The 221,979-nt window shown below is 68.1% G+C and carries 172 protein-coding genes and 1 pseudogene; 68 read left to right on the top strand and 105 right to left on the bottom strand.

The features are described from left to right. The 7 genes from M8A51_RS17165 to glgB form a co-directional block, all read right to left on the bottom strand. A partial coding sequence (locus M8A51_RS17165) for a phage late control D family protein (RefSeq protein WP_251779738.1) occupies positions 1–635 on the bottom strand: 635 nt, incomplete at its 3' end. A gap of 167 nt (positions 636–802) precedes the next feature. Next, on the bottom strand, positions 803–2,086 hold the full coding sequence (locus M8A51_RS17160; RefSeq protein WP_251779737.1) for an amylo-alpha-1,6-glucosidase: 1,284 nt from the start codon (positions 2,084–2,086) through the stop codon (positions 803–805). 182 nt (positions 2,087–2,268) lie between these two features. Next, on the bottom strand, positions 2,269–4,440 hold the full coding sequence (gene glgX / locus M8A51_RS17155) for a glycogen debranching protein GlgX (RefSeq protein WP_251779736.1): 2,172 nt from the start codon (positions 4,438–4,440) through the stop codon (positions 2,269–2,271). Positions 4,441–4,542: 102 nt separating this feature from the next. Continuing rightward, positions 4,543–5,238, bottom strand: a complete 696-nt coding sequence (locus M8A51_RS17150; protein ID WP_251779735.1) for a mechanosensitive ion channel family protein — start codon at positions 5,236–5,238, stop codon at positions 4,543–4,545. Continuing rightward, a complete protein-coding gene (gene treS / locus M8A51_RS17145; protein ID WP_251779734.1) occupies positions 5,225–8,584 on the bottom strand; it encodes a maltose alpha-D-glucosyltransferase in 3,360 nt (1,119 codons plus the stop codon). Before treS ends, M8A51_RS17150 begins: the two co-directional genes overlap by 14 nt. A gap of 6 nt (positions 8,585–8,590) precedes the next feature. After that, positions 8,591–10,633, bottom strand: a complete 2,043-nt coding sequence (locus M8A51_RS17140; RefSeq protein ID WP_251779733.1) for an alpha-1,4-glucan--maltose-1-phosphate maltosyltransferase — start codon at positions 10,631–10,633, stop codon at positions 8,591–8,593. Next, on the bottom strand, positions 10,626–12,560 hold the full coding sequence (gene glgB / locus M8A51_RS17135; RefSeq protein ID WP_251779732.1) for a 1,4-alpha-glucan branching protein GlgB: 1,935 nt from the start codon (positions 12,558–12,560) through the stop codon (positions 10,626–10,628). The genes M8A51_RS17140 and glgB overlap by 8 nt, the downstream gene beginning before the upstream one ends. 181 nt (positions 12,561–12,741) lie before the next feature. Between glgB and M8A51_RS17130 the strand changes: the two genes are divergently transcribed. The 3 genes from M8A51_RS17130 (at position 12,742) to M8A51_RS17120 (ending at position 15,530) form a co-directional block, all read left to right on the top strand. Then, complete coding sequence (locus M8A51_RS17130) at positions 12,742–13,104, top strand: hypothetical protein (RefSeq protein WP_251779731.1); 363 nt, start codon at positions 12,742–12,744, stop codon at positions 13,102–13,104. Between the two features lie 63 nt (positions 13,105–13,167). Then, a complete protein-coding gene (locus M8A51_RS17125; protein WP_251779730.1) occupies positions 13,168–14,418 on the top strand; it encodes a cytochrome P450 in 1,251 nt (416 codons plus the stop codon). A 119-nt stretch (positions 14,419–14,537) separates the two neighbouring features. Then, positions 14,538–15,530 (top strand): SDR family oxidoreductase, encoded by a 993-nt coding sequence (locus tag M8A51_RS17120; RefSeq protein ID WP_251779729.1) that lies wholly within the window; start codon positions 14,538–14,540, stop codon positions 15,528–15,530. Here M8A51_RS17120 and M8A51_RS17115 read toward each other — a convergent pair. Together M8A51_RS17115 and M8A51_RS17110 are read right to left on the bottom strand one after the other, a co-directional pair. Next, entirely contained in the window at positions 15,466–17,412 is a 1,947-nt protein-coding gene (locus M8A51_RS17115; protein ID WP_251779728.1) for a glycoside hydrolase family 15 protein, read from the bottom strand. The genes M8A51_RS17120 and M8A51_RS17115 overlap by 65 nt on opposite strands. Before the next feature lie 4 nt (positions 17,413–17,416). Next, positions 17,417–18,838 carry a vitamin K epoxide reductase family protein gene (locus M8A51_RS17110; RefSeq protein WP_251779727.1) on the bottom strand — a complete coding sequence of 474 codons (1,422 nt, stop codon included), beginning with the start codon at positions 18,836–18,838 and terminating at the stop codon, positions 17,417–17,419. Positions 18,839–18,947: 109 nt separating this feature from the next. Between M8A51_RS17110 and M8A51_RS17105 the strand changes: the two genes are divergently transcribed. Together M8A51_RS17105 and M8A51_RS17100 are read left to right on the top strand one after the other, a co-directional pair. Beyond that, positions 18,948–19,664, top strand: a complete 717-nt coding sequence (locus M8A51_RS17105; RefSeq protein ID WP_251779726.1) for a PRC-barrel domain-containing protein — start codon at positions 18,948–18,950, stop codon at positions 19,662–19,664. A gap of 16 nt (positions 19,665–19,680) precedes the next feature. Continuing rightward, positions 19,681–21,486, top strand: coding sequence for a thiamine pyrophosphate-requiring protein (locus M8A51_RS17100; protein WP_251779725.1), 1,806 nt, complete (start codon positions 19,681–19,683; stop codon positions 21,484–21,486). A 48-nt stretch (positions 21,487–21,534) separates the two neighbouring features. Here M8A51_RS17100 and M8A51_RS17095 read toward each other — a convergent pair whose 3' ends face one another. Further along, positions 21,535–21,927, bottom strand: a complete 393-nt coding sequence (locus M8A51_RS17095) for a ChaB family protein (protein ID WP_251779724.1) — start codon at positions 21,925–21,927, stop codon at positions 21,535–21,537. 103 nt (positions 21,928–22,030) lie between these two features. On the opposite strand from M8A51_RS17095, the gene M8A51_RS17090 reads away from it, so the two are divergent. After that, positions 22,031–22,750: a Mut7-C RNAse domain-containing protein gene (locus M8A51_RS17090; protein ID WP_251779723.1), complete on the top strand. Its 720-nt coding sequence runs from the start codon at positions 22,031–22,033 to the stop codon at positions 22,748–22,750. A 20-nt stretch (positions 22,751–22,770) separates the two neighbouring features. On the opposite strand, the gene M8A51_RS17085 is transcribed toward M8A51_RS17090, so the two are convergent. Continuing rightward, positions 22,771–23,355, bottom strand: a complete 585-nt coding sequence (locus tag M8A51_RS17085) for a hemerythrin domain-containing protein (protein ID WP_251779722.1) — start codon at positions 23,353–23,355, stop codon at positions 22,771–22,773. Between the two features lie 311 nt (positions 23,356–23,666). Here M8A51_RS17085 and M8A51_RS17080 point away from each other — a divergent pair, with 311 nt between their 5' ends. Genes M8A51_RS17080 through glgA form a run of 5 tightly spaced genes read left to right on the top strand, consistent with a single transcriptional unit; the run spans position 23,667 to position 35,387 of the window. Then, positions 23,667–24,929 carry a glucose-1-phosphate adenylyltransferase gene (locus M8A51_RS17080; protein ID WP_407062248.1) on the top strand — a complete coding sequence of 421 codons (1,263 nt, stop codon included), beginning with the start codon at positions 23,667–23,669 and terminating at the stop codon, positions 24,927–24,929. A 25-nt stretch (positions 24,930–24,954) separates the two neighbouring features. Further along, entirely contained in the window at positions 24,955–27,069 is a 2,115-nt protein-coding gene (glgX, locus tag M8A51_RS17075) for a glycogen debranching protein GlgX (protein ID WP_251779721.1), read from the top strand. 9 nt (positions 27,070–27,078) lie between these two features. Continuing rightward, on the top strand, positions 27,079–28,899 hold the full coding sequence (treZ, locus tag M8A51_RS17070; protein ID WP_251779720.1) for a malto-oligosyltrehalose trehalohydrolase: 1,821 nt from the start codon (positions 27,079–27,081) through the stop codon (positions 28,897–28,899). After that, complete coding sequence (locus tag M8A51_RS17065; RefSeq protein WP_251779719.1) at positions 28,899–33,929, top strand: malto-oligosyltrehalose synthase; 5,031 nt, start codon at positions 28,899–28,901, stop codon at positions 33,927–33,929. Before treZ ends, M8A51_RS17065 begins: the two co-directional genes overlap by 1 nt. Before the next feature lie 3 nt (positions 33,930–33,932). Next, positions 33,933–35,387, top strand: a complete 1,455-nt coding sequence (glgA, locus tag M8A51_RS17060; protein WP_251779718.1) for a glycogen synthase GlgA — start codon at positions 33,933–33,935, stop codon at positions 35,385–35,387. 1 nt (position 35,388) lies between these two features. On the opposite strand, the gene M8A51_RS17055 is transcribed toward glgA, so the two are convergent. From M8A51_RS17055 to mltG, 8 genes are all read right to left on the bottom strand, one after another. Beyond that, complete coding sequence (locus M8A51_RS17055) at positions 35,389–36,615, bottom strand: HD-GYP domain-containing protein (RefSeq protein ID WP_251779717.1); 1,227 nt, start codon at positions 36,613–36,615, stop codon at positions 35,389–35,391. 103 nt (positions 36,616–36,718) lie between these two features. Further along, positions 36,719–36,964, bottom strand: coding sequence for a hypothetical protein (locus M8A51_RS17050; RefSeq protein WP_251779716.1), 246 nt, complete (start codon positions 36,962–36,964; stop codon positions 36,719–36,721). Between the two features lie 100 nt (positions 36,965–37,064). Continuing rightward, complete coding sequence (locus M8A51_RS17045) at positions 37,065–37,724, bottom strand: ankyrin repeat domain-containing protein (protein ID WP_251779715.1); 660 nt, start codon at positions 37,722–37,724, stop codon at positions 37,065–37,067. 69 nt (positions 37,725–37,793) lie between these two features. Then, positions 37,794–38,582 (bottom strand): TatD family hydrolase, encoded by a 789-nt coding sequence (locus tag M8A51_RS17040; protein ID WP_251779714.1) that lies wholly within the window; start codon positions 38,580–38,582, stop codon positions 37,794–37,796. An 87-nt stretch (positions 38,583–38,669) separates the two neighbouring features. Then, the gene (locus M8A51_RS17035; protein ID WP_251779713.1) at positions 38,670–39,065 is read right to left on the bottom strand and encodes a PilZ domain-containing protein; all 396 of its coding nucleotides are present in this window, start codon (positions 39,063–39,065) and stop codon (positions 38,670–38,672) included. After that, positions 39,058–40,062 (bottom strand): DNA polymerase III subunit delta', encoded by a 1,005-nt coding sequence (holB, locus tag M8A51_RS17030; RefSeq protein WP_251779712.1) that lies wholly within the window; start codon positions 40,060–40,062, stop codon positions 39,058–39,060. The genes M8A51_RS17035 and holB overlap by 8 nt, the downstream gene beginning before the upstream one ends. A gap of 4 nt (positions 40,063–40,066) precedes the next feature. Beyond that, complete coding sequence (gene tmk / locus M8A51_RS17025) at positions 40,067–40,678, bottom strand: dTMP kinase (RefSeq protein WP_251779711.1); 612 nt, start codon at positions 40,676–40,678, stop codon at positions 40,067–40,069. 12 nt (positions 40,679–40,690) lie between these two features. Further along, positions 40,691–41,686, bottom strand: coding sequence for an endolytic transglycosylase MltG (gene mltG, locus M8A51_RS17020; RefSeq protein WP_251779710.1), 996 nt, complete (start codon positions 41,684–41,686; stop codon positions 40,691–40,693). Positions 41,687–41,800: 114 nt separating this feature from the next. On the opposite strand from mltG, the gene ygfZ reads away from it, so the two are divergent. From ygfZ to M8A51_RS17005, 3 genes are all read left to right on the top strand, one after another. Continuing rightward, the gene (ygfZ, locus tag M8A51_RS17015) at positions 41,801–42,763 is read left to right on the top strand and encodes a CAF17-like 4Fe-4S cluster assembly/insertion protein YgfZ (RefSeq protein WP_251779709.1); all 963 of its coding nucleotides are present in this window, start codon (positions 41,801–41,803) and stop codon (positions 42,761–42,763) included. Positions 42,764–42,832: 69 nt separating this feature from the next. Continuing rightward, positions 42,833–43,120 carry a DUF4936 family protein gene (locus M8A51_RS17010; protein WP_251779708.1) on the top strand — a complete coding sequence of 96 codons (288 nt, stop codon included), beginning with the start codon at positions 42,833–42,835 and terminating at the stop codon, positions 43,118–43,120. Beyond that, positions 43,111–44,025, top strand: coding sequence for an NRDE family protein (locus M8A51_RS17005; protein WP_251779707.1), 915 nt, complete (start codon positions 43,111–43,113; stop codon positions 44,023–44,025). The genes M8A51_RS17010 and M8A51_RS17005 overlap by 10 nt, the downstream gene beginning before the upstream one ends. 7 nt (positions 44,026–44,032) lie before the next feature. Here the strand turns inward: M8A51_RS17005 and M8A51_RS17000 are convergent, their stop codons facing one another. The 3 genes from M8A51_RS17000 to M8A51_RS16990 are packed head-to-tail and all read right to left on the bottom strand — an operon-like array spanning position 44,033 to position 46,682. Then, on the bottom strand, positions 44,033–44,890 hold the full coding sequence (locus tag M8A51_RS17000) for a YbgC/FadM family acyl-CoA thioesterase (protein ID WP_251779706.1): 858 nt from the start codon (positions 44,888–44,890) through the stop codon (positions 44,033–44,035). Beyond that, entirely contained in the window at positions 44,887–45,828 is a 942-nt protein-coding gene (locus tag M8A51_RS16995; protein ID WP_251779705.1) for an alpha/beta hydrolase, read from the bottom strand. Before M8A51_RS16995 ends, M8A51_RS17000 begins: the two co-directional genes overlap by 4 nt. Then, complete coding sequence (locus tag M8A51_RS16990) at positions 45,825–46,682, bottom strand: 2-keto-4-pentenoate hydratase (protein ID WP_251779704.1); 858 nt, start codon at positions 46,680–46,682, stop codon at positions 45,825–45,827. Before M8A51_RS16990 ends, M8A51_RS16995 begins: the two co-directional genes overlap by 4 nt. A gap of 88 nt (positions 46,683–46,770) precedes the next feature. On the opposite strand from M8A51_RS16990, the gene M8A51_RS16985 reads away from it, so the two are divergent. Next, a complete protein-coding gene (locus M8A51_RS16985; protein ID WP_251779703.1) occupies positions 46,771–47,907 on the top strand; it encodes an iron-containing alcohol dehydrogenase in 1,137 nt (378 codons plus the stop codon). Positions 47,908–47,914: 7 nt separating this feature from the next. On the opposite strand, the gene M8A51_RS16980 is transcribed toward M8A51_RS16985, so the two are convergent. The 4 genes from M8A51_RS16980 to M8A51_RS16965 form a co-directional block, all read right to left on the bottom strand. Then, positions 47,915–49,234 (bottom strand): hemolysin family protein, encoded by a 1,320-nt coding sequence (locus M8A51_RS16980; protein ID WP_251779702.1) that lies wholly within the window; start codon positions 49,232–49,234, stop codon positions 47,915–47,917. 48 nt (positions 49,235–49,282) lie between these two features. Then, entirely contained in the window at positions 49,283–50,389 is a 1,107-nt protein-coding gene (locus M8A51_RS16975; RefSeq protein WP_251779701.1) for a patatin-like phospholipase family protein, read from the bottom strand. Positions 50,390–50,492: 103 nt separating this feature from the next. Continuing rightward, positions 50,493–51,020, bottom strand: a complete 528-nt coding sequence (locus M8A51_RS16970; RefSeq protein ID WP_251779700.1) for a superoxide dismutase family protein — start codon at positions 51,018–51,020, stop codon at positions 50,493–50,495. A gap of 82 nt (positions 51,021–51,102) precedes the next feature. Next, complete coding sequence (locus tag M8A51_RS16965; RefSeq protein WP_251779747.1) at positions 51,103–53,439, bottom strand: Tex family protein; 2,337 nt, start codon at positions 53,437–53,439, stop codon at positions 51,103–51,105. A 136-nt stretch (positions 53,440–53,575) separates the two neighbouring features. On the opposite strand from M8A51_RS16965, the gene M8A51_RS16960 reads away from it, so the two are divergent. Further along, entirely contained in the window at positions 53,576–54,301 is a 726-nt protein-coding gene (locus M8A51_RS16960) for a DUF1223 domain-containing protein (protein ID WP_251779699.1), read from the top strand. 21 nt (positions 54,302–54,322) lie between these two features. On the opposite strand, the gene M8A51_RS16955 is transcribed toward M8A51_RS16960, so the two are convergent. Next, a complete protein-coding gene (locus M8A51_RS16955) occupies positions 54,323–55,636 on the bottom strand; it encodes an ATP-binding protein (protein WP_251779698.1) in 1,314 nt (437 codons plus the stop codon). Next, positions 55,633–56,337 (bottom strand): response regulator, encoded by a 705-nt coding sequence (locus M8A51_RS16950; RefSeq protein ID WP_251779697.1) that lies wholly within the window; start codon positions 56,335–56,337, stop codon positions 55,633–55,635. Before M8A51_RS16950 ends, M8A51_RS16955 begins: the two co-directional genes overlap by 4 nt. A gap of 153 nt (positions 56,338–56,490) precedes the next feature. Here M8A51_RS16950 and M8A51_RS16945 point away from each other — a divergent pair, with 153 nt between their 5' ends. Next, the gene (locus M8A51_RS16945; protein ID WP_251779696.1) at positions 56,491–57,513 is read left to right on the top strand and encodes a hypothetical protein; all 1,023 of its coding nucleotides are present in this window, start codon (positions 56,491–56,493) and stop codon (positions 57,511–57,513) included. A 3-nt stretch (positions 57,514–57,516) separates the two neighbouring features. Here the strand turns inward: M8A51_RS16945 and M8A51_RS16940 are convergent, their stop codons facing one another. The 3 genes from M8A51_RS16940 to M8A51_RS16930 all read right to left on the bottom strand — a co-directional run bounded on the left by M8A51_RS16940 (position 57,517) and on the right by M8A51_RS16930 (position 61,022). Next, positions 57,517–58,116, bottom strand: a complete 600-nt coding sequence (locus tag M8A51_RS16940) for a hemerythrin domain-containing protein (RefSeq protein ID WP_251779695.1) — start codon at positions 58,114–58,116, stop codon at positions 57,517–57,519. A gap of 76 nt (positions 58,117–58,192) precedes the next feature. Next, a complete protein-coding gene (locus M8A51_RS16935; RefSeq protein WP_251779694.1) occupies positions 58,193–59,890 on the bottom strand; it encodes a pectate lyase in 1,698 nt (565 codons plus the stop codon). A 199-nt stretch (positions 59,891–60,089) separates the two neighbouring features. Then, positions 60,090–61,022: a LysR family transcriptional regulator gene (locus M8A51_RS16930; protein ID WP_251779693.1), complete on the bottom strand. Its 933-nt coding sequence runs from the start codon at positions 61,020–61,022 to the stop codon at positions 60,090–60,092. 108 nt (positions 61,023–61,130) lie between these two features. On the opposite strand from M8A51_RS16930, the gene M8A51_RS16925 reads away from it, so the two are divergent. Next, positions 61,131–62,084 (top strand): NAD-dependent epimerase/dehydratase family protein, encoded by a 954-nt coding sequence (locus M8A51_RS16925; RefSeq protein WP_251779692.1) that lies wholly within the window; start codon positions 61,131–61,133, stop codon positions 62,082–62,084. A 173-nt stretch (positions 62,085–62,257) separates the two neighbouring features. Here M8A51_RS16925 and M8A51_RS16920 read toward each other — a convergent pair whose 3' ends face one another. Genes M8A51_RS16920 through M8A51_RS16910 form a run of 3 tightly spaced genes read right to left on the bottom strand, consistent with a single transcriptional unit; the run spans position 62,258 to position 65,182 of the window. Then, positions 62,258–63,346, bottom strand: a complete 1,089-nt coding sequence (locus tag M8A51_RS16920) for a WD40/YVTN/BNR-like repeat-containing protein (protein ID WP_251779691.1) — start codon at positions 63,344–63,346, stop codon at positions 62,258–62,260. Between the two features lie 2 nt (positions 63,347–63,348). Then, positions 63,349–63,618, bottom strand: a complete 270-nt coding sequence (locus M8A51_RS16915) for a ubiquitin family protein (protein ID WP_251779690.1) — start codon at positions 63,616–63,618, stop codon at positions 63,349–63,351. Between the two features lie 58 nt (positions 63,619–63,676). Continuing rightward, positions 63,677–65,182, bottom strand: a complete 1,506-nt coding sequence (locus M8A51_RS16910) for an MFS transporter (RefSeq protein ID WP_251779689.1) — start codon at positions 65,180–65,182, stop codon at positions 63,677–63,679. A 188-nt stretch (positions 65,183–65,370) separates the two neighbouring features. On the opposite strand from M8A51_RS16910, the gene M8A51_RS16905 reads away from it, so the two are divergent. Then, positions 65,371–66,003 (top strand): L,D-transpeptidase, encoded by a 633-nt coding sequence (locus tag M8A51_RS16905; RefSeq protein ID WP_251779688.1) that lies wholly within the window; start codon positions 65,371–65,373, stop codon positions 66,001–66,003. A 104-nt stretch (positions 66,004–66,107) separates the two neighbouring features. Then, positions 66,108–66,920, top strand: a complete 813-nt coding sequence (locus tag M8A51_RS16900) for a hypothetical protein (protein ID WP_251779687.1) — start codon at positions 66,108–66,110, stop codon at positions 66,918–66,920. Here M8A51_RS16900 and M8A51_RS16895 read toward each other — a convergent pair. Then, the gene (locus tag M8A51_RS16895) at positions 66,899–68,293 is read right to left on the bottom strand and encodes a sensor histidine kinase (protein ID WP_251779686.1); all 1,395 of its coding nucleotides are present in this window, start codon (positions 68,291–68,293) and stop codon (positions 66,899–66,901) included. The genes M8A51_RS16900 and M8A51_RS16895 overlap by 22 nt on opposite strands. Continuing rightward, a complete protein-coding gene (locus tag M8A51_RS16890) occupies positions 68,293–68,979 on the bottom strand; it encodes a response regulator transcription factor (protein WP_251779685.1) in 687 nt (228 codons plus the stop codon). The genes M8A51_RS16895 and M8A51_RS16890 overlap by 1 nt, the downstream gene beginning before the upstream one ends. 76 nt (positions 68,980–69,055) lie before the next feature. Between M8A51_RS16890 and M8A51_RS16885 the strand changes: the two genes are divergently transcribed. From M8A51_RS16885 to M8A51_RS16875, 3 genes are all read left to right on the top strand, one after another. After that, positions 69,056–69,763, top strand: coding sequence for a phosphatase PAP2 family protein (locus M8A51_RS16885; RefSeq protein ID WP_251779684.1), 708 nt, complete (start codon positions 69,056–69,058; stop codon positions 69,761–69,763). After that, on the top strand, positions 69,760–71,445 hold the full coding sequence (locus M8A51_RS16880; protein ID WP_251779683.1) for a phosphoethanolamine transferase: 1,686 nt from the start codon (positions 69,760–69,762) through the stop codon (positions 71,443–71,445). The genes M8A51_RS16885 and M8A51_RS16880 overlap by 4 nt, the downstream gene beginning before the upstream one ends. A gap of 120 nt (positions 71,446–71,565) precedes the next feature. Then, positions 71,566–72,186, top strand: coding sequence for a hypothetical protein (locus M8A51_RS16875; protein ID WP_251779682.1), 621 nt, complete (start codon positions 71,566–71,568; stop codon positions 72,184–72,186). 12 nt (positions 72,187–72,198) lie between these two features. Here the strand turns inward: M8A51_RS16875 and M8A51_RS16870 are convergent, their stop codons facing one another. From M8A51_RS16870 to sorT, 3 genes are all read right to left on the bottom strand, one after another. Then, positions 72,199–72,432: a DUF2630 family protein gene (locus M8A51_RS16870; protein ID WP_251779681.1), complete on the bottom strand. Its 234-nt coding sequence runs from the start codon at positions 72,430–72,432 to the stop codon at positions 72,199–72,201. A gap of 78 nt (positions 72,433–72,510) precedes the next feature. Next, complete coding sequence (gene sorU, locus M8A51_RS16865) at positions 72,511–72,837, bottom strand: SorU family sulfite dehydrogenase c-type cytochrome subunit (RefSeq protein WP_251779680.1); 327 nt, start codon at positions 72,835–72,837, stop codon at positions 72,511–72,513. Positions 72,838–72,847: 10 nt separating this feature from the next. Continuing rightward, on the bottom strand, positions 72,848–74,044 hold the full coding sequence (gene sorT, locus M8A51_RS16860) for a SorT family sulfite dehydrogenase catalytic subunit (RefSeq protein ID WP_251779679.1): 1,197 nt from the start codon (positions 74,042–74,044) through the stop codon (positions 72,848–72,850). Positions 74,045–74,394: 350 nt separating this feature from the next. Between sorT and M8A51_RS16855 the strand changes: the two genes are divergently transcribed. Beyond that, entirely contained in the window at positions 74,395–75,561 is a 1,167-nt protein-coding gene (locus tag M8A51_RS16855) for a rhodanese-like domain-containing protein (RefSeq protein ID WP_251779678.1), read from the top strand. A gap of 63 nt (positions 75,562–75,624) precedes the next feature. Next, on the top strand, positions 75,625–76,254 hold the full coding sequence (locus M8A51_RS16850; RefSeq protein ID WP_251779677.1) for a YbhB/YbcL family Raf kinase inhibitor-like protein: 630 nt from the start codon (positions 75,625–75,627) through the stop codon (positions 76,252–76,254). Between the two features lie 3 nt (positions 76,255–76,257). Here the strand turns inward: M8A51_RS16850 and M8A51_RS16845 are convergent, their stop codons facing one another. Beyond that, positions 76,258–76,797 (bottom strand): carboxymuconolactone decarboxylase family protein, encoded by a 540-nt coding sequence (locus M8A51_RS16845; protein WP_251779676.1) that lies wholly within the window; start codon positions 76,795–76,797, stop codon positions 76,258–76,260. Positions 76,798–76,924: 127 nt separating this feature from the next. On the opposite strand from M8A51_RS16845, the gene M8A51_RS16840 reads away from it, so the two are divergent. Then, positions 76,925–77,800, top strand: a complete 876-nt coding sequence (locus M8A51_RS16840; RefSeq protein ID WP_251779675.1) for an AraC family transcriptional regulator — start codon at positions 76,925–76,927, stop codon at positions 77,798–77,800. 159 nt (positions 77,801–77,959) lie between these two features. Then, positions 77,960–78,445 (top strand): hypothetical protein, encoded by a 486-nt coding sequence (locus tag M8A51_RS16835; RefSeq protein WP_251779674.1) that lies wholly within the window; start codon positions 77,960–77,962, stop codon positions 78,443–78,445. A gap of 7 nt (positions 78,446–78,452) precedes the next feature. On the opposite strand, the gene thiD is transcribed toward M8A51_RS16835, so the two are convergent. Beyond that, on the bottom strand, positions 78,453–79,286 hold the full coding sequence (gene thiD, locus M8A51_RS16830; protein ID WP_251779673.1) for a bifunctional hydroxymethylpyrimidine kinase/phosphomethylpyrimidine kinase: 834 nt from the start codon (positions 79,284–79,286) through the stop codon (positions 78,453–78,455). Positions 79,287–79,375: 89 nt separating this feature from the next. On the opposite strand from thiD, the gene M8A51_RS16825 reads away from it, so the two are divergent. After that, positions 79,376–79,696 carry a hypothetical protein gene (locus M8A51_RS16825; protein ID WP_251779672.1) on the top strand — a complete coding sequence of 107 codons (321 nt, stop codon included), beginning with the start codon at positions 79,376–79,378 and terminating at the stop codon, positions 79,694–79,696. Positions 79,697–79,707: 11 nt separating this feature from the next. Here the strand turns inward: M8A51_RS16825 and M8A51_RS16820 are convergent, their stop codons facing one another. Beyond that, positions 79,708–80,277: a DUF1993 domain-containing protein gene (locus M8A51_RS16820; RefSeq protein WP_251779671.1), complete on the bottom strand. Its 570-nt coding sequence runs from the start codon at positions 80,275–80,277 to the stop codon at positions 79,708–79,710. A gap of 98 nt (positions 80,278–80,375) precedes the next feature. Between M8A51_RS16820 and M8A51_RS16815 the strand changes: the two genes are divergently transcribed. Continuing rightward, the gene (locus tag M8A51_RS16815; protein WP_251779670.1) at positions 80,376–81,221 is read left to right on the top strand and encodes an arginase family protein; all 846 of its coding nucleotides are present in this window, start codon (positions 80,376–80,378) and stop codon (positions 81,219–81,221) included. Here M8A51_RS16815 and M8A51_RS16810 read toward each other — a convergent pair. The 3 genes from M8A51_RS16810 to M8A51_RS16800 all read right to left on the bottom strand — a co-directional run bounded on the left by M8A51_RS16810 (position 81,184) and on the right by M8A51_RS16800 (position 83,661). Beyond that, positions 81,184–81,645: an SRPBCC family protein gene (locus tag M8A51_RS16810; RefSeq protein ID WP_251779669.1), complete on the bottom strand. Its 462-nt coding sequence runs from the start codon at positions 81,643–81,645 to the stop codon at positions 81,184–81,186. The genes M8A51_RS16815 and M8A51_RS16810 overlap by 38 nt on opposite strands. A 12-nt stretch (positions 81,646–81,657) precedes the next feature. Beyond that, a complete protein-coding gene (locus tag M8A51_RS16805) occupies positions 81,658–82,572 on the bottom strand; it encodes an AraC family transcriptional regulator (RefSeq protein ID WP_251779668.1) in 915 nt (304 codons plus the stop codon). Positions 82,573–82,641: 69 nt separating this feature from the next. Further along, positions 82,642–83,661: an AraC family transcriptional regulator gene (locus M8A51_RS16800; RefSeq protein WP_251779667.1), complete on the bottom strand. Its 1,020-nt coding sequence runs from the start codon at positions 83,659–83,661 to the stop codon at positions 82,642–82,644. Positions 83,662–83,863: 202 nt separating this feature from the next. Between M8A51_RS16800 and M8A51_RS16795 the strand changes: the two genes are divergently transcribed. The 3 genes from M8A51_RS16795 to M8A51_RS16785 are packed head-to-tail and all read left to right on the top strand — an operon-like array spanning position 83,864 to position 87,207. Beyond that, complete coding sequence (locus tag M8A51_RS16795) at positions 83,864–84,982, top strand: zinc-binding dehydrogenase (RefSeq protein ID WP_251779666.1); 1,119 nt, start codon at positions 83,864–83,866, stop codon at positions 84,980–84,982. A gap of 37 nt (positions 84,983–85,019) precedes the next feature. Next, on the top strand, positions 85,020–86,444 hold the full coding sequence (locus M8A51_RS16790; protein WP_251779665.1) for an aldehyde dehydrogenase family protein: 1,425 nt from the start codon (positions 85,020–85,022) through the stop codon (positions 86,442–86,444). Between the two features lie 10 nt (positions 86,445–86,454). After that, positions 86,455–87,207 (top strand): Crp/Fnr family transcriptional regulator, encoded by a 753-nt coding sequence (locus M8A51_RS16785; RefSeq protein ID WP_251779664.1) that lies wholly within the window; start codon positions 86,455–86,457, stop codon positions 87,205–87,207. Positions 87,208–87,224: 17 nt separating this feature from the next. On the opposite strand, the gene M8A51_RS16780 is transcribed toward M8A51_RS16785, so the two are convergent. Genes M8A51_RS16780 through M8A51_RS16770 form a run of 3 tightly spaced genes read right to left on the bottom strand, consistent with a single transcriptional unit; the run spans position 87,225 to position 89,804 of the window. Then, complete coding sequence (locus M8A51_RS16780) at positions 87,225–88,256, bottom strand: lipase secretion chaperone (protein WP_251779663.1); 1,032 nt, start codon at positions 88,254–88,256, stop codon at positions 87,225–87,227. Continuing rightward, positions 88,253–89,116, bottom strand: a complete 864-nt coding sequence (locus tag M8A51_RS16775) for a peptidylprolyl isomerase (RefSeq protein ID WP_251779662.1) — start codon at positions 89,114–89,116, stop codon at positions 88,253–88,255. The genes M8A51_RS16780 and M8A51_RS16775 overlap by 4 nt, the downstream gene beginning before the upstream one ends. Before the next feature lie 55 nt (positions 89,117–89,171). Further along, complete coding sequence (locus M8A51_RS16770; protein ID WP_251779661.1) at positions 89,172–89,804, bottom strand: esterase/lipase family protein; 633 nt, start codon at positions 89,802–89,804, stop codon at positions 89,172–89,174. A 360-nt stretch (positions 89,805–90,164) separates the two neighbouring features. Between M8A51_RS16770 and M8A51_RS16765 the strand changes: the two genes are divergently transcribed. Further along, a complete protein-coding gene (locus M8A51_RS16765) occupies positions 90,165–91,967 on the top strand; it encodes a diguanylate cyclase domain-containing protein (protein ID WP_251779660.1) in 1,803 nt (600 codons plus the stop codon). Here the strand turns inward: M8A51_RS16765 and M8A51_RS16760 are convergent. The 17 genes and pseudogenes from M8A51_RS16760 to M8A51_RS16680 form a co-directional block, all read right to left on the bottom strand. Next, a complete protein-coding gene (locus M8A51_RS16760) occupies positions 91,940–92,851 on the bottom strand; it encodes an SDR family oxidoreductase (protein ID WP_251779659.1) in 912 nt (303 codons plus the stop codon). The genes M8A51_RS16765 and M8A51_RS16760 overlap by 28 nt on opposite strands. Positions 92,852–92,933: 82 nt before the next feature. Further along, positions 92,934–94,586, bottom strand: a complete 1,653-nt coding sequence (locus tag M8A51_RS16755; protein ID WP_407062249.1) for an isovaleryl-CoA dehydrogenase — start codon at positions 94,584–94,586, stop codon at positions 92,934–92,936. Between the two features lie 72 nt (positions 94,587–94,658). Next, positions 94,659–95,672, bottom strand: coding sequence for an NADP-dependent oxidoreductase (locus M8A51_RS16750; protein WP_251779746.1), 1,014 nt, complete (start codon positions 95,670–95,672; stop codon positions 94,659–94,661). 21 nt (positions 95,673–95,693) lie between these two features. Continuing rightward, positions 95,694–96,149, bottom strand: a complete 456-nt coding sequence (locus M8A51_RS16745; RefSeq protein ID WP_251779657.1) for a PaaI family thioesterase — start codon at positions 96,147–96,149, stop codon at positions 95,694–95,696. 79 nt (positions 96,150–96,228) lie between these two features. Then, positions 96,229–97,014 (bottom strand): SDR family oxidoreductase, encoded by a 786-nt coding sequence (locus M8A51_RS16740; protein ID WP_251779656.1) that lies wholly within the window; start codon positions 97,012–97,014, stop codon positions 96,229–96,231. 134 nt (positions 97,015–97,148) lie between these two features. Further along, a pseudogene (locus M8A51_RS16735) lies at positions 97,149–97,424 on the bottom strand (Dabb family protein); the annotation flags it as partial. Then, the gene (locus M8A51_RS16730; RefSeq protein ID WP_251779654.1) at positions 97,421–97,606 is read right to left on the bottom strand and encodes a hypothetical protein; all 186 of its coding nucleotides are present in this window, start codon (positions 97,604–97,606) and stop codon (positions 97,421–97,423) included. The pseudogene M8A51_RS16735 and the gene M8A51_RS16730, both read right to left, overlap by 4 nt. Positions 97,607–97,832: 226 nt before the next feature. Beyond that, positions 97,833–99,653: an acyl-CoA dehydrogenase gene (locus M8A51_RS16725; protein ID WP_251779653.1), complete on the bottom strand. Its 1,821-nt coding sequence runs from the start codon at positions 99,651–99,653 to the stop codon at positions 97,833–97,835. Positions 99,654–99,744: 91 nt separating this feature from the next. Beyond that, positions 99,745–100,920 (bottom strand): acetyl-CoA C-acyltransferase, encoded by a 1,176-nt coding sequence (locus tag M8A51_RS16720; protein ID WP_251779652.1) that lies wholly within the window; start codon positions 100,918–100,920, stop codon positions 99,745–99,747. An 18-nt stretch (positions 100,921–100,938) separates the two neighbouring features. Continuing rightward, positions 100,939–101,538: an HD domain-containing protein gene (locus M8A51_RS16715; RefSeq protein ID WP_251779651.1), complete on the bottom strand. Its 600-nt coding sequence runs from the start codon at positions 101,536–101,538 to the stop codon at positions 100,939–100,941. A 32-nt stretch (positions 101,539–101,570) separates the two neighbouring features. Next, entirely contained in the window at positions 101,571–103,664 is a 2,094-nt protein-coding gene (locus M8A51_RS16710) for a 3-hydroxyacyl-CoA dehydrogenase NAD-binding domain-containing protein (protein ID WP_251779650.1), read from the bottom strand. Positions 103,665–103,815: 151 nt separating this feature from the next. Next, entirely contained in the window at positions 103,816–104,511 is a 696-nt protein-coding gene (locus M8A51_RS16705) for an ABC transporter ATP-binding protein (RefSeq protein ID WP_251779649.1), read from the bottom strand. 14 nt (positions 104,512–104,525) lie between these two features. Beyond that, a complete protein-coding gene (locus M8A51_RS16700) occupies positions 104,526–105,308 on the bottom strand; it encodes an ABC transporter ATP-binding protein (RefSeq protein ID WP_251779648.1) in 783 nt (260 codons plus the stop codon). Next, entirely contained in the window at positions 105,305–106,648 is a 1,344-nt protein-coding gene (locus M8A51_RS16695) for a branched-chain amino acid ABC transporter permease (RefSeq protein WP_251779647.1), read from the bottom strand. Before M8A51_RS16695 ends, M8A51_RS16700 begins: the two co-directional genes overlap by 4 nt. A gap of 15 nt (positions 106,649–106,663) precedes the next feature. After that, on the bottom strand, positions 106,664–107,698 hold the full coding sequence (locus M8A51_RS16690) for a branched-chain amino acid ABC transporter permease (protein WP_251779646.1): 1,035 nt from the start codon (positions 107,696–107,698) through the stop codon (positions 106,664–106,666). Between the two features lie 167 nt (positions 107,699–107,865). Then, entirely contained in the window at positions 107,866–109,104 is a 1,239-nt protein-coding gene (locus M8A51_RS16685; RefSeq protein ID WP_251779645.1) for a branched-chain amino acid ABC transporter substrate-binding protein, read from the bottom strand. A 107-nt stretch (positions 109,105–109,211) separates the two neighbouring features. After that, positions 109,212–110,846: a 3-(methylthio)propionyl-CoA ligase gene (locus M8A51_RS16680; protein WP_280926090.1), complete on the bottom strand. Its 1,635-nt coding sequence runs from the start codon at positions 110,844–110,846 to the stop codon at positions 109,212–109,214. 197 nt (positions 110,847–111,043) lie between these two features. Between M8A51_RS16680 and M8A51_RS16675 the strand changes: the two genes are divergently transcribed. The 5 genes from M8A51_RS16675 to M8A51_RS16655 all read left to right on the top strand — a co-directional run bounded on the left by M8A51_RS16675 (position 111,044) and on the right by M8A51_RS16655 (position 114,912). Next, positions 111,044–112,546, top strand: coding sequence for a protein adenylyltransferase SelO (locus tag M8A51_RS16675; RefSeq protein ID WP_251779644.1), 1,503 nt, complete (start codon positions 111,044–111,046; stop codon positions 112,544–112,546). Next, positions 112,543–112,953 carry a peptide-methionine (R)-S-oxide reductase MsrB gene (gene msrB / locus M8A51_RS16670; protein WP_251779643.1) on the top strand — a complete coding sequence of 137 codons (411 nt, stop codon included), beginning with the start codon at positions 112,543–112,545 and terminating at the stop codon, positions 112,951–112,953. Before M8A51_RS16675 ends, msrB begins: the two co-directional genes overlap by 4 nt. 21 nt (positions 112,954–112,974) lie before the next feature. Beyond that, positions 112,975–113,601 carry a septation protein A gene (locus tag M8A51_RS16665; RefSeq protein WP_251779642.1) on the top strand — a complete coding sequence of 209 codons (627 nt, stop codon included), beginning with the start codon at positions 112,975–112,977 and terminating at the stop codon, positions 113,599–113,601. A gap of 140 nt (positions 113,602–113,741) precedes the next feature. Beyond that, complete coding sequence (locus M8A51_RS16660; RefSeq protein ID WP_251779641.1) at positions 113,742–114,011, top strand: BolA family protein; 270 nt, start codon at positions 113,742–113,744, stop codon at positions 114,009–114,011. A gap of 88 nt (positions 114,012–114,099) precedes the next feature. After that, a complete protein-coding gene (locus tag M8A51_RS16655; RefSeq protein ID WP_251779640.1) occupies positions 114,100–114,912 on the top strand; it encodes a peptidylprolyl isomerase in 813 nt (270 codons plus the stop codon). Positions 114,913–114,964: 52 nt separating this feature from the next. Here M8A51_RS16655 and M8A51_RS16650 read toward each other — a convergent pair whose 3' ends face one another. The 3 genes from M8A51_RS16650 to purL are packed head-to-tail and all read right to left on the bottom strand — an operon-like array spanning position 114,965 to position 120,589. After that, positions 114,965–115,699, bottom strand: a complete 735-nt coding sequence (locus M8A51_RS16650; RefSeq protein ID WP_251779639.1) for a DUF1624 domain-containing protein — start codon at positions 115,697–115,699, stop codon at positions 114,965–114,967. A gap of 41 nt (positions 115,700–115,740) precedes the next feature. Further along, positions 115,741–116,568, bottom strand: coding sequence for a metal-dependent hydrolase (locus tag M8A51_RS16645; protein ID WP_251779638.1), 828 nt, complete (start codon positions 116,566–116,568; stop codon positions 115,741–115,743). Between the two features lie 28 nt (positions 116,569–116,596). Next, positions 116,597–120,589 (bottom strand): phosphoribosylformylglycinamidine synthase, encoded by a 3,993-nt coding sequence (gene purL, locus M8A51_RS16640; RefSeq protein WP_251779637.1) that lies wholly within the window; start codon positions 120,587–120,589, stop codon positions 116,597–116,599. A 109-nt stretch (positions 120,590–120,698) separates the two neighbouring features. On the opposite strand from purL, the gene map reads away from it, so the two are divergent. Next, complete coding sequence (map, locus tag M8A51_RS16635; protein WP_251779636.1) at positions 120,699–121,514, top strand: type I methionyl aminopeptidase; 816 nt, start codon at positions 120,699–120,701, stop codon at positions 121,512–121,514. A gap of 16 nt (positions 121,515–121,530) precedes the next feature. Further along, positions 121,531–124,155: a [protein-PII] uridylyltransferase gene (locus M8A51_RS16630; RefSeq protein ID WP_251779635.1), complete on the top strand. Its 2,625-nt coding sequence runs from the start codon at positions 121,531–121,533 to the stop codon at positions 124,153–124,155. Positions 124,156–124,162: 7 nt separating this feature from the next. Here M8A51_RS16630 and def read toward each other — a convergent pair whose 3' ends face one another. After that, positions 124,163–124,699 (bottom strand): peptide deformylase, encoded by a 537-nt coding sequence (gene def, locus M8A51_RS16625; protein WP_251779634.1) that lies wholly within the window; start codon positions 124,697–124,699, stop codon positions 124,163–124,165. A gap of 173 nt (positions 124,700–124,872) precedes the next feature. On the opposite strand from def, the gene M8A51_RS16620 reads away from it, so the two are divergent. Beyond that, positions 124,873–125,535 carry a hypothetical protein gene (locus M8A51_RS16620; RefSeq protein WP_251779633.1) on the top strand — a complete coding sequence of 221 codons (663 nt, stop codon included), beginning with the start codon at positions 124,873–124,875 and terminating at the stop codon, positions 125,533–125,535. A 7-nt stretch (positions 125,536–125,542) separates the two neighbouring features. Here the strand turns inward: M8A51_RS16620 and ligA are convergent, their stop codons facing one another. The 3 genes from ligA to smc are packed head-to-tail and all read right to left on the bottom strand — an operon-like array spanning position 125,543 to position 132,215. Then, complete coding sequence (ligA, locus tag M8A51_RS16615) at positions 125,543–127,612, bottom strand: NAD-dependent DNA ligase LigA (RefSeq protein ID WP_251779632.1); 2,070 nt, start codon at positions 127,610–127,612, stop codon at positions 125,543–125,545. A gap of 11 nt (positions 127,613–127,623) precedes the next feature. Next, positions 127,624–128,703, bottom strand: coding sequence for a cell division protein FtsZ (locus tag M8A51_RS16610; protein ID WP_251779631.1), 1,080 nt, complete (start codon positions 128,701–128,703; stop codon positions 127,624–127,626). Next, positions 128,700–132,215, bottom strand: coding sequence for a chromosome segregation protein SMC (gene smc / locus M8A51_RS16605; RefSeq protein ID WP_251779630.1), 3,516 nt, complete (start codon positions 132,213–132,215; stop codon positions 128,700–128,702). The genes M8A51_RS16610 and smc overlap by 4 nt, the downstream gene beginning before the upstream one ends. A 238-nt stretch (positions 132,216–132,453) precedes the next feature. Here smc and queF point away from each other — a divergent pair, with 238 nt between their 5' ends. From queF to M8A51_RS16560, 9 genes are all read left to right on the top strand, one after another. Beyond that, the gene (queF, locus tag M8A51_RS16600) at positions 132,454–132,885 is read left to right on the top strand and encodes a preQ(1) synthase (RefSeq protein ID WP_251779629.1); all 432 of its coding nucleotides are present in this window, start codon (positions 132,454–132,456) and stop codon (positions 132,883–132,885) included. A gap of 15 nt (positions 132,886–132,900) precedes the next feature. Further along, positions 132,901–134,103 (top strand): succinyldiaminopimelate transaminase, encoded by a 1,203-nt coding sequence (gene dapC, locus M8A51_RS16595; protein ID WP_251779628.1) that lies wholly within the window; start codon positions 132,901–132,903, stop codon positions 134,101–134,103. A gap of 11 nt (positions 134,104–134,114) precedes the next feature. Further along, positions 134,115–134,936 carry a 2,3,4,5-tetrahydropyridine-2,6-dicarboxylate N-succinyltransferase gene (dapD, locus tag M8A51_RS16590; RefSeq protein ID WP_251779744.1) on the top strand — a complete coding sequence of 274 codons (822 nt, stop codon included), beginning with the start codon at positions 134,115–134,117 and terminating at the stop codon, positions 134,934–134,936. 46 nt (positions 134,937–134,982) lie between these two features. Next, positions 134,983–136,200: a PilT/PilU family type 4a pilus ATPase gene (locus tag M8A51_RS16585; protein ID WP_251779627.1), complete on the top strand. Its 1,218-nt coding sequence runs from the start codon at positions 134,983–134,985 to the stop codon at positions 136,198–136,200. Between the two features lie 16 nt (positions 136,201–136,216). Next, a complete protein-coding gene (gene dapE / locus M8A51_RS16580; protein WP_251779626.1) occupies positions 136,217–137,371 on the top strand; it encodes a succinyl-diaminopimelate desuccinylase in 1,155 nt (384 codons plus the stop codon). Further along, positions 137,368–138,243 carry a 50S ribosomal protein L3 N(5)-glutamine methyltransferase gene (gene prmB, locus M8A51_RS16575; RefSeq protein ID WP_251779625.1) on the top strand — a complete coding sequence of 292 codons (876 nt, stop codon included), beginning with the start codon at positions 137,368–137,370 and terminating at the stop codon, positions 138,241–138,243. The genes dapE and prmB overlap by 4 nt, the downstream gene beginning before the upstream one ends. After that, positions 138,240–140,156 (top strand): ABC-F family ATP-binding cassette domain-containing protein, encoded by a 1,917-nt coding sequence (locus M8A51_RS16570; RefSeq protein ID WP_251779624.1) that lies wholly within the window; start codon positions 138,240–138,242, stop codon positions 140,154–140,156. The genes prmB and M8A51_RS16570 overlap by 4 nt, the downstream gene beginning before the upstream one ends. A 72-nt stretch (positions 140,157–140,228) precedes the next feature. Then, positions 140,229–140,741 (top strand): MarR family winged helix-turn-helix transcriptional regulator, encoded by a 513-nt coding sequence (locus tag M8A51_RS16565; protein ID WP_251779623.1) that lies wholly within the window; start codon positions 140,229–140,231, stop codon positions 140,739–140,741. 75 nt (positions 140,742–140,816) lie between these two features. Beyond that, the gene (locus M8A51_RS16560; protein WP_251779622.1) at positions 140,817–141,242 is read left to right on the top strand and encodes an organic hydroperoxide resistance protein; all 426 of its coding nucleotides are present in this window, start codon (positions 140,817–140,819) and stop codon (positions 141,240–141,242) included. 18 nt (positions 141,243–141,260) lie between these two features. Here the strand turns inward: M8A51_RS16560 and M8A51_RS16555 are convergent, their stop codons facing one another. Then, on the bottom strand, positions 141,261–142,202 hold the full coding sequence (locus M8A51_RS16555) for an asparaginase (RefSeq protein ID WP_251779621.1): 942 nt from the start codon (positions 142,200–142,202) through the stop codon (positions 141,261–141,263). A gap of 107 nt (positions 142,203–142,309) precedes the next feature. On the opposite strand from M8A51_RS16555, the gene lexA reads away from it, so the two are divergent. From lexA to M8A51_RS16540, 3 genes are all read left to right on the top strand, one after another. Beyond that, positions 142,310–142,996, top strand: coding sequence for a transcriptional repressor LexA (gene lexA / locus M8A51_RS16550; protein WP_251779743.1), 687 nt, complete (start codon positions 142,310–142,312; stop codon positions 142,994–142,996). A gap of 49 nt (positions 142,997–143,045) precedes the next feature. Next, on the top strand, positions 143,046–143,411 hold the full coding sequence (locus M8A51_RS16545; protein WP_251779620.1) for a helix-hairpin-helix domain-containing protein: 366 nt from the start codon (positions 143,046–143,048) through the stop codon (positions 143,409–143,411). Between the two features lie 159 nt (positions 143,412–143,570). Continuing rightward, positions 143,571–144,563 carry a hypothetical protein gene (locus M8A51_RS16540; RefSeq protein ID WP_251779619.1) on the top strand — a complete coding sequence of 331 codons (993 nt, stop codon included), beginning with the start codon at positions 143,571–143,573 and terminating at the stop codon, positions 144,561–144,563. Here the strand turns inward: M8A51_RS16540 and M8A51_RS16535 are convergent. From M8A51_RS16535 to guaB, 9 genes are all read right to left on the bottom strand, one after another. Continuing rightward, positions 144,549–146,168: an ABC transporter ATP-binding protein gene (locus tag M8A51_RS16535; protein WP_251779618.1), complete on the bottom strand. Its 1,620-nt coding sequence runs from the start codon at positions 146,166–146,168 to the stop codon at positions 144,549–144,551. The genes M8A51_RS16540 and M8A51_RS16535 overlap by 15 nt on opposite strands. Further along, entirely contained in the window at positions 146,165–147,340 is a 1,176-nt protein-coding gene (locus M8A51_RS16530; protein WP_251779617.1) for an ABC transporter permease, read from the bottom strand. Before M8A51_RS16530 ends, M8A51_RS16535 begins: the two co-directional genes overlap by 4 nt. An 8-nt stretch (positions 147,341–147,348) precedes the next feature. After that, positions 147,349–148,389 carry a microcin C ABC transporter permease YejB gene (locus tag M8A51_RS16525; RefSeq protein ID WP_251779616.1) on the bottom strand — a complete coding sequence of 347 codons (1,041 nt, stop codon included), beginning with the start codon at positions 148,387–148,389 and terminating at the stop codon, positions 147,349–147,351. A gap of 19 nt (positions 148,390–148,408) precedes the next feature. Beyond that, positions 148,409–150,238, bottom strand: coding sequence for an extracellular solute-binding protein (locus M8A51_RS16520; RefSeq protein ID WP_251779615.1), 1,830 nt, complete (start codon positions 150,236–150,238; stop codon positions 148,409–148,411). A gap of 38 nt (positions 150,239–150,276) precedes the next feature. Next, entirely contained in the window at positions 150,277–151,212 is a 936-nt protein-coding gene (locus M8A51_RS16515; protein ID WP_251779614.1) for an LD-carboxypeptidase, read from the bottom strand. Next, complete coding sequence (tadA, locus tag M8A51_RS16510; protein WP_251779613.1) at positions 151,209–151,799, bottom strand: tRNA adenosine(34) deaminase TadA; 591 nt, start codon at positions 151,797–151,799, stop codon at positions 151,209–151,211. The genes M8A51_RS16515 and tadA overlap by 4 nt, the downstream gene beginning before the upstream one ends. A 10-nt stretch (positions 151,800–151,809) precedes the next feature. Then, positions 151,810–152,034, bottom strand: coding sequence for a hypothetical protein (locus M8A51_RS16505; RefSeq protein ID WP_251779612.1), 225 nt, complete (start codon positions 152,032–152,034; stop codon positions 151,810–151,812). 120 nt (positions 152,035–152,154) lie between these two features. Next, the gene (gene guaA, locus M8A51_RS16500) at positions 152,155–153,738 is read right to left on the bottom strand and encodes a glutamine-hydrolyzing GMP synthase (protein WP_251779611.1); all 1,584 of its coding nucleotides are present in this window, start codon (positions 153,736–153,738) and stop codon (positions 152,155–152,157) included. Positions 153,739–153,806: 68 nt separating this feature from the next. Next, positions 153,807–155,279, bottom strand: coding sequence for an IMP dehydrogenase (gene guaB, locus M8A51_RS16495; RefSeq protein WP_251779610.1), 1,473 nt, complete (start codon positions 155,277–155,279; stop codon positions 153,807–153,809). Positions 155,280–155,447: 168 nt separating this feature from the next. Between guaB and M8A51_RS16490 the strand changes: the two genes are divergently transcribed. Beyond that, on the top strand, positions 155,448–155,966 hold the full coding sequence (locus M8A51_RS16490) for a DUF4124 domain-containing protein (RefSeq protein ID WP_251779609.1): 519 nt from the start codon (positions 155,448–155,450) through the stop codon (positions 155,964–155,966). 7 nt (positions 155,967–155,973) lie between these two features. Here M8A51_RS16490 and M8A51_RS16485 read toward each other — a convergent pair whose 3' ends face one another. Further along, positions 155,974–156,285 (bottom strand): RnfH family protein, encoded by a 312-nt coding sequence (locus M8A51_RS16485; protein ID WP_251779608.1) that lies wholly within the window; start codon positions 156,283–156,285, stop codon positions 155,974–155,976. Beyond that, entirely contained in the window at positions 156,272–156,724 is a 453-nt protein-coding gene (locus tag M8A51_RS16480; protein WP_251779607.1) for a type II toxin-antitoxin system RatA family toxin, read from the bottom strand. Before M8A51_RS16480 ends, M8A51_RS16485 begins: the two co-directional genes overlap by 14 nt. Before the next feature lie 60 nt (positions 156,725–156,784). Between M8A51_RS16480 and smpB the strand changes: the two genes are divergently transcribed. Further along, the gene (smpB, locus tag M8A51_RS16475) at positions 156,785–157,246 is read left to right on the top strand and encodes an SsrA-binding protein SmpB (RefSeq protein WP_251779606.1); all 462 of its coding nucleotides are present in this window, start codon (positions 156,785–156,787) and stop codon (positions 157,244–157,246) included. Here smpB and M8A51_RS16470 read toward each other — a convergent pair whose 3' ends face one another. The 3 genes from M8A51_RS16470 to phaR are packed head-to-tail and all read right to left on the bottom strand — an operon-like array spanning position 157,247 to position 160,450. Continuing rightward, the gene (locus M8A51_RS16470; RefSeq protein WP_251779605.1) at positions 157,247–158,428 is read right to left on the bottom strand and encodes a PLP-dependent transferase; all 1,182 of its coding nucleotides are present in this window, start codon (positions 158,426–158,428) and stop codon (positions 157,247–157,249) included. Next, a complete protein-coding gene (gene rimO, locus M8A51_RS16465; RefSeq protein WP_251779604.1) occupies positions 158,425–159,822 on the bottom strand; it encodes a 30S ribosomal protein S12 methylthiotransferase RimO in 1,398 nt (465 codons plus the stop codon). Before rimO ends, M8A51_RS16470 begins: the two co-directional genes overlap by 4 nt. A gap of 40 nt (positions 159,823–159,862) precedes the next feature. Then, positions 159,863–160,450: a polyhydroxyalkanoate synthesis repressor PhaR gene (gene phaR / locus M8A51_RS16460; protein ID WP_251779603.1), complete on the bottom strand. Its 588-nt coding sequence runs from the start codon at positions 160,448–160,450 to the stop codon at positions 159,863–159,865. Positions 160,451–160,643: 193 nt separating this feature from the next. Here phaR and M8A51_RS16455 point away from each other — a divergent pair, with 193 nt between their 5' ends. The 4 genes from M8A51_RS16455 (at position 160,644) to M8A51_RS16440 (ending at position 163,260) form a co-directional block, all read left to right on the top strand. After that, positions 160,644–161,003 carry a YciI family protein gene (locus M8A51_RS16455; protein WP_251779602.1) on the top strand — a complete coding sequence of 120 codons (360 nt, stop codon included), beginning with the start codon at positions 160,644–160,646 and terminating at the stop codon, positions 161,001–161,003. A gap of 108 nt (positions 161,004–161,111) precedes the next feature. Then, on the top strand, positions 161,112–161,525 hold the full coding sequence (locus tag M8A51_RS16450) for a YciI family protein (protein ID WP_251779601.1): 414 nt from the start codon (positions 161,112–161,114) through the stop codon (positions 161,523–161,525). A gap of 35 nt (positions 161,526–161,560) precedes the next feature. Then, positions 161,561–161,968, top strand: coding sequence for a VOC family protein (locus M8A51_RS16445; RefSeq protein ID WP_251779600.1), 408 nt, complete (start codon positions 161,561–161,563; stop codon positions 161,966–161,968). Beyond that, the gene (locus M8A51_RS16440) at positions 161,968–163,260 is read left to right on the top strand and encodes an RNA polymerase sigma factor (protein ID WP_251779599.1); all 1,293 of its coding nucleotides are present in this window, start codon (positions 161,968–161,970) and stop codon (positions 163,258–163,260) included. Before M8A51_RS16445 ends, M8A51_RS16440 begins: the two co-directional genes overlap by 1 nt. A 130-nt stretch (positions 163,261–163,390) precedes the next feature. Here the strand turns inward: M8A51_RS16440 and M8A51_RS16435 are convergent, their stop codons facing one another. Then, positions 163,391–165,625: a M14 family zinc carboxypeptidase gene (locus M8A51_RS16435; protein ID WP_251779598.1), complete on the bottom strand. Its 2,235-nt coding sequence runs from the start codon at positions 165,623–165,625 to the stop codon at positions 163,391–163,393. A gap of 168 nt (positions 165,626–165,793) precedes the next feature. Between M8A51_RS16435 and M8A51_RS16430 the strand changes: the two genes are divergently transcribed. Continuing rightward, positions 165,794–166,255, top strand: coding sequence for a hypothetical protein (locus tag M8A51_RS16430; RefSeq protein WP_251779597.1), 462 nt, complete (start codon positions 165,794–165,796; stop codon positions 166,253–166,255). Between the two features lie 31 nt (positions 166,256–166,286). On the opposite strand, the gene M8A51_RS16425 is transcribed toward M8A51_RS16430, so the two are convergent. From M8A51_RS16425 to M8A51_RS16385, 9 genes are all read right to left on the bottom strand, one after another. Next, positions 166,287–166,760 carry a hypothetical protein gene (locus M8A51_RS16425; protein ID WP_251779596.1) on the bottom strand — a complete coding sequence of 158 codons (474 nt, stop codon included), beginning with the start codon at positions 166,758–166,760 and terminating at the stop codon, positions 166,287–166,289. A gap of 142 nt (positions 166,761–166,902) precedes the next feature. Continuing rightward, positions 166,903–167,439, bottom strand: coding sequence for a DUF4148 domain-containing protein (locus tag M8A51_RS16420; protein WP_251779595.1), 537 nt, complete (start codon positions 167,437–167,439; stop codon positions 166,903–166,905). Positions 167,440–167,570: 131 nt separating this feature from the next. Then, positions 167,571–169,235, bottom strand: coding sequence for a GMC family oxidoreductase (locus M8A51_RS16415; protein ID WP_259372039.1), 1,665 nt, complete (start codon positions 169,233–169,235; stop codon positions 167,571–167,573). A 102-nt stretch (positions 169,236–169,337) separates the two neighbouring features. Then, positions 169,338–173,993 (bottom strand): LamG-like jellyroll fold domain-containing protein, encoded by a 4,656-nt coding sequence (locus tag M8A51_RS16410; protein ID WP_259372044.1) that lies wholly within the window; start codon positions 173,991–173,993, stop codon positions 169,338–169,340. Between the two features lie 217 nt (positions 173,994–174,210). Further along, the gene (locus tag M8A51_RS16405; RefSeq protein ID WP_251779593.1) at positions 174,211–175,065 is read right to left on the bottom strand and encodes a class I fructose-bisphosphate aldolase; all 855 of its coding nucleotides are present in this window, start codon (positions 175,063–175,065) and stop codon (positions 174,211–174,213) included. A 100-nt stretch (positions 175,066–175,165) separates the two neighbouring features. Beyond that, positions 175,166–176,149 (bottom strand): aldo/keto reductase, encoded by a 984-nt coding sequence (locus tag M8A51_RS16400; protein ID WP_251779592.1) that lies wholly within the window; start codon positions 176,147–176,149, stop codon positions 175,166–175,168. Continuing rightward, positions 176,146–177,207, bottom strand: a complete 1,062-nt coding sequence (locus M8A51_RS16395; protein ID WP_407062247.1) for an ABC transporter permease — start codon at positions 177,205–177,207, stop codon at positions 176,146–176,148. The genes M8A51_RS16400 and M8A51_RS16395 overlap by 4 nt, the downstream gene beginning before the upstream one ends. Then, a complete protein-coding gene (locus M8A51_RS16390) occupies positions 177,207–178,733 on the bottom strand; it encodes a sugar ABC transporter ATP-binding protein (RefSeq protein WP_251779591.1) in 1,527 nt (508 codons plus the stop codon). The genes M8A51_RS16395 and M8A51_RS16390 overlap by 1 nt, the downstream gene beginning before the upstream one ends. Further along, a complete protein-coding gene (locus tag M8A51_RS16385) occupies positions 178,730–179,767 on the bottom strand; it encodes a substrate-binding domain-containing protein (protein ID WP_251779590.1) in 1,038 nt (345 codons plus the stop codon). The genes M8A51_RS16390 and M8A51_RS16385 overlap by 4 nt, the downstream gene beginning before the upstream one ends. A gap of 174 nt (positions 179,768–179,941) precedes the next feature. Here M8A51_RS16385 and M8A51_RS16380 point away from each other — a divergent pair, with 174 nt between their 5' ends. The 3 genes from M8A51_RS16380 to M8A51_RS16370 are packed head-to-tail and all read left to right on the top strand — an operon-like array spanning position 179,942 to position 183,947. After that, on the top strand, positions 179,942–181,411 hold the full coding sequence (locus M8A51_RS16380) for an FGGY family carbohydrate kinase (protein WP_251779589.1): 1,470 nt from the start codon (positions 179,942–179,944) through the stop codon (positions 181,409–181,411). After that, positions 181,408–183,183 carry a glycerol-3-phosphate dehydrogenase/oxidase gene (locus M8A51_RS16375; RefSeq protein ID WP_251779588.1) on the top strand — a complete coding sequence of 592 codons (1,776 nt, stop codon included), beginning with the start codon at positions 181,408–181,410 and terminating at the stop codon, positions 183,181–183,183. The genes M8A51_RS16380 and M8A51_RS16375 overlap by 4 nt, the downstream gene beginning before the upstream one ends. 29 nt (positions 183,184–183,212) lie before the next feature. Then, a complete protein-coding gene (locus M8A51_RS16370) occupies positions 183,213–183,947 on the top strand; it encodes a GntR family transcriptional regulator (protein ID WP_251779587.1) in 735 nt (244 codons plus the stop codon). Between the two features lie 22 nt (positions 183,948–183,969). Here M8A51_RS16370 and M8A51_RS16365 read toward each other — a convergent pair whose 3' ends face one another. The 4 genes from M8A51_RS16365 to M8A51_RS16350 form a co-directional block, all read right to left on the bottom strand. After that, a complete protein-coding gene (locus M8A51_RS16365; RefSeq protein ID WP_251779586.1) occupies positions 183,970–184,353 on the bottom strand; it encodes an HU family DNA-binding protein in 384 nt (127 codons plus the stop codon). A gap of 262 nt (positions 184,354–184,615) precedes the next feature. Further along, positions 184,616–186,577: a TonB-dependent siderophore receptor gene (locus tag M8A51_RS16360; RefSeq protein WP_251779584.1), complete on the bottom strand. Its 1,962-nt coding sequence runs from the start codon at positions 186,575–186,577 to the stop codon at positions 184,616–184,618. Further along, entirely contained in the window at positions 186,574–188,238 is a 1,665-nt protein-coding gene (locus M8A51_RS16355) for a cyclic peptide export ABC transporter (RefSeq protein WP_251779583.1), read from the bottom strand. The genes M8A51_RS16360 and M8A51_RS16355 overlap by 4 nt, the downstream gene beginning before the upstream one ends. 13 nt (positions 188,239–188,251) lie before the next feature. Further along, positions 188,252–190,567, bottom strand: coding sequence for a penicillin acylase family protein (locus tag M8A51_RS16350; protein WP_251779581.1), 2,316 nt, complete (start codon positions 190,565–190,567; stop codon positions 188,252–188,254). A 252-nt stretch (positions 190,568–190,819) separates the two neighbouring features. On the opposite strand from M8A51_RS16350, the gene M8A51_RS16345 reads away from it, so the two are divergent. The 5 genes from M8A51_RS16345 (at position 190,820) to M8A51_RS16325 (ending at position 198,067) form a co-directional block, all read left to right on the top strand. Then, on the top strand, positions 190,820–191,908 hold the full coding sequence (locus M8A51_RS16345; RefSeq protein WP_251779579.1) for a GNAT family N-acetyltransferase: 1,089 nt from the start codon (positions 190,820–190,822) through the stop codon (positions 191,906–191,908). Positions 191,909–191,930: 22 nt separating this feature from the next. Next, a complete protein-coding gene (locus M8A51_RS16340) occupies positions 191,931–193,238 on the top strand; it encodes a lysine N(6)-hydroxylase/L-ornithine N(5)-oxygenase family protein (protein WP_251779577.1) in 1,308 nt (435 codons plus the stop codon). Between the two features lie 12 nt (positions 193,239–193,250). After that, positions 193,251–194,720 (top strand): diaminobutyrate--2-oxoglutarate transaminase, encoded by a 1,470-nt coding sequence (locus tag M8A51_RS16335; RefSeq protein ID WP_251779575.1) that lies wholly within the window; start codon positions 193,251–193,253, stop codon positions 194,718–194,720. Positions 194,721–194,733: 13 nt separating this feature from the next. Continuing rightward, entirely contained in the window at positions 194,734–195,690 is a 957-nt protein-coding gene (locus M8A51_RS16330; protein ID WP_251779740.1) for an alpha/beta hydrolase, read from the top strand. Between the two features lie 217 nt (positions 195,691–195,907). Continuing rightward, on the top strand, positions 195,908–198,067 hold the full coding sequence (locus M8A51_RS16325) for a TonB-dependent siderophore receptor (protein WP_251779574.1): 2,160 nt from the start codon (positions 195,908–195,910) through the stop codon (positions 198,065–198,067). 112 nt (positions 198,068–198,179) lie between these two features. Here the strand turns inward: M8A51_RS16325 and M8A51_RS16320 are convergent, their stop codons facing one another. From M8A51_RS16320 to M8A51_RS16305, 4 genes are read right to left on the bottom strand one after another with little or no spacing between them, the layout of a single operon-like run. Further along, positions 198,180–205,487 carry a non-ribosomal peptide synthetase gene (locus M8A51_RS16320; protein WP_251779572.1) on the bottom strand — a complete coding sequence of 2,436 codons (7,308 nt, stop codon included), beginning with the start codon at positions 205,485–205,487 and terminating at the stop codon, positions 198,180–198,182. Further along, positions 205,487–213,277, bottom strand: a complete 7,791-nt coding sequence (locus tag M8A51_RS16315; RefSeq protein WP_251779570.1) for a non-ribosomal peptide synthetase — start codon at positions 213,275–213,277, stop codon at positions 205,487–205,489. Before M8A51_RS16315 ends, M8A51_RS16320 begins: the two co-directional genes overlap by 1 nt. Before the next feature lie 28 nt (positions 213,278–213,305). Next, positions 213,306–216,377 carry a non-ribosomal peptide synthetase gene (locus tag M8A51_RS16310; RefSeq protein ID WP_251779568.1) on the bottom strand — a complete coding sequence of 1,024 codons (3,072 nt, stop codon included), beginning with the start codon at positions 216,375–216,377 and terminating at the stop codon, positions 213,306–213,308. A gap of 4 nt (positions 216,378–216,381) precedes the next feature. Next, complete coding sequence (locus M8A51_RS16305) at positions 216,382–221,970, bottom strand: non-ribosomal peptide synthetase (RefSeq protein WP_259372041.1); 5,589 nt, start codon at positions 221,968–221,970, stop codon at positions 216,382–216,384. Positions 221,971–221,979 lie beyond the last annotated feature (9 nt).

The raw sequence follows: 221,979 nt of genomic DNA, 5'->3' as shown, positions 1-221,979 counted from the left end.
AAGAAGACGATGCGGTGGCCGCGCGGGGCGGCTTCGTCTTCTTCGCAGCGCCAGCCGATGCCTTGTTCGGCGAGCACGCGGCTGACGAAGGCGTAGTCGGTCTCGCGAAACTGGTTGCAGTAGTGGCGCGGGCTGACGGGCGCCAGAAAGCCGGCCACTTCCTCGCTCCAGCGCCAGGCCGCCAGGCCGGCATAGGGCTGGAACACGGCTTCGACGATCTCGATGAGGCTTTTGTCGATGAAGCTCTGGCTGCGGCTGGTGAGTTGCAGCGCGGCCAGCCACGGGCGCACGACGAGTTCGTAGCGGGCCAGCCCGCCGTCGCTTTGCAGCGCGGCAGCTTGCACGATGACGCCGCTGCGGGTGGTGCGGCCGCCGTCGGCCAGGCTGATCGCCAGGCTGGCCTGTTGGCCGAGCAGGACTTGCAGCTCCACGTGGGCGGAACTCGACAGCACCGAAATCCGGTATTCGAACAGCTCGTTCAGCGCTTCCCGGGCGCTGAAGGATTCGACCAACAGGCCACTGACGGCCGCGCTGCCGGTCAGTTCGTACAGGCGGGTCTCGGCGGTGAAAGAAATGCCGACAGCCTGCGCAATGCCGTCGAACGACGGCAACGCCTCGAAGGGGCGTTGAATCATGAGGGAAGCCTCTCCTGAAGGGTCTGGTGACCCGGCGAGAACTTCTTGTGCGGGAATGAGTCCTGCCGGGCGGCAGGAGTTTGGCATGAGCGGCCGGCCCGGGCGCCCGCCGCGCACCCCTGCTTCAGGGGGAGAGTTGCAAGAGATAGTTACTGAAAGCGGCCGCCCTACATCGCGAAACGGCCGGTCTCGAGCGCCTGCCGCGCGATCAGGAAGCCCGCGGCGTTCCAGCTCTGCCCGGGCATGCCGTTGGGTTCCAGCGTCTTGCCGTGGAACCATTCGGTGAAGCGCCAGTCGTCGAGGCTCAGCGTGTGGGCCAGCTTGTCGAGTTCGCGCTTCGCCTCTTCGCGCTTGCCGAGCTGTGCCAGCGCCATGGTCCAGAAGCCGCCGACGAAGGGCCAGATGCCGCCGTTGTGGTACTGGTACGGGTGGTTCTGCTTGTGGCGGCCCATGTAGGCGCGCCACAGCTGGTCGCGGGTGGACAGCGGGTCGACGACCACCCGCACCGGGTACGGGTCGGCCACGCGGGCGCTGCCCAGCGCCTTGACGATGCCTTCGGCCATCGAGTCGCCCGCCAGCCCGTACAGGATGGCCAGCACGTTGCCGAACACGTCGCCTTCATTGCCGGCAAACGACAGGTTGACGAAGCTGAGGTAAAGGTCGGGATTGCGCTGGCCGCGGCGGGCGTAGTGGCCGAGCAGCCGGCTGCGGCGATATTCCGGCAGGTCGCGCTTGAACGGGTGGAACAGGTGGTTGAAGTGCTCGTGCGTCTCTTCCTGCTTCGGCAGGTTGTACAGGCGCTTGACGCGATACCACAGCGCATTGGTGTACAGCACGAAGCCCGAGCGCGGCATGATGTCGGCCCAGTCGCTGGCCTCGTTTTGCTGCAGCAGGAAAAAGCGCTGGTGCTCCTGCGCCAGCAGCCAATCGATGGCGCGCTTGACCTGCGGCTCCCAGCGGCCCTGCGCCTCGGGCAGCGAGCTGCAGCGGCGCACGTGATCAACGGCGATCAGCCACCACAGCGTGGCGTCTATGCAGCCCAGGTACCAGAAGTCGGCGTCCTGGCCTTCGGGGTCGACGTACTTCGGGATCTGCCCGTTGGGCGCCTGCGCCTGGGCCAGCGATTCGACGCTGGCGATGGCGCCGCGCTCCAGCGGCTCGACGCCGCTGCCCGCCATGGAGAGCACGCAGATCGCCGCGTCACGGCCGAAGATGCGCGTGTAGCTGCGCGCCTCGGCCGCTTCGGTGCGGCTGGCCGCCAGTATGCCTTGCGGCGTGAGGTTGGCTTCCAGCAGGCGCAGCGACTCGGCGGCGCAGCGGTCGATCAGATCGGGCGAACCGGCGAAGCCGGCCGGACGGTGCACGGTGGCGAGTGCCGCATCCGCGTCGGCGCCGAACGTCGGCATCGAGGAGGCGTGCGAGGCGCGGGCGGTTTCGGTCAGCGGGTTCATGGTCTTCCCTGGAGAAAGGTGCGGTGCGGCAAGCGACACCGCGGCTCATGGACTGCGGACCAGTGTACGGAGCGCTTTTCACTCTGACACCACCCATTTGGAGTGTGCCGGGCGCGACGTGACGCATTCAACGGCCGGATGTCACGCGCGACACCCGTGTTGCAGGCGCCGGAAACTCCCCCTTATTCGGGCGATGGTGGTGGCAGTGCGGGGGCGTGCATCGGGCGGCTCAGCACCACCAGCGAACGCCCCTGCAGCGCATACGGTTCGCCGCGCCCGTGGGGCGTCGGCGGCGCTTCGCCGCGGGGATGCACGGTATCGATCTGCACCGTCCAGGCCTCGCCTTCGATCGGCGGCATGTGAAACGCGATTTCGTTCTCGTGTGCGTTGAACAGGATCAGGAAGTCGTCGTCCTGCAAGGGCTCGCCGTGGCGCGAGACGTCGTCCAAGCCTGCACCGGCGAGGTAGACGCCCAGGCAGCGGGCGTGCTCGTGCTCCCATTCCGCGGCCCCCATCTCGCTGCCGTCGGGCTTGAGCCACAGCACGTCCTTCAGGCGGCTGCCGAGCAGTGACCTGCCCTCGAAGAAATCTCGGCGTCGGAAGGTCGGGTGGCTGCAGCGCAAGGCGATCAGCTTTTGTACGAACTGGTGCAGCGCGTGCCGCTCGGGCGCGGGCGACCAGTCGAGCCAGCTGATCTCGTTGTCCTGGCAGTAGGCGTTGTTGTTGCCATGTTGCGTGTGGCCCAGCTCGTCGCCGGCCAGCAGCATAGGCACCCCCTGCGACAGCAGCAGCGTCGCGAGCATGTTGCGCTTCTGGCGCTCGCGCAACTCGTTGACGGCGGCGTCGTCGGTCGGTCCTTCGACGCCGCAGTTCCACGACAGGTTGTGGTTGTTGCCGTCGCGGTTGTCCTCGCCGTTGGCTTCGTTGTGCTTGTCGTTGTAGGACACGAGGTCGTGCAGTGTGAAACCGTCATGCGCGGTGATGAAGTTGACGCTGGCATGCGGCCGCTTGCCCGAACGGCCGTACAGGTCCGACGAGCCGGTCAGCCGCGTCGCGAACTCGCCGATCAGGCCGCCGTCGCCCTTCCAGTAAGCCCGCATGCCGTCGCGGTAGCGGTCGTTCCATTCGGCCCAGCCGAGCGGAAAGTTGCCCACCTGGTAGCCGCCGTGACCCAGGTCCCACGGTTCGGCGATCAGCTTGACCTGGTTGAGCGTCGGGTCCTGGCGGATCACGTCGAAAAAGCCGCCCAAGTGCTCCACCCTGCCCCGCTCGCGCGCCAGTGCCGACGCCAGGTCGAAGCGGAAGCCGTCGACGTGCATCTCCTCAACCCAGTAGCGCAGCGAGTCCATCACCATCTGCAGCACGCGCGGATGCATCAGGTTCAGGGTGTTGCCGCAGCCGGTGAAGTCGGCGTAGTAGCGCCGGTTCTGCTCCGACAGCATGTAGTAAGCGGCGTTGTCGATGCCGCGCAGCGACAGCGTCGGCCCGAACTGGTTGCCTTCGCAGGTGTGGTTGTAGACGACGTCGAGGATCACCTCGATGCCTGCCGAATGCAGGCTCCGGATCATCGTCTTGAACTCCTTGACCTTGCGCGAGTGCGAATAGCGCATCTCGGGCGCGAAAAAGCCCAGTGTGTTGTAGCCCCAGTAGTTCTGCAGGCCCTTTTCTGCCAGGTAGCGGTCGTTCAGGAAGGAATGCACCGGCAGCAGCTCCACCGTCGTGACGCCCAAGCGCTTCAGGTAGTTGATCGACGGCGCCGAGCCGAGGCCGGCATAGGTGCCGCGCAGCGGCTCGGGCACTTGGGGATTCAGCATCGAGAAGCCCCGCACATGCAGCTCGTAGATCACCATGTCGTGCCACGGGATCTCGGGGCGGCGGTCTTCACCCCAGGTGAAGGCCGCCTCCAGCACCCGGCACTTGGGTGTGTACGGTGCACTGTCGCGGCGGTCGAACGACAGGTCTTCCTTCTTGTGGCCGACGGTGTAGCCGTACAGCGCGTCGTTCCAGCGCAGCTCGCCGACGAAGTCCTTGGCGTAAGGGTCGACCAGCAGCTTGTGCGGGTTGAAACGGTGGCCCTCCTCCGGCTTGTAGGGCCCGTGCACGTAGTAGCCGTAGGCGACGCCGGGACGCGCTTCGGGGAGGTAGCAGTGCCAGACATGATCGGTGCGCTCGCGCATCGTGACCCGCTGGCGCTCGCGCCGGCCGGTGTCGTCGAAGATCGCCAGCTCGACCTTTTCGGCGTTCTCCGAGAACAGCGCGAAGTTCACGCCCTGCCCGTCCCACGTGGCTCCGCGTGGATAGGGCTTGCCGGGCCAGACGGCGGTGATCGGGATGTCGTTGTCCGAGGACTTCATGGTGCGCATACGTCAGCTTTTCCTGCGCGCAACGATGCACGCCGATGTCGATGAATGCAAATACGGGGAGTAAACGGGGAAGCAAGCCGTGACGGACGGGGCCTACGGCAGCTCGTCCTTGCGCCCGGTTTTCGGAGGTGAAGGCCACCACTGCTCGAGCCGCGCGGCGGCCCAGTCCTTGCCGCCCAGGCCGAAGGCCAGCGCGAGCGCCAGCACCAGGCCGCCGAGCAGGATCAGGAAGGCGTGGCGCACGATCACGCCGCCGATGTCGAGCTGGTCGAGCGCGATCATCACGACGAAAACCGTGATCGCGTACTGGGCCAGCTTGCCGAGCGAGGCCGCATCGCGCACGCCGATGCCGTGCGTGTAGGTGGTCACCGCATTGCCGACGAAGCGTGCGAAGTACGTGCCGAAGGCCAGGATCAGCAGGCCCACGATCACGCGCGGCACGAACAGCATCACGCGCCCGAGCAGCTCGGTCACGTAGGCCGCTCCGAGGCTGTTGAACGCGACGATCAGCGCGGCGAGGATGACCACCCAGTACAACAGGCGCCCGAACAGCTCGACCGTGTCGAGCTCGGTGCCGCCGCGCTGCAGGAAGCCGTCCATGCCGGAACGCTGCGTGATGATGTGGAAGTTGATCGCCCGCAGCCCCTTGACGAGCGCGAAACGCAGGGCCTTGGCGATCAGGAAGCCGGCCAGCAGCACCAGCGCGGCCAGCGCCAGCCGCGGCAGGAAGGCCGCGATCTGGTACAGGAAGGCGCGGGCGGGGTCGAGCAGCACGTCAACTCGTTCCATCGGGAGACCTCTCGCGGGAGACCAGGGCGGTGATGCCGTGCAACGGAATGTCGACCCAGTCTGGGCGGTTGTTGAGTTCGTAGCGCAGCTCGTACAGCGCCTTCTCGAGTTCGAACAGGCCCAGCAGCGCTACGCCGGGCTGGAGCGACTCGTACAGCTCGGCACCGCGTGCGGTCGCGTCGTAGCTGCGCAGAAAGGCCAGGCGCACCTGGGCGTCCCACTCGGCCGCGTGCGGTGCCAGCGCCTCGTGCTCCTCGGGGCTGTGAGCAACGTTGCGCAGGGCTGCGGCGCGGGCATAGCTGAACGAACGCAGCATGCCGGCCACGTCCTTCAGCGGCGAGTGCTTTTCGCGTCGCGCCTCGAAGCTGCGGCCCGGCTCGCCTTCGAAATCGGTGATCACGAAGTCGTTGCGCGCGAGCAGCACCTGCGCCAGGTGGTAGTCGCCGTGGTAGCGCGTCTTCAGGCCGTACTGCGGCGGCGTCGTGAACTGCTCGACGCGTTGCAGGATCACGTCGCGCTGCTCCAGCAGGTGCCGCGCGAGGCCGAGTGCCGGCTCGGGCAGCGTCGGCAACGATGACTCCATCATGCCGAGCGTCGCCCTTGCCTCGCTGGACACCTGCGCGCGGTACGCCGTCAGGTCGGCCGGCGTCAGCCGCTCCGGCTCGAAGGCCTCGCTGCCGCGAGCCTGCGCGAACGCGATGTGCAGTTGGGCGGTCCGCCGGGCCAGGGTCTCGACGAGAGCGAGGTAGGCGCCGTGCACGTCGGGCGGCACGGCCTCGGTGCTGGCGCGGCGCAATTCCAGATAGCGCTCGAGGTAGTCGACCGTATAGCTCCAGCCGTCACCCTGATTCGGCACGTAGGCTTGCACGATGCCCAGCGTCACGCGGGTGTCGTCGCGGCCTTCGTACTCGATCACGCCGGCCACCGGCACGCAGTGCTCGAACTTCGCCTGCTCCGTCAGGAAGCAGCCGATCTCGTACTCGGGGTTGGTTCCCGCACGCAGACGGCGATAGCCCTTGAAGAACAGCCGCTCGTCGAGCGTGACCAGCGTGTTGCTGCTCTGGCCCTGCGGCTTGCCGACCGGCAGCCCCTGCGGGTTCTCGCCTGCGAGGTCGGCGAAGGCGCTGGTCGGGCGGAAGCGAATGGTGCCGCGCCCGGTCGCGATCTCCCGGCCTTGGCCGATCGCCTCGATCACCGCGCGCGCGAAAGCGTCATCCTGGAAGGCATCGCCCATCACGCCGACGTTGGCCTGCTGCCGCACGCGCGCCGCGGCATTCAGAGAGATGCTGCGCAGCCGCTCCTCGTCCTGGTCTTCCCAGGCCATCGCCAGCGGCACGAAGTAGCGCGGCTGGTCCTGCGGACCATCGAGCTCGGCGAGGGTCAGCATCCAGGTGTGCGGCCCGTTTTCCCACACCGCGTGGTCGACCAGCCGCGCGCGCTGCACAGGCTCGCCCCCCTTGGAGCCGTACCAACGTTGTGCCTCGATGAAACGCGGCAGCGTGTCGGTCTCGAATTGCTCGCGGAGCTTCAACGCCAGGCCGATGCGCCACGGCACGACATGATCGCGGAACAGGCTGTTCCAGCCATCGAACAGCACCAGCACCGGCCGATCCTCGGTGGGCAGCACCTCTTCGTGCCAGATCGGCACCGGCGCGTCGGTGGCGAGGCGGAACCAGTAGAAGCCGTGCGCGGGCAGCGTCAGCAGATACGGCAGGTCGCCGATGGGCGGAAAGGTGGTGCGCCCGAGCAATTCGACCGGCACGCGCGACTTGAAGCGCGCCAGGTTCAGTTCCACCGGCTGCGCCGAGCGCGACAGGTTGGCAACGCACAGGATGGTGTCGTCGCCGTACTCGCGCAGATACGCGAGGATCTTGCGGTTGCCCGGGCGCAGGAAGCTCAGGGTGCCACGCCCGAAGGCGTGGCTGGTCTGGCGCACCGCGAGCATGCGCCGCATCCAGTTCAGCAGCGACGACGGGTCACGCATCTGCGCCTCGACGTTGACGGCCTCGTAGCCGTAGACGGCGTCCATGATCGGCGGCAGGTACAGGCGCTGAGGGTCGGCCCGGCTGAAGCCGGCGTTGCGGTCGGGGCTCCACTGCATCGGTGTGCGCACGCCGTTGCGATCGCCGATGAAGACGTTGTCGCCCATGCCGAGCTCGTCGCCGTAATAAATGATGGGCGAGCCCGGCATCGACAGCAGCAGGCTGTTCATCAGCTTGATGCGGTCCATGTCGTTGTCCATCAGCGGCGCCAGGCGGCGGCGGATGCCGAGGTTGATGCGCGCGCGCGGGTCGGCGGCGTACATGTTGTACATGTAGTCGCGTTCCTTGCTGGTCACCATCTCGAGCGTCAGCTCGTCGTGGTTGCGCAGGAAGATCGTCCACTGGCAGGTGGGCGGAATCTCGGGCGTTTGCTGCATGATCTCGACCACCGGGTAGCGGTCTTCCTGGGCAATCGCCATGTAGATGCGCGGCATCAGCGGGAAGTGATACGCCGCGTGGCACTCATCGCCCTCGCCGAAATAGTCGCGCACGTCCTCCGGCCACTGGTTGGCCTCGGCCAGCAGGAAGCGGTTGGAGTAGTTGGCGTCGATCGCCGCACGCAACTGCTTGATCACCACGTGCGTCTCGGGCAGGTTCTCGTTGTTGGTACCGTCGCGCTCGACCAGATAGGGGATGGCGTCGAGCCGGAAGCCGTCGACCCCCATGTCGAGCCAGAACCGCATCACCTTGAACACCGCCTCCAGCACCAGCGGGTTGTCGAAGTTCAGGTCGGGCTGGTGGCTGAAGAATCGATGCCAGTAATAGGCCTTGGCGACCGGGTCCCAGGCCCAGTTGGAGGTTTCGGTGTCGGTGAAGATGATGCGCGTGCCGCGGTACTTCTGGTCGGTGTCGCTCCAGACGTAGAAGTCGCGCTCGGGCGAGCCCGGCGGCGCACTGCGGGCGCGCTGGAACCACGGATGCTGGTCCGACGTGTGATTGATCACCAGCTCGGTGATCACCCGCAAATCGCGCTTGTGCGCTTCTTCGAGCATCAGCTTGAAGTCGTCGAGCGTGCCGTGTTGCGGATGGATGTCCTCGTAGCGCGCGATGTCGTAGCCGTCGTCCTTCAGCGGCGACGGGTAGAACGGCATCAGCCACAGCGTATTGACCCCCAGGTCCTTGACGTAGTCCAGCTTGGAGGCGACTCCGCGGAAGTCGCCCATGCCGTCGTCGTTGGAGTCGAAGAAGGCCTTGACGTTCAGCTGGTAGATGACCGCGTCCTTGTACCAGAGCGAGGTATCGTCGCCGGGAAGGATCAAGCCGGCGGCGGGTTGCTCGAGGTTCGGGGTTCGCGGTGCGTTCATGGCGCCTCACAGGAAGTAGTCGAAGTCCTGCTCGCTGCGCACCCGGCGCCGCAGCCGGAAAACATGTGCCGGCGTGTGGTTGGGATCCAGGAGGATGAAGTTGCGGGTGCCTTGCCACACGAAGCGTTGATTGCTGAGCAAGTCGTGTACCTGATAGGGCTTGTCCGTTTCGATGCCAAGCACGCGCGGCTCGATGTCGAGCCAGCCCGACTGCGGGTGGTGGGGATCGAGGCTGACGATCACGAGGATCACGTTGTCCGCTTCTGGCGTGCGCTTCGCATAGGCGATCAGCTGGTCGTTGTCGGTCGGGAAGAAGCGCAGGCTTCCATCGGACTGCAACGCGCGGTTCTCGTGCCGGATGCGGTTGAGCAGCGCGACGAAGTGCCTCAGGCTGTCCCCGCGCTCGAGGTCCCAGTGCCGTAACTGGTACTTTTCGGAGTTGAGGTATTCCTCGCTGCCGGGGTGGCGCGGCGCGCTTTCCATCAGCTCGTAGGCCGGCCCGTAAATCCCGTAGTTGGCGCTCAGCGTCGCGGCCAGCACCAGCCGCGCCATGAAGGTCGATCGCATGCCCGACTGCAACGTCTCGTGCAGGATGTCGGGCGTGTTGGGCCAGGCGTTGGGCCGGAAGTACTCACGTCCCGGGCCCTGCGACAACTCGGTGAAGTAGTCGGTCAGCTCCTGCCGGTTGTTGCGCCACGTGAAGTAGGTGTAGGACTGGCTGTAGCCCAGCTTCGCAAGCCGGTGCATCACCTTGGGCCGGGTGAACGCCTCGGACAGGAAGATCAGTTCCGGGTGATCGCGCTTGAGCGCGTCGATGCACCACTCCCAGAACGCAAACGACTTGGTGTGCGGGTTGTCGACCCGAAAGATCTTCACCCCCTGCGCGACCCAGTATTCGAACACGCTCTTCAGCTCCACCCACAGCGCCTTCCAGTCCTCGGTCTCGAAGTTGAACGGGTAGATGTCCTGGTACTTCTTGGGCGGGTTCTCGGCGTACTGCACGGTGCCGTCGGGGCGCCAGCGGAACCACTGGGGGTGTTCCTTCACATAGGGATGGTCCGGCGCGCACTGGAACGCGATGTCGAGCGCGATCTCGATGCCCAGCGTCTGCGCCTTGGCAACCAACCGCCGGAAATCCTCAAGGGTGCCGAGCGCCGGGTGTATGGCCTTGTGGCCGCCCTCGGCCGCGCCGATCGCCCATGGGCTGCCGACGTCGTCGGTCTCGGCGGTCAGTGCGTTGTTCTTGCCCTTGCGCTTGACGCGGCCGACGGGATGGATGGGCGGAAAGTACAGCACGTCGAAGCCGAGCTCCGCCACATACGGCAGCCGCGCCTCGACGTCTCGGAAGGTGCCGTGGCGGCCCGGCTCGGGCGCCGCCGAGCGTGGAAAGAGCTCGTACCAGCTGCTGAAGCGGGCACGCTCGCGGTCGGCGACCAGCGGCAACTCTACCGCATGCGTCACGGCGAGCGAGCGGTCGGGGTAGCGGTCGGCCAGTTCGGCCAGCAGCGGGTCGAGCGCGAGCGCCTTCAGCGCGTCGGCGTCCGACGGCTGGCGGATCTCACCGGCTCCGCGTCGCAGGCGAGCCGCCCAGTCCTTCAGGCTGGTGTGGTCGGCACCCTTGGCGCGTGCGGCGGCGTCTTCCAGCATCACCGCCCCCACCAGCGCGGCAACTCGGATGTCTTCCGGCTCGACCCGGCGCTCCAGCTCGTGGTGCCAGGAATGAAGAGGGTCGACCCACGCGCTCACCGTGTAGTAGTAGCGTCCCGGCGCCGGCGGCGTGAAGCAGGCGTGCCACTCGTCATTGACGTCGAGCTTCATTTCGACCTCGTGCCACCCGGTGTCCGCCTCGGCACGCCAGTGCAGCAGCACCCGCAGCATGTCGTGTCCGTCGGTGAAGCAATGGGCCTCGACACGCATCGGCTCGCCGGCCACCCGCTTCACCGCGAAACGGCCGCCGTCGACGACCGGTCTGACTGCATCGATCACCGCGCGGCTGCGGCCGTCGGGCCGCGCGGGGCCGTCGTTCTTGCTGGCTCGTGTTTCAAGCATGGGCTTCGTGCCTCAGGACGATGGTGGACAAGGGAGGCAAGGTCAGGCTCACCGACTGCGGCCGCCCGTGCGAAGGCAGCGGCACCGCCTCGACGCCGCCCAGGTTGCCCCAGCCCGCACCGCCGAACTCGCGCGCATCGCTGTTCAGGATCTCGCGCCAATGCCCGAGGGCCGGCACGCCTAGCACATAGTTGGGCTGCGGCTCGGGCGTCAGGTTGCACACCACCAGCAGCGCCGGCGCACCGGCGGCCTTGCCCTTGCGCAGGAAGGCCAGCACCGTGAACTCGGCATCGTTGCCCTCGATCCACTCGAAACCTTCGTGCGAGAAATCGACCTCGTGCAGTGCGGGCTGCTCGCGATACACCCGGTTGAGCTGCTGCACGAAACGCTGCAACCCGGCGTTCTCGGGCATCGCACTGACATGCCATTCGAGTTCGCCTTCGTGCGCCCATTCGCGGCGCTGGCCGAATTCGCAGCCCATGAACAGCAGCTTCTTGCCCGGGTGGGCCCACATGTAGCCGTACAGCGCCCGCAGGTTGGCGAACTGGCGCCAGCTGTCGCCGGGCATCTTGCCGACCAGCGAGCCCTTGCCGTGCACGACCTCGTCGTGCGACAACGCCAGCACGAAGTTTTCGTTGAAGGCGTAGACCAGCGAGAAGGTCAGCCGGCCGAGGTGGTACTTGCGATGGATCGGGTCTTCTTTCATGAAGGCCAGCGTGTCGTGCATCCAGCCCATGTTCCACTTCATGCCGAAGCCCAGGCCACCCAGGTAGGTCGGCCGCGAGACCATCGGCCATGCGGTGGACTCCTCGGCCACGGTCATCACATCGGGGTGCTCGCGGTACACCGCGCGGTTCAGCTCGCGCAGCAGGTCGATCGCCTCCAGGTTCTCCTTGCCGCCGTGCACGTTGGGAATCCACTCGCCGTGCTTGCGACCGTAGTCGAGGTAGAGCATCGACGCCACCGCGTCGACCCGCAGGCCGTCGAGGTGGTAGTGCTCCAGCCAGTAGAGCGCCGACGACAGCAGGAAGCTGCGCACTTCGTGGCGGCCGTAGTTGAAGATGCTCGAGTTCCAGTCGGGGTGGAAACCCTGGCGCGGATCCGCATGTTCGAACAGGTGCGTGCCGTCGAAGTACTGCAGCCCGTGCTCGTCGGTCGGAAAGTGCGACGGCACCCAGTCGAGCAGCACGCCGATGCCCTGCTGGTGCAGGTGATCGACGAAATACATGAAGTCTTGCGGCGTGCCGTAGCGCGAGGTGGGGGCGAAGTAGCCAGTGGTCTGGTAGCCCCACGAGCCGTAGAACGGGTGCTCGGTGACCGGCAGAAGTTCCACATGCGTGAACCCCATTTCCTTCACGTAGCTTGCGAGCGCATGGGCCAGTTCTCGATAGCCGAGGTATTGGCCGTTGGCGCGCCGCCACGAGCCGGCATGGAACTCGTAGATCGAGATCGGGGCGTCCAGCGCGTTGTGCCGGGCCCGCTCACGCATCCAGCCCTCGTCGTGCCATTCGTATTCGAGGCTCCATACGCGCGAGCCGGTGGCCGGCGGCACCTCGGCATACACGCCGAACGGGTCGGCCTTGTCGACCACGTAGCCGCCGCGGCCGTGGATGCGGTATTTGTAGGTGTGACCGCGCTGAGCCGTGGACGAGCGACCTTCCCAGACACCGCTGCCGTCCGGCCGCGGGCTCAGGGGCTCTGCCTGCGGGTTCCACCCGTTCCACTCGCCGACGACGGAAACCGACGTGGCGTTCGGGGCCCAGACGGCGAAACGGGCGCCCGCGCTGGGCTCCGGGTGGCAGCCCAGCTTGTCGTGCAGACGAGTGTGGGTGCCCTCCCGGAAGAGATAGACATCGTGTTCGGTCAGCACCGCCGGGTGGCCGGCCTCGCGGCCCGGTGGCCCGACCTGCACGCTTTGCTGCTCCATCGGCATTCCTTGCGTTGTGGTTCCGGTGGGACGCACGACGCCGCGAGCCGCTTGGGCGACCCCGGCGCAGCGCGCAAGACGCCAAGGGCTGCGGCAAACCTTGTGCCCGCGGTACCGGCACGCGGCACGGGGATTGCGGCCTGACCTTAGGATGTCCGGCTTTGCGCGTCATCGACAGACCATGCCGTCCACGACAAGAATCCCCCGCCCCCTGGAGCACTGGGTGGCCGACGCCGGCAACGGCGACGTCGCCCACCTCGACATCCCGGCCGACGCGTCGGGTGACCGCCTGTTCGAGGTCTCCTGTACTTTTGTCGTCTCGCATCGTGGCGGCGACGAGGCCTTCCACGGGTTGCGCGTGCTGGTCGACGGGCGCCAGCAGTGGTCTCGCGAAGTGCCCACGCACGCCGGCGGCCAGGACTCGCTCGACGTCAGCTTTCGCCGCAGCGTGCCGGTCGGCGTGCCGCTGCGCATCTCGGCGATAGGCTCGGTCCGTGGAGCCGTCCGCATCAGGCTGAACATCACGGCCGAAGAGCAGGACTGAAGCGCACGGCATGATGGTTGCAAAGCGGACTTCACGGGCCGACAGCCCGCCAGGGAGCCGCCGGTGCCACGAATTCCTCATGATTCCCGACCCGACAGCAGCCTTGCACTGCTTGCCGACCCTTATGGCTACATCGGCCGCCGATGTGTCGAGTTCGGCACCGACCTGTTCGAGGCGCGCCTGCTGTTGCGTCGCACGATCTGCATGACCGGCCCGAACGCCGCCGCCCTGTTCTACGACCGCAGCCGTTTCCAGCGCACAGGCGCCGCGCCCGAGCCGCTGCGCGCCACGCTGTTCGGCCAAGGGGGCGTGCAAGGCCTGGACGGTGATGCGCACCGCCACCGCAAGGCGATGTTCATGTCGCTGGTGACGGCCGCACAGGTCGACGCGCTGGCACGTCGCTTCGAAGACGAACTGCAGACAGCGGCGCGGCAATGGAGCCGGCAGCCGCAGGTGGTGCTGTACGACGCGTTGCACGAGCCGCTGACGCAGGCGGTGTGCGGCTGGGCGGGCGTGCCGCTCGAGACCTCGGAAGTCTCCTTGCGCACCACGGATCTGGTCGCATTGTTCGACCAGGCCGCCGCGCCGGGCCTGGGCCACTTCCGGGCGCGCGCGGCGCGCAAGCGCAGCGAGGCATGGGCGGTCGCGCTCGTCGAGGCGCTGCGCGCCGGGCGGTTGTCGGCGCCGCCGGGCAGCCCGCTCGAAGCGGTCGCGCTGCATCGGGACGAGAACGAGCAGTGGCTGCCGCCTCGGGTCGCGGCCGTCGAGCTGCTCAACGTGCTGCGGCCGACGCTGGCCGTGTCGGTGTTCATTGTCTTCGTCGCGCATGCCCTGCACCTGCACCCCGAATGCAGGCTGGCGCTGCAGCAACGCGAAGCCGGCTATGCCGACTGCTTCGTGCAGGAGGTTCGGCGCCACTACCCGTTCTTTCCCGCCGTCGTGGCGCGCGTGCGCGAGGATTTCGAATGGCGCGGCTACCCCTTCCCTGCGGGCCGCCGCGTGATGCTCGACCTGTACGGCACGAACCACGACTCCCGTGCCTGGCGCGACCCGCTGGCGTTCGAGCCCGCTCGTTTCCGCGAGCGCACCCCGACGCCGTTCGAATTCGTCCCGCAGGGCGGCGCCGAGCCGCACAAGCACCACCGTTGTCCGGGCGAAGGCATTGCGGTCGAGTTGATGAAGGTGGCGGCCGTCTTCTTCTCGACGCGCCTCAACTACGAGGTACCGCTGCAGGACCTGCTGCTCGACATGAAACGTCTACCGGCACTGCCGCGCGATCGTTTTGTCATCGCAAGCGTTCGCGTGGCGGCTTGAGCCGGCTGCCACCGTCCCTGCGGGACGCCGCGCCCGCTTGATCGCAGCGACCGACCGCGCAAGGTGCCGGGCGCGCGGTTTGCTCTACGTCCGGTCGTGGCCCGCCTGCAGTTGCAAGGATGAAGCATCGAACGATCGTCGTGGTGACAGGGGCGTCGGCCGGCATCGGTCGAGCGACAGCCCTGGCTTTCGCGAAGCGCGGCGCCCGTGTCGGGCTGCTCGCCCGCGGGCTCGACGGGCTCGAAGGTGCGCGGCGCGACGTCGAGGAAGCCGGCGGCGAAGCCCTGGTGCTACCGACGGACGTGGCCGACGCAGCGCAGGTCGAGGCGGCGGCGGCTCGCATCGAGCGCGAATGGGGGCCGATCGACGTATGGATCAACAACGCGATGGCGACCATCTATGCGCCGTGCGACCAGATCTCGCCGGAGGACTTCCGACGGGCGACCGAGGTGACCTATCTCGGCGCCGTCTGGGGCACGCTGGCCGCACTGAGATACATGAAGCCGCGCAATCGCGGCGTGATCGTGCAGGTGGGCTCGGCGCTCGCCTACCGCTCGATTCCGTTGCAGGCTCCGTATTGCGGCGCGAAGGCCGCGCTGCGCGGTTTCACCGATTCGCTGCGGTCCGAACTCATCCATGACCGCAGCGACGTGACGCTCACCATGGTGCACCTGTCGGCCTTCAACACGCCGCAGTTCGACTGGGGCCGCACCACGCTGGACAAGCAGCCGCAGCCGGTGCCGCCGATCTTCCAGCCCGAGCTGGCCGCCGAGGCCATCGTCTGGGCCAGCCGGCACCAGCGGCGCGAGCTGGCCGTCGGATTTCCTGCGGTGAAGGCGATGCTGGGGCAGAAGATCCTGCCCGGCTACATCGACCGCAAGCTGGCGCAAGCCGGTTACTCGGGGCAGCACACCGACCGGCCGCTGCCGCCTGGGCGTCGCGACAACCTGTACGCGCCGGTGCCGGGCGATCACGGCGCCCACGGCCGTTTCGACGATCGGGCGAAGCCGAACAGCTGGCAGTGGTGGCTCAACACGCACCGCTGGGTCATGCTGCCGTTGTTTCTCCTGGCCTTGGTGGTGCTGGCGGTCCTGCTGGCGCGCTCGATGTAGCCGTGCCGGCCGGCTTGCCGCCGGCATTGCGCAGCTTGCCGTCGCCTTGCGCGTCACCTGCGGCACGCACCAATGCCCGCAGGGCCGTCATCTGCGAGACGTGCGTCAGCACCTGCGGAAAGTTGCCGAGCATGCGGTGCTGCACCGCGTCGTACTCCTCGGAGAACAAGCCCAGGTCGTTGGCGCAGGACGTGGCGCGGCGGTAGTAGCGCCATGCGTCCTCCACCCTGCCCTGATGAGCGAGGCAGCGGACCAGCCAGAAAGTGCACGGCAGGAACACCCCTTCGGGCGAGGCGAAGCCGTCAGGCGACCGGTAGCGCAACAGCAGACCGTCGTGTTCGAGCTCGTCGATGAGCGCCTGCACGGTGCGCAGCATGCGGGGATCGTCGTAGGCGATGAAACCGAAAGGCGGCAACAGCAGCGCCGCTGCATCGAGGTGCGGCTCGTCGAAGGCCTGCACGAAAACTCCACGACGGGCGTCGTATCCGCGCTGCTCGATCTCGGTGCGCACGGCGTCGCGGTTGTCGCGCCAGTGCGCCAGCGGCGCGTCGAAGCCATGTTCGCGCGCCAACTGGCAGCCGCGTTCCAGCGCCACCCAGCACATCGCCTTCGAATGCACGAAGTGGCGCGATCGGTCGCGGAACTCCCAGATCCCATGATCGGGTTCATGCCAGCGCAGGCATACGGCGTCGACCGCGTCGGCCAGGAAGCGCCAGTAACAGGGATCGAGCGGCCGGCTCTCGTCGTGCCAGATCCAGGCCAGCTCGAGCAAGGTGCCGTACACGTCGAGCTGCATCTGCTGGGCCGCCCGGTTGCCGATGCGCACCGGGCGCGAGCCCTCGTAGCCCTCCAGCCAGTCGAGCACCACCTCGGTCAGGCGCCGCTTGCCGTCCACGCCGTACATGACCTGAAGCTGCTGCGCGCTGCCGGCGGCGCTGCGCTCGATGAACGAGCGAAATCGGTTGGCCTCGCGCTCGATGCCGACCGCGTGCAGCGCGCGCACCGCAAGCACCGAATCGCGCACCCAGCTGTAGCGGTAGTCCCAGTTGCGCGCGCCGCCGGGGGATTCGGGCAGCGAGGTGGTGGCGGCGGCCACCATCGCGCCGGTCGGTTCATAGGTCAGTGCCTTCAGCACCAGGGCCGACCGGGACGTGAGCGGGTCCTGAGCAAACGGCGCGAGCATGCTGCTGGCCCAGGTCCGCCAGCTTTGCATCGTTCGCCGCAGTTCGTCGTCGAGCGGTCCGCACTCGTCGCCAGCGACGTCGGCGGCCTGCTCCAGCTGTTCGGGCGCCACGAAACGTATCGACAGCCGCAGCTTCTCGCCTTCGCGCAGCCGCACCGAGCCTGTCAGTGCATCGCGCGCGTCGGTCAGCCTCAACCGGTTGCTGTCGCACTGGATCAGCAGCCCCTTGTTGCTGCCGCAGGCGGTATAGAGCCCGGGCCGGCGCTCGCGCATGTCGGGGATGATCTCGCCGAAGTCGAAACGCGGCACTATCTCGATGCGCACGTCCACCTGGCCGCTCGTGCAGCGGACCACGCGTGCCAACCGCCCCGTCTCCCGGCGCCCCGACGCCTCCAGCATTGGGAAGAAATCATGCAGCTCGGCCTGCCCCCCGGGCGCCGAGAACCGTGTCGTCAGCACCATGGTGTCGGGCTCGTAGCGGCGTTGCGGCGGCACGTCCTGCCCTTCGACGCTGATTTGGCAGTGACCCCCGAGCCGGGCGTCGAGCAGCCGTCCGAAGCAGCTGTCGGCATCCATCGCCGGCATGCAACACCAGTCGATCGAGCCGTCGCGGGCCACGAGCGCCGTGCAATGACCGTCGCCGATCAGCGCGTAGTCGGCGATGGGACGGTAACGACCCGAGAGGCGCGAGCTGTCCATCGGCTCACCAGACGAGGTAGCGGTCCCACCCCGCATAGTGATGGCGCACCGGCCCACGAGGAATGCTGAGGAAGATCAGCAGCAGCCCGGCCGCGACGCTGCCGGCCGCGGCCACGCTGTTGGCGCCCGGCAGCAGCCACGGCGCGGCGACCAGCCACGCACCGAGCAGAGTATTGAGCGCTCGCAGCGGCCGCACCACCTCCGAGAACGCCGACACCGACACCACGATCACCATCGCCCCGACCAGGTGGTCGCTGTCGGCCATGGCTTCTTCGCTGCCGAAGATCAGCCGCGTGCACATCAGCCACACGCCGAGCACGGTGCAGGCGGCCAGGCCCTTGGGAAGGGCGCCGAACTGGCGCCAGGCCTGCCGGGCGTGCTCGGCGTCCAGGGCCAGCGGCGGCTCGCCCGAAGCGCGCGCGCCGCGGCAGTTGCCGCCGCGCCAGAACACCCGCCACATCGACTGCCCTTCGCGCCGCGCACGCAGCATGAACTGGAACATCGCCGCGATCTCGTCGAACGAGTACGGCAGCATGATCACCATGGCGGCGGCCGAGATGAGGCACAGCGTGCACCAGGTACCGATGACGATCGGCTGGATCACGATGAAATAAATGCTGACCCCGCCCAGCGGGATCACCAGCACGCCGAACATCCCGACCATCCACGGCATCGTGCGCCAGCGCCTGCGGTCGCCCATCAACCCCGACAGGGCCTCGAGCATGTAGCTGATCGCACCGAGCCCGGCGTCTGCGACCGGCCATGCGCGCGAGACGTCGGACGTGATGATGCGCTCGGTGCCGTCGCCGAAGAACGGGTCCCACACCGAGCCGATGTGGCCAAGCTGGTAGGCGCTGAGGTAGCGCGCGACGAAGAAGCCGACGAGCGCCAGGGCTACGATCGGCAGGCGCTGAGACCAGGACGACGGCGAATAGTCCCACCCGGGGGGAATGTCTTCCCCAGCCATCATGGACTCCATGCTCATCCCGGGCATCATCGGAATCAGCACCGAAAGCGCGATCGCGAGCGCGCCGACGACCGTCTCGTTGGCGTAGGTGGCGGCGTCCGGAACCCAGAACACCAGTGGTGCGAACAGCAGCCAGACACCCACCCCGCAGGTGCCCCATTGCGCTGCGCGCCAACGCCAGAACAGCGACAGGCCGCCGAACAGCACCAGCAACGCACCGCTGGCGATGTCGCTCCACATCAGCCATTGCGCGCGCTGTTCGGGCGGCGCGAGCATGCGATCCGTCGTGACGCGTTCGACGCCGGGCCCGAAGTTGGCCGGCTCCAGCGAGCCGAACGTGAACGGAGAACAGATCAACCAGACACCCAGCAGCATCACCGTGAAGTGCACCCACAGCAACTGCTGGTGCATCTGTCGCATCTGTTGCATGTGCTCCTGCATGCCCTGGTCGCGCTTCATGGGGGCAGTGCAGCACGGCACGTGCCCGAGCGTCCTGCCCGGGGGCCGGAACAGGACTTGCCGCACTGCAGGCGCACGCTCTTCGTTCCAAGAAACCCTGGAGACCACGATGCTTCACAAAGTGACCCAATGGCGCGGCGCCGCGGTGACGGCCCGCGACGGCGACGTCGGCTCGATCGACGACGTCTATTTCGACGACGAGCGCCTGACGGTGCGCTACCTGGTGGTGGACACCGGCGGCTGGTTGAACCACCGCCGCGTGTTGATCTCGCCGTATGCGGTGCGCACCGACGTCTCCGCCGACGAACAGGTTTTCGTCGACCTGACCCGGGCCCAGGTCGAGAACAGCCCGCCGATCGAGGCCGACGAGCCGGTCTCGCGACTGTACGAGAAGGCCTACGCCGACTACTACCGCTACCCCTATTACTGGGCTGGCCCGTTCACCTGGGGCCCAGGCGCCTACCCGGCACTGACGGCCGGTACGCTGCCGGACGCCCTGCCCGCGGCGAACGACCCGCCCGCCATCGACGACGAAGTCACGCAGCAGGTCCTCGAAGCCGCGCGGCGCTCGCACCTGCGCAGCAGCCGCGAACTGATCGGCTACCACGCCGAAGCACGCGACGGCTCGGCCGGCCGCATCAACGACCTCGTGATCGACGACGTCGACTGGTCGGTACAGCAGATCGTCGTCGACACGCGCAAGTGGCTGCCCGGCGGCCAGGTGACCGTGCCGGCCGACGCGGTGAGCGACATCGACTGGGCCGCCAGCGAGGTGAGGCTGAACATGGACCGGCGCAGCATCAAGCAAGCCCCTGCAGCGCACTGAAGTGTGCCGTCGCGCCATGACCGACACCGTCAGCGATTTCATGCTCAAGCGGCTGCATGCCTGGGGCGTGCGACGCATCTTCGGTTATCCCGGCGACGGGATCAGCGGATTGATGGGGGCGCTCGACCGGGCGCGCAAGCAGCAGCTCGGGATCGAGTTCATCCAGACCCGCCACGAAGAGCTGGCGGCCTTCATGGCCGTGGCTCACGGCAAGTTCACCGGCGAGGTCGGCGTGTGCCTGGCGACCTCGGGGCCCGGCGCGATCCATCTGCTCAACGGGCTCTACGACGCCAAGCTCGACCACCAGCCGGTCCTCGCCATCGTCGGCCAGCAGGCACGCGCCGCGCTGGGAGGTGACTACCAGCAGGAAGTCGATCTGCTCTCGCTGTTCAAGGACGTGGCGCATGAATACGTGCAGATGGCAGTGGTGCCGGCGCAGATCCGTCACCTCGTCGACCGGGCCGTGCGCATCGCGCGGGACCGGCGCACCGTGACCTGCATCGTCGTCCCACACGACCTGCAGCAGCTGGACGCGGTCGAGACGCCGCCGCGCAAGCACGGCACGGTACACAGCGGCATCGACCGACCGGGCGCAGGCGGAGTGCCGTCACAGGGCGAACTGCAACGAGCGGCGGACGTGCTGAACGCCGGCAAGAAGGTCGCGATGCTGGTCGGCGCCGGCGCACTGCAAGCGACTGACGAGGTCGTCGAGGTCGCCGAGCGGCTCGGCGCCGGTGTCGCGAAAGCCTTGCTCGGCAAGGCCGCAGTGCCCGACGACCTGCCGTACGTGACAGGCTCCATCGGCCTGCTCGGCACTCAGCCGAGCTGGCACCTGATGACCGGCTGCGACACGCTGCTGATGGTGGGCTCCGGCTTCCCCTACTCCGAGTTCCTGCCCGAGGAAGGCCAGGCGCGCGGGGTGCAGATCGACATCGATGGCCGCATGCTGAACCTGCGCTACCCGATGGAGGTGGGACTGATCGGCGACAGCCGCGAGACGCTGCGCGCACTGCTGCCGCTCCTGGAGCCCAAGGCCGACCGCAGTTGGCGCCAGGAGATCGAGCACGGCGTGGCGCGCTGGTGGCAGGTGATGGAGGCCCGTGCCAAGAGCCCGGCGACGGGCATCAACCCGCAGCTGCCGTTCTGGGAGCTGTCCCCGCGCCTGCCGGACGGCTGCATCCTGACCTGCGACTCGGGGTCGGCCGCCAACTGGTTTGCACGCGACCTGAAGATCCGACGCGGGATGATGGCGTCGCTGTCGGGTGGGCTGGCGACGATGGGCCCGGCAGTACCCTATGCGATCGCTGCCAAGTTCGCCCATCCGGGCCGGCATGTGATTGCGCTGCTCGGCGATGGCGCGATGCAGATGAACGGTCTCAACGGCTTGATCTCGATCGCGACATACTGGCGGCGCTGGTCCAACCCTCGCCTCACGGTGATGGTGCTGAACAACGGCGACCTGAACCAGGTCACCTGGGAGCAGCGCGGAATGGCGGGTGACCCCAAGTTCGAGGCCTCGCAGGTCGTGCCTGATTTCGCCTACGCCGACTACGCCAAGCTGCTGGGGCTGAACGGCATCCGCGTGACGCGACCACAAGACGTGGCAGGTGCGTGGGACGTCGCGCTCGCGTCCGAGGTGCCGACCGTCGTCGAGATGGTCACCGACCCCAACGTGCCGCCGATGCCGCCGCACATCAAGATGGAACAGGCCCGAGCCTACCTGTCGGCATTGTGGCACCGTGATCCCGACGCACTGGAGATGATCAAGCAGACCGCTCGCCAGTGGTGGGACAGCGTCTTCCCCGGCGGGCAGGGGCGCTGAAGGCGCTCACCCTCCGCCCCGCCAACCGCACCTCGCGGGTCGATCCGCTCAGTGCTGTCGCCTGGCGACCGCTCGCGCCAACGCTTCCTTGCTCATGCCGGAGCGGCCGCCGATACCGAGCTGCTTCGCCTGCTCGTACAGCTCGCGCCGCGTGAGCCCGCGCTCGTCCACACCGCCGGCGGTCGCCTTGGGGTGCTCGCGCGCGGCCTTTCCGGATTGCGCCGCCTGCGGGTCGGAAGGCCCCTTGTGGTCCTTTTCTTCCCAGTGGTCGCCCACCTTCTCGAAACTGTGTTTCAGCGACGCGTATGCGGTTCGGCCGGCGAGCTGGCCGCTGCCGTATTCCTGCTCGGCGCTGCGCAGCGTCTCGGCATAGGTGCGCTGGGCCTTCTCGGAGGAGCGCTCCAGCGTGTCGGGCATGTCGACACCGTACTTCCGTGCCATGGTCGTGTTCTCCTTTCCCTGCGTTTGCAGCAAGCGCCATGCGCGTCCGCCGAGGCACGGCGTGTGCTGGTCGTCCTCGCGTTTCATCTGACCGACTGCCGCGTTGCCCCGCTTCCGTTTCGCCCCGGAACTCGACGTCTTCCTCGCCCCTCGCCGGCGGGGCGGGCGCAGCACGCCCTGGGCGATGGGCGAGCACGAGACACTGAAGCACGCGATCGAAGCCCTCGGTGTGCCGCATACCGAAGCCGGCGAGATTCGCGTCAACGGGCGAGCCGCCCCGCTCACGCTCCGCGGCCTGTCGGACCCCGACGAGGTCGAGGTGTACGGCGCGCCGCCGGTTCCCGCGCCCCCGGAAGGCGCTGCAGCGCCCCGCTTCATAGCCGACGCTCACCTGGCACGCCTGGCGCGTTACCTGCGGTTCGCGGGTGTGGACACCCTGCATCGCGACGACTGGCCGGACACAGAACTCGCCGCGTTGGCACAGCAGGAACAGCGGATCGTGCTGACCCGCGACCGGGCCTTGCTGATGCACCGCCATGTCGAGCGCGGCTGCTATGTGCGCCCGCTCGACCCGGTGGCGCAGTTGGAGCAAGTGATGCGACGGTTCGCATTGCGCTTGCCGGCCGAGCCGGCGGGACGCTGCCTGTTGTGCAACACCGAACTGCAGTCGCTGACAAGGCCCGCCGCCGAACCGCACGTGCCGCTGCGGGCCTACACGAACTTCGAGTGCTTCTGGCGCTGCCCGGACTGCACCCGCGTCTACTGGCGCGGGTCGCATTGGCGGCGCATGCGCGGCGCGCTCGAACGCGCCGCGCCCGGATGACGCTGCCGCCCGGTCGGCGCTCAATGATGCCGGTGCGAAAACGCCTGTTTCAACAGGTAGCCGCCCGCCAGCAGCCCGCCGGCCGCCACCAGCATCGTCGCGCCCGGCATCGCGCGCGCCTGGTTCAGCGCGATCTCGGCGGCATGCGGGCCGGCGAGCTCCATCCGACGCTTGGTCATCTGTGCGCCGAGTTCCGACAAGCGGTCCTTCAGGAGCAGCTCCGCCGCCGGCAGCAGCACCGTCTCCTCGTCGGCGACGTGGTGCATCACGTCGCGCATCAGCTCCAGCACCTTGCTGTCGTAGGCCTCGTCGGCGGGCTCCATTGACCGCAGTTCGCCGATCAAACGGCGCATCTCGTCATGCTCGGGCTTGGACTTGGCGAGCACCTCGTCGTCGGTGGAGACCTCTTCCAGGGCGGGATAGAAGATTTCTTCCTCGATCTGCGCATGGACCTCCAACCCGAGGCAGATCACGTTGACGATGGCGCGCTTCTTGTCGCTCGGCGCATCCATCTCGTACCTGTGGAAATTGCTCAGTACGTGCGTGTGGTCCATGCGGATCAGCTTGGTCGCACCGGGCGAGAGCTTGCTCACGATCTCGTTCATCGGGGTCCTCTTTTGATGTGTGGCGTGGAACACCGATGCGAGCAAGGCACGTTCCCCGTGCTCGCCCCGCATGTCGCCGATCGCGATCCCCGCGCGGAAAGGACATGGCCGCCATGATGTCGCGCGGCACGCCGATTGCTGATGCTTCAACCGGTTGCAGCAAGTGAAGCGATGCAAGGCATTTCTCAGAGTGCGAGGGAGAAAAAACCACATGACCCATGCGGCCGACCGCTCGCATGGGGGCTTCTACTGTTGCGCCTTCCGCTGGCCCCGCGGCCGCCGAACGACCCGTGCACTCCTGGAGCAACAACATGATCGCCGGCAAAAACGTTCTCGCCTTCGTGATGGCGGGTGGCGAAGGCTCGCGCCTGCACCCTCTGACGGCCGATCGGTGCAAACCCTCGGTTCCGTTCAACGGCAAGCACCGCATCGTCGACTTCGTCCTCAGCAATCTGGTCAATTCCGAGATCTATTCGATTTATCTGCTGGTGCAGTACAAGTCGCAGTCGCTGATCGAGCACGTGCGGCAGTCCTGGACGATGGCGCGTTTCATTCCACAGCATTTCGTGACGGTCGTGCCGCCGCAGATGCGCGATGGTCCGAAGTGGTTCCAGGGCACCGCCGACGCGGTCTACCAGAACCTCCACCTGATGAACAGCCTGCAGCCCGACCTCGTGGCAGTGTTTGGAGCCGACCACATCTACCGCATGGACATCCGGCAAATGGTGCAGTTCCACGTTGAAACGAATGCCGACGTGACGGTCGCGACGTTGCCGGTACCGCTGGCCCAGGTCTCGCATTTCGGCATCGTGGACACCGACGCGCAGGGGCGCATCCGCGAGTTCCGCGAAAAACCGGCCACCGCCCGCCCGATGCCGGGCCGCGACGGCCACGCGCTGGCGTCCATGGGCAACTACATCTTCTCGGCCGATGTGTTGCGGCGCGAGCTGCAGCGCGCGCACGAGACCGGCGAGAGCGACTTCGGCAAGCACATCCTGCCGCGCACCTTGAAGTCGCACCGGCTGATGGCCTACGACTTCGCGAACAACATCATTCCGGGCACCGAGCCCTACGAGGAGCCGGGGTACTGGCGCGACGTCGGCACCATCGACGCCTATTTCGACGCTCATTTCGATACGCTGGGCGCCGCCCCGCGATTCCGCATGACGAACACCCGCTGGCCCATCTACGCCAGTCCCGACCAGGCCGAGTCGGCCCAGATCGAACGCGGCTACATCAACCATTCGACCATCGGTTCGGGCAGCATCATCGACGGCGCCTATCTCGACCACGCCATGCTGCGCCGGTCGGTGCGCGTCGAACCCGACGCCCGGCTGGAGCAGTGCATCGTGATGGAGCGCACCCGGGTCGGGCGCGGCGCCAAGTTGCGGCGCGTGATCGTCGACCAGGACAACCACATCCCGCCCGGTGAGGTGATCGGCTACGACCTCGATAAGGATCGGCAGCGCTTTCACGTGAGCGAAGGCGGCATCGTCGTGGTGCCCAAGTGCTACTTCCCACAGGACAGCCGCTCGCCCACCGAAACCACCGAGCACGAGATGGTGATGGCCTGAGGCACGCGGTCTGTTCACGCTAGAGATGCCGAACCCGAGGGCAAGCACCGGTCGCCCACACCCGCTCGGCGCCACCTGGGACGGCCAGGGCGTCAATTTCGCGCTGTTCTCCAGCATCGCCGAACGGGTCGAGTTGTGCCTGTTCGATGCTTCCGGCGCCCGCGAGACACGGCGCACCGAGTTGGCTCATCACAAGAACGTCTGGCATGCGTATGTCCCTGGCTGCCGGCCGGGCGATTTGTACGGCTACCGTGTGCATGGGCCGTACCGGCCCGAGCACGGCCTGCGCTGCAATCCGCACAAGCTGCTGATCGACCCGTACGCGAAGGCCATCGTCGGCCCGCTGCGCTGGACCAACGCGCACTACGGCTACGAGCCCGACGCCGAAGAGACCGACCTCTCGTTCAGCACCCTGGACAACGCCGCCGACATGCCGAAATGCCAGGTGGTCGACGACGCCTTCGACTGGGGCAGCGACGCGCCTCCGCACGTGCCATGGCGCGACACGGTGTTCTACGAGGCGCACGTGAAAGGCCTCACACAGCGTCACCCGAACGTGCCCGAAGCGCTACGTGGCACCTACGCCGGCTTGGCGTCGCCATCGGTCATCGAGCATTTCAAGCGGCTCGGAGTCACGTCGATCGACCTGTTGCCGGTGCATGCCTTCGTCGACGACCACCGGCTGGTGGAACTCGGCCTGCGCAACTACTGGGGCTACAACACGCTGGGCTTCTTCGCGCCCGAGATGCGCTATAGCGCGTCGGGCACCGTGCAGGAGTTCAAGCAGATGGTCAAGACGCTGCACGCGGCCGGGCTGGAGGTGATTCTCGACGTGGTCTACAACCACACGGCCGAGGGCAACCAGCTGGGGCCGACCCTGGCGTGGCGTGGCATCGACAACCCGGCCTACTACCGGCTGAACGAGGACGAACCGCGCCTGTACGCCGACGTCACTGGTACCGGCAACACCATGCACACGCGCCACCAGGTGGTGGTGCGCATGATCATGGACAGCCTGCGCTACTGGGTCGGCCAGATGCACGTCGACGGCTTCCGCTTCGATCTCGCGACCGTGCTCGGGCGCGGGCCCGGCGGCTTCGACCAGCACGCCGGCTTCTTCTCGGCCGTTGCGCAGGACCCGGTGCTGGCGCACGTCAAACTGATCGCCGAGCCCTGGGACCTCGGCGAAGGCGGCTACCAGGTCGGCGGCTTCCCGCCCGGTTGGGCGGAATGGAACGGCCGCTACCGGGACACGGTGCGCTCGTTCTGGGCCGGCGAGCCCGGCCACCTGCCGGAACTGTCGCGCAGGCTGTGCGGCTCCAGCGACATCTACCAGCACCGCCGCCGCTGTCCGACCGACAGCATCAACCTCGTCACCGTGCATGACGGTTTCACGCTGCAGGACCTCGTCAGCTACGAGCACAAGCGCAACCTGGCCAACCACGAGGACAACCGTGACGGTGACAACCACAACCGCAGCTGGAACTGCGGCGCCGAGGGCGATACCGACGACGAGGTGGTGCTGGCGCTGCGCGAGCGGCAGAAGCGCAACCTGCTGACGACGTTGTTCGTTTCGCTCGGCACGCCACTGCTGCTCGGCGGTGACGAGATCGGCCGCACGCAGCAAGGCAACAACAACGGCTACTGCCAGGACAACGAGATCAGCTGGTTCGACTGGCAGTTGGACGACCGCGGGCGCCAGTTGCTCGACTTCGTGCAGCGGCTGATCGCTTTCCGCAAGTCGCAACCGGCGTTGCGGCGTACCGGCTTCTTCCGGGGCGAGCCCGACGCCGACGGCGTAAAGGACGTCGCCTGGCTGCGTCCCGACGGTGAGGAAATGACGCCGGCCGAATGGGAGCAGCCCGGCCCGGGCGCAGTCGGCGCGGTGATCTGCGGCTGGAAGACCGGCGAACTCGACGAGCACGGTGCCCCGCTGCACGGCGACTCGGTGCTCATCCTGGTCAACGGCCAGCGCAATCCGCTGCCCTTCATGCTGCCCGCGCTCAACGGCGCCGAGTGGGTGCCGCGCTTCGACACCCGGGTGCCCAGCGGCCTGCCGCTCAACGAAGGCCGGCCGACGCAAGGCGAATACGTGGTGGCATCGCGGTCGATCGCGGTGCTGACCCAGGCTTCAAAGTAGGACCTCCACATGCAATCCTTCCACGACATGCCCTTCGGCGCCCGGTTGCGAGCCGAAGGCGGCGTCGACTTCCGGCTGTGGGCGCCGGGCGCGCGCTCGGTCGCGCTGGTGCTCGGCGACGAGCGCATCAGCGCACGCACCGGTGACGACGGCTGGTACCACACCCACGTGCCTCATGCGCGTGCCGGCGACACCTACCGATGGCGCATCGACGACCAGCAACTGGTGCCCGACCCGGCGTCGCGCTTCAACCCTCAGGGCCCGCACCACCCCAGCCAGGTGATCGACCCGTGCAGCTTCGACTGGGACGCCGACTGGCACGGCCGCCCCTGGCACGAGGCGGTGATCTACGAGATGCACGTCGGCTGCTTCACGCCGGCCGGCACCTATGCTGCCGCCGAAGCGCAACTGCCCGCGCTCGCGGATCTCGGCATCACGGCGATTCAGCTGATGCCGCTGGCCGACTTCCCCGGCCGCTTCGGCTGGGGCTACGACGGCGTGCTGCCGTATGCACCGCAGCCGTCCTACGGCACACCCGACGAGTTGAAGCGCTTCATCCAGGCCGCTCACCGGTTGAACCTGATGGTCTTCCTGGATGTCGTCTACAACCACTTCGGGCCGGACGGCAACTACCTGCACCGCTACGCGCCGCCTTTCTTCACCGACCGCCACCAGACCGCCTGGGGTGCCGCGATGAACTTCGATGCGCCGGGTAGCCCCACGGTGCGCGAATTCTTCATCCACAACGCGCTGTACTGGCTCGGCGAGTACCGCTTCGACGGCCTGCGCTTCGACGCGGTGCACGCAATGCTCGACGACAGCCGGCCCGACATCATGGCGTCGATCTCGCAGCGCGTGCGCGCGGCCTTCCCCGACCGGCATCTCCATCTGATGCTGGAAAACGACAGCAACGACGCCGCGCGCCTGGCCGCGCCCGGCACCCCGGGCCGCTTCGAGGGGCAGTGGAACGGCGACTTCCACCACACGCTGCACGTGCTGATGACCGACGAGCACGACGGCTACTACGCCGAATACGACCGGCCCATCGACCAGCTCGCGCGCTGCCTCACGCTCGGCTTCGCCCGCGAAGGCGGCCCGCACAACAGCGAGCATGCCTTGCCGCGCCGCGCGGCCGAGAGCACGCTGGCGCTCGGCTGCAGCGTCAACTTCCTGCAGAACCACGACCAGATCGGCAACCGCGCCTTCGGCGAACGCCTGACGCAGCTGGCCGACGAGCGCGCCCTGCAGCTGGCCACCGCGATCCTGCTGCTGTGCCCGTCTCCGCCCCTGCTCTTCATGGGCGAGGAGTTCGGCGCCGACACGCCCTTCCTCTACTTCGCCGACTGGACGGGCGAGCTGCGCGATGCGGTGCGCGAAGGCCGGCGCCGCGAGTTCGCGCACTTCCCGCGCTATGCCGAGGCGGCTGAACGCAACGAGTTGCCGGACCCGTGCGACGCCGCCACCTTCGAGCGTTGCAAACTGGACTGGTCCAAGGCTCAGGCCGCCGCCCACCGCGAGTGGCGCGATCTCTACGCACAGCTGCTCGCGGTGCGGCAGCGCGCGCTGATGCCGCATTTGCCGCGCCTGCTGACCGGCCGGCACGAGGCCAGGCGACTGAGCGACACCGTGCTGCGTGTGCGCTGGCGCTTCGAGCGCGGCGAGGTGCTGGAGATGCTGGTCAATCTCGCCCCGCTGCCCTGCACCGTGCCGGGGGCTGCACAGACGCCGCCACTGGACGATGCCGTGCTGGTGCATTCGGCCGGCGACGTGGTGGCCGACACGATGGCGGCGTGGTCCGGCCGGTGGCATTGGGGCCGGGAGGCGCGCTGATGGACATGCACGCGCATTCGTCGTTGCAGGCGTTGTGCGAGCGCGTCGGACTGGCGACGCGCTACCGCGACTACTGGGGCCAGGAACAGGAGCTGCCGCAGGCCGCGTTGTGCGACTTGCTGGCCGAGCTCGGCTGCGATGCACGCGACGAGGCTGCTGCACAGCGCTGCCTGGCCGATCTCGAGCGTGCCGAGAGCGGCGAGACCCTGCCGCCGGTGATCGTCGGCGACGCAGCAGCGGCTTTCGAGGTGCCGCTGCGCGGCCCGGCCGCACCGGACAAGCGATGGGAGCTGCACTGCGAAGACGGCAGCATTGTCGAGGGCACGGTCGAAGCGCAGGAAGGCAGGACGACGGTCCACTTGCCGGCCGGGCTGCCCCTCGGCTATCACGAACTGCGCACGGCAGACGCGTGCAGCCGCGTCATCGTGTGCCCCACGGCCTGCCATCTTCCGCAGGCGCTGGCGAACGGTGAACGGTTGTGGGGCGTCTGTGTGCAAGTCTATGCACTGCGCTCGTCACGCAACTGGGGCATGGGCGACTTCTCCGACCTGCGCCGGCTGGTCGAGACCACGGCTGCGCTGGGCGGCGCTTTTGTCGGTGTCAACCCGTTGCACGCGCTGTTCCTGCACGCGCCGCGCCACGCCAGCCCCTACAGCCCGTCGAACCGGCGCTGGCTCAACCCGCTGTACATCGACCTGGAGTCGCTGCCCGAGTTCGCCGAATGCGAGACGGCGCGCCGCAAGGTGTCGTCGCCCGCCTTCCAGCGGCAGCTGCGGCGGCTGCGCGAAACCGAGCTGGTCGACTACGAAGGCGTGTCTGCCAGCAAGCGCGAACTGCTGGAGCCGCTGTACCGCCACTTCCGCAACGCCCACCTCGCCCAAGACACCGCGTACGCGCAGGCGTTCCGGCGCTTCCAGGCCGAGCACGGCGACGGGCTGCACCGTCACGCCCTGCTGGAGGCGGCCCAGGCCCGGCTGCATCTGCAGGATGCCAGCATCTGGGGCTGGACGGTCTGGCCCGAGGCCTGGCGCGACCCGGCCGGTGCCGTGTTGCGCCGCTTCGAGGCCGAGCAACTCGATCAGGTCGAGTTTCACGAGTACCTGCAATGGCACGCTGCGCGGCAACTCGAGGCGGTGCAGCAGCGGGCGCTCGAGCTGGGCATGCCGATCGGCCTGTACCGCGACCTCGCCGTCGGCGCCAGCGAAGGCGGCTCGGAGACCTGGTCGGCCCCCGACGTCTATGCGCTCAACGTGCACGTGGGCGCCCCGCCGGAAGACGCTTACCCGGGCGGACAGGACTGGGGCCTGCCGCCGGCGAAGCCACAAGCGCTGCGTGCGCACCGCTACGAGCCCTTCGTCGCGACGCTGCGCGCCAACATGCGCGCCGCCGGGGCACTGCGGCTCGACCACGTGATGGCACTGATGCGCCTGTTCTGGATCCACCCGGCGCACGGCGGGCGCCACGGCACCTATCTGCACTATCCGATGCGCGACCTGATGGGCATCGTCGCGCTTGAAAGCCAGCGCCAGCGCTGCCTGGTGATCGGCGAAGACCTCGGCAACGTCGCACCGGAAGTGCGCGAGGCGATGGCCGAACGCGGGCTGCTGTCGTACCGGCCGCTGTACTTCGAACGCGACGACGCCGGCCAGGTGCGCCCGCCGAGCGACTGGAAGCCGCAGGCGCTGGCGGTCGTCGGCACCCACGATCTGCCCACGCTGCGCGGCTTCTGGCGCGGGCAGGACATCGAGACCCGGCGTGCGCTGGGCCTGTATCCGAAGGAGGTGACCTACCGCCAGCACGTCGTCGAACGCGCCGCCGACCGCAGCCGGTTGCGCGTGGCACTGCAAACCGAAGGCCTGCTGCCGCCCGACGAGGCCGCGGCCCCGGTGCCCGCGGAGGTCGACGCGGACTTCGTGGCCCGCGTGTACGAGTACCTGGGACGCACGAGCTCGCAGCTGGCCGGCGTACAGCTCGAAGACGTCTTGCTGCAACTCGAACAGCCCAACCTGCCGGGTACCAATGAAGAACAATGGCCCAACTGGCGCCGCAAGCTGGCGGTCGACCTCGAAGACCTGATCGTCGACACGCGTCTGCGTGACGTCGCGCAAGCGCTGCAACGCAGCCGATCACGGCCGGCGCCGCAGCCGGCCGCGGCGCTGCCGCCGCTGTCGACCGCGCAGGTGCCGCGAGCCACCTACCGGGTGCAGCTGCATGCCGGCTTCCGGTTCGACGACGCCGCTGCGATCGTGCCCTACCTGCACGAGCTGGGCATCAGCCACCTGTACACCTCGCCCTTCCTGAAAGCACGCGCGGGCAGCACGCACGGCTATGACATCGTCGACCACAACGCGCTGAACCCGGAGGTGGGCGACGAGGCCGCCTTCGAGCGGCTCTGTGCTCAGTTGCGCCAGCATGGCATGCACCAGATCGCCGATGTGGTGCCCAATCACATGGGCGTGCTGGAGGCCGACAACGCCTGGTGGCTCGACGTGCTGGAGCACGGACCGGCCTCTGCGCAGGCGCAGACCTTCGACATCGACTGGACGCCACGCAGCCCCGGCCGCTCGCCGCAGGTGCTGCTGCCGGTGCTCGGCGGCCCGTACGGCGAGGTGCTCGAGGACGGGCAGATCCAGCTGGCGTTCGACGAGGCGGCCGGCGAATTCCGCCTGGGCTACTACGACCACCGATTCCCGCTCGACCCGCGCGACTACGGTCGCGTGCTGTCCGCCGTGCCGCTGCCGGTCCATTCGGAGCCCGGGCAGCGCGAGACGGTACTGGAACTGCAATCGCTGATCGACGCCTTTGCGGCCCTGCCGTCGCGCGAGGACGCCGACCCGGCGCGGCGCGAGCGCCGTCAACGCGACCAGGCCTTGCTGAAGCAGCGACTCGCGCGTGCCGTGGCCCGGCATGGGTGGGTTGCGCGCTGGGTCGCGGCCTGCCCGCTCGCGTTCAACGGGCGCCGCGGCTCGCCGCGCAGCTTCGATGCGCTCGATGCCCTGATCCAGCGCCAGGCCTACCGGCTGGCCTACTGGCGTGTCGCGGGCGACGAGGTCAACTACCGCCGCTTCTTCGACATCAACACGCTGGCCGCGGTGCGCATGGAAAACGACGTGGTGTTCGACGCGACCCATCGCACGCTGCTCGGCTGGCTGCACGACGGCAAGCTCGCCGGGCTGCGCATCGACCACCCCGACGGCCTGAGTGACCCGTTGCGCTATTTCGAGCGGCTGCAGGCCCGCTACGCTGCGATGCACCAGCGCGCGCTCTACCTGGTGATCGAGAAGATCCTCGCCGAGCACGAGCACTGGCCGCAAAGCTGGCCGGTGCACGGCGACACCGGCTATCGGTTCGCGAACCTGGTCGCCGGCCTGTTCGTCGACACGCAGCAGGAACAGGCGTTCACCGAACTGTACGAACGCTGCACCGGCGCCACCACACCCTATGAGCAGACGCTGCACGCTGCCAAGCATGCGGTGATGGCGGGGCCGCTGGCGGCCGACCTGCAGATGCTCACCGAAGCCGCGTACCGGCTTGCACAGGGCGACCGGCGCACGCGCGACTTCACGCGCAACGGGCTGAAAGCCGCGCTGGCCGAGCTGGCAGCGGGCTTTCCGGTCTACCGCACCTACCTCGGCGAGCGCAGCGTCCACGAGATCGACCGCCAGCACCTCGACTGGGCGGCGGCCGCCGCCAGGCGCCACGGCGACGCCTGCGACCCGCTCGCGGTGGACTACCTGCGAGAGCTGATGCTGTCGGTCGTGCACGAGCCGCCCGGTGCGCGACGCGAGGAGCTGCTGCGCTTCGTGCAGCGCTTCCAGCAGTTCACCGCGCCGGTGATGGCCAAGGCCATGGAGGACACCGCCTTCTACCGCTACAACCGGCTGGTCTGCCTGAACGACGTCGGTGGCGAGCCGCAGCGCTTCGGCACCAGCCTCGCCGCCTTCCACGCCGCCAACCACACTCGCGCGCGCTTCATGCCGCACACGCTGCTGGGCAGTTCGACGCACGACACCAAGCGCTCGGAAGACGTGCGCACGCGCATCGCGGTGCTGTCGGAAATGCCCGACACCTGGCGCCACACCGTCGAGCGCTGGCAAGGCTTGGCGCAGAAGCAGACCAGCGGCCTCGACGGTGCCGAGCGGCTCAGCCGCAACGACGAATACCTGCTATACCAGACCCTGGTCGGCGCATGGCCGCTGGAGCCGGTCGACCAGCCAGCGCTCGACGCTTTTCGCGCCCGTATCCAGGCCTACATGCTGAAAGCGGTGCGCGAGGCCAAGGACCGCACCAACTGGGTCACGCCGAACCTCGAGTACGAAGCGGGACTCGCGCGTTTCGTCGATGCGCTGCTCGCGCATCTCGAACCCAACCCCTTCCTGAGCGACTTCCTGCGCTTCGTCGAAAAACCGGCACTGCTCGGCTGCTACAACAGCCTGAGCCTGGTGGCGCTGAAGCTCACGGTCCCCGGCGTGCCCGACGTCTACCAGGGCAGCGAACGCTGGAACTTCAGCCTCGTCGACCCCGACAACCGCCGCCCGGTCGACTACGACACGCTGCACCACCACCTGCGCAAACTGCAGGAGTCCGTGCGCGGGGGCCCGCTCCCGCCCGGCCTGCTCGCCGAACTGCGCAACGAGATCGCCGATGGCCGGCTCAAGCTGCTGGTGACCTGGCGCCTGCTGCAGTTGCGGCAGCACCAGCCGGCGCTGTTCCGCGACGGCGCCTATCACCCGCTGGCGGTCGAGGGTGCCGCGCACGAACACGCGGTTGCGTACTCGCGCGGCGAGAGCCGCGCCTGCTGCGTCACCGTGGCCGGCCGCCTGCTGCACCGGCTGAGCGGCGGTGAACCGGACGAACTGTTCGGTGGCCGCTGCTGGGGCGACGCGCAGCTCACGTTGCCGACCGGCGTCGCAGCGTGGAACGACGTCATCACCGCCCGCCGCCACATGCCCGATGCCGCGGGCCGCCTGCCGCTCGCCGACCTGTTGCGCGACCTGCCCGTCGCCGTGCTGATTCCCCTCGACGCCTGAAACATGATCGACGCCGACGCCTTGCCCCCATTGAAGATCCTGTTCGCCACCCCGGAGTGTGCCCCGTGGGTCAAGACCGGCGGTCTCGGCGACGTCAGTGCCGCGCTGCCGCGCGCGCTGGCCGCGCTGGGTCACGACGTCAAGCTGTTGATGCCGCTGTATGCACCACTGAAGAAGCTGACGGCCCGCGCGACGCGCAGCGTGCACATCGAGGCGAAGGGTCCATGGCCCGCCTCCCGTCTGGTCTGTTGGCGGCCCAAGGGCCTGCCCTTCGAGCTGTTGCTGCTGGATTGCGCCGAGCTGTTCCAGCAGGGCGGCGGGCCCTACGACGACAGCGGCGGCGACCATGCGCGCCGTTTCGGCTGGCTCAGCCGCGTCGCCGCGCTGCTGGCCAGCGACGCCACGCCATGGCCGCAATGGCGCCCCGACGTGCTGCATGGCAACGACTGGCCCGCGGGGCTGGCACCGGCCTACCTGCGCACGCTGCCGGCCCCGCATGCCCGCACCGTCTTCACGATCCACAACCTCGCGTTCCAGGGCCTGTTCCCGCTCGACCGCGCACCGCAACTGGAACTTCCGCCGGCATGGCTCACGCCCGACGGCATCGAATACTGGGGCCGGTTGTCCTTCCTGAAGGCCGGTATCCACGAGGCCGACGCGATCACCACGGTCAGCCCGACCTATGCCCGCGAGATCCTGCACGAGGCACACGGTTGCGGCTTCGACGGCATCCTGCGCAGCCGCGCCGAACGACTGCACGGCATCCTCAATGGCATCGACACCAGCGTGTGGAACCCGGCGACCGACGAACTGCTGCCGATGCGCTACAGCGCCGAGCAGCTCGACGGCAAATCGCTGAACAAGCAGGCACTGCAGGAACGATTGCGGCTGCACACCGACCCGCACGCACCGCTCTTCGGCATGGTGAGCCGCCTGACGCACCAGAAAGGCGTTGATCTGGTGCTCGACGTACTGCCCTGGCTGGTCGAGCAAGGGGCACAGGTGGCCGTGCTCGGCCAGGGGGACGCGGATCTGGAACGCGCGCTGCAGGACGCCGCGGCGCGGCACCCGGGCCGCGTTTCCGTGCAACTGGGCTTCGACGAAACCCTGGCCCACCTGATCGAGGGCGGCGCCGACGCCTACCTGATGCCGTCACGCTTCGAGCCCTGCGGCTTGAACCAGATGTACAGCCAGGCCTACGGCACGCTGCCCGTCGCACGCGCCACCGGCGGGCTGGCGGACACCATCGTCGACCTGTCAGCGGGCCCGGAGGCCGCCACCGGCTTCCTGTTCGAGGCGTCGACCGCCGACGCCCTGCAGGTCACGCTGCGGCGGGTGCTCGATGCCTGGTCGGCGCCGGAGGTCTGGCATGCGATGCAGCGGCGCGGCATGCAGCAGCAGCTCGACTGGTCCGGCAGCGCGCGGCGCTACGAAGCGCTCTATCGGTCATTGCGGTGAGCTACAGCGGCCCTTTCGGCCGCGGCACGCCACTCCACAGCTCGTCGACGTGCTCGAAGCCCCAGGTGTGGGGGTCTTCGTGGCCGACGATGTGGTCCTTGCAGCCCGGCTGCGCCAGACGCAGCGTCTCGGGCGGGATGTGCAGGTTGGACCGCGTCGAGAAGAAGGCCTTGACCACCGGCTTGGTGAGCTCGCCCGGCGCCTGCTCGACGACCACGGCGAGTCGGCCGGACGCCAGCCGCACCATGGCCCCGATCGGGTAGATGCCGACCACCGACACGAAAGCGCGCATCACCTGCGGCTCGAAATGGCCGGCCCAGGTCAGCATGCGTCGCAAGGCATCGACCGGTGCCCAGCCCAGCTTGTAGGGCCGGTTGGAGGTGACCGCGTCGTACACGTCGCAGACGGCGCCCATCTTGGCCAGCAGCGTGATTTCGGCACCCGGCAAGCCTTTCGGGTAGCCGCTGCCGTCGATCTTCTCGTGGTGGTGCAGGCAGACGTCCAGCGCCACCGCGTGCTCCACACCGGCTTCGCGCAGCAACTCGTGCCCGCGCACCGGATGGGTCTTGACCAGCGTGAACTCCTCCGGCTCCAGCTTGCCGGGCTTGTTCAGCACATCCAGCGGGATCGCTGCCTTGCCGAGATCGTGCAGCAGGCCGCCGAGCGCTGCGTCGCGGCAGGCTGCGTCGTCCATGCCGAGCCGGCGGGCGAGCGCCATCATCAGCGCGGCCACCGACACCGAGTGCAGGTAGCTGTAGTCGTCGGCGGTCTTCAGCCGCATCAGGCTGATCAGCGCCGCCGGGTGCCGCTCCATCGACGCGAAGATCTCGTCGACCAGCGGTCGGGTGGCGGCGACATCGACGACGCGGCCGAGACGCGCGTCCTGGAACAGCTGTTTCATCTGCCGGCCGGCTTCGGCGCGCAGCGCGTGTGCGCGCTGCATCTCCTGCTCGACCGGAACCGTCGTGCGGCGCACCACTGCCGGTGCACCTGCAGGCGTGTCGGCGGGTGCCGGCGACGGTGTCACCTCCGGCGTTGCAGGCGCATGCAGCGCCCGGGTCGCATCGATCTCGAGGAATTCCACGCCGGCTGCGCGCAGCCGGCGGATGTCATCAAGCTCGCGGACCAGCAAACTGCCGCGCCAAAAAGGGTGGTTGAGCCACCCGCCCTCGATACGCTTGACGAACATGCCGACCTGCAGTTCGTCCACATGGATTCTTCTTGTCATCGGCCTCTGCCACGGTCACGGCGAGGCGCCGGAACGGCCCGGGCCTGCGGATGCTGTTAGCTGTTTCTTGTCTGCGCGCCGGCCCGGCACCAGCCAGGCGGGTTCATTCAGGCAGTTCGACGAACTCCGGCTCGATCTCGATGCCGTGGTCGAACGCCGTGGTCGCACCCTCGGCCTTGCCGGACGCCGGCTTGTCGAGCGGGCGATAGATGCGGCTCTTCAGTCTGGCCAGCCTCTGCGAATGCTCGACCACGTCCAGCACCGATCGCGGGTCCATCATCAGCGCGAACGGGTTGGGCGCGACTGCGGGGGCGACAGGTTCCGGCGCGGCGGGTTCGGGAGTTTGCATGTGTCATCTCCATGGGAACGACCATGCAGCCGACTTTAGGACCGCGTATCTTCAGGTAACAGTCAGGCCTGCACCAATCGCGGTGTCGGATTTTCTCCCACTAGCGTTTTCCCGCGCTGCCATTGCGGGCGGCGTATTCGCGCGCATAGCCTTCCAGCGCCTGGGCCAGTTGCTCGCGGTTGACGCTGCGCGCGAAATCGGCCGCATTCAACTCGCGTTCGTTGCGCATCGTCGGGTCGGCGCCCGCCGCCATCAGCTGGCGCGCCGAGTCCTCGCTGCCATAGCGGGCAGCCATCATCAGCGGCGTCGTGCCATTCGGCGACTCGGCGTCGATGAAGGCGTGGTGTTCCAGCAGCAGCTCGATGATCGGCATGTTGCCGCTGGTCGCCGCATAGTGCAGCGGTGTCCACCCGGTCTTGTTGATGTCGGCGCCCCGCTCGATGAGGCGCTTGCACCAGTCGAGTTGTCCTTTCAGTGCCGCCATCATCAGCGGCGACTCGCCCACGGCATTGAGGCGATTGACGTCGACCTGCGGATGCTGCATCAGCGCGTCGGCAGCCTTGAGCGAAGGCTCCTGCAATGCGATCAACAGGCCGCCACGCCCCTCCGGATCGACGGTGTTCGGGTCGAAGCCGCGCTGCAGCAACTCCTGCACGGTCGCGCCGTCGTCTCGCTTGATGGCACGGAAGAAATCTTCGTACGATCCTGCAGAAGCAGAAGAAACTCCAGCCAGGACACCGAGATAAACAAGTTTCTTCAACCAGTTTCTCATCATTTTCCTTGTCGATGTTTTTCTTTGCGGACAAGCACTTGGGCAAGAAACCTCAAGTCAACCTCGAGCTGTGCCGACCTTGAACAACCGCTCGAAGTTCCGGCTGGTGGCCTCGGCAACCTCCTCCACCGACACGCCCTTCAACTCGGCGATCTGGCGTGCCACGTAAGGCACGTAGGACGGGTTGTTGGTCTTGCCCCGGTACGGCACCGGCGCCAGGTAAGGGCTGTCGGTTTCGATCAGGCAGCGGTCCAGAGGCACACGGCGGGCCACCTGGCGCAGGTCTTCAGCGTTGCGAAAGGTCAGGATGCCCGAAAAAGAAATATAGAAGCCGAGATCGAGCCCGGCGTCGGCCACCGCCTGGGTCTCGGTGAAGCAATGGAACACGCCGCCGGCCGTGTCGCCGCCTTCTTCGCGCAGGATCGCCAGCGTGTCATCCGACGCGCTGCGTGTGTGGATGACGAGCGGCTTGTCCACCTGCCTGGCGGCGCGGATGTGGCAGCGAAAGCGCTCGCGCTGCCACTCCATGTCCGCCACGCTGCGGCCATTCAGGCGGTAGTAGTCGAGCCCGGTTTCGCCGACCGCAACCACTTTTTCGCGCTGCGCCAGTTCCACCAGTTGCTCGACGCTCGGTTCCTGCACACCCTCGTTGTCGGGGTGCACGCCGGCGCTGGCCCAGAAGTTGTCATAGCGCCTTGCCAGCGCGTGCACCTCTGGGAACTCCTCCAGCGTGGTGCAGATGCACAGCGCGCGATCGACTTGCGCAGCGGCCATCGCGTCGCGAATGGCGTCCAGGTTCTCGGTCAGTTCAGGAAAGCTCAGGTGGCAATGGGAGTCGACGAACATGCAGCGTCCCGCCGCGACGCGGCGATCGAAATGAGGAAGGAAGACCGACAGCCTACACGCGAGCGGAAATGCGCGCAGCAGCCGTGGTCAGATGGTCTGCGTGGGTTTGGCCGACTGGATCGCGGTGCCGAGCAGCTCCTCGATCTTGACCTTCAGCAGACGCGACTTCTCGTCGCTCGGGAAGCGCACTCCGACACCCTGCGTGCGCCCGCCCGAGGCGTTGGCCGGGGTGATCCAGGCCACCTTGCCGGCGACCGGGTAGCGCTGCGGATCTTCCGGCAGCGACAGCAGCAGGTAGATGTCTTCGCCCAGCCGGTACTCGCGTGTCGTCGGCACGAACAGGCCGCCGTCGGCGAAGGCGGAAATGTAGGCGGCGTACAGGGCGCCCTTTTCGCGGAACACCAGCTGGATGACGCTGGGCCGCGCAGGCGTGCCACCGGCCGGTGCGGCGGGCGCCGGCGGGCGGGTCGTGGGCTCACTCATATGTGGCCGAGTGTAAGGCGCGGCGAGCCTGGCTCACAAGCGACTCCAGCAACAGTCCGGCGTTCCAGGGGTGCTCTTCGTGACGTGCGACACGGCGCAGCTCGCGCGACCAGGCGGCCAGGTCGTCGATGCTGGCGCGCATGCTGCGGAAACCTTCGCTCGAGAAGTAGCGCGGCGGCGCGCCGCCGGCCACGCACATCGCGTCGTGACACACCTTTTGCAGCGCGTCCACCGCCCGCGGCACCGGCCAGCCGGCGAGCGCCGCGACCTCGCCCTTGACCAGCCGCTCTGGCAGTTGCAGCCAGGCAGCCGCGTCCAGCCCTTGCTGCTTCAGCTGCAGCGCCGTCACCGGCTGGCCGCCGGCCGCGGCGAGCAGCACGTCGGCGTTCGGCATGCCCTGCGCCTGCAGCCACTGCAACGCGGTGCCGGCCTCGGGCGGCGACAGCCGCAGGTGCTGGCAGCGGCTGCGGATGGTCGGCAGCAGCGCGTCGATCGCCTCGGTGCTCAACACGAAGCGCGCCTGGCCCGGGGGCTCTTCCAGCGTCTTCAGCAGCGTGTTCGCCGAGATCGCGTTCATGCGCTCGGCCGGGTGCACCAGCACCACCTTTGCGACACCGCGCGAGCTGGTCTGCTGCGCGAACTCGACCACGCGACGCAAGGCGTCGACCTTGATCTCCCGGCTGGGCTTGGCCTTGCTCGCCTTGGCCTCGGATTCGGCTTCCGCCGAGCCCCAGCCCAACTCTTCCTGCAGTGCCTCAGGCAGCAGCACGACCAGGTCGGGGTGGGTGTGAGACCGCACCAGCCCGCAGCTGGTGCAGACGCCGCAGGGTGGGGCCGGCGCATCGCTTTCGCACAGCCAGGCCTGGGCCAGCGCGAGCGCCAGTTCGAATTGGCCGACGCCTTGCGGGCCGGCCAGCAGCACGGCATGACCGCGGTGGGTCGCGAGCAATCCGCGCAGCGTGGCTTCGAGCCAAGGGTAAGGCAGCGAGAAGCTCATCGGTTCACAACCCCCGCGCCTGCAGCGCCGACTCGATGGCGCGCCACACCGCATCGCGTTCGGCCGAGGCGTCGATCGCCACGAACCGCGCCGCGTCGGCCCGTGCCCGTGCCCGGTAGCCCTCGTTGACGCGACGAAAGAACTCGGCCGGCTGCTGCTCGAACCGGTCCGGCACGCGCGCGCGCGCCAGCCGTTGCGCCGCCACCTCCGGGGCCAGGTCGAACCACAGCGTCAGATCGGGCTGCCGCCCCTGCTGCACCCACTGCTCCAGCTGTGCCAGCACCGCAAGATCGAAACCCCGCCCGGCGCCCTGGTAGGCGAACGTGGCGTCGGTGTAGCGGTCGCACAGCACGACCGCGCCGCGCCGCAGCGCAGGCTCGATCACCTGCTGCAGGTGGTCGCGCCGCGCCGCAAAGATCAGCAGCGACTCGGTCAGGGCGTCCATCGGCTCATGCAGCACCATCTCGCGCAACCGCTCGGCCAGCGGGGTCCCCCCTGGCTCGCGCGTCAGCACGACGTCCCGGCCTGCCGCTCGCAGGCGGTCTGCCACCGCCTGGACGTGCGTCGACTTGCCGGCGCCGTCGATGCCTTCGAAGCTGATGAAAAGCCCGCTCATGGATGTGTCGCCTCAGCGCCGCCGCCGCTGGTATTTGTCTACCGCGCGATTGTGCTCGGCCAGGGTCTCGCTGAACACGCTGCTGCCGTCGCCGCGCGAGACGAAGTACAGCGCCTTGGTCGTGTCGGGTCTCACCGCCGCCAGCAGCGAAGCCTTGCCGGGCATCGAGATCGGCGTGGGCGGCAGCCCCGGGCGGGTGTAGGTGTTGTACGGGGTGTCGGTCTGCAGATGGTGCTTGCGCAAATTGCCGTCGAAGCTCTCGCCCACGCCGTAGATCACCGCGGGGTCGGTCTGCAAGGCCATGCCGATGCGCAGGCGGTTGTTGAACACGCCCGACACCATGCCGCGGTCGGTCGCGACGCCGGTCTCCTTCTCGACGATGGACGCCAGGATCAGCGCCTCCTCGGGCGTCTTCAGCGGCACGCTCGCGGCGCGCTGCGCCCAGGCGTCGGCCAGGCGCTTGTCCATCGCCCGGTGGGCACGCTTCAGCACCTCCAGATCGGTGCTGCCGCGGCTGTAGGCATAGGTGTCGGGGAAAAAGCGGCCTTCCGGGTGCAGGCCCGGCGCGCCGATCGACGCCATGATCTCGGCGTCGCTCATGGTCTGGGTCGCAGGCTTGAGGCCCGGTGCGCGGGCGAGCTCGGCGCGCACCTGACGGAAGGTCCAGCCTTCGATCAGGCGCACGGTCGACAGCGTCTCGTCGCCGAGCACCATCTTGCGCAACAACTCGCGTGGGGTGGTCCCTGCGTCGATCTGGTAGTTGCCCGCGCGGATGCGCCGCGCCTGGCCCGACCAGCGGAACCATTCGTACAGCGCGAAGCCGGAGGTCCGAACCCCTGCAGCCGCCCAGCCGTTGGCGATCTGGCGGGGTGTCATGCCGGGTTCCACCGAGAATTCCACCGACGCCGACGCCAGCGGCAGCGGCTGGTGCACCCACCAGGCGACGGCGGCCGCCGCGAGGACGGCCAGCAGGACGACGATGCCAAGCAGACGCCGGAACAGTTTCATCGGTGCTGTCGATCTATGGAACGTTGGAGGGCGAAACCGAGCGTTGCAGCAGCCACGGCCGCGCCGTGAAACCACGGCAGCGCCGGTGGATGGGCCGCTGATGATAATGGAGGCATGACCACCGATAGCTCGCTGCCCGCTCCCGCTGCGCCGCAAGGCGCAGTGCCCCTGGCCCACTGGGGTGTCATCGCCGTCGACGGCACCGACGCGTCCAGCTTCCTGCACAGCCAACTGACGCAGGACTTCTCGCTGCTCGGCGATGCCGATGCGAGGCTTGCCGGCTACTGCTCGCCGAAGGGCCGGTTGCTGGCCGGCTTCATCGGCTGGAAGGACACACCCGAGCGCGTGCTGCTGCTGTGCCACGCCGAGGTGCTGGCGCCTTCGCTGAAACGGCTGTCGATGTTCGTGTTGCGTGCCAAGGCCAAGCTGTCGGACGCCACCGCCGGCGTACAGCTGTTCGGCCTCGTGGGGCCGGCCGCGACCGATTGGCTCGGCGACGCAGCCCCGCAGCGGCCCTGGGCCAGAAGCCGCGCGCACGGCGGCAGCGTGGTGCGCCTGCCGGACGCCGCCGGGCTGCCGCGCTACCTCTGGCTCGTGGCCGCCGACGCCCAGCAGGCGACGCTGCCGACGTTCGCGCTGCCCACTCTCGACCTTTCCGCCTGGCGCTGGCTCGAGGTCGAAAGCGCGGTGCCGGTGATCAGCGCCGCCACGGCGGATCAGTTCGTCCCGCAGATGGTCAACTTCGAAGCCGTCGGCGGCGTCAGCTTCAAGAAAGGCTGCTACCCCGGCCAGGAGGTCGTCGCCCGCAGCCAATACCGCGGCACGTTGAAACGGCGCGGCTTTCTGCTGCACTCGCCGGTCGAAGCGGCCGCCGGGCAGGAGCTGTTCCACAGCGCCGATCCGGGCCAGCCCTGCGGCATGGTGGTCGACGCTGCACCGGCCCCGGGCGGCGACTGGAGCGTGTTCGCCGAACTGAAGATCGCCGCCACCGAGGGCGGCAGCTTGTACCTCGGGTCGGCTGACGGTGCAGCGCTCACGCTGCGGGCGTTGCCGTATGCATTGCCGACGGAAACCTGAATCCGGCGTGAAATCCGTCACCCCGCGCCCGGGCCTGCGGCCCCATTAGTTCACGTGGGGGTCGCCCGCTTGCGCAGCCTTTTCATCTACTATCGGATCGCCTCGGCCGACGCAGCCGCTGCGCGGGCCGTGGTCGAGGCGATGCAGGACACGCTGCGCGAGCGTCACGCCGGCTTGCAGGCCGCACTGTGGCGCCGCCCGCAAGAGAAAGACGGCATGCAGACCTGGATGGAGACCTACACCCACCCCGAGGGCGTGAACGAGGCGATCGAGACCGACATCGCCGCGGCAGCACTCGCGTTGAGCCCCCGGCTGCAGGGGCCGCGCCACGTCGAGGTGTTCGTGCCATGTGTCTAGCCGCCGTCGCGATCGACGCCAGCCGGCGCTTTCCGCTCGTCATCGCGGCCAACCGCGACGAATACTTCGACCGCCCGGCGAACCGGCTCGGCTGGTGGACACCGGACCACGGCGGCCCGGAGATCCTCGGCGGGCGCGACCTGAAAGCCGGCGGCACCTGGCTGGGCCTCACCAACGAAGGCCGCCTGGGCCTGCTGACGAATATCCGCAACCCGGCCGACGTCGACCCCGGGGCACCGTCGCGCGGCGAGATCGTGCCGCTGTGGCTGCGTGGCGACCTGCCGATGGACCGCTTCTGGATGCAGGTGGGCTTGAGCGGCCACAACGGTTTCAATCTGATCGCGGCCGACCTGGCCCAGGGCGAGTGTTTCTGGGGCTCGAACCGTGCGCGCTTTCCGCAACGGCTCGAGCGCGGCGTCTATGGCCTGTCGAACGCGCTGCTCGACACGCCATGGCCCAAGGTCGAGCGCCTGAAGCAACAGGTGCGCGGCGCAGTGAAAGAGGCCGAGTCGGCCGATGCCCTGGCCGAGCAGCTTTTCCTTGCGCTGGGCGACCGCACCGAGATCGCCGACGAATTCCTGCCGCGCACCGGCGTGCCGATCGAGTGGGAACGCTGGCTGGCGCCGGCGTTCATACGCACACCGGACGGCCGCTACGGCACGCGCTGTTCGACCGTCGTCATCACCGAGCGGCTGCGCCGACGCACGGTCACGCACGTGATCGAGCGCACCTTCAGCAACACCCGCGGCCCGGGCGTCGCACTGCTGCGCCGTTCGACCTTGAAGCACTGGCCCCCGCAACAGAAGGAAAGCGCGACCACACCGATGCCGCTGCCGGCCGCCACGATGAGTTCCGGCCCGGCGGCCGGGCCGCTGAAGACGGCACGCGCACGCCGCACCGCCTGACGCGCCGTCAGAGGGTCTTGACCATCTCCACGTGCGGGATACCGGCCTCCTCGAATTCCGGCCCGCGCTCGACGAACCCCGCCCGGCTGTAGAAAGCCGCCGCCGAAGTCTGCGCATGCAGCAGCGCCTCGCGGTAGCCCCGCTCGCGCGCGGCCCGCATCAGCGCATCCAGCACCGCCCGCCCCACCCCACCGCCGCGCATCGTGCGACGGGCGGCCATGCGGCCGATCTTCGCAACGCCCGGCACGTGCTCCAGCAGGCGGCCGGTCGCCAGCGGCATGCCGAAGCGGTTGTACGCGACCGCATGCACGCAGGCGCGGTCGGCCTCGTCCCACTCCATCTCGGCCGGAATGCGCTGCTCCTGCACGAACACCTCGGTGCGGATCAGCTGCGCATCGCGCCCGAGTTCGTCCCAGCTGCCGACGCGTACGTCGACCATGCTCTTGCCGGCCTCGTAGGCAGCGATCACGTCGCGCAGTTCCTGCGGCACGGCCATGGAGGTCTGCGTCTTCGGGTCGGCATAGACGTATACCAGCTCGCCCGTGATCAGCAACTCGTCGTGCCGGAAGATCGCCAGCGCGAACACCATCGACGAGTTGCCGATGCGCGTCGAGCGGATGCCGACGTCAAGCACGTCGTCGTAGCGGGCGGACGCGTGGTATTCGACGCCCGCCTTCTTCACGTACAGGTCTCCGCCGTAGGCTTCGAGCGCTTCGGGGTACGGCAGCCCGAGCGCTCGCCAGTAGTCCGAGATCGCGGTGTCGAAGTACATCAGATAGTGGCCGTTGAAGACGATTTTCTGTGCGTCGACCTCGGCCCAGCGTACGCGCAGCCGATGAAGGAAGCGGAAATCACTGCGTTTCATGGGAACAGCACCTCCTGGAGCAGTTGGGCACCGGCGGCCTGGGCCTGCAGTGCCTCGGGGATCGCACGGCCCATCTTGATGAAGTCGTGCGTGACGCCTTTGTACAGGTCCAGGGTAACGGCGACACCGGCCATGCGCAGCCGGTCGGCATAGGCGATACCTTCGTCGACCAGCGGGTCGCATTCGGCCAGGCAGACCCATGCCGGCGCGACACCTTCGACGTCGTCGGCGTTCAATGGCGCGAAGCGCCAGTCGTTGCGATGGCGGTGCTCGATGTACTGGTCGAAGAACCAGTCGATCGCGGCCTGCTCCAGGATGAAGCCGTTGGCGAACAAGGTGTGCGAACCGGTGTCCTGGTAGGCCGTCGTGCCCGGCGTGATGAGCAGTTGCAGTGCGAGCGGCAGGCCGGCGTCGCGCGCCAGGATTGCACACACCGCGGCCAGCGTGCCGCCTGCGCTGTCGCCGCCGACCGCCAGCCGCGTGCCGTCGAGCCCCAGCGCCGCAGCCTGCTCGTGCAAGCGGCGCAGCCCGGCCCAGGCGTCCTCCACCGCGGTCGGAAAGCGGTGCTCGGGCGCCAGCCGGTATTCGAGCGAGACCACGGCCGCGCCGCTGCGCAGCGCGAACTGGCGGCACAGGCTGTCGTGCGTCTCGATGCCGCCGATCGTGAAGCCGCCGCCATGCAGGTACAGCAGCACCGGCAGCCGTCCGTGCGACGAGGCATACAGCCGGGCACGCAGCGGCGTGCCGTCGTCGGCGGGCAGCGTCAGGTCCTCGACACGCGGCAGCGGCGCACGCGGCAGGTCAAGGATCTCGGCCGCGGCCTCGTAGGCCAGGCGCGCCTCCGTCGGCGGCAACGAGTGGTACGGCGGGCGGTGCGCGCGGTGGATCCGGTCGATCACGCCGCGCATCTTGGGGGTCAGCAGCAGCGATGGCGTCATTCGCGAAAACTCACGCCGACCTCCGGCGTGCCTTCCAGTCCTTCGTAGACCACCTTGACCCACAGGCCGGGCTTCGGCGGCATCAGTTTCGAGAACGAGCCCAGGCTCAGCAGGTCGCCGCGCTTCAGCCGCCCGCCGCCGCGGGCGACGTCCTGCGCCAGCCAGATCACGGCGTTGAGCGGGTGGCCCAGCACGTCCGAGCCCTGACCGCGGTCCAGCTCGCGACCGTCCCCATCCAGGACCTTGACGACCATGCGGGCCAACTGCGCTTCCATCGCCGGCGTCGGCTTGATTTCGGCACCCATCACGGCCCAGCGCGCACCGACGTTGATCGAGGCGACACCGGGGCCGTCGAGCCGGGACGGGTCGCGCACGATCAGATCAGGCAGCTCGATCAGCGGGATGATCGCCTCGAGGTGCTGCAGCACCTCGGCCGGCGTCTTCGCGTCGTGGACACCCTCGTCCTTGACGCGCACCATCAGGTCGGCCTCGAACAACGGCCGTGCGCCGAACTTCGCCGGGAACTGCGCGCCGTCGGGCAGCAGCATTGCCGAGAACAGCACACCGCGTACCGGGGCGTCGTGCTTGAATCGCTTCTGCACTGCAGGGTTGGTCAGGCCCGCCTTGTAGCCGGCACGCAGCCCCAGCTGCTGCTCCATGAAGCGGACCATCTTGTCGCGCCCGCACTCGGCGTCCCCGATGCTCATCGGCGGCGGGTTGTCGGCCGGTTGGAGGCTCATGTAGCGGGCCACCAGCACCGCAGTCTCCACGTCGCCCGGGCATGTCGCGTGCGAGACAGCGGCCGAGGCCGCCAGCGTGAATGCTGCCAGGCAGCGCAAGAACGGTCGCGTCATGGTGTCTCCCGATGGTCTCCGTCAGGACGGCAAGCATACTGGTCTTCATCTGCCCCCGTGTGCGCGCTGCGCGCCGCACTTCACTGCCATGTCCCTCATCCACTACGTCACCCAGATCCAGTTCGACTTCGGCGCCGTCATGCTGCTGCCGCAGGAATGCGAGCGCGCAGGCATTCGCCGGCCGCTGGTCGTCACCGACGCCGGCGTGCGCGCGGCAGGCGTGCTGCAGCGTGCCCTCGACGCCATGTCCGGCTCGAGCTGCGCGGTGTTCGACCAGACGCCGTCCAACCCGACCGAGGCAGCCGTGCGTGCCGCCGTCGAGGTGTTCCAGCGCGAAGGCTGCGACGGCCTGGTCGCGGTCGGTGGCGGCTCGAGCATCGACCTCGCCAAGGGCGTCGCGATCGCCGCCACCCATCCCGGCCCGCTGAAGACGTACGCAACGATCGAAGGCGGCAGCCCGAAGATCACCGAGCGCGTCGCGCCGCTGATCGCGGTGCCGACGACGGCCGGCACCGGCAGCGAAGTGGCGCGCGGCGCCATCGTCATCGTCGACGACGGCCGCAAGCTCGGCTTCCATTCGTGGCACCTGGTCCCGAAGACCGCGATCTGCGACCCCGAGCTGACGCTCGGACTCCCAGCCGGCCTGACCGCTGCCACCGGCATGGACGCGATCGCGCACTGCATGGAAACCTTCATGTCGGCCGCCTTCAACCCGCCGGCCGACGGCATCGCACTCGACGGGCTGGAGCGCGGCTGGGCACACATCGGCCGGGCTTGCTCGAACGGCGCCGACCGCGAGGCGCGCCGCCAGATGATGAGCGCGTCCATGCAGGGCGCGATGGCGTTCCAGAAAGGCCTGGGTTGTGTGCACAGCCTGAGCCACAGCCTGGGCGGCGTGAACCCGCGGCTGCACCACGGCACCTTGAATGCGATGTTCCTGCCGGCCGTGGTGCGCTTCAATGCGCAGGCCGACTCGGTGCGCAGCGAGCGACGGCTCGAGCGAATGGCACATGCGATGGGGCTGGCTTCGGCCGGCGACATCCCGGACGCGATCCTCGAGATGAACGCCCGGCTCGGCCTGCCGGCCGGGCTGGCCGCGATGGGCGTCGAGCGCGCATGCTTCGGCAAGGTGATCGACGGCGCGCTGGCCGACCACTGCCACAAGACCAACCCGCGGCTGGCCGGCGCCGAGGACTACCGCGAGATGCTCGAAGCGTCGATGTGAGGCCGCCCTATGCCGGCGGCGGCGCGATCGCCGCGAGCCGCGTCACCATGACCTGGTCGATGCGGTAGCTGTCGACGTCCATCACCTCGAACTTGTAGCCGTCCCAGGTGACGCTGTCGGTGCGCCGCGGGATGCGGCGCAGCATCACCATCAGGAAGCCGGCCAGCGTGTCGTACTGGCCGGTGTGCGGCAGCTCCTCCAGCCCGATCGCGCGCATCACGTCGACGATGGGCGTCACGCCGTCGATCAGCCACGAACCGTCGTCACGCCGCACGATCTGCTCTTCGTCGTGCGGCCCGACCAGGCTGCCCATCACGGTGCTCATCACGTCGTTGAGCGTGATGACGCCGACCACCAGGCTGTACTCGTTGACGATCACCGCGAAGTCCTCGTGCGCCTGACGGAACTGCGTCAGCATCTCCGACAGCGTGATGCGGTCCGGCACGATCAGCACCTTCTGCAGCAGCCCCTCGGAGGCCGGCGGCTGCAGCGAGATCGGCTCGTTGGTCAGCACGCGCTGGAACAGGTCGGCCGCGTCGACGTAGCCGACCACCTGGTCGATGTGCTCGTCGCAGACCAGGTAGGTCGAGTGCGGCTCGGCGGCGATGCGGGTGCGGATCTGCTCCTCGTCGTCGTCGAGCAGGAAGTAGACGATGCGCTCGCGCGAGGTCATGGCGCTCTCGACGGTGCGCACGTCGAGTTCGAACACGTTGGCGATCACCTGCTGCTCCTGCTCCAGCAGCAGGCCCGCCTGGGCCCCGGCCTCGGCCAGCGCCAGGATGTCGTCGTGCGTGATGCGGTCGTCGCGTTTGGCCGGCAAGCCGAACAGCGTGAACAACGCATTGGCCAGGCTGTTGAACACCCACACCACCGGCTTCAGCAGCGCGGCCCACCACTGCATCGGCCGCACCACGCGGATCGCCACCTGCTCGGGCTGGATCATGCCCAGCCGCTTGGGGAACAGGTCGGCAAACAGGATGAACAGCGACGTGATCACCAGAAAGGACAGCACCAGGCCGAGCGACTGGGCGGTGCCGTCGGCGATATCGGTCCACAGCAGCATCTGCACGATGTAGGGCGTCAGCGCCCCCTCCCCGACGATGCCGCCGAGAATGGCCACCGCGTTGAGCCCGATCTGCACCACGGTGAAGTAGTTGCCCGGTTGCTCCTGCACCTCGATCACCCGTTGCGCGCGAGGCTCGCCTTCGTCGGCCATCTGGCGCAGACGCAGCCGGCGGGCCGCCGCCATCGAGATCTCGGCGATCGAAAAGAACGCGCTGGCGCCGATCAGCAGCGCGATGAAAAACAGGCTGGCGGTGAGGCCCATGCAATGCTCCACCCGCCTTGTCGGGCGGCGGGTCGGGACCTAGTGTATTCAGAGTGGCTGGACGGCTTCCACCGGCGTGCCGCGCGCCAGCCACTGCGCCCATTCGTCGGCCAGGCGTTCGCTGTCTGCCACGGCCCGGCTCCAGTCGCGCATCCGCGCCTCGACGTCGGCACCGTAGCGCTTGAAATCCTGGCGATCGGGCAGCTTGGCGTTCGGCAGCGTGCGCACCCAATCAGCACGCGGCGCGAGCACCACCACGTTGTCGAGATACGGCGTCGCGCGGTGCCGCGCCTTCCAGGCCTTGTCGAGCCATCCGGGCACCAGCGCCTGCTGGAAGTGCGGATACAGCACCAGGCCACCGCACTCGTCGGCCTGCGCCTGTGCGGCACCGAGCAGCGAGCTGTAGTTCCAGTGCAGGTGGTAGTCGGTGATGCCGCCGTCCCAGTACGCGCCGGGCGGCCCGCCGGGGATGTCATGCACCGCCTTCAGCACGAAAGGGATCGAGCACGAAGCCAGCAGCGCCGGCGTGAAGTTGCGCGTATCGAGCGGCACCAGGCGGTGCCTGAGGTCGTTCAGCTTCAGCGGCAACGCTTCGCCGGGCGTCGAGAACACCACTCGCTCGAGCCATGCGCTCAGGGCCTTGCGACTCGCCGCGTTGCTGAGCACCGCGCCCAGGTAGCCGAGCGGTGTGCGCCAGCGCCCTTCCCGGGACAGCAGGTGCCGGCCGCGCGACGTGACGATGTGCAGCCGGTAGCGCGGGTGCGCCACCACCCGGTCGATCTGCCCGTCGAAGAAAGCCGCCAATTCGGCCGCGAAACGCCGGCTCACCTGCTCGGCACTCGGCGTGCGCCGTCCCGGCTCGATCTCGTAGCGCTCGTGGATGTAGTCCCGGGCCAGACGCTCGAAAGCACCAGCCGGGTCGGCCAGCGCCCCGGCGGCCATGCGCCAGCCCCCGATCGACGCACCGATCAGGTGGACCGTGTGCTCGCTCGACGGCAGCCAGGATCCGAACACATGGCGATCGAGGTGGTTGAGGATGAGGCCTTTCGGCCCGCCGGCAGCGCCCGCGACGGCGCGGACGTCACGCGGGCGCAGCCCGCGTTCGCGGATGTGCTGGAGCGCACGCGGCCCGGCATAGATCTGTAGTGCTTGCATGCCCTGGAAGTCTTCAGGGCCTGCGCCGTCGAGTCAGCGACGCACGCCCGTGCGAAAACGCAGATTATCGGGCGTGCGGCCACGGGCGTCAGTCCGGCAGGCGTCAGCGTTTCACGATCACCGCGCAGGCGAGGCGCCCCCCCGCATTGCCCACCGGCTGCGAGGTGTAGTCGTCGGGGTTGGCATGCACGATCAGCCCCTTGCCGACGATGTCGGTGGCGCCGGAGCCGACCGTGACGCCATCGAGATGGAACTTCGCCTCGGCGATGCCGTGGCCGTCGGCCTTCAGGTTGGGCATGTCGCCGGCGTGATGGTCGCTCTTGGCCGGGTGGCCGTGCGGCTTGCCGAGCGGGTTGAAGTGCCCGCCGGCGCTCATGCCGTCGCCGCTGGAACAATCGCCCTTCTCGTGCACGTGGAAGCCGTGCTCCCGGTTCGGCTGCAAGCCGGTCACGCGCGCGAACACCATCACATGCGGGCCGTGCTGCTCGAAGCGCACACTGCCGGCGGTCGTGTTGCCGCGCGTGGGCTGCAGCTCGGCCACGGCCGCGGCGCCGCCGTGATGCATGCCATGGCTGCAGGCGGCCAGCAAGGCGACCGCGGCGGCGGGGACGATGCAACGGGTCAAATGCATGGCTGTCTCCTGAGTCGATGAGACGGCCATGGTAAGAGGCGCACCCGCCGACGCGGCAGGTGCGTTGCGCCTCGATACGCGTTCAGCGCTTGGTTTGCAACTTCGCGAATGCGGCGGCCATGGCCGACTGCGGCGCCGGCTGCGCACCGCCCCGGGGGGCGTTGTGGCGCTCGCCGCGGCCGGCCGGGCGGAAGCTGTTGTCGCGTTCGCCGGCGCCGCCGCGCGGGGCGGCTGCGTCGAGCTTCATCGTCAGCGAGATGCGCTTGCGGGCCAGGTCGATCTCCAGCACCTTCACCCTGACGATGTCGCCGGTCTTCACGACCTCACGCGCGTCGTTGACGAACTTGCTGGACAGCTGGCTCACGTGCACCAGGCCGTCCTGGTGCACGCCGAGGTCGACGAAGGCGCCGAACTGCGCGACGTTGCTGACCGTGCCCTCCAGCACCATGCCGGGCTGCAGGTCCTTGATGTCCTCGACGCCGTCGTTGAAGCGTGCCACCTTGAAGTCGGGGCGCGGGTCGCGACCCGGCTTTTCCAGCTCGGCCAGGATGTCCTTGACGGTGATCGCGCCGAACTTCTCGTCGGCGTAGGCTTCGGGCTTCAGCCCCTTGATGACGTCCGAGCGGCCCATCAGCTCAGTGATCGGCCTGGCCGTCGCCGCCAGGATCTTCTCGACCACGGGGTAGGTCTCCGGGTGCACGCCCGACATGTCGAGCGGGTTGTCGCCGTCGCGGATGCGCAGGAATCCTGCCGCCTGCTCGAAAGTCTTGGCGCCCAGCCCCGCCACGTCCAGCAGCTGTTGCCGCGAGCGGAAGGCGCCATTGGCGTCGCGCCAGCGTACGATGCTGGCGGCCACCGCGGAGCTCAATCCCGACACACGCGCCAGCAGCGGCGACGACGCGGTGTTCAGGTCCACGCCCACCGAGTTCACGCAGTCCTCCACCACCGCGTTCAGGCTGCGCGCCAGCTCGCTCTGGTTGACGTCGTGCTGGTACTGGCCGACGCCGATGCTCTTGGGCTCGATCTTCACCAGTTCGGCCAGCGGGTCCTGCACGCGGCGTGCGATGCTGACCGCCCCGCGCAGGCTCACGTCCAGTTCGGGCAGTTCCTTGCTCGCGTACTCGGAAGCCGAGTACACCGATGCACCCGCTTCGCTGACCACCACTTTCTCGATCTCGGTGCCGGGCGCGAGCTGCTGGATACGCTTGATCAGGTCGCCGGCCAGCTTGTCGGTCTCGCGGCTGGCGGTGCCGTTGCCGATCGCGATCAGGTTGACGCCATGTGTCGCGCACAGGCGGCCCAGCGTGTGGATCGAGCCTTCCCAGTCGCAACGCGGCTCGTGCGGGTAGACGGTGGAGGTGTCCACGACCTTGCCGGTCTCGTTGACCACGGCCACCTTGACGCCGGTGCGGATGCCCGGGTCCAGCCCCATCACGACGCGCCGGCCGGCGGGCGCCGCCAGCAGCAGGTCGCGCAGGTTCTCGGCGAACACCTTGATCGCGGTCTTCTCGGCTTCTTCCCGCAGCCGAGAGAACAGGTCACGCTCCAGGCTCAGCGACAGCTTGACCTTCCAGGTCCAGCCGATGGTCTTGCGGATCAGGTCGTCGGCCGCACGCTTGCCATGGCTCCAGCCGAGGTGGCGTGCGATGCGGCCTTCGGCCAGGGTCGGCTGGCCGGGCACGACTTCCTCGTCGAGCACCAGCTTGGCGTCGAGGAACTCCTGGGTGCGGCCGCGGAACACAGCCAGCGCGCGGTGCGAGGGCACCGTGCGGATCGGCTCGTCATAGTCGAAGTAGTCGCGGAACTTGGCGACGTCAGGGTTGTTCTGGTCCTTGCCGTCCATCAATTTCGACTGGAACAGGCCCTCCTCCCACAGCCACTCGCGCAGCTTGCCGACCAGCGCCGCGTCTTCGGCCCAGCGCTCGGACAGGATGTCGCGCACGCCGTCGAGCACCGCGAAGGTGTCTGCAAAACCTGCGTCGGCATTGACGAAGGCAGCGGCCTCGGTCTGCGGGTCGAGTGTCGGGTCGGCGAACAGCTTGTCGGCCAGCGGCTCGATGCCGGCCTCGCGCGCGATCATCGCCTTGGTGCGGCGCTTGGGCTTGAACGGCAGGTAGAGGTCTTCCAGTTCCTGCTTGGTCGGCGCGGCTTCGAGGGCGGCACGCAACTGCGGCGTCAGCTTGCCCTGTTCGTCGATGCTCTTGAGCACCGCCTCGCGGCGCTCTTCGAGCTCGCGCAGGTAGGTCAGCCGGGTTTCGAGGTCACGCAGCTGCGTGTCGTCCAGGCCGTCGGTGGCTTCTTTGCGATAGCGCGCGATGAACGGTACGGTGGCGCCGCCGTCCAGCAGCTCGACCGCGGCATTGACTTGAGCGGGGCGGACCTTGAGTTCCGCCGCGATTTGAAGAAGGATCTTGTCCAGCACTCGCGTCCCAGTGGTTCCAAGAAAGGGGCGCAGTTTGCCATAGCGACAGCGGGCTTTTGGCCGACCCGTCGCCCGGTGTAAGGAATGTCACGCTCTCTGCGACCCATGCACATCAGATCTGCCGGAGTCGCCGATGAACACTCCTGTCCACGTCCTGGCCGCCGCCCTGGCGTGCGCCGCCGGCCCGCTGCAGGCACAGGCCACGTGCCAGGCGCACGGGGGCCCGACCGTGCCGACCGTGGTCGAGCTGTACACCTCCGAAGGCTGCAGTTCATGCCCGCCGGCCGACCGCTGGCTGACGCAACGGCAGTCCGGCCCAGGTGTCATTGCGCTGGCCTTTCACGTGGACTACTGGGACCGCCTCGGCTGGCCTGACCGCTACGCCAGCCCCGCCTACACCCAACGGCAACGGCAATGGCAGCACCGGCTCGGCCTGGGCTTCGTCTACACGCCGCAGGTCGTGCTTGATGGCGAAGACCGCAAGGACTGGCACCGCATCACCCGCCTGCCCGGGCCTGGCGCGGCCCTGGCGGACGCCAGCCTGCGCCGCCTTGCAGCCGGCACCTACGAGGCCGAGATCCGCCCCCACGCCGGCGCGCCTGCGCTGGGCGCCTACTGGGCCGTCACCGAGGACGGCCACCGCACGACCGTGAAGGCCGGCGAGAACGACGGCGCTACGCTGCATCACGACGCGGTGGTGCGGCACTACCGCGAACTGCCGATGCGCTCTGCCCACGCCGGCGCAACCCAGCACTTCACGCTGCAGGTGCCGCCCGGCGAGCGGGCGCGCCGCGTCGTGCTGGTGGTGCACGACGCGGCCACCGGGCGGCCGGTGCAGGCAGTGTCGCTCGGCTGCTGACGCCCGGCGAGGCAGGCCGACTCACGCGCGGCCGCCCCAGGTCACCCGCGCCACGAGTCCTCCGCCGCTGCGCGGCAGCAGGTCGAGCCGCGCACCGTGCATGCGCGCAATCCGCTCGACGATGGCGAGGCCGAGGCCGGCGCCGTCGGCGCCGCCGCGTGCACGGTCACCGCGGGCAAACGGCTCCTTCAACGTCTCGGCCACTTCGGGTGCAATGCCGGGGCCACGGTCACGCACTTCCAGCCAGGTCTCGGCGCCTCGGGTACCGGTCGCGACCTCGATCGGCGGTGCGCCATGGCGCTGCGCGTTGACGACCAGATTCAGTACCAGGCGCCGCACGGCGTCAGGCTGCAGGCGCAGCGACGACAAGGTGCCGGGCACGAACGAGATGCCCTCGCCGGCCAGCAACACAGCCTCACGTGCGACCTCGTTCAGGTCGGTCTCGGTCAGTGGCCCGTGCGACGCACCGGCGGCCGCACCGAGGCGGGTGAAGTCGAGGAATTGCGTCAGCAGCCGGTCCATCGCCTCGATGTTGCGGTCCAGGCTGGCGAGCAGTTCCGCGTCGCCTCGGCCCTGCAGCATTTCGCTCGCCAGCCGCATCTTGGCGAGCGGCGTGCGCAGGTCGTGCGACAAGCCCGCCAGCATCAGGCTGCGCTCCTGCTCGTTGCGAGAGAGGCTGGCGACCATCTGGTTGAAGGCGTGCGCGACGGTGGCGATCTCCGGCGGGCCGTCTTCGGGCAACGCCGGCGGCGTATTGCCCTGGCCGAATGCAGCGGCGGCGTCCACGAGTTCATTCAACGGCCGGTTGATGCGCCGCTGGATCAGCCACGCACCGAGCACCGCCAGCAGCCCGGTTGCCACGCTGCTGAGCAGCCACGTGCGCGAGAACTGACGTGCCAGCATCGGGCTCGGCACATCGATCCGATAGTCCGAGCCTTCGAGCCGCAGCTGCGCCACGAGCGCGTCGCGACCCTGGTCGCGCCACGCCACGCCGATATCGTATGGTGCGACCCTTCGCCCCACCTGCTCGACGAAGCCGCGCTCCAGCAGCCGGCGGGCACGCCGCAGCAGCCGGGTCGGGTCGTCGGGCCCGTCCACGGCGCGGGTGTGGCGGTTGAAACGTTCCAGCACCTCACCGCGCAGCCCCGCGGGCACCGCCTGCAAGGCCTCGCGCAGCCCCAGCAGCTCGCTGACGGCCGCATCGGCGGCCAGTTGCAGCCGCGGCTTCATCACCAACTCGCGGAACAACACGGCATTGGCGATCTGGCCGAGCAGGATCAACCCGACGATGAGCAGCAGGTTGCGCCGGAACAGCGAGCGCGGCAGCAGCCTCATGGCACGAAAACGTAGCCCACGCCCCAGACCGTCTTGATGTGCCGGGGCGCTGCCGGGTCCTCCTCGATCAGCCGCCGCAGCCGCATCACCTGCACGTCGATGCTGCGGTCGGTGGCCTCGTGGTCGCGGCCGTGCGTGAGTTCGATCAGCCGGTCGCGCCCGAGGGGCCGGCCGGCATGGCTGACCAGCGCGTGCAGCAGGCAGAACTCGGCCGTGGTCAACGGCACCGCCTGGCCGTCTTTTTCAAGCCAGCGCTGCGTGGCGTGCAGCGTATAGCGGCCGAAGGAGACGGGCGCGTCGCCGAGCGGGCCGCCATGCGCACCGAGCATGCGTTGGCGGCGCACCATCGCCTGCACGCGCGCCAGCAGTTCGCGGGGGTTGAACGGTTTGGACAGATAGTCGTCCGCTCCCATCTCCAGGCCGACGACGCGGTCGATCGGGTCGCCGCGCGCGGTGAGCATCAGGATGGGCACCGTCTCGCCCTGCGCGCGCAGCCGCCGGCACAGCGACAGGCCGTCCTCGCCCACCATCATCACGTCGAGCACCAGCACGTCGAAGCGCTCGCGGGCGAGCAGTCGTTCGGCGGCCGCCGCGTCCGCCACCACGCGCACCCCCAGCCCCTGCTCGGTGAAGTAGCGCTGCAGCAGCCCGCGCAACTCGGCTTCGTCGTCGGCAATGAGGATGCGGGGGGCGTCGGTCATCGTGGTCCAGGCTCTGGCGCGATGTTACGGGCTCGCAAGGTGTTGCTGTGCCTTCGATTCGATGACAAACGATGACAAAACCGTTGGCAGGCCGTGCAGCGCCCGCGATAGTCGCCGCACGACTTCAACCGACGACAAGAGGAGGACCGCGCCATGCACACCGCCACATCCCGCCCGGACCCGACCCGCCTTCGCGCCGCCATGCTGGCGTGGTGCGCGGCCGCGCTGACGCTGTCGGCCTGCGGCGGCGGCGGCGACGACGGCACCGCCGCAGCGCCCTCAGCCATCGAACGCGAGGCAGCGGCCAGCGCCACGGCGGGAAACAGCGGCGCCTGCGCGTCGATCCGCCCCTTCTACTGGTCGATCGGCGACGCGTCCGGCGTGCGTGCGCAAGGCAGCGTCGGCATCGACGCGCCGACCGCGCGCACGGTGATGCCGATCGCCTCCGCCTCCAAACTGATCTACGGCGCCTACGTCGCCGAGCAGCGCGGCGGCCACCTCACCGAGGAAGACGTGGCGATGCTCAACTTCACCAGCGGCTACACCGAGTTCGACATCTGCCTGCCCGGCCAGACGGTCGGGCAATGCCAGTCCAACCACGGGCCGGTGATCCGCAACGGCAGCTACATCCCGGAGCACGACGGCTACTTCTTCTACAGCGGCGGGCACATGCAGAAGCACGCGACGTTGATGGGACTGGCGGCGGACGACAACGCGGCCCTGGCGCAGCACATCATGGCCGGGCTGAACGGCGCGCTGCGGCTCACCTACACGCAACCGCAACTGCCCGGCGGCGTGCAAACCAGCGCCGCCGAGTACGGCCGCTTGCTGCAACGCGTGGTCGCCGGACAGTTGCACATCCGGAGCCTGCTCGGCAGCCACGCGGTGTGCGCCACGCCGGCTCTGTGCGACAGCGCGATCGAGTCGCCGGTGCCGCCGGACGCGCTGTTCCACTACTCCATCGGCCACTGGGTCGAGACCGACGCCCCTGAGGGCGACGGCGCCTTCAGCAGTGCCGGTGCGTTCGGCTTTTATCCCTGGATCGACGCCAGCAAGCAATGGTGGGGTGTTGTTGCGCGCCATGCCGAGGCAGGCGGCGAGTCCGGGGCCGGCATGCAGTCGCTGCGCTGCGGCCGTGAAATCCGCAAGGCCTGGCTCAACGGCATCGTCCGCTGAAGCTCAGTGTCGGCGGCCGACGCCCTTCACCCAGTCGGCCGCCTGGTGCATCAGGTAGGAGCCGGCTCCCACCGCACCCGCCGCCATCACGGCCGCACTCTCAGGGAACGACCGCATCGTGCTCGACATGATTTCGCCGGCGCGAGAGGTCATCAGTTGCGCGCGGCGACGCGCCATCTGCGCACCGAGTTCGCCGAGCCGTTCCGGCATCAGCCGTTCGGCAGCCGGCAACAAGGTCGTCTCTTCGTCGGCCACATGGTGCAACACGTCGCGCACGAGTTCGAAGTAGGTGGTGTCGTAGTCGGGATCGACCGCGGTCATCGCACGCAATCGCGTGATCAGGCGCCGCATCTCGGCGTGCTCGGGGAAACTTTTTTCGAGCACGGCGATGTCATTCGCAAGCTCACGCAGCGCCGGATAGAAGGTTTCCTCTTCCAGCTGCGCGTGGATCTCGAGCGAGACGCAGGTGGCGTTGACCAGGGCCTCCTTCTTGGCCGCCGACAGGCCGCTGCGAAACTGATGGAAGGTGTCCAGCACTTGGCTGTGGTCCATGCGGATCAGGTCGGTCGCGCTCGGGGACAGCTTGTTCAGCAAGGTGCTCATCGCGGTGCTCCGGGTGGGAACACCGGTCGAGCAAACGGCGTGCCGCACTGGCACGCCGCTGCCGAGCACCGCAGGCTCAGTCCTGCGTCACCGGTGCGACGTAGGCGACCAGCGTCCCCATGTTGCGGATGAAACCGTCCACCGAGATGCCCAGCGGAGCTTCTACGACGGGATAGCCGGCCGGAGGGCTTTCCGGGTTGTACGGCGATGTATCGTAGCGGTCGCCGACGTGCGTCGTCGCGTAGATGTCCTCGAGGTAGGGCGTGCTCGGGCCGGCACCGATATAGGGGTTGGTCGTCGACGTCAGCGGTGTCGGCCAGTAGCCCGGCGCGACCAGCGCCTCCGCCACCGCGCGCGCGGCCTCTTCGGTCACCGGCGGCGTCGTCATCATCCGGCCCGTGAACAGGTCGTCCACCGCGACCTCGCGCAGCGAGAAGTACTTCGGCAGCGCCGTGCGCCGGCGCACCTTGAGCGGCGACCCCGCGGTGACCTCGTCGACCGGGCGCGATACCAGGTCCTCGTAGCGGCTGCGCAGCGCCGCGATGTTGACGTTGCGAGAGGCCGAGTAGTGGCCGATGGTCCGGTCGGGGTTCTTGTCGGCGTAGTACTCGCCGTTGACGACGTTCGAGCCGCGTCGGTGCACGTACAGCGGCTCGTCGGTGCCCAGCTCGACGAACGTCGGGTGGCTGCGGCCGAACTTCTGTGCCAGCTCGGGCGTGAACTTCACCTTGTCGAGCCAGTCGATCGCCTGCGGCACGCGCGCAAGGTACTGCGGATCGCCGGTCAAGGTGTAGAAGTTCATGCACTGCGTGATGTTGTTGGCCGTGGTGTGCGTGGTCAGCGCCAGCGGCTCATACGTGCGCGCCGCCGCCGGCCGCCCGTCGAGCGTGTGCTGCAGAGCCCAACCGGGCTGCGGGTCCGGCTGCTGCATGAACAGGAAGCTCTCCATCGCCCGGTGGATGTTGCCGAGCAGCCGCGATTGGCCGAGCGCCAAATGGCACATCAGCAGGAACTTGATGTTCTCGCCGGCGACGTCGTCATTGAAGGTCACGTATTCCGTGTAGTCGTTGCCGCGCAGCGGGTAGCGCTGCGGCCAGCCGCCGACCGGGTACTGGCTGGCGGTGACGAAGCGGATCGCCCGGTGCACTGCCTCGCGATAGCGGCCGCTGCCCCGTTCGAGATACATGCGCAGCAGGAACTGCGACGCGACGGCCGTGCCGGCGTCGTCGAAGGTCGCGTTGCCGTAGTAATGCTGGAACTCCTCGAGGCGCCAGCCATTGGCGCCCACCGTGCGGTACCACTCCTTCAGCGACTCCTCGCCGGCGAAGTCGTGGATGTAGTTCCACCCTCCAGCCGGGTGCTGCGCTTTGATCAATGCCTTGGCGACGTCTTCCGCCGCATGCAGGAACAGCTTGTCGCCGGTGGCGTGATAGGCGTCGAGATAAGCGTGCCCCATCGACGGCGTGCCGGGCGGCTGCACCCACAACATCGTGCGCCTCGCCTCCATTTCTCCCCAACTGCGCGACAGGTCGGGCAGGTAGGTCCAGACATAGCCGCCCTTGTAGGCGACCTCCTCGCTCATGAACGCGGCAGCGCGGCGCATCGCCCGACGCACCGCCGCGATGGTCGACGAGGCGGAGCCACCACGGCCCCGTACGGTCTCCAGACCGTCCTCGACCGACAAGGCCGTTGCTTCGGAGGTGTCGCCGCCACCGCCGCATGCGGCGAGAGCGGCCGGTCCCAGCGTCGACAGCACGAAAGTTCTGCGTTTCATCGCCATGGTCTCCTGATGGGGTGGATATCGCCTCCCGAACCAGGCAGGAGGCTGAGTGACCATATCAGTTGTACGACGTCTTATGTCTAGGCGACAATTTCAGTTGCGAAGCTTGCATCCTGAATCGGTCTATCCTCAGGAATGATCTCGGTGGGCAGTGAACATGTTGTATGACAACAGAACAAGATATCCCACCACCTCAGACGCGTTGCCTCCTTGATCGGGCAACGGGCAACGCGGGCAACAGACGCTGCACCAGGCTCGCGACATGGCGGGTGGCGGGGTCGGCCTCGCGCCTCGCATGCCAGGCCAGGTGCAAGGCGAAGCCAGGCACCGGCAGCGGAGGATCGAACACGGCGAGCCGTTTGCCGGCCGAGCCGGCCGCAGCGCTGCGCGAAGGCAGCATCGCCACCAGGTCGGACGCAAGCAGCAGTGGCTCCACCATCATGAAGTTCGGCACCACCGTACCGACGCGGCGCGTCAACCCGCGCTCGGCGAGGGCCTCGTCCAACACGCCTCGGGTGTGTGCCTGCCCTGACACCAGCACATGCGGGTAAGCCAGCCAGGCGTCGAGACCGAAACGCCGCACGCCCGGGTGGCCGGCGCGCATGGCGACGACATACTGTTCTCGCAGCAGCTCGACACGGGTGAATTGCGGCGGCAATGCGGGAAAGACCGAAACCGCCAGGTCGGCCTCGCCGCCTTCCAGCCGCTGCAGGGCGTCGGCGGCACCGCGCCACGGCAACACGACGAGATCGAGCCGAGGTGCGCCCGCTTGAAGCTCGGCATGCAACGCGCCCAGCAGCATCACCGCCGGGTGGTCGGCCATCGACAGCCGCACCACCTGCTGCAGTTCGCGCAGTTCCCGCGGGCGCACGTCGACCACGGCGTGGACCGCCTCCAGCGCGCGCGCCAACGGGTCCCGCAAGGCCTGCGCCTTGGGCGTCAACTGCATGCGCGAGCCGACCTTCTCCAGCAGCATGTCGGAGAACACGTGCCGGCAGCGCTCGAGCGCACTGCTCGTCGCCGGTTGGGACAGTCCCAGCCGCCGGGCGGCCCGCGTGACGTGGCCCTCTTCGAGCAGGGCATGCAGGACCACCAGCAGGTTCAGGTCCAGGGCTCTCAGATTCATGGGGTGAATGATGGCATATACGATCAATCCGTTGGACGGATGGTTAGACAGGGCCGAAGATCCTCACATCGCCCCTCGCCCATACTTCACCGGAACCACGGATCACAGATGAGCAAGATCGCACTGTTCGGCGCCGCAGGCGCCATCGGCCACAGCATCGCCGCCGCGCTGCGTGCGCAAGGCCGCCCCTATCGCGTCGTCGGCCGTTCACGGCAGGCGCTGGCAGCGAACTTCGGCGCAGACCCGCTCGCAGAGATCGTCACCTGGAACCCCGACGACCCGGATGCCGTGCGCACGGCCGCGAGCGGCGTCGACGCCATCGTCTATTGCGTCGGCGTCGATTACTCGAAGTTCGAGCTGCACCCCGAGCTCATGCGCAAGACGCTCGACGGCGCCGTTGCGGCAGGCGTGCCACGCATGCTGTTGATCGGCACCGTTTATCCCTATGGCCGCCCGCACACCACGCCGGTACGCGAAGACCACCCGCGCGAGCCGCACACCTTCAAGGGCCGCATGCGCAAGGCGCAGGAAGATCTGCTGCTGGCAGCACACGCCGAAGGGCGCATCCAGGGCACGGTGCTGCGCCTGCCGGACTTCTACGGGCCCGGCGTCGACAAAAGCTTCTTGGACCGAGCGATCCAGGCGGCCACCCGCGGCGGTGCCGCAGACATGGTCGGCCCGCTCGACAAGCCGCACGAATTCGTCTTCGTTCCAGATGTGGGCCCGGTGGTCGTGCGGCTCGTCGACACCGCTGAGGCCTATGGCCGCGTGTGGCACCTGGCGGGTGCCGGCGTCACGACGCAGCGCGAGCTGTACGAAGAGATCGTGCGGCAGAGCGGACGGCGTCCCAAGCTGCGTGTCGCCGGCAAGACCCTGCTGCGCCTGGCGGGGCTGTTCAACCCCTTCATGCGCGAGATGGTCGAAATGCACTATCTCGTGACCGACCCGGTGCTGATGGACGACAGCGCGCTGCAGCAGTTGATCGGGCCGGTCGGCAAGACGCCCTACCCTGAAGGGATCCGGCAGTGCCTGCAGGCGGCCCAGGCTACTGTGCGCAGCTGACGGTCAGTGCGTCCCAACATGTAGGCGCCCGCCCTCTGAGCCGCCGGGGAACCCCGCAGTTCTCCTTCGCACCGATGCAGATTCGCAGGTGCAACTCCGCCTAGCGCCCGGCGAGGCGCATATCCGGAAGCTGCACGAGCGCGCCCGTCCATTGCCGGCGACACCACCAGCCGTCAACCGAAGCGCACCGCATAGATGGGCGGCAAGGTCAGCGCCACCTCCTGCCACCGTTGTCCCGCGTCCTGGCTTGCCCACAGCCCGCCGGTGGTGCTGCCCATCAACAGCCGTTCGCCGTCGTCCGCCACGGCCAGCCCGTGGCGGTAGACCAGGTCGTAGCAGTTCTGCTGCGGCAAACCATCGCGCAGCACGTCGAAGCGCTCGCCACCGCCGGCGACACGTGTGACCGCCATCGCGGCGTCCACCGGTACGCGCCGCTCGTCGGCCTGAGCCGGCGCAAACCATGCGGTGCCGGCATCCAACGGATGCACCGCGACGGCAAAACCGAAGTTGGACACCGGCACCCCCTGCACTTCCTGCCACGTCGCCGCGTTGTCGCTCGAGCGCCAGATGCCGTTGTGATGCTGGCACCACAGCACCTCCGGCTGCGCCGGGCAGCGCACGACGCGGTGCGGGTCCTGCGTGTTGCCGTCTTCGGCCGCTTCCGGTGGCATGTAGGCGGCTCGCATGCCGCGCGCCTGCAACGACCAGCTCTCGCCGCCATCGCGTGTCACCCAGACACCGCCGCAGCTGATCGCCACCAGCACCTCGCCGGTGTGCTGCGGATGGGGACAGATCGAGTGGATGCCCGGCACGTCGTACCCGCCGCCGAACCACTGCGGCCGCTCAGGCCGGTTCCACAGGCTCTCGACGAGTTGCCAGCTGTCGCCGAAGTCCTCGGAGCGGAACAATCCGCCCGGCAAGGTCCCGGCCCAGACAGTGCCGTGGGCAGCCTCCAGCGACCAGATCTGCATCAGCTTCCATGCCGGCCCCGGGGTGCCTTCAGGTTGCACCGGGTAGACAGGCGTCGCCACTTCCTGCCAGGTGGCGCCTGCGTCGTCCGACGCATGCAGCTTGACGCCGAAGTGGCCCAGGTTCAACGCCGCCAGCATGCGGCCGTCCGCCTGGGGCGGCAGCACCATGCTGACCGGGTCGCCGAGGAAGTCGACGCGTTCGACCGCCCATCGTCCGTGGGCAAGGCGCAATTCGAACAGGCCCTTGCGGGTGGCCGCCCAGGCACGGTCGGCTCTTGCGATGCTTGCCATCGTCATCCTCCTGAAAGTGCCTGCAGCACGTGGACGCGGCTGTCGGGCCGCAAGGGATCGGCCAGGGCGGTGCGGTCATCGCTGCGTGCGCCATCCACGAAGATCACGACGTTGGCGCGCAGGTGGCCTTGGTCGTCGAGCACGTATCCGCGCAGGCGCGGGTTGCCGGCGAAGGCGTCTTCGAGCGCCGCGCGCAAGGTGGTTGCCGGGCTGTCGACTTCCGGGACGTCGAGAAACCGGCGCAAGTGGGGCGTGAAAGCGATGACGGCCATGGACGGCCTTCCGGTTTAAGTTAACCGAAAGGTTTTGTATTCGGTCACCACCGGCTTGTCAAGCCCGGCCTTCGGAGGGCCGCACTTCCTCGCGATACTCGGCGCGAGGGTAGAGCCGGCGGTCGAACAGCCGGCCGAAGCTCATCAGGTTGCCGAGCATGCCGCCGACCGACGACAGGTTGTTGACGCTGCGCATCGCCTCGAGCGCGAACTGCTGCACCACCACGCGTTCGCTGACCTCGGGTCCTTCCTGCACGCGCGACAGGCGGTGCAGCACGTACAGCCCCATGGCTGCCGAGATCACGAACAGGAACTCGTAGTGCGTGAACGTGAACACCGAAAGCTCGTGCAGCGGCCGCTGCAGCGCCCACTGGACAACGATCGAGAGCTGCGCCGTTTCCAGCCATTGGGCCAGACCGCCTGCCACCAGCGGCGCCAGCCCTCCGGCCAGCGAACCGGTCAGGCTGATGGCCGCGAGGTAGGCAGTCCCCTGCCCCTGCGGCGCAAGCTTCAGTCCGATGTTGCCGTTGGCCAGGCCGATGCCGCCGGAGGCCGTGCCCATCACCAGATGCAGCAGGTACAGCAGCGGCAGCGTGAAGGTGTGCTGCTGCGGCTCTGCGGTGAAAACGATCGCCAGGACGCAGGCGAACCAGGCCGGCATCGCGACCGACAGCACGGCCTTGTTGGAGAGCCGGTCCGACAGCCGCCCCCACAGGTACAGCGTCAACGCGTTGGCGACCTGACTGGTGACCCACAACGTGGTGACCGTGCCGAGCGGGTAGCCGAGGTGGCGCATCAGGTAGACGGTGAGGAAGGGCGCCGCGAAGTTGGACGCGACGTTCCACGACGCCATGAAAAACAGGAAGTTGCGGAAGTTCCCGTCGCTGAACGGCAGCCGCAAGCGAGCCAGCATGCTGCCGTGCGAGGGCACGTGCATCTGCGGCTCGGGCACCCGGGTCAGGTACCAGGAACTCACGAACCCGGCGACTGCCGCCGCAGCGAAAGACACGGAATACGCCTGCACCTTCGGCTCGAACGGCCAGTGGTCGACGAGCTGGCCAGCTGCCAGCGTGCCCACGCAGGCCACTGCGGTGGCCCAGAACAAGCGCTTGGCGAAGAATGCTCCCAGGCCTTCACGCGGCAGCAACTGGTGCAGCCACGAATTCAGCGAGCAGGCACCGACCGAACCGAGCGCAGCGATCGTGAACTGCGCGACGACCAGCCAGGTCAGTTGGGTCGGCGTGTCGGTCAGGAACGGCAGGCAGGCGAGCGAGAGGATCAGCACGCGCGCGCCGGTGATCACCAGCACCGCGATCTTGCGCCGTTGCCGTATCCGCTCGACGAGCGCGATGGCCGGCAACTGTACGGCCTGCGCGATCAACGGGATCGCCGCCAGCAGGCCGATGTGGAACGGCCCGGCCCCGAGCGCGAGCGCGAAGCCGACCAGGATCACGCCACCGTAGAGCGAGCCGGTGAGGCTGGCCCAGGCGGCATCGCGAACCAGCGCGTGCTGGCCACGGGCGAGATCGGTCAGTGAAACATTTTCATCGGGCCTCAGACGCATGGAGCGCGTGTAGCAAGCGCGGTACCTGCGCGCGCCGCCGCGGCACCTGATGGTGGGCGTGACTTGCTGCACGCCGAGCCGTCTGTGGCGCAGGCAAGATTTACAGGACAGGGGCCGCAGGCCGCAAGTCGCACCGGTTTCTGCCGTTGGCGCTGGAGAACCCTTTTTCAGCCCAACGATCGAGACCGATGCCCGCTTTTCACTTCCTGCGCGCGACCTTCGCTGCCTGCACGCTGACGTTCGCCGCCGCTGTCCACCCGGCCCCGGATGCGGCGTTGTCGACGGATGCGCAGCAGGCGTTGCACTGGGTGCAGCAAAGCGGCGATGCGCAAGGCCGTCCCTTCGCGGTGGTCGACAAGAAGGCCGCCGTGCTGTTCGTGTTCTCGGCCCGCGGCCAGTTGGTCGGCGCCACGCCGGCCCTGCTCGGCCTTGCCCCCGGCGACCACACCGTGCCGGGCATCGGTGCGCGGCCACTGTCGCAGATCAAGCCGCACGAGCGCACCACGCCGGCAGGCCGTTTCGCCTCGGAGCCCGGACTCAACATCAGCGGCGAGCACGTCGTCTGGGTCGACTACGACAGCGGCTTCGCGATCCACCGGCTACGCCCGGGTGCATCGCTGGCGCGCCGCGAACGCCAGCTGGCCACGCCCACGCCCAAGGACAACCGCGCGTCCTTCGGCTGTGTGGTGGTGCCCGGCACCTTCTACGACGCCGTGGTGCGCCCGGTGCTCGGCAGCCGGCATGGCATGGTCTATGTGCTGCCGGAGACACGTTCGGCCGCGAGTTGGCTGAAAGCGCCACAGGCCGCCGACGGACTTTGAGGCGGCGCCCGCTCGCGCGGGTACGGCGGTTGCAGAATTCGCGCCGGGTCGTTTCGTGCCGAACGCACTCGCGCGGCCCGCCGTGTTGTGTAGGCTGTGCACCCATGCTCGACAAGCAGACACGCTTCATCCTCGGCGCCCAGGACCCGGAAATGCGCGAGATCGAGCGCGTCGTCGAAAGCGCCGGGTTCGCTCGTGCACATGCTGCGCGGGGTGGACGCCGCTGCAACCCGCAGACGGCGTATGCCGCTGACGAGGTCGTGCTGGTGGGTCGCGATGCCGTGCCGCGTGCGGTGCTGCTGCCGCCCAAGACGCCGACGGTGTTCGTCGAATGCCGGCTGCGTGGCTTCGATCCGGTCACGACGGTCGATCACCATCACCCCGGCGACCCCGGCTGGGGCGTGCCGCCCGAACGCTTTCTGGACGGCTCGTCGTTAGGCCAGGTACTGCGGCTGCTCGAGCGTGAAGCCGACGAAACGCAGCGGTTGCTCGCCGCCAGCGATCACTGCCTGACCGCCGCCTACCAGGGCCGTTGCCCGGGTGTCGACCCGCACGAACTGCTGTTCCTGCGCGCCTCATGGCAGGCCAAGATGAGCGGACGCACGTTGAGCGATGTCATCGAGGGCATCTTGCAGGCTGCAAAACAGGTGCGCCGGCATCACGACAGCGAATTCGGCGAGAGCCGCTTCCTGGACCCGACACAGATGCCGTCCGACCTGCCCGAAGGCGCAGCTTACGCCGGCATGCCGGTGCGCTACCGCGCACTGCTGCCCGAAGGCGTGTTGAAGGAGATGTACAAGGGCGGCACGCCGGAGGCCGTGGAGGCCTTCATGGATGAGCACCGCCAGGCCGGCCGCGAGGTGTACGGCAACCCGTATCGCGGTTATGCCGGTGCCTACTGGCCCGGCACGGCGTAGCGCCCGATGGCGGTCGTCGCGGTGTTCTCGGCTGGCGCGGAACGAGCCGCCGCCAGCGTGATGCGGTAGCAGGTGCTGTAGCCCGGCGGCGGCTCGACCGCCTCGAAGCGGCCGTGGTGGATGGCGGCGATCTTGTCCACCACCCGGTGGCCCAGGCCGAGCCCAAGAACATCGGCGGCCGCCGGCACCTCGCCCGATCGGGCGCTCCCCCCCGCGCCGTCGTCGCACACCTGCATCCAGCCGGATTCGGCATCGAGTTGCACCTCCACGCGCGTGCCGCGTGGCGTGTGCGCGAGCGCGTTCTCGATCAGGTTGCGCAATGCAATCTGCAACAGCAGATCGTGCCCCACGCAAGGCAGTCGCGACGCACCCGTCACCGCCAGATCATGCGCTGTGTCCAGCGCCCGTTGCGCGAATTCGCCGGCCACGCGGCGCGCCAGCTCCGCCAGATCCAGGGGCCGGGCCGCCTCCGACATTTCGGTGCGATCCGCTCGCGCCAGCGCGAGCAGTTCGGTCAGCACATCGCCCGCCCGCAGCGCGTCGCGCTCGATGCGCTGCAGTGTGGCCTCGCGCGCCGTCGTGTTCTCGTCGCGCAGGCCGCGCGCATGCAACGCGATCGAGGCCAGCGGCGTACGCAGTTCGTGCGCCAGTTCGCTGGCAAGCTGCCGCTCGCGCGCCAACGCGGCCTGGTAGCGCTCGACCAGCAGGTTGACCGCTTCGACCATGCTTTCGAACTCGAGGTGGCGCTGGCTCGCGTGCAGTGCCGGCGAGCGGTGGATATCCAGCGTGCGGACCTCCTGCGACAGCGCGCGCAGCGGCCGCAAGCCCCGGCGGATCGCCAGCCCCACCGCAAGCGCGACCACCGGCAGCATCCACAGCCCGGGCCGGGCAATCTGCTCGGCGATGTCCCTGGCCAGTGCGTCGCGTTCGTCGATGCTGAGCAACACCATCAGCTTGCGCTGGCGTTGCGGCGAGTCCCAGCGCGAGAACGTGCGCCAGTGCTGCGGCGGGTCACCCAGGCTGAGGGTCTCGAAGCCCTCTTGCGCGTCGAACGGTGGCAGCGGTGAACCGCCCGTGCGGGCAAGCACCCGGCCGCCCGCGTCCCACAGCACGACGCTGAGCGACTGCTGGTAGTCGTGGCTGCGCATCTCAGGGAGCTCCGACCACCCCCGCGGGGAAGGTGCGCCGTGCACAGCGAACCGGATCTCGCGCTGGCCGAGCAGCAGCGACGCAACGCTCGCCAGGTGGCCGTCGGTCAACTCGTCGGCCTCGTGCTCGCCGGTTCCGAAGCCGATCGCGATGAACCCGGCCCACACGACGGCCAGCGCGGCGACGGCCCAGCCGGTCAGGTGACGCTGCAATGATCCGCGCATCAGGCGGACCCTTCTGAGGGCATGAAATAGCCGACGCCGCGCATCGTGCGAATCAGCTCGGCCCCCAGCTTGCGGCGCAGGTGATGGATGTGGACTTCGACGGCATTGCTCTCGACCGCCTGGTCCCAGTTGTACAGCCGCGCCTCGATCTGAGCACGCGACAGCACCCGCGGGCGCGCCTCGGCCAACGCCAGCAGCACATCGAATTCGCGCGCCGACAGCTCAACGGGATGCCCTTCCCGGTGCACGGTGCGTTGGGCCGGCTCGATCTCCACCGGGCCGCAGCGCAACCGGCTCTGGCTGCGTCCGGCAAAGCGCCGCCGCGCGGCACGCATGCGGGCGGCCAGTTCGTCGACGTCGAAGGGTTTGATGACGTAGTCGTCGGCGCCCATGTCGAGCCCGGTGATGCGCGAGGTGACGGCGTCACGTGCCGTCATGATCAGCACCGGTGTATGGGGGTCGGGCAGTCCTTGCTGGGGAGCGCTGCGCAGGCGGCGCAGCAGTTCGGTGCCGTCGGCGCCGCCCAACCCGAGGTCGAGCAGAACGATGTCGAACGGCTCGACACGCAACGCGGACCAGGCAGCTTCGACACTGAGCACCGCGTCGACGGCGCACCCATGTGCCGGCAACCGTGCGAGCAGTCCGCTCGCGATCCCTTCGTCATCCTCGACCACCAGCACGCGCATGCGGCATTGTGCGCCGAACCGCCGCCGGACGGGGCGCTTAAGGGCTGCTTAAGGAACCGCCCGCATCGTGCGCGGCATGTCGAAGTCGTCCATCCCGCTGCCAGCGATCACGCTGGCCCTGTTGTGCCTCGTCCTGGCCTGGGACGCCAGCGGCTGGGACCTGGCGTTCGCGCGCCTGGCCGGCGGCGCGCACGGTTTTCCATGGCGGCAGCACTGGCTGCTGACGACCGTGCTGCACCAGGGCGGCCGCGCCCTGTCATGGGCCTTGGCCTTCTGGGTGTGCCTCTCGGTCCGGAGCCCATCCGGCCCGCTGGCGCGGCTGGACACGTCGCACCGGTTGCAACTCGCGCTCTCCTGCCTGCTGAGCGCGCTGGCGGTGTCCGTGTTGAAGACCGTCAGCGCCACCAGTTGCCCGTGGGACCTGTCCGTCTTCGGCGGCACCGCACGCTGGGTCTCGCACTGGCACTGGCACTGGCACTGGGGCGCCGGCGACGGCGGCACCGGCGGCTGCTTCCCCGCCGGACATGCCTCATCGGGCTTCGCGTTCGTCGGCGGTTTTTTCGCGCTGCGCCGGCAAGCGCCACGTGCTGCACGCGCATGGCTGGCGGTTGCCGTGATGGCCGGCTTCGTCCTTGGCCTGGCGCAGCAATGGCGCGGCGCACACTTCATGAGCCACACGCTGTGGACCGCCTGGCTCTGCTGGGCGCTTGCTGGCGCCGTCGACGCAGCATGGCAGCGGTGGGCTTCCCAGCGCCCGGATGCTGCCGATGAGGCGGTCGCATGAGCACCGTCCTGCCCACGCCCGATCACCCCGCCGGCACGTACGCCGCGGCTGCCCAGGCGCACACCTGGCACCCTGCCGCCGTCAACGTGATGGCCAGCCTGTGGCTCGCCATCGCGGCCAACCTGCCCTTGTGGCGCGCCTTGCACGAACTGCCGTCGCTCGCCGGCGGCATGTTCTGGCGGGTGGCTGGCGCACTGGCCGTCGCCATCGCAGCGGCGCTGGTGCTGCTGCTCAGTCTGGTGGGGACCCGCCTGCTGAAGCCATCGATCGTGGTGCTGCTGTTCGTCGCGGCCGCAACGGCCCACTTCATGTGGGCCTACCGTGTCGTGATCGACCCGTCGATGGTCGCGAACGTGTTGCAGACCGATGTGCACGAAACCGCCGACCTGGTCAGCCCCGGGTTGCTCGGGTTCATCGTCGCAGTCGCGGTGCTGCCGTCGATCTGGTTCTGCCGGCTGCCGGTGCGCCGCCTGGGGTGGCGCCGACGCTGGCTGCAGCAGGGGCTGCTCGCCACCGCCGCCGCGGCGACGCTGGTGCTGGCCCTGATGGTGAGCTTCCAGCCGCTGGCCGCGACGATGCGCAACCACAAGACGCTGCGCTACCTGATCAATCCGTTGAGCACGGTTTACGCGATCGGCGCCACCGCCGCCCGCCCGCTCCTGAAAGGCCCCCTGCCCGCTCACAGCGCCGGCGAGGACGCCGTGCTGGGCGCCAGCTACGTCGGGCAGCGCAAGCCCCCTTTGCTGGTGCTGGTGCTCGGCGAAACCGGACGCAGCGGCAACTTCGGCCTCAACGGCTATGCCCGCGACACCACGCCGGAGCTGGCTCGAGAGGACGTGGTGAGCTTTCGCAACGCCTGGTCGTGCGGGACCAGTACGGCCGCCTCGGTGCCGTGCATGTTCTCGCACCTCGGCCGCAGCGCTTTTGCCGACCGGTCCTACGAGTACGAGAACCTGCTCGACATGCTGCAGCGTGCAGGGTTGGCCGTGTTGTGGGTCGACAACCAGGCCGGCTGCAAAGGCACCTGCGCGCGCATCCCGCACGTCAGCAGCACCGGCACGCAAGATCCATTGCTGTGCTCCGGCGGCGAGTGCCTCGACGAGGTGATGCTGCGCTCGCTCGAGGCTCGCTGGGCCGAGCTACCGGCAGAACGGCGCGCCAAGGGCACGGTGGTGGTGCTGCACCAGATGGGCAGCCACGGCCCGGCGTACTACAAGCGTTCGTCGCGCGAGACCAAGCGCTTTCTGCCCGAATGCACCCGCAACGCGCTGCAGGACTGCAGTCGCGAATCACTGGTGAACGCCTACGACAACAGCATCGCCTATACCGACCGCTTCCTCGCAGCGACGATCACCTGGCTCAAGGCGCAAGCGCCGCACGCCGATGGTGCCATGGTCTATGTGGCCGACCATGGCGAATCGCTGGGCGAAAGCAACCTCTACCTGCATGGCCTGCCCTATGCGCTGGCGCCGGACGAGCAGAAGCACGTGCCCTGGATCGTCTGGACCTCCACCGGTTTTGCGGCGCGCATCGGGCTGCGCGTCGACTGCCTGCGCCGCCGTGTCGACGTGCCGCTGTCGCATGACCACTACTTCCATTCCGTGCTTGCGATGATGGACGTGCATACCGCGCTGTACGACCCGGCGCTCGACCCTTACGCGCCTTGCAGCTCGCAACACTGACAAAGCGCCAACCGCCGCTGGGCGCCGTCGTGCCGCCTTCGATACAGCGTTCGCTTGCCGGCCAAGCGCAAAACTGCGGACAATGCCGGCATCTCCGCGCTGTTTCAAGATCGGGCCGACATGAACGCTTTCCGCCTCGCGCTTCCCCTGCTGCTCGGTGCCACCTGGGTCGGCGCCGCCGCCCAGGCCGACGGCCACCACGACCGGGCAGCCCAGACCTGCGAGTCGGCGGTGGCCGACACTGTGCGCAACATGCGCGGTCGCGAGGCACAAGACGTGCAGTTCGTCGGCTCCAAGCGCGCGATCGCGCCCACCGCGGATGCCAAGATCGGCGTCAAGGGAGAAGGCGTGTACCGTGGCGCCGCCAGCCGAGGCGTACCGTTCACCTACAGCTGCGCCTTCGACGCCGACACGGGCGCCACGTCGGGCGTGCTGTTTCGAGACGCCGCCCGCGAACGCGCGGCGTCGCCGGCTGCCGTCGAGCCGGACCTCACCCACGTTTCACCGGAAGCCTGCGAAGCCGCGACGGCCGAGGCGTTGAAGCAGAAGTACCCGCGCGTCGGCCGCATCGCCTTCGATGTGTCGACACGCAAGCTGCTGCCGGCCCCGAACGCGCAAAGCCGCCTCGAGGGCCAGGTGGCGGTGGAGCGTGCGCCGGGGATGGCGCTGGTGCCGATCACCTACCGTTGCATGTTCGCGCCACGCACCGGCGCACTCGTCAGCACGTCGCTCGACGGCTGACGCCCGGGCCGCTCAGTTCAGGTAGCGCTCTACCGTGCCCTTGTCGCGAGCTTGGGCCGTATCGGGGTTGTCGCCGAACTCCCGCTTCGCGCGGCGCTGGCGCAGCAGGTCCCAACACTGATCCAGTTGCGCTTCGAGTTCCTGGATGCGGTCGGTGTGCTGCTCGGGCAGCGAGGTGTCGCTGCGCAGGCGCTGCTCTTCCTCGACGAGTTCGGTGATGTGCTGAAGGATGGTGCGATCGTCCACGGGGCGTGCTCCTGAGGGTTCGGCGACGACGGTCTCGTCATCGAACCCGAGCAAGCCACGATCCTTGTGGCCTGCGCTCTACCGGGTGGCTCCGCTGGCACGCGAGACATAGTAGGCCAGCGCGTCGATCTGCACCTCCGTGAGTTTCTCGCCATATGCCGGCATGGCGCCCAGCCCCGTCCGCAGCGCCTGTGCCACGCGCGCAGCGTCCGGCTGCAACTCGTCCAGAACGGGACCGATCGCGCCCTCGCTGCCGGCGTCCTTCAGCGTGTGGCACACGGCGCAGGCAGGCACGGCCCCGCCGATGAAAAGACGCTTGCCGAGGGCGAACTTCGCTTCGTCGTCCCCGGCCCAGGCAAGTACTGGCGCGCACAGCACCAGAGTCAACAGCCAGCGGTGCTGCACGCGCGCGCCGTCAGGCCACCACCACGCGCACGGCGTGGTCGGCCCAGCTGTTGTTGTTGTAGCCGCGCAGGTTCTCCTCGCGGTGCTCGGGTTGCACATTGCCCGCGGTATCGGTCGCGCGGCTCGTGATCGTGTACTCGCCCGCCGGCAATTCGGCGCTCAGCACGAAATGGCGCCATGCATATTTGCCGAGATCGGGCCCGACGAAACGCGCCTCGCGCCACGTCTTGCCGCCGTCGACCGACACCTCCACGCGCTTGACCGCGTGCATGCCGCCGAACGCGACGCCGTGTATCTGCACCCGGCCCGCCTTCGCCGACCCCGCTTCACCGCTGGGCGAATTGACCCACGACTTCACCGGCATCTCCCAGACCGAGGGCTGGCTCGGATCGGCCTTGCCGCCCAGCGGCGCCATCCGGTAGCTGGTCTTCATGATGCGGGCGCTGGATTCTGCCGCGGTGAAGGCCAGCCGCTTGACGTACTTGACGTTGTTGACCCCCTGGTAGCCGGGCACGATCAGACGCAGCGGGCCGCCATGGGCCAGTGGGATGGGCTCGCCATTGAGCTCCCAGGCAAGCAGCGCTTCCTCGGCTGCCTTGACGGGTACCGATCGCTCGACCACGGATGACGGGTCGACCCCCTCGGGCAGCTTCTCGCCACCGGTGCCGGTCATGAAGGGCATGCCGTCGGTCATCCCCCCGAGCGCCTCGATCACCGTGCGCACAGGCACGCCGCTCCAGACGACGCAGCCTGCCGCGCCCACCGTCCACTGAGTGCCGCTCGGCTTGCTCGGGAAGAACCCGCGGCCGTTGCCTGAACACTGCAGCACCATCGCCACGGTTTCGAGCCCCATACCCTTCAGTTCAGCCAGCGTCAGCGTGCGTGGATTCTTCACGCCCTCGATCGAGATCTGCCAGGCATCGCGGTCGTCGAGGATGGAGGCATCCGGCGGCGGCAGGTTGTTGCGCACGTAAAGCTGGTCGACAGGGGTCACGACGCCTGTACCGAAGGCACTGCGGCGCGTCTCGATCGTATTGCCGCTGTGCACGATCACCCGGCTCGGGTCTTTCCAACTGGCATACGCGGGCAGCGGCTTGGTCTCGGCGGTCGCACGGTTGCTCCAGCTGGCGAGTCCGACTGCGGCCAGCGCGCTGGCGGTACCGGCGAGAACATGACGGCGGTGCAAGGAGATGGGGGCTTGGTTCATTGATATTTGTCCCGGTTTTCAACAAATGCGATAGACGCGATGAAAAGGTGCCACCCCTCACTCGCAGCGGCACGCCGCGTTTTTAGTGGCCACGGAACCATTTGTCACCATGTGGACCCCTGGTAACTCTGACAGGGTTATCCGGACACATTCGATATTGAAACTTTTGTTTACTAATTGGTTTGAAACGGCACGTGAATTTTTCACGAATCATGATGGAGACCCTTTATCGTCTCGAGCCACAAGAATCAGCGTCGTTTCAGAATGCATGGGCCCTCACGGGCTTCCAATAACCGCCCCGCGTTCTCAGCGTGGCCCGACGTCGTTCAAAAGAGGAAGGGACTCGAATCATGGGAAAGAAGAACATTTGCGCCCTGTTGCTGCTGGCCGCAGCCGCCGGCGCGGCACAAGCGGAACTGTCGGCCGTCGTCGCCCTGGAGCCGACCTCCAAAAAAGACGGTTTGATGCTGTCCCGGCAAGGCATGCAGAACGGCCTTGGCAAGGCGGTGGGTCAGCGGGTCACGGTCACCACGACGGAAGATCTCGCTGACGTGATGCGGGCCACGCGCAGCGGCGAATACGACATTTTCATTGCGCCGGCGCAGGTGGCCGCTTCGGCCCTGTTGCGCGGCTACGAACTGGTCGGCTCGACCGACCAGGCCGAACAGTATGTGCTGGTGGGGCGTCAGCGCATTGGTTCACCGGAAGCCGTCAAGGGCGGCAAACTTTATCTGCCGCAACAAGATTCGATCTACACCTACATGGCACGCGGCATGTTGAACGCAAGCGGCCTGTCGTTCAAGGACCTCGGGGCGGTACAGCACGAGCGTTACCCGCAAGCGGGCCTTACGGCGCTGTACCTGGGCGTTTCGGACGCCACGGTGGTGCGCACCCGCGACTGGAACGAGTGGGAGAAACAATATGGTGGCATCGCGAAAGTGCTGGCCACGTCCACCCCGGTCCCCGGGGGCTTCTCGGTGGTGGTGCGCAAGGATTTGCCGGCCGAAACCCGCGCCAAGGTCGCCACCTGGTTCTCGAGTTCCGGCACGGCCATGGGCTTGAAGCCGCTGGCGGTGCATGCAGAGTTGATCGAATACAAGAAGGTCGCCGAACTGGGTCTTTTCACACCGACCCATCTGCCCGGGGCGAAGCTCGTCACGGCAAAGGACGTCGAACAGCTGGCGGCACGCGGTGCGGTGATCGTCGACACCCGTACCGAAAAGGAATATTCCGCCAAGCATATTCCTGGCGCGATATTCGTTCCTTATCGAGAAAAGAGTCTCAAGGACGTGGCCTTCGAAGTCGAGAAAGATGATTTCTCGGCGCTGGAAAAACTCGACAAAAACAAGCCGACGGTATTCTCTTGTAACGGTGCGGAATGCTGGAAATCTTATAAAGCCAGCCGCGTCGCGGTGTCCAAGGGCTTCAAGGAGGTTTACTGGTTCCGTGGCGGGCTGCCGGAATGGGAAGCCAGTGGACTGACCGTCGCAAAAGACGTTCTGCTCGCCAAAGATTAACGACACCAGGGGCCGCCGGGCGTGACGTTTGCCGACCAGCAAACGGACCCACCGGAGACCCTGATGCTGGAAAAGCTCCCCGAAACCCTGGGGCGGGCGCTGCGCGAGCAGCGCGCCGGCCTCGAAAAGACTGCATTCAACAAGGTCGGGCTGCGTGCAGGCATGGGCGCGATCGAGGTGCGCAGCCTGGCTTTCGCTGACCACACCCCGCTCCCGCTGCGCTACACCGCCGACGGCGAAGGCTTGTCACCCCCGCTGCAATGGACAGGTGTGCCGTCCACCACCGTCTCACTCGCGCTCATCGTCGAAGACGCCGATGCGCCCACGCCGCAACCGCTGGTGCACGCCATCGTGGTCGACCTGCCGCCCGGCGACGGCTCGCTCGCCGAAGGCGCACTGCGCAGTCCTGGCCATGACGCCACCGAAGAGGTGCAGGCGGGCCGCAACTCCTACTTGCAAGCCGCATGGCTGCCGCCCGACCCGCCGCCGGGCCACGGCGAACACCGCTATGCGTTCCAGCTGTTTGCGCTCGGCCCGGGCCCGGCGTTTTCCGCCAAGCCGGGGCGCGATGAACTGCTTGCAGCGGTACAGCAGCACGGGCTGGCGAGCGGCTGGCTGGTCGGCACCTATACCCGACCGGACGGATCGCAAAAGGCCGACCACACGGCCGGCATGCCAGGCCGCGTTGCCTGACGTTCAGCCACGCAGCTTGACGGCCGGGAAATCGACCGGCACCTCAAAGGCCACGTTCACGTAGTTCGTGAACAGGTTGAGCGCCACGTGCGCCAGGATTTCGACGATCTGCCCGTCGTCGTAGCCTGCGGCCCGCAGGGCCTGTACATCGCCGTCGCGGACCTGCCCCCGCCGCTCTACCAGTTCGACGGCAAAGCGCAGCGCCGCTGCGGTGCGCGGGTCGGTCGACTCGGCGGCCTGCGCTGCCGCCATCTCCTCGGCGCTGGCGCCAGCCTGGCGGCCGAGCGCCGTATGCGCAGCGAGGCAGTACTCGCAGCGGTTGCGGTCGGCCACCGCGACCGCGATCTGCTCGCCCAGCTTGCTGCCGATCGTGCCGGCGCCGAGCGCCCCGAAGAACCCCCACATCGCCTTCAAGGCGGGGGCCGACCGTGCGACCACCTTGAACATGTTGGGCGTGGCTCCGAAGGCCTGCTGTATCTGCCCGAGGACTTGCTGGGCCTCACCGGTGGCAGTTGCGGGCTGGACGAGGGGGATGCGAGACATCTGTTTCTCCTGGGTGTTGAAAGGACGTGTCTGCGATCAACGCCGACCGCAAGGCACCCAGGAAGTGTGCGGGCCACGCGTGTACTATTGGTGATATTCAGTCCACGGAACACTACTGATCATCCAGATGCGTACGCAACAGCTTGCGATTGACCCGGTCGACCGTCTGTCTGCCGTGTTCGAGCGCTTCCGGGTGCGTGCGCACCTGTTCCACAGTGGTCCCCTGTGCGGCGTGACCCGCTTTGACGCGCAGCCCGGTCTCGGCTTTCTGCACGTGTTGCGCCGGGGCGAGATGGTGGTGACCCATCGCCTGCACTCGGGTGCGCCGCGCCGGCTGGTCCTGTCCGAGCCCAGCCTGCTGTTCTATCCGCGCCCGCTGGAGCACGCGTTTCACAACGCGCCCAGCGACGGCTCGGACTTCGTGTGCGCCACTTTGCGCTTCGACGGCGGCGTCCACCACCCGCTGGCGCGCGGGCTGCCGCCGCTGGTGGTGTTGCCGCTGTCGCGCATGCAGTCGATGCAACACACGCTCGCGCTGCTGTTCGCCGAGACCGAACAGGTGCGCTGCGGCCAGCGGCTGCTGGCGGACCGGCTCTTCGAGGTGCTGCTGCTGCAATTGCTGCGCTGGCTGCTCGACCACCCGGACGGTGCAGCGCTGCCGGTCGGGCTGCTTTGCGGCCTGGCGCACCCGGAGCTGGCGCGCGCCCTGGTGGCCGTGCACGAGCGGCCGGGCGACGCCTGGAGCGTCGAGTCGATGGCACGCCGGGCCGGCATGTCACGCAGCGCCTTTGCGGCCGCCTTTCGACGGGCCGTGGGTCAGACGCCAGCCGGTTATCTGCTCGGCTGGCGCGTGGCGGTGGCGCAAAACCGCCTGCTGGAAGGGGCGCCGCTGAAGACGTTGGCGCTCGACCTCGGTTACGGCAGCGCCTCGGCGCTGTCGCGCGCGTTCACTCAGCACCTGGGGCAGTCTCCTCGCGCCTGGTTGGCCGGTGCCCACCGGTAGGACGTGTCCTACGGCGTTGTCGCGCTGCGTCCGGGCGACAGCGGTCCGCGGCGCGAGCACGATGGGTCGTTCGAGGCGCCCGGTGGGCGCTCCCTGGCTCGCGGCCGTGCAGGGTACGGCGGCGTTGCCATCCCGAAGCCCATGACAGGAGGCCCGGCAATGGACAAAAACCATCCCCCCAAAACCCTCGGCGTGTTCAACCCGGTCGGACACGTCATCGTGTCCTTCCCGACCGCCGACGACGCGTCGGCCGCAGTGGACGCACTCAGGCACGCCGGGTACAGCGAAGCTGACGTCGAACGCTACTCGCCGCAGCAGATGAAGGCCCAGGCCGAACGCCACATCGCCGAAGCGAGCCCGATCGCCGCGATCGGGCAGGAACTCAATCTCGTGAAAGCCCACGGCGTTTTGGCCGAGCAAGGCTACAACTTCCTGATCGTCCATGCACCGAAGGACGAGCAGGCGCGCGAAGTGGCCGAGATCTCGCAGCGTTTCCATGCCGAGCGCGCCCAGCGCTACGGGCGCTTCATCATCGAGGAGCTGATCGAGGAAGGCCCTGAGACCCAGCAGGTGTTCGAATCGCCCGACCGGGGGCTCGACGCCCAGACCCGCTCAGGGCGTGAAGAGGAACGCGCGCGACGCTGAGGCGCACTCAAACCGGCCGCAGCGGGCGCGGGTCGAACCCGTGATTCAGGGGGCCGTGCCCACCGCCCGTGCGCACCCCGGCCCCCGCAGCAAGGGCTAGCGTCACGTAGCGCCGCCCGTTTTGCACGGCAGCGAGCAACGGCTCGCCAAGCGCCAGGCTGGCGGCAATCGCGGACGACAGCGTGCAGCCCGCGCCATGCAGATTGAGCGTCGCGATGCGCGGCGCCTCGAAGCGCCGGACGGCGCCATCGTGGGTGGCCAGCACGTCGATGACCGTCTCGCCAGGCAGGTGCCCGCCCTTCAACAGCACGGCACGCGCCCCCAGTTCCAGCAGCTCGCGCGCTGCCGGCTCGAGCTCGTCCGGCGAGCGCAGCGGGCGCTGCAGGAGCAGCGCCGCCTCGTCGAGATTCGGCGTGATGAGCGAAACGCGTGGAAACAGCCGTTGCACCAGCACGCCGACCGTCTCGTCGGCGATCAGGCGGTCGCCGCTGGCGGCCACCATCACCGGATCGAGCACCAGGTGCCGCATCGCGTGGCGGTCGATGGCCGCAGCGACGACCTCGACGGTCTCCGGCGCGTGCAACATGCCGATCTTCACGGCGTCGGCCCCGATGTCCTCGATCACGGCGTCGATCTGGCCTTGCAGGATGTCGGCCGGCACGGCGTGGATGCCGCGCACGCCCAGCGTGTTCTGTACCGTGATCGCCGTGATCGCGCTCATGCCGTGGCAGCCGAGCGCGAGAAAGGTCTTGAGGTCGGCCTGGATACCGGCGCCGCCGCCGCTGTCCGAGCCGGCAATCGTCAGCACGCTCGGATAGCGCGGCGCAGAGGGTGCAGCCATGTTCATCGATCGGTTCCTCGTGTAGCCGTCCACTGTAGCGCGCGGGCCACGGCCGGGCCGCGGGCACGGCAGCTGCTTGCGGCTGCGACATGCGCAACGCGTCGAACCGCCCTCGCCTCACCCCCTGGTTTTCCGGTGCCACGCCGCCCTGGCATGAAGGGGTGTATCAGCGCCGCTTTCCCGGCGGGCCCTACAGCTGCTGGGATGGCCGGCACTGGCGTCAGGACGCCGTCTCGCCACAAGCTGCGGCGATCGAGACACAGCCCAGCCGTTGGCAGCAGGCCGCGTGGCGCGGCAGCACCGAGCCGCCGCCCGGGCACTGCCTGACCTGCCGCGGCGCGCAGGTGCTTGACCTCGGCGATGACGCCGAGACCGGCCAAGCGTTGATCGACCCCTGCCCTGATTGCTGAGCCGCACCGCCTCACGCTTCGGTGAACAGCCCGGTGCCGTGATAGTCGTTCTTGCCGAGCGGCACGCCGACGTGCCGCAGGATCGCGTAGGCGGTCGTGATGTGGAAGTAGAAGTTCGGCAACGAGTAGTGCAGCAGGAACGGCAGGCCGGTGAAGCAGCGGGTGCGGCCGTGCATCGTCAGCGTGATCGGGCGCTCCTCGCTGCCGTCCAGTTGCTCGCGGGAGTATCCGTCCACCTCGGCGACCGCCCGCTGCACACGAGCCGCGAGTTCGGCAAAGCTGTCCGCCACCGGCGCGAAGCCGCGCGGGTCGCCACGATTGAACACCGCAAAGTCGGGCGCGTCGGGCGTCGGCGGCTGCCGGCCGGCAAGGCGCAGCACGGTGCCGCGGGCCCCGTCCGCGGCGATCTGGACCTGCGTTGCCAAGGGAAACATCGTGACGTGCAGCCGCGCGTCCAGCAGCCGGGCTTCCTGCAGGTCGCTGGCACGCGCATGCGCGGCGGCCTTGTCGACAATGCCGGCGAGATTGCCGAGCATGCGCGTGAAGACCGGCACCGAGATGTCGTACATCGAGAGCGTCATCGGTTTCTTTCTTCGAGAGGAAGAAGTCGGGGATCGCGGATTGTTCCACTGCAACCCCTCTCGCGCTTCACAATGCATTTTTTGCACCGCATGGCCTCATGACCTTTCGACCTGCCTTGACGCTCTACCAGGGCCGCGCCGGCGACCGCAATCCCCGTGGCGTCGCCGGCGCTGCCGTCGTGGCCCGGGCGCTGGCGCATGCCACCGGGCTCGACCCGACGACGGTCGGCACGCCGGCGCCGCCGCTCGGCCGGCACTGGGAGACGGAACTCGACGCCGCACGCGGCGACCTGCGTGCGTTGGCGCAGCATTGCGACGTCCTGCTCGCTGAGGGCCGCCCGCCGATCACCACGATGGGGCGTTGCGCGACCGCGCTCGCGACGCTGCCGGTCGTCGCGCGCCACCGGCCGCGCGCATGCATCGTCTGGTTCGACGCCCATGCCGATGCGAACACGCCTGCGACCAGCACGAGCGGCTATCTCGGCGGCCTGGTGCTCACCGGCGCCGCGGGCCTGTGGGACAGCGGGCTCGGCGGCGGTCTCGCGCTGCAGCAGGTCGTGCTGGTGGGGGCTCGCGACATCGACGCGCCGGAGCAGCAGTTGATCGACCGGGGCGTGCTGCGGCTGGTGCCCGCCGGCCCGAACCTCGGCGCACGCCTGGCAGACGCCGTCGGGCAGGCACCGGTCTACGTGCACCTCGACTGCGACGTGCTCGAACCGGGTCTCGTGCCCACCGAGTACCGCGTGCCGGGCGGGCTCTCGCTGTCGCAGCTGAACGAAGCCGCCGCCGTGCTGGCGCAGCGCGAACGGGTGGGCCTCGAGATCGCGGAGTTCGAGTCGGCCTGGGAAGACGGTCGGCCCGGCAGCGCCGACGAGTTGGTCGAGGCGCTCCAGCCGCTGTGGAGTGCTAGGACAGGCCCGACGCCCCCTCCAGCTTCGCCTTGAGCCGAACGGCGCCCGCCGCGACCCTGCGCTGCAGCACACGCGCCGCCCACGGCAGCAGCAGCCACCGCACCACCGCGCGGTCGCTGCGGCTGAACATGCGCAACATGACGTCGGTGCCGCCCTCGCGCTCGGCAAAACTCACCTCCATGCGCGGCATCAGCGGCGAAAAGCGCCCCTCGGTGACGAAGCGCTGCTCGTGCTGCACCTCGCGCACGGTCAACCGGATGCGCCGCACCCCCCGCAACGGCACCTTCACGCTTTCCAGGTATTCCTTGCCGACCTGCGCACAGGACAGCGCATTGGCCGATTCGATGTGCATCACGTGCGGAAACCACTCGGCGAAGCGCTCCATGTCGATCACGTAGCCGAACACGGCGCCGACCGGCCGGCATATGTGCACCTGCGCGTCTGCGAGCGGGGTCATGATCGTGGGTCCTCAGTGGACCGGGACATGGATGTCGACCCGCAGACCTTCGTCCACTCGGACGTTCGGTGCGTCGACATAGACCTCGAAGGACGGCACATCCCGCAGCGCATAGCGCGTGGCCGGCAGCCAGTCGCGGTAGATCGCTGCCCACAGGTGATGCAGGTCGCAGCAGCGGCCTTCGTGGCGGAACACCGCATAGCCCCCGGCAGGCAGTTCGTGCCAGTGCAGGCTCCCTCGCAGCGGGTCTTGCAGGTGCGGTGGGGCGTCGAACATCACGCCGCCCAGGAAGCGGCAATCCGGGTCGTCGGGCCCGTCGGGGAGCTCGGGAATCAACGCCAGGTAGCCGCGCACTTTCGACATCAACCCGGCGCGTGTCAGCGCTGGCATCAACTCGCCGTAGGCTTGCGCCGCCGCCGTGCGCATCTCGCCACCTTCGATGCCATGGCCGGCTGCGGTCAGCACCGGCAAGGCGGGCAGCTCCATCAACCGTGGTCTCAGCCCGGTGGGTTGCTGTTGCGCGCCGCCGGCTGCATCGAAGAGCCTTTGCCAGCGCAAGCCGGCCCCGGCACGCGCGGCAGTCGGGGTCGTGTCGAGTTCGCGCCGCATGGCCTTCGCCAGTGCCTGCGCCGATTCGTAGCCGACCGCCAACGCAACTTCCAGCACCGGCAACCTCGCGTCGGCCAGCAGTTCGGTCGCACGGCGCAACCGCCGCCATGTGACGTAGCCCTGCACCGTGGTGCCGAAGCAGGCGCGAAACATGCGTTGGAAATGATGTCGCGACAGGCCTGCCAGCGCAGCCAGCTCGGCGGTGTCCAACGGTGCATCCAGATGCCGGTCGATGTGCGCGGCGACATGCGCGAGCGAATCCAGGGAGCGGCCTGCGCGGGGCGGCGGCAACGGGAGGGGCCGGGTGTCGGGTGTCATCGTGGGCACGATTGTGCTCGGCTGGAGACCGGCATGCGTGTCCAGGAATGCTCGAAGCCGGCAGTCGCCTCACGCGCCACGTGCGCGCCCCCGGTACACCCCCGGCGTGTCGCCGGTCCACCCCTTGAACGCGCGGTGGAACGACGCGGTGCTGTCGAAGCCGAGCTCGGCGGCAATCGCTGCCATCGGCTCGCGCGTGCGGGTGAGCTTCTGCACCGCCATGTCACGACGCAACTCGTCCTTCACGCGCTGGAAGCTGGTGCCCTCGTCGCCCAGCCGCCGGTGCAGCGTGCGCGTCGAAACGTGCAGTGCCACGGCAGCAGCCTCCGCGGTGACCGGCTGCGGCAGTTGCTGCGCCAGATGATCGCGCAGGCGCTGGCTCAGCAACTCGTCCTTGAACGAGACGAACAGCCAGTCTTCGGGTGCGCGGCGCAGGAACTCGTTGAGCTCGACCTTGGTGCGCCGCACCGCCATCTGCAGGTAGCTGGCTTCCAGGTGCAGTGCAGTCTGCGGCTGGTCGAAACGCACCGGGCCCGGATACAGCCATTGGTATTCGCCGGCGAACGACGGGCGCGGGAAGGAGAAGTCGACCCGGATCAGCGGGATGCGCCTGGCCACCAGCCACGACGCCACCCCGTGGATGAGCTTGAGCATCAGATCCAGCGCCACCGGCTTGCACGAGCGGCCACCGGGTACCTGCGCCAGTGCCACGCGGCTGATCGGCTGCGTGGCGTCCAGCTCGAGCTCGAAGTCGTCCTGCAGCAGGTGCAGCACGTGCGACCAACGGTGCAGCGCCACGGCGAGGCTGCGCGCGTCGAGCAGGCTCAGGCAGGTGAACTTCAGCGCCCCGGGACGCAATGGGCGCGAGAACAGCCGCGGCATCTCGTCGTCGGCATAGGCCACCACCAGACGGTACAGCGCGGCGAACTGCCGCTCGGTGACGCGGGCCCCAGGCTGGGACAGCAGGCCCGGAGCCATGCCGGCCTGTTCGAGCAAGGCACCGATGGTCGCCGGCGGCACGTCCATCGCGGTACACACGGCGTGGACGTAGCTCATCGATACGGTCGGCAACGAGCTGCGGACTCTCATGGCGAACGGTCGTTCAATTTGGCACTAAATGCAACTACGACGGCGGAGTTGGCGAGTGACGCCACGCTTCTCAAGAGGGAAACTTGCAAAAACTGCCACGAAGACGGCGCGACAACATAGCACGCAGTGGCGGAAAGTGCGACTGTCCGGGACCTGGGGTTTGCCCGGTCTCTCTGCAAGCATCGCCTGGAGACAAGACAACATGGAGTTGCGTGAACCGCTGCGCGCCAAGGCCGTCGTCTGCCGCGCCATCGGCGAGCCGGTCATCGTCGAGGAAATTCTTGTCCACCCGCCGCGTGCCGGCGAGGTGACCATCAGGCTCGCGGCGTGTGGCGTCTGCCACAGCGACCTGTCGGCCACCACCGGCACGATTCCGTTTCCGCCGCCCATGGTGCTCGGGCACGAGGGCGCGGGGGTCGTCATCGCCGTGGGCCAGGGGACGAGCCGCTTTGCCGTCGGCGACCATGTCGTCAGCTCGTTCGTCAGCATGTGCGGCAAATGCCGCTATTGCACCGAGGGCCGGCCTCAGCTGTGCGACCAGTCGGCGAAAACCACCGTCAGCCTGCCGGACGGCAGCGTACGCACCTCTGACCTGCAGGGCCGCCCGCTCGGCGTGTTCGCCGGCTGCGGCACGATGGCCGAGTACGCGACACTGCATGCCGACAGCGTCATCAAGGTCGACCGCGACATGCCGCTCGACCGCGCGGCCCTGCTCGGCTGTGGCGTGATGACCGGCTACGGCGCAGTCCACAACGCCGCCCACGTCGTGGCCGGCAGCGCCACGGCGGTGTTCGGGTGCGGCGGCGTGGGGCTCAACGTCGTGCAGGGCTGCAACATCGCCGGTGCGACGACCATCGTCGCGGTCGACACCTCCGACGAAAAACTCGCGCTCGCGAAGCGGCTCGGTGCGACGCATGTCGTCAACGCCACGCAGGAGGACAACGTCGTCAAGAAGGTGCGCTCGCTGACCGACGGCGGCGCCGACTACAGCTTCGAATGCGTCGGCCACGGTGCCGTGGTGTCGCAAGCCTACGGCGCATTGCGCAAGGGAGGCACCGCAGTGGTGGTGGGGGTCGCGCCGTCCAGTGACACGACCACCATCCGCACCGCCACGCTGACCTTTGACGAGAAGACGCTCAAGGGCTGCTACTTCGGCTCCTCCCGACCTCCCGTCGACATTCCCCGACTCGTCGCGCTCTACCGGCAAAGCCGGCTGCGGCTCGACGAACTGATCACGCGCGAGTACCGCATCGACGACGCCCCGCAAGCTTTCACCGACCTCGCCGAAGGCCGCAATGCGCGCGGCATGGTGGTGTTCTGAACGCCCTCCTTCCATCCACTGCACACCTTCACACCAGATGATTCGCCGCGAGCAGCTTTACATCGGGGGCCATTGGGCGCCCTGCTACATGCTGGAACGGATCACGGTGCTCTCGCCCTCGACCGAGGAAGAGATCGGCACCGTGCCGGCCGGCTCGCAAGCCCACGTCGACCTCGCCGTGGCTGCCGCCCGCCGCGCCTTTCCCGCCTGGTCGCAAACGCCGCCGGCGCGCCGGGGCGAGCTGCTGCGCGCCGTGCACGAAGGGCTGAAGGCGCGCGCCGGCGAAATCGCCAACACCATCGCGCTCGAGATGGGCATGCCGTTGCAGCAGGCGCTGAAGATCCAGGCCGGCACGCCGATCGCGACCTTCAAGATGTACGCCGAGATGGCGGCGAGTTTCGCGTTCGAGGAAACCGTCGGCCATTCGCACGTGCTGCGCGAGCCGGTCGGCGTGGTCGCCGCGATCACACCCTGGAACTATCCGCTGCACCAGACCGCCGCGAAGGTCGCGGCGGCGCTGGCGGCCGGCTGCACCGTGGTGCTCAAGCCGTCGGAAGTGGCGCCGCTGAATGCCTTCCTGCTGGCGGAGGTGATGCACGACGCGGGCATCCCGCCCGGTGTGTTCAACCTGGTGACCGGCTACGGCGCGGCCGTCGGCGAGGCCTTGGTCGCGCACCTCGACGTCGACATGGTGTCGTTCACGGGCTCCACGCGTGCGGGCAAGCGCATCGGCGAAGTCGCGGCCCATGCGATCAAGCGTGTCTCGCTCGAACTGGGCGGCAAGTCGGCCTCGGTGATCCTCGAAGATGCCGACCTCGCCGCGGCTGTCAAAGGCACGGTCAACAGCTGCTTCCTGAACTCCGGCCAGACCTGCACCGCTCACACCCGCATGCTCGTCCACGAAAGCCAGTATGAGGACGCGGCCAAGCTCGCGGTACAGGCGGCGCTGGCGCACCGGGTCGGCGATCCGTTCGACGAGGCCGCCACGCTGGGCCCGCTGGCCTCGGCCGTCCAGCGCGACCGGGTACGAGAGTACATCCGCATCGCGGTTGCCGAAGGGGCCGAATTGCTGTGCGGCGGGATCGAACCGCCCGTGGGGCTGGAGCGCGGCTACTACGTGCAGCCCACGGTGCTCGGTCGTGTGCGGCCCGACGCGCGCGTGGCACAGGAAGAGGTGTTCGGCCCGGTGCTGTCCATCCTGACCTATCGCGACGAGGCCGATGCGGTGCGTATCGCCAACCACAGCTTGTACGGCCTGTCGGGCGCCGTGTGGGCGGGTACCGATGAGCACGCCTCGCAGGTCGCGCGCCAGATGCGCACCGGGCAGGTCGAGATCAATGGCGGCAGCTTCAACCTGAAGGCGCCGTTCGGTGGCTACAAGCAGTCGGGCTACGGGCGCGAACTGGGCCGCTACGGGCTTGAAGAGTTCCTGGAATACAAATCGCTGCAGTACCGGCGCTGAGGAGTCGAGCATGAGTGGCCACGCCCACACCGATCTTCACCGTGTCGCGCCCTGGGCCGGCCTGCTCTGCGAAGCGGACCAGGCCTTGCTGCGCAGGGTGCTGCGCGAACGCCACGTCAAGGCCGGAAGTCATATCGGGTTTCGCGGCGACGCCGTCACTCAGTGGGTCGGCGTGGCCGAGGGCCTGGTCCAGTTGTCGGTGGGCTCTGACGAGGGCCGCATGTCGGCACTGGGACACGTCGCCAAAGGCGAGTGGTTCGACGAGTGCGCGCTGCTGCGCGGCACCGCACGACGCTACGACGCCGTCGCGCTGCGGGACACGCGGCTGCTGACGATCCCCGACGAGGTGTTCCACGAACTGCTGCGCTCGCGTCCGGCGTTCAACCACTACGTGCTCGCGATGGTGGCCGCCCGCGTCGAAGCGGCCATGGAAGCACTCGAAGGCGACCGGTTGCACGATTGCGAGGCGCGCGTGGCGCGCTGCCTCGCATCGCTGACCGACACGGAGCTGCACCCTGGTGCCGCACCGGTGATCCGGCTCACGCATGGCGAGATCGGGCTGCTGTCCGGCGTGTCGCGTCAGCGCACCAACTGCGCGCTGCACAGCCTCGCCGAGCGCGGGCTGCTGCGCATGAACCGGCATTGCCTGCGCGTGCTCGATGTTCAGGCGTTGCGCCGCTTCGGCGGGCTGCCGCTGAAACCGGAGCGTTCGTCGCGCAGCGCCCCGGTACCGCAAGACGAACGCGAGTACGCGCTCGCCTGACCACCCGACACGATTCATCACCGCGATCGCGCCCGCTCGTAGGCTCGTGCCGCGTCGATCTCCTCCCGTGCATAGTGTTGGCGCAGCAGTGCGTCGAGTTGCGCCTGCCGCTGCACCGGCCCGGCGGCGCCTGCCTCGATTTGCCGGCGTTGTTGTGCATAGGCCTCGTAGCGTTGGTGCCATTGCGCCTGCTGCGCCTCCATGTGCGACAAGGCCTCGGCCTGCTCAGCCCCCAGTTCACGCTGGCGGTAGGCTCTGATCTGCGACGCGTCGGCGCCGCGCTGTCGCATCGCCTCGACTTCCTCGGCGACACGGGTGGCCTGCGCCTGCTCGAGGCCGAGTTCATGCTGCAGCGCCGGGGGCAGCGATGCGTCGAGCTCGCGCAAACGCCGTGCACGCGTCGCTGCGTCGAGCGTCGTGTCGCTCTCGATCCCGGCACGCGCCAGGGCATGCCGAGCGTGGGCCTCCTGCATGCCGAACAGCGCGTCGCCCGTTTGCGCGTCGAAATGCTGCGCACGCAGGGCGCTTGCACGATCCACGAGCGCCAGCATCTGCTGCAGATCCTGGGGCGGGGGCGCGCCCTGAAGCTCACGCTGCAACGCCGCCCGGTAGGCACGGTAGCTGTCGACCAGCCGGAGCACCCGCTCGGCCTCCTCTTTCGGCATGTTGCTGCGCAGCGCGGCGTCGAGCTGCTCCATCCCGGCGGTGCCGGCGTGTTCCGCGAGCACGAGCTCCAACGCCGCACGAGTGTCCTGGTCGACGATCAGCCCACCGGCGTAGCCCAGCTCGAACAGCCGGCTGGCATCGAGCCGCGCGATGCCGTCGCGGGCGACCTGGTGGGCGTCTGGCAACCGCGCTGCCGCGGATGGCACATGCGCTGGCGCACGCCGCGCATGCTCCGTGCCCACCGGCGCGAGCACCTCGCGGTGCACCGACCACGCGACCGCGGTGACCACCACCACGGTGCCTATACCCACGGCCAGGGCGAGCCGGACCCAGCCGACCGGCTCGTGCGAGGCGGCACGGCTGATGTCGATCGGTGACGTCATCGGCCGCTCCCCAGCGTCGCAGGCCCCGACTGTGAGCCCAGTTGCACGTCGGCGTCGGCGCGCAGCGCCTGCAGACGGGTTTGCAGGCGCTCCTGCAGCACTTGCTCGCGCAGCGCGGCCCGCACCTCCTCGAACGGCGGCTTCTGCAGCGCGCGCCGTGCCTGGAGGCGCGCCACATGCCAGCCATAGCTGGTGTGCACCGGCCGGGCGGTGTGCTGCCCCGGCGCCAACTTTTCCAGTGCTTCGGCAAAGGGGCGTTCCAGCTGATTCGGCATCAGCCAGCCGAGCCGGCCGTCACGGCTTTGCGGGTCGATCGTGTGCCTGCGCGCGAGCGTCTCGATGCGGGCGCCCTGATCGAGCTGCGCGATCAGAGACTGGGCCGTTGCTTCGTCGGCCACCAGCACGTGGCGCACGTCGTATTCCTGCTCGACAGGCAGGTCGCGATAGCGCCGCTCCAGCTCGCCGGCGCTGACGTCGATGTCGCCGAGCAATTCGCGCACCAACTGCTGGCCGAGCAGCGTCTTGCGCTGCAGCGCCAGTTCTGCCGCGACATCGGGTTTGCGGTCCAGGCCGCGCTCGATGGCGGCCTGAGCCAGCACTTCGGCCAGCACCAGGTCCTGCAATGCCGCCTGGGTGTCCACCGACGCCGGCTCAGCCTGCAGTGCAGTTTCATCGAATGGATTCGAGAGTCCCTGACGCGCCCGCACCAGCGCGTCGAGCACACGGGCGTCGATCGCGACGCCGTTGACCGAAGCCACGACCCGCTGCTCGGCCAGCGGGCGATCCGGCAGCCCGCAGGACGGCAGTGCCAGCGCCGCGAGTGCCCACCCGAAGGCGTTGCGGTATGGAAGCATGTTCATTCCCGATCTCCTGCCCGGGACGGAGGCCGCGGCGCCACGGCCCCCGCCGTTTCGATCAACGCAGTTGGTCGCGCACCTGGCCGTAGACGCTGCTGTCGGTCAGCAGCGCCAGGTGGCTCACGTCACGGGTGCGGGTGCTGCTGCCGCACTGCGCGCTGGACGCCGGCAGGATCACGCCATCGGTGGCCGACCACAGCGAGCGGTCGCAGCCGCGACCGGCCAGCGTGATCAGGAAGCTGGAGTACGGCCGCATGTCGAAGCACGCCGGGCTGAAGCACGCGTAGGCCGACGTCGTGCCGCTGTGCGGCGTGCCCAACGTGACGAAGCGGCGCATTGCCGCATCACCGCCGAGTTGAACGCGGTACCACCGCGAGACCAGCCCGCCGTTGGAATGCGCCACCACGCTGACACGCGCATTGCCATGCCTCGAACGCACCGTGTTGACGAAGCTGCGCATCTGGCTGCCGCTGGTGCTGTCGCTGGCGATCAACGAGTTGTACTCGAAGGTGTAGAGCAGATTGGACGGGTAGCCGCTCGCCCGAAAGCGCGAAATCATCGTGTCCCAGTTCGAGCCGCTGCCCGAATAGCCGTGCACGAACACGATGGGTTCGGTCTGCGCCGTGGCCGTGCCGCAGGCCAACGCGCCCAGCGCCGCCAGGCTCGAAAGTCTCGATACCAGTTTCTTCAAGTTGATGTCTCCATTGGAAAGTGACAGAGATCCGGTGTATCCCGACCCAGGGTCTTGCGCCCTTGCGTGCATTGCCGTCACCCAGCCGGCCGGCCCGGGTGGCATCGCCGACCGTGCTGTCGCGGCCCCGTCGAAGAAACGGTGCTTGCACCGCCGGCCCGGCTCGCCTGTTGGGCCAGGGGGAACGGCACTGCGAGGCGCAGTTTGCGAGGCAGGTTGAGCCTCGTCATTGCCAGGCTGCGCCGTTTCGTTTGCCGTTTGCGCCAAGCGCACAAGCAAAATGTCACAGGGCCGGCCGCTGTCGTCCTCAAGGTCGCCGGCATCCTGCCGAAGGAACGGATATCCCTGCCCCTGCCGATCGTGTCCCACGCGCACCTGCAGTTGCCTGCACCTTCTCAGTCCGTTGCCCGCTGGAGCCGATGGCTCGCACTCTGGCTGCTCGCGCTCGCCCTGTGCGTGCTGGCAGCTCCGGCACGCCCGGCCGATGCGCTGGCCCTGAGCGATGCGGTGCAGCGGGTCGACGCGTGGCCGGCGGTGACGCTGGCGACGGACGCTGCCCGGCGCTGGACACTCGATGACGTGCTGGCGCACCCGGACGCATTTGCCGCCGCTGCAACGCCGCCCGGAAATCTCGGCCCGCGCCCGGCGATCCACTGGCTGAAACTGCCGCTGCACCTGGCGGCTCCCGCGGCACGCACATGGTGGTTCGCGATCGACTATCCGCTGCTCGACCGCGCCGACCTCTACCTGCTGCGCGACGGCCAGCCGGTCGTGCACCGGGTGATGGGCAACCATCGTCCTTATGCACAGCGCCCGCTGCCGACGCGGCTGCACGCGGTCGCGCTCGAGCTGCAACCCGGCGTCGCCTACGAACTGCTGCTGCGCGTCGATACCGCCGGGGCCGCCATACTCCCGATGTCGTTGATGACCCTGCCCGAGCTGATGCGCCACGAGAGCGACACGCGGCTGTGGCAAGGCCTCGCGGCCGGCTTCGGTCTGTGCCTTTTCGTCTACGCCGTGGTCCGCGCAGCGGCGTCGCGCGACCCGATGTTCCTGTGGTTCGCAGTGGCGGCAGCAAGCGGCACGCTGTTCTTCTTCACCTACCACGGGCTGGCAGCGCAGTACTTGTGGCCCCATCACGTCTGGCTGACGCGCAATGCGGCGGTGCTGTGGATGTACGGCATCCTCGCCGGCGGCTTCATGTTCACCGAGCACACGCTGGCGATGGCGAAGGTGAGCCGGGTCGCAAGCGGCGTCATGCATGCAGGGGCGGCGGTGTCCCTGCTCGGCGCCGTGCTGTTCGCCGGCGGCGTCGCGAGCTACAGCGCCGCCACGGTGCTATTGGCTTCGATCGGGCTGGTGCCGATGCTCATCGGCCTGCCGGTGGCTGCGTACCGCGCCCATGGCGGGGATCGCGCCGCCCGCTGGATTTTCCTCGGCTTCTGCCTCTATTCACTGGGTGTGGCGACGATGGCGGCGCTCAACGCCGGCCTCGTGCCGGCGACCCGCTGGAACCTGCATGCGTTCCAGGCCGGCTCGCTGCTGCTGCTGCTGTGCTGGATCATGGTGATGAGCGTGCGCGCCGAGGAAGTCCGCCATGCAGCCGATCGGGCCCGCATCGAACAGGAACGACTGACACTGATCGCTCGCACCGACGCATTGACCGGGCTGCTCAACCGGCGCGGCCTGCACGAGGCGCTGGAACCACGGCTGGCGCGGGCGGGAGCGGGCCGCCTGGCAGCGGTCTACCTGATCGATCTCGACGGTTTCAAGGCGGTCAACGACAGCCATGGGCACGACGCCGGCGACGAGCTGCTGCGCCAGATCGGCCAGCGCCTGTGCGCGCTGGCCGGGCAGGACGCGCTGGTGGCACGACTGGGCGGCGACGAATTCGTCGTCGCCTCGTCGTGGCTTGCCGACGAAACCGAGGCGACCGCGCTCGCCGAGCGGCTGCAGGTCGCGGTGGCCGAGCCGTTCACCCTGCCGCACGGCCCTTGCAGCGTCGGCATGACGCTCGGCTACGCCCTGGCGCCTCGCCACGGCACCGACGCGACGACGCTGCTCAAGCGTGCCGATACGGCCATGTACGCCGGCAAGCAGGCCGGACGCGGCCGCAGCCGAGCTTATGGCGGCGCTCAGCCCATGGCGGCGCGCAACGCCTGACGCAGCTTCTCGCCGATCTCGGGCTTGGCCTCGAACGGGTCGCTCGGGTTGCGGCCCTGCACGACGTCTTCGAGACGCTTTTGCACGATGGCCAGCGCCTGCGGGTGGCTGTAGATGTAGAACTGCCGGTCGCGCACCGCGTCCATCACCTTCTGGGCGACTTCGGCCGCCGTGACCTTGCCCGACGTGACGGCCTTGGCGCTGTTGGCCTGAGCGATCAGCTGGCTCGGCGTCGCCTTGCTGTCGCTGCGTGCGTCCTTGGGTCGGTTGCGGTGCGATTCGTGGATCCCGGTGGGCACGAAGTACGGGCACAGCACCGAGCAGTCCACCTGGTCGGTCACGAGGTGAAGATCCTGATAGAGGGTCTCGCTCATCGACACCACCGCGTGTTTCGTCACGTTGTAGACGCCCATGTTCGGGGCGTTCAACAGGCCCGCCATCGACGCCGTATTGACGATGTGGCCTTCGTAGCCGGGGTCGTTGCGCGCAGCCTCGATCATCAGCGGGGTGAACACGCGCACGCCATGCGCCACCCCCATCAGGTTGACGCCGACCACCCACTCCCAGTCCTTCAGCGTGTGTTCCCAGATCAGCCCGCCGAAGCCCACGCCCGCGTTGTTGAACACCAGGTGCGGCACGCCGAATCGCTCGACCGTCGCGGCCCCCATGGCCTCGACGTCGCCGGCCTTGGACACGTCGAGCCGGACCGGCAGCACCTGTGCGCCGAGGCCGCGGATTTCTTCGGCCGCGCGATCGAGCGCATCCTGCTGCACGTCGGCCATGACCACGTTCATGCCGGCGCGCGCGGCGAGTCGGGCCACTTCGAGGCCGAAGCCGGAGCCGGCGCCCGTCAGCACCGCGGTCTTGCCCTGAAAGGATTTCATCGAGGTCTCCTGAATGTCGGTTCGCTGGAACGCATGTTGCGCCACCGCTGCCGCCCGGTCTGTCCAGCAGGCGACAACCGGATCAATAGGGCATGGCCCGCGCGATGATGCCGTCGAAGTTGCTGGCGAGCGGCAGCGTGCCGAACGCATGGCCCCAATCTCCGCCCAGGCGAGAAGCGCAGAAGGCCTCGAAGACGAAATCGGGGGCATGCCGGCGCAGCATCGCGGCCTGTACTGCGAGCGCGACGTCCTGCGCCAGCCGGCGGGCCTCTGTCTCTTCGACGCCATCGTCGATGCGCGTGAGCAGCGACGCGACGAGCCGGTCGTAGCCCGGCTGCGAGCCGCGGGCCGGGTCGAGCTCGGCGGCCAGTGCCGCCGCGACGTCCTGCCCGCGATCGTCGCGCTTCTTCAATGCGCGCAGCAGGTCGAGCGCCATGATGTTGCCGGCGCCTTCCCAGATGGAATTGAGCGGCATCTCGCGGTAGATGCGGGCCATCACGCCCTCGCCGCCCTCTTCCACATAGCCGTTGCCGCCCAGGCATTCCATCGCCTCCTGCGAGAACATGCTGCCGCGCTTGCAGATCCAGTACTTCGCCACCGGCGTCAGCACGCGTCGCATCAGCGCTTCGTGGGCGTCGTCCTGGCGGTCGAAGGCACGTGCGAGCCGCAGGCTCAATGCCACGGCGGCCTCGCTTTCGAGTGCCAGGTCGGCCAGCACGTTGCGCATCAGCGGATGCTCCAGCAGGCGGTAGCCGAAGGCCTTGCGCTGGCTGGCATGGTTGAGTGCCAGCACGAGCGCCTGGCGCATCAGCCCGGTGGTGCCGAGCGCGCAGTCGAGCCGTGTCAGGGTGCCCATTTCGAGGATCTGCGGCACACCACGCCCTTCCTCGCCGACCAGCCAGGCCTGCGCGCCGGCGAACTCGACCTCGGAACTGGCGTTGGCCTTGTTGCCCAGCTTGTCTTTCAGCCGCTGAATGCGCAGCGCATTCATGGCGCCGTCCGGCAGCACACGTGGCAGGAAGAAGCAGCTCAAGCCGGCCGGCGCCTGCGCCAGCACGAGGAAGGCGTCGCACATCGGCGCCGAGAAGAACCACTTGTGCCCCACCAGACGGTAGCGACGCCCCCACGGCGTGGTCTCCTCGAAGGTAGCCTGGGTGGTGTTGGCGCGCACGTCCGAGCCACCCTGCTTCTCGGTCATGCCCATGCCCATCGTCACGCCGGCCTTTTGTGCCGCCGGAACCAGGCGCGGGTCGTACCCGGTGCTCGTGAGCCTGGGGAACCATTCGGAGAACACCGGTGCATTGCCGCGCAGCGCGGGCGTGACCGCATAGGTCATCGAGACCGGGCACAGCACCGAAGCCTCGAGCTCGGTGAAAAGCATGAAGCCCGCCGCGCGCTCCATGTGCGCGCCGGGCCCTCCCGCCCACGCCGACCCATGCAGCCCGTGGCGCACCGCCGCCGACATCAGCGCGTGGTAGCTCGGATGGAACTCGACCTGATCGACACGCCGGCCGAAACGATCGTGGCTGTGCAACAGCGGTGCATGCACGTTGGCGAGCCGGGCGTGCTGCTGCATCTCGGCGGCGCCGGCCGTTTCACCGAGCGCGCGCAAAGGTGCGTCGTCATGGCCCGGCGAGTGGAACGCGAGCGCATCGCGCAACGGCCGGTTCGTCGTGAACAGGTTGTAGCCCGACAGCGGTGCGCTCTGGTTGATCACCTCGTGGGTCTGATCCAAGGGGGCGAACGATGGTTTCATCTTCAGCACCTCCGATATCCCTGCCACGAGACGCCCCCGCAGGCGATCGCGTCAGATCAGCTTGACCAGTTGCTTGCCGAAGTTCCTGCCCTTGAGCAGGCCGAGGAACGCTTCGGGCGCTTGCTCCAGCCCTTGCGCCACCGTCTCGCGGTACTTCAGCGTGCCGGTCGCCACCAGCGTGCCCAGCTCCTTCAGCGCCTCGGGCCACACTTCCATGTGCTCGCTGACGATGAAACCTTCGAGCGTCATCCGCTGCGTCAGGATGAGCTGCGGCCGCGCCATCGGAATCGGCTGGCCGTCGTAGCCGGAGATCATGCCGCACAGGGCAATGCGGCCGAAGGCGTTCATCTGCGACATCACCGCGTCGAGCACCACGCCGCCGACATTCTCGAAGCACCCGTCGATGCCGTCCGGGGCCGCCTCTTTCAGCGCTCCCGCAAGCGATTTCTCGTCGCGATGCTCCTTGTAGTCGATGCAGGCGTCGAAGCCGAGTTCCTCTGTGACGTAGCGACATTTTTCCTGCCCGCCGGCGATGCCGACCGCACGGCAACCGCGCACCTTGGCCAGTTGCCCGACCGCGCTGCCGACCGCCCCGCTGGCGGCGCTGACGACGATGGTCTGCCCGGCCTTCGGCTGGATGATCTTCACCAGACCGTACCAGGCGGTGACGCCCGGCATGCCGACGGCACCCAGGTAGGCCGACAACGGAATGTGCGCCGCGTCGACCTTCTGCAACACGCCACGCTGGTTCGCGTCGACCAGCGCGTACTCCTGCCAGCCGCCCATGCCGCGCACGGTGTCGCCGGGCTTGAAGCCGGGGTTCTTCGAGTCGACCACCTCGCCGACCGTGCCGCCGATCATCACTTCGTTCAACGGCTGCGGTTGCGCATAGCTTTTCGCTTCGCTCATGCGCATGCGCATGTACGGGTCGAGCGACAGGTAGTGGTGGCGCACCAGCACCTGTCCGTCGGCCAGCGCCGGCACCGGCGTCTCGACAAGCTTGAAGTTGTCGACACCCGCTTCTGCCTGCGGGCGCGAAACGAGCAGGATCTGGCGATTGGTCATGGTCATGAGCAGGAAGTCCTTTCAGTCTGAGCCTGCGCCGTCAAGGCGGCGCTGCAAGGGTTTGACGTCGCGCTTCTCGGTGGGCAGCGCGCGCAGGTACTTGAAGGTGCCGGTGGCGTGCGCGATGCGCTCGCCGTCGGCGCTGAGAATTTCGCCTTCGCAGAAGGCGAGCGTCGCGGTGCGATGCAGCAAGCGGCCGATCGCGCGCAGGTCGCCTTCACCCGGGCGCATGAAACTGGTCTTCATCTCGATGGTCACGACACCGGGGCCGAAATCGGCCCGCTCGCGGTTGATGCTGCGTGCGGCATGCGCCATCGCGACGTCGAGCAGCGTCATGCTGACGCCGCCGTGCGCGACGTGGAAGGAATTGAGGTGCAGTTCCTGCAGCTTCAGTTGCAGCTCGGCCTCGCCATCGCCGATGCGCGAGAGTTCGAAGCCCAGTGCTTCGACGAACGGAATGTGAACGGGGAATCTCATGCAACGCCCGCCCGGCTGCCCGATGGGCACCGTGCTCCCCTGGGAGGACGCGAACGCAGCAAGTCCGGGGCCGCCATGCTCAGCCCCCCACCAGCGCACTGACGCCGCCGTCGACCGCAAGGATCTGTCCGGTGATGTGCTTGCCCGCCTGCGACGCGAACAGCAAGGCGGCACCCTTCAGGTCTTCGTCGTCACCGATGCGCTGCAGCGGCGCATGCTGCGCGATGTTGTCGGCGCCGACCTTCTCGAGCGTGCCCCGGGTCATCTTGCTCGGGAACATGCCTGGCGCCAGCGCGTTCACGGTGATGCCGTAGCGTCCCCACTCGCAGGCCAGCGCCCGCGTGAAGTTGACCACCGCACCCTTGCTGGTGTTGTAGGCGATGGTGTTCATGAACGCCGGGTTGCCGCCCAGGCCGGCGATCGATGCGATGTTGATGATGCGGCCGTGCCCGCGCGGAATCATGCTCTTCTTGCCGATGACCTGGCTGAGCAGAAAGATGCCGCGCACGTTGAGGTTCATCACCTTGTCCCAGGCTTCGACCGGGTGGTCTTCGGCCGGGGCACCCCAGGTGGCGCCGGCGTTGTTGACGAGGATGTCGACGTGCCCCATGCGCTGCAGCGTTTCGTCGGCAATGCGCTGCACGTCCTCTTCGCGGCTGGCGTCGGCAGCGATCCAGCGCGCGTCGATGCCGCTGTCCTGCAGGTGCGCAACGGCTTCTTCGAGGTCCTGCGCCTTGCGCGAGCTCAGCATCAGCTTGGCGCCGGCCGCACCGAGCGCCTCGGCGATCTGCAAGCCCAGGCCGCGCGAGCCGCCGGTGATCAGGGCCGTACGGCCAGTCAGGTCGAACAGGGAATTCAGGCTCATGGGGAATCAGTGGAAGGATGGAGGCGGCACCTGCTGCACCGCCGGTTGGGGATGGATCAGAGCGGTGCCGGCGCCGTGCGCGCGAACGACAGGTCGTCGCCCAGGTCGACATCGGCGCCCGGTTGCTGCAGGGTCACATAGTCCACCACGGAGCGCGCGCTGCGCAGGCGCCCGAGCTGGGCGCCGACCGCCTTGTGATGCGGGTGCTCCTGGTAGGCGTCCAGGGCCGCCTTGTCGGTGAAGGTCGACACCAGCACGACGTCCATCGTCGCTTCGAGTCTCGGGGTGCGGATGCCGACCTCGAACTCCAGCATGCCGGGCACCAGGCTCTTGCAGCTGTCGAGCAGTTCCTTGAATTTGGGGGCGTCGGCTGGGTCGTTCAGCTGCCACATGACGATGTGCTTGATCATGACTTCCTCTCCGGTGACTTCATCCGCGAACGTACGTAGATCAGCACCCCGCCGACGCACGCGATCGCCGCGCCGGCTAGCATAAATCCGTTGCCCAGGATCTGCGCCGTGCGCGCCACGAAGATCCCCAACGACAGCAGGATCAACCCGCCGTAGATCATCACCCAGGTCAGGGTTTCCACCGTACTCGTCTTCACGTCCGTCCTCTCTTGCGTTGCGGCCCCAGGCACACGAGCGTACCTGATCGAGTGACGCCGCGGCTCCGACTGTGCCGGTCCGCCAGCGTCGCCCCTCGAAAGGCTGAGCCCGGACATGTACAGTCCCTGCGGGCTGTTCATGCTTGGCGAAGGGGCGGGCCTCCTGGCACGGCGCGGCCTGCAAGGCCGCGAAGCGCGTAGGGGTGGACCGTCAGAACCACGCCTCCTGCATCTCGCGGCAGGTCGTGTCACGGGCTTCGACGACCGCCAGCCAGGGCCCGATCTTCGGCAACTCGTAGCGAAAGAAATAGGCCGCCGCCGCCAGCTTGCCGCGCGTGAAGTCGCTCGCCTCGCGTTGTGCCGCGCACAAGCCCACTTCCAACCAGATCCATGCAAGCACCGTGTGGCCGAAAGCCTGCAGGTAAGGCGTGGCGTTGGCCAGCGCGTCGGCCGGGTGGCCGGTGGCCCAGGCCGCCTTCGTCGCCCGCCCCACGTGGGCCAATGCTTGCGCCAGCGCATTCGCGTGTTCGGCCAGCTCAGGGTGCTGCATGGCGCCCTCGATCGTCCGGTTGACACGGTCGGCCAGCAGCGCCAGTCCCTTGCCGCCGTCCATCACGACCTTGCGGCCCAGCAGGTCGAGGCCTTGTATGCCGTGCGTGCCCTCGTGGATCATGTTCAGCCGGTTGTCACGCCAGTACTGCTCGACCGGAAAGTCGCGGGTGTAGCCATAGCCGCCGTGCACCTGGATCGCCAGGCTGTTGGCCTCCAGGCACCACTCGCTGGGCCAGCTCTTCGCAATCGGCGTCAGTACCTCGAGCAGCAAGGCCGCTTCGGCCGAGGTCTCACCGGCCGCGGTGTGCTGCTCGTCGACCAGGCGGGCGCAGTACAGCTCGAGCGCCAAGGCACCCTCGCAGTACGCCTTCTGCGCCAGCAGCATGCGCTTCACGTCGGCGTGCTCGATGATCGCCACCTGCGGCTGCGCGGCATCTTTGCCACCGGGGCCGACCGGCCGGCCCTGCGGGCGCTGCCTGGCGTATTCGAGCGATGCCAGATAGCCGGCGTAGCCCAGCATCGTCGCCCCCAGCCCGACGCCGATGCGTGCCTCGTTCATCATGTGGAACATGCAGGCCAGGCCCTTGCCGGGCTCGCCGACGAGATAGCCGATGGCGCCCGCCTGCCCGCGCACCGGGAACCGGCCTTCGCCGAAGTTCAACAGCGTGTTGGTGGTGCCGCGGTAGCCCAGCTTGTGGTTGAGGCCGGCGAGCGCGACGTCGTTGCGCTCGCCGGTGAGCCGGCCCTCCGTGTCGGCCAGCTTCTTCGGCACGATGAACAGCGAGATGCCCCTCACGCCGGGAATGGTCTTGCCGTCCGGGCCGGGAATCTTCGCGAGCACCAGGTGCACGATGTTCTCGGTCAACTCGTGTTCGCCGGCCGAGATCCACATCTTGTTGCCCTTGAGCCGGTAGCGCGGCCCGAGCGGATCGTCGGCGTACCCGTCGCCGTCGGGGGTCGCCCGCGTGGCCACGTCCGACAGGCTCGACCCCGCTTGCGGTTCGCTGAGGCACATCGTGCCGAACCAGCGGCCGGCGAGCTCGTTCTTCGCGAACACCTCCTTCTGCACCGCCGTGCCATGCGCCATCAGCAAGTGGGCGTTGCCTTGCGTCAACATGGCGTAGCCGCCCATCGCGACACTGGCCGCCGAGAAAAAGCTGCGCGCGCCCATCTCGACCACGCAGGGCAACTGCATGCCCCCGAGTTCGTAGTCCTGCGACGCGGCCAGCATGCCGGATGCGACGTAGGCCTGCATCGCGGCATGCGTGGCCTCGGGCAGGTGCACGCGCTTGCCGTCGAAGCGGGGCTCTTCGGTGTCGGTCAGGCGATTGAACGGCGCAAACTTCTCGCGTGCGATGCGCTCGCAGGTGTCGAGCACCGAGTCGAAGGTCTCGCGCGAGTGGTCGGCGAAACGCGGCCGCTGCGTCAACGCCTCCACGTCGAGCCAGTCGTTGAGCAGGAAGTCGAGGGTGGCGCGCATGATCCGGTGTCCATGGGGCGGGCTCAGGGCCCGCCGGTCGATCTGTCTGGCGTGAAGTGGGTGGACGGGCTTCAGGCCCGCCCTGTCCCGGTCAAAGCACCTCGAACACGCCCGCGGCGCCCATGCCGCCGCCGATGCACATCGTCACGCACACGCGTTTGGCGCCACGGCGCTTGCCTTCGATCAGCGCATGACCGGTCAGGCGCTGGCCGCTGACGCCGTACGGATGGCCCACCGCGATCGCGCCGCCGTTCACATTGAGCCGGTCCATCGGGATGCCCAGCGTGTCGGCGCAGTACAGCACCTGCACCGCAAACGCCTCGTTCAGCTCCCACAAATCGATGTCCTCGACCTTCAGCCCCAGCCGTTTGAGCACCTTGGGCACTGCGTACACCGGACCGATGCCCATTTCGTCGGGCTCGCAGCCGGCCACCGCGAAGCCGAGGAAGCGACCCAGCGGCTTCAAGCCGCGCTGCTCGGCCAACGTGGCGTTCATGACGACACAGGCGCCGGCGCCGTCCGAGAACTGGCTCGCATTGCCCGCCGCAACCACCCCGCCGGGCAGCGCCGAGCGGATGCCCGACACCGCCTCGTACGTCGTGCCGGGGCGCAGGCCTTCGTCCTGGGTCACGGTCACGTCTTTCGTACGCATGCCCATCACCGGGTCGGCAACGCCGGCGGTCACGGTGATCGGCACCATTTCATCGTTGAACTTGCCGGCCTCTTGTGCAGCGCACGCCTTCTGCTGGCTGGCAGCGCCATACTGGTCCATGCGCTCGCGCGAGATGTTGTAGCGCTTGGCCACCTGCTCGGCGGTCTGCAGCATGCTCCAGTAGATCTCGGGCTTGTGCTGCATCAGCCAGGCCTCGCGGATCATGTGGCTGTTGGCCTCGTTCTGTACGCACGAGATGCTCTCCACGCCGCCGGCGACATAGACGTCACCCTCGCCGGCGATGACGCGCTGCGCGGCCATCGCGATGGTCTGTAGACCGCTGGAGCAGAAACGGTTGACGGTGGCGCCGCTGACCGTCACCGGCAGGCCGGCGCGCAGGGCGATCTGGCGCGCGATGTTGCTGCCGGTCGCGCCCTCGGGCGTGGCACAGCCCATCAGCACGTCCTCGACTTCCGCGCCGTCGATGCCGGCCCGTTCGATGGCGGCCTTGACCACATGGCCGCCCAGCGTGGCGCCATGGGTCATGTTGAATGCGCCCTTCCACGATTTGGCGAGCGGCGTGCGGGCGGTGGAAACGATGACGGCGTCGGTCATGACAGGTTCTCCTGGAAATCAATGCGCCGGCCGCGACGCGTTCTGGTCGACGGCGGCCTTGTAGATGGTGTTGCGGGGCTGCGCGAAGACGCGGCGCACCAGCGGCTCGAACTCGGCGATCGGCAAGGTTTCGGCCTTCGCGTCGAAGGCCGGGTTGTCGTAGAGCTCGCAGAACTCGGCGGTGGCATCGAACCACGGGTGCGAGCGGAACTGCTCGCGCATGTCGCGGTTCATGCCGATGTGGTGAAAGAAGTAGTAGCCCTGGAAGATGCCGTGGTGCTGCACCATCCAGAGGTTCTGTTCGCTGACGAAGGGCTTGAGGACGGCCGCGGCGATGTCGGGGTGGTTGTACGAACCCAGTGTGTCGCCGATGTCGTGCAGCAGCGCACACACCACGTACTCGTCGCCGCGCCCGTCGCGCAAGGCGCGGGTAGCCGTCTGCAACGAATGGGTGTAGCGGTCCACCGGGAAGCCGCCGTAGTCGCCCTCGAGCACCTTCAAGTGCGCCAGCACCCGCTCGGGCAGATGTTTCGCGAAGCCCATGAACTCGCCGGAGATGAGCTTCCAGTCCTCGCGCGTGCTGTCCTGCATGCGGGTGAAGGTGGCGCGTTCGCTCATGGTGGGTCTCCGGTGTGTCGATCTCGGGTCGGTCAGCTGAAGGTCTTGCCCTCTTCGGCCAGCCTGGCCAGCAGCGGCGCCGGCTGCCAGAAGGTGGCGTCGTCGAGCGGGTTCCTGGCAAAACGTCGCATCGACTGCACCACGTTGAACAGACCCATGGTGTCGGCGTAGCACATGGGGCCGCCGCGCCACAGCGGGAAGCCGTAGCCGGTGAGATACACCATGTCGATGTCGGAGGCCCGCAGCGCGATGCCCTCTTCCAGGATCTTGGCGCCCTCGTTGACCAGCGCGTAGACCAGCCGCCCGACGATCTCGTCGTCGCTGATCTTGCGTGGCGAGACGCCGAGTTCGGCGCGGTGCTTCTCGATCATCTCGTTCACCACCGGCGAGGCGATGGCGTCGCGCTTGCCGGCCTTGTAGTCGTACCAGCCGGCACCGGTCTTCTGGCCGAAGCGCCCCATCTCGCACAGCAGGTCGGCGGTCTTGCTGTAGCGCATGTTCGGCTTTTCGATGTAGCGGCGCTTGCGGATGTACCAGCCGACATCGTTGCCGGCCAGGTCGCCCATGCGGAACGGACCCATGGCGAAGCCGAATTTCTCGATCGCGCGGTCGACCTGCTCGGGCGTACAACCCTCTTCCAGCAGGAAGCCGGCCTGGCGGCTGTACTGCTCGATCATGCGGTTGCCGATGAAGCCGTCGCACACACCGGAGACGACCGCGGTCTTCTTGATCTTCTTGGCGAGCTGCATCACGGTGGCCAGCACGTCCTTGGCGGTCTTCTCGCCGCGAATCACCTCCAGCAGCTTCATCACGTTGGCCGGGCTGAAGAAGTGCATGCCGATCACGTCTTGCGGGCGTCTGGTGAAGCTTGCGATCTTGTTGACGTCGAGCGTCGAGGTGTTGGACGCGAGGATCGCTCCCGGCTTCATCACCTCGTCGAGCGTCTTGAACACCTGCTCCTTGACGCCGATGTCCTCGAACACCGCCTCGATCACGAGGTCCGCATCCTTGATCTCGTCGTAGCTCAGCGTGCTGGACAACAGTCCCATGCGCTGCTCGAGCTTGTCCTGCTTCAGCTTGCCTTTCTTGACCTGCGCCTCGTAGTTCTTGCGCATCACGCCGATGCCGCGGTCCAGCGCCTCCTGCTTCATTTCCAGCATGACCACCGGGATGCCGGCGTTCAGGAAATTCATGCTGATGCCGCCGCCCATCGTCCCGGCGCCGATCACCGCGACCTTGTTGATGGCCCGCACCGGCGTGTCTTCCGGCACGTCGGGGATCTTGCTCGCCGCGCGCTCGGCGAAAAAGGCGTGGCGCAGCGCCTTGCACTCGGGCGTCATCATCAGGGCCACGAACTGCTCGCGCTCGAACGCCATGCCGTCGTCGAATTTCTTCTTCAGCGCCGCCTCGACCGCATCGACGCACTTGGCCGGCGCCGGGAAGTTCTTCGCCACCGCCTTGACGGTGTTGCGGGCAAACTGGAAGTAACCGTCGGGGTTCGGGTGCTCGGCCTTCAGCTTGCGCACCAGCGGCAGCGGACGCTGATCGGCCACCTCGTTCGCGAATGCGACCGCAGCGGCCACCACGTCGCCGTCGACGATCTTGCTGAACAGCGTCTGGCCGGGAATCGCCGCCAGCAACTCGCTCTTGACCGGGTCACCGCTGACGATCATGTTCAGCGCGTTCTCGACGCCGATCACGCGCGGCAGGCGCTGCGTGCCGCCCGCGCCGGGCACCAGGCCGATCTTCACTTCCGGCAGTGCCACCTGCGTGCCGCTGGCCGCCACGCGGTAGTGGCAGCCGAGCGCCAGTTCCAGACCGCCGCCCATGCACACCGAGTGGATGGCCGCCACCACCGGCTTGCTGCAATCCTCAACCGTCTTGATGACACTCAGCAGGTTGGGCTCCTGCAGCGCCTTGGGCGAGCCGAACTCGCGGATATCCGCGCCGCCCGAGAACGCCTTGCCGGCGCCGGTGATGACGACGGCCTTGACGTTCGCGTCGTCCTCGGCCTTGTTCAGGCCGTCGGTGATGCCCTTGCGGGTCTCGTACCCCAGGCCGTTGACTGGCGGGTTGTTGAGGGTGATCACGGCCACGCTGCCGTGGAGCTCATAACTGGCACTCATCCGTTGGCTCCCGAAAGACAAAATAGAACGATCGTTCGATTCTAAGAAACAAAAACGCCGGCATCCTGTCGCCGGCGTGACAAAAGTCGGAAGTGCTCGTCGCGTCGATTTCGCTGTGCAAGACGGTGGGGGGCACAGCGCATCGGCATTCTCAGACTTCCAGCCACTCCTTGCGAATATAGGCGTTGCCGCGCAACTCGTCAGGCGCCCCTTCGAACACGATGCGGCCATGCCCCATCACGTAGCAACGCTCGGAGATCTGCAGCGCGATGGTCAGCTTCTGCTCGACCAGCAGCACGCTGACGCCGCGCTTCCTCAGCTCCTTCAGGTATTCGGCCACCTGCTCGACGATCTTGGGCGCCAGGCCCTCGGTCGGCTCGTCGATCATGATGAGGTCCGGGTCGCCCATCAGGGTGCGGCACAAGGTGAGCATCTGTTGCTCGCCGCCGGACAGCACGCCCGCTTCGGTGTGCTGCCGCTCTTTCAGCCGGGGAAACATCTCGTACATGTCCGAGTAGCTCCAGCGCCCGGCCCGGCCCTTGCGCTTCTCGCCCAGCATCAGGTTCTGGTGCACCGTGAGCTTGGGGAAGATGTCGCGGTTCTCGGGCACGTAGCCGATGCCCCGGTGGGCGATGTCGAAGGCATGGTGGCCGAGGATTTCCTCGTCCTTCCACTTGACCGAGCCATGCCCGTCCACCAGGCCCATGATGGTCTTGACGGTGGTCGAGCGTCCCGAGCCGTTGCGCCCGAGCAGGCTGACGATCTCGCCCGGCTTCACGTCCATCGAAACACCGTGGAGGACGTGACTCTTGCCGTAGAAGGCATGCAGGTTGTCGAGGTGCAGCATAGCGATCGAAAGCCTCAGTGTTCCGCCGTCGCGGCCTGCTGTTCGGCCAGCACCGAGCCGAGATAGGCCTCCTGCACGCGCGGGTTGGCGCGCACGGCCTCCGGCGTGTCGAAGGCGATCACTTCGCCGTAGACCAGCACCGCGATCTTGTCGGCCAGGCCGAACACCACGCCCATGTCGTGCTCGACCGTCAGCAGGGTCCTGCCTTCGGTCACTTCGCGGATCAGCTGGATGAAGCGCTTGGTCTCGGACTTGCTCATGCCGGCGGTCGGCTCGTCGAGCAGGATCACGTTGCCGCCGCCGGCGATGGTGATGCCGATCTCGAGCGCTCGTTGCTCGGCGTAGGTCAGGTTCATCGCCAGCACGTCGCGCTTCTTGTCGAGCTTGATCATCTCGAGCACTTCCTCGGCACGGTCATTGGCGTCGTCCAGGGCCGCCAGGAACTTCCAGAACGCATAGCGGTAGCCCATCGTCCACAACACGGCGCAGCGGATGTTCTCGAAGACCGACAGCCGATTGAAGAGGTTGGAAACCTGGAAGCTGCGCGCCAGGCCGCGGCGGTAGATCTCGTACGGCGCCTGCCCGTCGATGCGTTCGCCGTTGAGCAGGATTTCGCCGCTGGTGAGGCCGAAACGGCCACTGACCAGATGGAACAGCGTGGACTTGCCGGCGCCATTGGGCCCGATGATGGCCACGCGCTCACCGGGCTTCACGGCCAAACTGGCGCCGCGGATGATCTCGGTCTTGCCGAAGCTCTTGCGGACGTCCTTGAGCTCCAGTGCGTACGGACTGTTCACAGCGCCTCCCTCCGGCGTATCTCGTGCTCGATCTCTTCCTGCACGGCGTCCCACTGCCGCACGAATTCGCGGCGCGCCACCTCGAACAGCGCCAGGCCGGTCAGCAGCACGAAGCCGGCACCGAACCAGCTGTCCAGCGCGCCGGTGTCCAGCGTGGCGCCGAGGAAGCGCAGCTTGGGGCCCAGCGCGGCGCCGAGCTGCATGTGGTAGACCATCTCGATCATCGCCGCGGCACCGGTCAGCAGCACGAGCACCGTGCCACCCAGCGCCAGGTAGGCCGTCCACAGCTTGCGCAGCTTGCCGTAGGCGGCCACGCGCAGGTTCATCATGATCAGGCTCGCGATGCCGCCAGGCGCATACATCACCATGAACAGGAAGATCAGCCCCAGGTACAGCAGCCAGGCCATCGTGAACTCGGACAACAGCACGAAAGCGATCACCATCAGGATGCCGCCGATGATGGGGCCGAAGAAGAAGGTCGCGCCGCCGAGGAAGGTGAACAGCAGGTAGGCGCCCGAACGCCCCGCGCCGACCACCTCGGCGGTGACGATCTCGAAGTTCAGCACGTACAGCCCGCCGGCGATCCCGGCGAAGAAGCCCGCGATGATGAACGCGAAATAGCGCACGCGCTGGGTGCTGTAGCCGATGAACTCGACGCGCTCTGCGTTGTCGCGCACCGCGTTGAGCATGCGCCCCAGCGGCGTGCGCGTGAAGGCATACATCGCCGCGGTGCACACGAAGGTGTACAGCGCGATCAGGTAGTACACCTGAATCTGCGGCCCGAAGCTGATGCCCAGCACCGGCGAGCCGACCACGCGGTCGCCCGACACGCCGGCCTCGCCGCCGAAGAACTCCGGCAGCATCAGCGACATCGCGAACACCAGCTCGCCGATGCCCAGCGTGATCATCGCGAACGGCGTGCCGGCCTTCTTGGTTGTCACGAACCCGAGCACGATCGCGAAGAACATGCCGGCCAGCCCGCCGACCAGCGGGATCAGGCTGGCCGGGGTGGGCATGGTGCCGCCGGCCGCGGCATTGAGCGCATGGATCGCCACGTAGGAGCCCAGGCCGGTGTACACCGCGTGGCCGAAGCTCAGCATGCCGCCCTGCCCGAGCAGCATGTTGTAGGACAGGCAGGCGACGATCGCGATGCCCATCTGCGTCAGCATCGAGCGCGACAGCCCGCTGGTGAACAGCAGCGGCGCAACGATCAGCACCAGCGCGAACAGCCCCCAGACGAGCCAGCGCCCGACGTTGTGCGGCTTGAAGTGATAGACCGGGCCAGCGGCCTGCGCACCGACGCCGGCCGGCGCCTGTTGAACGAGAGTGTCAGCTTTCATGGTTCTCGGCTCGCCTCAGCCCTCGCGGGTGCCCAGCAGGCCCTTCGGCCGGAAGATCAGGACCAGCACCAGGAACAGGTACGGCAGGATGGGTGCGATCTGCGAGATCGACAGCGACAGCACCGAGTACCCCGGCGTGTCGGCGCCGACGTTCCAGCCCAGCGAGCCGAACATGCCGAGCAGGGAGTAGTCGACCGACACCGCAAAGGTCTGGATCACGCCGATCAGCAGCGAGGCGAGGAAGGCCCCCGCCAGCGACCCCATGCCTCCGACCACCACGACGACGAAGATCACCGAGCCGACCGTCGCCGCCATCGCGGGTTCGGTCACGAAGGTCGATCCGCCGATCACGCCGGCCAGCCCGGCCAGCGCAGCGCCGGCGCCGAACACCAGCATGAATACGCGCGGCACGTTGTGGCCCAGCGCCTCGGCCATGTCGGGGTGGGTCAGAGCGGCCTGGATCACCAGGCCAATGCGGGTGCGCGTCAGCAACAGCCACAACGCGGCCAGCATCAGCACCGCCACCAGCATCATGAAACCCCGCGTGGCCGGGAACGGCGAGCAGATGACCGTCACCGCTGCCTCGGCAGCGCGGCACAGTTCGGCCGGCGCGCGACCCCACTCCAGGCTCAGGCCTTCAACCGAATGGCTCACCAGCGTGAAGGCGGAGCCGCGCAACACCTCCGGCGGCTGGAACACGACCGCCGTGCGACCCCACACCAGTTGCACCAGCTCCAGGATCACGTACGACAGCCCGAAGGTCACCAGCAGCTCCGGCACATGCCCGTACTTGTGGACCTTGCGCAAGCAGGTGCGCTCGAACAACGCGCCGAGCACCCCCACCGCGAGCGGCGCGATCACCAACCCGGGCCAGAAGCCGACCAGCTTGGCAATGGAATAGGCGATGTAGGCACCGAGCATGTAGAAGCTCGCATGCGCGAAGTTGAGCACGCCCATCATGCTGAAGATCAGCGTGAGGCCGGAACTCAGCATGAACAGCAGGAGCCCGTAGCTCACGCCGTTCAGCATCGAGATGGTGAAGAACTCCATCCGCTACTTTCACTCGTTGGGCCGCGCGGTTTGCGCGGCACGGCGGCACTCATCCACGCCATCGATGTCCGCGCGCCCGCCGGCCCAGCGGACACCGCGGATCCGGCTGCGCCGGTCCGCCGGTGTCGCCCCTCGAGGGGCGCGCGCAGCGCGTAGGGGTGGTCTCGTCAGGGCCGCTTCATCTGGCAGCTGGTCGGCGTGCTGGAGATGTAGGACGGGAACTCCTTCACCGGCGCCAGCGTCATGCCGGTGTTCTCCGGGCCGTACGGATGGCGGTCGTCGGCCTTCTGCCACACCGTCAGGTACAGCGGCTGCTGCAGCTGGTGATCGGCCTTGCGCATCTCGACCTCGCCGTTGAAGCTCTTGAACTTCAGTCCTTCCAGCGCGGGCGCCACCTTCACCGGGTCGGTCGACTTGGCCTTGGCCATCGCTTCACCGAGCGCATTGAAGATGTGCACCACGGCGCCGGTGTAGAAGTCGTCGTTGAACTTCTGCTTGTACTCCTGCTGCCACTGCTGGATCTGGCCGCCCATGTTGTAGTGGTTGTAGGCCACCTGGAACACCCGGCCGGCACTGCTCTGGCCCAGAGCCGTCGGCGTGCCGGTGACGCCGGTGTAGTAGGTGTAGAACTTCGCGTTCAAGCCACCTTCGTTGGCCGCCTTCACGAGCAGCGCGAGGTCGGAGCCCCAGTTGCCGGTGATCACGGTGTCGGCGCCCGCCGCCTTCATCTTCGAGATGTAGGGAGCGAAGTCACGCACTTGCGCCAGCGGGTGCAGGTCTTCGCCGACGATCTGGACGTCCTTGCGCTTGCGTGCCAGGTTCTCCTTCGCGAACTTGGCGACCTGATGGCCGTGCGAGTAGTTCTGGTTGAGCAGGTAGACTTTCTTGATGTCCGGCTGGTCCTTCATGAAGGTCGTCAGCGCTTCCATCTTCATCGAGGTGTCGGCGTCGAAGCGGAAGTGCCAGTAGCTGCACTTGCTGTTCGTGAAGTCGGGGTCGACGGCAGCGTAGTTCAGGAAGATCACCTCCTTGCCGGGGTTGCGCTCGTTGTGCTTGTTGACCGCATCGATCAGCGCGCCGGCCACCGACGAGCCGTTGCCCTGGGCAATGTAGCGCGCGCCCTGGTCGATGGCGGCCTTCAACGCATTCAAGCTCTCGGTCGGGCTCAGCTTGTTGTCCATGCCGACGACTTCGAATTTCACGCCGGCCGGGTTCTTCTGGCTGAACTTCTCGGCAAAGAACTGGAAGCTGCGCAACTGGTTCTGGCCCACGGGAGCCATCAGGCCGGACAGCGGGTCGATCCAGACGATCTTGACGGTTTCGCCCTTCTGCGCGAACACCGTGGCGCAGCACAACGCGGCGGCAGTGGCGACCGTTGCTTTCACGAGGGCTCGACGGGTGTGCATGGCTTTGTCTCCTGGAGATGAAAACGCGATGCCGTGAGGCTATCCAAGTTGCTTGGGGTGACGGAGAGGGAATGCCCGTAGCGCTTGTCGCACGAGTGACAAGCGCATCAGCATGTGGGCAACACATGCTGCGCAAACTGCTCGCGCAGCTTGAGCTTCTGGATCTTGCCCGTGGCGGTGTGCGGAATTTCCTCGACGAACACGACATCATCGGGCACCTGCCATTTGGCGATCTTGCCGTCGTAGAACGCGAGCAGTTCGTCGCGCGCGACCTGCTGGCCCGGCTTGGGCACGACGACCAGCAGCGGCCGCTCGTCCCACTTCGGGTGGCGGCAGGCGATCACGGCCGCCTCGTGCACCGCCGGGTGGGCCATGGCGATGTTCTCGAGATCGATCGAGCTGATCCACTCGCCGCCGGACTTGATCACGTCCTTCGACCGGTCGGTGATCTGCATGTAGCCGTCGGGGTCGATGGTCGCCACGTCGCCGGTGGGGAACCAGCCGTCATGCAAGGGCGAGTCGTCACGCTTGAAATACTGCCGGATCACCCACGGCCCGCGCACGACCAGGTTGCCGGAGGTCTTGCCGTCCCACGGCAGCACGCGGCCGTCGTCGTCGGTGATCTGCATGTCCATCCCGTATATCACCTTGCCCTGTTTCTCGAGGATGTGCTGCTGCGCGTCGCGCGGCAGCTCGACGTGCTTGGCCTTCAGCTTCGACAAGGTTCCGAGCGGCGACATCTCGGTCATGCCCCAGGCATGGATCACGCTGACCTGGTAGTCGTCCTCGAGCGTGCGGATCATCGCCGGCGGGCAGGCGGAGCCGCCGATCACCGTGCGCTTGAACGTGCTGAACTTCAGCTTGTTCTGCTTGACGTAGGTCAGCAGCCCTAGCCAGACGGTCGGCACGCCGGCGCTGAACGTCACCTTTTCCGACTCGAACAGCTCATAGAGCGACTTGCCGTCCAGGTGCGGGCCCGGCATCACCAGTTTCGCGCCGACCAACGCCCCCGAATACGGCAAGCCCCAGGCGTTGACGTGGAACATCGGCACCACCGGCAGGATCACGTCCTTGGCTGAGCAGTCCATCGCGTCGGGCAGCGCCGAGGCGTAAGCATGCAGCAGCGTCGAGCGATGGCTGTACACGGCCCCTTTCGGGTGGCCGGTGGTTCCCGAGGTGTAGCAGATGCTCGATGCCGTGTTCTCGTCGAACTCGGGCCAGGCATAGTCGCCGTTCTCGGCCTCGACCAGGTCGTCGTAGCACTTCAGGTCGGCGAGCGCGGTCTGTGCCGGCATGTGCGCGCGGTCGGTCATCAGCACGTAGTGCTTGACGCTGTGCAGGTGCGGCGCGAGCTTCTCGACCAGTGGCAGGAAGGTGAGGTCGAAGCACAGCACCTGGTCCTCGGCATCGTTGACGATCCAGGTGATCTGCTCGGGGAACAGCCGCGGGTTGATCGTGTGGCACACCAGGCCCGAGCCGGAGGCGCCGTAATAGATCTCGAGGTGCCGGTAGCCGTTCCAGGCCAGCGTGCCGACACGGTCGCCCGGCTCGCAGCCGAGCTTCGCGAGCGCCTGCGCCAGCTTGCGGGCACGCAGTTCGGCATCGCGATAGGTGTAGCGGTGGAGATCGCCTTCGACACGCTTGGAGACGATCTCGACATCACCGTTGTGCCGTGCAGCATGGACGAGCAGCGACGAAATCATCAGCGGCATTTGCATCATCTGGCCCATCAGACGCGGCATGCGTATCTCCTCGAAAGTCAAAAATAGATCGGTCGTTCGCCGCCGATGATAGGAACCGTGCTGCAGTGCAGCGCATGCTGTTTTCCCTGAGGAACTGTCGCCGCAGCGACTCGTGCGGCAGAGGTGTGCGGTGAACGCAGCAGCGGGCACACCCCCTGCCCCGGTGCTGCATTGGGGCCACCGCTACACTGCCGCCGATGACCCCCCTATCGATGCCGCGCACCAGGGACGAGCCCGGCGCCTTGCGCTGGATCAACCGCTATGCCGGCCTGGGCCCCGCGTTCCACACGGAGCTGGCGCCCCAGGGCGTGCCGCAGCCTCGGTGGATTGCCACCAGTCGCTCGGCGGCAGGCGAACTGGGTTGGCCGCAGGATTGGTTCGAACGCGACGGCTGGCAGTCGCTGGAGGTTTTCAGCGGCAACGCGCTGTGGCCCGGCATGCGACCGCTGGCCACTGTTTACAGCGGCCACCAGTTCGGCGTCTGGGCCGGCCAGCTGGGCGACGGGCGCGCGTTGCTGCTGGGCGAAGTGCAGACCGGCCCTGATGCCGGCATGGAAATACAGCTCAAGGGCAGCGGCCTGACACCCTATTCGCGCATGGGCGACGGGCGCGCGGTGCTGCGCTCGTCGGTACGTGAATTCCTGTGTTCGGAAGCCATGCATGCGCTGGGCATCCCCACCACCCGTGCCCTGTGCGTGGTCGACTCGCCGCTGCCGGTGCGGCGCGAGGAGGTCGAGACCGCTGCCGTGACCACCCGACTGGCGCCGAGCTTCGTGCGCTTCGGCCACTTCGAGCATTTCAGCCGTCACGACCTGCACGCCGAGCTGCGCGCACTGGCCGACGAGGTGGTCGATCGCCACTTCCCCGCCTGCCGCGACGCGACCAACCCTTATGCGGCGCTCCTCGAGGAGGTGACCCGCCGCACCGCAGACCTGATGGCGCAATGGCAGGCGGTGGGCTTCTGTCATGGCGTGATGAACACCGACAACATGTCCATCCTCGGGCTGACGATCGACTACGGACCGTTCGGTTTCCTCGACGCCTTCGTTCCCCACCACGTCTGCAACCATTCCGATCACCATGGCCGCTACGCCTACAACCGGCAGCCCAACATCGGCCTGTGGAATCTGCATGCGCTGGGCCAGGCCCTGCTGCCGTTGATCGGCGACGCCGATGCGGCCCTCGCGGCGCTCGAGCCGTACAAGACGGCGTTCCCGGCTGCGCTGGAATCCCGCATGCGCGCCAAACTGGGCTTGGCCCTGGAAGAGCCGGGCGACCGCGAACTGGTCGACGACCTGCTGCGTCTGATGGCACAGGACCGCACCGACTACAGCATCACCTTCCGGCGGCTGGCGCGGTTCTCGTCGGCCCCTGGCGCCGACAACCGCGCGCTGCGCGATCTGTTCGTGGACCGCCAGGGATTCGACGCCTGGAGCACGCGCTATCGCGAGCGCCTGCAGCACGAGCCACGCAGCGACGGCGAGCGGGCTGCAGCCATGAACCGGGTCAATCCAAAGTTCGTGTTGCGTAACCATCTGGCCGATGTGGCCATTCGCAAGGCACAGGCTGGGGACTTCGACGAAGTGCGACGGCTGCTGGCGGTGCTGGAACACCCCTACGACGAGCAGCCCGAACACGCGGCCTATGCCGACTTCCCGCCCACATGGGCCCAGACGATCGAGGTGTCCTGTTCATCATGAGCGATTACGAAGTCAAGAAAACCGACGAGGAATGGCGCCGCCAACTCGATGCGACCCAGTACCAGGTGACGCGCCACGCAGCCACCGAGCGGGCCTTCACCGGCAAGTACTGGGACCACACTGCCGATGGCGTTTACCGCTGCGTGTGCTGCGGCGAACCGCTGTTCGACTCGGCGACCAAGTTCGACGCCGGCTGCGGCTGGCCGAGCTATTTCGAGCCGCTGCGCGAGGGGGTCGTCGAACGCGAGATGGACCACAGCCACGGCATGGTGCGCGTGGAGGTGAAGTGCAGGAAATGCGGCGCTCACCTCGGCCATGTGTTCGACGACGGCCCGGCCCCGACCGGCGAGCGCTTCTGCATCAACTCGGCCGCGTTAGACTTCGCCGACCGCAAAACTGATACCTAACTGACACCTAACTGACTGACGATGAAGCTCCTGTTCGACTTCCTGCCCATCATCCTGTTCTTCGGCATGTTCAAGTACGCCGAGGGGCAGCCCGACTGGGCGGCGGCGACGGCCACCGACTGGCTGGGCTTCATGGTGTCCGGCGGAGTGGTCGGCGCGAAGGAGGCACCGGTGCTGCTGGCCACGGTTGTCGTGATCCTCGCCACCGCCGCCCAGATCGCCTGGCTGATGGCCCGCCGCCGCAAGGTCGACAAGATGCTGTGGGTCAGCCTGGCGCTGGTGACGGTGCTCGGCGGCGCGACGATCTGGTTCCACAGTGAAACCTTCATCAAGTGGAAGCCGAGCGTGCTGTACTGGGTGATGGGCGCGGCATTCTGGGTCAGCCACGTGATCTTCAAGAAAAACCTGCTGCAGACGTTGATGGGCGCGCAGATCGAACTGCCCGGCCCGGTCTGGCAGCGGCTCAACTTCGCCTGGATCGCCTTCTTCGGCCTGATGGGCCTGCTCAACATCTATGTGGCCTACACCTACTCGACCGCCACCTGGGTCAACTTCAAGCTGTTCGGCGGCCTGGGTCTGATGCTGGTCTTCATGGTGGCCCAGGGGGTCTATCTGAGCCGCCACCTCAAGAACGAGGAGCAGTCCTGAATGGCCCACCCCGACGGCCTTCGGCCATCCCTCGAGGGGCGATGCCAGCGGCCCGGCGGAGCCGGATCCGCGGCATCGCTCGGCGTGCGCGCAGGCATGCCGGCCCGGGTCTCGCCTGGCGAAAGCAGTGGAGCGTCGACATGCCCGTGACGGCCGAACAAATTGAAGCAGCATTGAAGGAACGATTGGTGCTCTCGCGCCTCGAAGTGCAGGATGACAGTCATCTGCATGCAGGCCATGCCGGCGCACGTGAAGGACGGCATTTCACCGTCCGTTTGGTCAGCGAGCGCTTTCACGGTTTGTCACGCGTGGCGCGTCATCGCCTCGTGTATGATGCCCTCGGCTCCTTGATTCCCCAGGGTATTCACGCCCTTGCCATCCAAGCCCAAACGCCCGACGAAGCCTCCTGATGCACCGCGCCGCGCACCCGCCGGCCTGAGTTCCTTCCCCTCGCGTTTGCGCTTCTTCTCTCCTTCCTTTGCAGAGGTCTTTCACCTTATGAAGAAGAACGTTCTTGCCCTTGGCACGTTGAGCCTGACCCTGAGCGCCGCTTTGCTGGCACCGCTCGGCGCCTCCGCTCAGAACATCGCGATCGTCAACGGCAAGCCGGTGCCCACGGAACGAGCCGAAGCACTCAAGTCGCAGATCGCTCGCCAGGGCCAGCCGGTCACGCCGGATCTGGAGCGGCAGGTGAAGGACGAAGTGGTGCTGCGCGAAATCTTCCTGCAGGAAGCCGAGCGCCGTGGCTTGCCGGCCTCCGAGAACTACAAGCAGCAGATGGAACTGGCCCGCCAGGCGCTGCTGATCCGCGAGTTGTTCGCCGATTTCCAGAAGAACAACCCGGTCACCGACGCCGAGATCCAGGCCAAGTACGAGGAGTTCAAGGCCCAGTCCAGCGGCAAGGAATACCGCGCCCGCCACATCCTGGTCGAGAAGGAAGACGTGGCCAAGAAGCTGATCGCCGACCTGAAGCGCGGTGCGAAGTTCGAAGACCTGGCCAAGAAAAACTCCAAGGACCCCGGCTCTGCGAAGAACGGTGGCGACCTCGACTGGTCGACGGCCGACCGCTACGTGCCCGAGTTCTCCGACGCAATGGTCAAGCTCGAAAAGGGCCAGGTTACGCCGCAACCGGTCAAGTCCCAGTTCGGCTTCCACGTGATCAAGCTCGAAGAGACACGCGACGCGCAGCTGCCCTCGATGGAGGAACTGAAGCCCCAGATCGAGCAGGCGCTGGCCCAGCAGAAGATGGCCAAGTTCCGCGAGGACCTGCGCAACAGCGCGAAGACCGACTACAAGTTCGAACAGCAGTAAGCCCGCTCGGGCCTCGGCAAAAAAAGGCGCCCCTGCGGGGCGCCTTTTTTCTTCATCCGAGCGCGGTGTAGACGGTCAGCAACCCGATCAGCACCGGCTGGTGCACCATGTAGAAACCGAGGCTCCAGCGGCCCAGCATGGCCAGCGGATGCAGCGCCGTCGGCAGCGCGCCCGTCAGCCAGTGCCGACGGTGCTGCAGCACCCATTGCCCCGCCGCCATGCCCCACCACATCACGCCCAGCCAGGGAAGCAGCGGCACGTAGTCTTCGGTCTTGGGCTTGCGGGTGACGAACCCGGTCCAATTGGTCCACGGCGTGTCGAACACCGGGTGCTGCACCAGGTGCGGCAACAAGATCGCGACCAGCCCCAGCGGCCACAGCCAGCGCCGCCAACCGGCCGTCAGCCGCACCAGGATCAGCATCACCGCGATGCCGTGCAGCACGCCGAAGTAAATGAAGCTGCCCGGAAACATCAGGTAGGAGCCGAGGCTGACCAGCACCGCACAGCCGGCAATCTGTACCCAGCGGCGCCAGAAGCGCTGCCAGCTCTGCTGCTGGTGCCACGCCACCGCCTGCCCCAGCCCCGCACAGAACAGGAACAGCGTCACGATGCAGGTGCGTTGCCAGGTCCAGAACGGGTCGCTGTAGAAGTTCTGCCGCTCGATCAGCCGGAAGTGGTTCAGATCGAAGCAGAAATGGAACACGGCCATCCACAGGATCGCGGCGGCGCGTAAAGCGTCCAGCCGGTCGAAGCGCGGATGTGCGGCGGCAGCAGGCGGGTTCGGCATGGAGGCAGATTGTGCCGCGCGGCAGGCCCGCCTCTTTCTTTTTAGATCGGCCGTCGCCCTACCAGCGTGTACTGTGTGATGTGCTCTTGCAGCCACTGCTGCGCCAGCCGGTCGTCCTGCTGTCGCGGATGGAAATCGCGGCGCAGGTAGGCCCGCCACGGCTGGCAGGTCTTGCGCACCAGCCCGTCGCGGCCGAACATGAAGCGAACCGCGCTGGTCCAGGTGCGCCAGCGGAACAGGTGGCCGTCACGCCATAAATTGTTCAGCGTTTGCCGCAGCGCGTCGGTGACGAAGAAGAAGCTGACCATGCGGAACCAGCGGACACGCCAGCGATGGTCGCCGCCGAGCGCGGCGTAGAGATCGAACGCGGTGCTGCGATGCTCGGATTCCTCGGCGGCATGCCACAGCCACATCGTCTGCAGCCTGGGGGCGGCCCCAGCCAGCCATCGCGGGTGCGCCAGCAGAAACTCGGCAAAGATGGCCGTGAAATGCTCGGTGGCCGCGGTGATCGCGACCGCATGGCGCGGGTCGGCCCCTTCGAGTTGCGCCGTGCGCCGGGCAATGCGGGCCTCCCAGCGATTGCGGTAGCCCTGCGAGGCGAGCTGCGCATTGAACAGCGCGTGGATGCGCCGGTGCGTGGCCTCCTGCCCGACGAAACCCTGGACCTCTGCCGCGAAGCGGGCCTGCTCGGCTTCGGGCAGCACCTTGACGCCCGCGCGCACCGCATCGATGAAAAACTGCTCGCCGAGCGGGAAGCTCATCGACAAGGCGTTGAGCAAGGCGGTGCGGAACGCGTCGCCGCCGTTCCAGTGGCGCTCGAAGGGCTGTTCGAGATCGATCAGCAGGCGGCGGACGACGAGTTCCTGCATCAGCCGGTCCTGTGCGGGACGAGTGGCTTCAGCCGACCCACTTGCGTGCGTTGCGGAACATGCGCATCCAGGGGCTGAACTCGGACTTGTCGCCGCTGGTCCAGCTCATCTGCACATTGCGCAACACCCGCTCCGGGTGGGGCATCAGCACCGTGTAGCGACCGTCGGCAGTGGTCACCGCGGTCAAGCCCTCGGGGCTGCCGTTCGGGTTGGCCGGGTAGTTCTCGGTTGCCAGGCCGGTGTTGTCGACGTAGCGCATCGCCCGCTGCACCTGGATGGCATTGCCGCGCTGCGAGAAGTCGGCATAGCCCTCGCCGTGCGCCACCGCGATGGGGATGCGGCTGCCCGCCATGCCGGCAAAAAAGATCGACGGGCTGTCGAGCACCTCGACCAGGCTCAGGCGCGCCTCGAACTGCTCGCTCCTGTTGCGCGTGAAGCGCGGCCAGGCATCGGCGCCCGGGATGATGGGCGCGAGTGCCGCCATCATCTGGCAGCCGTTGCACACCCCCAGCGCAAAGGTGTCGGTGCGCCCGAAGAACGCCGAGAACTGCTCGGCCAGCGTCGGGTTGAACAGGATCGACCGTGCCCAGCCTTCGCCGGCGCCCAGCGTGTCGCCGTAGCTGAAGCCGCCGCAGGCGACGAAGCCCTGGAACTGGTCGAGCCGGGCACGCCCGGCGTGCAGGTCGCTCATGTGCACGTCGAAGCTGTCGAAGCCGGCCTGCGACATCGCGTAGGCCATTTCGAGGTGCGAGTTGACGCCCTGCTCGCGCAGGATCGCGACCTTGGGACGGGCTTTCGTGACATACGGCGCGGCGACGTCCTGCCGAGGATCGAAGCTCAGGTGCAAATGCAGGCCGGGGTCGTTCGCGGCGCCCACCGCGGCATGCTCGCTGTCGGCGCACACCGGGTTGTCACGCTGCTGCGCGATGCGCCACGAGGTCTCGTCCCAAGCCTGGTGCAGCTGGGCGAGCGGCGCCGAGAACACCTGCTTGGTGTCGCGCCACACCTCGATCACGCCGCGGTCGTTGGGTTTGCCGATCACATGGCTGTGGCGCGACAGGCCGAATTCGCGCAGCGTCTGGATCGCGGCATCGCGCTCGCCGGCACGAACCTGCAGCACCACGCCCAGCTCCTCGGCGAACAGCGCGCGCAGTGTCAATTCATTGCGGCGCTCGCCCACCTGGGATGCCCAGTTCTTGGAATCGCCGTACTCGGCACGGCTGTCGTCGATGCCTGTGCCTTCGGTGACGAGCAGATCGACGTTCAAGGACACGCCGGTATGGCCCGCAAAAGCCATCTCGCAGACTGTCGCCCACAAGCCGCCGTCCGAGCGGTCGTGATAGGCCAGCAGCTTGCCTTCGGCGCGCAGGCGGTTCACGGCGGCCACCAGTTGTTTCAATGCCGCAGGATCGTCGACGTCCGGCACCACGTCGCCCGGCTGGCCGAGCACCTGCGCCAGCATCGAGCCGCCGAGACGGTGGCGGCCCCGGCCCAGATCGACCAGGATCAGCGCCGTGTCGCCGACATCGGTGCGCAACTGCGGCGTCAGCGTGCCGCGGACGTCGTCCAGGGTCGCAAAAGCCGAGACGATCAACGACACGGGCGAGGTCACCTGCTTCTCGCTGCCGCCGTCGTTCCAGCGCGTGCGCATCGACAGCGAATCCTTGCCCACCGGCACCGACACGCCCAGCGCCGGGCACAGCTCCATGCCGACCGCGTGCACGGTGTCGTACAGCGCCGCGTCTTCACCGGGCTCGCCACAGGCGGCCATCCAGTTGCACGACAGCTTGACGCGCGCCAACTCGATCGGTGCTGCCAACAGGTTGGTGATGGCCTCGCCGACCGCCATGCGGCCCGACGCCGGAGCGTCCAGGCTTGCCAGCGGAGTGCGCTCGCCCATGCTCATCGCTTCGCCGCGGAAGCCGGCGTAGTCGGCCAATGTCACGGCGCAGTCGGCCACCGGCACCTGCCACGGCCCGACCATCTGGTCGCGGTGGCTCAGGCCGCCAACGGTGCGATCGCCGATCGAGATCAGGAAGCGCTTGCTCGCGACCGTGGGATGGCGCAGCACGTCGAAGGCCACCCGGTCGAGCGCGACGCCCGTCAGGTCGACCGGTGCGCCGTGGCGCTGCACGCGCTCGACCACGCGATGCACCTTGGGCGGCTTGCCGAGCAGCACGTCCATCGGCATGTCGATCACGCGCTCGCCGCCGGGGCCGTCTTCCAGCACCAGCTCCCTGTCGTCGCTCGCCACGCCGACCACCGCGTAGGGGCAGCGCTCGCGCTCGCACATCGCCTCGAACAGCGGCAGGCTCTCGGGCGCGATGGCCAGGACATAGCGTTCCTGGCTTTCGTTGCACCAGATCTCCTTCGGCGCCAGGCCGCTTTCTTCCAGCGGGACGCGGCGCAGGTCGAAGGTGGCGCCCTTTTCGGCGCCGTCGACCAACTCCGGGAAGGCATTGGAGATGCCGCCCGCACCGACGTCATGAATGGCGAGCACGGGGTTCTTGTCGCCCAGTTGCCAGCAGTGGTTGATGACCTCCTGCGCGCGGCGCTGGATCTCGGGGTTGCCTCGCTGCACCGAGTCGAAGTCGAGTTCGGCCGCGTTGACACCGGCCGCCATCGAGCTGGCTGCGCCACCGCCCATGCCGATGCGCATGCCCGGCCCGCCGAGCTGGATCAGCAGCGTGCCAGCACCGAACGGCAGCTTGTGCGTCTGCCCGTCCGAGATGCTGCCGACGCCGCCGGCAATCATGATGGGCTTGTGGTAGCCGCGGCGCAGGCCGTCGACCGTCTGCTCGTAGACGCGGAAATAACCGCCCAGATTGGGCCGGCCGAATTCGTTGTTGAACGCGGCACCGCCGAGGGGACCATCCGTCATGATCTGCAACGGGCTGGCGATGTGCTCGGGCTTGCCGTAGGGCTCACGCTCCCAAGGCTCATCGGTGCCGGGCAGTTGCAGGTTCGACACCGAGAAGCCCGTCAGACCCGCCTTGGGCCGCGCGCCGCGGCCGGTGGCGCCTTCGTCGCGGATCTCTCCGCCCGCGCCGGTCGAGGCACCGGGGTGCGGCGAAATCGCCGTCGGGTGGTTGTGCGTCTCCACCTTCATCAGCACATGGGCGGTCTCGGCGCGCGCCTGGTACTGCGGGGCATTCGTGTAGCCCTCGGGTACCCAGCGTTCGATCGGGCCGCCTTCCATCACAGCGGCGTTGTCCGAGTAGGCCACCACGGTGTGCTGCGGCGCCAGCTGGTGGGTGTTGCGGATCATTTGGAACATCGAGCGCTCCTGCTCGACGCCGTCGATCGTGAACCTGGCGTTGAAGATCTTGTGGCGGCAGTGCTCGCTGTTGGCCTGCGCGAACATCATCAGTTCGACGTCGCTCGGATTGCGCTGCAGCCCGGTGAAGGCCTCCACGAGGTAGTCGATCTCGTCGTCCGACAGCGCCAGGCCGAAGCCCTTGTTGGCCGCTTCCAGCGCGGCGCGGCCGTGGCCCAGCACGTCGACGTGCTCCATCGGCCTGCCCGCCTGTTCGTCGAACAGATGGGCGGCCGCCTCGCGTTCCAGCACCACGCTTTCGGTCATGCGGTCGTGCAGTGCGGCGGCGGCCGCCAGCACCTCTGCGCTTTCGAGCCGCTTGGCACCGCCGAGCAAGCCGGTCTTGATCGACAGCCGGTACTCGGTGACCCGCTCGACCCGCCGGATCGCCAGTCCGCAGTTGTGGGCGATGTCGGTCGCCTTGGAGGCCCAGGGCGAGACGGTGCCCAGGCGCGGCGTCACGACGACAAGCTCGCCGTCGGTCGGCCCGGTGTACCGGTCGCCGTAGGTCAGCAGCGCTGCCAGCTTGTCATGCTCGGCCCCGGCCAGCGCATGATCGGACCAGACCCAGTGCACGTGGCGGGCATGCACCGCCGTGATGCGCGGGTTGATCGATTGCAGGGTGCGCAGCAGCGCCTGGGCTCGAAAGGCGGAAAGGGCATTGCCGCCCTCGAAGTGGAGGAGGTGTTTGGCAGTCGCTGTCACGCTGGGCTCGGGGATGGCTGGGAAGACACGCGGGGCATGCCCACGGAACCGGTGATTTTACTGGGTGGAAGCGAGCAGTGCCGACGCCGGCCTGAGATAATCCCGGCCCATGAGCATCTCCATCAAGACCGGCGCGGACATCGAGGGCATGCGCCTGGCCGGGCGCTTCGCCTCCGAAGTGCTGGACTACCTGACGCCCCACGTGAAGGCCGGCGTCACGACCGAACAACTCGACAGGCTCGCGCACGACTACATCGTGAACGAACAGGGCGCCATTCCCGCGCCGCTGAACTACCAGCCGCCGGGCTACACGCCCTACCCGAAGTCGATCTGCACGTCGATCAACCAGCAGATCTGCCACGGCATCCCGAACGACCGGGCGCTGAAGAACGGCGACATCCTGAACATCGACGTCACCGTGATCAAGGACGGCTGGCACGGCGACACCAGCCGCATGTTCGTCGTCGGCGACGCCTCCATCCAGGCCAAGCGGCTGTGCCAGATCACCTATGAGGCCATGTGGCGGGGCATCCTGAAGGTCAAGCCGGGCGCGCGCCTGGGCGATATCGGCCATTCGATCCAGACCTTCGCCGAGAACGCCGGCTATTCGGTCGTGCGCGAATTCTGCGGCCACGGCATCGGCTCCAAGTTCCATGAGGAGCCGCAGGTACTGCACTACGGCCGCCCGGGCACACTGGAAGAATTGAAGCCCGGCATGATCTTCACGATCGAGCCGATGATCAATGCCGGCCGCCGCGAGATCCGCGAGATGCCCGACGGCTGGACCATCGTCACGAAGGACCGCTCGTTGTCGGCGCAGTGGGAGCACACCGTGCTCGTTACCGACACCGGTTTCGAGGTGCTGACGTTGTCGGCCGGTTACCCGCCGCTGCCGGACTTCGTGACCGCAGCCCTCGCGGCCTGACCGCCTCCCCTTTTTCATGGCCGTCGTCCCCAGCGTACCCGCGGGCTCCCTGGCCGCAGCCCCGAGCGTCAGCGACCTGCGGATGCTGTTCCGCAGCGGCAAAGCCGCGCTGATCCAGGCCTTTCGGGAATCCCGGCCCACCGCGGCGGCGGCGACCCGGCTGCTGAAAAGCCTGGCACGCCACGTCGACCAGACGCTGGAGGACCTCTGGGAGCATGCGCTGCTGCCGCGCGGCGCCGCGCTGCTGGCGGTCGGCGGCTATGGCCGCGGCGAGCTGTTCCCCTATTCCGACGTCGATGTGCTGGTGCTGCTGCCGGACGACACCTCGCTGGCCCATGATGCCAATGCCGCGCTGAAGTCGAGCATCGAAGGTTTCATCACCGCGTGCTGGGACATCGGTCTCGAGATCGGCTCGAGCGTGCGCAGCGTCAGCGAATGCCTCGAAGAGGCCGAGCGCGACGTGACGGTGCAGACGGCGCTGCTCGAATCGCGCTTCTTGTGCGGCTCCCGACCGCTGTACCAGCAGTTTCGCCGCGCCTTCGGGCAGCAGGTCGACCCGCGTGCCTTCCTGCGCGCGAAGACGCTGGAAATGCGCCAGCGCCACCAGAAGTACGAAGACACGCCCTATTCGCTGGAGCCCAATTGCAAGGAAAGCCCGGGCGGCCTGCGAGATCTGCAGGTGGTGCTGTGGGTGGCGCGTGCCGCCGGCCTCGGCAAGACATGGTCCGAGCTGGCCGCCACAGGGCTGGTGACGCCGTTCGAGGTCAAGCAGTTGCAACGCAACGAAGGCGTGCTGAAGCTGATCCGTGCACGCCTGCACATGGTGGCCGGCCGGCGCGAGGACCGGCTCGTGTTCGACCTGCAGACAGCGGTGGCCGAAACCTTCGGCGACAAGGCGACCAAGGCACGCCGGGCGTCGGAGGCGCTGATGCACCGCTACTACTGGGCGGCCAAGGCGGTCGGCCAGCTGAACCAGATCCTGATGCTCAACATCGAAGAGCGCATCAACGGTTCGCAGGACGCACCGATGCGACCGATCGACGCGCAGTTCCTCGACCGCGACGGCATGCTGGAAGTCGCGAGCGACGACCTCTACGAACGCGATCGCCATGCCATTCTGCGCACCTTCCTGATCTACCAGCAAACGCCCGGCGTCAAGGGCTTGTCGGCGCGCACGCTGCGTGCGCTGTACAACGCCCGCGAGCTGATGGACGCCGAATTCCGCCGAGACCCGGTCAACCGTGCCACGTTCCTGCAGATCCTGAAGCAGCCGGTCGGCCAGACGCATGCCCTGCGGCTGATGAACCAGACCAGCGTGCTCGGCCGCTACCTGTGGGTCTTCCGTCGCATCGTCGGACGCATGCAGCACGACCTGTTCCACGCCTACACGGTCGATCAGCACATCCTGATGGTGCTGCGCAACGTGCGGCGCTTCTTCGTGCCGGAGCACGCGCACGAGTACCCGTTCTGCTCGCAGCTCGCGGCGCAGTTCGAGGATCCGTACGTGCTGTACGTGGCTGCGCTGTTCCACGATGTCGCGAAGGGCCGTGGCGGCGACCACTCCGACCTCGGGACGGTGGAGGTGCGGCGCTTCTGCCGCGATCACGGCATCCCGAAAGACGACACCCGGCTGATCGAGTTCCTGGTCCAGCAGCACCTGACGATGTCGCGGGTGGCGCAGAAGGAAGACCTGAGCGACCCGGACGTGATCGAAGCTTTTGCGCACAAGGTCGGCAGCGAGCGATGCCTGACGGCGCTGTACCTGCTGACGGTGGCCGACATCCGCGGCACCAGCCCCAAGGTGTGGAATGCCTGGAAGGGCAAGCTGCTCGAAGACCTGTACCGGCTGACGCTGCGCGCACTCGGCGGCGCGCGGCCGAACATGGACTCCGAGATCGAGGCGCGCAAGCAGGAAGCGCTACACGCGCTGAACCTCTATTCGCTGCTGCCGGGCACGCAGGAAGCGCTGTGGAAGACGCTGGAGCTGAGCTACTTCGCGCGCCACGACGCCGGCGACATCGCCTGGCACGCGCGCTCGCTGTGGCGGCACGTGGAAAGCGACCAGCCGGTGGTGCGCGCACGCTTGTCGCCCATCGGCGAAGGCTTGCAGGTGCTGGTGTACTCGCCCGACCGTGCCGACCTGTTCGCACGCATCTGCGGCTACTTCGACAGCGCCGGGTTCAGCATCCTGGACGCCAAGATCCACACCACGCGTGCGGGTTACGCGCTGGACACCTTCCAGGTCATCTCGCCCAACCTCGACCACCACTACCGCGACCTGATCTCGCTGGTCGAGACTCAGCTGGGGCAGGCACTGGTGGCGCAAGGGCCGCTGCCGGAACCCGGCCGCGGCAGGCTGTCGCGGCGCGTGAAGTCCTTCCCGGTGCAGCCCCGCGTGCTGCTGCGCCCCGACGAGCGCGGCCAGCGCTGGCTGCTCAGCGTCTCGGCAAGCGACCGCTCGGGCCTGCTCTATTCCATTGCCCGTGTCCTGGCGAAGTACAAGGTCAACCTGCAACTCGCCAAGGTCAGCACGCTGGGCGAACGGGTCGAGGACACCTTCCTGATCGACGGCGCGGCGCTGCACCAGGGCAAGGTGCAGCTCTCGATGGAGTCGGACCTGCTCGACGCCCTGGCGCAATAGCGCGCTCTCAATCGTCCGAGGCGGGATCGAGCCCGGGAAACAGCACCGACGTGAACCCGAAGCGGCTGAAGTCGCGGATGCGCATCGGGTACAGCTTGCCGATCAGGTGGTCGCACTCGTGCTGCACGACGCGCGCATGGAACCCCTCGGCTTCGCGGTCGATTTCCCGGCCGTCCGGGTCGAAGCCGCGGTAGCGGATGCGCGCGTGGCGCGGCACCACGCCGCGCAGGCCGGGCACCGAGAGGCAGCCTTCCCAGCCATCTTCCATCTCGTCGCTCAGCGGCTCGATCACCGGGTTGACGAGGACGGTGCGTGGCACCGGCGGTGCGTCCGGATACCGATCGTTGCGGTCGAATCCGAAGATGACGACCGCGAGGTCCACGCCGACCTGAGGTGCGGCAAGGCCGGCGCCGTTCGCTGCCGCCATCGTGTCGAACAGGTCGGCGACCAGCGCGCGGAGCTCTGCCGTGCCGAACGTCATCACCGGCTGCGCGACGCGTAACAGCCGGGGGTCGCCCATCTTCAGGATTTCGCGTACCGTCATTCATTGCCTCCAAACGCTTCAAAGCCGCGCACGGCCAGGGTCGACGGCCCTTTACATCTTGGGACGGTCATCGGCGCGCGATCGTCGCAACATGGGACTCGTTCACATGCTCCAGTTTCACGATGCCGCCTCTCCCGCGCGCCACAGCCTCCCGCCGCCCTGCCGACCTTCCATTGAAGCGCCTGCTTTGGGCCTTGCTGGTTTTCGACTTCGCCTTCATGGGCGCGCACCTGGTGCACACCCACGGCACCTGGCTGTCCAGCGTGAACTTCTCGATCAAGCGTGACGGCGGCTATGCCGAGCGCTTCCAGTATCTCCAACTGCTGGCGCTCGGCACCATGCTGCTGTGGCTGTTCGCCCACATGCGGCGGCTCGTCTTGCTGTTGTGGGCAGGCCTGTTCCTCTACCTGGCGTGCGATGACGCGCTGCGCCTGCACGAACGCGCGGGCCTGCACATTGCCGAAACCTTGGAGTATGCCGACGCGCTCAGTCTGAGAGCGCGGGACTGGGGCGAGCTGACGGTTGCGTTGGCCATGAGCCTGGTGGCCGGGCCGTTGCTGATCGGCGCCTGGCATCGTGCTACCGGTCCGGCGCGGCTGATCGCGCGCGACCTGGCCCTGTTGGCAGCCGCCTTGCTGACCTGCGCGATCGGGGTGGACATGCTGCAAGTGGTGTGGACCGGCTCCTGGCTGGGCACCCCGCTGGCCTTGCTCGAGGACGGCGGCGAGATGGTGGTGGCCAGCACTGCCGTGTACTACGTGCTGCAATGGGCGGTATCGCCGCGCGCCACGGCCGTGGCCTTCCGGCCACCCCAGGTGCCGGCGTGGCGCGGCTGATGCGTCCCTACGGCGCCAGCAACTGCTTCAACCCCGCCTCGTCGAGGACCGCCACCCCGAGTTCCTGCGCCTTGGCCAGCTTGCTGCCGGCTTCCGCGCCGGCCACCACGTAGTCGGTCTTCTTCGACACCGAGCCGGCCACCTTGCCGCCGGCCGCCTCGATCAATTCCTTGGCCTCCTCGCGCGTCATCGTCGGCAGCGTACCGGTCAGCACGATGGTCTTGCCGGCCAGGGCCCTGGGGCCGGTGTCGGTACGGCCTTCACTCTCGGGCCATTGCACACCGGCCGCGCGCAGCTGCTCGGCGACCTCGCGGTTGTGCGGCTGCTCGAAGAACGCGTGGATGCTTTGCGCGACGACCGGGCCGACGTCGTTGACCTCCAGCAACTGTGCCTCGCTCGCGTTCATGATGCGGTCGAGCGAACCCAAGTGCTTCGCCAGGTCTTTCGCGGTCGCCTCGCCGATGTGGCGTATGCCCAGCCCGAACAGGAAACGCGCCAGCGTCGTCTGCTTCGACTTCTCGAGTGCGGCCACGAGGTTCTGTGCCGACTTCTCGCCCATGCGGTCGAGCTCGGACAGCTTTGCGACCCCGAGCTTGTAGAGTTCGGGCAGCGTGCGGATCAACCCGCTGTCGACCAGCTGATCGACCAGCTTGTCGCCCAGACCTTCGATGTCCAGGGCACGGCGCTGCGCGAAGTGCAGGATCGCCTGCTTGCGCTGCGCAGCACAGAACAGCCCCCCGGTGCAACGCCAGTCGACCTCGCCTTCCCCGCGCAGCAGGTCGGAGCCGCACACCGGGCACTTGCCGCCCAGGCGCTTGTACAAGTCCCATGGTTCACCGGCCGCGACCTCGGGCGGGCGCTTGTCGAGCAGCACCGAGACGACCTCGGGGATCACGTCGCCGGCGCGCCGGACGATCACCGTGTCGCCGATGCGCACGTCCTTGCGCGCGATCTCGTCCTGGTTGTGCAACGTCGCATTGGTGACGGTGACACCGCCGACGAACACCGGCGCCAGCTTGGCAACCGGCGTCATCTTGCCGGTGCGGCCGACCTGCACCTCGATGTTCTGCACCGTCGTCATCTGCTCTTGCGCCGGGTACTTGTGGGCGACGGCCCAGACCGGCTCGCGGTTGCGAAAGCCCAGCTCGCGCTGCAGCGCAAGGCTGTCGACCTTGTAGACGACACCATCGATGTCGAACGGCAACTCGTCGCGCCGCGCCGCGATGCGCTGATGAAAGTCGATCAGGCCCGAAGCGCCGGCGGCGACGCTGCGCTCGCGGCTGACCGGCAGCCCGAAGGACGCCAAGGCATCGAGAATGCCGCTGTGCGTGTGCGGCTGCGCTTTCCAGCTGCCGACTTCACCCAACCCGTAGGCAAAGAACGACAGCGGCCGTTGCGCGGTGATCTTCGGATCGAGCTGACGCACCGCGCCGGCGGCCGTGTTGCGAGGGTTGATGAAGGTTTTCTCGCCTGCCTCGCGCTGGCGCGCATTGAGTTTCTCGAAGTCATCGCGCCGCATGTAGATCTCGCCACGCACCTCCAGCACCGGCGGCACCTCCCGGCCCTGCAGCCGAAGCGGAATCTGGCCGATCGTGCGCACGTTCGGCGTCACGTCCTCGCCCTGCTCTCCATTGCCACGGGTGACCGCGCGCACCAGCACGCCGTCCTCGTAGCGCAGGCTGATCGCCAAGCCGTCGAACTTCAGCTCCGCTGCATAGTCGATCGGCGCATCATCGGCTTCGAGGCCCAGGCGCTTGCGGATGCGGGTGTCGAACGCCACCGCGCCTTCGGCCGTCGTGTCAGTCTCGGTCTGGATGGACAGCATCGGCACCGCATGGCGCACCGCAGGCAGCTCGTCGAGCAGCGCGCCGCCGACCCGCTGCGTCGGCGAGTCCGGGGTCTGCAGCTCGGGGTACTTCGCCTCCAGCGCCTGCAATTCCTGGAACAGCCTGTCGTACTCGGCGTCCGGGATCTCGGGCGCGTCGAGCACGTAGTAGCAGTAGGCGTGGTGATGCAGCTGGGTGTGCAGCTCTGCCGCGCGGCGCGCGGCGGCTTCGCATTCGGGGTGGGCTTTCATCGGGACGGGTGTCAGCTGAAAAGCCGGCGCGCCGCTGCCGAACCCGCCGCCAGTCCGCGTTCGTCGAGCGTGCGATAGAGCTGCTGCAGCGCCTGGCCGATCGAGTCGAACGCCGCCGGCGTGAGGGACTGGCCGTTGTCGTCGACGACCACGGCCTCCATGCCGAGCGCCAGCGCCTGTGCGCTGGCCTGCCAAGCCTGGAAGGGCTCCTCGCCCGGTGCCGTCTGCGGCACGTCGAAGGACAGCGTCACGTCGCGTACCGCGGCCAGGTTGGGGTCTTCCGCAAAGGCAGCCTGCGAATCGAACTGCAGGCTCAGCACCGGCGGCGAGCCTTCCTCGCGGGCCGGCAGCACCAGGCGCCCTGGCACCACGCCAGGCACGAACCCATGCCGGCCGGCGTGCTGCTGCAGATACGACACCGCCCAGGCGGCGCCGCGCGCATGCAGATGGCAGGCCAGCTGCGCATCGTGCTGACTCGCGAACTGGTCCAGTTCCCGTGCACGGCCGACCACGTCCAGCATGTCGGGGAAGTCGACCGCGGCGCCGAGCGCATCGGCAAAGCCCTGCACCTTCTGGACGAACTCGGAATACTCGATCTCGTTGAGGGCGCCGGTACGGTTGGCCAGCTGCACGCCGGCCTGGAACTCGCGGTAGCTGTGACCCGGCTGCGGCGACTCCCATTCAGAGGTTGCCTCGCTCAAGCCTTCGATGAAGAACGGCTTGCTGCCGGCACGACGCGTCGGCGGCAGATGGGCCAGCACGTTCTCGCCGCTGACGGCCACGTCCGTTGTCAGCGTCGCCATCGCATCGATCAACGGGTCGAGGCGCAGCCCGGGATGACGACGCATCGGCGGCAAGGGGTTGACCAGTGGCGGCACCGACGGCAGGGCTTCGCCCTCCGCACCGCTCTCGCTGGCCGGCGCGGGCTCGCCGAAGGTCGGCTCGACATGCCGCGCCGGCTCGGTCCTGGGCAGCGGGCGCCGGTCCGCCACGCGCACGCCCGCCTTGCGCGCCTGCCATGCGCTGTGCGCCACGACACCGGCCAGCACCAGCCCCCCGACGATCGCCAACGCCGCCTGCAGACTGCTCACGCTGCCTCCGCCATGACCATGGCCGCTTCCATGTCGACCGCCACGATGCGCGACACGCCCTGTTCCTGCATGGTCACGCCGATCAGCTGTTCGGCCATCTCCATCGCGATCTTGTTGTGCGAGATGAACAGGAACTGGGTGCCCTTGGACATGCTGCGTACCAGGTTGGCATAGCGCTCGGTGTTGGCGTCATCGAGCGGTGCGTCCACTTCGTCGAGCAGGCAGAACGGCGCCGGGTTGAGCTGGAACATCGCGAACACCAGGGCAATCGCCGTCAGCGCCTTTTCGCCGCCCGACAGCAGGTGGATCGTGCTGTTCTTCTTGCCCGGCGGCTGCGCCATCACCTGCACACCGGAATCGAGGATCTCGTCGCCGGTCATCACCAGCTTGGCCGTGCCGCCGCCGAACAGGCTGGGGAACATCTTGCCGAAGTGCTCGTTGACGAAGTCGAAGGTCTTCTTCAGCAGATCGCGGGTTTCGAGGTCGATCTTGTGGATCGCGTCTTCCAGCGTGGTGATGGCGTCGTTCAGGTCCGCCGACTGGGCATCGAGGAAGGTCTTGCGTTCGCGGGCCGACGTCAGCTCGTCCAGCGCGGCCAGGTTCACCGCGCCCAGCGCGTTGATCTCGCGGTTGACGCGATCGATCTCGCCTTGCAGGCCATAGAGCTTGACGTGGCCGTCTTCGATCGTCTTCGCCAGCGCTTCGAGGTCGACTTCGGCCTGGGTCAGCTGCTCCATGAACTGGGCGCCGCCCAGCGACGCCGCCTGCTCCTCGAGCTGCAGTTTCGTGATGCGGTCGCGCAGCGGCTGCAGGCTGCGCTCGAACTCCATGCGCTGTTCTTCGGCGCGGCGCAGCTTCGTCGACAGGTCGTCGTACTCGCTGCGCTTGTTGGCCAGCGCCGATTCGCGCTCGAGCTTCAGCGCCAGCGCTTCTTGCAGACCTGCCTGCGCCGCCGCATCGTTGAAGCTGTCGAGCTCGGACTGCAGCTGCACCGCTGTCTGCTCGTTGACCTGGATCTGCTGCACAGCGGTCTCGATCGAGCGCTGCAATTCGCCGCGGCGCGCGGCCAGGGCACGTGCCGAGAACTGCGCTTCCTGGGCTTCGCGCTCCAGCGAGCGCAGCTGTTCGCGCGCTTCGTTGAGCTTGCGCTCGGCCTCGATCACGGCCTCTTCCAGTTCGGCATGGCGTTCCTGCTCGTTGGCGAGCGCCATGTCCAGCTCCTCGAAGCGTGCCTCGCCGGTGGCGCGGCGTTCGTTCAGTTCTTCAAGCTGACCATCGATCTCGGCCAGCTCGCCTTCGATCTGGCCGCGCCGGCTGCTGGTCTGTTCGGCCTGCTGCGTCAGCCGCAGCACCTCGACCTGCAGCTGATGGGCGCGGCTTTGCAGCTCGGCCGCTTCGCGGCGCGCGGTCACCAGGCGTTGCGATGCATCGGTGTACGCCGCTTCCGCACGCACCAATGCGGAGCGTGAATCCTCAGCGATCAGGGCCTGCGCGCGCACCTGGCGCTCGAGGTTCTCGATTTCCTGGGCACGCGCCAGCATGCCCGCCTGCTCGGAATCGGGCGCGTAGAAGGCCACCGCGAACTGCGACACCGCATGCCCTTCGCGGGTCATGATGATCTCGCCGTGCGTGAGCTTGTTGCGTTCGGCCAGCGCCTCGTCGAGCGACGACGCGGTGTAGACGCCTTCGAGCCAGTCGTTCAGCAGCGCCTTCAGGCCGGCGTCTCCCAAGCGCAGCAAGTCCGACAGGCGCGACAGCGTATGGTGCGTGTTGCTGATCGCCGCGGCCGGCAGGGTGTAGAACGCCAGTTTGGCCGGCGGCGCATCGTTCGCGAAGGCGCGCACCGTCTCGACGCGGCCGACCTCCAGCGCACTCATGCGTTCGCGCAGCGCCGATTCCAGCGCGGTTTCCCAGCCCGCCTCGATGTGAACCTTGGTCCACAGGCCCTGCAGGCCTTCGAGGCCGTGCTTCGCCAGCCAGGGCTTCAGCTTGCCTTCGGTCTGCACCTTCTCCTGCAGCGCACGCAGCGCTTCCAGGCGTGCCGCCAGATCGGCCTGCCGGGCCGATTCGGTGTTGACGAGCTCCTGCTTGGCGCGGCGGTCCTCGTCGCGCTGCGGCACCTGCTCGGTCAGCTCGTGCAGGCGTTCCTCGGCGATCGCCCGGGCTTGCGCCGCCTGCTCGTTCTGCCGGCTGAGATCGGACAGCCGGGATTCGTCCGGGGCGGCCAGGCCCTTGACCTCGGCGGCCAGGCGCTCGCGGCGCAACGTCAGCTGGCGCGACTGTTCCTCGACGTTGCGAGACTCGGCCGCCAGCAGGTGGATCTGCTGCTGCACGCCGGCGACCGAGTTGCGCTGCTCGTTGGCGCGCTGGGCCGCGGCCCGCACGGTGTCTTCGTAGCCCGGCAGGTTGGACGACTGCTCCTCGGCCTGCGCCGCCAGGATCTCCGCCTGCTCCTCGGCCATCGCGATCTGCTCGGCGATGGTTTCAAGTTCGTTCTGAGCGTCGGCCCGGCGCTCAGCCCACTGCTCGCTCTGGACCTTCAGCTCGGTGAGCCGCTGCTCGACGCGCTGGCGGCCTTCGACGACATAGCGGATGCGCTCTTCGAGCCGGCTCACTTCCAGGCTCGCCTCGGCGAGCAGCCCCTGGGCGGCATGCAGCTCGTCGCTGGCGGTGTAATGCGCCTGGCGCACCGTCTCGAGTTCGGCCTCGACGTGGCGCAACTCGGCCAGGCGCGACTCGAGCGCGTTGGTGGCTTCCAGCACGTCCTTCTTGACGCGCTCCTGCTCGCTGGCGGCATCGCGGTGCTTCAGAAACCACAGCTGGTGCAGCTTCAGGGTGCCCTGTTCCTGCAAGTTGCGGTACTGCGACGCGACTTCAGCCTGCTTCTCCAGCTTCTCGAGGTTGGCGTTCAATTCGCGCAGGATGTCCTCGACACGGGTCAGGTTCTCGCGCGTGTCCTTCAGCCGGTTCTCGGTCTCGCGGCGGCGCTCCTTGTACTTCGAGACGCCGGCGGCTTCCTCGAGGAACATGCGCAGTTCCTCGGGCTTGGATTCGATGATGCGGCTGATCGTGCCCTGGCCGATGATCGCGTAGGCGCGCGGCCCCAGGCCGGTGCCGAGGAACACGTCCTGCACGTCGCGCCGCCGCACCGGCTGGTTGTTGATGAAGTAACTGGAGGTGCCGTCGCGCGTCAGCACGCGTTTCACGGCGATCTCGGCGAACTGGTTCCACTGGCCGCCGGCGCGGGCGTCCTCGTTGCTGAAGATCAGCTCGACGCTGGCGCGGCTGGACGGCTTGCGGTTGCCGGAGCCGTTGAAGATCACGTCCTGCATCGACTCGCCGCGCAGTTCCGAGGCCTTCGATTCGCCCAGCACCCAGCGCACCGCGTCCATGATGTTGGATTTGCCGCAACCGTTGGGGCCAACGACGCCGACGAGTTGCCCCGGCAACTGGAAGTGGGTCGGCTCGGCAAAGGACTTGAAGCCGGACAGCTTGATCGAGTTCAGACGCATGGGCAGGGAACCGCGCGGGGTCGCATGCGCTTCCGACAGCGCAGCCACCCTCGTTTAAGTGCTTGATTTGCTTAAGGAATCTCGCGTTCCGGCGAGCTTCGATCGAGGCGGGATGATACCATCCGCCCCTCCGCTGAACTGTGTCCAGACCTACGCTGCCGCCATGCCCAAGACCGCGTCGAAAACTGCGCCGAAATCGGCGTCTGCTCAGGCTCCCGCCGCCGCCAGGCAGCGCGAAATGCCGCCCAACCCGCCTTCGGCGCCGTCGAAGGAACTGCACGTGTTCCCGAACCCGGCGCGCGAGCGCGACTACGTGATCCAGTTCCAGGTGCCCGAGTTCACCTGCCACTGCCCGCTGACCGGCCAACCCGACTTCGCCCACTTCACGATCGACTACATCGCCGACAAGCTGTGCGTCGAGCTGAAGAGCCTGAAGATGTACATGTGGAGCTTTCGCAACGAGGGGGCTTTCCACGAGAAGGTGACCAACGACATCCTCGACGACATCGTCAAGGCGGTCGACCCGCGCTTCATCCGCATCACCGCCAAGTGGTATGTACGCGGCGGCATCTATACCAACGTGGTGGCCGAACATCGCAAGAAGGGCTGGAAACCGCAACCGCGCGTCGAGCTGCCCCGGCACGGCAGCGAGACCGGCCTGCTCGGCTGAAAGCGGCGTGCGCCCATGAATCCCCTGCTTTCCAGGCTACAGCCCTATCCCTTCGAGCGGCTGCGCGAGCTGACGAAGGACATCCCGCCCAACCCGGCGTACCGACCGATCAGCCTGGGCATCGGCGAGCCCAAGCATCCGACGCCGGCGTTCATCCAACAGGCTCTCACTGACGCGCTTGGCGGGCTGGCGAGCTACCCCGCCACCGCCGGTGACCCGAAGCTGCGCGAAGCCATGTGCGCTTGGGTTCAGCGCCGCTATGGCGTGCAGCTGAATCCCGCGACCCAGGTGCTGCCGGTCAACGGCTCCCGCGAGGCGCTGTTCGCGCTGGCGCAGACCGTGATCGACCCGACACAGCACCGCAATGCCGGCGGGCCGGTGGTCGTCTGCCCCAACCCGTTCTATCAGATCTACGAAGGCGCGGCCCTGCTGGCCGGCGCCCGCGTGGCCTACGCCAACAGCGACCCGGCACGCAACTTCGCGCCCGACCTGTCGAGCATTCCGGAGTCGACCTGGGCCGCGACGCAGCTGCTGTACGTCTGCTCGCCCGGCAATCCGACCGGCGCCGTGATGCCGCTGGACGAATGGCAGCGGCTGTTCGAACTGAGCGACCGCCACGGCTTCGTGATCGCCTCCGACGAGTGCTATTCCGAGATCTATTTCCGCGACGTCGCGCCGCTCGGCGGCCTGGAAGCCGCCCTCAAGCTCGGCCGCACCGATTTCCGCAACCTGATCTCGCTGACCAGCCTGTCCAAGCGCTCCAATGTGCCGGGCATGCGCTCCGGTTTCGTGGCGGGCGACGCACAACTGATCAGGCCGTTCCTGCTCTACCGCACCTATCACGGCAGCGCGATGAGCCCGGTGGTGCAGCAGGCCAGCATCGCGGCGTGGAACGACGAGCGGCATGTCATCGACAACCGTGAGAAATACCGCAGCAAGTTCGCGCGCGTCACCCCTATGCTCACCGAAGTGATGGACGTGGCCCTGCCGGACGCCGGCTTCTACCTGTGGGCGAAAGTGCCGGGCGCCGACACCGACTTCGCCCGCGGCCTGCTCGCTCAATACAATGTGGCGGTCCTGCCCGGCAGCTATCTTGCGCGCGAGGCGCACGGCATCAACCCGGGTGCCAGCCGCATCCGTATGGCGCTGGTGGCCGAAGTCGACGAATGCGTCGAAGCCGCCGAGCGCATCGTGGCCTACGTCCGATCCCTTTCCTGAGTTCCATGACCATGACCCAACAACTCGAAGCCCTCATCAACCAGGCGTGGGAAGACCGCGCCACGCTGTCTGCTGCAGCCGCCTCGGCCGACGTGCGTGCAGCCGTCGAGCAGGTCATCGCCGACCTGAACAAGGGCCGTGTGCGCGTGGCCGAGAAGATCGACGGCGCCTGGGCGGTGCACCAGTGGGTCAAGAAAGCGGTGCTGCTGAGCTTTCGCCTCAACGACAACGTGGCCATGCGTGCCGGCGACCTCGGCTTCTTCGACAAGGTGCCCACCAAGTTCGCTCACCTGAGCGACGAGGAAATGCGCGCCACCGGTGTGCGCGTCGTGCCCCCGGCCGTCGCCCGCCGCGGCAGCTATATCGCGAAGAACGTCGTGCTGATGCCGTCTTACGTGAACATCGGCGCCTACGTCGACGAAGGCGCGATGGTCGACACCTGGGCCACCGTGGGCTCGTGCGCGCAGATCGGCAAGAACGTGCATTTGTCCGGCGGTGTCGGCATCGGCGGTGTGCTGGAGCCGCTGCAGGCCAACCCGACCATCATCGAGGACAACTGCTTCATCGGTGCGCGCTCGGAAGTGGTCGAAGGCGTGATCGTCGAGGAGAACTCGGTGCTCGGCATGGGCGTGTACCTGGGCCAGAGCACACCGATCTACAACCGCGAAACCGACGAGATTACCTACGGCCGCGTGCCGAGCGGCTCGGTGATCGTGAGCGGCAGCCTGCCGAAAGCCGGTGGCAAGTACAACCTGTACTGCGCCGTGATCGTCAAGCGGGTGGATGCGCAGACGCGCTCCAAGACCAGCATCAACGACCTGCTGCGCGCCTGAGGGCCCGCCGGCAGCACACACCAACAGCGCAACAGAGGGGATCGCGATGAGCAGTGGCAACATGGAGCGGGTGCTGCGGCTGATGGCCGAGAAGAAGGCCTCGGACGTCTACCTCTCTGCGAAGACGCCGATCCTCATCAAGATCCACGGGCAGATCCTTCAGGTCAGCGACCAGCCGCTGACGCCGCAGCAGCCGCGCCAGTTGCTGGCCGAACTGCTGACGCCGACGCAGCTGGAAGAACTCGACGACACCGGTGAGCTGAACATCGGCCTGGTGCTGCCCAACGTGGCGAGCTACCGGCTGAGCGCGTTCAAGCAGCGCGGGTCGATCGCGGCCGTGTTCCGTTGCATCCCGAGCGACATCCCGACCCTCGAGTCGCTCAACGTGCCCGACATCCTCACCAACCTGGTGATGGAAAAGCGCGGCCTGATCCTGATGGTCGGCGCCACCGGTACCGGCAAGAGCACGACGCTGGCCGCCATGCTGGAACACCGCAACCAGCAGGTGGCGGGCCACATCCTGACGATCGAGGACCCGATCGAGTTCCTGTTCTCGAACAAGAAGTCGGTGATCAACCAGCGCGAAGTCGGCCGCGACACCCAGTCGCTGCAGATCGGCCTGAAGAACGCGCTGCGGCAGGCACCGGACTGCATCCTGATCGGTGAGATCCGCGACCGCGAGACGATGACCGCCGCGCTGTCGTATGCCTTGTCGGGCCACCTGGTGCTCGCGACCATGCACGCGAACAACAGCTACCACTCGATGGGGCGGATTCTGTCCTTCTACACGCCCGAGGCACGGCCTGCGCTGATGTCCGACCTGGCCTCCGGCCTCAAGGCCATCGTCTCGCAGCGGCTGCTGCGCTCGGTCACCGGCGGGCGCATCCCCGCCGTGGAGGTGCTGCTGAACACCAAGCTGGTCGCCGAGCTGATCGAGAAAGGCGACTTCTCGGGCGTCAAGGAAGCGGTCGAGAAGTCGATGGCCGAAGGCTCGCAGACCTTCGAGGCCGACATCGCCCGGCTCATCAACGAAGGCCGCGTGACCCGCGAGGAAGGCCTGACCTACGCTGACTCGCCGACCAACCTGATGTGGCGCCTGCAGAACGAGACCACCGGCCAGTCGAAGGCCACGCCGAAGAAGGAAGAGGTCGAGGACGGACCCTCCTTCACCGAGATCACGCTGGACGTGCGCACCGACGACCGCGGCAGCGGCTTCGGCACCACCGGGTTCGGGACCACCGGGTTCGGCACCATCAACCGCTAGTGCCATCACGCTCCGAATGACCGCAACGCTGCGTCTCGTCGAAGAACTGGTTTCCCGCCCGTCCGTCACACCGCACGACGTCGGATGTCAGGCGCTGATCGCCGACCGGCTGCGCGCGGTCGGCTTCGACTGCGAAAGCATCGAAAGCGGGCCGCCCGAGTTTCGTGTGACCAACCTGTGGGCCAAGCGCACCGGCCGGGCCGGCGCGGCCGGCCGCACGCTGGTCTTCGCCGGTCACACCGACGTGGTGCCCACCGGCCCGGTCGAACAGTGGCACAGCGACCCTTTCGTGCCGACCCACCGCGACGGCAAGCTCTACGGCCGCGGCACCTCCGACATGAAGACCTCGATCGCCGCCATGGTGGTGGCCGTCGAGGAATTCGTGATGACGAACGCCGACCACGCCGGTTCGATCGCGCTGCTGATCACCAGCGACGAGGAAGGCCCCGCCCTCGACGGCACGGTCAAGGTGTGCGAAGCGCTGCAACAGCGCGGCGAGCGGCTCGACTACTGCGTCGTCGGTGAACCGACGTCGGTCGAGACACTCGGCGACATGATCAAGAACGGCCGCCGCGGCTCGCTGTCGGGCCGGCTGGTCGTCAAGGGGGTACAGGGGCACATCGCCTACCCGCAGCTGGCGCGCAACCCGATCCACCTGGCGGCGCCGGCACTGGCGGAGCTGGCGGCCGTCGAATGGGATCGCGGCAACGAATTCTTCCCGCCCACCTCGTGGCAGGTGTCGAATGTCCACGCCGGCACCGGCGCCACCAACGTGATTCCCGGCGAACTGGTCGTCGACTTCAACTTCCGCTACTGCACCGAGTCGACGCCCGAGTCGCTGAAGACCCGGGTGCACGAGGTGCTGGACCGACACGGCCTTGGCTATGACCTGCAATGGACGCTCGGCGGTCAGCCCTTCCTGACCGCGCCGGGAGAGCTGAGCCAGGCGTTGTCCGCGGCCATCGAGAGCGAAGTGCAACTGAAGCCCGCGCTGTCGACCACCGGCGGCACCTCGGACGGGCGCTTCATTGCGAAGATCTGCTCGCAGGTGATCGAGTTCGGTCCGCCGAATGCGACCATCCACAAGATCGACGAGCACGTCGACGTGGCCTTCATCGAACCGCTGAAGAACATCTACCGCAAGACACTGGAACGCCTGATCGCCACATGACCGTCATCGAACTCATCGAGCGCTGCAGCGCCCGCCTCCAACAGGCGGGCGTTTCGTTTGGGCATGGCACCGTCAACGCCTTCGACGAGGCCGCCTGGCTGGCGTTGTGGGCGCTCGGGCTGCCGCTGGACGACCTCGACAGCGTGGCCGACCGGGCAGTGTCGACCGAAGCGCAGAGCAAGGTCGACGCACTGATCGACCAGCGCATCGCCACCCGCAAGCCCGCCGCCTACCTGACACGCGAGGCCTGGCTGCAGGGCGTGCCGTTCTACGTCGACGAGCGCGCGATCGTGCCGCGTTCCTTCATCGCCGAGCTGCTCGCCGACGGCAGCATCGATCCATGGCTGTCCGACCGCACCAGGCGGGTCCTGGACCTGTGCACCGGCAACGGCAGCCTCGCCGTGCTGGCCGCCATGGCCTACCCCGAGGTCGAAGTCGATGCGGCCGACCTCTCCGACGACGCACTCGCGGTGGCGCGCATCAACATCGACAAGCACGGCCTCGGCCCGCGCGTGCGACTGTTGCAAAGCGATCTGTTGTCGCAGGTGGACGCGCCCTACGACCTCATCCTCTGCAACCCGCCGTACGTGAACAGCGCCTCGATGGCCGCGCTGCCCCCGGAGTACCGGGCCGAGCCGACACTCGCGTTGGCCGGCGGACAAGACGGCATGGACCTCGTGCGAACGCTGCTGCGCGACGCGCCGCGGTGCATGACCGAAGACGCCGTGCTGGTGCTCGAGATCGGCAACGAACGCGCACATTTCGAGGCGGCCTTCCCGCGACTCGAAGTCGTCTGGATGGACACCAGCGCCGGCGCAGACCAGGTGCTGCTCGTCACGCGCACCGCTCTCGTGGAGCAAGGGCCGGCATGATTGTCCTGAAGAACCTCACACTGCGCCGCGGCGCCAAGGTCGTGCTCGAAGGCGCGAGCGTCACGCTGCACCCCGGCGAAAAGGTCGGCCTGGTCGGACGCAACGGCGCCGGCAAGTCGTCGCTCTTTGCGCTGTTGACCGGCACCTTGCATGCCGACGCCGGGGATGTCGAGCTGCCCGCGCGCTGGCGCATCGCGGAAGTCGCTCAGTCGATGCCCGAAACGCGCGACAGCGCGACCGATTTCGTACTGCAGGGCGATGCGCCGCTGATCGAGGCGCAGGCTGCGCTGGCACAGGCCGAGGCGAGCGGCGACGGGCACGCGATTGCCGAGGCCCACCAGCGCATCGAGGAGGCCGGTGGCTTCGACGCCCGTGCGCGCGCTCAGGCCCTGCTGATGGGGCTGGGCTTCAAGCCCGACCAGCTGGACCGGCCGGTCGACAGCTTCTCCGGCGGCTGGCGCATGCGGCTGCAGCTGGCGCGTGCGCTGATGTGTCCCGCCGACCTGCTGCTGCTCGACGAACCGACCAACCACCTCGACCTCGACGCGCTGGTGTGGCTGGAAAGCTGGCTCAAGCGCTTCGAGGGCACGATGCTGGTGATCAGCCACGACCGCGAATTCCTCGACGCCATCACGCGGGTGACGCTGCACCTGGAAGACGCGCAGCTGACCCGCTACACCGGCAATTACACGGCTTTCGAGGCGATGCGTGCCGAGCGCATGCTGCAGCAGCAGGCCGCCTACGAACGGCAGCAGGAACGCATGGCGCACCTGCAGCGCTTCATCGACCGCTTCAAGGCCAAGGCCACCAAGGCCAAGCAGGCGCAAAGCCGCGTGAAGGCGCTGGAGCGGATGGAGAAGCTGGCGCCTGTGTTGACCAGCGCCGACTTCACTTTCGAATTCCGCGAGCCCGAGAGCCTGCCGAATCCGATGCTCGCGTTGAAGGACGTCGCCTGCGGCTACGGCGACACGGTGATCGTGCGCAACGTGCAGCGCTCGGTGCTGGCCGGCCAGCGCATCGGCATCCTCGGCGCCAACGGCCAGGGCAAGTCGACGCTGGTCAAGACCATTGCGCGCATGCAGCCCCCCCTGGCCGGGCAGATCACCGAAGGCAAGGGCCTCGCGATCGGCTACTTCGCCCAGCAGGAGATGGACGTGCTGCGCCCGGACGAGTCGCCGCTGCAGCACATGATCCGGCTCGCGAAGGAGATCAGCCCGCAGGCACGCGAGCAGGAGCTGCGCGACTTTCTCGGCAGTTTCCGCTTCGTCGGCGACATGGCGAGCCAGGCGGTCGGCACGATGAGCGGTGGCGAGAAAGCACGCCTGGTGCTGGCGATGCTGGTGTGGCAGCGCCCCAACCTGCTGCTGCTCGACGAACCGACCAACCACCTCGACCTGACCACCCGCGAAGCGCTCAGCATGGCGCTCAACGAGTTCGAAGGCACGGTCATGCTGGTCAGCCACGACCGCGCACTGCTGCGCGAGGTGTGCGACGAGTTCTGGCTGGTCGCAGGCGGCGCCGTGCAACCCTTCGACGGCGACCTGGACGACTACCAACGCTGGCTGCTCGACCAGGCCAAGCTGCAGCGTGAGGCCGCGTCGTCGCCCGGCCCCAAGGACGGTGGTGTACCCACCGCCAACCGGCGCGAAGAACGCAAGGCCCAGGCGCAGGAGCGGCAGCGCCTGGCCGAGCAGGCCCGGCCATTGAAAAAAGAACTGGCCCAGATCGACCAGCGCCTGGCGGCACTTGGCAGCGAGAAGAGCACGGTGGAAGAGGCGCTGGCCTCCGGTACGTTGACGCCGCCGCAACTGGCCGAGCACGGCAAGCGGCTGAAGGCGATCGGCGACGAGACCGAAACGCTGGAGCTGCGCTGGCTCGAGTTGTCGGAGCAGATCGACCAACTGAGCGCATGACATCGCTACGCCTTGCTTCCAAGGCCAAAAATTAACTTGCACACAATTTAATTTTTAGCTATATTTCACCTCATGCCACCGCGCCATACACGCCCCTCCCTGCCGGTCGACGTCGAAGACGCCATGCTGCGTCTGGACAACCAGCTGTGCTTCGCGCTGTATTCGACTTCGCTGGCGATGACCAAGCTCTACAAGCCGCTGCTCGACCGCCTGGGCCTCACCTACCCGCAGTACCTCGTGATGCTGGTGCTGTGGGAGCAGGATGCCCTGACCGTCGGCGACCTCGGCGAACGGCTGTTCCTCGACTCCGGCACGCTGACTCCGCTGCTCAAGCGCATGGAAGCCGCCGGCTGGCTCACGCGCGAGCGCGCCAAGGAAGACGAGCGCCGCGTGGTCGTCGCCCTCACGGCCGAAGGCCGCAAGCTGCGCCGCAGCGCGATCTCGGTGCCGCAGGACGTTTCCTGCGCGACGCAATGCACCCTCGACGAAGTGACCGAGCTGCGTCAACGTCTGCACGGCTTGCGCCAGCGCCTGTCCCTGCACGCAGTGGAACCGTCCGTCCGGGGACGGCGCAAGGCGGCTTGAGTCGCACTGCGCCGCCTTTTTACTTGCACACAATTTTATTTTTCGCAATCAACCACCCGCAACCAGGAGAACTGCATGGCACTCGACAAAGTCCTTTATCAAGCCCAAGCCACCGCCACCGGGGGCCGCGACGGCCGCGCGATCTCGTCCGACGGCGTGCTCGACGTCAAGCTGACCACGCCCAAGGAACTCGGCGGGGCGGGCGGCGCCGCGACCAACCCCGAGCAGCTGTTCGCCGCCGGCTACTCGGCCTGCTTCATGGGGGCCATGAAGTTCGTCGCCATGCAGCAGAAGAAGGCGCTGCCGGCGGACGCGACCGTGACCGGCAAGGTCGGCATCGGGCCGATCCCGGCCGGCTTCGGCATCGAAGTCGACCTCGCCGTGTCGCTGCCCGGCTGGGAGCGCAGCGACGCGCAGGCGCTGGTCGACGCGGCCCACAAGGTGTGCCCGTATTCCAACGCCACCCGCGGCAACATCGACGTGCGCCTCAGCGTGATCTGACGCACGCGGCGGCGGGTGTCAACCCGCGGCCATCAGTTGCAGCATCAGCTCGACGCGCGCCTTGACCGGCGTCAGCAGACCGGCCGACGGCAGCACTGCGCTGCCGGTCGTCAGCACCGGGCCGCTGGCGCAGCGCGTCGAGCGCAAGACCCGGATGCCGGCCGCCTGCAGCTTCAACAATTCGGCCTCCAGCTGCTGGTGCACGCTGCCGTTGCCTGAAGCGGCCACGACCACGCCCTGCGCCCCCAGCGCGGCCAGTGCCGCGACCCAGCGCCCATCCGAACCGGCGTGACTGGTGACGATCTCGACGCGCGGCCATGCGCTCGGCGCGCGGGTCAGGCCATCCGTGCCGAACGCTTCGCCCTCCGGCCACGCCCGCAGCACCCGAAGCCGTCCCTCCTCGACATAGGCCAGCGGACCCTCATCGCCCGAGCTGAACGCATCGGTCCGGTAGGTGTGAGCCTTGCGCACTTCGGCTGCGCCGTGCACCTCGCCAGCCAGCACCGCCACGACGCCGCGCGCGCCGGCTTCGCTCGCCACTCGCACGGCGTCGAGCAGGTTTTGCGGGCCGTCCGGGCGCAGCGAGCTGGCGGGCCGCATCGCTGCCGCAAAAACCACCGGCTTGGTCGGTGCCAGCACCCGCTGCAGGAAATACGCGGTCTCCTCCAGGGTGTCGGTGCCGTGGGTGATCACGATGCCTCGCACGTCGCTGCGGTGCAGATGGTGGTCGACGCGCAACGCCAGAGCCTGCCAGACCTCGTGCGTCATGTCCTTGCTGTCCACCTGCGCGACCTGCTCGGTTTGCAGCGACAGCCCTGCCAGTTGCGGCACGGCGGCCACCAGTGCCTCGACACCCACCTGCGCAGCCCGGTAGCCCACGTTGTCGTGCGGGTCGGCCGCCGTGCCGGCGATCGTGCCGCCCGTGCCCAGGATCACGATGTTGTCGTCAGTGCTTTGCATTTTTCTAGAAGCTGGATAAAAATACAGGTACTGGATGCCTGCACAGTGGTTGTGCCCGGCGTCGATTTCCCGGCCGATTTCACCGTGAGGTGCCTGTGGATCATCAACTGCCCGAGAGCCCCAAACTCACCGCCCGCCAGCAGCAGATCCTGGATCTGATCCAGAGCGCGATCGAGCGCACCGGTGCGCCGCCGACGCGGGCCGAGATCGCCGCCGAGCTCGGTTTCCGGTCCGCCAATGCGGCCGAAGAGCACCTGCAGGCCCTGGCGCGCAAGGGGGTCATCGAGCTGGTCGGCGGTACGTCTCGCGGCATCCGGCTGAAGTCTGACACACTGCGCACGCTCAATGAGTCGCGTCGTGTGGGCCTCGGCAAGCAGTTTTCACTGCCGCTGCCCAGCCTGGCGCAACTGGCATTGCCGCTCGTGGGCCGGGTTGCCGCCGGCAGCCCCATCCTCGCGCAGGAACACATCGACCAGACCTACCACGTCGAGGCCGGCATGTTCCAGCGCCAACCCGATTACCTGCTGAAGGTGCGCGGCATGAGCATGCGCGACGCCGGCATCCTCGACGGCGACCTGCTCGCCGTGCAGCGCGCCAAGGAAGCCAGGAACGGTCAGGTGGTCGTCGCGCGCCTGGGCGACGACGTCACCGTCAAGCGTTTTCGCCGCACCGGCAACACGATCGAGCTGATCGCCGAAAACCCCGCGTTCAAGACCCTCATCGTCGAGCCGGGCCAGGAATTCGAACTCGAAGGCATCGCTGTCGGCCTCATCCGCAACACGCCGCTGATGTGATGCCGTGATACACCTCGCGACCGCCTTGCCCGCCTTCGTGCCGCCGCCCGTGAAAGCGCAACACCATCGCGACTGCCTGCAGCCCGGGGCCTCGCTGGAGCTGATTCCCAACATCGGCTCGGCACTGGCAGACGACCTGCAGCTGATCGGCATTCAGGCCCCGCGCGACCTGATCGGCCGCGACGCCTTCGTGCTGTACCAGGAGCTGTGCGCCAAGACCGGCCAGCGTCACGACCCCTGCGTGCTCGACACCTTCATGGCTGCCATCGACTTCATGCGGGGGGCGCCGGCCGCACCGTGGTGGCACTACACCGCGCAGCGCAAGCTGCTGTACGGGCAAGGCCGTCCGGAGGGCGGCGACGCGGCGCCCGATGTTCGCCGCACACCGTCGCGTCCTGTCACGCCGAGCGGTTGATTCTTCACGGGCTGCCCTGCGGGTGGCGGGCGTTCATGGGCCCTCGGCTCATGCATCCCCGCAGCGCAGCCGGAAGCTGCGGCGTTCACCGCCGCCGGCCTTCCAAACGAGCAAATCCTGCCGAACGTCATTGTTGTTACTTGATTTTCGGAGACGGACATGGCCCATGCCTTCTGCACGCCCGTAGGTGATTTTCGCTTTCCCCCGGTGGCGTCCCCGCTTGCTGCTTCAGCTTCCAACGATCCGCTGGAAGACGACCGCTTCGACGTGCCTCAGAGCCCGTCGAGGGCCGACACCCACGCGGCCCGTCGCGCACCGTGGTGGAGCCGGTTGTGCGACCAGCTCGGCTGGTTCGAACCCGCGGCAGACCGGGCCGTGCTGCCCAGCGGCTTCCCGGTGCTCGACGCCGCCCTGCCCGGTGGCGGCTGGCCGCAGCACGGGGTCGTCGAAGTGCTCGCGCCGCAACCGGGGCACCCCGAGTTGGCGCTGCTGGCACCGGCGCTCGTGGCCACCGCGTCGCGACAGCAGCGCTTCGGCGTGATCGCGGCGCCCGCGGCTGGCAGCAGCATCGACACCCTCGATCGACTGCTGTTCAACGAGCCCGACGCGCTGAACGGCCCGGCGGTCGATCCTGACGCGGCCGTGGGCCCTGAGGCAGAGTTTCGCAGTCCCGCCTCTGCGCTGTCCGATGCGCTGGACTGGCTGAAGAAGGGCCTGGGAGGGGTGCTGGCCGTCTGGCTGTCGGACCTGGGGGCCACGCAGTTGCGCGAACTGAAGCGTGTGGCGCGCCGTCGTCAGACGCTGGTGTTCGCGGTGCGGCCGTGGATTGCCAGCTGGGACGACAGCGAAGCCGACCTGCGCGTGTGCCTGATCGCTGGCAAAGGGCGCCAATGGGAAGTTCGGGTGCATCGGCGCTCCGGCATGGCGGCGCCGACGGTGCGGGTGCCTGCATTGGGCACGGCACCTGCGCGTCATCTGCGTGTCGTGCGCGACCCCCAGGATCACCGACGCGCCCTGCTCAGCGGCTCCTTCGTCGAAGTGTGTGCCGAACTCGACCGGTTGGCCGAGATCGAGCACCTCGCGGAGTCCACCCTGCCCGCCTATCGTGCAGCATCAACCGGCACCGCCGGTCATGAGTCAGGCCGCAGCTAAAAGGGTGCGCGTGTAGGGGTGTTGCGGCTGCGCGAGCACTTCGGCGGCGGCGCCCTGCTCGAGCACTTGCCCGTCTTTCATCACGATCACGTCGTGCGCCATCGCGCGCACGACCTGTACGTCGTGGGTGATCAGCAAATACGCCAAGCCATGCTCGCGTTGCAAGCGCTGCAACAGCTTCAGCACCTGCTTCTGGATCGTCACGTCGAGCGCGCTGGTCGGCTCGTCGAGCACGAGCAGGCTTGGCTCGACGATCAATGCCCGTGCGATCGCCAGGCGCTGTCTTTGGCCGCCCGAGAACTCGTGCGGATAGCGCGCCAGCAGACCGGGAAACTGCGCTTCGGTCAACCCGACGTCGGCCAATGCAGCCAGCACCTTCTCGCGCCGCGCCGCTGGATCCAGCGTCGGTGCATGCACCGACAAGCCTTCACCGACGAGCTCCTCCACCGTCATGCGCGGTGACAGCGATGAAAACGGGTCCTGGAACACCACCTGCATATGGCGGCGCAAGGGGCGGTCGGCACGTTGGGTGTGCTGCCAGCCGCGGCCGTCGACCTCGAGCCGGCCTTCGCTGCGCAACAGGCCCAGCGCGGCCAGTGCGAGTGTCGACTTGCCCGAACCCGACTCGCCGATCACGCCCAATGTGCGGCCAGGGTGCAATTCGAGGTTGACGCCCTTGACGGCGTCGAACCTGCCCTGGCGGAACCACCCTCGTACGCCCCGCAAAGGCACCGGATAGCTCACCACGAGATCGCTCGCACGCAGCACCGGCGCTTGTGTCCCGGCCGGGCGCTCGGCCACGTCGCGTTCCGGCACGCTGTCGAGCAGCCTGCGTGTGTACTCGTGCTGCGGCGACGCGAAGACCTCGGCCACCGGGCCCTGCTCGACCACGTGCCCGCGCTCCATCACGGCCACCCGGTCGGCAAAGCGGCGCACCAGGTTCAGGTCATGGGTGATCATCAGCACCGCCATGCCGATGCGGCCTTGCAGTTCGGACAACAGGTCGAGGATCTGCTGCCGCACCGTGACGTCCAGCGCCGTCGTGGGCTCGTCGGCCAGCAGCAGGCGAGGCTCACCGGCCAGCGCCATCGCGATCATCGCGCGCTGCCGCTGGCCGCCGGACAGCTGGTGCGGAAAGGACCGCGCGCGACGCTCGGGTTCCGGGATGCCGGTGTCCGCCAGCAGTTGCACCGCACGCTGCCACGAGGCAGCCCGGCCGAGACCCTGCTTCAGCTGCACGGCCTCGGCGATCTGGTCGCCCACCGGGTACAGCGGGTTCAGCGCCGTCATCGGCTCCTGGAAGATCATGGCCACGTCGTGGCCTCGCACGCCGCGCAGTTCGCGCTCGGACAGCGACAGCAGGTCGCGGCCGCTGCCCTGCTCGCCGCTGCGGCCCGCATCGCGCAGCCAGGCGGTTCCATCGACTTCGGCGTCGGCCAGCAGCCGCAACAGCGACAGCGCGCTGACCGTCTTGCCCGAACCCGACTCGCCCACCAGCGCCAGCTTCTCGCCCGCCTTCACTTGCAGGTCGATGCCGTGCACGACCGGCTTGCCGTCGAAAGCCACGGTCAGCCCTTGCACGTCGAGCAGCACCGGCGCGCTCATGACGAAGTCTCCGACGTGGAGGCCGGCAGGCTGCCCGGCGACGGTGTGCCTTTCAAGGCCACCTCGGCGGCCGGTGGCAGCACCCCCTTCTTGCGGCGCCGCGCCGCCTTCGGGTCGTCCGGTATGCGCGGGTCGAGTGCATTGCGCAAGGCGTCCCCCATGAAGGTCAGCAACAGCAAGGTGCCGACCAGCACGACGAAGGTCGACAGCGAGATCCACCAGGCGTCGAGGTTGTTCTTGCCCTGCGACAGCAGCTCGCCCAGGCTGGGGGTGCCCTCGGGCACGCCCAGCCCGAGGAAGTCGAGCGACGTGAGAGCCAGGATGGCGGCACTCATGCGAAACGGCAGAAAAGTCACCACCGGCGTCAGGCTGTTCGGCAGCAGATGGCGCCAGATGATCTGGGAATTCGACAAGCCGAGCGCGCGCGCCGACCGGACGTAGTCGAGTTGCCGGTTGCGCAGGAACTCGGCGCGCACGTAATCCGACAGCCCCATCCAGCCGAACAGGCTGAGCAGCACGAGCAGCAAGCCGATGCTCGGGTCGAATACCGCGGCGAAGATGATCAGCAGGTACAGCTCGGGCATCGAACCCCAGATTTCGATGAAACGCTGAAACGCCAGATCGGTGCGCCCGCCGTAGAAGCCCTGGACGGCGCCCGCCGCAACGCCCAGCACCACGCCGATCACGGTGAGCGCGAGCGCGAACAGCACCGAGATCCGGAAGCCGTACAGCAGCCGGGCGAACAGGTCGCGCCCCCGGTCGTCGGTCCCCAGCCAGTTGTCGCGCGACGGAGGCGCCGGGTTGGGCACCTTGGCGAAGTAGTTGATGGTGCGGTGGTGGTAGCGGTTGAGGGGATAGACGGCGAAGTTGTCGTCCTTCTTGAACTGCTCGACGATGTAGGGGTCGAGGTAGTCGGTCGGCGTGTCGAAGTCGCCGCCGAAGGTCGTTTCCGGTACGTTGTGCACGATGGGGACGTACCAGTGCCCGTCATAGCGAGCCACCAGCGGCTTGTCGTTGCTGATCAGCTCGGCGAACACGCTGATCACCACCAGCGTGCAGAACACCAGCAGGCTCCAGTAGCCCAGTCGGTTGGCCTTGAAGCGCCGCCATGCACGGCGGCTGGGCGACAGCGAGGGGGCAGGAGCGGAGCCGGACTGTGTAGCGCTTGCCATACCGGTGTTCAATCGAATTTGACGCGCGGGTCGACCCAGACGTAGCACAGGTCGGAGATCAGCTTGGTGACCAGGCCGATCAGCGTGAAGAGGTACAGGGTGCCCAGCACCACGGGGTAGTCACGGCGAATCACCGACTCGTAGCCCAGCCGCCCCAGCCCGTCGAGCGAGAACAGCGTCTCGATCAGCAGCGAACTGGCAAAGAATGCGCCGATGAAGGCCGACGGGAACCCGGTCACGATCGGGATCAACGCGTTGCGGAACACGTGCTTCCACAGCACCTTGCGCTCGCCCAGGCCCTTGGCGCGCGCCGTCAGCACGTACTGCTTGCGGATCTCCTCGAGAAAGGCGTTCTTGGTGAGCATCGTGATGACCGCGAAGCTGCCGAGCACGCTCGCTGTCACCGGCAGGGTGATGTGCCAGAGGTAGTCGACCACCTTGCCCCACAGGCTGAGCTGTTCCCAGTTCGGCGAGGTCAGGTCGCGCAGCGGAAACCACTGCACGAAACTGCCACCGGCGAACAGCACCAGCAGCGCCACGCCGAGCACGAAACCCGGGATGGCATAGCCGACCAGCACGACGAGGCTGGTCAGTGCATCGAAGCGCGAACCGGCGCGCACCGCTTTCGCGATGCCCAGCGGGATCGAGATCAGATAGCTCAGGAAGAATGTCCACAACCCGAGGCTGATCGACACCGGCAGCTTCTCCTTCACAAGCTCCCAGACGTCCTTGTGGTGGAAGAAGCTCTTGCCGAGGTCGAAGCGCGCATAGGCTCCGAGCATCTGCGCGAAGCGCTCGTGAGCGGGCTTGTCGAAGCCGTACAGCCGCTTGATCTCCTCGACCTGCGCGGCATCGACGCCTTGGCGCCCACGGTAGCCGGCCCCGCGCGCCACCGCACCTTCGCCGCCGGTGTCGCGCCCCTGCAGCTGCGCCACCATCTGTTCCACCGGGCCGCCGGGCACGAACTGGATCACGACGAAGGTCAGCAGCAGCACGCCGAGCAGGGTCGGGACCATCAGCAACAGGCGCTTGAGGATGTAGGCCCACATGTCCGGCAGCTTTCTCGGTTCAACGGTTGCGGGGATCCGCCCACCAGGTGGCGAGCGCCCAGCCTTCGGGCTCGTAGTAGCGTGGAATTTTCGACGGCAGCACGAAACGCCCCCCGCGGTACGCCACCCGATGCCGGCTGGAATACCACGCAGGCACCACGTAGTGACCATGCCGCAAGACCCGATCGAGCGCGCGCAGCGCAGGCACCAGATCGTCCCGCGTCCTGGCCGACACCGCCTTGCGCAGCAGCGCGTCCACCGCCGGACTCTTGACGCCGATGAAATTGCTCGAGCCTTCGGTGTCCGCCGCCTCGGAGCTGAACCTCGTCATCAGCTCGGCGCCCGGCGCCTCGCTGCCCAGCATGCGCACGCTGACGATGTCGAAGTCGAACACGTCCTGCCGCTTTTGCAGCAGCGCGAAGTCGACCACCTTGTAGTTCGGCCGGATGCCGAGCTTCTCGAGGTTTTGCATGAACGGCGTGACGACACGTGCCATCGACCCCTGGTTGTCGAGAAACTCGATCTCCAGCGGCACACCCTTCGCGTTGCGCAGCGCACCGTCGCGATAGGCCCATCCGGCGGCCTCCAGCAAGGCCTTGGCACGCCGCAGATTGGCGCGCAAGCCGCCCGGGCCGTCGGTGCTGGGCGGCAACGGCACCGGCTGCGTGAAGACCTCGTCGGCCAAATGCTTGCGCAACGGCTCCAGCAAACGCTGCTCCTCGGGCGTCGGCATGCCCTTGGCCTCGAAGTCGCTGGCGACAAAGTAGCCCCTCATGCGCGTGTAGGCGTTGTAAAACAACTGCCGGTTCATCCATTCGAAATCCATCGCCAGGCCGATGGCCTCGCGCACCCGGGCGTCCTTGAACTTCTCGCGACGCGTGTTGAACAGGAAACCCTGGAAGTCCCCGGCATTGCCATGCTCGAACTCACGCTTGACGAGTTCGCCGGAGTCGAACTTCTTGCCCTGGTATTCCCGCGCCCACTCCTTGGCGATGAAGGCCTGGATGAAATCGAACTCGCCCGCCTTGAACGCTTCGAGCCGCACTTTGTCATCGGCGTAGACCTTGTAGGTCACGCGGTCGAAGTTGAAGAGCCCGCGCCGCACGCCGAGATCTCGGGCCCAGTAGTTCGGGTCGCGCACGTAGGTGATGTCGCGGCCGAAATTGACCCGCCCGATCTTGTACGGTCCGGAAGCGATGGGCTTGTCCATCACCACCTGGTCGAAGGGCTTCAGCCGCCCGCCCTCGATGCCCCACTTGCGGCTGAATACCGGCAGCCCACCCCCGATCAGCAAGGGCAGTTCGGCGCTGTCGTGCTTGAAGTCGAAGCGCACGGTACGCTCGCCCAGCACCGTGGCGCCGGCGATGTCGCCGAAGTACACCCGGTATTGCGGCGCCGCCTGCTTGCTCATCAAGGTGTCGAACGAGTGCTTGACGTCCGCGGCCAGCACCGGGTCGCCGTTCTGGAAGCGGGCCAGCGGATGCAAGCGGAAGGTCGCGCTTTGCCGGTCCGGTGCCACCTCGATGTCCTCGGCCAGCAGCCCGTAAGCCGTGGTCGGTTCGTCGAGGGTGCCCGTCAGCAGCGATTCGAACACCAGCCCGCTGAGCCCGGGCGGGGCGGTGCCCTTGAGGGTGAACGGGTTGTACTTGTCGAAGTTGCTGATGCGCGTGGGTGGCACCAGCACGATTTCCCCGCCCTTGGGGGCGTCGGGGTTGGCGTAGTCGAAGTGCGCGAAACCCGCCGGGTACTTGATGTCACCAAACTGGGCGTAGGCGTGCGCGGCCCAGGCGGCGGGTGCACCGAAGGCGATCGCCGCACAGAGGATGGTTCTTGCCAGAACACCGGTCATGCGGGCGATTCTGCACGATACGCCGCGGTCCGCAAAAGCTACCAGGCGATCAGCACGTCTCGGCCCTGCACCACCAGTTGCGCCTTCGCCCCGACCGGCAGCGTCACCTTGGTCGGCACATGACCGAACGGCAGCCCGGTGAGCACCGGTGTGCGCGTCACGCTGCGGATGTGCTCCACCGCGCTCTTCAGCGCGTAGCCTCGGTCGTTCGGCGATTTCTTGTACTCGGTGAAGCGGCCCAGCACGATGGCCTTCTGCGCGTCGAGCACGCCGGCCTGGTGCAGGTGCAGCAGGTTGCGCTCGATGCGGTAAGGGTGCTCGTTGACGTCTTCGAGGAACAAGATGCCGCCCTTGACCTTGGGCATGTGCGGCGTGCCGAGCAGCGAGGTCACCATCCACAGGTTGCCGCCCCACAGGCTGCCTTTCACGTCCAGCCCGTCGAAGCCAGCCTCGGTGCGGAAACCGACAGCCTCCAGTTCGCCGCGCATGGCCTCCAGGAAGCAGGCCTCGGTCACCTCGTCGACCGCGTCACCGCCGAAATCGAACGCGCCCATCGGGCCGGCATAGCTCACGCTCTTGTGGTGCGCCAGCATCGCCAGCTGCAGCACGGTGCAATCGCTGTGACCGACCCACCGCATGCCGCGCTCGGTGCTCTGGTGCAGCAGTCGGTAGTCGATGCGGTCGAGCAGGCGCGTCAGGCCATAGCCACCGCGTGCTGCCATCGCGATCGACGTGCCGCTGCGCGCGACCCGGTGCAGCGCCTCCAGGCGCGCCTCGTCGTCGCCGGAAAAGCGCTGGTGCTTGAGCAACGCGGCTTCGTCGATGTGCACCTCGAAACCATGCGCCGCCAGCCGCTTCGCGGCACGCCGCAGCACTGCGGCCTTCAGCAGCACGCCAGCCGGCGAGTACAGCGTCAGCGACGTCGGCTGCGGGCCATGGTCATGTTCATGGTCGTGAGAGTGATGCGCGCTCAAACGTCGTTCTCCGGGTCGTTCAGCTCCACGGCGTCGCCGGTGGGTATGGGTTCGTCGGGCAGCTCCGCGTTGCCCGTTTCCTCGAACAAGGGCGCGGTGGTGCCGGCACGCCGGTTGCGGTGCATCGCGCGGCGCTCGGCAAAGAACTCGCGCAGCAGGTTGCCGCAGGGGTCGGCCAGCACGCCGCCGACCACCTCGGTGTGATGGTTCAGACGCTGCTGGGCGAACAGGTCGAGCACCGAGCCCGCCGCGCCGGTCTTGGGATCGTGGGCGCCGAACACGACTCGCTTGAAGCGCGCATGCATCAGCGCCATCGCGCACATCGCGCAAGGTTCCAGCGTCACGTAGAGCTCGCACTCCGGCAGGCGATAGTTGCTGAGCAGTTGCGCGGCGTGCCGGAGCGCGACGATCTCGGCGTGTGCCGTCGGATCGTGCTCGGTGATCGGCCGGTTGTAGCCGGTCGCGATCACCTTGCCGTCGCGCATGATGACCGCGCCGACGGGCACCTCGCCAATCAGCCAGGCGTTCTGGGCCTGGTCCAGCGCGATGCGCATCGCGTATTCGTCGGACGGGAGGATATCGCTCATGCGTCGGGTATCAATCGATGGCCTGGTTGCGCGAGGCGCCCTGCTGCAGCGACTGGTTCAGGTCGCTCTTGAACTGCCGCAACTGTTGCTGCACCTGTTCACGCTGAGTGCCGGCCGCGCCGTCCTCGGCGGCGGATACCACCGGCACTTTCGCCGCCGACAGCTGCTGCTTGATCAGCACGCCGATCACGGCCAGCACGATCAGCAGCGCTGCAAGACTGAATACGGCACGCATGCGAAGCTCCTGGGGGGCACGGAACGCGGTGTTGTAGCACGCCCGTGCTTCCCCTGCCCCGCCACAGGTCGCGCGGTGCCCGCCTTCGGTCGACGGCACTGCGCTACCGCGACAAACGGTTCACTCCCACTCGATCGTCGCCGGCGGTTTCGACGAGACGTCGTAGGTCACCCGGTTGATGCCGCGCACCTCGTTGATGATGCGGCTCGACGTGCGCTTGAGCAGGCTGTACGGCAGCTCGGCCCAGTCCGCCGTCATGAAGTCGCTGGTCTGCACGGCGCGCAGCGCAACGACGTAGTCGTAGGTGCGGCCATCGCCCATCACGCCGACGCTCTTGACCGGCAGGAACACCGCGAAAGCCTGGCTCGTCAAGTCGTACCAGCTCTTCCCGCTGGCGCTGTCGACGGTGTTGCGCAGCTCCTCGATGAAGATCGCGTCGGCACGGCGCAGCAGGTCGGCGTATTCGCGCTTCACTTCGCCGAGGATGCGCACGCCCAGGCCCGGGCCGGGGAACGGGTGGCGGTAGACCATTTCGTGCGGCAGGCCGAGCGCGACGCCCAGCTCGCGCACCTCGTCCTTGAACAGCTCGCGCAGCGGCTCCAGCAGCTTCAGGCCCAGCGTTTCGGGCAGGCCGCCGACGTTGTGGTGGCTCTTGATGGTGGTCGCCTTGCCGGTCTTGGCACCAGCCGACTCGATCACGTCGGGATAGATCGTGCCCTGGGCCAGCCACTGCGCACGCGTGAGCTTCTTGGCCTCGGCCTGGAACACCTCGACAAACTCGCGCCCGATGATCTTGCGCTTGGCTTCCGGGTCCGACAAGCCTTTCAGGTGGCCCATGAACTGCTCGCTGGCATCCACCTGCACCACCTTGACGCCGAGGTTGCGGCCGAACATCTCCATCACCATGCGGCCTTCGTCCAGCCTCAACAGGCCGTGGTCGACGAACACGCAGGTGAGCTGGTCGCCGATGGCGCGGTGGATCAGCGCTGCCGCCACGCTGGAATCGACGCCGCCGGACAAGCCGAGGATCACCTCCTCGTCGCCGACCTGCTCACGGATCCTGGCCACCGCTTCGGCGATGTAGTCGCCCATGACCCAGTCCGGCCGGGCCGCGCAGATCTGCAGCACGAAGCGGTTCAGCATGTCGCGGCCCTTCAGCGTGTGCGTCACTTCCGGGTGGAACTGCACCGCATAGAAGTGGCGCGCCTCGTCCGCCATGCCGGCGATCGGGCAAGACGGCGTCGACGCCATCAGCTTGAAGCCCGGGGGCAGGCCGGTCACCTTGTCGCCGTGGCTCATCCAGACCTTCAGCATGCCGTGGCCTTCGGCGGTGGAGAAATCCTCGATCGCCTCCAGCAGCTTGGTGTGGCCGTGCGCTCGCACCTCGGCATAGCCGAACTCGCGGTGGTCGCTCCACTCGACCTTGCCGCCGAGCTGCTCGGCCATCGTCTGCATGCCGTAGCAGATGCCGAGCACCGGCACGCCGAGCTCGAACACCACCTGCGGCGCGCGCAGTTCGTGCGACTCGTAGGTGCTGGCATGGCTGCCGGACAGGATCACACCCTTGGGCTGGAACTCACGGATAAAAGCGGCACTCACGTCGTTCGGATGGATCTCGCAATAGACGTGGGCCTCGCGCACCCGGCGGGCGATGAGCTGGGTGACCTGGGAGCCGAAATCGAGGATGAGGATCTTGTCGTGCACGGTCGGAGCCTGTTCAGGAAAAGGAAAAGGCAGCACCGCGTGCTGCCTGGGGTCGCGAGGCGTCGCCCTCACTCCACCCGGTAGTTGGGCGCTTCCTTGGTGATCTGCACGTCGTGGACGTGGCTCTCGCGGATGCCGGCGGCCGTGATCTGCACGAACTCCGCCTTGCTGCGCATCTCCTCGATGCTGGTGCAACCGCAATAGCCCATCGACGCGCGCAAGCCGCCTGCCATCTGGTACAGGATGGTGACCAGCGAGCCCTTGTACGGCACCCGGCCCTCGATGCCTTCCGGCACCAGCTTGTCGGCATTCGGGTTGGTCGATTCGTCGTTTTCCTGGAAGTAGCGGTCGGCCGAGCCCGCCTTCATCGCGCCGATCGAGCCCATGCCGCGGTAGCTCTTGTAGCTGCGGCCCTGGTACAGGATCACTTCGCCCGGCGCTTCTTCGGTGCCTGCGAACATGCCGCCCATCATCACGGTGCTGGCCCCGGCGGCGATCGCCTTGGCGATGTCGCCCGAGTAGCGGATGCCGCCGTCGGCGATCAACGGCACGCCGGAGCCGGCCAGTGCGGTGGCGACGTTGTCGATCGCGGTGATCTGCGGCACGCCGACGCCGGCGACAATGCGGGTGGTGCAGATCGAGCCGGGGCCGATGCCGACCTTCACCGCGTCGGCGCCGGCTTCGGCCAGCGCCAGGGCAGCAGCGCCGGTGGCGATGTTGCCGCCGATCACGTCGATGTGCGGGTAGTTCTGCTTGACCCAGCGCACCCGGTCGAGCACGCCCTTGCTGTGGCCGTGGGCGGTGTCGACCACCAGGGCGTCGACGCCGGCCTTCACGAGCAGCTCCACACGTTCCTCGGTGCCCTCGCCGACGCCGACCGCGGCACCCACACGCAGCTTGCCGTGGGCGTCACGCGCGGCGTTCGGGAAGCTGGTCTGCTTGGTGATGTCCTTGACCGTCATCAGGCCGCGCAGCTCGAAGGCCTTGTTGACGACCAGCACGCGCTCGAGCTTGTGCTGATGCATCAGCGCCTTGCCTTCGGCCAGCGAGGCGTTCTCGCCGACCGTGACCAGCCGCTCCCGGGGCGTCATGATGTCGCGCACCGGCACGTCGAGCCGGGTCTCGAAACGCAGGTCGCGGCCGGTGACGATGCCCACCACCGTCTTGCCCTCGAGCACCGGGAAGCCCGACACCCCGTGCAGGCGCGACAGCTCCATGACCTCGCGCACGCTGAGGTCGGGGGTGATCGTGATCGGGTCGCGCAGCACGCCGGACTCGTAGCGCTTGACCCTCGCGACCTCGGCCGCCTGCTGCTTGGGGCTCAGGTTCTTGTGAACGATGCCGATGCCGCCTTCCTGGGCGATGGCAATCGCCAGGCGCGCCTCCGTCACGGTGTCCATCGCGGCGGACACGAGCGGGAGATTCAGCGTGATGTTGCGGGAGAGGCGGGTCGAGAGGGACGTGTCGCGGGGCAACACTTGGGAGAACGCCGGCACCAACAACACGTCGTCGAAGGTGAGCGCATTTCCGAGCAGGCGCATTCGAGAAGCTCCAGACGCAAAAGCAGATTATACGTAGGCCCGTGCCGGGGTGCCGTCAGGCCGCACGGGCGGCGGGGGCGCGTAAAACGTGCCATTGATCACATCCCGCCCGCCGCACCCGTGCCGCCCCCTTGGTCGAGGCACAGCGGCACCGCTACACTGCGCCGCATGAAAACCGCCTCGCTCCGCCTGTTGACCGTCGCCGTCGGCCTCTTTCTCGGCCTGACGGCCAGTCTGCCGGCCGCCGCGCAATGGAAGTGGAAGGACGCCGCCGGCAAGGTGCAGTACAGCGACCGCCCGCCCCCTGCCACGGTGCCGGAAAAGGACATCCTGCAGCGCCCGTCCGGCAGCCGCATGGTGGTGACGACGCCGGCGGCCCCCACCAGCGGCGAAGCGGCCGAGGCGCCGCTCGTGAAGGCCTCTGCGCCCACCGTCGACAAGGAGCTGGAGGCCAGGCGCAAGAAGGAAGAGCAGGAACAGGAGGCCAAGCGACGCGCCGAGGAAGAGCGCATCGCGAAGCAGCGCGCCGAGAACTGCGCCCGCGCGAAGAGCTATCAGCAGACGCTGGACAGCGGTGTGCGCATCGCCCGCACCAACGACAAGGGCGAGCGCGAGATCCTGGACGATGCGGCGCGTGCGCAGGAAACGGCGCGCAACCGCCAGGTCATGGCCGCCGACTGCAAGTAAGCGGGTCTCAGCCGCCCGCCTTGCGCTGGCGGTGGTCGCGGTAGCGCAGCCGCCGCGCCTCCTTCGGGTCCACGGTCAGTGGGCGATAGATTTCCACCCGGTCCTGGTCGCGCAACGGCTCGCTCAGCGGCTTCACGCGGCCCCAGATGCCGACACGCTGTGCGGTCAGGTCGATCCCGGTGTGCCGTGTCAGCAGACCGCTGGCCCGCACGGCATGCAGGATCGTGGCACCGGGCGCCAGCTCCAGGCGCACGACGTCGGCCGGAGCGCCTTTCGGCACGTAGGCCACCTCGACGTGCAGGATGTCAGCGTTCGCCATAGACCTGCTCGGCGCGCCGCACGAAGGAATCGACCAGCGTGTTGGCGATGCGGTCGAACACCGGGCTGACCAGCGCCTGCAGCGCCCCGCTGGAGAACGCATAGCGAAGGTCGAGCTCGACCTTGCTCGCCGGCGGCCCGGAAGATCCACTGCCCAGCGCATGGAACCGCCAGTTGCCCTCCAGCAGCGAGAACGGCCCGTCGATCAGCTTGACGACCACGAGCTCACCGGGGACATGCGTATTGCGGGTGGTAAAGGCATGATGCAGGCCCGCGTAGGCCAGCGTCAGCCGGGCCGTCATCTCGCTGGCGGCGGCGTCCAGCACCTCGGCCTTTTCGCACCAGGGCAGGAACTGCGGATAGTCCTGCACCCGTGTGACCAACTCGTACATCTCCTGCGCCGAGTACCACAGCAGGACGGACTTCTTGACGTGCTTCATAGAATGCAGGGATTTTAGGGGCGCCTCTTTTCGCTCCCCGGCTCAACCGACACCGACCTCATGTCCATCGCAGAAAACAGAAGAGCGCGTTTCGACTACCTGATCGAGGAGCGCTTCGAAACCGGCATCGTGCTCGAAGGCTGGGAGGTCAAGGCCATACGCGCCGGCCAGGTCCAGCTCACCGACGGCTACGTCGTGATCCGCGACGGCGAGCTGTATTTGATCGGCTGCCGCATCAACGCGCTGCGCACCGCCTCCACCCATGTGCACCCCGAGGCCGACCGCACCAAGAAGCTGCTGATGAAGAAGGACGAGATCCGGCGGCTGATCGGCAAGGTGGAGCAGCGGGGCTATACGCTGGTGCCGCTCGACCTGCACTACAAGGGCGGCCTGGTCAAAGCCGAGATCGCGCTGGCCAAGGGCAAGCAGCTGCACGACAAGCGCGAAACCGAGAAGAAGCGCGACTGGGAACGCGAGAAGGGCCGGCTGATGCGGCACAAGGTTTCTTCGCCGAAGAGCTGATCAGAGCGCCTGCAGCGCCTGCTCCAGGTCGGCAATCAGGTCGTCCGGGTGCTCCAGGCCGATGCACAGGCGCACCAACGACCCTGCCGCGGGTGGCGCGAAGTTGCGCATCGTCTGCACGCGATACGGCATCGCCAGGCTGATCGGCCCGCCCCAGGAATAGCCGATGCGAAACAGCTGCAGCGCATCGACGAAACGGTCGACCGCCGCACCGTCGTGGCGCGCGTCGAAGACCACCGACACCAGGCCGGCCGCCGCCGTGCACAGCGAGGCCCAATGCGCATGGCCGGGCGAATCGGGCAATGCGGGGTGCAGCACCCGGGCAAACTCCGGCCGGCGCAGGGCCCAGGCCGCGATCTCGCGCGCGGCCCGGTCCTGCGCGTGGTAGCGCAGATGGAGGCTGGGCAGCGAACGCAGCACCAGTTCGGCGTCGTTGGCGCCGACGGCCAGGCCCAAGCGGCCGTGCGTCATCATCAGGCGTTCATGCAGCTGGCGGTCGACGCTGGTGATGGCGCCCATCAGCACGTCGCCGCCGCCGGACGGGTATTTCGTCAACGCATGGACGGACACATCGACGCCGTGCCCGCTGCCCAGGCCGAACGCCGGGAAAGCGATGCCGGCACCCCAGGTGTTGTCGAGCGCCACCGTCACACGGCGCTCCCGCGCCACGGCCACCAGCGCACGGACATCCGGGAACTCCAGCGTCACCGAGCCGGCGGCCTCGATCCAAACCAGCCGGGTGCGCTCGCCGATCGCCGCGCGCAACGCGTCGGCGCCCGCCATGGGGTCGTAGATGCGGTGGGAGACGCCGTATTGCGCCAGCTCGTGCAGCGCCAGCTCGCGGCTCGGGCCGTAGACGTTGTCGGGCAGCAGCACTTCGTCGCCGGCGCGCAGCAGCGACAGGTTCACCAGCGCGATCGCCGCCAGGCCACTGCCCACCAGCAGGGTGTGGCGCCCGCCTTCGAGCGCCGCGATGCGCTCCTCGAGCGTGAAGGTGGTCGGCGTGCCGTGCAGGCCGTAGGTGTAGGCCGACTTGTCCTTCCAGGTGCGCGAACGCATCGCGGCCACGCTGGGAAAGAACACGGTCGAGCCCTTGTGCACCGCCACGGCCGGCGACTCGAAGCCGTCCGGCGCCTGGTACGGATGGTGGATGAGGCCGGTGCCCGGGTCGCGCCCGCTCATACCGGCATGCCGATCAGGTCGTGTCCCTCGGTAGCGACGATGCGCGCGCGCGTGAATTCGCCGACCTTCAGCGTCCTGGACGCTTTTTCGGGCGGCAGCAGCCGCACGCTGCCGTCGATCTCCGGTGCATCGGCATAGGTGCGACCCACCCCGCCCTTGCGGCCCAGCGCCGGCGCCGAGTCGACCAGGACCTGCATCGTGGCCCCGACACGGCGCTGTAGCTTGGCGGTGGAGACGGCCTCCGCGACCGCCATGAAGCGCGCCTGGCGTTCGGCGCGCACCTCGTCGGGCACCGCACCGGGCAGCTCGTTCGCGCTCGCCCCCTCGACCGGTGAATAGGCAAAGCACCCGGCGCGGTCGATCTCGGCCTCGCGCATGAAATCGAGCAGGTACTCGAACTCGGCTTCCGTCTCGCCGGGGAAGCCGGCGATGAAGGTGCTGCGGATGACGATTTCGGGGCAGATCTCGCGCCAGCGCAGGATGCGTTCCAGGTTCTTCTCGCCGCTGGCCGGGCGCTTCATGCGCCTGAGCACGTCCGGGTGCGCATGCTGGAACGGCACGTCCAGGTACGGCAACACCCGGCCGCCAGCCATCAGCGGCAGCACGTCGTCGACGTGCGGGTAGGGGTAGACGTAATGCAGGCGCACCCAGGCGCCGTGCTTTTCGGCCATCTCGGCGAGCGCCTGCACCAGGTCGAGCATGCGAGTGCGCACCGGGCGGCCGTCCCAGAAACCGGTGCGGTATTTCACGTCGACGCCGTAGGCGCTGGTGTCCTGACTGATGACCAGCAGTTCCTTCACGCCGGACTCGAACAGCCGCTGCGCCTCGCCGAGCACGTCGCCCACCGGGCGCGACACCAGGTCGCCGCGCATGCTGGGGATGATGCAGAACGAGCAGCGGTGGTTGCAGCCCTCGCTGATCTTCAGGTAGGCGTAGTGCTTGGGCGTGAGCTTGACGCCGGCCGGCGGCACCAGGTCGACGAAAGGATCGTGCGGCTTGGGCACGTGCTGGTGCACCGCGTCCATCACCTCGTGGGTGGCATGCGGCCCGGTGACCGCCAGCACCTTGGGGTGGATCTGGCGCACCAGGTTGCCGCCGCCCTCGCCGGTTTTGGCACCCAGGCAACCGGTCACGATGACCTTGCCGTTCTCGGCCAGCGCCTCGCCGATGGTGTCGAGGCTTTCCTTGACCGCGTCGTCGATGAAGCCGCAGGTGTTGACGATCACCAGGTCGGCGCCCTGGAAGGTCTTGGCGGTCTGGTAGCCCTCGGCGCTCAGCTGCGTCAGGATCAGTTCGGAGTCGGTCAACGCCTTGGGGCAACCCAGGCTCACGAAGCCGATCTTGGGGGAGGTGCCGGCGGGGGGCGGCACCACCAGGGAGGTGTCTTGTGTCATGGGCCCGGATTTTCGCCGATCCGGGCCCCCCGGGGCGGTATCAGCGCTTGTTGGCGGGCGGGAAACCGGGAAAACCGGGCATCAGCGACTCCGCCTGCTTCTGCATCTGCTCCTGCATCTGCACGAACATGTTCTTGGACTGCTCCAGGTAGTTCGACATCAGCCCCTGCATCATCGGCGCCTGCACGTTCATGAACTGCGTCCACATCTCGGAGTTCAGGCCCTTGGGGTCGTAAGCGCCTTTGGACTGTTCGGCGAAGTTCTTCTGCATGTCGATGAAGGCCTGGATGTTCTTCTCCAGGTAGGTGCCCATCAGGCCCTGCATGGTGTGGCCGTAGAAGCGGATGATCTGCGCCAGCATCGGCGTCGTGAACATCGGCACGCTGCCGGTTTCCTCTTCCAGGATGATCTGCAGCAGGATGCTGCGCGTCAGGTCTTCGTTCGTCTTGGCGTCGCGAACCACGAACTCCTGCCCTTCAAGCACCATCTGCTTGACGTCGGCCAGCGTGATGTAGCTGCTGGTCTGCGTGTCGTAGAGACGCCGGTTGGGATACTTCTTGAGGGTTCGCACCTCCGGGGCGGTCGAACCTTCCTGTCCGGCCGCCGCAGAGCGTCTGGCTTGTGCCATGGGGGAGTCTCCAATCACGTGCTCTTTGTGCAGAGCACAACAAAACGATTCTAGGGGTGGGGATACAGCCGCTTGCAGCAGGGGTTTCCCCCGGTGATCCGTAGGTCGCGTGCCCCAATCGCACAGGCCGGCACCGGCCATGATGTAATCGCCGGCACGTTGCGGGCACCGTGCCCGCAAGAGGGAGTTTCCGATGCCCTACATGCTGCTGATCATGGAACCGACGGGCCAGCGGCCCACCCGCACCGAGGCCGAAGGTCACGAAGCCTATGCCGAGATGCTGCGCTTCGGCGAAGACCTGAAACGACGCGGCTTGCTGCTCGCCAGCGAATCGCTCGCGTCGACCGCCCGGGCCGCACGCGTCGAGGTGCGCGGAGGCCGCGCCCAGGTGCTCGACGGCCCGTTTGCCGAGGCCAAGGAAATGGTGGGCGGCTTTTTCCTGCTCAACTGCGAGACGCGCGAAGAAGCGGTCGACATTGCCGCCACCTGCCCCGCCGCACGGTGGTGCACCGTCGAAGTGCGGGCGGTCGCTCCCTGCTACGAGTACGCCTAGCTTCAGGGTTTTCACGGGGTCGTTGCCGTCGAAATCGCCCTCGCTCCCTCGTCGTGTTCCTGAGCGCCTCGCACTGTTCGCGAGCGCCCGAGACGAAGGAGAACCGAGATGCGATTCATGATCATCGTCAAGGCGACGGCCGACAGCGAAGCCGGCACCGTGCCCGAAGCAGCCCTGATCGACGCGATGGCGAGCTATCACACCGAGCTGGCCAAGGCCGGCGTACTGCTGGACGCCGCCGGGCTGCAGCCGAGCGAGAAAGGCTGGCGCGTGCGCTACGCCGGCGCGCGGCGGACCATCGTCGACGGTCCGTTCACGGAAACCAAGGAACTGGTGGCCGGCTACACGCTGATCCAGGTGCGTTCGCGCGAAGAGGCGCTCGAATGGACGCGGCGCTTTCCTGCCCCGTTCGGCGAACGCGCCGAAGGCGAGATCGAAGTGCGGCAGCTGTATGAAATCGAAGAGGCCGTGCCGGAAGCCGCTGCACGACGCTTCCGCGAGATCGGCATCGGCGTGCGTTGAGCGACACCCCATTGTCCCCACGGAAGGACTCTTTCATGCACCAACAGATCTTCGTCAACCTGCCCGTCAAGAACCTCGAGGAGAGCAAAGCCTTCTTCGCGCAGCTCGGCTTCACTTTCAACCCGCAGTTCACCGATCACAACGCCGCCTGCATGATCGTCGGTGACAACATCTACGCGATGCTGCTCGTCGAAGCCTATTTCCAAACCTTCACCAAGAAGCCCGTGGCCGACGCAAAGCGCAGCACCGAGGTGTTGCTGTGCCTGTCGTGCGACAGCCGTGCGCAGGTCGACGAACTGGTCGCCAAGGCCGTGACGGCGGGCGGTGCGGCGCCCAATGCACCGCAAGATCACGGCTTCATGTACGGGCACGGCTTCGAGGACCTGGACGGCCACGTCTGGGAACTGGTGTACATGGAGCCGAACGCGTCGGGTCAGGGCTGATGAGCTCGACCACGCATCGCACGATCGAGGCAGTCTGGCGCATCGAGGCGGCCAAGATCATCGCCGGCGTCGCGCGCATGGTGCGCGACGTCGGTCTGGCCGAGGAGCTGGCGCAGGATGCGCTGGTCGCCGCGCTCGAACACTGGCCCGCCTCGGGCGTGCCGGACAACCCCGGCGCCTGGCTGATGACCACCGCGAAGAATCGCGCACTCGACCGGCTGCGACGCGACAAGCTGCAGGCCGGCAAGCACGAGCAGATCGGCCATGAGCTCGAAGCCCTGGAGGCGCTGATCGTGCCCGATTTCGTCGACGCCCTCGATGCCGCGCGCGCCGACGAGATCGGCGACGACCTGCTGCGGCTGATCTTCACGGCCTGCCACCCGGTGCTGTCGACCGAGGCCCGCGTGGCGCTGACGCTCAAGCTGCTCGGCGGCCTGACCACCGCCGAGATCGCGCGGGCCTTCCTGGTGCCGGAGCCGACCATCGCGCAGCGCATCGTGCGCGCCAAACGCACGCTGGCCGCGGCGCACGTCCCCTTCGAGCTGCCGCGCGGCGATGCGCTGGCCGAACGGCTCGCGTCGGTGCTGGAAGTGGTCTACCTGGTCTTCAACGAGGGCTATACCGCTACCGCCGGCGACGACTGGATGCGGCTCGACCTGTGCAACGAAGCGCTGCGGCTGGGCCGCGTGCTGGCCGAGCTGTCGCCGCGCGAAGGCGAGGTGCACGGCCTCGTCGCGCTGATGGAGCTGCAGGCCTCGCGGCACGCCGCACGTGTCGACGGTGCGGGCCGCCCGGTGCTGTTGCTCGACCAGGACCGCACGCGCTGGGACCGGTTGCTGATCCGGCGCGGCCTGACGGCCCTCGAACGCGCCGAGGCGCTCGGCGCGCTCGGGCCTTACGGGCTGCAGGCGGCCATCGCGGCCTGCCACGCGCGGGCGCAGGCCGCCGACCAGACCGACTGGGCCGCGATCGTCGCGCTGTACGACGCACTGGCGCAGCTGACGCCGTCGCCGGTGGTCGAGTTGAACCGGGCTGTCGCCGTCGGCATGGCGTTCGGGCCGGCCGCGGCGCTGGAGATCGTCGACCGCATGCGCTCCGAGCGCTCGTTGCAGAGCTACCAGTGGCTGCCCAGCGTACGCGGCGATCTGCTGGCAAAGCTCGGGCGAGTCGACGAGGCACGCGCCGAATTCGAACACGCGGCATCGCTCGCGCGCAATGCGCGCGAGCGTGCGCTGCTGATGGAGCGCGCGCTCGCACTGTCGGCTCCTGCTTCATGCGACCGGCCGAACTGACGCCCTTCGCGATGCCCATCCACAGCTCTTGTGGATGGGCCTGTGGAGAAGCTGTCAGCACCCGCCGCCGGCCCTGCGCCGGTGCGGGTTGTCATCAGATTGCCTTCGAAATGTGCAGCCTGCCTGCCAGTCAGAAGCTCACCGTCTGCTCGGCCGAGCAGACAGCAGCCGATCCGGCTTGGCAGACCTTGTAGCGCCACGTGCCGGGGCTGCGCCATTCGGTGTAGGAGCCGTCGTTGCGTGCCGATGTGGCGCGCACACCGTTGCGGTAAATGTCGACGCGATCGCCGGTGGCGCCGCTCCAGCGCAACTGCACGCGGCCTGCCAGCCAGTAGCTGCGCACGGACGCCGTCAGCTCGATCGTCGGCGGCGCCGTCACCGTCACCGATTGGGTCGCCGTGCGCGAGACGCTGCCGTCGGTCACGCTGAGCATCACCTGGTAGGTGCCGCCGCTGCGATAGGTGTGGCTCGCGTTGCGTCCCGTGGCATGCATGCCGTCGCCGAAGTCCCAGGCGTAGGCGGTGATGTTGCCGCTCGAAAGACTGCCGTCGAAGCTGCAGGCCAGCCCCTGGCACTCGGCCTTGAAGGCAGCATGCAGCGGCACCGGCGGCGGCGGGTCGGTCACGTCGACGAACACCGCAGACACCGGGCCGAACTGGCCGGACGCATCGCGTGAACGCACGTAGACGATGTGACGGCCGGGTTTCAGTCCCTTGGTCGGCAACACGCCGTCGAAACGCTCGCTCTTGGCGTCGTACGCGCCGTCGATCGGTTCCAGCGGCACGGCCGCGGCACCGGGTATCCACGGCGGCGTGCCGATGTAGGCCTCCACGGCCGCGATGGCCTGCGTCGGCTCGGTGCCATTGCTGTTGTTGTAGCGCTCGTCGGTGGCGATGCCTTCGATCCAGACCGGCGTGCCGACCGGCGCGCCGTCGTCGTCGAACACGATCAGCGACGTCACGTCCGGGCCGCCCGGCATCTGGTACGGGGCACGCGAGACCTTGGCGGCATAGACGAGCGCCGGCAGGTTGTCGGGCTTGATCGTGTGCTCGTAGGTCTGGCAGTCCTGGAAGAAGCTCGTGCCGAGCTCGAAGGTGTAGGCCGCCACGCCCAGCTCGCCGTAGCTCGGTCCGTCACTCGTGCCGTCGGTCGGGTACAGGCCGATGGACTGCGTCGGCGTGTACTTGTTGAAGAACGCAAAGCGGCGGCCCAGCGTCTGCAGCGCGTTGCCGTTCGGTGCCGGCTCGGTGCCCGTGCCCCAGGGCCACAGCACCAGTTGGCTGTAGCTGTGGATGTCGAGATGGATGCCGCTCGTGTCTGCAGGCGCCGGGTCGGTCCGGCCCGGGCCGCGCCGGTCAGGCCAGAGATTGCGGATGTAACGTTCGAGCGCCTGCACCTCGGGCTCCGATCCGGCGCGCGGACCGCGGTAGACCTGACTGCACTGGTCGCCGCTGGATCCGACGCCGTCGGTGACGTTCCAGTCGAACGTGAAATTGCGGTTCAGGTCGGCGCCCGGCCAATCGCCGTGCGGGCAGTAGTTCATGTTGACGTTCTTGCGCCAGAGGATGCCGGCCTCGGCCCGCTTGCGGCCGTCCGGGTTGGTGTGCAGCAGCAGGTGAACCTCGTGATGGTCCAGGATCCAGGTCGCGTCAGCGTCCTGCCCATGGCCGTCCAGCAACCAGCGCGCGAAGTCGAGCACCAGCGGGGTGGTGGCGTACTCGCGCGCATGGATGGCACTGTTGATCAGCAGCTTGGGCTTGTCGCCGCCGATCGCCTTGTTCGTCAGCTTCAGCACGCGCAGCTCGTAGCCGCCCTGCCCTTGCTGCCGCTGCCACGATTCACCAATGCTGAACCAGTCCGCCAGTTGCGGGTGCTCGGCCACCATGGCTTCAGCATCGGCGTGGTTTTCCTCCACGGTTCGGTAGCAGGCGTAGCCCGGGATGGCCTGGATGCCAGCGTCCGTCGAGGCGGCCCCCGCAGCGCTCTTGCTCGCACGTGCCGCGTTGGCTGCCTCGATGTCGGACAGCAGCCGGTCGCGCCGGGCAATGAAGTCGTCGGCTCGCTCGATGCGAAAGCCGAAGCGCTGCAGCGTCGCGATTTCGTCGGCCTGCAACTCGAACACCAGATAGCCTTGGTCGTAATCGGCTTCCAGCAGGTTCGCGTGCAAGCTGATGGCCGCCTTGCGCGCCGTCGCCGGGTCGGGAAAATGGGCCTTGTAGATGTGCGTGCGCTGCCGCTCCTTGGCGCGCAGCTGTGTCGCAGCCTCGGGGTGGTTGGGTGCGGCCACCGCAAAAGCGGCGGCCAAGGCGCAGGCAGCGGCCACTGCGGCCGCTTTGCAACGAGCGTTCAGAGAGGTGGTTTTCATGGTCTCCTCGGTCACGGTGATGCGGATGGCATCGGCCAGCCGGTGGGCCGGTAAGCCCGGTGATGAACACCGATCCTCAGCAGCAACATCACGTTGGAGAGCGAAATGACCCTACGCGGAGGCTGGCGCAGATGTATGGCCGCTGTAACGATCGCAGCCATTTGCGCAATGCCCGCGCGCCACGCCGCGAGCGCGCCTGCCGCGCAAGGCGCTTCCCGCCTGGCTTCTGCCACGCCGGACGAGGTGTTGAAGGCGTCTCGCGCGTTCGACAAGCTGCGAAATCTGCGAGGGCATTTCAGCGGCGCTCGCTGGTCCGCGGAGGTCGACGCCTGGGAGGGCGAACTGCATCGGGCGATGCAGGTCCTGGCCGCGTGGTCGGCGCAGCAAAGGCTCCAGGCCGGCGCGCTGAAACAGCTGATGGGGGCACCCGACGAAACCACGAGCTGTACCGACGACAGTTGCGATGCCACGCTGCGCTCGTTGAAGTGGCCCGGCGAGCGCATGCCACCGGTGGCGAAGCAGAGCACCGAACTCTGGATCTATCACTGGCGCGGCGGACGCGACCGGCTGGTGATCGTGATGAAGGACGCGCGGGTCGGTGCCGCGGGCTGGGACTATCTGGGCGAGTGACGCGTTGGCTTCAGGACTGCCGCGCGGCGCTTCAGCTGCGGTTCAAGGGTGCGGCCGTCGAGGAGGACAGCCGGGTCAGGCAGTCCACTTGCCAGGCGAACTCCGGCTCGAATGCCTGCGGCTCGGCGACGGCCCCATACCCCCCTTGTCCATACACCACCGCGTAGGCAGCGTAGTCGGCTGCCTGCAGGGCCTTGCCGGCCAGTGCGTTGGCCACGGCATAGGACGCGGAGACCGCGGCGTGTCCGCAACCGTCGATGGAACGCGATCCACGGTGCTGGTTGGCAAGACGGGCCGCCTCTGCAGCCAGCCAATCGAGGCCGGCTCGATCGAGAGTGCCGTCGAGATATGCGCCCAGCCCACGCAGGCATGCGACCACGTCCGCCTCCTCCAGCAGATGCTGGACGCGCAATACACAGGCGTAGCCGAATGCGAGCCGCAGGGGCTCGCCGCCGGGAGCGTCGAGGCGCAATTCCGCGGCCAGGTGATCGAGGACCGTGTTCACAGTGCAGCTCCTTGCAGCCGGGGCAGGTCCGGCCTGTCGAGGTTGCCACAGTGTAGGACGCCCATCGCCGTGCCGCACGCCCACCCCGGCAAGGGCATGCACGTCGATCGCGAGCACCGCCCCTCGGCGCGCTCTTGCTGGGTCAGCGAACGGCGGGATTCGCCGGTCGTCCCGCCAGCACGGTCTCACCGCGTTCCCGGGCGATGGTTTGCACCAGCGCCGCGAACTCCGGTGAAGCCTTCATCGCCGCATACCGGGCGTGAGCCTGCCGGTACTCCTCGCTGAAGAAGTCGGGCGAGGCTTCGCCGCGACCCTGAGCGGCCAGCCCGGAACGGCGCCAGATCTCCAGGTCGGCCAACACTTCGGCGCGCGTCAGCGTCGACTTGAAATTGCGCGCGGGGCTGTCGTATTGACGAACGTGATCCAGTTCGCCCCGGGCACGCGCCACTTCCAGTTCCTGCTGCACTTCGGCACGTGATCGCGTGCTCGGGGTGTCCTTCCAGGTGTCTGGCGTGGCTTCCTGTGCGATCGCCGTGCTCAGGCCGAATGCGGTGGCTGCTGCCATGAGGAAATGGTGGGTGTTCATGACGGTTCCTTGGTCCGGTTTCAACTCGCGCCGGCGACATGTGCCGGTCGTCGGCGTCTGCTTCGGTGAGCTGCGCGGATAGAGCGCGTTCATCGATGAGAGAACTGTACGGACCGGCAGCGCATGGAAAAACCGTCGTGGCCGCAATCCACCATTCACGTCTTGGCAACAACGGTGGCCACCTGGGGCCGGGGCCGGCCACCAGGGGGCGCGCCGCGACACCTTCAGGTGTCCGCGATCTCGAGAATGCGGGTGTCGCGCCGGGCATCGGCGCGCACCCAGGCGGCCGCCCGCTCGGCCATCATCAATGTGGGGCTGTTGGTGTTGCCGCTGGTGATCGTGGGCATGGCGCCGGCATCGACCACACGCAGCCCGTGCACCCCGCGCACTCGCAGGCGTGCGTCGAGCACCGCGGTCGGGTCGTCGGCCGCGCCCATCTTCGTGGTACCGACCGGATGAAAGATCGTGGTCGCGATGTCGCCGGCCAGGCGGGCCAGCTCCTCATCGGTCTGGTACCGGCTGCCGGGCTTCCACTCCTCAGGGCGGAACTTCGCCAGCGCCGGCTGGGCAACGATGCGCCGCGTGACGCGCAGCGAGTCCGCTGCAACCTTGCGGTCCTCGTCGGTGCTGAGGTAGTTGGGCGCGATGGCCGGGGCGTCCTCGAACTGCGGACTGCGGATCTGCACGGTGCCGCGGCTCGTCGGGTTCAGGTTGCACACGCTCGCAGTGAACGCCGGAAAGCCATGCAGCGGCTCGCCGAATGCGTCGAGCGACAACGGTTGCACGTGGTACTGGAGGTTGGGCCACGTGTAGTGGTCGGAACTGCGCGTGAAGGCGCCCAGTTGCGACGGCGCCATGCTCATGGGGCCACTGCGCGTGAGCAGGTAGTCGATGCCTATCTTCGCCTTGCCGAGCATCGACGACGCCAGCACGTTGAGCGTCGGTGCCCCCTCGATCTTGTAGACCGCACGGATCTGCAGATGGTCCTGCAGATTGGCGCCGACGCCCGGCAGATCGACGGCGACGGGAATCCGATGCCGGCGCAGCAGCTCCGCGGGGCCGATGCCGGACAGCTGCAGCAGTTGCGGCGAACCGATGCTGCCGGCGCACAGGATGACCTCCCGGTGAGCGCGGGCGGTCCGCAGCTGCTGACCGTCCCACACCTGCACGCCGGTACAGCGCAGCTTGCCGTCGGGCGCGGGCTCCAGCAACAGCCGGGTGACCCGGGACTTCACCCACAGCGTGAAGTTGGTGCGCTCATAGCACACGGGCCTCAGGAAGGCCTTCGCGGTGTTCCAGCGCCAGCCGGCACGCTGGTTCACCTGGAAATAGCCGACACCCTCGTTGTTGCCGCGGTTGAAGTCGGCGCTCGCGGGCACGCCGGCCTGCTGCGCGGCGAGCGCAAAGGCATCGAGGATGTCCCATCGCAGGCGCTGCTTCTCGACCCGCCATTCACCGCCGACGCCGTGCAGTTCGTCACCGCCGAGGTAGTGGTCCTCGTGCTGCTTGAAGGCCGGCAGCACCTGGTCCCACCGCCACGCGTCGTCGCCGGTCAGCCGCGCCCACTGGTCGTAGTCGCGCGACTGGCCTCGCATGTAGATCATGCCGTTGATGCTGGAGCAACCGCCCAGCGTCTTGCCGCGCGGGTAGCGCAGCGTGCGGCCGTTCAGGCCGGCGTCCGGCTCGGTCTGGTAGAGCCAGTCGGTGCGCGGGTTGCCGATGCAGTAGAGATAGCCGACCGGGATGTGGATCCACGGGTGGCGATCGTGGCCGCCCGCCTCGATCAGCAGCGTGCGGTGCTGCCGGTCCTGCGTCAGCCGGTTGCTCATCAGCGAGCCGGCGGTGCCGGCGCCGATGACGATGTAGTCGAAGGTGGTGTCGTTGCCCAAGGTTTCCGTCTCTCTCCGTTGCTCGGCCGAGCTTCGCGCCCTGCCGGGCGCATGAAGCGGCGCCCCCTTTCACAGGGAGCGCCGCAGGCGCTCGGGGGTCGCTTAGTTCCCTGCCGTGTTCAGCGTCCAGTTCTGGTTGTTGCCGGTGTTGCACGTCCAGGTGACGAGCTCGACGTCCTGCGCCATCGAAAGGTTGGGCACGTCCAGACAGGCGCCCGAGGCGCGGTTGCGCATCACCGCACCGGACAGCGTCCACTGGGTCGCGTTGCCCAAGTTGCAGGCGACCTGCACCACCGGGCCACCGCTGCTCGTCGTGTTGCCCTGTGCCAGGCACAGGCCGCTGTGCTTGAACACGAACTGCAGGTGGCCGTCGATGTTGTTGACCACGAACTGCTCGTTGCTGCCGTTGCCGCAAGGCCACTGGATGGCCACGGCGCCGCTGGCCATCGAAGCACTGCGGATGTTGACGCACAGGTTGCTGTGGTTCGAACGGATGCGCAGCAGCGCGCTGGTGGCATCGAGCGAGCGCACGTAGTCCGCCAAGGCCGACCGGTCCGCCGCCGGCAGCGCGGCGGCGTTGCCGTGCCCCGACGTGAACAGGTCCTGCAGCGTCGCGGCTTGGCCGTTGTGGAAGTAGCCCGAGGTGGCCCAGCTGCCGTACAGCGTGGGCGTGTCGAAGCCGACGCCGGCCAGCGGCTGGCCGTTGCCCAGCCCCGACGAAGCCTGGATCGTGCCGACATCGTGCCGCAGGCCGTCGCGCAAGGTCACCCCCGAGTGGCAGCTGGCGCACTGTGCATCCGCGAACACCTGTTTGCCTCGCACGGCGTTGACCGTGAGGCTGCCGTCGGCGTTGCGCACCGGGCTGCGGGCGTAGCGGGACAACGAGCTCAGGTAGGCGGCCAGGTCGTCCAGCGCAGGGCTACGGCCGGCCTTGGCCGGCCCCAACGGATCGGCCGTCGCCGTGAAATCGGCGTTGCTCATGAAGCCTGTGCCGCCGAAAGCGTTGCGAACGTCGTTCTCGAAATCCTGGATCTCGTCGAAGTTGGCGCTCCAGTGCACGCGCCCATGCCCCAGCCCCTGCCGCCCCTGCAGGCCGATGGTGCGACGCAGGCCCTCGCCGCGCTGCGTGAAGTCCCACACCATGCCGTCGTCACCGCCGTCGGCATGGCAGCTGGCGCACGACATGTAGTTGTCGCGGCTCATGCGGCGGTCGGCGGCGTTGTAGAAAAGCTGCTTGCCGCGCAGCGCCGCAGCCGACATCGGCTCCTGCGCGACGGTCGCGACCGTCTGCAGCAGCGTTGCCGCACCGCTCTGGCTGGCCAGCACGGCGGCCACGTCGTGCACCGAGACCGAGCGCCCGAGGAAGTTGTTGACGAACAGGCGCTTGCGTGCCGCATCGAGGTACAGCCCGTGCGGCGCCAGGCCGACGTCGGCGATCTCGCCGCGTATCGCGCGGCTGTAGGCGTCGACGATGGCGACACGGTTGCCTTCCATCTGCGCCACGAAGACGTAGTCGCCGTTCGGTGCGAACACCGCGGCGCGAGCCGGTGCACGGTCGTCGAAGTCCAGCTGCTCGGCGAACACCTCGGTGGCGTTCTGCAGGTTCACCTGCGACAGGATGGAGCGCACGGTGCGGTCATGCTCCAGGTCCTGTCCGTCGCGGAAGCGGCCACGCACGATGTTGTCCTTCTTGGAAGGCAGCACGGCGCGCAAGCCGTCGGGCGAGATCACCACCTGGTGCAGGTAGTTCGGCACACCCCGCGCACGGCTTTCGTCGTCGATCGTGGTGGTGTCGACGCGCAGCGCCACCGTGGCACTGCTCGACAGGTTCACCAGGTTCACCTTGTGCAACTGGCCGCCCGTCATCATCGATTTGAAGCGCGTGACGTAGGCTGCCTGCGAATCGGCACTGACGGCGATGCCGCGGACGGCGCCTGCGAGTGCCAGCGTGCCGGTGGTTGCGCCGTTGGTGGGATTGAAACTGACCAGCGCGGACTTGTGCTCCAGCGTCAGCAGGCCCTTGGTACGGTCGGGTGTGAAGACCACGCCGTACGGGCCGCTCCCGTAGGCCAGCGACACGGTCGCCGACACGCTGCCGTCGACCGGATTGAGCGCCACCAGCTTGTCGTCGTCCTGTACCGTGACCCAGATGCGGCCGTCCGGCCCCACGGCCAGCGTGCGCGGCTCACGGCCGACGTGCACTTCCCAGCGCTTGGCCAGGCTCTGTGCATCGAGCGCGGTGACGGTGCCGCTGTCGGGGTTGAGGCTGTAGACGTTGCTGCCGTCGCCGCTGATGTTGGTCGTGTGGGTCGGTGCATTCGCGGTCACCGGCCGGATCACGGTGACCGGGAAGGTGTAGTAGCTCTCCAGGCCGTTGGCGTTGCGCACGGTCAGCGTTGCGGTGTAGTGACCGGGTGCCGTGTAGCTGTAGGTGGCGTTCGGCTGGCTGGTGAACGAGGTGCGTGTGCCGTTGCCGAAGTTCCAGCTGTACTGCGCGCTGCCGCCGAGCACCGCGGGGTTGAAGGTCAGTTGGCCGTTGACCAGCTTCGGCCCGTCGCCGAGCCCGGGGTCGCCGACGATGGGCAAGGCGCGCAGTTGCGTGACGTCGCTGTCGCTCAGCACGCGGTTGTACACGCGCACGTCGGCCAGCGTCCCTTTGAAGAAGTCCACGTTGCCCTGGATCTGGCCCAGCAGCTGGAAGCGGTTCTTCAGGCCCAGCGCTCCGGTGCGACCGGTCGAGCTGGTCTTCACGCCGTCGACATAGACCGCTTGCGCGCCGGAGGCCGCATCGCGCGTCATCACCACGTGGTGCCAATTGCCGTCGTTGACGGCAGCCGTCGACTTGGTGCCGGGGTTGCCGGTGTTCGCGTCGCCCACCGACAGGTTCAGCCGCCCGGTGTTGTCGATCCAGCCCCAGAACACGTCGTCCGCGCCGCCCACCTGGTCGCGCCCGAAGATGCCGGGTGCCGTCCACGGTGCCGACGTGCCGGTCTGTGTCGTCTTCATGTAGAAGCTCACCGACGCGGTGCCCGCGAGCACCGAGGCGACCGTGTCGTCCTCGAGCGCGACGCCGCCGGTGCGCTGCCCGAAGTTCAGGCCGATGCTGTCGTAGACGTCGGTGCCGCTGGCCGTGCCGTCGTTCTGCCCCACCGGATCGGCCAGGGTCCGGGCCAGGCTCCAGTGGTGCGCCAGCGAGATGTTGACGGCGTTGCCGGTCGTGAAGGTGGTGCGGAACTGGGTGCCGATGGCGTTGCCGGCATAGTCCTTCACGCCGCCGGCCGGAAGCACCACTTCATAGGTCGTGTTGGGCTGCAGCGGCTGGCTCGGCGAGAAGTTGATGATGCCGAGCTGCGCGCTGTAGAAGCCGGCCAGCGCGCTGCCGCCCACGGGCCGCACGATGAAGGTATCGGCATTCACGCTCTCGGGCAGGATGCTGTCCGACAGGCCGAGACCGATGCGAGAACTCAACGCCTGTTGCAACGCTCCGTTCGCCGGCGACACCTGCCGGACCACCGGCTTGGTGGTGTCCGGTGCCGTCGAGTGCGCCATGAAGGCGCTGCCCGAGCCATGGTCGTTGCCGATGAAGACGAGGTTGCCGAACGGCGCGACCTGCCCATGGTCGGATCCGGCCTCCTGGGACGACCCCGGTGCGAACAAGCCGCCTCGCCCCACTTCGATGTGCTGCGACGGATTGCTCACGTCGACCTTGTGCACGCGATACTGCGCGCCCTGGAACACGTAGTGGTCCTGCGTGCCGCAGTACAGCTGTTCGTCGACGACGAGGCGGTTGTCCTCGGCCACGAAGCGGGTGCGGTCGGCGAGGTTGTAGCCGGTCATCTTGGCCCCGCCACCACGCACCGAGGTGTACAGGTTGCGCCCGTCGAAGCAGGTGGCGTAATACATGGGGTGCGACACGACGGTGTCGAGCACCTTGGGGTTGAGCGGGTCGGAGATGTCCAGGCTGGCGAAGCCGTCGCTGTTGTCCATCGACGTCAACACCATCTGGTTGCCCATCGTGAAGATCGGCCCGACGCGAAAGCCGCCGAGTTCGCCGGTCGGCACCGGGTTGGGTTTGCCGGCGCCGCGGTTGGCCAGCACGGCGTTGGCCGGGTCGCCGGCGTCGATGATGTAGACGCCATGGTTCGCCGACGCGACGTACACGTAGGGCGCCTGCCACCACAGCTGCCAGCTCACGTTGGCGTAGTCACCGCCGTTGACGGTGGGCAGCGCCAGCTTCTTCACCTGCTTGAGGTCATTGACGTCGGTGAAGTCCCAGAATTCGACCCCTTTGGTGGTCGCGATGACCACCCATTTCGTCCCGGCGATCGTCGAGGTGCCGATGGCATGCGCCTCGCGGAATTCTGCGGTGCGGCCCTCCGGCTCATAAATGCGCTTGACCAGGCTGATCGCCCTCGGGTTCGACACGTCGTACAGCAGGAAGCCGCCCGGGCCCAAGCCGCTGTCAGGTGCGAACAGCGTGAGGAAGTAGCCGTTGTGCATGATCCCCACGTTGAGCCCGAAGGCCTTGCGGCCGGGATAAGTCGCCGGCGTTCCCTGGTCGTCTCGGCGTATCCAGGACACCGGCTTGAACAGTTCGGCCTGGGTGTAGCTGAGGTTGCCGAGGCCCGGCCCCTGCACCGACGCCGCATCGACCGCGAGCGCTCTCGCGTTCTCGCCGGCAGGCGCGGACGTCGCTTGAGCGCCCTCGCCGCCGTCATGGCGCCCGCCGCCGCCGCAAGCGGCAAGGGCAGCGGCCATGAACAAGGCCAGCAACGCCGGCCCGGGCCTCCGAAGGGTCGACCGCCCGCGCAAGGCCGGATCAGTCACGAGGAACAGATGCCTGAGTTTGATCACCGTTGTCTCCTGTGGGGTGCGAGGCCGGTCGTCCGCCGCCGCCGGAACCTTCGTTGTCGTGGCTCGTTGAATGGGGAGAGATGCACCGCCTCCCCGGTCGGGTACGCGGGGCCGCGTTCTTTCAGCCGGCCCCGCCCGCGGATTCGTAAAGATCGCAGGCCGCTTCAGCGCTGGCACCGCGGTGGATCATGGCCATCAGTGCGCCGACGACCGCCGAGGGATGACGGTGCTGGTAGACGTTGCGCCCGTACACCATGCCGACCGCGCCCTGGTCGAGCAGCACGCGCGACCGGGCGAACACCTGCCGCAGCGCTTCCTTGCCGCCCCCTCGGACCAGCACCGGGCAGCGCGCCGCCTGCACCACGCGATGGAAGTCGGTGGGGTCGCTGGTCGGATCGGCCTTCACGATGTCGGCCCCCATCTCGCGCGCCAGGCGCACCAACGTCACGATCTTGTCGGCGTCGCCGTCGACCATGTAGCCGCCCCGGGCGCTGTTGGGCGCCATCACCAGCGGCTCGATCATCAGCGGCATGCCGTAGCGGTCGCAGTCGGCACGCACCCGCGCGATGTTGGCCACGCACTGGCGAAACAGGTCGGGTTCATCGGGCAGCATGAACAGATTGACGACGACGCAGGCCGCGTCCATCTGCACGGCGGGCAGCACCGGATCGTGCTCGTTCTGCAGTACCGCCCACATCACACGGTGCGCTACCGCGTTGTAGGGGTTGCCCATGTCCAGCCGCATCACCAGCGCCGGCTTCTCGCGGCCCGGCCGTCCCTGCAGGAGGTCGGCCTGACCGTAGTTGAGCTGGATCGCGTCGGGGCCGGCCGCGATCAATTGGTCCATCACGCGCGGCATGTCTTCCAGCCCGGCCAGGAAGCTCGGCTCGTTGCACACGCCGTGGTCCACGGCAATATCGAGGCAGCGACCGTTGTGCAGCAGGCGGTTCAACCGTGCCTGTTTTCTTTCCAGCATTCGTCTCTCCAGTTCGTTCCAGACAGGGACGCGTCGGCCCCTGCGCCGGCCGTTGCCGGCCGGCGCATGGCGTGTCGCGTCCAAAGGGTGGGTCGGGCCGTCAGCTCATCAATGCGCCCAGGTGTCGGTCGGCTGCACCGTCGATCCGTGCCACATCATCGGCACCGAGCGTCACCGCGCCGGCCCGGGCGTTCTCGATCGCCTGATGCGCGGTGCGGGCCCCGCACAGCGCCACCGTGACGCTGCCGCACGCGGTGGTCCAGGCGATCATCAATTGCGCGAACGAGCACTGCAGCCGGGCGCGCACCGGCTCGATGTCGGCAAAAAAGGCGTTCAGCTTTTCCCGGTTCTCGGCCGAGAACCGCGGGTTGCCCTGTCGCTGGTCGTCGCCACTGAACTGACGCTGCGGGTCGATCGGCCCGGCGAGCAGCCCGAGCGCCAGGGACGAGTAGCCGAGCACCGCAATGTCGTGCTGACGGCACAGCGGCACCAGCGTCGACTCGATCTCGCGGTCGATCAGGCTGTAGCGCTCCTGGATCGCATCGACCGGCCCATGCCGCAGGTATTCAGTCAGCGTGGGCGCATCGACATTGCTGACGCCGATGGCGCGGATCTTCCCCTGCCGCTTCAGTTCGAGCAGCGCGTCCATGGTTTCGGCCACCGGCGTCGTCGTGTCCTGCCAGTGCGTGATGTAGAGGTCGATGTAGTCGGTGCGCAGGCGCGTGAGGCTTTGCTCGATCTCGTGGAAGATGGCCTCGCGGCCGAGGTAGCGGTAGACCGCCTGCCCTTCCTCGTCGAAGAAATGCGTGCCCTGGCGCGTGTGCCACACCAGCCCGCACTTCGTGGCAATGACCGCCTGTTCGCGTCGGCCGGAGAGCGCGCTGCCCACCAGCGTCTCGGCACGGCCGAGCCCATAGGCCGGCGCGGTGTCGATCAGGCGCACGCCCGCGTCGAGCGAGGCCCGGATCGCATCGATGGCAGCGGCATCGTCGCCGCCGCCCCACATCCAGCCGCCCATGGCCCAGGTGCCCAGACCAATGTCTTGGCACTCGATGCCGGACGAGCCAAGTTTCACAGTTCTCATCGGATCACTTTCTTGACATTCATGAGATGGTCGACCGTGACGGCCACCAGCAGGATCAGCCCCTTGATCACGTCCTGCCAGTACGGCGAGACGTCGAGCAGGATCAGCGAGCTGGTGACCACCGAAAGCAGCGCCAGGCCCAGCACCGCGCCGAGCACCGTGCCGGAGCCTCCCTTCAGGCTGGCGCCGCCGATCACGACGGCCGCAATGACGTTGAGCTCCATGCCGACGCCGAAGGTGGGAGTGGCGGCGCCGAAACGCGCGGTGTAGATGACGCCGGCCAGACCCGCCATCGCGGAGCACAGCACCGTGACCCAGAACTTCACATGGCCGGTGCGTATGCCTGAATACAGCGCGGCCTTCTCGTTGCTGCCGGTATAGAACACCCGGCGCAACAAGGTCGCACGGCGCAGCGCGAAGTCGCTGACCGCGACGATGAGCGCAAAGATGATGATGACGGCCGGTATGCCGCCGATCGACCCCTGACCGATGAACTTGAACTCGGGCGGCAGCGAAAACAGCGACTGCGGCGTGCCCTGCGTCAACGCCAGGCACAAGCCGCGCACCACCACCATGAAGGCTAGCGAGGCGATGAAATGGCTCAGCCCGATGCCGGTGACGCAGCCGCCGATCATCGCGCCGATCAAGGCGCTGCAGGCGATGGCCACCGCGCCTGCAGTCCACGGGTCGAGCCCGAGCAGGAACAGCTTGCCGGTGATCACCATCGCGAGGCAGACCACCGAGCCGACCGACAGGTCGATGCCGCCGACGATCAGCAGCACCGTCATGCCGACCACGACGATGCCCTCGATCGAGAAGGACAGCAGCATCGCGCGCATGTTGTCCCAGGTCAGGAAGTGCGGCGACGCGAAGCTCATCACGACGCACAGCGTTGCGATGATGAGCAGCAGGCCAGCCTCGCGCATGCTCGCCAGCCGCCCGGCGGATCGTGCGCCGGTTGCGGCCAGCAGCGGTGCGCCGCCCGCCGGCGCCCCGGCGGGCGAGACCGGCAAGGCAGCGGCGCCGCCGAGCCCGCTGGCGGTTTCGTGCTTGGACATCAATGCATCTCCTCAACGGTCAATCCGGAGGCCAGCCGCAGCAGCGCCTCCTCGGTCATGTCTGCGGCCGCGAGCTCGCCGGCGAGCCGGCCCTCGCGAATCACCAGCGCCCGGTCGCACAGGCCGATGATCTCGGGCAACTCGGACGAGATGACGATCACGCCCACACCCTGGTTCGCGAGCTCGCGCAGGATGTGATGGATCTCGGACTTGGCGCCGACGTCGACGCCGCGCGTCGGCTCGTCCATCAGCATCACGGCCGGGTGGGTGGCCAGCAACTTGGCGATGGCCACTTTCTGCTGGTTGCCGCCCGACAGGCTGGCCGCCTCGCAGCCGACGCCATCGGACTTCAGGTTCAGCCGCGCGCCCAGTTCCTGTGCCAGCTGCCGCTCGGCCGAGTGCCTCAACAGCCCCCAGCGCGAGCTGACGCGGCGCGGCGCCATCGCCGAGATGTTCTGCGCCACCGACAGCTCGAGGAACACGCCGGCCGCCTTGCGGTCCTCGCTCAGGTAGGCGATGCCGTGCTGCAAGGCATCGGCGTACTTGCGTATCAGCAGCGGCCGGCCTTTCAGCTTCACCGTGCCGCGCCGAGCACGCCGCAGGCCGCACACGGTCTCGGCAAGCTCGCTGCGGCCGGCGCCCATCAACCCGGCAATGCCCAGCACTTCGCCGCGCTTGAGGCTGAAGGAGATGCCGTGCACGCACTCGCCATCGGCCAGGTCCTCCACCTCCAGCAGGTGCTCCGGGGGACTGCCGGGCTCGTCGTGCTTCGGCGGGTAGTAGTTGCCGAGGTCACGGCCCACCATGGCACGCACCAGTGCATCGGGCGTGAGCGCGGCGATCTCGTCGCAGTGCACGTCGCGCCCGTCGCGCAGCACGGTGGCACGGTCGCAATGCGCGAAGATCTCGGCCATGCGATGGCTGATGTAGATGATGCCGATGCCCTGCGCCTTCAGGTCGTGCAGCACGCAAAACAGCGCCGCCGACTCCACCTCGGTCAGGGCCGCGGTGGGCTCGTCGAGGATCAGCACCTTGCAGTCCAAGGTCAGCGCCTTGGCGATCTCGACCAGCTGCTGGCTGCAGATGGGCAGTTCGTCGACCCGGCGGCCCGGCGGGATGTCCTGCCCCAGCCGGGCCAGCACACGGGCCGCGCGCTGGTTGAGGCTGCCGTAGTCCATCCACGGCCGGCGGCTGGCATTCACCTCCGACATGAAGATGTTCTCCGCCACCGTGGCGTCGCCGCACAGCGCGATCTCCTGGTGCACCAGGCCGATGCCCAGGCGCATCGCGTGCGCCGGGCCGTCGATCCGCACCTTCTCGCCGTCGAGCACGATGTCGCCGGCGTCCGGCTGATGGATGCCGTCGATGATCTTCATCAGCGTCGACTTGCCGGCGCCGTTCTCGCCGCACAGCGCGTGGATCTCGCCGCGCCGCAGCGAGAAATGCACTCCGGCGAGCGCACGCGATGCGCCGAAGTGCTTGCTGATGCCGCGCAACTCGAGCAGCGGCACTGCGTCAGACCTCATTCGCTGATGCCCCTCGTGCCACGGCGTGCGAGGTATTTGTCCCAGTAGAAGTCGTCGGCGTTGGCCTTGTTGACCACCGACAGCCCGTTGTCCAGGAAGGGCACGGCCATCGGGTTGGTGCCGTTGCGCTTGGCGTCGTTCATCGGGTCGATGAGCTGCGAGTTCTTGGCCAGGAACAGCAGCATCATGCCCATGAAGCCCTGCACGCCCTGGTTGGGGTTGATCGCGCCGAACACGTCGCCCGACTTGATCATGTCGAGGATCTTGGCGTTGACGTCGCAGCACATCACACGGATGTTCTTCTTGGTCTCGACCTTGGCTTGCGCAGCGCCCAGTGCCGAGTTGGCTTCCGGCATGAAGATCGCACCCAGGTTGGGGTTGGCCTGCGCCAGGCTCAGCGTGGCCTGGTACGCCTTGTTCGGGTCCTGGTTGCTGGCGGCACGACCTGCGAGCTTCATGCCCGGATGCTTGGCCTTCATGCGGTTGACGAAGGCCGTGATGCGGCGGTCGTGGTTGTCCTGCCCGGGGTTCTCGAGCACCGCGTACTCGCCCTTGCCGTTGAGCGAGGCCGCAATGGCGTCGGCAGCCTGCATGCCCTCACGATCGTTGTCGGACGTGACGAAGGACACCCGCTTCGAGTTGGGCGAGTCGGCCGCGAACGTCACCACCGGGATCCCCATGGCTGCGGCACGGTTGATCGGCTCGATGAAGGGGTCGGGATTCATCGGGTGCAGCAGGATGCCCGCCGGCTTGCGCGCCAGCTCCTGTTCGAACGATGCCAGCTGCTTGTTGACGTCGTACTCGGGCGTGCCGCTGTAGCGCGTCTTCACGCCCAGCGTGCGGCCGAGCTGCTTCATCATTTCGTAGACCGGGAACCAGTACTCGACGCCCGACACCATCACGTTCATCACGTAGACGTCATTGGGATTGCCGCGCAGTCCGCCTGCCGCCGCCGTTTGCGCGAACGCGCTGCCCGCGCCGCCCACCATGCCGGCGCCCGCCAGGGCGGCGGTCTTCAAGAAGTCTCGCCTCATCGTTGTCTCCTGTCTCGTTGATGTCGTGGGCACTGCCCCGTCTGCTGGTTCGCCTGACTCACCAAACTGCGTTTAGTTGTCATGACAGCGATGAAATATAATGGAGTCTCTCCAGGAGCAATCTAGGGGAAACACCACTACTTGCTCCAAGAAAACACGACACGATGTCATAACATGCAAACGGACATCTACATCGGTATCGACATGGGCTCCACCGGCCTGAAGGCGGTCGCCTTCGAAGCGGGGAGCGGTGCAACCCTGGCCGCCGCGGGCGACGCCTTGCCGCACGTGCGCCTGCCCGACGGCGGGTGCGAGCTCGCGGGCACGGCCATCCGCGACGCTCTGGTGCAAGCGCTGCGCAGCGTCTCGCAGCAACTCGGCCCGCGCGTCGGCCAGGTGCGCGCCCTCGCCTGCACCGGGCATGGCGCAGGCCTGTATGCGCTGGACGCGCAGGGCGAGCTGCTGCGCGGCTGTGCCGTCGCATCGACCGACCAGCGCGCCGGCCGGCGGGCACGGGCGCTGGCGCAGCGCCTCGGCACCGAACTGTTCGAGGATGTCGGCTGCCGACCGTGGGCCGGCCAGCCCACCTTGATCGCGGCCGAGCTGCTGGAGACCGGTGCCTTGCAACGCAGTGCGATCCGCCACCTGCTGTTCGCGAAGGACTACCTCGCGTTCCTGCTGACCGGCGAGCTGGCCAGCGACGCCAGCGACGCCAGCACTGCAGGCCTGCTGTCGCTCGCCACCGGACGATGGTCGCCGCTGGCCTTCGAAGCTGCCGGCCTGTCCGACCTGGCCGCCGGCACGTTGCCGCCCCTCGTGCCCAGCGGCACCCAGATCGGCCGGCTGTTGCCGGCACAGGCCGCCGACTGCGGGCTGCCCGCCGGCCTGCCGGTGGCCTCGGGTGCCATCGACCTGCTCGCTTCATTGATGGCCGTGGGCGCTCAGCAACGTGGCCAGGCGGTGGCGGTGCTGGGCACCTGGTGCGTGAACGCCGTCATCGCGCCGGTCCGCGAGCCCAAGCCTGCCGTCGGCGCCGTCGTGACCTTCGGCGCCACCGATCAGCGGCTGTATCTGGAGAACAGCCCGTCATCGATGGCCAACATCGCCTGGCTCGCACGCACGTTGCAGTTTCCGAGCGCCGCCGCCGTGGTCGATTGCGCAATGTCGGTGCCGCTGGGAGCAGCCGGGCTGCGCTTCCTGCCCTTCATCAACGGCGCCGCAGCCGGCTTCATCGGGCTGGCGAGCCACCACGACCGCGCGCACATGGCCCGTGCCGTGGTCGATGCCGTCGCGGCACTGCACGTGCAGCACCTGAGCCGGCTGGCGTCCTTCGGTTTGGGCGTGCCGGGCCGTGTCGCGGCGCTCGGTGGCGGCGCGCGCGATGCGCGCGTGGTGCAATTGCTCGCCTCCTTGCTGGGCCACGCGGTCGAACGCTGTGGCGACGACGAAACCGGTGCGCGCGGGGCCGCGCTCCATGCGGCGCAGTCGCAAGGAGCGCCACTCGACGCCCTGCCAGCACCTTGCAACCTGGTCGAACCGGCGCCGCACGACGCGCAGGTCTGTACCGATTTCCGTGCGGGTTTCGCCGAGCTGACCCAGCAGCTCGCGCCGGCTTTCGCGCTGCTCGCCGGAGGCCGTCCATGAGCGCACCGCGCGCGCCCTTCGTCCGTCCGGCCTCGCTGGCCGGGCGGCATTTCTCCACCGTGATCGTCGGCGCCGGCATCAACGGCGTGGGCGTGTTCCGCGACCTGTCGCTGCAGGGCGTCGACTGCCTGATCGTCGACAAGGGCGACTTCGCCGCCGGTGCGAGCAGTGCACCGTCGCGCATGATTCACGGCGGCCTGCGGTACCTGGAGCACGGGTCCTTCTCGCTGGTGGCCGAGGCCACGCGAGAACGCAACCTGCTGCTGCGCAACGCGCCGCACCTGGTCCGCCCGCTGAAGACGGTGGTGCCGCTGTCGAACCACTTCGGTGGCCTGCTCAGCGGCCTGCTGCGCTTCGTCGGCATCTCGGCGTCGCCCGGCTCCCGCGGGCTGCTGGTGGTGGCACTGGGCCTGCGGCTGTACGACCTGCTGGGTCGCCGCCAGCGCACGATGCCCGGTCACTCGATCGAGCGCGTGCCACCGCGCGACGGTGCGCTGTTTCGCCCCGACGTGCGCTGGACGGCCACCTTCTTCGACGCCTGGATCAGCCATCCCGAATGGTTGATCCTGGAACTCATGGGCGATGCCTGCCGCGACCAGCCGAACGCGGTGGCTGCCAACTACTGCAAGGTCACGGGCTGCGAGGGCAAGACGCTGACGCTGCGCGACGAGCTGACCGGCGAGAGCGTGCAGGTCACTGCAGACACCGTCGTCAACGCGACCGGGGCCTGGCTCGACCAGAGTGCGAGCGTGATGGAAGGCGCCAGCGCGCGCGTGATGGGCACCAAGGGCTCGCACCTGGTGCTCGACCACCCGCTGCTGCGCCGCCTGCTGGACGGGCGCATGGCGTACTTCGAGGCTTCGGACGGACGCGTGTGCATCGTCTACCCTTTCCTCGGCCGCGTGCTGGTCGGCTCCACCGACATCCCGGTCGACGACCCCGACCAGGCCGCGACCGAACCGGCCGAGGTCGACTACCTGCTCGGCGTGCTGCACGAGGTGTTTCCGCGCCTGTCGTTCGACCGTCGCAACGTGCTGTACACCTTCGTGGGGGTCCGGCCGCTGGCACGCTCGGATGCCGACAAGCCCGGGCGCATCTCGCGCGATCACAGCGTGGTGGTCGACCCGCCCAATGCCCGGCGCGCGATCGCGATGGTCTGCCTCGTGGGTGGTAAATGGACGACTTTCCGTGCGCTGGCGCAGCAGGCCACCGACGACGTGCTGCGCCTGCTCGGCCGCCGACGGGTGCACTCGACCGAGCTGTTGCCGATCGGCGGCGGCGCCGAGTGGCCGGCCGATGCCAGGGCGATGGACGCCTTCCTGGCGCGCATCGAGGCCGCCGGCGGTGTCAACCGCGAGCGCGCCTGGAACCTGGTGAGCCGCTACGGCACGCTGGCGCACGCGCTGGCCCGACGCTTCGCAAGCACCGGCGACCGTCCGCTGCAACACGAGCCCGACTATTCCGTGGACGAGCTGCGCTACCTGTGCCACGAGACCGGCGTGGTGCATCTCGCCGACCTGGTCATCCGCCGCACGCTGCTGGCCATCAGCGGCCGGCTCACCGATGCGCTGCTTGCCGAGCTGGCGGATATCGCCGCCGAGGCGCTGGGCTGGGACGCAGCGCGGCGCCGCCGCGAACTCGACGCCTGCGCCGAGCTGCTGCGCGAGCGGCACAGCGTGGCCCTCGCCGCGTCGGGGGTGCACCACCGGCGTCCCCCGGCTTACGATGCATCATTGGCCGCCGATTCGATCTCTTCTGCCTTGCCCACGTGAACCACACCACTACCCTCCCGTCCCCCTCGATGCCCGCCCTGGACCGCAACGCCGGTGCGCCGCTGTGGATGCAGTTCCGCGACGTGCTGCGCGGCCGCATCCTGCAGGGCGACTTCGGGGTCGGCACCAAGCTGCCCACCGAAGCCGAATTCGGCGAGCAGTTCGGCATCTCCCGCATCGTGGTTCGCGAGGCGCTCGCAGACCTGGTACGCACCGGCCTGATCTACAAGATCCGCGGCCAGGGCGCTTTCGTGTCGGCCCGAGAGCGCGACGAGGACTTTGTCTCGACCGTGCTGGGGTTTTCCGACGAGATGGAACGCAAGGGCCTGACCGTGCGCACCCAGGTGCTGGAGCAGGAGTTGCGTGCACCGACCGAGCAGGAAGCGAGCGCGCTCGAGTTGAAGGACACCGACCAGGTGGTGGCCCTCAGGCGCCTGCGCAGCGTCGACAACGAGCTGCGCCTGCTGGTCGAAACCGTCGTGCCGGCCGACCTGGCGCCGGGCCTGCACCGCACCCGTCTGGAGAACCGATCGCTGTACGAACTGCTGCGGCGCCAGTACGGGCTGCGCATCGTGCGTGCAGAGCGCTGGATCGATGCGGTGCTGCCCGATGCGCCGACGCAGGAACTGCTGGGCATCACCGGGCAGGAGCCGCTGCTGCGCATCGAATCCATCGCCTATGGTGCGAGCGGCCGGCCCGTGGAGCACTATCGTGCCCTGCATCGCTGCCAATCGAGCCGGCTGCACGTGAAGACGACAACCTGACGCGGCTCACGGCCGCTCAGGCTCAGCGCGCCTTCTTGGCGGCGGTCTTCTTCGCAGCGACCTTCTTGGCAGCCTGCTTCTTGGCTGCGACCGGCGCGGCCTTGGCGGCGCCCGCCTTGCGCGCTGCGGCCTTCGGGTCGACCGCCGCCTTGAACGCGCTGCCCGGCACGAACTTCGGCACCTTCGTCGCGGCGATCTTGATTGCCTTGCCTTCCCGCGGGTTGAAGCCGGTGCGCGCGGCGCGTGCGACCTGCTTGAAAGTACCGAAGCCGATCAGCTGGACGCTGTCGCCCTTCTTGACGGCGCCGACGATGGTCTCCAGCAGGGTGTCGACGATGCGGCCGGCGGCAGCCTTGCTGAGGTCGTGAGAGGTGGCCAGTTTTTCGATCAGTTCAATGCGATTCATGCGTTCAAGTGCTCATGGGTTGCAGGCGCGCGGTTGCGAGCCCGGCCTTTGCAACATCAAAGGCGGCGCAAGTGTAACCACCACGGCCGGCTCGCGCGCGCTCGCCGGTGTGATCCTCGGCAAACACATGATCCGGGCTTGTCCCAATGACGGGTGCGGCGAACCGGTCCTGGTGTGCCGCTGGCCAAATTCGTGGAAGAAGTCGAGGCGAGAAACGCCTGCATGCGCTCGACATCGGTTCCACGACCTACGGGACCGCACCCTAGAAGCTGGACGACACCGAAAGCGCCAGGGATCGCGGCTCGGCGATGTCGACGGAATAGCCGTCGGAGATCAGCGCCCTGCGCGCCAAGGCATTGCCCAGCGTCAATTGCGCCCGCCATCCCTCGGCGCGATAGGCCAGCGAGAGGTCCAGCATGAAATACGACGGCAACCGGAGTTCGTTGGGAGGCAGATGTGCACGCCGGCGCCCTTCGCCCACCAGGCCCAGGCCTGCGGTCCAGTGCGTCTTGAAGGTTTGCGTCAGCCACGCGGTGGCGAACCAGGGCGCCACGCCCGGCAAGGCGGTGCCTGGCGGCACACCGCTGTCTTTCACGACCTCTGCGCGCAGCCACTCGATGCTGGCGTCGAGCTGGGCTCCCGGCCATGGGTGGCCGCGCAGGTCCAGCTCGATGCCCCGGCTGCGTCGCTCGCCTCCAGGCAGCGAAAAATCCGGATGCGACGGGTCGATCGTCGACAGGTCGCGCTTGTCGAGCTGGAACAGCGACAACGTGCCCATCAATCCTTCGTCCGGGTGCCCCCACTGCACGCCCACTTCGAGCTGTCGGCTCTTCTCGGGCGGCAACAGGTTGCCGCTGGCCGTGGCCTGCCCGAGTTGCGGGCGGGAGGACTGGGTCCAGCTGGCGAACCAGGACAGTCGTGGGCCGGTGTCGTAGACGAGGCCGACCCTGGGCGACAACAAGGTATGTTCGCCCTGGTAGCGCTCGCCATCGAGGTGGTTGTCGCTCCATGCCTGCACGCGTTCCGCGCGCAGCGCCACCAGCGCACGCAGCCGCGGGCCGATGGCGAGCCGGTCCTGCAGATACGCCACCTGGGTGCGGCTGCTGTCCTGGCGGTCGACGTCGGACACGAACTCACCGGGCCGGGTTCCGTAGTGCGGTGTATCCAGATCGAGCGACGCGAGCGGCGCCATGCGGCCCGACGTGGACGCGCGGTAGCGCCCCAGCTCGACACCCGCCAGCAGCTCGTGGCGCACCGACGGCGTCTCGATCTGCGTGTACCACTCGGTCTGCGCAACCTCGCTGGCGACGCTTTCGCGGCGGCGGACGGCCACCCGTCGCACCGCCTGTCCGTTGCTCGTCAGGACATCGTCACCCGTCATTCCGTAGACGTCGAGTTCGGTGGCGTCGGTCCAGGCGCGGTAGCGCTGCACGAACAGCGCCTGCCGCACGCGCCAGCGGGACCCGTCACGGTGTTCCAGCGCCAGGCGCCAGGTGTGCCCTCGTTCGTCGAGCCGGTCGCCACGCTCGCCGAGCGTGCCGCGTTCGGGAAAGGCGATCAGCGGTGCCAGCGCAAGCCGATCGGGCGCCACCTGGTCGTTCACCTTGAGCGCGTCTGCCTCCAGCGCGATCCGGGTGTCGGCGCTCAGGCGCCATGCGATGGCCGGGGCCAGCCCGTACGACTCGATGTCGTCGAAACGCCGGCGCCCGGGACCGCCCTCGGCGAGCGCGCCGATACGCACCGCCACATCGCCGTCCCGGCCCGCTGTGCCACCGAGATCCGCCCGCAGCGATCGATAACCGTAGCGCTCCAGGCTCCACTGCGCGTCGTGTCGTCGCTTGCCGTCCGGCGGCAAGGTCAGCACGTTGAGGTCGCCGCCGGGTTTCCCGTTGCCATAGAGTGCCGAGGCCGGCCCCTTGAACACTTCGACACCTTCGCGGCCGGCATCGCTCTCGCCGCCCAGGTACCCGAAGTCGCGGTAGCCGTTGCGCAGTGCGCTCTCGTTCTCGAAGCCACGCAGGAAGTTGCGGTTGACGGCAAAACCGCCGTAGCCCGCTGGCGCCGCCATGCCCAGGCTGCCGCCCGCATCGTTGAACTTCAGCACTTGCCGTTCGCCGCCGCTTTCGTTGAAGTCGCCCGATGCAGCGGCGCCGTCGCACAACACGCCAGCCGCGGCCGCGCACAGCCACCAGGCGCAGCCGCGCCTGCCCGGGCGTCGACTCACGGGGCGACGGCGAGCAACGGAGCGTGCCGAGACCGTGTCTCGGGGGCGACGCAGACCTGCTCGCACGAGACGATCTGTCCGTTGTCCATCCGCACCAGCCGATCGGCCAGCGGGAAGTAGCGATCGTCGTGCGTGATCACGAGCACCGTCTTGCCCTGCGCTTTCAGTTCCGGTAGCAGCTCGCGGTAGAACACGTCCTTGAACACCGGATCCTGATCCGCCGCCCATTCGTCGAAAACGAGGAACGGCCGGTCTTCGAGGTAGGCCACCACCAGGGCGAGGCGTTTGCGCTGGCCTTGCGACAGCGCTCGCGTGGTGAACGCGCCGTCGCGCATCTGTACCTTGTGCTTCAGGTGCAACTTCTCGATCAAGGCATTGCCGGTGGTGTCCAGCTCGGCGCTCGGCACGTCGAGCAGGCGGTCGAACAGATGGAAGTCGGAAAAGATCGCCGAGAAGCACTGCCGGTAGCGGTCGCGGCTCGCATCGTCGACACGCTCGCCGTTCAGCAGGACACGGCCTTCCTCGGGGCGGTACAGCCCCAGCAACAGCTTGGCAAGCGTGGTCTTGCCGCTGCCGTTGCCGCCTACCAGAAACGTGAGCTGTCCCGTCTCGAACGTCAGGTCGATGGGGCCGAGCGTGAACATGTCGTCGCTCGCTTCATGGTAGTAGCGGTGACGTACGCCTTCGAGCGTCACGCGGCTCAGCGCCGGGGCACGGGTGGCAGACGGGCCATCATCGGTGGCGGGCAGGTTCTGTGTGATCTCGTCGATGCGGGCGGCCGACACGCGCGCGAGGTTGGCACGCGGCAGGTTCAGTAGCAGTGTTTCGAGCGGCGTCACCATGTAGACGAAGACAAGCGCGAAACCGGTCATCACGCGCGTGCGCTCGGGCACGTCGCCCACGAGCATGAACAGCACCAGCCCGATGAACGCATAGATGAGGAAGTTGCCCCAGCTCGCCGACGCGACGAAGATGGACATGCCCCGGGCCCGCTCGCGCCGCACCGTCTCGATGGAGTCGCCCAGCACCTCTTGCGAGAACCGCTCGCGCTTGCGCCCGTTCAGCCGCAGCTCCTTGGCACCATCGACCAGCGAGCGGAAGTGATCGAACAGCCGGTCCTGCTCCCTGGAGGCCGTATCGAGATGGCGAATCGCCCGCAAGTGCGCCAGGTGGTAGCCGAGCGAGCCGAGGCCGATCACGACCAATGCGGCCAGGAACACCTGCCACGACAGCCACGCCATATAGACGAGGCAGCCGACGACGATGATGGCGTTCGTCAGGATCGCCGGGACGCTGACGAAAAACTCTGCGACCCGCGTGCTGTGCTCGGAAAGCGCTGAATGCACCTTGGGGCCACCGAGTTCCTCGAGGCGGCGAAAGTCAGCCGCAACCACGTGCTGAGAGATATAGCGCCGCAATACGGCATGTGCGCTCTGGCTCAACCGCTCGAAGAGCACGGACGCGCCCATCTGGCTCAGCATGGCGAGTACCGCCACTCCGCCGAAGGTCCACGCCAGGGCCGCCCGGGCCGCGCCGGTGTCGGCGGTGAGCGCCGCGTTGATCTGGGCCACGAGCAGCACGCTGAACACGCCGGCCAGTGCACTCGCGAAAGCCGCGGCCAGCAGCAGGCCGCGGGATTGCTTCAGCAGATAAGACAGCACGAAGATCCCCCGCTCAAGGGTGCAGCACGGTGCGCTGCAACGCGGGATCACCGACGATCTCGCCGTCGGTGAACGGGAAGCGCAACCATTGCTTGTCGGCATACCGGCGCACCGGTTCGATGCCATCGCCGTTGTCGACCGCGGTGTCGCGCTGACCGTGGGCCAGCAGGGTGTGGGCCTCGACGCCTTCCGGCGTGAACCGCACGACTTGCAGGTAGCTGTTCGCCAGCGAGTCGGGGCTCATTGCATCCATGTCGTTCTCGTTGCATGCCACCACGAAGTTGCCGTGTCCGTGGCAACCGCCATACAGCGGCACCCGATGCCCTTCGCTGCGCACATAGCGTCGGCGGCCGAGCGGTTCATCCAGCGCTCGCCCGGCACGCCGGAATTCGACCACGGCGTCGGCCAAGGCCCGGGCAACGCGCGGGTCGGCGCCATTGGCCTGGTGCGGCGTGCTCAGCGGCGCACTGGCAGAAAAAGCCTGCCGGAACAGCTCGCTCTCCGGGATGTCGCGCACACGGCGCCAGAACGCCTCCCACAGCAGCACGCCGCGGTCATCGGCCCCCGCCGTGTTGGGCCAGCGCCCGAGGATGTCGCACGCCGAGCCCAGGTCCACCTTGCCGACGTGCCGCTGCCGGCAGGCCGGATCGAGCAGCTGCGCCTTGAACTGTTCGGCCGAGTACACCCGGGGGTGGAGTGCATCGCGCATCACGCGGCGTGCGAGTTCGGCCGACGAGCCGGCTGCCGACGTCACCAGCGACTGCGCCATCTCGTGCCCGAGCCGCCCCCGCAGGGACAAGGCGCGCCGCTCGCCGCCCAGCAGCGAAGGAAAGCCCTCCAGCGGCTGCGCCGGCTGCGTCAACCAGTAGCTGTCGTTCATGTTCGCGACGTAGTCCTCGCGCAGCAGGCTGGGTTGCGCCGCAGCGGGCATCGTGCCCGGTTGCGCGGCCGCAGGGTCGTGCTGCCAATCACAGGCAGAACGGCTGCCGTCGAGCAAAGGCGTCAACGGGTCGACCTGTGCAAAGCCCTCGGCCAGCGGCGTCGCGCAGCTCTGGCGCAGCGGATCGGGCACGTTGGGCACGGCACCGACATCCGCGTACCAGACCCGGCCGTCGCCACGCCCGATCGCGAGCGTGTTGACCCAGGGAACGGCGGCCTCACGGCGCTGGATCTCGATGAACTCGTCCAGAGACTTGGCCTGGTTCCAGTAGAAAAAGTTGCGGAACACGCGGAAGTTGTCAGCGTTCACGTCGCGCAGCGCGAGCGCGCGTTCGCGTCCCCAGCCGAAGGCGGCGTCCTGGGCTCCCAGGTCGACGATGGGACCGTAGCGGCTGCGGTAGAACGTGCGCGCCACCCGGCGCGGCTTGCCGCCCTCGCCTCGCACCTCGACCGTCACGCGTCGCGCCTGCATGGACTCGACCCGGCCGTCGACGCGGTAGCGGGTCGGACTGCCCTCCACGAGCGAAAGCTCGAACAGGCCGAACCGCCGCGCCTCGGACACGGTGTGGCTCCATGCAACGTCGCGGTTGAAGCCGATCATCACCACGGGAATGCCGAGGAAAGAAACGCCCGCGACGTCCAGGCGGCCCGGGATCGTGAGATGCATCTGGTAGAAGCGGTCCGGTCCGCCCCAGTACCAGTGCGGGTTGCCGAGCAACACGCCGCCGGCCTCACCGGTGGCCTGCCGGCCGAAGGCGATCGCGTTGCTGCCGAGCGCCGGCCGGTCGCCCACCCGATGAGCAAGCAGGCGGCGGAGCGCCTCGCGCCCCGCCGTTTCAGCCTGCGGTGCGTCGGCCGACGCGGGCCGCGCATGGGTCAGCTGCGGGATGAAATGCGCATACCCCGCCGCGAGATGAGCGACGTACATGCGCCGGTAGACGTCTTCGGCGCCGATCGGGCGCACCCAGGCCTGCTGCAGACAGGCATGCGCCGGACGGCCGGTCTGTGGGCCGCGTGCCTGCGTCAGGTAGCGGTTGTATCCCGCGGCATACCCCTCGATCAGCTCGTTCAGCTCCCGCGGTTGTTCGTCGCGGTACCGTTGCACCACACGTTCGTCGACGAACGCCCGGAAGAAGAAGTCCAGGTCGAGATTCTTGGACTGGCCGAAGGTGGAGACACGGGCAGGACGGGCACTCGCTCCAAAGAAGTACGAGCGGCGACCTTCGAACGTCACGAAGCCTTCGGCCAGCGTGCACAGTGCATCCTCGGCTTGCACGTGACCGACGCCGTAGCCGAGGTCGCGCCACCTGCCGGCGCGTATGTGGGGAATGCCGTCCGCGGTGCGCCGCAGCTCGACCGCCGCAGCGGGAGGCGCATCGGTCGCGTCCATGCCCCGGCTGCGTGCGTGTGGGGCGAGCCCTGCAAGAACGAGGGCCAGCAAGGCCGTGCCGATGGCGGCTCCGTGTCGATGTGTGCGCATGTGGTGTCCGAAAGCGTGGTGCTCCGGTGGAGACGAACCAGCCGTCTCGATGTTCAGCAGGTGCGAGTGCGCCCGGCTCGCGTGAACATTTTTCCCCGCGGTTCGTCATGTCCCCTGTGACGGCGCCCTTGCCGGGTCACCGCTCCGATCGCCGAGGATTTCATGCTCTCTCCCATCGTCGAACCAAGGCCCGTGCCGGCACGCTCCGCCGGGGCCGACCGCTGCGCGACCTTCGTCTCTCATGTCACGGGCCTGTCGCTGGTGGCGACCCGCCATGGCGAGCGGCTCACGGTGTGCAGCCCCGGCGGCGCCGAGCGCAGCGGCTGGACCGTGCGAGAAGGCAACGAGCTGCGCCTGGAGTGGAGTGGCCCGTGCGCCGGCGAACCCAGCGAGCCGCACCTGCTGGCCGCCCTGGACGCGACCATGGCCATGCACCCGGCGCACGCCGAACTGGCCCTCGCCTCGCCGCTGCCCCGCCCTACCCAGCTCATACAGTCCGGCACGGTGGTGCTGCAAGCCAGCGAGCGGCCACGCGTGATGCGGGAAGCCTTGTGGCAGCACCCCGGCCTGTGGCTGCCCGCTGGCGCGGTGCTGAGCCCCTTGCAGTACACCTTGACGCAAGGTCGGCGGCACCCCCGCCGCCCTCCCAAGCCGAGCGGAACCGTCTATCGCCGATACATCCCGTGGCTCGGGCAGACACTGAGCTTGCGTGCCATCGATGCCGAGCGCGATCTGTCGCCGTTCAATCGCTGGATGAACGACCCCGTGGTGGCTCAGTTCTGGCAGGAACAGGGCGATGCGGCCCGGCACCGGGCCTACCTGGAAGCCATTGCTGCCGACCCTCACACCGTGGCGCTGGTGGGCTGCTTCGACGACGAGCCGTTCGGCTATTTCGAGATCTACTGGGCGAAGGAGGACCGCATCGCGCCCTTCTACGATGCCGACGACTTCGACCGCGGCTGGCATGTCCTGGTGGGCGAGCCGAAGTTCCGCGGCCGCCCCTACCTGACGGCATGGATGCCGTCGATCTCGCACTACCTGTTCCTGACCGACTGCCGGACGCAGCGCATCGTCATCGAACCTCGCTCGGACAACGCGAAGATGCTGCGCAGCCTGGCCCGCTGCGGCTACGCGCACCTGAAGGAATTCGACTTCCCGCACAAACGCGCGGTGCTCGGCATGCTGCTGCGCGAGCGGTTCTTCGGCGAAGCGCTGTGGATTCCCCGGCCCGACACGCCGCGAGACGCCTGAACCGCAGCTCAAGAGAGAGTCCATGCATATCCACGATCTCATCGGTATCGGCTTCGGCCCGTCGAACATCGCGTTGGCGATTGCACTCGAAGAACTGAGGCAGGCCGGCCAACCTGTCGACGCGCTGTTCATCGAGAAGCAGCCGGGCTTTGCCTGGCATCGAGACATGCTGCTCGGCGGCACGCACATGCAGATCTCCTTCCTGAAGGACCTGGTCACGCTGCGCAACCCGCGCAGCCGCTTCACCTTCGTGAACTACCTGCACGAGAAGAACCGTCTGCAGGACTTCATCAACCTGAAAACCTTTTTCCCCAGCCGCCACGAGTTCAACGACTACCTGGCATGGGCGGCATCGCACTTCGACGACCGCTGCGTCTACGGCGAGGACGTCATCGAGGTGCTGCCCGAGCGACGCGGCTCGGAGGTGAGCCTGCTGCGCGTGCGCTCGCGCGACGCCGAAGGCCATGTGCAAGAGCGCCTTGCGCGCAACCTGGTCGTCGGTGTCGGCGGCGCGCCCAACATCCCGGAGTGCTTCCGTCCGCTCGAGGGCGACCCGCGAGTCTTCCACTCGAGCCGCTATCTGCGGGACATGGCAGGTCATCCGCAGGCGGGCCGCGTCGCCGTCGTGGGCGCCGGGCAAAGCGCCGCCGAGATCTTCATGAACCTGCACGAGCTGCCCCAGGCGCCGCGCGTGGACCTCGTGATGCGAGCCCGGTCGATCCGCCCGTCCGACGACAGTCCCTTCGTCAACGAGATCTTCAACGCCGATTTCGTCGATCAGGTCTACAGCCGCACGAGCGACGAGCGCGCCGCCCTGCTCGACGAGTTCTGGCGCACCAACTACGCGGCACCGGACCTCGCGCTGATCGAGAGGATCTTCGACGTGCTCTACCAGCAGAAGGTGCGCAACGAACAACGCCACCGCTTCCTGCGCCGGCACGAGGTGCGCAGCGCGCGCGCCGCCGGCGACGGCGTGCACCTGACCTTGCTGGACCTGAACCGCGATCGCGAATGCACCGTGCGCTACGACGCGGTGGTGCTCGCGACCGGCTATCGGCGCGACCTGCATCGGCACCTGCTCGAGCCGCTGGCACCTTACCTCGGCTCGTTCGACGTCGACCGCGACTACCGTGTTCGCACCCGGCCGGGCTTCAGGCCCGCCATCTTCCTGCAAGGCGCCTGCGAAGCCACCCACGGGCTGAGCGACACCTTGCTGTCCATCACGGCGGTGCGCACCGCAGAGATCGGTACTGCGTTGCTGTCGGCAGCGCACCTCGCTGCGACGCCTCGGGCTGAGGCGGCAGGCGCCATGCGACCGGCCGCCGTTTGACCAGGAGCTCCCATGACCACTCACGCCACTCGCCTCGACGGCGACGCCGCAGCCGCAGAGCTGGCCCGGCGGCACGACGCCCTGTCTCAGCCCTATGCGATCGAGACGAATGCCTTGCTCGAGCGCCAGGCCGCGCGCGAATCCAATGCCCGCAGCTATCCGCGCCGCCTGCCGCTCGCACTGAAGCGGGCCCACGGCATCTACGTCGAAGACATCGAAGGCCGCGTCTTCATCGACTGCCTTTCGGGTGCGGGCACGCTGGCCCTCGGGCACAACCACCCGGTGGTGGTCGGTGCCATCCGCCAGGTGCTCGACGACGGCCTGCCTCTGCATACGCTGGACCTGACCACGCCGGTCAAGGACCGCTTCGTGCAGGACCTGTTCGAGATGCTGCCGCCGGATTTCGCGCGCAGCGCGAAAGTGCAGTTCTGCGGGCCGAGCGGTGCCGACGCTGTCGAGGCCGCGTTGAAGCTGGTGAAGACCGCCACCGGTCGAGGCACCATGCTGGCCTTCCATGGTGCTTACCACGGCATGACGCAGGGCGCACTGAACCTGACCGGCAGCCTGGCGCCCAAGCGCCCGTTGAACGGGGTCCTGCACGGCGTGCAGTTCCTGCCCTACCCCTACGACTACCGATGCCCGTTCGGCCTCGGCGGGCCGGCCGGCGTGCAGGCCGGACTGAGCTACCTGGAAACCGTGCTCACCGACCCGGAGGGCGGTGTGCCGGCCCCCGCGGGACTGATCTTCGAAGTGGTGCAGGGTGAAGGCGGCGTGATCCCGGCGCCCGATGCATGGGTTCGCGGCGTGCGGGCACTGACTGCGCAAACGGCCGTGCCGCTGGTCGTCGACGAGGTGCAGACGGGTTTCGGCCGTACCGGGCGCTGGTTCGGCTTCGAGCACGCCGGCATCGTGCCCGACGTGGTGGTGCTGTCGAAGGCCATCGGCGGCAGCTTGCCGCTGTCGGTCGTCGTCTACCGCGGCGAGCTGGACCTGTGGAGCCCGGGCGCGCATGCCGGCACCTTCCGGGGCAACCAGATGGCCATGGCCGCGGGCTCGGCCACGCTGCAGTTCATGCGTGAGCAGGCGCTGCATGACCAGGCGGCGCGGCTGGGCGCGCGCCTGCAGCGGCAACTCCGGCAACTGCAGTCCGACTTCCCGCTGATCGGCGACGTTCGCGGGCGCGGACTGATGATCGGCGTCGAGCTCGTCGACCCGCAGGCTGCCGCCACTGCGCAGGCCCGTTCCCCCGCCATGCCGGCGTTCGCGAGTGCCGTGCAGGCCGAATGCCTGCGTCGTGGCCTGATCCTGGAACTGGGCGGACGCCACGGCAGCGTCGTGCGCTTCCTGCCCCCGCTGGTCATCGATGAGCGGCAACTCGACCGCGTGTTCGACATCTTCGCCCAGGCGGTACGTGCTGTTGCGCTTGCGACCCACCCGAGCACCGGAACCCGCGACGCGCGGCCAGCCGCCCTGGTGCCCTGAGCGAGAGGACCGCATCTGCATGCACCCCGATCTGGAAGCCTTCCTCGACCTGGTGGCCGCGGCGGGCCGCGATCCGATGCACCGGCAACCTCTTGCGATCGCCCGTGCCGAGTACGACCGTGCCGCACGCGACCTCGACGACACCACGGACGCCGTTGCAGAGATACGGCACTGCGCCGTGCCGTGCCGCGACAGCGCGACCGTCGCCGCGCGGCTGTACCTGCCCCAGCAGCCACAGCGCGGTGCCGGCCTGCCCGTGCTGCTGTACTTCCATGGCGGTGGCTACACGGTGGGCGGCCTGGACTCGCACGACGGCTTGTGCCGGGCGCTGTGCGCGCGCACGCCGTGCGCCGTTCTGTCGGTGGCCTACAGGCTTGCGCCGGAGCACAAGTTTCCGACCGCCTGCAATGACGCCGAGGATGCCTATCTCTGGCTGTTGGAGCATGGACGGGCGCTCGGGCTCGACACCCGCCGCATCGCCACGGGGGGCGACAGCGCTGGCGGCACATTGGCCACCGCGCTCGCACTCATGGCGCGGGACGCGACCTGGCCCAAGCCGCGCGCACAAGTGCTGCTGTATCCGTGCACCAGCGCCTCGCAGGACACGGCCTCGCACCGCCGGTACGCAAGTGGCTACCTGCTGGAAGGCGATACGCTGCAGTGGATGTACGCCCACTACCTGCGCAACGACGACGACCGCGAGGACCGGCGCTTCGCACCGCTCGAAGCACCCGACCTGCGCGGGCTGCCGGCGGCTTTCGTCGGTCTCGCCGAGCACGACGTGCTGCTCGACGAGGGCCTCGGGTATGCCGAGCGCCTGAAAGCTGCCGGCGTGCCGACGACGGTGGTGGTGTACGAAGGCATGGTCCACGACTTCGCCCGGCTGGCCAACGTGGTGCCCGAAGCCGCGCAGCGCGTGCGGTCCGAGATGGCCGCCTTCCTGGCTCGAGCGTTCACCCGCTGCGACTGACTCGCACCTGGTCGCTGCTGCAGCGGCCCCTTCCTTTGCAATCCCCAGCGGGCCGGCAGCGCTTCGACGTTCCCGGCCCGTGTTGTTTCAATTTTGCTATTGCGACTCATTCTCATTTTGATTAGTATCGCGGCGCCCGGCGCCGGCATGTGGAGGCGTGCGCCGGCTCTTCGGCCCCGGCCATGGGGTGCTCTTTCATCACAACGATACAAACGACATGACTCACCGCCATCCGCACCGTCCTCGGCCTTCATCGTTGGCGCTTGCGCTGCAGTCCGCCTTGCTGGTGCTGTCAGTGACCGGCACGGCACGAGCGCAGCAACAGCCTACCCCGCAACCGACCGGGCAGACCCTGCCGGAGATCCGCGTGAGGGCGGCACCCACCGACGGCGTCGACGGCTATGCCGCGAAGCGCAGCACCGCGGCCACCAAGACCGACACGCCGCTGGTCGAAACGCCGCAGTCGATCTCCGTCATCACGCGCGAAGAACTGGACGTGCGCGGCGCGCAGAACGTGCAGGAAGCCCTGCGTTACGTCGCGGGAGTGTCGGCCGAGCAATTCGGCTACGACAACCGCGGCTTTGACTACTTCATGCTGCGCGGCTTCCCTGCCTATGGCACCAGCGACTTCCGCGACGGCCTGAAGCAGGCGGGCTACTACGACCTGACCTTCAGCACCGAGCCGTATGGGCTGGAGCGCATCGAGGTGCTGCGCGGCCCGGCATCGGTGCTGTTCGGCCAGGGCGACGCAGGCGGCATCGTCAACCGCGTCAGCAAGCGGCCCACGGGCAACACCGCGCGTGAAGTCGAAGTGCAGCTCGGCAGCTTCGGCCGCAAGCAGCTCGGCGTGGACGTCGAAGGTGTGCTCAACCCCGAAGGCACGCTGCAGTACCGGCTCGTCGGCGTCGGGCTGGATACCGAGACGCAGATCCAGTACTCGACCGGCGAGCGCATCTCCAACGATCGCCTCTATCTGGCGCCTTCGCTGCGCTGGTTGATCACGCCGGACACCACGCTCACGGTGCTGTCCGAATTCATGAAGGACCGCGCCGGCGACGACATCTGGTACCGGTTGGATGCCGACGGCCAGCTGACGGACGTGCTCGAGGGCGACCCCCGCTACAGCTGGCTGGAACGCGACATTGCGACGATCGGCTACCAGTTCGAGCACCGCTTCAACGACACGCTGACGCTGCGGCAGAACTTTCGGCGTGCCCATGGAAGAGCGGACAAGCACCATTTCTGGACCGGGGACATGACCGAAGAAGGAATGCTGCCTCGTACAGCCGTCCTTGATGAATACGAGCTCGACCAGACCGTGCTCGACACGCAGCTGCAGGCCAAGCTGCGTACCGGCAGCGTCGACCACACCGTGCTGGTTGGCCTGGATTGGAACCACCTCAAGGCTGCCGATACAACCTATTTGAACAACGCCACGCCGGGGCTGGACATGAACGACCCGGTGTACGGCGAGCCGATCGCCGAGCCCGACACGCTGGACTGGGAGGAGAAGCAGAAGAGCACGCAACTGGGCTTTTATGTGCAAGACCAGATCGCGCTTGGTCACCACTGGCGCGTGACGGCTGGCGGCCGCTGGGATCGCGCGCGCACCACTGACACGATCAACGGGGAGAGCACCACGCAGAAGGACCGCGCTTTCAGCGGCCGTCTGGCGCTGAGCTACATCATGCCCAGCGGCTGGATTCCATACGTCAGCTATGCCGAGTCCTTCCTGCCGCAACTGGGCATCAGTTCGTCGGACCGTCCCTTCGATCCCACCGAGGGCAAGCAATACGAGATCGGCATCAAGTTCCAGCCGCAGGACACGCGCTACCTGTTCACGGCAGCGTTGTTCGACCTGACAAAGTCCAACGTACCGACGCCCGACCAGGACGACCAGCAAGGGCGCAATGCGCAGACCGGCGAGATCCGGTCGCGGGGACTTGAACTCGAAATCAAGGGCCAGTTGGCGCGTGGGCTCCAAGCCACGGCCTCCTATACCTACATCGACGCCGAAGTCACCAAGAGCAACGTCGTCGACGAAGAAGGCAGGCGTGAAGAAGGCAAACGCCCCATGCAGGTGCCCCGCCACAGCGCATCCGTATGGCTGAACTACCGCCTCGCCTCTGTACAGGGCTTGTCGCTCGGCGCCGGCGTGCGCCACGTCGGCAAGCGCTACAACGACAACCTGAACACCAGCTCGCAACCCTCGCACACGCTGGTCGACGCCGCCGTCGGCTACGACACCGGCCCCTGGCGTCTGTCGCTGGCGGTCACCAACCTGTTCGACAAGGACTACGTGCAATCGCGCGCCTTCGACAGCTACTGGCAGGGCGTGGAGCGTACCGTGCGTGCGAGCGTGAAGTACCGCTGGTAAGCCGCGCCGGTGTCCTTCCCTGCGGGCAACGGTTTCCCGCTCCAGCGCTGGACCAGAACTCGACATCGCCCGCGAATGACACGGCGCCCCTCTTCAGGGGCGCCGTTTGCTTTCAGCAGACTTCGCTGCCTGCGCCGCTGCCGACCACCTCCCCTGCCAACGCGCGTGCGATGTCCTCCTGCACATCGGCATGGCGAACGATGCCGAAATGCGTGACGTCGAGCTCGGCGGCCTGCACGGCCGGCTGCGCCAGTTGCTCTTCCAGCGCGAGGCGCTCGGAGGAAGCCCTGCCCTCGATCCACCAGCAGCGCGACGGACACCGCACGGGACGCAGCGCCGCGGCGTTGCGCGACAAGGCCTTGAGATGCCGCGCCACGACAAACAGGCGCGCCAGGTCGTCGGCGCCCATCCCGGCATAGCGGTCGGTGTGGCCGTCATCGCGTCGGCCAAGCAGTTCCTGCAGCACGGGCACCAGCTCGTCGGCACCGGGTTCGGCGCAGGCCGGCAGACCCGCGACACCGGCACCCGGCAGCACTTCAGCGATGAACTCGTGGAAATCGTCTCGCCAGTCGTCGCCCGCGGGCCCCGATGCGAGTCCGGGCACATAAGGGTCGATGAGCCCCAGGAAATCGACCTCCTCGCCGGCGGCCTCGAGCAGCGCCGCAATCGCCGCCGCCAACGTGCCGCCCAGCGACCAGCCGAGCAGCCGGTACGGTCCGTGCGGCTGGACTGCGCGGACCATCCCGGCGTAGTCGATGGCCATCTGCTCGATCGAGACGTCGCGCCAGGCCGGGTCCGCGAGGCTGCGGCACGGCAGGCCATAGACGTTGCAGGCGCCATCGAGCCGGCGTGCCAGCGGCTGGTAGTCGAAGATCGTGCCGACACCGGCGTGCAGGCAGAACAGCGATGGTGCCTGCGGCCGATGCGGGTTCAGCAGCAGCGGTGCCTGTCTGGCCTGCGTGGCTTCCAGCCCGAGCAGCGCGGCAATCGTCGGGCGCTGCAGCAGGTCGCGCAGCTTGAAATTCAGCGCCGGATCGCCACACTGGCGCATCTTCGCGATCACCTTCAGACTCGATAGCGAATCGCCGCCGAGCTCGAAGAAGTTGTCGGTCTCGCCGATCGATTCGACACCGAGCACCTCCTGCCAGACGCGCGCGAGCGTGCGGGCCGCTGCCGTCGACGGCGGCACGTGCTGTCGTTGCCGTTCGGCCACCGGTGCGGGCAGCGCGTTGCGGTCGAGCTTGCCGCTGGGCAGGCGAGGCAAGCGCTCCATCGCGACCACGTGGGCCGGCACCATGTAGTCGGGCAGACGTTCACCCAGCGCCTGCTTCACGCTGGCAGCCAGCCGAGCCGCCGGGACGGCCGGCACCACGTAGGCCACCAACTGCCGGCCGGCCGCCGCGTCCTGTGCGATCACAGCGACATCGGCCACGCCGCCGTGTTCCCGGATGCGCGCCTCGATCTCGCCCAGTTCGATCCGGAAGCCGCGGATCTTCACCTGGTGGTCGACCCGGCCGAGGTATTCGACGTTGCCGTCGTCCAGCCACCGCACCAGGTCGCCGGTGCGGTACAGGCGCCCGCCGCGCTCGTCGAAGGGGTCCGCGACGAAGCGCTGGGCCGTCAGCCCGGCCTGTCCGAGGTAGCCTCGCGCCAGACCATAGCCGCCGATGTACAGCTCGCCCGCCACGCCGCGGGGCACCGGCTGCAGGTCGGCATCGAGCACGTAGGCGGTGCGTTCGCCCACCGGCCGGCCGATCGGCGCATACGCGCAGTCGAAACTGCGGCTCGCCTCGGTCTTCCAGATCAGCGGCGTGACCACCGTCTCGGTGGGGCCGTAGCCGTTGATCAGCAGGCGCGGCCTCAGCGCCTGGCGCACCTTGTCGTACGAGGCCTTGGGCATCGCTTCGCCGCCGAAGACGTACAGCTCCACCGGCGGAGGGTTGTCGCGCGGTACCGCCCACTCCGCGACCTGGCCGAGGTAAGCCGGGGGAAACGCGGCGTTGGTGACACCGTAGCGGTGCAAGGCGTCGAAGGTCTGCTCGGCGGTCCACAGCTCGTTGTCGCGCAACGCCAGCCCTGCCCCCACCGTCAATGCCGTGAGCCATCGCTCATGCGCGCCGTCGAACGACAGCGACATGAACAGCAGCTCGCACGACTGGGGCGTCATGCCGTAGATCTCTGCCGTGGCTCGGCAGTGCATCGCCAACGGACCATGCGTGACCGCGACGCCCTTGGGGCGGCCGGTCGACCCCGAGGTGTAGATCACGTAGGCCAGCGCGTGCTCGCCGAGGGCAACGTTCGGCTCGTGGTCCGGCAGCCCCTGCAGATCGGCTTCGTCGACCGTCAGCGCTTGCATGCCGGCCGGCAGCTGGAGGCGGGGCAGCACGCGTGCCTGTGTGAGCAGCAAGGACAAACCGCTGTCCGCCATCATGTAGGCGAGGCGGTCGGCGGGGTACTCCGGGTCCAGCGGCACATAGGCGGCGCCCGCTTTCAGCACCGAGAGCAGCGCGATGATCACGTCGAGCGAGCGCTCCATCGCGACGCCCACCCGTGCTTCCGGGCCGATGCCCCGGGCCCTCAAGGCATGCGCGAGCCGGTTGGCACGACGGTCGAGGTCGCCGTAGCTCAGCTCCTGCTCGCCCATCAGCAGCGCGATCGCTTCGGGGCGCTCGGCGGCGTGGCGGGCGATCTGCCGGTGCACCGGCAGTCGGTAGGGCTCGGCGACGGATTCATTGCGGCCGAGCGTGAAGAGGGCCTGCCGTTCCGGCGGGGTCAGCCACTGCAGCTCGCCGACGGCCCGCTGAGGAAAGTCGACCATCTGCCGCAACAGGTGCTCGACATGGCCCCGCAGCGCGTGCACGAAATCGTCGGCGAAGTCCTGCAATGCGTAGCAGTACTCGATTTCCAGCCGCTCGCCGACGGTGACCTGCAAGTCCATCGCATAGCCCGTCAGGCCCTGCGTGGCCATGTCGCCGAAGCGCAGGCCATGGCGTTCGTTGCTGCGCAGCGCTCGGTCCACCGGGTAGTTCTCGAACACGATGATGCTGTCGAACAGCGGCCGGCCCGACGAACCGGCCCAGCGTTGCACGTCGGCCAGCGCGCTGTGCTCCTGTTCGCGCAGCCGCAGGTTGGTGGACTGCAACTCGCGCAGGAACTGGGCGACGCTCGATGCGGCCTGCCGTTTCACCGGCACCGGCAAGGTGTTGATGAACAGGCCCAGGATCTCCTCGGCGCGCGGCAGGCTCGCTGGACGGCCGGCCACGGTCGCACCGAACACCACCTGCTCCTTGCCTGTATAGCGCTGCAACACCAAGGCCCACGCCCCCTGGACCAAGGTGTTGAGCGTGATGCGCTCGCGTTGCGCGTGGGCTTGCAGGGCGCGTGTCTCGTCCACCCCGAGCCGGGTGTAGAGCTTGCCGAAGCCGGTGCGCCCGGGCACCTTGGGCGCCGTCTCGGCCAGCAGTGTCGGCCCGTCGAGGCTTGCCAGCTCGCGACGCCAGAAGGCCTGCGTCGCGTGCACGTCCTGCCGTGCCAGCCAGCGGATGTAGTCACCATAGCCGGGTCCGGGTGCATCGAGCGACTCGCCGCCATAGCAGCGCAGCCAGTCGCCGACGAGGCGCGAGTCGCTCCAACCGTCAAGCAGGATGTGGTGCTGCGTCCAGACCATGTGCCAGCGGTCGTCGTCGAGCCGGATCATCGCCAGGCGCGCCAGCGGCGGTGCCAGCAGGTCGAACCCGCGCCGATGATCGTCCTCGACGTACCGTGCGATGCGTTCGGCAGGGTCCGACACGCCGCGCCAGTCGAGCACGGTCACGCCGTCTTGCGCACGGCGCAGGACATACTGCAACGGCCGCGGCATGCCGGCCTGCCACAGGAAACCCGTGCGCAGCGCAGCGTGCCGCTGCACCATCGACCGCCAGGCCGAAACGAGCCGGCCGACATCCACGCCCGAGACCTCGACGCTGAGCTGGTTCACGTACAGCCCGGATCCAGGCGACTCCAGCGTATGGAACAGCATGCCCTCCTGCGTCGGCGAGAGGGGAAACACGTCTTCGACGTCGGCCTCGCCGAAAGGCAGCGCCGCCAGAGCGTCCGCACTCAGGTGATCCGCCAGGTGGCCGCTCGGCACGTGGCTCGGGGCCGCGGCGGGCGCGGGGTCGGCAGCTTCGGCGACGCGGGCCAGTTCGGCGAGGGTCTGCCGTTCGAACAGTTGGCGCGGGCTCAAGCGCCAACCCGCGCGGCTTGCGCGGGCGACGATCTGCAGGCTCAGTATCGAGTCGCCGCCGAGCTCGAAGAAGTTGTCGTGGCGTCCCACCTGCTGCAGTTCGAGCACCTCGGCCCACACCGCCGCCAGCGCCTGCTCGACCGCCCCCTGGGGGGGCTCGTGGTCTTGCGCGGCGGCGAACTGCGCCACGGGCAGCGCCTTGCGGTCGAGCTTGCCGTTGGCATTCAGCGGGAAGGCATCGAGCGTCATGACGACCGAGGGCACCATGTAGTCGGGCAGGTGCGCGGCGAGCGCGTCTCGCACGGCCTGGGTGTCGATGCCGGCACCGTCGAGGGTCGTCACATAGGCCACCAGCCGCACACCGGAGCGGCCGGGCTGCGCGGCGACCACCGCCTCGCGAATCGTCGGCTGGGCCTGCAGTTGCGCCTCGATCTCGCCGAGCTCGATGCGCTGGCCGCGTATCTTCACCTGGTGGTCGAGCCGACCGAGGTAGTCCAGTTGCCCGTCGCTGCGCCAGCGCACCAGGTCTCCGGTGCGGTACAGGCGCTCGCCGCCTGCGGTGGCGACGAAGCGCTCGGCGGTGAGCGCAGCCCGGCCGAGGTAGCCGCGCCCCAGCCCTGCTCCGCCCAGATAGAGTTCGCCGGCGACCCCGGGCGCCACCGGGTTCAGCGCTTCGTCGAGCACGCTCACCGACACGCCGTCGATGGGCCGGCCGATCGGCACGCTGGGGCGGCCCTCGTCACGGCAGGTCCAGTGCGTGACGTCGATCGCGGCTTCGGTGGGTCCGTAGAGGTTGTAAAGCCCGGCCTGGGGCCACAGCTTCAGCGCCTGCACCTGCAGCTCGGCGGGCAGGGCCTCGCCGCTGCACACGATGCGGCGCAGGCTGGTGCAGCGGTCGGTGCCTTCGTGTGCCACGAAGGCCTGGAGCATCGAGGGCACGAAGTGCAGCGTCGTCACGCGATGACGCCGGATCAGCTCGACCAGCCGGGCCGGCTCTCGATGGTCGCCGGGCGCTGCCACGGCCAGCGTGGCGCCGACCATCAACGGCCAGAAGAACTCCCATACCGAGACGTCGAAGCCGTAGGGGGTCTTCTGCAGCACCGTGTCATCGGCGCCCAGCGCGTAGGCCCGCTGCATCCATGCCAGGCGGTTGTACAGCGCACTGTGGCGGTTGGCAGCGCCCTTGGGCCGGCCGGTGGAGCCGGAGGTGTAGATGACGTAGGCGAGGTGCTCGCCGTGCAGCAGGGGGTTCGGGTTTTGCAGGTCCTGCCGGGGCTGCTCGTGCAGCGGCTCGCGGTCGATCTCCAGCACCCGCAGCTGCGGTGGCAGCTGCAGCTGCCCGCGCAGGCCCGCCTGCGTCAGCAGCAGCGCCACGCCGCTGTCGTGCACCATCCACTGCAGCCGCTCGGCGGGGTATTGCGGGTCCAGCGGCACATACGCTCCCCCTGCCTTCAGCACCGCCAGCAGCGCCACCACCATCTCCACCGAGCGCTCCAGCGCCAGCCCCACCCTCACCTCCGGCCCCACCCCCAGCCCGATCAACCGGTGCGCCAACCGGTTCGCCCTGCGGTTGAGCTCGGCATAGCTGAGCTGTTCGTCGCCGTACACCACCGCCATGGCCCCGGGCGTGCGCTGCACCTGCTGCTCGATGAGCCGGTGCACCGGCTGCGCCGGCGCCGGCGCCGGCCCGCCCTGCCCCCATTGCTGCAACAGCGCCTGCTCCGGCGCGTCCAGCAGCACCACATCGCCGATGGCCTGCTGCGGCCGCTCGCACAATTGCTGCACCAGCCTCAGGTAGTGCTGCGCGAGCCGCTCGATGGTCGCCGGCTCGAACAGCTCAGCCGCGTAGTGGAACGTCGCCTCGATGCGCCCGTCGGCCTGCTCCAGCGTGTCCACGCTGAGCTCGAACTGCGCGGCCTGCTCGCCGAGCTCCCAGTCCCGGATCTGCAGCCCGGGCAGCTGTTCGAGCGCGCGCCGGTCTTGCCGCACGTGGTTGAACATCACCTGGAACAGCGGATGGTGGCCCAGGCTGCGCTCGGGCTGCAGCGCCTCGACCAGTTGCTCGAACGGCAAATCCTGGTGCGCCTGGGCACCCAGCGCCGCTTCGCGCACCTGCTCCAGCAGCTGCCCCAGGCTCTGGCGCGGCTGCAGTTGCGCACGCAGCACCTGCGTGTTGACGAAAAACCCGATCACGCCTTCGGTCTCGACACGCTGGCGGTTGGCGATCGGCACCCCGATGCGGATGTCGCGCTGCCCGGTGTAGCGGTGCAGCAGCGCGTGCAAGCCGCTGAGCAGCAGCATGAAGACGGTCACGCCCTCGCCGCGCGCGCTGCGGCGCAACTGCTCGCACAGCGGCTGCGGCAGGCTCACCCGGTGGCGTGCCCCCCGGTAGCGCCCCTGCGGATGGCGCGGCTGGTCGCTGGGCAGCGCCAGCACCGGGTGCTCCTGGCCCAGCTGCCCCCGCCAGTACCCCAGCTGGCGTTCCCGCTCGCCGGCCTGCAGCCACTGGCGCTGCCACACCGCGTAGTCGGCGTACTGGATCGGCAGCTCCGCCAGCCTCACCGGCTCGCCCCGGCACAGCGCGCGGTAGCACGCCGCAAACTCGTCGACGAACAGCTGCATCGACCAGCCGTCGGAGACGATGTGGTGCATCACCACCACCAGCCGGTGTTCTTGCGGCTGCAGCTGCAACAGCGCCACGCGCAGCAGCGGGCCGCCTTCGAGGTCGAACGGCTGTTCGCTCAGCTCGCGGGCCAGTTCGAGCGCTCGCGCTTCTCGCTGCCCGCCCGCCAGGCCGCTCAGGTCGTGCCGGGCCACCTGCAGCTGCGCATCCGGCCGCATCACCTGTTCGGCCAGACCGTCGCCCGTCGCGCGGAACACCGTGCGCAGCGATTCGTGGCGCCGCACCACGCCGTGGAAGCTCGCCTCCAAAGCCCCAACGTCCACCTCCCCTTCCAGCACCAGCCCACCGCACAGGTGGTACGCCGTGCTGCCGCGATCCAGCTGCCACAGAAACCACTGCCTCTGCTGCGCCGCAGACAGCGGTACCGCGTCCCGGCAGCCCTCGATCGGCAGGATCGGCAGCTGCGCCATCGACAGCCCCTGCTCCCGCATCTTCTCGTACACGGCCCGGCGCTGCTCGGCCGGCAGCGTGGCGAAACGTCGCGCGATCTTCTCTGCGACCGAAATGTCCATCAGAACGACTCCAAGGTATCGATGAAGGCATCCAGTTCCTGCAGTGCCTGTGCACCGGCAGGAGCCGTCGCCACGCGCAGCCGCGCCGCGAGGTCCGACAGGGTCTGGGCCTGGAACACGTCCGCCACGCCGCAGGGCCGGTGCAGCTCGCGCTCGATCCGCGCGGCAAGTTGCACCGCCAGCAGCGAATGGCCCCCGAGCTCGAAGAAGTTGGCATGCCGCCCCACCCGCTCCAGACCCAGCACCTGGGACCACACCGCTGCAAGGTCCTGCTCCAGCTCGCCGACCGGTGCTTCGTAGAGGCCGGCCTGCGCCGCCTCGGGCGTGGGCAAGGCCCTGCGGTCGAGCTTGCCGTTGGGGGTCAGCGGCATGGCGTCCAGCACGACGATGGCCGCAGGCAGCATGTGATCGGGCAGCCGCTGCTGCAGCGCGCTCCGCACGGCTGCCGCATCGAGCGTCGCGCCGGGTTCGGCGACGACATAGCCCACGAGTTGCGGGCCGCCGGGTGCCGCGCGGTCGAGGACGACCGCTTCGCGAACGCCGGTCACCCCCAGCAGCTGGGCCTGCACTTCCCCGAGCTCGATACGAAAGCCGCGGATCTTCACCTGGTGGTCGATCCGGCCGAGGTATTCGATCTCGCCATCGGCGCGCCAGCGGGCCAGGTCACCGCTGCGATACAGCCGCGCGCCGCCGGCATCGAACGGGTCGGCCACGAAACGCTCGGCACTCAAGCCCGCGCGATTCAGGTAGCCGCGGGCCAATCCGGCACCCGCCACATACAGCTCTCCGGCCACGCCGACCGGCACAGGCTGCAGGTGTGCGTCGAGCACGCGCAGCCCCAGGTCGGGAATCGGCCGGCCGATCGGGCTGCGCGAGCCGTCGAGGTCTGCGCGGGTGATCGGCCGGTAGGTCACGTGCACCGTCGTTTCGGTGATGCCGTACATGTTGACCAGGCGCGGGCGCTCGTCGCCGAAGCGGTCGATCCAGCGGCGCAGGCTCTCGGGCTCCAGTGCCTCGCCGCCGAAGATCACCAGGCGCAGAGACAGGTCGTCCAGCGCTTCCAGCTCCGGCACCTGCAGCAGCTGCGTGAAGGCCGACGGCGTCTGGTTGAACACGGTGACGCCCTCTTGGCGCAGCAGCTGCAGCATGTCGCGCGGCGAACGGCTGACGAGGAAGGGCACGATCACCAGCGTGCCGCCATGGCACAGCGCGCCGAAGATCTCCCACACCGAGAAGTCGAACGCGTAGGAATGGAACAAGGTCCAGACGTCGCGCTCGTCGAAACCGAACCAGGCCTGCGTGGACTGCAGCAGCCGCACGACGTTCGCGTGCGACAGCTGGGCGCCCTTGGGCCGGCCAGTGGAGCCGGACGTGTAGATCACATAGGCGAGCTGCTCGCCGTGCATCGGTACCCGCGGGTCGTGTTCGGGGGCGGCCGCCAGCAGATCCTGGTCGAGTTCCAGCACGTCGACGCCGCCGTCCACCGATGCCAGGCGCTCGCGCAGGCCGGCGTGCGTGAGCAACAGTGTCATGCCGCTGTCCTGCACCATCCACGAAAGCCGCTCGGCTGGGTACTGCGGGTCGAGCGGGACATAGGCGCCGCCGGCCTTCAGCACCGCGATCAGCGCAACCACGAGGTCGGCCGAACGCTCCATGGCGACGCCGACGCGCACCTCGGGCCTGACGCCCATCGCAATGAGCCGGTGGGCCAGCCGGTTGGCACGGCGGTTCAGCTCGCCGTAGCTGAGGCGTTCGGGTCCGCAGACAACCGCGATCGCCTCCGGCAGCCGCAGCGCCTGCGACGCGATCAGCTCGTGCAGACCGGGCAGCGATTCGGAGGGCGCGCGAGGCCGTTCGATCCGCCCCTGCTGCAGCAGGTCGGCCTGTTGCTGCGGCGTCAGCAGCGCCAGCGTTCCCAATGCACGTTCGGGTGCTTCGCAGATCGAAGCGAGCAGCTGTTCGAGCTGGCATGCGATGCGATCGACGGTCTCGTCGTCGAAGTGTTCTCGCGAGTAACCGTACCGCATCACCAGCGACCCCTCGTGCGATACCGACAGCGCCATCGGGTAGTGCGTGTCCTCCGCGCTGGCCGCGGCCGAGAAGCCCAGGCCGGCCACCTCCCCCTGCCGCAGCGCTGCATCGACCGGATAGTTCTCGAACACCACCAGACTGTCGAACAGCGCGCGGCCGCCCTGTCCCGCCCACTGCTGGATGTCGTACAGCGGCGTGTGCTCGTGCTCACGCGCCGCCAGCTGGCCGGCCTGCAGCTCGCGCAGCCAGGCCGCCGCCGGCTGCTGCGCCGGCAGCGTCGCGACGACAGGGAGGGTGTTGATGAACAGGCCCAGCATCTCGTGAGCGCCCCGCAGCGTGTCGGGGCGGCCGGACGTGGTGGCGCCGAAGGCCACGGTCCGCTGCCCGGTGTACCTGGCCAGCAGCAGTGCCCAGGCGCCCTGCACCAAGGTGTTCAGCGTGATGTGCTCGCGCCGCGCGAAGTCCGTCCACCGCCCGCTGGTCCGCTCGTCGATGCGGTACTCGCGGCAGGCATGACCGTCGCCACGGGCCGCACGCGGCAGTGCATTCGCCAGCCGGGTGGGTTCGTCCAGCGGTTGCAGTTGCGTGGTCCAGTAGCCTCGGCTGTCCGCCGGATCGCGCGATGCCAGCCATGCGATGTAGTCGCGGTAGCGCGTTGCGGGCGGATCGACGGCCTCGCCCGCGTACAGGCGCAGCAGCTGCCCGAGCAGATGGGACGTGCTCCAGCCGTCGAGCAGCAGGTGGTGACACGACCAGATGAAGTGATGGCGCCTTTGCGAGATGCGCGCGAGCACCAGGCGCATCAGCGACGGCTTCGCGAGGTCGAACCCGGTGCGTTGGGCGGCAGCCAGTTCGTGCAGCGCGGGCGCCACATCGCCGACGTGGCGCAGGTCGCGCACCTGCACGTCGAGCTGCGCGTGGCGCGCCACCCATTGCAGCGGACGGTCCACAGCCGTCACGAAGCCGGTGCGCAGCACCTCGTGCCGCTCCACGCAGGCCTGCCACGCGGCACGGAAGCGCGCGACGTCCACGCCGTCGATATCCACGCGCAATTGCGTCACGTAGGTCGTGTCGCCGGGTTCGGCCAGGCTGTGGAACAGCATGCCGGACTGCATGGGCGACAGCGGGTAGAGATCGGCCACCTCGGCGCCATCGAGCGGCAGTGCGTCGAGCTGGGCTTGCGTCAAGCCGGCCAGCGGCACGTCCGAAGGCGTGAGGCCCGCAGCACCGCCCGTGCAATGAGAGATCAGTGCCTGCAGCTCGCGGCGCCAGTCCTCGACCCAGTCCCGCACGGCGGCCTCGTCGTGACGCGCGACGCTGAAGTTCACCTCCAGTCGCAGTTCGCCGTCGAAGACCGAACCGTTGACCACGAACTCGTGCTCCAGCGGCGCGTCCGCATCCACCGCAGCCCCGCTGGGCTCGTTCGAAGGCACCCACGCGGCCCGCACGTCGACTGTCTGATCCAGCTGCCCCAGGTAGTTGAACAACACCTGCCGCTGCGGCAGCGTCGACAGCGCCTGCCGTTGTTCGGCACTCCCGAGGTGCTTGAACCAGCCATGGCCGATGCCCCGGCGCGGCACGCGGCGCAGGCCTTCCTTGACCCGCTTCAACGCATCGGGCAACGGCCCCAGAGGCGCCACCTCCACCGGGTACAGGCTGGTGAACCAGCCGACGGTACGCGACAGGTCGATGTCGTCGAACAGGTCCTCGCGGCCATGCCCTTCCAGGTCGACCAGCAGCCGTTCGTGCCCGCTCCATCGGCACAGCGCCCGGCCCAGCGCCGTCAGCAGCAGATCGTTGACCTGGGTGCGGTAGGCAGCGGGGGCATCGCGCAGCAGCGCCTGCGTGGCTTCACGATCGAGCTGCAACACGATGCCCCGGCGGTGACGCCACGTGTTCTCGCCGCCGGGCCGCGGGCACGGCAGCGCGGCAGGCACGTCGGCGAGCGATTGCCAATGCGCCATCTCGACGGCATGCGTCGACGCGTAGTCGAGCAGTCTCTGGCCCCAGAGCTGGAAGCTGCTGGTCCTGGCAGGCAGTTCGATCGGCCGGCCGGCACAGGCCTGCTCGTACGCGGTCAGCAGGTCGCGCAGCAGGATGCGCCACGAAACGCCATCGACCACCAGATGATGGGCCACCAGCAGCAAGCGGGCGGTGCCGTCGCGCAAGCGCAGCAGCAGCGCCCGCAGCAACGGGCCCTGCGCCAGGTCCAGGCTGCGCTGCACTTCGTCGCAGTGCGCCTCGATTTGCGACACGTCGTCGATGTCGCGCACCCAAAAACACTCATGTGGCGCCGGTGCGGCGTGTGCTTGCACCCATGACCCGGCTGCCGATCGGAGGTAGCGCAGCCGCAGCGCTTCGTGATGGCCCACCAGTGAGTCGAGTGCGGCCATCAACGGCGCGGACTGTGGAGCTTCTCTGCAGCGCAGCATGACGGACTGGTTCCAGTGGTGGCGCCGCGGCACCGCCTGTTCCAGGAAGTCGCGCTGGATCGGCAGCAGCAGTGCCTCGCCCTGCACCGGGGCGCGTGGCGCCTGCGATGACGGCGCGTCCAGTTGCTGCGCCGCGGCCGCCTGCGCTGCCACGGTCTGGTGTTCGAACACCTGCCTCGGGGTCAGCTTCCAACCGGCCGAGCGCAGACGAGCGACGAGCTGCAGGCTCAGGATGGAATCGCCGCCCAGCTCAAAGAAGTTGTCATGGCGCCCGACGCATGCAACACCGAGCACCTCCGCCCAGGCCGCCGCCAACAGGGTTTCGAGTTCCCCTTGCAAGGGTGCGTGCGCCGGCATCTCGTCGTATCGGGGTTCGGGCAAGGCCGCCCGATCGATCTTGCCGCTCGGCCCGAGCGGCAATGCATCGAGCACGACGACGGCCGCAGGCACCATGTATTCCGGCAGTGCGCTTGCGAGCGCCGCTCGCAGCAGGGTCGCATCGAGCTCGTGCCCCGACAGCGGGCAGGCATAGGCCACCAGCCGGGCACCCGCCGGACCGGGGCGTGCCACGACGGCCGCTTCTCGCACCCCCGGTTGCGCCAGCAGGCATCCCTCGACCTCCGCAGGCTCGATCCGGAAACCGCGCACCTTGACCTGCTGGTCGACCCGGCCCAGGTATTCGAGTTGCCCGTCATGCCGCCAGCGCGCCATGTCGCCGGTGCGATAGATGCGGCCACCTTCGACGTCGCAAGGGTCGGCCACGAACCGCTCTGCCGTCAACCCGGGCCGGCCGGCGTAGCCGCGCGCGAGCAACGGGCCGCCGATGCACAGCTCGCCGACGGCACCCGGCGGCACCGGGTTCAGCTCCGCGTCGAGCAGCCGCACGATGCGGCCGCCGACAGGGGCGCCGATCGGTACGTGCGCCGTGTCGCAGGCCGCACCGCTGCAATCGAACACCGTCGCCGTGATCGTCGCTTCGGTCGGGCCATAGGCGTTCAGTAGCCTGACATGGGCCAGCCCCGCATCACGCCACGCTTTCACGCCCTCCGGCGACATCGCTTCTCCACCGACGGTCACTTGCCGAAGCCCGCCCCAATCGCGCGGCGCCTGTCGCGCAAAATCCCGCGCCAGCAGCAGCCAGTACGCCGTGGTGAGATCGGCCACAGTGATGCGCTGGCGCGTCACCTCGCGGTGGAAGGCGTCGCTGTCCCAGAGGTTCTCCCCGCGCAGCACCACCGTCGCCCCGACGCACAGGGCCGGGTAGAGCTGTTCGGCAAAGGCGTCGAAGTTCAGGGTCGAGAACTGCAGCACCCGATCGCCCGGCTGCAGCATCGAGTAGCCGAGCACCGCGTGGACGTGCGCCGCCAGTGCCGCGTGCGACACCTCCACGCCCTTGGGTGTGCCGGTGGAGCCCGACGTGTAGATCACATAGGCGACCTGAGCGCCGTGCACCGGCACCCGCCGGCACGTGCGTCGCGGGCTGCCCTGTGCATCGTCGACGACCAGCACCGTCGCATCGCCGCACGGCACGCGGTCCCTGTGCGCGCGTTGTGTCAGCAGGCAGCCGACGGCGCTGTCCTGCACCATCCATTCGAGCCGCTCGCGAGGATAGGCCGGGTCCAGCGGCACATAGGCCGCCCCTGTCTTCAGCACCGCGAGCAGCGCGACGACCATGTCGGTGGACCGCCCGATGGCCACCCCCACCCGGGAGGCGCGCACGACGCCCGCCGCCGCCAGCCGCTGCGCGAGCTGCTCGGCGCGGGCCTCGAGTTCGCCATAGCTGAGCACCTCGTCACCGAGCATCAGCGCCGTCGCATCGGGAGACTGCGCGGCGCGGCGCTCGATCTGCCGGTGCACCGGCTCGATCGTCGCCGTGATCTGCGCACCCCGGCTCCACGCGTCGAGCTGTCGCTGCTCGTCGTCGTCCAGCCATGGCAACGCCCCGACGCGCAAGCCGGGCGAGCCGGCCATCGCGTCCAGCACCTGCAGGAAGCGGCGGACCAGGCCCCGCGCGGTGGCTGCGTCGTAGAGGTCGGTGTTGTACTCGAGCCGGCCCTGCACACCGCCCGCACCGAGCACCATGTCGAGCGACAGTTCGTGCTTGGCGACACGTTCGTCGACGTCGAGCGGCTCGACCTGCAGCCCTTCCAGCGAGAGCCGGTCGTCCTCGCCGTTCATCTGCATGCTGAACATGGCCTGGAACAGCGGCGGCCGGGACGGGTCGCGCCGCAGCTTGCGGCTTTCCAGCAGCAGTTCGAACGGCAGTTCCGCGTGGTCGAGCGCCGCGAGCGCGTCGTCGCGAACCTGGCGGCAGAGTTGATCGAGCGTCGCTTGCGGCACCACGCGAGCCTTGAAGACCTGTGTGTTGACGAAGAAACCGAGCAAGTCGTCCAGCGCCTCGTGGCGTCGCGCCGCCTGCGGCACGCCGACGGCGAATTCGCGTTGCCCGCTGCGACGGGCCAGCACGACCTGCCAGGCAGCGAACATCACGACAAAAGGAGTGCACTTCTGCGTGCGGCAATAGGCCTGCACGCGTTGCGCCAGCGTGGCGTCCACGTCGAACACCTTGACCGCGCCGGCGAAGGTCTGCCGCGGCGGCCGCTCTCGGTCGGTCGGCATCTCCAGCGCCGGCACGTCGGGACCGAGGTGGCGGTTCCAATGCTCCAGGTCGCGCACCGCACCGCCCTGGCGCGCCCACTCGCGCTGCCAGGCCGCGTAGTCCGCGTACTGCACGGCCAGCTCGGGCAGGCAGACCTCGCCCCTGTTTTGCCGCGCCAGCCGATAGGCTGCCGCCAGGTCGCGAGCCATCAATGGGTTGGACCAGGCGTCGGAGACGATGTGGTGAAGACACACCGCCAGCACATGCTCGTCTTCGGCCGTCTTCACGAGCCGCGCCACCAGCGCCGGAGCGGCACCAAGATCGAACACGTGGCCCGCGACTTCCCCGAGATGCTGCTGCAGCCGTTGTTCGCGTTGCTGCGGGGCCAGCGAGGACAGATCGTCGCGCGCCAGCGAGAAAGCGGCGTGCGGAAGGACCGTCTGCACCGATACCCCCGCTTCTTCCGAGAAGGCGGTGCGCAGCACGCCATGGCGCTGGATCAACGCACGAAACGCTCGTTCGAGGGCGTCCGCATCGAGCCGCCCCCGCAGGCGGAACGCACGCGGGAGGTTGTAGGCCGTCAACGTGGGCTCGTAGCGCTGCAGGAACCACAGCTGCTGCTGCTGGAACGAAAGCGGCGCAGGCTGACCGGCGCCGACCGGGCGGCGCGCGAAGTCGTCGAACGCGCGGGCCGAAGACGCGGGCCGCGCCAGAGGCATCGAAGTCATCGGAGGGTCCTGTCTCTTGCGTGGCGATTCAAGTGGTCTCTCGCACCGGCGTCGACGCTGCAAGCGACTCCAGCCGAACCGGGTCGGGCGCCAGATGCCGCAGCGCCTCAGCCAGTTCGGCCGCAGTCGGGTGGTCGAACACCACCCGGGGCGCCACCTCCAGCTCCACGCGCTGGCGGATGCGGGCGATCAGCTTGATCACCAGCAGCGAATGGCCGCCGAGGTCGAAGAAGTCGTCCTCGATGCCGACCTGCTCGCGCTTGAGCAGGTCGGCCATGGAGGATGTCAGCATGGCCTCCAGTGCGGTGCGCGGCGCAACCAGGCGACGCGCTTCGGCAACCGCAACCGGCAGGGCGGCAAGCGCGTGGCGATCGATCTTGCCGTTGGGCAACCGCGGGAAGGCGTCGACGAGCCGATACGCCGATGGCTGCATGTGCCGCGGCAGCAGCGCCGACAGCCGCTCCCGCAGGGCAACCTCGTCGGCGGCGCCTTCCGCGGCCTCGACCACCACGCAGGCCAGCAGCTCGATGCCGCCATCGCCGGCGGTCTGCGGCAGCACCAAAGCCTGCCGCACGCCGGGTTGCGCCAGCAAGGCGGCCTCCACCTCGGCCGGTTCCACACGGAAGCCGCGGATCTTCACCTGGTGGTCGGCGCGGCCCGCCAGCCGCAGACCGCCTTCGGGCCGCACATAGGCCAGGTCACCGGTGCGATAGAGGCGTTCGCCCGGCCGCAAGGGGTCGGCAATGAAGGCCGGATGCGCACCGTCGCCGACATAGCCGCGGCACAGCTGCGCGCCCCCCACGTACACCTCCCCGAGCACGCCGGCCGGCGCGAGTTGCAGATGCTCGTCCAGGACGAGCACGCGGCAGTTGGCCAGCGGCTCGCTCAGCGGCAGCGCGGGCCCGCGTTCCTCCCCGGCAACGACCCGGTGCACCATGACGCCGACCGTCGTCTCGGTCGGGCCATAGTGGTTGTAGATGCGGCACTGCGGCGCCAGGCGCACGAGACGGTCGACCAGCGCGCGCGGTGTGCTCTCGCCGCCCAGCACCAGCAGAGGCGGCACTACCGGCGCTTCATGCTCCAGCAGCGCGTCCAGGTGCGACGGCACGATCTTCAGGCTGTCTACCGACCGGGTTCGCATGAAGCGTGCAAAGGCCGCAGGGTCCCGCAGATCCTCGTCCTGAGCCACCACCAGAGCGGCCCCGTTGAACAGGGCGCCGAACAGGGCCGTGTGGCCCAGGTCGGCCGCAACCGAACCGGTCCAGCCCCAGCGCTGGCCCGCGTCGAGCGCCAGCGCATGCGACACGGCCGCGGCATAGTTGAGCAGTTGGGCGTGTTCGACAGCCACGCCCTTCGGCGTGCCGGTCGAGCCCGAGGTGTAGAGCAGGTAGGCCAGGCCGTCCGGTGCGGCCAGCGGCTCGACAGGCGGGTGCGCGGCATACGCGCGCGGGTCGAACGCGGCCAGCGTCGCCTCGCGCCACGGCACACCGGCGTGCGGTCCGTCGGGCGGTGTCTTGTCGCTGAGCACGAGCATCGGCCCGGCGTCGCGCAGCACTGCCTCGCGGCGCGCGGCCGGCCATTGCGGATCCAGCGGCACCCATGCGGCGCCGCGGTGCCAGGTCGCGAGCAGCGCGACGACGTGATCGACACTGCGCCCGACGTCGAGCGCGACGACGTGCCCCTGCCCCACGCCCAACGCCTCGAACCAGCACGACAGCGCGTGCACGCGCCGCACGAGATCCCGATAGCTCACTGTGCCGTCGGCGGCCACCAGGGCAACGGCCTCGGGGCGGCGTTCGCCCCATGCGAGCACGTGATGGGCCGTGGTCCGCGCGCCGATCTCGAGGCGCGGCCCCTCATGGTTCAGCAGGCCGCGACGCTCGTCCTCGCTGGTGATCGCCAACCGGGATACCTCGGTCTCCGGTCGAGCGAGCGCCGATTGCAACAGCACCTGCAGCTGCTCCAGCAGCCGCAGGGCCGCTGCCTCGGTGTAGCGGGTGTTGTGGAACAGCGCCAACGTCGCGGTGCTCCCGTACCACTCCACCTGCATGGCCAGCTCGAAGCACGGCATCGGGCCCGGCAGTTCGAGGATTTCCCAGCCCGCGGCGGGCAGGGGCGCAGACCCGTCGATGCAGGCAAAGCCGGCCTCGAGCTGGCTGCGGCACGGCGGGTTCGCCACCGGCCAGTACTCCTGCGCATCGACGTGACCTTCCAGCAGCGCGGCGATCCGTGCCGTGAAGGCCGCGAAACTCTCGCCGGGCTCCACCGACACCGCCACAGGCAGCACCTTGCCGAATACGCCCACGGCGCCCTGCATCGGCTCGTAGTCCTGCCGGCAGTCGTGCTGCCATCCCCCCACGAAGCCGCCAGGGTTCAAGCGCGTGAGCAACGCCCACCATGCCGCCTGCAGCAGCACCTGCGGCGTGGTCCCGAGCGAACGCGCTCGCGCGGCGATGCGCTCCGCCTCTGGTGCCGGCAACACGGCACGCCGGGCATGGCGGCCCTGGCCAGCGCCGGCGTCCTGCGGATCGTGCCGGCAGGCAAGCCGCACCGGCAGCGGCTCGGGCAATGCCTGCAAGTGCCCGGTCCAGTACGCCTGCTGCTGCCCGGCGTCCGCCTCGTCTGCCAGCTCGCGCCGCCAGGTGACGTACTGCCGATACTGGAAGGGCTCGTCGCCCGCGTCGAGGCCTGCGTACGCACGCGCGAGGTCGTGGCAGAGCACCTGCAGGCTCTCGGCGTCGGCCATCAGCCGAGGCACGGACAGCTGCAGCTGCCAGCGCCCTTCGCCGATGCGGTGCAGTCGTGGCTGCGCGTCGTCTGCACCGCTGTACGGGCTGACCGCCAGCCGGCTCAGCACAGGCGACTCGGCTGCCACCCACTGCCGCAGTCCGCGGTAGCCGGTTTCGTGGCCGAACACGAGACGCAGTGACTCGTGCCGTTCGACCACGGCCTGCCAGGCCCGCTGCAATCGCGGTACGTCGATGTCGCCCTCCATCCCGATCACCGCAGCGTGCCGGTCGGTCGCCGATGTCTGCAGCAACAGGGCTTGCTGTTCCGGGCTCAGGGGGATGCTGCCCGTTGCGAACGTTGCGGGTTCCATCGCCTTACTCCTTGGCCCGGCCCAGCGCCGAGCGCTCGACCATCGCCCCCATCGCCACGACGATCTTGCGAGGGCCTTCGTACGGGTCACGTGCATGGGCCGCCAGCATGTTGTCCAGCATCACGACATCGCCTTGCCGCCAGTCGAAGCGCACGGCGCATTCCTCGTAGAGGCGGCCGACCCGTGCCATCGTCTCGTCGTCGATCGGTGAACCGTCGCCGAAGTACACCTGCCTCGGCATGCGTTCGATACCGACCAGCGACAGCAGGTCCCGCCTGACTTCCGGTTGCAGGCAGCTGACATGGTGCAGCTGCACCTGGTTGAAGAACGACCGGTCGCCCGTCACCGGATGCGTGATCACCGCTGGACAGCGGGTCCGCGTCTGCAGTTCGTCATCGCCCAGCCAGCGGTACTCGATGCCTGCTGCCGCCAGCCGTTGCTCGACCTCCTCGCGGTGAGGCGTCTTGAAGAACTCCTGCCAGCTCACGTCCAGACCGGGTGTGAACGTGCGGACATAGAGCAGTTCCTTGCGCTCGAACCGCTCCGCCAGGTCGGCCGGCAGGCGGCGCAGCATTTCGCGGCAATCGACGATCGGCGTCGCGCCGCCGACCGGCGACGGCAGCTCGCAGAAGAACCATTGCTTGCGGGGCCAGCGTTCCAGATGCGAGCTCTCGTTGTGAAACAGGATCATTTCCCGCTCCGGGTACGGCGTGGAGCGGTAGGTGTTGCGCCCGCCCTCCTTCTTCGGCAGGTCGCCGTAGCTGCCGTACAGGCCCGGCTCCACTGCCTCGGCGAACGCCTCGAATTCCTGCGGCGTGCGCAGCCCGAAGTTGCGGAACAACAACCCGGCATGGCGGCCGAGCAGGTCTTCGATCTGGCGGCTGTGGCCGCGTGCCCAGGCCACGGGATCGAGATCGGGCTGGGCGGGTTCGATGACGAGTGGGAAGTCCGCGCCCGGCCTCAATGCCGAGGTCTTCACCAGCGATTCGGCGGTGGCGCCGACGGGCTTCTTCAGTTTCTGCAGCTTGGCGAGCTTGTCGAGCTTGGGGACATCCTGTCGGATCATGGAAGGCTCCTGGAATGAGGGCACCACAAGACGGTGCAGCGCCTCGTTCGGTGTGTCGACGATCTGTTGAAGCAGCGCCGTCCAGGCGGCGGCGAGCCGCTCGACGGTCTGCGGCCGGTGCCGTGCGCTGGCATAGACCCATTCGATGCCCAGGCCGTCGCTGCCTTCTCCAACGAACACCGCGAGATCGAACTTCGCGTGCGTGACCGGCTGCGGCTGTTGCTCCACGCTCAGACCGGGCAGTTCGAAGCGGGCCTGCGGCACGTTCTGCAGCACGAAAAGCACTTGCACGAGCGGGCTGCGCCCGCGATCGCGCGGGGTCGCCGCAGCGTCGACGATGCGGTCGAACGGCAGCTCGGCGTGATCCAGCGCAGCCAGTGCGTGCTCGCGCACGATCTGCAGCCACTCGGTGAAGTTCAGCTGCGGCGCCCATCTGGACCGCAGCGGCACCACGTTGACGAAAAAGCCGATCAGGGGTTCCAGGTCCGGGTGGCCCCGCCCGGCCACGTCGGTGCCGATGACCAGATCGTCCTGCTGCGCCTGGCGATGCATCAGCACCAGGAAGGCTGCGAGCAGCAACTGAAACGGCGTGGCGCCGTGCTGTCCTGCCACGTCGGCAATCCGTCGTGCGAGCGCCGGGGCAACGATGCTTCGCCATGCGTGCGCCTCACCCGCAGATCCTGCTGCGCCGGAATCCGGCGGCAGGGTCGAGCGCAGCGGCGCCCCGGCCAGTTCATCGCGCCAGAACTCCGCCAGCTTGCGGCCGGCGGCTTCTTGCAGACGCTCCGAGTGCCAGGCCGCGTAGTCGCTGTACTGCACGCGCAGCGGGGGCAGCGCCGGCCTGGCGTTCTGCGCAAGCGCCGCATGGATATGGCAGAACTCCCGGATGAAGACGGCTTCGGACCACCCGTCGAAAACGATGTGGTGCACCGCCAGCGCCAGCACGTGCTGCCGGGGGCTCAGCCGAACCAGCGCTGCACGCAGCAGCGGGCCTTGCGCCAGGTCGAACGAGCTCTGCGCATGCTGTGCCAGCACCTGTCGAAGACGGGCGGCCTGCGCATCGCCAGACGCCGTCGAAAGATCGATCACAGGCATCTCGATCCTCACGCGACCGAGGATGTGCGCGACCGGTTCGCCCTCGCTGGTCTCCGGGTAGCAGGTACGCAACACTTCGTGGCGATCGACCATGGCGTTCAACGCCGTGCCCAGCCGCTCGGTGTCGATCTCTCCTGTCAGGCGCAGCGCCGTCGCCATCACGTAGGCGGCCCGCTCGCCCGGATCGGCAAGTCTGTCGACCAGCCAAAGCCGGCGCTGAATAGGCGCGACCGGCATGGCCGGCAGGCGCGGCACAGGATGCAGCTCCGTATCGGCGCTGGCCCCATCGGGTGCCTGCAGGCACTCGGCCAGCTTGCGCAGGTTCGGGTTTTCGAACACCGCTCGCAACGGCAGCTCCCGGCGCAGCACCTGCCGCGCACGCGAACTCAGCTGGGCAGCCAGCAGGGAATGCCCGCCGAGTGCGAAAAAGTTGTCGTTGCGGCCCACACGCTCGACGCCGAGCAATTGCCGCCACAGGCCCGCCAGGGCGAGTTCGTCCTCGCCTTGAGGCGCCTCATCGCCGCAGCTGTCCTGTGCAGGCGGTTCAGGCAAGGCCTTGCGGTCGATCTTGCCGTTGGGATTGAGCGGCAGCGCATCGAGCACCATCACGACGGCAGGCACCATGTACTCGGGCAGTGCCGACCCGAGTGCGTCGCGCAGCTGGTGCGGCTGCAGCTGGATGCCCGGTCGCGGCGAGACATAGCCCACCAGGCGCGGCCCTCCGGCACCGGGCTGGGCCACGGCCACCGCCTCGCGCACGCCGGGCTGCGCCAGCAACTGGGCCTCGACTTCGCCCAGTTCGATGCGGAAGCCGCGGATCTTCACCTGGTGGTCGATGCGGCCCAGGTACTCGATCTGCCCGTCGTTGCGCCAGCGCACGAGATCGCCGGTGCGGTAGAGACGGCCGCCGGGCTCGAACGGGTCGGCAATGAAACGCTCGGCCGTGAGCGCCGCCCGGTTCACGTAGCCGTGTGCGAGCAGCCGCCCTCCGATGCACAGCTCGCCCGCCACGCCGCGGGGCACCGGCTGCAGGGTTTCGTCGAGCACATGGAGCCGGCGACCGGCCAACGGTGTGCCGATCGGCATGTTGGCCGGCGTCGGCAGCACACCGCTGACGCAAGGCATGCAAGCGAAGCGGGTGGCGGTGACGGTGGTCTCGGTCGGCCCATAGGTGTTGAGCAGCTTCACGTGCCCGAGGCCGGCATCGCGCCACGCCTGAATGCCTTCCGGCGGCATCGCTTCTCCGGTCGCCTGCATCTGCCGCAGGGCGCCGTAGTCGCGTGGGCCACGGCGCGCGAAGTCCTGTACCAGCATGAACCAGTACGCGGTCGTGAGGTCGGCGATCGTGATGCGATGCTCGATCAGCGCCCGATGGAAGGTCTCGCTGTCCCACAGCAAGGGGCCACGCAGCACGATGCCCGCACCCGCGCACAGCGGGGGAAACAGTTGCTCGACGAAACCGTCGAAGTTGATCGTCGAGAACAGCAGCATGCGGTCGTCAGGCGTGAGCCCGAAGTAGCCGATGGCGACCTGCGTATGAGATGCCAGCGCATGGTGCGGTATCGCGATGCCCTTGGGCCGGCCGGTGGAACCGGAGGTGTAGATGACGTAGGCGAGGTGCTCGCCGTGCAGCAGGGGGTTCGGGTTTTGCAGGTCCTGCCGGGGCTGCTCGTGCAGCGGCTCGCGGTCGATCTCCAGCACCCGCAGCTGCGGTGGCAGCTGCAGCTGCCCGCGCAGGCCCGCCTGCGTCAGCAGCAGCGCCACGCCGCTGTCGTGCACCATCCACTGCAGCCGCTCGGCGGGGTATTGCGGGTCCAGCGGCACATACGCTCCCCCTGCCTTCAGCACCGCCAGCAGCGCCACCACCATCTCCACCGAGCGCTCCAGCGCCAGCCCCACCCTCACCTCCGGCCCCACCCCCAGCCCGATCAACCGGTGCGCCAACCGGTTCGCCCTGCGGTTGAGCTCGGCATAGCTGAGCTGTTCGTCGCCGTACACCACCGCCATGGCCCCGGGCGTGCGCTGCACCTGCTGCTCGATGAGCCGGTGCACCGGCTGCGCCGGCGCCGGCGCCGGCCCGCCCTGCCCCCATTGCTGCAACAGCGCCTGCTCCGGCGCGTCCAGCAGCACCACATCGCCGATGGCCTGCTGCGGCCGCTCGCACAATTGCTGCACCAGCCTCAGGTAGTGCTGCGCGAGCCGCTCGATGGTCGCCGGCTCGAACAGCTCAGCCGCGTAGTGGAACGTCGCCTCGATGCGCCCGTCGGCCTGCTCCAGCGTGTCCACGCTGAGCTCGAACTGCGCGGCCTGCTCGCCGAGCTCCCAGTCCCGGATCTGCAGCCCGGGCAGCTGTTCGAGCGCGCGCCGGTCTTGCCGCACGTGGTTGAACATCACCTGGAACAGCGGATGGTGGCCCAGGCTGCGCTCGGGCTGCAGCGCCTCGACCAGTTGCTCGAACGGCAAATCCTGGTGCGCCTGGGCACCCAGCGCCGCTTCGCGCACCTGCTCCAGCAGCTGCCCCAGGCTCTGGCGCGGCTGCAGTTGCGCACGCAGCACCTGCGTGTTGACGAAAAACCCGATCACGCCTTCGGTCTCGACACGCTGGCGGTTGGCGATCGGCACCCCGATGCGGATGTCGCGCTGCCCGGTGTAGCGGTGCAGCAGCGCGTGCAAGCCGCTGAGCAGCAGCATGAAGACGGTCACGCCCTCGCCGCGCGCGCTGCGGCGCAACTGCTCGCACAGCGGCTGCGGCAGGCTCACCCGGTGGCGTGCCCCCCGGTAGCGCCCCTGCGGATGGCGCGGCTGGTCGCTGGGCAGCGCCAGCACCGGGTGCTCCTGGCCCAGCTGCCCCCGCCAGTACCCCAGCTGGCGTTCCCGCTCGCCGGCCTGCAGCCACTGGCGCTGCCACACCGCGTAGTCGGCGTACTGGATCGGCAGCTCCGCCAGCCTCACCGGCTCGCCCCGGCACAGCGCGCGGTAGCACGCCGCAAACTCGTCGACGAACAGCTGCATCGACCAGCCGTCGGAGACGATGTGGTGCATCACCACCACCAGCCGGTGTTCTTGCGGCTGCAGCTGCAACAGCGCCACGCGCAGCAGCGGGCCGCCTTCGAGGTCGAACGGCTGTTCGCTCAGCTCGCGGGCCAGTTCGAGCGCTCGCGCTTCTCGCTGCCCGCCCGCCAGGCCGCTCAGGTCGTGCCGGGCCACCTGCAGCTGCGCATCCGGCCGCATCACCTGTTCGGCCAGACCGTCGCCCGTCGCGCGGAACACCGTGCGCAGCGATTCGTGGCGCCGCACCACGCCGTGGAAGCTCGCCTCCAAAGCCCCAACGTCCACCTCCCCTTCCAGCACCAGCCCACCGCACAGGTGGTACGCCGTGCTGCCGCGATCCAGCTGCCACAGAAACCACTGCCTCTGCTGCGCCGCAGACAGCGGTACCGC

It is taken from the genome of Caldimonas mangrovi, assembly GCF_023721835.1.
Taxonomy (GTDB): Bacteria; Pseudomonadota; Gammaproteobacteria; order Burkholderiales; family Burkholderiaceae_C; genus Caldimonas; species Caldimonas mangrovi.
Note: the sequence above shows the minus strand (reverse complement) of the source record. Positions and strands in the feature narration are given on the sequence as shown.

Coding starts and splice junctions, on each gene's coding strand:
- M8A51_RS17160 (WP_251779737.1), bottom strand. CDS start 2,086: ATGAACCCGCTGACCGAAACCGCCCGCGCCTCGCACGCCTCCTCGATG.
- M8A51_RS16445 (WP_251779600.1), top strand. CDS start 161,561: ATGCACCAACAGATCTTCGTCAACCTGCCCGTCAAGAACCTCGAGGAG.
- M8A51_RS16340 (WP_251779577.1), top strand. CDS start 191,931: ATGCATATCCACGATCTCATCGGTATCGGCTTCGGCCCGTCGAACATC.
- smc (WP_251779630.1), bottom strand. CDS start 132,215: ATGCGTCTGAACTCGATCAAGCTGTCCGGCTTCAAGTCCTTTGCCGAG.
- M8A51_RS16645 (WP_251779638.1), bottom strand. CDS start 116,568: ATGCAGGAACTCGTCGTCCGCCGCCTGCTGATCGATCTCGAACAGCCC.
- tmk (WP_251779711.1), bottom strand. CDS start 40,678: ATGAGCGGGCTTTTCATCAGCTTCGAAGGCATCGACGGCGCCGGCAAG.
- M8A51_RS16875 (WP_251779682.1), top strand. CDS start 71,566: ATGAACGCTTTCCGCCTCGCGCTTCCCCTGCTGCTCGGTGCCACCTGG.
- M8A51_RS16385 (WP_251779590.1), bottom strand. CDS start 179,767: ATGAGGCGAGACTTCTTGAAGACCGCCGCCCTGGCGGGCGCCGGCATG.
- M8A51_RS16930 (WP_251779693.1), bottom strand. CDS start 61,022: ATGAATCTGAGAGCCCTGGACCTGAACCTGCTGGTGGTCCTGCATGCC.
- M8A51_RS16905 (WP_251779688.1), top strand. CDS start 65,371: ATGCCCGCTTTTCACTTCCTGCGCGCGACCTTCGCTGCCTGCACGCTG.
- M8A51_RS16630 (WP_251779635.1), top strand. CDS start 121,531: ATGGCCGTCGTCCCCAGCGTACCCGCGGGCTCCCTGGCCGCAGCCCCG.
- M8A51_RS16505 (WP_251779612.1), bottom strand. CDS start 152,034: ATGCGTGCCGTATTCAGTCTTGCAGCGCTGCTGATCGTGCTGGCCGTG.
- treZ (WP_251779720.1), top strand. CDS start 27,079: ATGCAATCCTTCCACGACATGCCCTTCGGCGCCCGGTTGCGAGCCGAA.
- guaB (WP_251779610.1), bottom strand. CDS start 155,279: ATGCGCCTGCTCGGAAATGCGCTCACCTTCGACGACGTGTTGTTGGTG.
- M8A51_RS16705 (WP_251779649.1), bottom strand. CDS start 104,511: ATGCTGCACCTCGACAACCTGCATGCCTTCTACGGCAAGAGTCACGTC.
- M8A51_RS16560 (WP_251779622.1), top strand. CDS start 140,817: ATGGCACTCGACAAAGTCCTTTATCAAGCCCAAGCCACCGCCACCGGG.
- M8A51_RS16490 (WP_251779609.1), top strand. CDS start 155,448: ATGAAAACCGCCTCGCTCCGCCTGTTGACCGTCGCCGTCGGCCTCTTT.
- M8A51_RS16430 (WP_251779597.1), top strand. CDS start 165,794: ATGCCCGCGCGCCACGCCGCGAGCGCGCCTGCCGCGCAAGGCGCTTCC.
- M8A51_RS16535 (WP_251779618.1), bottom strand. CDS start 146,168: ATGAGCGCGCCGGTGCTGCTCGACGTGCAAGGGCTGACCGTGGCTTTC.
- M8A51_RS17005 (WP_251779707.1), top strand. CDS start 43,111: ATGTGTCTAGCCGCCGTCGCGATCGACGCCAGCCGGCGCTTTCCGCTC.
- M8A51_RS16810 (WP_251779669.1), bottom strand. CDS start 81,645: ATGACCCCGCTCGCAGACGCGCAGGTGCACATATGCCGGCCGGTCGGC.
- M8A51_RS16480 (WP_251779607.1), bottom strand. CDS start 156,724: ATGAAGCACGTCAAGAAGTCCGTCCTGCTGTGGTACTCGGCGCAGGAG.
- M8A51_RS16880 (WP_251779683.1), top strand. CDS start 69,760: ATGAGCACCGTCCTGCCCACGCCCGATCACCCCGCCGGCACGTACGCC.
- M8A51_RS16520 (WP_251779615.1), bottom strand. CDS start 150,238: ATGACCGGTGTTCTGGCAAGAACCATCCTCTGTGCGGCGATCGCCTTC.
- M8A51_RS16970 (WP_251779700.1), bottom strand. CDS start 51,020: ATGCATTTGACCCGTTGCATCGTCCCCGCCGCCGCGGTCGCCTTGCTG.
- rimO (WP_251779604.1), bottom strand. CDS start 159,822: ATGACACAAGACACCTCCCTGGTGGTGCCGCCCCCCGCCGGCACCTCC.
- M8A51_RS17100 (WP_251779725.1), top strand. CDS start 19,681: ATGACCGACACCGTCAGCGATTTCATGCTCAAGCGGCTGCATGCCTGG.
- M8A51_RS16955 (WP_251779698.1), bottom strand. CDS start 55,636: ATGAGGCTGCTGCCGCGCTCGCTGTTCCGGCGCAACCTGCTGCTCATC.
- M8A51_RS16985 (WP_251779703.1), top strand. CDS start 46,771: ATGTCCCTCATCCACTACGTCACCCAGATCCAGTTCGACTTCGGCGCC.
- M8A51_RS16310 (WP_251779568.1), bottom strand. CDS start 216,377: ATGGAACCCGCAACGTTCGCAACGGGCAGCATCCCCCTGAGCCCGGAA.
- sorT (WP_251779679.1), bottom strand. CDS start 74,044: ATGAACCAAGCCCCCATCTCCTTGCACCGCCGTCATGTTCTCGCCGGT.
- M8A51_RS16325 (WP_251779574.1), top strand. CDS start 195,908: ATGACTCACCGCCATCCGCACCGTCCTCGGCCTTCATCGTTGGCGCTT.
- M8A51_RS16760 (WP_251779659.1), bottom strand. CDS start 92,851: ATGAAATCCTTTCAGGGCAAGACCGCGGTGCTGACGGGCGCCGGCTCC.
- M8A51_RS16690 (WP_251779646.1), bottom strand. CDS start 107,698: ATGGAGTTCTTCACCATCTCGATGCTGAACGGCGTGAGCTACGGGCTC.
- M8A51_RS17130 (WP_251779731.1), top strand. CDS start 12,742: ATGCCGTCCACGACAAGAATCCCCCGCCCCCTGGAGCACTGGGTGGCC.
- M8A51_RS16400 (WP_251779592.1), bottom strand. CDS start 176,149: ATGAGAACTGTGAAACTTGGCTCGTCCGGCATCGAGTGCCAAGACATT.
- M8A51_RS17140 (WP_251779733.1), bottom strand. CDS start 10,633: ATGCTTGAAACACGAGCCAGCAAGAACGACGGCCCCGCGCGGCCCGAC.
- mltG (WP_251779710.1), bottom strand. CDS start 41,686: ATGAAACTGTTCCGGCGTCTGCTTGGCATCGTCGTCCTGCTGGCCGTC.
- M8A51_RS17120 (WP_251779729.1), top strand. CDS start 14,538: ATGAAGCATCGAACGATCGTCGTGGTGACAGGGGCGTCGGCCGGCATC.
- M8A51_RS16835 (WP_251779674.1), top strand. CDS start 77,960: ATGGACAAAAACCATCCCCCCAAAACCCTCGGCGTGTTCAACCCGGTC.
- ligA (WP_251779632.1), bottom strand. CDS start 127,612: ATGAAAGCCCACCCCGAATGCGAAGCCGCCGCGCGCCGCGCGGCAGAG.
- M8A51_RS16555 (WP_251779621.1), bottom strand. CDS start 142,202: ATGCAAAGCACTGACGACAACATCGTGATCCTGGGCACGGGCGGCACG.
- M8A51_RS16390 (WP_251779591.1), bottom strand. CDS start 178,733: ATGAGGTCTGACGCAGTGCCGCTGCTCGAGTTGCGCGGCATCAGCAAG.
- M8A51_RS16440 (WP_251779599.1), top strand. CDS start 161,968: ATGAGCTCGACCACGCATCGCACGATCGAGGCAGTCTGGCGCATCGAG.
- M8A51_RS16745 (WP_251779657.1), bottom strand. CDS start 96,149: ATGAGATTCCCCGTTCACATTCCGTTCGTCGAAGCACTGGGCTTCGAA.
- M8A51_RS16945 (WP_251779696.1), top strand. CDS start 56,491: ATGCACACCGCCACATCCCGCCCGGACCCGACCCGCCTTCGCGCCGCC.
- glgA (WP_251779718.1), top strand. CDS start 33,933: ATGATCGACGCCGACGCCTTGCCCCCATTGAAGATCCTGTTCGCCACC.
- smpB (WP_251779606.1), top strand. CDS start 156,785: ATGTCCATCGCAGAAAACAGAAGAGCGCGTTTCGACTACCTGATCGAG.
- glgB (WP_251779732.1), bottom strand. CDS start 12,560: ATGGAGCAGCAAAGCGTGCAGGTCGGGCCACCGGGCCGCGAGGCCGGC.
- M8A51_RS16960 (WP_251779699.1), top strand. CDS start 53,576: ATGAACACTCCTGTCCACGTCCTGGCCGCCGCCCTGGCGTGCGCCGCC.
- M8A51_RS16950 (WP_251779697.1), bottom strand. CDS start 56,337: ATGACCGACGCCCCCCGCATCCTCATTGCCGACGACGAAGCCGAGTTG.
- M8A51_RS16650 (WP_251779639.1), bottom strand. CDS start 115,699: ATGCCGAACCCGCCTGCTGCCGCCGCACATCCGCGCTTCGACCGGCTG.
- M8A51_RS16485 (WP_251779608.1), bottom strand. CDS start 156,285: ATGGCGAACGCTGACATCCTGCACGTCGAGGTGGCCTACGTGCCGAAA.
- M8A51_RS16345 (WP_251779579.1), top strand. CDS start 190,820: ATGCTCTCTCCCATCGTCGAACCAAGGCCCGTGCCGGCACGCTCCGCC.
- M8A51_RS16975 (WP_251779701.1), bottom strand. CDS start 50,389: ATGCAAGCACTACAGATCTATGCCGGGCCGCGTGCGCTCCAGCACATC.
- thiD (WP_251779673.1), bottom strand. CDS start 79,286: ATGGCTGCACCCTCTGCGCCGCGCTATCCGAGCGTGCTGACGATTGCC.
- M8A51_RS16685 (WP_251779645.1), bottom strand. CDS start 109,104: ATGCACACCCGTCGAGCCCTCGTGAAAGCAACGGTCGCCACTGCCGCC.
- M8A51_RS16795 (WP_251779666.1), top strand. CDS start 83,864: ATGGAGTTGCGTGAACCGCTGCGCGCCAAGGCCGTCGTCTGCCGCGCC.
- dapC (WP_251779628.1), top strand. CDS start 132,901: ATGAATCCCCTGCTTTCCAGGCTACAGCCCTATCCCTTCGAGCGGCTG.
- M8A51_RS16680 (WP_280926090.1), bottom strand. CDS start 110,846: ATGCCGCGTCTGATGGGCCAGATGATGCAAATGCCGCTGATGATTTCG.
- M8A51_RS16790 (WP_251779665.1), top strand. CDS start 85,020: ATGATTCGCCGCGAGCAGCTTTACATCGGGGGCCATTGGGCGCCCTGC.
- treS (WP_251779734.1), bottom strand. CDS start 8,584: ATGAACGCACCGCGAACCCCGAACCTCGAGCAACCCGCCGCCGGCTTG.
- M8A51_RS16665 (WP_251779642.1), top strand. CDS start 112,975: ATGAAGCTCCTGTTCGACTTCCTGCCCATCATCCTGTTCTTCGGCATG.
- dapD (WP_251779744.1), top strand. CDS start 134,115: ATGACCCAACAACTCGAAGCCCTCATCAACCAGGCGTGGGAAGACCGC.
- M8A51_RS16715 (WP_251779651.1), bottom strand. CDS start 101,538: ATGAGCGAACGCGCCACCTTCACCCGCATGCAGGACAGCACGCGCGAG.
- M8A51_RS16675 (WP_251779644.1), top strand. CDS start 111,044: ATGACCCCCCTATCGATGCCGCGCACCAGGGACGAGCCCGGCGCCTTG.
- M8A51_RS16455 (WP_251779602.1), top strand. CDS start 160,644: ATGCCCTACATGCTGCTGATCATGGAACCGACGGGCCAGCGGCCCACC.
- M8A51_RS16405 (WP_251779593.1), bottom strand. CDS start 175,065: ATGCTGGAAAGAAAACAGGCACGGTTGAACCGCCTGCTGCACAACGGT.
- M8A51_RS16570 (WP_251779624.1), top strand. CDS start 138,240: ATGATTGTCCTGAAGAACCTCACACTGCGCCGCGGCGCCAAGGTCGTG.
- queF (WP_251779629.1), top strand. CDS start 132,454: ATGCCGCCCAACCCGCCTTCGGCGCCGTCGAAGGAACTGCACGTGTTC.
- M8A51_RS17095 (WP_251779724.1), bottom strand. CDS start 21,927: ATGGCACGGAAGTACGGTGTCGACATGCCCGACACGCTGGAGCGCTCC.
- M8A51_RS16540 (WP_251779619.1), top strand. CDS start 143,571: ATGGCCCATGCCTTCTGCACGCCCGTAGGTGATTTTCGCTTTCCCCCG.
- M8A51_RS16565 (WP_251779623.1), top strand. CDS start 140,229: ATGCCACCGCGCCATACACGCCCCTCCCTGCCGGTCGACGTCGAAGAC.
- phaR (WP_251779603.1), bottom strand. CDS start 160,450: ATGGCACAAGCCAGACGCTCTGCGGCGGCCGGACAGGAAGGTTCGACC.
- M8A51_RS16530 (WP_251779617.1), bottom strand. CDS start 147,340: ATGGCAAGCGCTACACAGTCCGGCTCCGCTCCTGCCCCCTCGCTGTCG.
- M8A51_RS17055 (WP_251779717.1), bottom strand. CDS start 36,615: ATGACAAGAAGAATCCATGTGGACGAACTGCAGGTCGGCATGTTCGTC.
- M8A51_RS16740 (WP_251779656.1), bottom strand. CDS start 97,014: ATGAGCCTGAATTCCCTGTTCGACCTGACTGGCCGTACGGCCCTGATC.
- M8A51_RS16750 (WP_251779746.1), bottom strand. CDS start 95,672: ATGACCAATCGCCAGATCCTGCTCGTTTCGCGCCCGCAGGCAGAAGCG.
- M8A51_RS16525 (WP_251779616.1), bottom strand. CDS start 148,389: ATGTGGGCCTACATCCTCAAGCGCCTGTTGCTGATGGTCCCGACCCTG.
- M8A51_RS16775 (WP_251779662.1), bottom strand. CDS start 89,116: ATGAACATGCTTCCATACCGCAACGCCTTCGGGTGGGCACTCGCGGCG.
- M8A51_RS16720 (WP_251779652.1), bottom strand. CDS start 100,920: ATGACCGACGCCGTCATCGTTTCCACCGCCCGCACGCCGCTCGCCAAA.
- map (WP_251779636.1), top strand. CDS start 120,699: ATGAGCATCTCCATCAAGACCGGCGCGGACATCGAGGGCATGCGCCTG.
- M8A51_RS16315 (WP_251779570.1), bottom strand. CDS start 213,277: ATGACTTCGATGCCTCTGGCGCGGCCCGCGTCTTCGGCCCGCGCGTTC.
- M8A51_RS17115 (WP_251779728.1), bottom strand. CDS start 17,412: ATGGACAGCTCGCGCCTCTCGGGTCGTTACCGTCCCATCGCCGACTAC.
- M8A51_RS16420 (WP_251779595.1), bottom strand. CDS start 167,439: ATGAACGCGCTCTATCCGCGCAGCTCACCGAAGCAGACGCCGACGACC.
- M8A51_RS16855 (WP_251779678.1), top strand. CDS start 74,395: ATGGGAAAGAAGAACATTTGCGCCCTGTTGCTGCTGGCCGCAGCCGCC.
- tadA (WP_251779613.1), bottom strand. CDS start 151,799: ATGAGCGATATCCTCCCGTCCGACGAATACGCGATGCGCATCGCGCTG.
- M8A51_RS16900 (WP_251779687.1), top strand. CDS start 66,108: ATGCTCGACAAGCAGACACGCTTCATCCTCGGCGCCCAGGACCCGGAA.
- M8A51_RS16895 (WP_251779686.1), bottom strand. CDS start 68,293: ATGCGCGGATCATTGCAGCGTCACCTGACCGGCTGGGCCGTCGCCGCG.
- M8A51_RS16785 (WP_251779664.1), top strand. CDS start 86,455: ATGAGTGGCCACGCCCACACCGATCTTCACCGTGTCGCGCCCTGGGCC.
- M8A51_RS16925 (WP_251779692.1), top strand. CDS start 61,131: ATGAGCAAGATCGCACTGTTCGGCGCCGCAGGCGCCATCGGCCACAGC.
- M8A51_RS16915 (WP_251779690.1), bottom strand. CDS start 63,618: ATGGCCGTCATCGCTTTCACGCCCCACTTGCGCCGGTTTCTCGACGTC.
- M8A51_RS16940 (WP_251779695.1), bottom strand. CDS start 58,116: ATGAGCACCTTGCTGAACAAGCTGTCCCCGAGCGCGACCGACCTGATC.
- M8A51_RS17000 (WP_251779706.1), bottom strand. CDS start 44,890: ATGAAACGCAGTGATTTCCGCTTCCTTCATCGGCTGCGCGTACGCTGG.
- M8A51_RS16410 (WP_259372044.1), bottom strand. CDS start 173,993: ATGGCCGCTGCCCTTGCCGCTTGCGGCGGCGGCGGGCGCCATGACGGC.
- M8A51_RS16980 (WP_251779702.1), bottom strand. CDS start 49,234: ATGGGCCTCACCGCCAGCCTGTTTTTCATCGCGCTGCTGATCGGCGCC.
- M8A51_RS16380 (WP_251779589.1), top strand. CDS start 179,942: ATGCAAACGGACATCTACATCGGTATCGACATGGGCTCCACCGGCCTG.
- ygfZ (WP_251779709.1), top strand. CDS start 41,801: ATGACCACCGATAGCTCGCTGCCCGCTCCCGCTGCGCCGCAAGGCGCA.
- M8A51_RS17065 (WP_251779719.1), top strand. CDS start 28,899: ATGGACATGCACGCGCATTCGTCGTTGCAGGCGTTGTGCGAGCGCGTC.
- M8A51_RS17110 (WP_251779727.1), bottom strand. CDS start 18,838: ATGAAGCGCGACCAGGGCATGCAGGAGCACATGCAACAGATGCGACAG.
- glgX (WP_251779736.1), bottom strand. CDS start 4,440: ATGAAGTCCTCGGACAACGACATCCCGATCACCGCCGTCTGGCCCGGC.
- M8A51_RS16695 (WP_251779647.1), bottom strand. CDS start 106,648: ATGAAAGCTGACACTCTCGTTCAACAGGCGCCGGCCGGCGTCGGTGCG.
- M8A51_RS16660 (WP_251779641.1), top strand. CDS start 113,742: ATGCCCGTGACGGCCGAACAAATTGAAGCAGCATTGAAGGAACGATTG.
- M8A51_RS17040 (WP_251779714.1), bottom strand. CDS start 38,582: ATGTTCGTCGACTCCCATTGCCACCTGAGCTTTCCTGAACTGACCGAG.
- M8A51_RS16320 (WP_251779572.1), bottom strand. CDS start 205,487: ATGGACATTTCGGTCGCAGAGAAGATCGCGCGACGTTTCGCCACGCTG.
- M8A51_RS16710 (WP_251779650.1), bottom strand. CDS start 103,664: ATGAGTGCCAGTTATGAGCTCCACGGCAGCGTGGCCGTGATCACCCTC.
- M8A51_RS17150 (WP_251779735.1), bottom strand. CDS start 5,238: ATGGAACGAGTTGACGTGCTGCTCGACCCCGCCCGCGCCTTCCTGTAC.
- M8A51_RS16850 (WP_251779677.1), top strand. CDS start 75,625: ATGCTGGAAAAGCTCCCCGAAACCCTGGGGCGGGCGCTGCGCGAGCAG.
- M8A51_RS16805 (WP_251779668.1), bottom strand. CDS start 82,572: ATGACACCCGACACCCGGCCCCTCCCGTTGCCGCCGCCCCGCGCAGGC.
- M8A51_RS16435 (WP_251779598.1), bottom strand. CDS start 165,625: ATGAAAACCACCTCTCTGAACGCTCGTTGCAAAGCGGCCGCAGTGGCC.
- M8A51_RS16920 (WP_251779691.1), bottom strand. CDS start 63,346: ATGGCAAGCATCGCAAGAGCCGACCGTGCCTGGGCGGCCACCCGCAAG.
- M8A51_RS16815 (WP_251779670.1), top strand. CDS start 80,376: ATGACCTTTCGACCTGCCTTGACGCTCTACCAGGGCCGCGCCGGCGAC.
- M8A51_RS16935 (WP_251779694.1), bottom strand. CDS start 59,890: ATGAAACGCAGAACTTTCGTGCTGTCGACGCTGGGACCGGCCGCTCTC.
- M8A51_RS17080 (WP_407062248.1), top strand. CDS start 23,667: ATGATCGCCGGCAAAAACGTTCTCGCCTTCGTGATGGCGGGTGGCGAA.
- M8A51_RS17085 (WP_251779722.1), bottom strand. CDS start 23,355: ATGAACGAGATCGTGAGCAAGCTCTCGCCCGGTGCGACCAAGCTGATC.
- M8A51_RS16885 (WP_251779684.1), top strand. CDS start 69,056: ATGTCGAAGTCGTCCATCCCGCTGCCAGCGATCACGCTGGCCCTGTTG.
- M8A51_RS16725 (WP_251779653.1), bottom strand. CDS start 99,653: ATGCGCGCCACCCTCGACTTCCTGCTCAACGACTGGCTCGACGTGGAG.
- def (WP_251779634.1), bottom strand. CDS start 124,699: ATGACGGTACGCGAAATCCTGAAGATGGGCGACCCCCGGCTGTTACGC.
- M8A51_RS16350 (WP_251779581.1), bottom strand. CDS start 190,567: ATGGACGCGACCGATGCGCCTCCCGCTGCGGCGGTCGAGCTGCGGCGC.
- M8A51_RS16840 (WP_251779675.1), top strand. CDS start 76,925: ATGCGTACGCAACAGCTTGCGATTGACCCGGTCGACCGTCTGTCTGCC.
- M8A51_RS16820 (WP_251779671.1), bottom strand. CDS start 80,277: ATGACGCTCTCGATGTACGACATCTCGGTGCCGGTCTTCACGCGCATG.
- M8A51_RS16375 (WP_251779588.1), top strand. CDS start 181,408: ATGAGCGCACCGCGCGCGCCCTTCGTCCGTCCGGCCTCGCTGGCCGGG.
- msrB (WP_251779643.1), top strand. CDS start 112,543: ATGAGCGATTACGAAGTCAAGAAAACCGACGAGGAATGGCGCCGCCAA.
- M8A51_RS16800 (WP_251779667.1), bottom strand. CDS start 83,661: ATGAGAGTCCGCAGCTCGTTGCCGACCGTATCGATGAGCTACGTCCAC.
- prmB (WP_251779625.1), top strand. CDS start 137,368: ATGACCGTCATCGAACTCATCGAGCGCTGCAGCGCCCGCCTCCAACAG.
- dapE (WP_251779626.1), top strand. CDS start 136,217: ATGACCGCAACGCTGCGTCTCGTCGAAGAACTGGTTTCCCGCCCGTCC.
- M8A51_RS16890 (WP_251779685.1), bottom strand. CDS start 68,979: ATGCGCGTGCTGGTGGTCGAGGATGACGAAGGGATCGCGAGCGGACTG.
- M8A51_RS16450 (WP_251779601.1), top strand. CDS start 161,112: ATGCGATTCATGATCATCGTCAAGGCGACGGCCGACAGCGAAGCCGGC.
- M8A51_RS16990 (WP_251779704.1), bottom strand. CDS start 46,682: ATGACGCGACCGTTCTTGCGCTGCCTGGCAGCATTCACGCTGGCGGCC.
- M8A51_RS16335 (WP_251779575.1), top strand. CDS start 193,251: ATGACCACTCACGCCACTCGCCTCGACGGCGACGCCGCAGCCGCAGAG.
- M8A51_RS17050 (WP_251779716.1), bottom strand. CDS start 36,964: ATGCAAACTCCCGAACCCGCCGCGCCGGAACCTGTCGCCCCCGCAGTC.
- M8A51_RS17035 (WP_251779713.1), bottom strand. CDS start 39,065: ATGAGTGAGCCCACGACCCGCCCGCCGGCGCCCGCCGCACCGGCCGGT.
- M8A51_RS16845 (WP_251779676.1), bottom strand. CDS start 76,797: ATGTCTCGCATCCCCCTCGTCCAGCCCGCAACTGCCACCGGTGAGGCC.
- M8A51_RS16780 (WP_251779663.1), bottom strand. CDS start 88,256: ATGACGTCACCGATCGACATCAGCCGTGCCGCCTCGCACGAGCCGGTC.
- M8A51_RS16585 (WP_251779627.1), top strand. CDS start 134,983: ATGAGCAGTGGCAACATGGAGCGGGTGCTGCGGCTGATGGCCGAGAAG.
- M8A51_RS16370 (WP_251779587.1), top strand. CDS start 183,213: ATGCCCGCCCTGGACCGCAACGCCGGTGCGCCGCTGTGGATGCAGTTC.
- M8A51_RS16995 (WP_251779705.1), bottom strand. CDS start 45,828: ATGACGCCATCGCTGCTGCTGACCCCCAAGATGCGCGGCGTGATCGAC.
- M8A51_RS16655 (WP_251779640.1), top strand. CDS start 114,100: ATGAAGAAGAACGTTCTTGCCCTTGGCACGTTGAGCCTGACCCTGAGC.
- M8A51_RS16910 (WP_251779689.1), bottom strand. CDS start 65,182: ATGCGTCTGAGGCCCGATGAAAATGTTTCACTGACCGATCTCGCCCGT.
- M8A51_RS16470 (WP_251779605.1), bottom strand. CDS start 158,428: ATGAGCGGGCGCGACCCGGGCACCGGCCTCATCCACCATCCGTACCAG.
- glgX (WP_251779721.1), top strand. CDS start 24,955: ATGCCGAACCCGAGGGCAAGCACCGGTCGCCCACACCCGCTCGGCGCC.
- M8A51_RS16365 (WP_251779586.1), bottom strand. CDS start 184,353: ATGAATCGCATTGAACTGATCGAAAAACTGGCCACCTCTCACGACCTC.
- M8A51_RS16395 (WP_407062247.1), bottom strand. CDS start 177,207: ATGTCCAAGCACGAAACCGCCAGCGGGCTCGGCGGCGCCGCTGCCTTG.
- M8A51_RS17105 (WP_251779726.1), top strand. CDS start 18,948: ATGCTTCACAAAGTGACCCAATGGCGCGGCGCCGCGGTGACGGCCCGC.
- holB (WP_251779712.1), bottom strand. CDS start 40,062: ATGAGCTTCTCGCTGCCTTACCCTTGGCTCGAAGCCACGCTGCGCGGA.
- M8A51_RS16825 (WP_251779672.1), top strand. CDS start 79,376: ATGCGCAACGCGTCGAACCGCCCTCGCCTCACCCCCTGGTTTTCCGGT.